The organism is Tepidimonas taiwanensis (assembly GCF_020162115.1).
GTDB lineage: Bacteria > Pseudomonadota > Gammaproteobacteria > Burkholderiales > Burkholderiaceae_C > Tepidimonas > Tepidimonas taiwanensis.
This window is the reverse complement of sequence record NZ_CP083911.1, coordinates 561,067-789,824: the sequence shown is the minus strand read 5'-3', so window position 1 is coordinate 789,824 and position 228,758 is coordinate 561,067. Positions and strand designations below refer to the sequence as shown.

General features: G+C 67.7%; 200 protein-coding genes, 3 tRNA genes, 1 other RNA gene and 7 pseudogenes (1 of these 211 running past the window's edge). 87 read left to right on the top strand and 124 right to left on the bottom strand.

Annotated elements, in window-relative coordinates:
* The 6 genes from LCC91_RS03690 to LCC91_RS03665 form a co-directional block, all read right to left on the bottom strand.
* Nucleotides 1-1,683, bottom strand: the 5' portion of a protein-coding gene (locus tag LCC91_RS03690; RefSeq protein ID WP_043699917.1) for an acyl-CoA dehydrogenase. It extends 108 nt beyond the left edge of the window; only the first 1,683 of its 1,791 coding nucleotides appear in the window; the start codon lies at nt 1,681-1,683; its stop codon lies off the left edge, out of view.
* Nucleotides 1,684-1,743: 60 nt separating this feature from the next.
* Complete coding sequence (locus tag LCC91_RS03685; RefSeq protein WP_043699915.1) at nt 1,744-2,685, bottom strand: electron transfer flavoprotein subunit alpha/FixB family protein; 942 nt, start codon at nt 2,683-2,685, stop codon at nt 1,744-1,746.
* A 17-nt stretch (nt 2,686-2,702) separates the two neighbouring features.
* Nucleotides 2,703-3,452 carry an electron transfer flavoprotein subunit beta/FixA family protein gene (locus LCC91_RS03680; protein ID WP_043699912.1) on the bottom strand — a complete coding sequence of 250 codons (750 nt, stop codon included), beginning with the start codon at nt 3,450-3,452 and terminating at the stop codon, nt 2,703-2,705.
* Between the two features lie 366 nt (nt 3,453-3,818).
* Nucleotides 3,819-5,156 carry a mechanosensitive ion channel family protein gene (locus LCC91_RS03675; RefSeq protein ID WP_043699909.1) on the bottom strand — a complete coding sequence of 446 codons (1,338 nt, stop codon included), beginning with the start codon at nt 5,154-5,156 and terminating at the stop codon, nt 3,819-3,821.
* A 185-nt stretch (nt 5,157-5,341) separates the two neighbouring features.
* Nucleotides 5,342-6,130 (bottom strand): enoyl-CoA hydratase, encoded by a 789-nt coding sequence (locus LCC91_RS03670; protein WP_043699907.1) that lies wholly within the window; start codon nt 6,128-6,130, stop codon nt 5,342-5,344.
* Nucleotides 6,131-6,293: 163 nt separating this feature from the next.
* Entirely contained in the window at nt 6,294-7,244 is a 951-nt protein-coding gene (locus tag LCC91_RS03665) for a histone deacetylase family protein (RefSeq protein WP_043699905.1), read from the bottom strand.
* A 55-nt stretch (nt 7,245-7,299) separates the two neighbouring features.
* Between LCC91_RS03665 and LCC91_RS03660 the strand changes: the two genes are divergently transcribed.
* The 6 genes from LCC91_RS03660 to LCC91_RS03635 all read left to right on the top strand — a co-directional run bounded on the left by LCC91_RS03660 (nt 7,300) and on the right by LCC91_RS03635 (nt 16,130).
* Nucleotides 7,300-8,220, top strand: coding sequence for an AAA family ATPase (locus tag LCC91_RS03660; protein ID WP_043699903.1), 921 nt, complete (start codon nt 7,300-7,302; stop codon nt 8,218-8,220).
* A gap of 5 nt (nt 8,221-8,225) precedes the next feature.
* Nucleotides 8,226-9,233: a DUF58 domain-containing protein gene (locus LCC91_RS03655; protein WP_082007529.1), complete on the top strand. Its 1,008-nt coding sequence runs from the start codon at nt 8,226-8,228 to the stop codon at nt 9,231-9,233.
* Nucleotides 9,224-12,439, top strand: coding sequence for a transglutaminaseTgpA domain-containing protein (locus LCC91_RS03650; RefSeq protein ID WP_082007521.1), 3,216 nt, complete (start codon nt 9,224-9,226; stop codon nt 12,437-12,439). Before LCC91_RS03655 ends, LCC91_RS03650 begins: the two co-directional genes overlap by 10 nt.
* Nucleotides 12,440-12,549: 110 nt before the next feature.
* Complete coding sequence (locus LCC91_RS03645; RefSeq protein ID WP_052231479.1) at nt 12,550-13,509, top strand: TAXI family TRAP transporter solute-binding subunit; 960 nt, start codon at nt 12,550-12,552, stop codon at nt 13,507-13,509.
* A 7-nt stretch (nt 13,510-13,516) separates the two neighbouring features.
* A complete protein-coding gene (locus LCC91_RS03640) occupies nt 13,517-15,571 on the top strand; it encodes a TRAP transporter permease (protein ID WP_043699900.1) in 2,055 nt (684 codons plus the stop codon).
* Nucleotides 15,572-15,593: 22 nt separating this feature from the next.
* The gene (locus LCC91_RS03635) at nt 15,594-16,130 is read left to right on the top strand and encodes a DUF1850 domain-containing protein (protein WP_052231478.1); all 537 of its coding nucleotides are present in this window, start codon (nt 15,594-15,596) and stop codon (nt 16,128-16,130) included.
* 173 nt (nt 16,131-16,303) lie between these two features.
* Here the strand turns inward: LCC91_RS03635 and LCC91_RS03630 are convergent, their stop codons facing one another.
* A complete protein-coding gene (locus LCC91_RS03630) occupies nt 16,304-17,278 on the bottom strand; it encodes an alpha-E domain-containing protein (protein ID WP_043699898.1) in 975 nt (324 codons plus the stop codon).
* A gap of 31 nt (nt 17,279-17,309) precedes the next feature.
* Complete coding sequence (locus tag LCC91_RS03625; protein WP_185974934.1) at nt 17,310-18,761, bottom strand: circularly permuted type 2 ATP-grasp protein; 1,452 nt, start codon at nt 18,759-18,761, stop codon at nt 17,310-17,312.
* A gap of 207 nt (nt 18,762-18,968) precedes the next feature.
* Between LCC91_RS03625 and LCC91_RS03620 the strand changes: the two genes are divergently transcribed.
* Nucleotides 18,969-20,840 carry an EAL domain-containing protein gene (locus tag LCC91_RS03620; protein WP_143898537.1) on the top strand — a complete coding sequence of 624 codons (1,872 nt, stop codon included), beginning with the start codon at nt 18,969-18,971 and terminating at the stop codon, nt 20,838-20,840.
* Here the strand turns inward: LCC91_RS03620 and LCC91_RS03615 are convergent.
* Together LCC91_RS03615 and LCC91_RS03610 are read right to left on the bottom strand one after the other, a co-directional pair.
* The gene (locus tag LCC91_RS03615; RefSeq protein WP_052231477.1) at nt 20,750-23,254 is read right to left on the bottom strand and encodes a DNA internalization-related competence protein ComEC/Rec2; all 2,505 of its coding nucleotides are present in this window, start codon (nt 23,252-23,254) and stop codon (nt 20,750-20,752) included. The genes LCC91_RS03620 and LCC91_RS03615 overlap by 91 nt on opposite strands.
* 24 nt (nt 23,255-23,278) lie before the next feature.
* Nucleotides 23,279-23,719 carry an OsmC family protein gene (locus tag LCC91_RS03610; protein WP_043699891.1) on the bottom strand — a complete coding sequence of 147 codons (441 nt, stop codon included), beginning with the start codon at nt 23,717-23,719 and terminating at the stop codon, nt 23,279-23,281.
* A 238-nt stretch (nt 23,720-23,957) separates the two neighbouring features.
* Between LCC91_RS03610 and LCC91_RS03605 the strand changes: the two genes are divergently transcribed.
* Nucleotides 23,958-24,428 carry a RidA family protein gene (locus LCC91_RS03605; RefSeq protein ID WP_043699888.1) on the top strand — a complete coding sequence of 157 codons (471 nt, stop codon included), beginning with the start codon at nt 23,958-23,960 and terminating at the stop codon, nt 24,426-24,428.
* A 101-nt stretch (nt 24,429-24,529) separates the two neighbouring features.
* On the opposite strand, the gene parC is transcribed toward LCC91_RS03605, so the two are convergent.
* The gene (parC, locus tag LCC91_RS03600; RefSeq protein ID WP_043699886.1) at nt 24,530-26,947 is read right to left on the bottom strand and encodes a DNA topoisomerase IV subunit A; all 2,418 of its coding nucleotides are present in this window, start codon (nt 26,945-26,947) and stop codon (nt 24,530-24,532) included.
* On the opposite strand from parC, the gene LCC91_RS03595 reads away from it, so the two are divergent.
* Nucleotides 26,946-27,575: a chorismate--pyruvate lyase family protein gene (locus LCC91_RS03595; RefSeq protein ID WP_052231476.1), complete on the top strand. Its 630-nt coding sequence runs from the start codon at nt 26,946-26,948 to the stop codon at nt 27,573-27,575. The two genes, parC and LCC91_RS03595, sit on opposite strands and share 2 nt — an antisense overlap.
* Nucleotides 27,572-27,964 (top strand): diacylglycerol kinase, encoded by a 393-nt coding sequence (locus tag LCC91_RS03590; RefSeq protein WP_043699883.1) that lies wholly within the window; start codon nt 27,572-27,574, stop codon nt 27,962-27,964. The genes LCC91_RS03595 and LCC91_RS03590 overlap by 4 nt, the downstream gene beginning before the upstream one ends.
* 215 nt (nt 27,965-28,179) lie before the next feature.
* On the opposite strand, the gene LCC91_RS03585 is transcribed toward LCC91_RS03590, so the two are convergent.
* From LCC91_RS03585 to LCC91_RS03575, 3 genes are read right to left on the bottom strand one after another with little or no spacing between them, the layout of a single operon-like run.
* Nucleotides 28,180-29,898, bottom strand: coding sequence for a phosphoethanolamine transferase (locus LCC91_RS03585; protein ID WP_224441009.1), 1,719 nt, complete (start codon nt 29,896-29,898; stop codon nt 28,180-28,182).
* 36 nt (nt 29,899-29,934) lie between these two features.
* Nucleotides 29,935-31,314, bottom strand: a complete 1,380-nt coding sequence (locus LCC91_RS03580) for an ATP-binding protein (protein ID WP_052231475.1) — start codon at nt 31,312-31,314, stop codon at nt 29,935-29,937.
* Nucleotides 31,311-32,021 carry a winged helix-turn-helix domain-containing protein gene (locus LCC91_RS03575; RefSeq protein ID WP_052231474.1) on the bottom strand — a complete coding sequence of 237 codons (711 nt, stop codon included), beginning with the start codon at nt 32,019-32,021 and terminating at the stop codon, nt 31,311-31,313. The genes LCC91_RS03580 and LCC91_RS03575 overlap by 4 nt, the downstream gene beginning before the upstream one ends.
* A gap of 54 nt (nt 32,022-32,075) precedes the next feature.
* Between LCC91_RS03575 and LCC91_RS03570 the strand changes: the two genes are divergently transcribed.
* Nucleotides 32,076-32,867, top strand: a complete 792-nt coding sequence (locus tag LCC91_RS03570) for a phosphatase PAP2 family protein (protein ID WP_052231473.1) — start codon at nt 32,076-32,078, stop codon at nt 32,865-32,867.
* Here the strand turns inward: LCC91_RS03570 and LCC91_RS03565 are convergent.
* Nucleotides 32,837-34,822, bottom strand: a complete 1,986-nt coding sequence (locus LCC91_RS03565; protein ID WP_058616648.1) for a DNA topoisomerase IV subunit B — start codon at nt 34,820-34,822, stop codon at nt 32,837-32,839. The two genes, LCC91_RS03570 and LCC91_RS03565, sit on opposite strands and share 31 nt — an antisense overlap.
* Nucleotides 34,823-35,298: 476 nt before the next feature.
* Here LCC91_RS03565 and LCC91_RS03560 point away from each other — a divergent pair, with 476 nt between their 5' ends.
* The 5 genes from LCC91_RS03560 to bamC all read left to right on the top strand — a co-directional run bounded on the left by LCC91_RS03560 (nt 35,299) and on the right by bamC (nt 39,527).
* The gene (locus tag LCC91_RS03560; RefSeq protein ID WP_043699877.1) at nt 35,299-36,531 is read left to right on the top strand and encodes an MFS transporter; all 1,233 of its coding nucleotides are present in this window, start codon (nt 35,299-35,301) and stop codon (nt 36,529-36,531) included.
* Between the two features lie 27 nt (nt 36,532-36,558).
* Nucleotides 36,559-36,744: a hypothetical protein gene (locus LCC91_RS03555; protein WP_043699873.1), complete on the top strand. Its 186-nt coding sequence runs from the start codon at nt 36,559-36,561 to the stop codon at nt 36,742-36,744.
* Nucleotides 36,745-36,807: 63 nt separating this feature from the next.
* Nucleotides 36,808-37,383 (top strand): class I SAM-dependent methyltransferase, encoded by a 576-nt coding sequence (locus LCC91_RS03550; protein ID WP_043699870.1) that lies wholly within the window; start codon nt 36,808-36,810, stop codon nt 37,381-37,383.
* Nucleotides 37,384-37,473: 90 nt separating this feature from the next.
* On the top strand, nt 37,474-38,358 hold the full coding sequence (gene dapA, locus LCC91_RS03545) for a 4-hydroxy-tetrahydrodipicolinate synthase (protein WP_043699867.1): 885 nt from the start codon (nt 37,474-37,476) through the stop codon (nt 38,356-38,358).
* Nucleotides 38,359-38,402: 44 nt separating this feature from the next.
* Nucleotides 38,403-39,527, top strand: coding sequence for an outer membrane protein assembly factor BamC (gene bamC, locus LCC91_RS03540; RefSeq protein ID WP_143898477.1), 1,125 nt, complete (start codon nt 38,403-38,405; stop codon nt 39,525-39,527).
* On the opposite strand, the gene LCC91_RS03535 is transcribed toward bamC, so the two are convergent.
* The 7 genes from LCC91_RS03535 to ahpC form a co-directional block, all read right to left on the bottom strand.
* On the bottom strand, nt 39,520-40,338 hold the full coding sequence (locus LCC91_RS03535; protein WP_052231472.1) for a heme ABC transporter ATP-binding protein: 819 nt from the start codon (nt 40,336-40,338) through the stop codon (nt 39,520-39,522). The genes bamC and LCC91_RS03535 overlap by 8 nt on opposite strands.
* Before the next feature lie 2 nt (nt 40,339-40,340).
* Nucleotides 40,341-41,396, bottom strand: coding sequence for a FecCD family ABC transporter permease (locus tag LCC91_RS03530; RefSeq protein ID WP_043699861.1), 1,056 nt, complete (start codon nt 41,394-41,396; stop codon nt 40,341-40,343).
* Nucleotides 41,384-42,271 carry a heme/hemin ABC transporter substrate-binding protein gene (locus LCC91_RS03525; protein ID WP_082007519.1) on the bottom strand — a complete coding sequence of 296 codons (888 nt, stop codon included), beginning with the start codon at nt 42,269-42,271 and terminating at the stop codon, nt 41,384-41,386. Before LCC91_RS03525 ends, LCC91_RS03530 begins: the two co-directional genes overlap by 13 nt.
* A complete protein-coding gene (locus LCC91_RS03520; protein ID WP_082007518.1) occupies nt 42,268-43,374 on the bottom strand; it encodes a hemin-degrading factor in 1,107 nt (368 codons plus the stop codon). Before LCC91_RS03520 ends, LCC91_RS03525 begins: the two co-directional genes overlap by 4 nt.
* 28 nt (nt 43,375-43,402) lie before the next feature.
* A complete protein-coding gene (locus tag LCC91_RS03515; protein WP_161936834.1) occupies nt 43,403-45,628 on the bottom strand; it encodes a TonB-dependent hemoglobin/transferrin/lactoferrin family receptor in 2,226 nt (741 codons plus the stop codon).
* A 120-nt stretch (nt 45,629-45,748) separates the two neighbouring features.
* Nucleotides 45,749-47,365 (bottom strand): alkyl hydroperoxide reductase subunit F, encoded by a 1,617-nt coding sequence (ahpF, locus tag LCC91_RS03510; RefSeq protein ID WP_043699854.1) that lies wholly within the window; start codon nt 47,363-47,365, stop codon nt 45,749-45,751.
* Between the two features lie 114 nt (nt 47,366-47,479).
* Nucleotides 47,480-48,043, bottom strand: coding sequence for an alkyl hydroperoxide reductase subunit C (gene ahpC, locus LCC91_RS03505; RefSeq protein WP_043699851.1), 564 nt, complete (start codon nt 48,041-48,043; stop codon nt 47,480-47,482).
* A gap of 274 nt (nt 48,044-48,317) precedes the next feature.
* Between ahpC and LCC91_RS03500 the strand changes: the two genes are divergently transcribed.
* The 8 genes from LCC91_RS03500 (at nt 48,318) to LCC91_RS03465 (ending at nt 56,179) form a co-directional block, all read left to right on the top strand.
* Nucleotides 48,318-50,648 carry a TonB-dependent receptor gene (locus LCC91_RS03500; protein WP_143898475.1) on the top strand — a complete coding sequence of 777 codons (2,331 nt, stop codon included), beginning with the start codon at nt 48,318-48,320 and terminating at the stop codon, nt 50,646-50,648.
* 18 nt (nt 50,649-50,666) lie between these two features.
* The gene (locus tag LCC91_RS03495) at nt 50,667-51,356 is read left to right on the top strand and encodes a Fe2+-dependent dioxygenase (protein WP_043699848.1); all 690 of its coding nucleotides are present in this window, start codon (nt 50,667-50,669) and stop codon (nt 51,354-51,356) included.
* Complete coding sequence (locus LCC91_RS03490; protein ID WP_082007516.1) at nt 51,353-52,429, top strand: alpha-hydroxy acid oxidase; 1,077 nt, start codon at nt 51,353-51,355, stop codon at nt 52,427-52,429. Before LCC91_RS03495 ends, LCC91_RS03490 begins: the two co-directional genes overlap by 4 nt.
* A gap of 411 nt (nt 52,430-52,840) precedes the next feature.
* Nucleotides 52,841-53,284, top strand: a complete 444-nt coding sequence (locus LCC91_RS03485) for an energy transducer TonB (protein WP_224441008.1) — start codon at nt 52,841-52,843, stop codon at nt 53,282-53,284.
* A gap of 135 nt (nt 53,285-53,419) precedes the next feature.
* A complete protein-coding gene (locus LCC91_RS03480; RefSeq protein WP_043699845.1) occupies nt 53,420-54,187 on the top strand; it encodes a MotA/TolQ/ExbB proton channel family protein in 768 nt (255 codons plus the stop codon).
* 46 nt (nt 54,188-54,233) lie between these two features.
* On the top strand, nt 54,234-54,647 hold the full coding sequence (locus LCC91_RS03475) for an ExbD/TolR family protein (RefSeq protein ID WP_043699844.1): 414 nt from the start codon (nt 54,234-54,236) through the stop codon (nt 54,645-54,647).
* A 258-nt stretch (nt 54,648-54,905) separates the two neighbouring features.
* Nucleotides 54,906-55,595 (top strand): Bax inhibitor-1 family protein, encoded by a 690-nt coding sequence (locus tag LCC91_RS03470; RefSeq protein ID WP_043699842.1) that lies wholly within the window; start codon nt 54,906-54,908, stop codon nt 55,593-55,595.
* Between the two features lie 101 nt (nt 55,596-55,696).
* Complete coding sequence (locus LCC91_RS03465) at nt 55,697-56,179, top strand: hypothetical protein (protein ID WP_197052551.1); 483 nt, start codon at nt 55,697-55,699, stop codon at nt 56,177-56,179.
* Between the two features lie 5 nt (nt 56,180-56,184).
* Here LCC91_RS03465 and rlmD read toward each other — a convergent pair whose 3' ends face one another.
* From rlmD to surE, 4 genes and pseudogenes are all read right to left on the bottom strand, one after another.
* Nucleotides 56,185-57,684, bottom strand: coding sequence for a 23S rRNA (uracil(1939)-C(5))-methyltransferase RlmD (rlmD, locus tag LCC91_RS03460; protein WP_082007514.1), 1,500 nt, complete (start codon nt 57,682-57,684; stop codon nt 56,185-56,187).
* Nucleotides 57,684-58,679 carry a peptidoglycan DD-metalloendopeptidase family protein gene (locus LCC91_RS03455; RefSeq protein WP_052231468.1) on the bottom strand — a complete coding sequence of 332 codons (996 nt, stop codon included), beginning with the start codon at nt 58,677-58,679 and terminating at the stop codon, nt 57,684-57,686. Before LCC91_RS03455 ends, rlmD begins: the two co-directional genes overlap by 1 nt.
* A 19-nt stretch (nt 58,680-58,698) precedes the next feature.
* Nucleotides 58,699-59,565, bottom strand: coding sequence for a protein-L-isoaspartate(D-aspartate) O-methyltransferase (locus tag LCC91_RS03450; protein WP_082007513.1), 867 nt, complete (start codon nt 59,563-59,565; stop codon nt 58,699-58,701).
* A gap of 176 nt (nt 59,566-59,741) precedes the next feature.
* A pseudogene (surE, locus tag LCC91_RS03445) lies at nt 59,742-60,539 on the bottom strand (5'/3'-nucleotidase SurE); the annotation flags it as partial.
* Between the two features lie 223 nt (nt 60,540-60,762).
* Here surE and LCC91_RS03440 point away from each other — a divergent pair.
* Nucleotides 60,763-61,815 (top strand): helix-turn-helix domain-containing protein, encoded by a 1,053-nt coding sequence (locus LCC91_RS03440; RefSeq protein ID WP_043699840.1) that lies wholly within the window; start codon nt 60,763-60,765, stop codon nt 61,813-61,815.
* Nucleotides 61,816-61,837: 22 nt separating this feature from the next.
* Nucleotides 61,838-62,350 carry a PIN domain-containing protein gene (locus tag LCC91_RS03435; protein WP_043699838.1) on the top strand — a complete coding sequence of 171 codons (513 nt, stop codon included), beginning with the start codon at nt 61,838-61,840 and terminating at the stop codon, nt 62,348-62,350.
* 296 nt (nt 62,351-62,646) lie between these two features.
* Here LCC91_RS03435 and LCC91_RS03430 read toward each other — a convergent pair whose 3' ends face one another.
* Both LCC91_RS03430 and LCC91_RS03425 read right to left on the bottom strand, forming a co-directional pair.
* On the bottom strand, nt 62,647-62,973 hold the full coding sequence (locus tag LCC91_RS03430) for a type II toxin-antitoxin system PemK/MazF family toxin (RefSeq protein WP_043699835.1): 327 nt from the start codon (nt 62,971-62,973) through the stop codon (nt 62,647-62,649).
* Nucleotides 62,960-63,190, bottom strand: coding sequence for an addiction module antitoxin (locus LCC91_RS03425; RefSeq protein WP_043699832.1), 231 nt, complete (start codon nt 63,188-63,190; stop codon nt 62,960-62,962). Before LCC91_RS03425 ends, LCC91_RS03430 begins: the two co-directional genes overlap by 14 nt.
* Nucleotides 63,191-63,503: 313 nt before the next feature.
* Here LCC91_RS03425 and LCC91_RS03420 point away from each other — a divergent pair, with 313 nt between their 5' ends.
* Both LCC91_RS03420 and LCC91_RS03415 read left to right on the top strand, forming a co-directional pair.
* Nucleotides 63,504-64,496, top strand: a complete 993-nt coding sequence (locus LCC91_RS03420; RefSeq protein WP_043699828.1) for an NADPH:quinone oxidoreductase family protein — start codon at nt 63,504-63,506, stop codon at nt 64,494-64,496.
* Between the two features lie 198 nt (nt 64,497-64,694).
* Nucleotides 64,695-66,071 (top strand): sodium:solute symporter family transporter, encoded by a 1,377-nt coding sequence (locus LCC91_RS03415; protein WP_043699826.1) that lies wholly within the window; start codon nt 64,695-64,697, stop codon nt 66,069-66,071.
* Between the two features lie 2 nt (nt 66,072-66,073).
* Here the strand turns inward: LCC91_RS03415 and LCC91_RS03410 are convergent, their stop codons facing one another.
* The 11 genes and pseudogenes from LCC91_RS03410 to LCC91_RS03360 all read right to left on the bottom strand — a co-directional run bounded on the left by LCC91_RS03410 (nt 66,074) and on the right by LCC91_RS03360 (nt 77,201).
* Nucleotides 66,074-66,469, bottom strand: coding sequence for an HVO_A0114 family putative DNA-binding protein (locus LCC91_RS03410; RefSeq protein ID WP_052231467.1), 396 nt, complete (start codon nt 66,467-66,469; stop codon nt 66,074-66,076).
* Between the two features lie 66 nt (nt 66,470-66,535).
* Nucleotides 66,536-66,856: a toxin-antitoxin system TumE family protein gene (locus LCC91_RS03405; protein ID WP_043699824.1), complete on the bottom strand. Its 321-nt coding sequence runs from the start codon at nt 66,854-66,856 to the stop codon at nt 66,536-66,538.
* A 112-nt stretch (nt 66,857-66,968) separates the two neighbouring features.
* Nucleotides 66,969-67,044: transfer RNA gene (locus LCC91_RS03400), tRNA-His, on the bottom strand.
* A 192-nt stretch (nt 67,045-67,236) separates the two neighbouring features.
* Nucleotides 67,237-69,138, bottom strand: coding sequence for a SurA N-terminal domain-containing protein (locus LCC91_RS03395; protein WP_043699821.1), 1,902 nt, complete (start codon nt 69,136-69,138; stop codon nt 67,237-67,239).
* Between the two features lie 114 nt (nt 69,139-69,252).
* Complete coding sequence (locus tag LCC91_RS03390) at nt 69,253-70,344, bottom strand: MraY family glycosyltransferase (protein ID WP_224441007.1); 1,092 nt, start codon at nt 70,342-70,344, stop codon at nt 69,253-69,255.
* Between the two features lie 3 nt (nt 70,345-70,347).
* Entirely contained in the window at nt 70,348-71,505 is a 1,158-nt protein-coding gene (locus LCC91_RS03385) for a glycosyltransferase family 4 protein (RefSeq protein ID WP_143898455.1), read from the bottom strand.
* Nucleotides 71,502-73,505 (bottom strand): asparagine synthase (glutamine-hydrolyzing), encoded by a 2,004-nt coding sequence (gene asnB / locus LCC91_RS03380; RefSeq protein ID WP_043699817.1) that lies wholly within the window; start codon nt 73,503-73,505, stop codon nt 71,502-71,504. The genes LCC91_RS03385 and asnB (LCC91_RS03380) overlap by 4 nt, the downstream gene beginning before the upstream one ends.
* Nucleotides 73,493-74,644 (bottom strand): glycosyltransferase, encoded by a 1,152-nt coding sequence (locus tag LCC91_RS03375; protein ID WP_052231466.1) that lies wholly within the window; start codon nt 74,642-74,644, stop codon nt 73,493-73,495. The genes asnB (LCC91_RS03380) and LCC91_RS03375 overlap by 13 nt, the downstream gene beginning before the upstream one ends.
* A gap of 18 nt (nt 74,645-74,662) precedes the next feature.
* Nucleotides 74,663-75,718: pseudogene (locus LCC91_RS03370) on the bottom strand (transposase); the annotation flags it as partial.
* An 11-nt stretch (nt 75,719-75,729) separates the two neighbouring features.
* A complete protein-coding gene (locus LCC91_RS13955; protein WP_390612147.1) occupies nt 75,730-75,870 on the bottom strand; it encodes a hypothetical protein in 141 nt (46 codons plus the stop codon).
* A gap of 215 nt (nt 75,871-76,085) precedes the next feature.
* On the bottom strand, nt 76,086-77,201 hold the full coding sequence (locus tag LCC91_RS03360) for a glycosyltransferase family protein (RefSeq protein WP_224441005.1): 1,116 nt from the start codon (nt 77,199-77,201) through the stop codon (nt 76,086-76,088).
* 130 nt (nt 77,202-77,331) lie between these two features.
* Here LCC91_RS03360 and LCC91_RS03355 point away from each other — a divergent pair.
* Nucleotides 77,332-77,712 (top strand): annotated as a pseudogene (locus LCC91_RS03355) (IS481 family transposase); the annotation flags it as partial.
* Nucleotides 77,713-77,732: 20 nt separating this feature from the next.
* Here LCC91_RS03355 and LCC91_RS03350 read toward each other — a convergent pair.
* Nucleotides 77,733-79,229 carry an IS5 family transposase gene (locus LCC91_RS03350; RefSeq protein ID WP_224440884.1) on the bottom strand — a complete coding sequence of 499 codons (1,497 nt, stop codon included), beginning with the start codon at nt 79,227-79,229 and terminating at the stop codon, nt 77,733-77,735.
* Nucleotides 79,230-79,343: 114 nt separating this feature from the next.
* On the opposite strand from LCC91_RS03350, the pseudogene LCC91_RS03345 reads away from it, so the two are divergent.
* Nucleotides 79,344-79,688, top strand: a pseudogene (locus tag LCC91_RS03345) (integrase core domain-containing protein); the annotation flags it as partial.
* Nucleotides 79,689-79,905: 217 nt separating this feature from the next.
* On the opposite strand, the gene LCC91_RS03340 reads toward LCC91_RS03345, so the two are convergent.
* From LCC91_RS03340 to LCC91_RS13915, 7 genes are all read right to left on the bottom strand, one after another.
* Nucleotides 79,906-81,384 (bottom strand): IS5 family transposase, encoded by a 1,479-nt coding sequence (locus tag LCC91_RS03340; RefSeq protein WP_390612153.1) that lies wholly within the window; start codon nt 81,382-81,384, stop codon nt 79,906-79,908.
* Nucleotides 81,385-81,480: 96 nt separating this feature from the next.
* Nucleotides 81,481-83,505, bottom strand: coding sequence for an asparagine synthase (glutamine-hydrolyzing) (asnB, locus tag LCC91_RS03335; protein ID WP_143897935.1), 2,025 nt, complete (start codon nt 83,503-83,505; stop codon nt 81,481-81,483).
* 20 nt (nt 83,506-83,525) lie between these two features.
* Nucleotides 83,526-83,729: a hypothetical protein gene (locus LCC91_RS03330; RefSeq protein ID WP_143897937.1), complete on the bottom strand. Its 204-nt coding sequence runs from the start codon at nt 83,727-83,729 to the stop codon at nt 83,526-83,528.
* A 12-nt stretch (nt 83,730-83,741) separates the two neighbouring features.
* Nucleotides 83,742-84,653 (bottom strand): glycosyltransferase, encoded by a 912-nt coding sequence (locus LCC91_RS03325; protein WP_082007660.1) that lies wholly within the window; start codon nt 84,651-84,653, stop codon nt 83,742-83,744.
* A gap of 44 nt (nt 84,654-84,697) precedes the next feature.
* Nucleotides 84,698-86,137 (bottom strand): oligosaccharide flippase family protein, encoded by a 1,440-nt coding sequence (locus tag LCC91_RS03320; RefSeq protein WP_043702506.1) that lies wholly within the window; start codon nt 86,135-86,137, stop codon nt 84,698-84,700.
* Nucleotides 86,138-86,142: 5 nt separating this feature from the next.
* On the bottom strand, nt 86,143-87,483 hold the full coding sequence (locus LCC91_RS03315) for a glycosyltransferase family protein (protein WP_185974896.1): 1,341 nt from the start codon (nt 87,481-87,483) through the stop codon (nt 86,143-86,145).
* Nucleotides 87,477-87,800, bottom strand: a complete 324-nt coding sequence (locus LCC91_RS13915; RefSeq protein ID WP_231572203.1) for a DNA-3-methyladenine glycosylase — start codon at nt 87,798-87,800, stop codon at nt 87,477-87,479. Before LCC91_RS13915 ends, LCC91_RS03315 begins: the two co-directional genes overlap by 7 nt.
* 183 nt (nt 87,801-87,983) lie before the next feature.
* Here LCC91_RS13915 and LCC91_RS03305 point away from each other — a divergent pair, with 183 nt between their 5' ends.
* Nucleotides 87,984-88,970 (top strand): IS5 family transposase, encoded by a 987-nt coding sequence (locus LCC91_RS03305; RefSeq protein WP_043702493.1) that lies wholly within the window; start codon nt 87,984-87,986, stop codon nt 88,968-88,970.
* A gap of 101 nt (nt 88,971-89,071) precedes the next feature.
* Here LCC91_RS03305 and LCC91_RS03300 read toward each other — a convergent pair whose 3' ends face one another.
* The 25 genes from LCC91_RS03300 to uvrC all read right to left on the bottom strand — a co-directional run bounded on the left by LCC91_RS03300 (nt 89,072) and on the right by uvrC (nt 111,440).
* On the bottom strand, nt 89,072-89,368 hold the full coding sequence (locus LCC91_RS03300) for a polysaccharide deacetylase WbmS family protein (RefSeq protein ID WP_043702489.1): 297 nt from the start codon (nt 89,366-89,368) through the stop codon (nt 89,072-89,074).
* On the bottom strand, nt 89,365-90,207 hold the full coding sequence (locus tag LCC91_RS03295) for a methionyl-tRNA formyltransferase (protein WP_082007657.1): 843 nt from the start codon (nt 90,205-90,207) through the stop codon (nt 89,365-89,367). The genes LCC91_RS03300 and LCC91_RS03295 overlap by 4 nt, the downstream gene beginning before the upstream one ends.
* 131 nt (nt 90,208-90,338) lie before the next feature.
* Entirely contained in the window at nt 90,339-92,216 is a 1,878-nt protein-coding gene (asnB, locus tag LCC91_RS03290; protein ID WP_143897943.1) for an asparagine synthase (glutamine-hydrolyzing), read from the bottom strand.
* 53 nt (nt 92,217-92,269) lie between these two features.
* On the bottom strand, nt 92,270-92,593 hold the full coding sequence (locus LCC91_RS03285; RefSeq protein ID WP_052231444.1) for a hypothetical protein: 324 nt from the start codon (nt 92,591-92,593) through the stop codon (nt 92,270-92,272).
* A gap of 6 nt (nt 92,594-92,599) precedes the next feature.
* Nucleotides 92,600-92,998 carry a class I SAM-dependent methyltransferase gene (locus LCC91_RS03280; protein ID WP_143897945.1) on the bottom strand — a complete coding sequence of 133 codons (399 nt, stop codon included), beginning with the start codon at nt 92,996-92,998 and terminating at the stop codon, nt 92,600-92,602.
* A 281-nt stretch (nt 92,999-93,279) separates the two neighbouring features.
* A complete protein-coding gene (locus LCC91_RS03275) occupies nt 93,280-94,431 on the bottom strand; it encodes a DegT/DnrJ/EryC1/StrS family aminotransferase (RefSeq protein ID WP_043699525.1) in 1,152 nt (383 codons plus the stop codon).
* Between the two features lie 67 nt (nt 94,432-94,498).
* Nucleotides 94,499-95,497, bottom strand: a complete 999-nt coding sequence (locus LCC91_RS03270; protein WP_043699523.1) for an NAD-dependent epimerase/dehydratase family protein — start codon at nt 95,495-95,497, stop codon at nt 94,499-94,501.
* A gap of 30 nt (nt 95,498-95,527) precedes the next feature.
* Nucleotides 95,528-96,610: a non-hydrolyzing UDP-N-acetylglucosamine 2-epimerase gene (gene wecB, locus LCC91_RS03265; protein ID WP_043699521.1), complete on the bottom strand. Its 1,083-nt coding sequence runs from the start codon at nt 96,608-96,610 to the stop codon at nt 95,528-95,530.
* Nucleotides 96,611-96,614: 4 nt separating this feature from the next.
* Nucleotides 96,615-97,718: a DegT/DnrJ/EryC1/StrS family aminotransferase gene (locus LCC91_RS03260; protein ID WP_043699564.1), complete on the bottom strand. Its 1,104-nt coding sequence runs from the start codon at nt 97,716-97,718 to the stop codon at nt 96,615-96,617.
* A gap of 8 nt (nt 97,719-97,726) precedes the next feature.
* The gene (locus LCC91_RS03255; protein WP_043699561.1) at nt 97,727-98,296 is read right to left on the bottom strand and encodes an acyltransferase; all 570 of its coding nucleotides are present in this window, start codon (nt 98,294-98,296) and stop codon (nt 97,727-97,729) included.
* Between the two features lie 20 nt (nt 98,297-98,316).
* Entirely contained in the window at nt 98,317-99,366 is a 1,050-nt protein-coding gene (locus LCC91_RS03250; protein ID WP_043699518.1) for a Gfo/Idh/MocA family protein, read from the bottom strand.
* A 12-nt stretch (nt 99,367-99,378) separates the two neighbouring features.
* Nucleotides 99,379-100,674: a nucleotide sugar dehydrogenase gene (locus LCC91_RS03245; RefSeq protein ID WP_043699516.1), complete on the bottom strand. Its 1,296-nt coding sequence runs from the start codon at nt 100,672-100,674 to the stop codon at nt 99,379-99,381.
* A gap of 62 nt (nt 100,675-100,736) precedes the next feature.
* Entirely contained in the window at nt 100,737-100,964 is a 228-nt protein-coding gene (locus LCC91_RS03240; protein ID WP_082007496.1) for a PIN domain-containing protein, read from the bottom strand.
* Nucleotides 100,961-101,926 carry a UTP--glucose-1-phosphate uridylyltransferase GalU gene (galU, locus tag LCC91_RS03235; RefSeq protein WP_082007495.1) on the bottom strand — a complete coding sequence of 322 codons (966 nt, stop codon included), beginning with the start codon at nt 101,924-101,926 and terminating at the stop codon, nt 100,961-100,963. Before galU ends, LCC91_RS03240 begins: the two co-directional genes overlap by 4 nt.
* A gap of 27 nt (nt 101,927-101,953) precedes the next feature.
* A complete protein-coding gene (locus LCC91_RS03230; RefSeq protein ID WP_043699514.1) occupies nt 101,954-102,424 on the bottom strand; it encodes a hypothetical protein in 471 nt (156 codons plus the stop codon).
* Nucleotides 102,421-102,720 (bottom strand): nucleotidyltransferase domain-containing protein, encoded by a 300-nt coding sequence (locus LCC91_RS03225; RefSeq protein ID WP_052231443.1) that lies wholly within the window; start codon nt 102,718-102,720, stop codon nt 102,421-102,423. The genes LCC91_RS03230 and LCC91_RS03225 overlap by 4 nt, the downstream gene beginning before the upstream one ends.
* Nucleotides 102,721-102,752: 32 nt before the next feature.
* Entirely contained in the window at nt 102,753-103,781 is a 1,029-nt protein-coding gene (galE, locus tag LCC91_RS03220; protein ID WP_043699512.1) for a UDP-glucose 4-epimerase GalE, read from the bottom strand.
* Nucleotides 103,782-104,060: 279 nt separating this feature from the next.
* On the bottom strand, nt 104,061-105,611 hold the full coding sequence (locus LCC91_RS03215; protein ID WP_143897947.1) for an ATP-binding protein: 1,551 nt from the start codon (nt 105,609-105,611) through the stop codon (nt 104,061-104,063).
* A 122-nt stretch (nt 105,612-105,733) separates the two neighbouring features.
* A complete protein-coding gene (gene rfaH / locus LCC91_RS03210; RefSeq protein WP_197052548.1) occupies nt 105,734-106,216 on the bottom strand; it encodes a transcription/translation regulatory transformer protein RfaH in 483 nt (160 codons plus the stop codon).
* Between the two features lie 129 nt (nt 106,217-106,345).
* Nucleotides 106,346-106,421, bottom strand: a tRNA-Val gene (locus tag LCC91_RS03205).
* A 42-nt stretch (nt 106,422-106,463) separates the two neighbouring features.
* The gene (locus tag LCC91_RS03200) at nt 106,464-106,739 is read right to left on the bottom strand and encodes an HU family DNA-binding protein (RefSeq protein ID WP_043699507.1); all 276 of its coding nucleotides are present in this window, start codon (nt 106,737-106,739) and stop codon (nt 106,464-106,466) included.
* 57 nt (nt 106,740-106,796) lie between these two features.
* On the bottom strand, nt 106,797-107,897 hold the full coding sequence (locus LCC91_RS03195; protein WP_043699505.1) for a tartrate dehydrogenase: 1,101 nt from the start codon (nt 107,895-107,897) through the stop codon (nt 106,797-106,799).
* Nucleotides 107,898-107,916: 19 nt separating this feature from the next.
* Complete coding sequence (locus LCC91_RS03190) at nt 107,917-108,810, bottom strand: DMT family transporter (RefSeq protein ID WP_043699503.1); 894 nt, start codon at nt 108,808-108,810, stop codon at nt 107,917-107,919.
* Nucleotides 108,811-108,845: 35 nt separating this feature from the next.
* The gene (pgsA, locus tag LCC91_RS03185) at nt 108,846-109,412 is read right to left on the bottom strand and encodes a CDP-diacylglycerol--glycerol-3-phosphate 3-phosphatidyltransferase (RefSeq protein WP_043699501.1); all 567 of its coding nucleotides are present in this window, start codon (nt 109,410-109,412) and stop codon (nt 108,846-108,848) included.
* A gap of 33 nt (nt 109,413-109,445) precedes the next feature.
* Nucleotides 109,446-111,440 (bottom strand): excinuclease ABC subunit UvrC, encoded by a 1,995-nt coding sequence (uvrC, locus tag LCC91_RS03180; RefSeq protein WP_143897949.1) that lies wholly within the window; start codon nt 111,438-111,440, stop codon nt 109,446-109,448.
* Here uvrC and earP point away from each other — a divergent pair.
* The 5 genes from earP to LCC91_RS03155 all read left to right on the top strand — a co-directional run bounded on the left by earP (nt 111,439) and on the right by LCC91_RS03155 (nt 115,032).
* Nucleotides 111,439-112,617 (top strand): elongation factor P maturation arginine rhamnosyltransferase EarP, encoded by a 1,179-nt coding sequence (earP, locus tag LCC91_RS03175; RefSeq protein ID WP_082007494.1) that lies wholly within the window; start codon nt 111,439-111,441, stop codon nt 112,615-112,617. The two genes, uvrC and earP, sit on opposite strands and share 2 nt — an antisense overlap.
* 148 nt (nt 112,618-112,765) lie before the next feature.
* Nucleotides 112,766-113,002, top strand: coding sequence for a type II toxin-antitoxin system Phd/YefM family antitoxin (locus LCC91_RS03170; protein ID WP_043699497.1), 237 nt, complete (start codon nt 112,766-112,768; stop codon nt 113,000-113,002).
* 3 nt (nt 113,003-113,005) lie between these two features.
* Nucleotides 113,006-113,449: a PIN domain-containing protein gene (locus LCC91_RS03165; protein WP_043699495.1), complete on the top strand. Its 444-nt coding sequence runs from the start codon at nt 113,006-113,008 to the stop codon at nt 113,447-113,449.
* A gap of 120 nt (nt 113,450-113,569) precedes the next feature.
* Nucleotides 113,570-114,124, top strand: a complete 555-nt coding sequence (gene efp / locus LCC91_RS03160) for an elongation factor P (RefSeq protein ID WP_043699492.1) — start codon at nt 113,570-113,572, stop codon at nt 114,122-114,124.
* Entirely contained in the window at nt 114,124-115,032 is a 909-nt protein-coding gene (locus LCC91_RS03155; RefSeq protein WP_052231442.1) for an LOG family protein, read from the top strand. The genes efp and LCC91_RS03155 overlap by 1 nt, the downstream gene beginning before the upstream one ends.
* A gap of 9 nt (nt 115,033-115,041) precedes the next feature.
* Here LCC91_RS03155 and LCC91_RS03150 read toward each other — a convergent pair whose 3' ends face one another.
* The 20 genes from LCC91_RS03150 to LCC91_RS03055 all read right to left on the bottom strand — a co-directional run bounded on the left by LCC91_RS03150 (nt 115,042) and on the right by LCC91_RS03055 (nt 133,811).
* The gene (locus LCC91_RS03150; protein ID WP_043699489.1) at nt 115,042-115,386 is read right to left on the bottom strand and encodes a Na+/H+ antiporter subunit G; all 345 of its coding nucleotides are present in this window, start codon (nt 115,384-115,386) and stop codon (nt 115,042-115,044) included.
* A 13-nt stretch (nt 115,387-115,399) separates the two neighbouring features.
* Nucleotides 115,400-115,681 (bottom strand): K+/H+ antiporter subunit F, encoded by a 282-nt coding sequence (locus tag LCC91_RS03145; RefSeq protein WP_052231441.1) that lies wholly within the window; start codon nt 115,679-115,681, stop codon nt 115,400-115,402.
* Nucleotides 115,678-116,262, bottom strand: coding sequence for a Na+/H+ antiporter subunit E (locus LCC91_RS03140; RefSeq protein WP_052231440.1), 585 nt, complete (start codon nt 116,260-116,262; stop codon nt 115,678-115,680). Before LCC91_RS03140 ends, LCC91_RS03145 begins: the two co-directional genes overlap by 4 nt.
* Nucleotides 116,259-117,920: a monovalent cation/H+ antiporter subunit D gene (locus LCC91_RS03135; protein WP_082007493.1), complete on the bottom strand. Its 1,662-nt coding sequence runs from the start codon at nt 117,918-117,920 to the stop codon at nt 116,259-116,261. Before LCC91_RS03135 ends, LCC91_RS03140 begins: the two co-directional genes overlap by 4 nt.
* On the bottom strand, nt 117,920-118,297 hold the full coding sequence (locus tag LCC91_RS03130) for a Na+/H+ antiporter subunit C (protein WP_197052549.1): 378 nt from the start codon (nt 118,295-118,297) through the stop codon (nt 117,920-117,922). The genes LCC91_RS03135 and LCC91_RS03130 overlap by 1 nt, the downstream gene beginning before the upstream one ends.
* Before the next feature lie 2 nt (nt 118,298-118,299).
* Nucleotides 118,300-121,140 carry a monovalent cation/H+ antiporter subunit A gene (locus tag LCC91_RS03125; RefSeq protein ID WP_043699485.1) on the bottom strand — a complete coding sequence of 947 codons (2,841 nt, stop codon included), beginning with the start codon at nt 121,138-121,140 and terminating at the stop codon, nt 118,300-118,302.
* A 149-nt stretch (nt 121,141-121,289) separates the two neighbouring features.
* Nucleotides 121,290-121,649 carry a cation:proton antiporter gene (locus LCC91_RS03120; protein WP_052231438.1) on the bottom strand — a complete coding sequence of 120 codons (360 nt, stop codon included), beginning with the start codon at nt 121,647-121,649 and terminating at the stop codon, nt 121,290-121,292.
* The gene (locus LCC91_RS03115; protein WP_043699482.1) at nt 121,646-121,909 is read right to left on the bottom strand and encodes a monovalent cation/H+ antiporter complex subunit F; all 264 of its coding nucleotides are present in this window, start codon (nt 121,907-121,909) and stop codon (nt 121,646-121,648) included. The genes LCC91_RS03120 and LCC91_RS03115 overlap by 4 nt, the downstream gene beginning before the upstream one ends.
* Nucleotides 121,906-122,265 carry a Na+/H+ antiporter subunit E gene (locus tag LCC91_RS03110; RefSeq protein ID WP_052231437.1) on the bottom strand — a complete coding sequence of 120 codons (360 nt, stop codon included), beginning with the start codon at nt 122,263-122,265 and terminating at the stop codon, nt 121,906-121,908. The genes LCC91_RS03115 and LCC91_RS03110 overlap by 4 nt, the downstream gene beginning before the upstream one ends.
* 1 nt (nt 122,266) lies before the next feature.
* Nucleotides 122,267-123,721, bottom strand: coding sequence for a proton-conducting transporter transmembrane domain-containing protein (locus LCC91_RS03105; RefSeq protein WP_043699479.1), 1,455 nt, complete (start codon nt 123,719-123,721; stop codon nt 122,267-122,269).
* A complete protein-coding gene (locus LCC91_RS03100; RefSeq protein WP_043699476.1) occupies nt 123,718-124,155 on the bottom strand; it encodes a sodium:proton antiporter in 438 nt (145 codons plus the stop codon). Before LCC91_RS03100 ends, LCC91_RS03105 begins: the two co-directional genes overlap by 4 nt.
* Nucleotides 124,152-124,607, bottom strand: coding sequence for an MnhB domain-containing protein (locus LCC91_RS03095; RefSeq protein ID WP_043699473.1), 456 nt, complete (start codon nt 124,605-124,607; stop codon nt 124,152-124,154). Before LCC91_RS03095 ends, LCC91_RS03100 begins: the two co-directional genes overlap by 4 nt.
* Nucleotides 124,604-126,880, bottom strand: coding sequence for a hydrogen gas-evolving membrane-bound hydrogenase subunit E (gene mbhE, locus LCC91_RS03090; RefSeq protein WP_052231436.1), 2,277 nt, complete (start codon nt 126,878-126,880; stop codon nt 124,604-124,606). Before mbhE ends, LCC91_RS03095 begins: the two co-directional genes overlap by 4 nt.
* Nucleotides 126,881-127,121: 241 nt before the next feature.
* Nucleotides 127,122-128,126 carry a 2-hydroxyacid dehydrogenase gene (locus LCC91_RS03085; protein WP_058616580.1) on the bottom strand — a complete coding sequence of 335 codons (1,005 nt, stop codon included), beginning with the start codon at nt 128,124-128,126 and terminating at the stop codon, nt 127,122-127,124.
* A gap of 312 nt (nt 128,127-128,438) precedes the next feature.
* Nucleotides 128,439-129,854: a hypothetical protein gene (locus LCC91_RS03080; protein ID WP_224441004.1), complete on the bottom strand. Its 1,416-nt coding sequence runs from the start codon at nt 129,852-129,854 to the stop codon at nt 128,439-128,441.
* The gene (locus LCC91_RS03075) at nt 129,851-131,176 is read right to left on the bottom strand and encodes a KGGVGR-motif variant AAA ATPase (RefSeq protein WP_043702081.1); all 1,326 of its coding nucleotides are present in this window, start codon (nt 131,174-131,176) and stop codon (nt 129,851-129,853) included. The genes LCC91_RS03080 and LCC91_RS03075 overlap by 4 nt, the downstream gene beginning before the upstream one ends.
* Entirely contained in the window at nt 131,163-131,591 is a 429-nt protein-coding gene (locus LCC91_RS03070; protein WP_143897951.1) for an SAM-dependent methyltransferase, read from the bottom strand. The genes LCC91_RS03075 and LCC91_RS03070 overlap by 14 nt, the downstream gene beginning before the upstream one ends.
* A gap of 17 nt (nt 131,592-131,608) precedes the next feature.
* Nucleotides 131,609-132,388, bottom strand: a complete 780-nt coding sequence (locus LCC91_RS03065; protein WP_143897953.1) for a nitroreductase — start codon at nt 132,386-132,388, stop codon at nt 131,609-131,611.
* Nucleotides 132,385-132,840: an acyl-CoA thioesterase gene (locus LCC91_RS03060; protein WP_224441003.1), complete on the bottom strand. Its 456-nt coding sequence runs from the start codon at nt 132,838-132,840 to the stop codon at nt 132,385-132,387. The genes LCC91_RS03065 and LCC91_RS03060 overlap by 4 nt, the downstream gene beginning before the upstream one ends.
* Entirely contained in the window at nt 132,837-133,811 is a 975-nt protein-coding gene (locus LCC91_RS03055; RefSeq protein ID WP_058616229.1) for a histone deacetylase family protein, read from the bottom strand. Before LCC91_RS03055 ends, LCC91_RS03060 begins: the two co-directional genes overlap by 4 nt.
* Before the next feature lie 262 nt (nt 133,812-134,073).
* Between LCC91_RS03055 and LCC91_RS03050 the strand changes: the two genes are divergently transcribed.
* Nucleotides 134,074-134,649 carry a phasin family protein gene (locus LCC91_RS03050; protein WP_058616230.1) on the top strand — a complete coding sequence of 192 codons (576 nt, stop codon included), beginning with the start codon at nt 134,074-134,076 and terminating at the stop codon, nt 134,647-134,649.
* A 128-nt stretch (nt 134,650-134,777) separates the two neighbouring features.
* Here the strand turns inward: LCC91_RS03050 and LCC91_RS03045 are convergent, their stop codons facing one another.
* On the bottom strand, nt 134,778-135,785 hold the full coding sequence (locus tag LCC91_RS03045; protein ID WP_390612132.1) for a patatin-like phospholipase family protein: 1,008 nt from the start codon (nt 135,783-135,785) through the stop codon (nt 134,778-134,780).
* 105 nt (nt 135,786-135,890) lie between these two features.
* On the opposite strand from LCC91_RS03045, the gene LCC91_RS03040 reads away from it, so the two are divergent.
* The 11 genes and pseudogenes from LCC91_RS03040 to LCC91_RS02980 all read left to right on the top strand — a co-directional run bounded on the left by LCC91_RS03040 (nt 135,891) and on the right by LCC91_RS02980 (nt 150,782).
* A complete protein-coding gene (locus LCC91_RS03040; RefSeq protein WP_043703101.1) occupies nt 135,891-136,970 on the top strand; it encodes a Fe(3+) ABC transporter substrate-binding protein in 1,080 nt (359 codons plus the stop codon).
* A 303-nt stretch (nt 136,971-137,273) separates the two neighbouring features.
* Nucleotides 137,274-137,918, top strand: coding sequence for a hypothetical protein (locus LCC91_RS03035; RefSeq protein ID WP_143897955.1), 645 nt, complete (start codon nt 137,274-137,276; stop codon nt 137,916-137,918).
* Nucleotides 137,919-138,014: 96 nt separating this feature from the next.
* Nucleotides 138,015-138,827: a glycosyltransferase gene (locus tag LCC91_RS03030; RefSeq protein ID WP_185974897.1), complete on the top strand. Its 813-nt coding sequence runs from the start codon at nt 138,015-138,017 to the stop codon at nt 138,825-138,827.
* A gap of 96 nt (nt 138,828-138,923) precedes the next feature.
* Nucleotides 138,924-140,403 (top strand): annotated as a pseudogene (locus LCC91_RS03015) (IS5 family transposase).
* A 67-nt stretch (nt 140,404-140,470) separates the two neighbouring features.
* Entirely contained in the window at nt 140,471-141,847 is a 1,377-nt protein-coding gene (locus LCC91_RS03010; RefSeq protein WP_185974936.1) for a glycosyltransferase family 2 protein, read from the top strand.
* A gap of 2 nt (nt 141,848-141,849) precedes the next feature.
* Nucleotides 141,850-144,180 carry a cellulose biosynthesis cyclic di-GMP-binding regulatory protein BcsB gene (locus LCC91_RS03005; RefSeq protein WP_043703098.1) on the top strand — a complete coding sequence of 777 codons (2,331 nt, stop codon included), beginning with the start codon at nt 141,850-141,852 and terminating at the stop codon, nt 144,178-144,180.
* 77 nt (nt 144,181-144,257) lie between these two features.
* A complete protein-coding gene (locus LCC91_RS03000; RefSeq protein WP_052231746.1) occupies nt 144,258-145,271 on the top strand; it encodes a glycosyl hydrolase family 8 in 1,014 nt (337 codons plus the stop codon).
* Between the two features lie 404 nt (nt 145,272-145,675).
* Nucleotides 145,676-147,433 carry a cellulose synthase subunit BcsC-related outer membrane protein gene (locus tag LCC91_RS02995; RefSeq protein ID WP_185974935.1) on the top strand — a complete coding sequence of 586 codons (1,758 nt, stop codon included), beginning with the start codon at nt 145,676-145,678 and terminating at the stop codon, nt 147,431-147,433.
* 71 nt (nt 147,434-147,504) lie between these two features.
* Complete coding sequence (locus LCC91_RS02990; RefSeq protein ID WP_043703094.1) at nt 147,505-148,263, top strand: 3-hydroxyacyl-CoA dehydrogenase; 759 nt, start codon at nt 147,505-147,507, stop codon at nt 148,261-148,263.
* A gap of 320 nt (nt 148,264-148,583) precedes the next feature.
* Complete coding sequence (locus tag LCC91_RS02985; RefSeq protein WP_043703092.1) at nt 148,584-150,149, top strand: GGDEF domain-containing protein; 1,566 nt, start codon at nt 148,584-148,586, stop codon at nt 150,147-150,149.
* 30 nt (nt 150,150-150,179) lie between these two features.
* Nucleotides 150,180-150,782: a type 2 periplasmic-binding domain-containing protein gene (locus LCC91_RS02980; protein ID WP_143898541.1), complete on the top strand. Its 603-nt coding sequence runs from the start codon at nt 150,180-150,182 to the stop codon at nt 150,780-150,782.
* A 21-nt stretch (nt 150,783-150,803) separates the two neighbouring features.
* On the opposite strand, the gene LCC91_RS02975 is transcribed toward LCC91_RS02980, so the two are convergent.
* Nucleotides 150,804-152,300 (bottom strand): IS5 family transposase, encoded by a 1,497-nt coding sequence (locus LCC91_RS02975; protein WP_224440884.1) that lies wholly within the window; start codon nt 152,298-152,300, stop codon nt 150,804-150,806.
* A 93-nt stretch (nt 152,301-152,393) separates the two neighbouring features.
* On the opposite strand from LCC91_RS02975, the gene LCC91_RS02970 reads away from it, so the two are divergent.
* From LCC91_RS02970 to LCC91_RS02940, 7 genes and pseudogenes are all read left to right on the top strand, one after another.
* Nucleotides 152,394-152,864, top strand: a complete 471-nt coding sequence (locus LCC91_RS02970) for a type 2 periplasmic-binding domain-containing protein (RefSeq protein ID WP_185974889.1) — start codon at nt 152,394-152,396, stop codon at nt 152,862-152,864.
* Complete coding sequence (locus LCC91_RS02965; protein ID WP_058616223.1) at nt 152,864-155,659, top strand: EAL domain-containing protein; 2,796 nt, start codon at nt 152,864-152,866, stop codon at nt 155,657-155,659. The genes LCC91_RS02970 and LCC91_RS02965 overlap by 1 nt, the downstream gene beginning before the upstream one ends.
* A 40-nt stretch (nt 155,660-155,699) precedes the next feature.
* Nucleotides 155,700-157,689 (top strand): annotated as a pseudogene (dnaG, locus tag LCC91_RS02960) (DNA primase).
* A 415-nt stretch (nt 157,690-158,104) separates the two neighbouring features.
* The gene (rpoD, locus tag LCC91_RS02955; RefSeq protein ID WP_058616224.1) at nt 158,105-160,390 is read left to right on the top strand and encodes an RNA polymerase sigma factor RpoD; all 2,286 of its coding nucleotides are present in this window, start codon (nt 158,105-158,107) and stop codon (nt 160,388-160,390) included.
* Between the two features lie 302 nt (nt 160,391-160,692).
* The gene (locus tag LCC91_RS02950; protein ID WP_082007700.1) at nt 160,693-162,975 is read left to right on the top strand and encodes a putative bifunctional diguanylate cyclase/phosphodiesterase; all 2,283 of its coding nucleotides are present in this window, start codon (nt 160,693-160,695) and stop codon (nt 162,973-162,975) included.
* On the top strand, nt 162,947-164,074 hold the full coding sequence (locus LCC91_RS02945; RefSeq protein ID WP_082007699.1) for an ABC transporter substrate-binding protein: 1,128 nt from the start codon (nt 162,947-162,949) through the stop codon (nt 164,072-164,074). The genes LCC91_RS02950 and LCC91_RS02945 overlap by 29 nt, the downstream gene beginning before the upstream one ends.
* 20 nt (nt 164,075-164,094) lie before the next feature.
* Nucleotides 164,095-166,437, top strand: coding sequence for a sensor histidine kinase (locus LCC91_RS02940; protein WP_052231741.1), 2,343 nt, complete (start codon nt 164,095-164,097; stop codon nt 166,435-166,437).
* A 335-nt stretch (nt 166,438-166,772) separates the two neighbouring features.
* On the opposite strand, the gene fahA is transcribed toward LCC91_RS02940, so the two are convergent.
* The 5 genes from fahA to LCC91_RS02915 all read right to left on the bottom strand — a co-directional run bounded on the left by fahA (nt 166,773) and on the right by LCC91_RS02915 (nt 171,710).
* Complete coding sequence (gene fahA / locus LCC91_RS02935) at nt 166,773-168,107, bottom strand: fumarylacetoacetase (protein ID WP_082007697.1); 1,335 nt, start codon at nt 168,105-168,107, stop codon at nt 166,773-166,775.
* A gap of 100 nt (nt 168,108-168,207) precedes the next feature.
* The gene (locus tag LCC91_RS02930) at nt 168,208-168,414 is read right to left on the bottom strand and encodes a DUF2783 domain-containing protein (protein ID WP_043703084.1); all 207 of its coding nucleotides are present in this window, start codon (nt 168,412-168,414) and stop codon (nt 168,208-168,210) included.
* 41 nt (nt 168,415-168,455) lie between these two features.
* Nucleotides 168,456-170,066 carry an FAD-dependent oxidoreductase gene (locus LCC91_RS02925; protein ID WP_043703082.1) on the bottom strand — a complete coding sequence of 537 codons (1,611 nt, stop codon included), beginning with the start codon at nt 170,064-170,066 and terminating at the stop codon, nt 168,456-168,458.
* A 97-nt stretch (nt 170,067-170,163) separates the two neighbouring features.
* Nucleotides 170,164-170,709, bottom strand: coding sequence for a VOC family protein (locus tag LCC91_RS02920; protein ID WP_390612128.1), 546 nt, complete (start codon nt 170,707-170,709; stop codon nt 170,164-170,166).
* Nucleotides 170,710-170,753: 44 nt separating this feature from the next.
* Nucleotides 170,754-171,710 (bottom strand): MBL fold metallo-hydrolase, encoded by a 957-nt coding sequence (locus LCC91_RS02915; protein ID WP_143897807.1) that lies wholly within the window; start codon nt 171,708-171,710, stop codon nt 170,754-170,756.
* Between the two features lie 175 nt (nt 171,711-171,885).
* Between LCC91_RS02915 and LCC91_RS02910 the strand changes: the two genes are divergently transcribed.
* On the top strand, nt 171,886-172,701 hold the full coding sequence (locus LCC91_RS02910) for an IclR family transcriptional regulator (protein ID WP_043703078.1): 816 nt from the start codon (nt 171,886-171,888) through the stop codon (nt 172,699-172,701).
* A 60-nt stretch (nt 172,702-172,761) separates the two neighbouring features.
* Here the strand turns inward: LCC91_RS02910 and LCC91_RS02905 are convergent, their stop codons facing one another.
* Nucleotides 172,762-173,541, bottom strand: a complete 780-nt coding sequence (locus tag LCC91_RS02905) for an enoyl-CoA hydratase/isomerase family protein (RefSeq protein ID WP_043703076.1) — start codon at nt 173,539-173,541, stop codon at nt 172,762-172,764.
* Between the two features lie 90 nt (nt 173,542-173,631).
* Between LCC91_RS02905 and LCC91_RS02900 the strand changes: the two are divergent.
* Nucleotides 173,632-173,769, top strand: a pseudogene (locus LCC91_RS02900) (acyl-CoA thioesterase); the annotation flags it as partial.
* Between the two features lie 18 nt (nt 173,770-173,787).
* On the opposite strand, the gene LCC91_RS02895 reads toward LCC91_RS02900, so the two are convergent.
* Nucleotides 173,788-174,561 carry a type 1 glutamine amidotransferase gene (locus tag LCC91_RS02895; RefSeq protein WP_052231740.1) on the bottom strand — a complete coding sequence of 258 codons (774 nt, stop codon included), beginning with the start codon at nt 174,559-174,561 and terminating at the stop codon, nt 173,788-173,790.
* Between the two features lie 211 nt (nt 174,562-174,772).
* Here LCC91_RS02895 and LCC91_RS02890 point away from each other — a divergent pair, with 211 nt between their 5' ends.
* Entirely contained in the window at nt 174,773-175,276 is a 504-nt protein-coding gene (locus LCC91_RS02890; protein ID WP_043703074.1) for a MarR family winged helix-turn-helix transcriptional regulator, read from the top strand.
* A 32-nt stretch (nt 175,277-175,308) separates the two neighbouring features.
* Here LCC91_RS02890 and LCC91_RS02885 read toward each other — a convergent pair whose 3' ends face one another.
* The gene (locus LCC91_RS02885) at nt 175,309-176,166 is read right to left on the bottom strand and encodes a fumarylacetoacetate hydrolase family protein (RefSeq protein WP_043703072.1); all 858 of its coding nucleotides are present in this window, start codon (nt 176,164-176,166) and stop codon (nt 175,309-175,311) included.
* 152 nt (nt 176,167-176,318) lie between these two features.
* On the opposite strand from LCC91_RS02885, the gene grpE reads away from it, so the two are divergent.
* The 4 genes from grpE (at nt 176,319) to LCC91_RS02865 (ending at nt 181,668) form a co-directional block, all read left to right on the top strand.
* Nucleotides 176,319-176,858, top strand: coding sequence for a nucleotide exchange factor GrpE (gene grpE / locus LCC91_RS02880; protein ID WP_043703071.1), 540 nt, complete (start codon nt 176,319-176,321; stop codon nt 176,856-176,858).
* A 115-nt stretch (nt 176,859-176,973) separates the two neighbouring features.
* A complete protein-coding gene (gene dnaK, locus LCC91_RS02875) occupies nt 176,974-178,905 on the top strand; it encodes a molecular chaperone DnaK (protein WP_143897809.1) in 1,932 nt (643 codons plus the stop codon).
* 98 nt (nt 178,906-179,003) lie between these two features.
* A complete protein-coding gene (gene dnaJ, locus LCC91_RS02870; RefSeq protein WP_143897811.1) occupies nt 179,004-180,131 on the top strand; it encodes a molecular chaperone DnaJ in 1,128 nt (375 codons plus the stop codon).
* A 172-nt stretch (nt 180,132-180,303) separates the two neighbouring features.
* Nucleotides 180,304-181,668 (top strand): MBL fold metallo-hydrolase, encoded by a 1,365-nt coding sequence (locus tag LCC91_RS02865; protein ID WP_043703065.1) that lies wholly within the window; start codon nt 180,304-180,306, stop codon nt 181,666-181,668.
* 16 nt (nt 181,669-181,684) lie between these two features.
* Here LCC91_RS02865 and LCC91_RS02860 read toward each other — a convergent pair whose 3' ends face one another.
* Nucleotides 181,685-183,094, bottom strand: a complete 1,410-nt coding sequence (locus LCC91_RS02860) for an aminotransferase-like domain-containing protein (RefSeq protein WP_043703063.1) — start codon at nt 183,092-183,094, stop codon at nt 181,685-181,687.
* 150 nt (nt 183,095-183,244) lie between these two features.
* Here LCC91_RS02860 and gabT point away from each other — a divergent pair, with 150 nt between their 5' ends.
* A complete protein-coding gene (gene gabT / locus LCC91_RS02855) occupies nt 183,245-184,555 on the top strand; it encodes a 4-aminobutyrate--2-oxoglutarate transaminase (protein ID WP_043703061.1) in 1,311 nt (436 codons plus the stop codon).
* 369 nt (nt 184,556-184,924) lie between these two features.
* Here the strand turns inward: gabT and LCC91_RS02850 are convergent, their stop codons facing one another.
* Complete coding sequence (locus tag LCC91_RS02850; protein WP_221934153.1) at nt 184,925-185,050, bottom strand: CcdB family protein; 126 nt, start codon at nt 185,048-185,050, stop codon at nt 184,925-184,927.
* 184 nt (nt 185,051-185,234) lie between these two features.
* Entirely contained in the window at nt 185,235-186,125 is an 891-nt protein-coding gene (locus LCC91_RS02845) for a LysR substrate-binding domain-containing protein (protein WP_058616289.1), read from the bottom strand.
* 157 nt (nt 186,126-186,282) lie between these two features.
* Between LCC91_RS02845 and LCC91_RS02840 the strand changes: the two genes are divergently transcribed.
* The 11 genes from LCC91_RS02840 (at nt 186,283) to LCC91_RS02790 (ending at nt 197,786) form a co-directional block, all read left to right on the top strand.
* Nucleotides 186,283-187,470 carry an acyl-CoA dehydrogenase gene (locus tag LCC91_RS02840; protein WP_058616288.1) on the top strand — a complete coding sequence of 396 codons (1,188 nt, stop codon included), beginning with the start codon at nt 186,283-186,285 and terminating at the stop codon, nt 187,468-187,470.
* Nucleotides 187,471-187,629: 159 nt separating this feature from the next.
* Complete coding sequence (locus LCC91_RS02835) at nt 187,630-188,841, top strand: CaiB/BaiF CoA transferase family protein (RefSeq protein WP_082007696.1); 1,212 nt, start codon at nt 187,630-187,632, stop codon at nt 188,839-188,841.
* A gap of 210 nt (nt 188,842-189,051) precedes the next feature.
* Nucleotides 189,052-190,137: an ABC transporter ATP-binding protein gene (locus LCC91_RS02830; RefSeq protein ID WP_043703056.1), complete on the top strand. Its 1,086-nt coding sequence runs from the start codon at nt 189,052-189,054 to the stop codon at nt 190,135-190,137.
* A gap of 43 nt (nt 190,138-190,180) precedes the next feature.
* Nucleotides 190,181-191,212, top strand: a complete 1,032-nt coding sequence (locus LCC91_RS02825) for an ABC transporter substrate-binding protein (RefSeq protein WP_043703054.1) — start codon at nt 190,181-190,183, stop codon at nt 191,210-191,212.
* Complete coding sequence (locus LCC91_RS02820; protein WP_058616293.1) at nt 191,209-192,447, top strand: ABC transporter permease; 1,239 nt, start codon at nt 191,209-191,211, stop codon at nt 192,445-192,447. The genes LCC91_RS02825 and LCC91_RS02820 overlap by 4 nt, the downstream gene beginning before the upstream one ends.
* Nucleotides 192,448-192,461: 14 nt before the next feature.
* Nucleotides 192,462-193,283: an ABC transporter permease gene (locus LCC91_RS02815; protein ID WP_143897813.1), complete on the top strand. Its 822-nt coding sequence runs from the start codon at nt 192,462-192,464 to the stop codon at nt 193,281-193,283.
* 121 nt (nt 193,284-193,404) lie between these two features.
* Nucleotides 193,405-194,010: a GNAT family N-acetyltransferase gene (locus tag LCC91_RS02810; RefSeq protein WP_058616286.1), complete on the top strand. Its 606-nt coding sequence runs from the start codon at nt 193,405-193,407 to the stop codon at nt 194,008-194,010.
* A gap of 4 nt (nt 194,011-194,014) precedes the next feature.
* The gene (gene speB, locus LCC91_RS02805; protein ID WP_143897815.1) at nt 194,015-194,974 is read left to right on the top strand and encodes an agmatinase; all 960 of its coding nucleotides are present in this window, start codon (nt 194,015-194,017) and stop codon (nt 194,972-194,974) included.
* Between the two features lie 136 nt (nt 194,975-195,110).
* Nucleotides 195,111-196,589, top strand: coding sequence for an NAD-dependent succinate-semialdehyde dehydrogenase (locus LCC91_RS02800; protein ID WP_043703121.1), 1,479 nt, complete (start codon nt 195,111-195,113; stop codon nt 196,587-196,589).
* Between the two features lie 101 nt (nt 196,590-196,690).
* Nucleotides 196,691-196,764 (top strand) — tRNA-Gly (locus LCC91_RS02795).
* 110 nt (nt 196,765-196,874) lie between these two features.
* The gene (locus tag LCC91_RS02790) at nt 196,875-197,786 is read left to right on the top strand and encodes a recombination-associated protein RdgC (protein WP_143897817.1); all 912 of its coding nucleotides are present in this window, start codon (nt 196,875-196,877) and stop codon (nt 197,784-197,786) included.
* Here the strand turns inward: LCC91_RS02790 and LCC91_RS02785 are convergent.
* From LCC91_RS02785 to LCC91_RS02760, 6 genes are all read right to left on the bottom strand, one after another.
* Complete coding sequence (locus LCC91_RS02785) at nt 197,776-198,222, bottom strand: OsmC family protein (RefSeq protein ID WP_143897819.1); 447 nt, start codon at nt 198,220-198,222, stop codon at nt 197,776-197,778. The two genes, LCC91_RS02790 and LCC91_RS02785, sit on opposite strands and share 11 nt — an antisense overlap.
* Nucleotides 198,223-198,296: 74 nt before the next feature.
* The gene (locus LCC91_RS02780) at nt 198,297-198,596 is read right to left on the bottom strand and encodes a hypothetical protein (protein ID WP_143897834.1); all 300 of its coding nucleotides are present in this window, start codon (nt 198,594-198,596) and stop codon (nt 198,297-198,299) included.
* 45 nt (nt 198,597-198,641) lie between these two features.
* Nucleotides 198,642-198,893: a sulfur carrier protein ThiS gene (gene thiS, locus LCC91_RS02775; protein ID WP_143897822.1), complete on the bottom strand. Its 252-nt coding sequence runs from the start codon at nt 198,891-198,893 to the stop codon at nt 198,642-198,644.
* Between the two features lie 13 nt (nt 198,894-198,906).
* Nucleotides 198,907-200,184: an NAD(P)/FAD-dependent oxidoreductase gene (locus LCC91_RS02770; protein ID WP_143897824.1), complete on the bottom strand. Its 1,278-nt coding sequence runs from the start codon at nt 200,182-200,184 to the stop codon at nt 198,907-198,909.
* A gap of 66 nt (nt 200,185-200,250) precedes the next feature.
* Nucleotides 200,251-202,098 (bottom strand): aldehyde ferredoxin oxidoreductase family protein, encoded by a 1,848-nt coding sequence (locus tag LCC91_RS02765; RefSeq protein WP_058616279.1) that lies wholly within the window; start codon nt 202,096-202,098, stop codon nt 200,251-200,253.
* Between the two features lie 20 nt (nt 202,099-202,118).
* Nucleotides 202,119-202,595 carry a 4Fe-4S dicluster domain-containing protein gene (locus LCC91_RS02760; protein WP_043703045.1) on the bottom strand — a complete coding sequence of 159 codons (477 nt, stop codon included), beginning with the start codon at nt 202,593-202,595 and terminating at the stop codon, nt 202,119-202,121.
* A 217-nt stretch (nt 202,596-202,812) separates the two neighbouring features.
* Between LCC91_RS02760 and LCC91_RS02755 the strand changes: the two genes are divergently transcribed.
* On the top strand, nt 202,813-203,931 hold the full coding sequence (locus tag LCC91_RS02755) for a helix-turn-helix domain-containing protein (protein WP_058616278.1): 1,119 nt from the start codon (nt 202,813-202,815) through the stop codon (nt 203,929-203,931).
* Nucleotides 203,932-204,108: 177 nt separating this feature from the next.
* Here the strand turns inward: LCC91_RS02755 and LCC91_RS02750 are convergent, their stop codons facing one another.
* From LCC91_RS02750 to LCC91_RS02735, 4 genes are read right to left on the bottom strand one after another with little or no spacing between them, the layout of a single operon-like run.
* A complete protein-coding gene (locus LCC91_RS02750) occupies nt 204,109-204,876 on the bottom strand; it encodes a substrate-binding domain-containing protein (RefSeq protein ID WP_052231738.1) in 768 nt (255 codons plus the stop codon).
* Nucleotides 204,877-204,905: 29 nt separating this feature from the next.
* The gene (locus LCC91_RS02745; RefSeq protein WP_043703040.1) at nt 204,906-205,622 is read right to left on the bottom strand and encodes an ATP-binding cassette domain-containing protein; all 717 of its coding nucleotides are present in this window, start codon (nt 205,620-205,622) and stop codon (nt 204,906-204,908) included.
* Nucleotides 205,619-206,347 (bottom strand): ABC transporter permease, encoded by a 729-nt coding sequence (locus LCC91_RS02740; RefSeq protein WP_043703038.1) that lies wholly within the window; start codon nt 206,345-206,347, stop codon nt 205,619-205,621. Before LCC91_RS02740 ends, LCC91_RS02745 begins: the two co-directional genes overlap by 4 nt.
* A gap of 48 nt (nt 206,348-206,395) precedes the next feature.
* Entirely contained in the window at nt 206,396-207,421 is a 1,026-nt protein-coding gene (locus LCC91_RS02735) for an MBL fold metallo-hydrolase (protein WP_043703036.1), read from the bottom strand.
* Nucleotides 207,422-207,646: 225 nt separating this feature from the next.
* On the opposite strand from LCC91_RS02735, the gene LCC91_RS02730 reads away from it, so the two are divergent.
* On the top strand, nt 207,647-208,186 hold the full coding sequence (locus LCC91_RS02730; protein WP_043703034.1) for an Mpo1 family 2-hydroxy fatty acid dioxygenase: 540 nt from the start codon (nt 207,647-207,649) through the stop codon (nt 208,184-208,186).
* Nucleotides 208,187-208,213: 27 nt separating this feature from the next.
* Here LCC91_RS02730 and LCC91_RS02725 read toward each other — a convergent pair whose 3' ends face one another.
* Complete coding sequence (locus tag LCC91_RS02725) at nt 208,214-208,792, bottom strand: TMEM165/GDT1 family protein (protein ID WP_043703117.1); 579 nt, start codon at nt 208,790-208,792, stop codon at nt 208,214-208,216.
* A gap of 323 nt (nt 208,793-209,115) precedes the next feature.
* Between LCC91_RS02725 and LCC91_RS02720 the strand changes: the two genes are divergently transcribed.
* Together LCC91_RS02720 and LCC91_RS02715 are read left to right on the top strand one after the other, a co-directional pair.
* Nucleotides 209,116-209,502: a type II toxin-antitoxin system RelE/ParE family toxin gene (locus tag LCC91_RS02720; RefSeq protein ID WP_043703032.1), complete on the top strand. Its 387-nt coding sequence runs from the start codon at nt 209,116-209,118 to the stop codon at nt 209,500-209,502.
* On the top strand, nt 209,483-209,803 hold the full coding sequence (locus LCC91_RS02715; protein WP_043703031.1) for a helix-turn-helix domain-containing protein: 321 nt from the start codon (nt 209,483-209,485) through the stop codon (nt 209,801-209,803). Before LCC91_RS02720 ends, LCC91_RS02715 begins: the two co-directional genes overlap by 20 nt.
* A gap of 127 nt (nt 209,804-209,930) precedes the next feature.
* Here the strand turns inward: LCC91_RS02715 and ssrA are convergent.
* From ssrA to ompA, 4 genes are all read right to left on the bottom strand, one after another.
* Nucleotides 209,931-210,305, bottom strand: a transfer-messenger RNA (tmRNA) gene (gene ssrA, locus LCC91_RS02710).
* A gap of 13 nt (nt 210,306-210,318) precedes the next feature.
* Entirely contained in the window at nt 210,319-210,990 is a 672-nt protein-coding gene (gph, locus tag LCC91_RS02705; protein WP_043703029.1) for a phosphoglycolate phosphatase, read from the bottom strand.
* Complete coding sequence (gene ubiG / locus LCC91_RS02700; protein WP_043703028.1) at nt 210,987-211,703, bottom strand: bifunctional 2-polyprenyl-6-hydroxyphenol methylase/3-demethylubiquinol 3-O-methyltransferase UbiG; 717 nt, start codon at nt 211,701-211,703, stop codon at nt 210,987-210,989. The genes gph and ubiG overlap by 4 nt, the downstream gene beginning before the upstream one ends.
* Nucleotides 211,704-211,825: 122 nt before the next feature.
* Nucleotides 211,826-212,470 carry an outer membrane protein OmpA gene (gene ompA, locus LCC91_RS02695; RefSeq protein ID WP_043703026.1) on the bottom strand — a complete coding sequence of 215 codons (645 nt, stop codon included), beginning with the start codon at nt 212,468-212,470 and terminating at the stop codon, nt 211,826-211,828.
* Between the two features lie 322 nt (nt 212,471-212,792).
* Here ompA and gyrA point away from each other — a divergent pair, with 322 nt between their 5' ends.
* The 9 genes from gyrA (at nt 212,793) to lapB (ending at nt 224,540) form a co-directional block, all read left to right on the top strand.
* Complete coding sequence (gyrA, locus tag LCC91_RS02690) at nt 212,793-215,447, top strand: DNA gyrase subunit A (RefSeq protein WP_043703025.1); 2,655 nt, start codon at nt 212,793-212,795, stop codon at nt 215,445-215,447.
* 4 nt (nt 215,448-215,451) lie between these two features.
* Nucleotides 215,452-216,594, top strand: a complete 1,143-nt coding sequence (gene serC, locus LCC91_RS02685; RefSeq protein ID WP_043703023.1) for a 3-phosphoserine/phosphohydroxythreonine transaminase — start codon at nt 215,452-215,454, stop codon at nt 216,592-216,594.
* A 36-nt stretch (nt 216,595-216,630) separates the two neighbouring features.
* Nucleotides 216,631-217,767, top strand: a complete 1,137-nt coding sequence (pheA, locus tag LCC91_RS02680) for a prephenate dehydratase (RefSeq protein ID WP_052231737.1) — start codon at nt 216,631-216,633, stop codon at nt 217,765-217,767.
* Between the two features lie 4 nt (nt 217,768-217,771).
* Nucleotides 217,772-218,803, top strand: coding sequence for a prephenate dehydrogenase (locus LCC91_RS02675; protein ID WP_082007693.1), 1,032 nt, complete (start codon nt 217,772-217,774; stop codon nt 218,801-218,803).
* A complete protein-coding gene (locus LCC91_RS02670; RefSeq protein WP_043703021.1) occupies nt 218,767-220,806 on the top strand; it encodes a bifunctional 3-phosphoshikimate 1-carboxyvinyltransferase/cytidylate kinase in 2,040 nt (679 codons plus the stop codon). The genes LCC91_RS02675 and LCC91_RS02670 overlap by 37 nt, the downstream gene beginning before the upstream one ends.
* A gap of 156 nt (nt 220,807-220,962) precedes the next feature.
* Complete coding sequence (gene rpsA, locus LCC91_RS02665; RefSeq protein ID WP_043703020.1) at nt 220,963-222,642, top strand: 30S ribosomal protein S1; 1,680 nt, start codon at nt 220,963-220,965, stop codon at nt 222,640-222,642.
* Between the two features lie 185 nt (nt 222,643-222,827).
* Nucleotides 222,828-223,121 carry an HU family DNA-binding protein gene (locus tag LCC91_RS02660; RefSeq protein ID WP_043703018.1) on the top strand — a complete coding sequence of 98 codons (294 nt, stop codon included), beginning with the start codon at nt 222,828-222,830 and terminating at the stop codon, nt 223,119-223,121.
* Entirely contained in the window at nt 223,118-223,402 is a 285-nt protein-coding gene (locus LCC91_RS02655) for a LapA family protein (RefSeq protein ID WP_043703016.1), read from the top strand. The genes LCC91_RS02660 and LCC91_RS02655 overlap by 4 nt, the downstream gene beginning before the upstream one ends.
* Nucleotides 223,392-224,540 (top strand): lipopolysaccharide assembly protein LapB, encoded by a 1,149-nt coding sequence (lapB, locus tag LCC91_RS02650; protein WP_043703014.1) that lies wholly within the window; start codon nt 223,392-223,394, stop codon nt 224,538-224,540. Before LCC91_RS02655 ends, lapB begins: the two co-directional genes overlap by 11 nt.
* Before the next feature lie 82 nt (nt 224,541-224,622).
* On the opposite strand, the gene LCC91_RS02645 is transcribed toward lapB, so the two are convergent.
* The 4 genes from LCC91_RS02645 to gap all read right to left on the bottom strand — a co-directional run bounded on the left by LCC91_RS02645 (nt 224,623) and on the right by gap (nt 228,756).
* Nucleotides 224,623-225,336: a Crp/Fnr family transcriptional regulator gene (locus tag LCC91_RS02645; RefSeq protein WP_143897828.1), complete on the bottom strand. Its 714-nt coding sequence runs from the start codon at nt 225,334-225,336 to the stop codon at nt 224,623-224,625.
* 43 nt (nt 225,337-225,379) lie between these two features.
* Nucleotides 225,380-226,447, bottom strand: coding sequence for a class II fructose-bisphosphate aldolase (fba, locus tag LCC91_RS02640; protein ID WP_043703011.1), 1,068 nt, complete (start codon nt 226,445-226,447; stop codon nt 225,380-225,382).
* Between the two features lie 61 nt (nt 226,448-226,508).
* On the bottom strand, nt 226,509-227,708 hold the full coding sequence (locus LCC91_RS02635; RefSeq protein ID WP_043703009.1) for a phosphoglycerate kinase: 1,200 nt from the start codon (nt 227,706-227,708) through the stop codon (nt 226,509-226,511).
* Between the two features lie 25 nt (nt 227,709-227,733).
* Complete coding sequence (gene gap, locus LCC91_RS02630; protein WP_043703007.1) at nt 227,734-228,756, bottom strand: type I glyceraldehyde-3-phosphate dehydrogenase; 1,023 nt, start codon at nt 228,754-228,756, stop codon at nt 227,734-227,736.
* Between the last annotated feature and the right edge of the window lie 2 nt (nt 228,757-228,758).

The following is a 228,758-nucleotide window of genomic DNA, read 5'->3' as shown; positions in this document are numbered from 1 at the left end:
CGCGATCTTGGCCCGCATGAACGCGGCATCGCGCCCGGCGGCCAATTCGCGCTCGGCGGCGAGCAGCGCGCGCGCCATCTGCCAGCCGGCCATCAGGTTGCCCGCGAGCATCAGGTACGGGACGCTGCCGGCGTACGCGGCCACCGGGTTGGCCTTGCCCTGCGCGACGATGAAGTCCACCACCTGCTCGTACGCCTCGCGCGCGGCCTGCAGGCGCGCCTGCACCGCGCGGGCGGCCTCCGACCCGCTGGCGGAGAGCGCCGCTTCGGTCGCGCGGATCTGCGCGGCCACCGCCCGGGCCGTCGCGCCGCCGTCGCGCACGGTCTTGCGGCCCACCAGGTCGTTGGCCTGGATCGCGGTGGTGCCCTCGTAGATGGTCAGGATCTTGGCGTCGCGGTAGTACTGCGCCGCGCCCGTTTCCTCGACGAAGCCCATGCCACCGTGCACCTGCACGCCCAGGCTCGTGACCTCGTGGCTGATTTCGGTGCTGTAGCCCTTGACCAGCGGCACCATGAACTCGTAGAAGGCCTGGTTCTGGCGGCGCACCTCGGCGTCCGGGTGGTGGTGCGCGGCGTCGTACGCCGCCGCGGCAACGGTCGCCATCGCGCGGCAGCCTTCGGTGAGCGCGCGCATCGTCAGCAGCATGCGCCGCACGTCCGGGTGGTGGATGATGGGGGCGGCTCCGGCAACGCTGCCATCGACCGGGCGGCTTTGCACGCGGTCGCGCGCGTACTGCACGGCCTTCTGGTAGGCGCGTTCGGACAGCGCGATGCCCTGCAGCCCGACCGCGTAGCGCGCCGCGTTCATCATGATGAACATGTACTCGAGGCCGCGGTTTTCCTCACCGACAAGGTAGCCGATCGCGCCACCCGCATCCCCGTACTGCAGCACGCAGGTGGGGCTGGCCTTGATGCCGAGCTTGTGCTCGATGCTCACACAGCGCACGTCGTTGCGCGCGCCGAGGCTGCCGTCCGGGTTGACGAGGAACTTGGGCACGATGAAGAGGCTGATGCCCTTGACCCCTTCCGGCGCGCCGGTCACGCGCGCGAGCACGAGGTGCACGATGTTCTCGGCCATGTCGTGCTCGCCGTAGGTGATGAAGATCTTGGTGCCGAAGATCTTGTAGGTGCCGTCGGGCTGCGGCTCGGCGCGCGTGCGCACCAGCGACAGGTCGGAGCCCGCCTGCGGTTCGGTCAGGTTCATCGTGCCGGTCCAGCGGCCCTCGATCATCGGCGGGATGTACAGGCGCTTTTGCTTGTCGCTGCCCGCAGTCAGCAGCGCCTCGATGGCCCCGTCGGTCAGCAGCGGGCACAGCGCAAAGCTGAGGTTGGCCGCGTTGAGGATTTCGGTGCAGGCCGCGCCGATCGTCTTGGGCAGCCCCTGCCCGCCAAAGTCGGTGGGGTGTTGCAGGCCCTGCCAGCCGCCCTGGGCGTACTGGCGGAACGCCTCGGCAAAGCCGGGGGTCGTGCGCACCTCGCCGTCCTGCCACCAGGACGGGTTTTTGTCGCCCTCCCAGTTCAACGGCGCGATGACTTCTTCGTTCAGGCGCGCGCACTCCTCCAGCACGGCCTGTGCGGTTTCCAGGTTGGCTTCTTCAAAGCCGGGGATCTGCGCGATCTGGTCCAGCTGCGCCAGGTGCTCCATCGCAAAGAGCATGTCCTTGACGGGGGCCTTGAAGCTCATGGGATTCTCCTTGGGGCAAAAAAAGGGCATCGCGGTGGATGCCCTGGGGTACGGTGGCGATCAGAGCGCCTTGACCAGTTCCGGCACCGCCTGGAAGAGGTCGGCCTCCAACCCGTAGTCCGCGACGCTGAAGATCGGCGCCTCGGGGTCTTTGTTGATCGCAACGATGACCTTGGAGTCCTTCATCCCAGCCAGGTGCTGGATGGCCCCGCTGATGCCCACGGCCACGTAGAGCTGCGGCGCGACGATCTTGCCGGTCTGGCCGACCTGCCAGTCGTTGGGGGCGTAGCCGGCGTCCACGGCGGCGCGGCTCGCGCCGATGGCCGCGCCCAGCTTGTCCGCCAGCGGTGTGATGACGGCGTTGAACTGCTCGGCGCTGCCCAGCGCACGGCCGCCGGAGACGATGATCTTGGCCGCCGTCAGCTCGGGCCGGTCGCTCTTGGCCAGCTCGCTCTTGACGAAGGCACTCTTGCCGCTGTCGGCCACGGCGGGGATCGACTCGACCGGCGCGGCCCCGCCGCTGCCCGCCGCGTCGAACGCGGTGGTGCGCACGGTGATGACGTGCTGCGCATCGCCGCTTTGCACGGTGGCGATGGCGTTGCCTGCGTAGATCGGGCGCTCGAACGTGTGCGCGTCCACCACGGCGGTGATGTCGCTCAGCTGCGCGACGTCGAGCTTGGCGGCCACGCGCGGCGCGACGTTGCGGCCGCTGGCCGTGGCCGGGAAGAGGATGTGGCTGTAGCCCGACGCGATCGCGAGCACCTGCGCCGCGACGTTTTCCGCGAGGCCGTGCGCCAGCGCGGGGCCGTCCGCGTGCAGCACCTTGGCCACCCCGGCGATCTGCGCCGCGGCCTGCGCCGCACCGCCCGCCTCGTGCCCGGCCACCAGCACGTGGATGTCGCCGGCACCGGCGGCCTGGAGCTTGAGTGCCGCGCCCACGGTGTTGAGCGTCGCCCCCTTGAGGGTGGCGTTGTCGTGTTCGGCAATGACGAGAATGGTCATGGCAGCGCGTCCTTTCCTCAGATGACCTTGGCTTCGTTCTTGAGCTTGTCCACCAGCGTGGCGACGTCCGGCACCTTGATGCCGGCGCTGCGCTTGGGCGGCTCGGCCACTTTCAGGGTCTTGAGGCGCGGCGTGACGTCCACCCCCAGATCGGCCGGCTTGACGGTGTCGAGCGGCTTCTTCTTCGCCTTCATGATGTTGGGCAGCGTCACGTAGCGCGGCTCGTTCAGCCGCAGGTCGGTCGTGACGATGGCCGGCAGCGTGAGCTTGAGGGTTTCCAGCCCGCCATCGACTTCGCGCGTGACTTCGACCGCGTCACCCTGCACCTCGACCTTGGACGCAAAGGTCGCCTGCGGCCAGTCGAGCAGCGCGGCGAGCATCTGACCCGTCTGGTTGGCGTCGTCGTCGATCGCCTGCTTGCCGAGGATGACGAGGCTGGGGTTTTCCTTCTCGACCAGCGCCTTGAGCAGCTTGGCCACGGCCAGCGGCTGCAGCTCCTCGTCGGTCTCGACCAGGATCGCGCGGTCCGCCCCGATCGCCATCGCGGTGCGCAGCGTCTCCTGGCACTGGGTGACCCCGCAGGAGACGGCCACGACCTCGGTGGCAACGCCTTTTTCCTTCAGGCGCACGGCCTCTTCGACGGCGATTTCGTCGAAGGGGTTCATGCTCATCTTGACGTTGGCGATGTCGACGCCGCTGCCGTCGGCCTTGACCCGGACCTTGACGTTGTAGTCGACCACGCGCTTGACGGGGACGAGAATCTTCATGCTGGCTCCTGTGGGTGGTGAGGCGGTGACGCTGACCTTCCGTTTACGTCAACGTCAACTGAGCGCATTGTACGAGGGCCAACCCTCGCAAAAACGAACGACCGTTCGTTTTTTCGGATTATAGGGGGCTGCGTTGCGCCTCACAAGCCCCTGCACCGAGCCCCTGCACCGAGCCCCTGCACCGAGCCCCTGCACCGAGCCCCTGCACCGAGCCCCTGCACCGAGCCCTGCACCGAGCCCCCCGCACCGACCGCTGCCGAGTGGCGCGCGGACACACCCGCAACGGTCATTGTTCGCCTCTTTTCACGGCTGGTTGCGCCCACCGGCGTTCCGGCGCGTGCCCCACCTGTCTTCCGCCAGAGATGCCTATCTTGCAGGGGAAGGACTCTCCCGTCGCTCCCCGGATGGGACAGCGTCCGGCAGCGGCGGCGTCCCCTTGACGTGCAGCACGCGCTGCGGGTACGGAATTTCCACCCCGTGCTCGCGGAACAGCTCCAGGATGCGCAGGTTGATCGCCGAGCGCAGGCCGAGTTGGCCGTTTTCCGGGTCCGCGATCCAGTAGCCGAGTGTGAATTCCAAACCATCAGCACCGAATGCCGACAACGCCGCCAGCGGGCCCGGGTCGCGCAGCACACGCGGCTGCTCCAGCGCGGCCTGCACCAGCAGGCGCTGCACCAGTGCCACGTCGCTGTCATACGCCACACCCACGACGGTAGACTGCCACACCTTGGGATCGGACAGCGACAGGTTCTCCACCCGCTGCGTGATGAGCAGCTCGTTGGGCACGATCGACTCGCGCCCGCTGACCGAGCGGATCACGGTGTAGCGCGCCTTGATGTCGGCGACGACCCCCTCGAAGGTGTCGAGCCGCACCATGTCGCCGATGCGCATGCTGCGCTCGGTCAGGATGACGAATCCGCTGACGTAGTTGGCGGCGAGCTTCTGCAGCCCGAAGCCGATGCCTACGCCGATCGCGCCGCCGAGCACCGACAGCGCCGTCAGGTCGATGCCGACCGCCGACAGCGCCAGCATCAGCCCGACGAAGAGCAGCAGCGCGCGCGCTGCGTTGCTCGCGGCCTTGCGCAGCGACAGCGACTCGCCGGTCGCGTCGCGCAACAGCCGCGCCTCGATCGCCGACGAGATCCACAGCGCGACGATCAGCACCGCGCCGGCGCTCAGCAGCCCCTCGATCAGCGTGCGCACCGACAGCGTCGTGCCACCCAGTTTCCACGTGATCTGGTCCAGCTCGGCAAGCACCACCGGCAGCAGCCCAGTGATCCACCCCACCGCGGCCAGCCACGCAAACCACGAGACGGTACGCTCCACCGGGCGCAGCCACGCCGCCCCTCGAAATGCCACTTCCAGCACTTTGACGCCGACACGAATGGCCACCAGCGCCAGCAGCGCAGGAATAGCCACGCGCCACACCGCCACCGGCACCCACAGCACCGTCAGTGCCCGCGCGCCGTACGCCAGCACCAGCAGCAGCAGCGGGAACAGCACGCCGTCGACGCCCCGGCGACCGAACCAGATGGAGCGTTCGGCGTCCGGGTTGAACGCCCGCTGCAGCCCCCGCACGATGGCCCACGCCAGCCCCACGCAGGCGGCCAGCGCGGCCAGCTCAATCAGGGCTCCGGGCTGCCAGAAAGCATTCAGCCAGGCGCCGAGGTCGTCGATGGGGGCGGGTGCAGCGGATCGGGTCATGAACGACGATGGTTCGGTGGTGGTTGAGTCGACGGTGGTTGCGTCGAAGACGGTGACGAATCGGGCGGACGAAGCTCGTCCGCGAAAGCGTGACAGGTGGAACCGCTATGGCCGCAACAGGCTCACCGCGATCGGGATCGAAGCGCGCCGGGACCGCAGCAAGCGGTCTGCGCGCGCCGTCGCCGTCAAGCGGACACCCGCCACGCCGGCACACGCTTCTCGATGAAGGCCTGCACGCCCTCCTGCGCGATCTCGTGCATCATATTGCAGGCCATCGTTTGGCCGGCGAGCTGGTAGGCTGCCTCGATGCCGGTTTCGCGGTGCTGGTAGAACACGGCCTTGCCCATCGCGATGGCCTCGCGCGGTTTCGTCAGGATCGCGGCCACCAGCCGCTCCACCTCGGCGTCCAGCGCCTCGGCCGGTACGACGCGGTTGACCAACCCGCGCAGCCGCGCCTCCTCCGCGCTGATGAACTCGCCGGTCAGCAGCATTTCCATCGCCACCTTGGCCGGCACGTTGCGCACCAGCGGCACGCTGGGCGTCGCGCAGAACAGCCCGACGTCGATGCCATTGACGCCGAAACGCGCCTCCTGCGCCGCCACCGCCAGGTCGCACTGCGCCACCAGCTGACAGCCGGCCGCCGTCGCCAATCCCTGCACGCGCGCGATCACCGGCACCGGCAGGCGCTGAATCTGCAGCATCATGCGCGAGCAGCGGGCAAAGAGCTGCTGGTAGTACTCGAGCCGCGGGTTGGCGCGCATCTCCTTGAGGTTGTGGCCGGCACAAAAGGCCTTGCCGGCCGCGGCGATGACGAGCACGCGCGCGCCCTCGTCGGCGGCGATTTCGTCGAGCCGGGCCGAGAGGGCCTCGAGCATCGCCTCGCTCAGCGCGTTGAAGGCCTTGGGGGTGTTGAGCGTCAGCGTGTGCACGCCGCGCGCGTCCCTTGTGTGCAGCAGGATCGGTTCTTCGCTCATCGGGTTGTCTCCTCTCCGGGGGCATGGCGCTGTTTGGCACCGGGATTGATGAACCGTCGGGACGGTCCTCTTCGGGGCCACCCCGCGGTAGCAAAAGGAAAAAGGAGGAAAGCGAGAGGCAGAGGGACCACGGCGACGGTCGCGGATCGGCCAGTGAGCACCATCACAGATCCGCCAGCACACGGATGTGGGCCTCGACGCTGCGCGCGAGGGCGCTCAGGTTGTAGCCCCCCTCCAGAACGCTGACGATGCGCCCCTTGGCGTGGCGGCGCGCGACGTCCCGGATGCGCTGGGTGATCCACACATAGTCTTGCTCGACCAACCCGAGCTGGCCGAGGTCGTCCTCGCGGTGGGCGTCGAAGCCGGCGCTGATGAAGATGCACTGCGGCCGGTGCGCCTCCAACCGTGGCAGCCACATCATCTCAACGATCTCGCGGATATCCATGCCGCGCGTGTAGGCGGGCACCGGCACGTTGACGAGGTTGGGCGCGTCGCGGTGGTCCCACTCCGGGTAGTACGGGTGCTGGTAGAAGCTGCACATCAGGATGCGCTCATCGCCGGCGACGATGTCCTCCGTGCCGTTGCCGTGGTGCACGTCGAAGTCGATGATGGCCACGCGCTTGAGCCCCAGACGCTGCAGCGCGTACTTGGCCGCGACGGCCACGTTGTTGAAAAAGCAAAAGCCCATCGCGCGGTTGCGGCACGCGTGGTGCCCGGGCGGCCGCACGGCACAAAACGCGTTGGCCAGTTCCCCACTGACGACGGCCTCGGTGGCGTCGATCGCCGCCCCGGCCGCGGCCAGCGCCGCCTCCCACGTGTGCGCGTTGAGCGCCGTGTCCGGGTCGACCGACAAGCGTTCGGGCCCGCCCGCGGCGATCGCATCGCGCAGTTCGTCGGCCAGCCCCCGGATCGCGGCGATGTGCATCCGATCGTGCGCCAGCTCCAGCTCCGCCACCGCCGCCGGCGTCGCGGTGCGCTGCCCCAGCCCGTCCAGCACCCCGGAGATCAGCAGCCGGTCCTCAATCGCCCCGAGGCGCTGCGGACATTCGGGGTGGCCGGGGCCCATGTCGTGCCGGGCACAGGCGGGATGGGTGTAATAGCCGGTGGGTTTCATGGCGCGATGCGGTGGGGACCGACGGCGGACGGCGCTTTCCGGTATCGTCTGGGGCATGACCGATCACCGGCCCCTCATTGCCTCCTTGTTGCAGCAGCTTACCACGGTCATCGTGGGCAAAGACGACGTGCTGCGCGACGCCGTGACCTGCCTGCTGGCGCGCGGGCACCTGTTGATCGAAGACCTGCCGGGGGTGGGCAAGACGACGCTGGCACACGCGCTGGCGCGCACCTTCGGGCTGCGCTTCGCGCGGGTGCAGTTCACCGCGGACCTGATGCCCAGCGACCTGATCGGGGCGGCCGTCTATGACCGGGCGCGGCAGGATTTCGTCTTCCACCCCGGGCCGCTGTTCACGCAGGTGCTGCTGGCCGACGAGATCAACCGCGCGAGCCCGCGCACGCAAAGCGCGCTGCTGGAGGCGATGGAGGAGCGCCAGGTCAGCGTCGACGGCGTCACGCACGCGCTGCCGGAGCCGTTTTTCGTCATCGCGACGCAAAACCCGTTCGAGCAGCTGGGCACGCACGCACTGCCGGAGTCCCAGCTCGACCGCTTTTTGATGCGGCTGTCGCTCGGCTACCCGGACCGCGAGGCGGAGCGCGCCCTGCTGCGCGGCGAGGAGCGGCGCGCGCTGCTGCAGCGCCTGCCGGCGGTGGTGGATGCCGAGGGACTCCAGCGGCTGCAGCGCGCGGTGGACGCGGTGGGGGTGAGCGACGCGCTGCTGGACGAGCTGCAGGCGCTGCTGGCCGCGACGCGCGACGGCCGCTGGTTCGTGCACGGCCTGAGCCCCCGCGCGGGGATCGCGCTGCTGCAGGCCGCGCGCGCCCGTGCGCTCGTTGCCGGGCGCGACTACGTGGCGCCGGACGACCTGCACGACGTGCTGATCCCCGTTGCGGCGCACCGGCTGGTACCGGCCGCAGGCGCGGGCCGCGACGCGGCGGGACAGCTGCGCGCGCTCGTGCAAACCTTAGCCGGGTGATGGACGTGGCCACGCTCGCCCTGCCCCGCGCCCGGTCCGTGCGCGAGCGGGTGCGCCAATGGTGGCTGGCGCGCCTGCCCGCGACCGATGAGCACGTGCTGACGCAGCGCAACCTCTATGTGCTGCCGACCCGCCCGGGGTGGATGCTGGCCGTGACGCTGGCGCTGCTGCTGCTCGGCAGCATCAACTACCAGCTCAACCTGGGGTATCTGCTGACCTTTTTGCTGACCGGCGCGGCGGGTGCCAGCGTGCTCGTCGGCCACGCGAACCTGCGCGGGTTGCGGTTGCGCGTGCGCGTGGATGGCGACGCGTTTGCAGGCCGGCCGCTGCCGGTGCGGGTGGCGCTGCAGGCGCCGGGGCGGCGCACCCGCTGGGCCGTGGCGCTGGCGTGGGCGCAGCCCGGCGCCGATCCCGTCGCCACAGACGTCGCGGGCGGCGCCGCGGAGGTGATGGTGCCGCTCGTGCTGCCGCGGCGGGGGCGCCACCGCCTGCCGCCGCTCGGCATCGAGACCCGCTATCCCCTGGGCGTCGCCCGCATCTGGAGCTGGTGGCGCCCGTCGCTGGCGGTCACCGTGTGGCCGGCGCCCGAGCCTTCGGCCCCGCCGCTGCCGGCCGCGGCCTCGACGCCGACCGACGCCGCGGACCGCCCGCTCGCCGCCGACGGCGCACCGATCGGGGCCAGCGCCGACCTTCCGGACGGGGTGCGCCCCTACCGGGCCGGCGACAGCCCCGGCCGGGTGCTGTGGAAAAAGGCCGCGCGCCACGACGGCGACCCGGCCGGCTGGCTGGTGCGCGAGGCCACCCCGACCACGGGGGACACGCGGCTGTGGCTGGACGACGCCGCCTGCGGGCTGTCGGACGTCGAGGCGCGGCGCAGCCGGCTGTGCGCGTGGGTGCTGCAGGCCGACGCCCGCGGCATCGTCTACGGCCTGCGGCTGCCGGGCTGCACCATCGAACCCGGCACCGGCCCCGCCCACCGCCGCCACTGCCTGGAGGCACTGGCATGTCACTGATGGCGGGCCCGTGGGCGCGCGGGCGCGCCGCGATCGAGCGCCTGCCGCGCGAGGCGCGCGACACGCTGTTTCTGCTCACGGTCATCGGCGGCATCGTCGCGCTGCAGGTCGCGCGGCTGCCGGGCTGGACGAGCGCGCTGACGGCCGCGGTGCTCGTGTGGCGCGGCTGGCTGGCGTGGAAGGCCCGGCCGCTGCCGCGCTGGCCGTGGCGTGTGGCGCTCACCGTGCTGGCGGTGGCGCTGACGGTCATGACGCACCGCACGCTGCTGGGGCCGGACGCCGGGGTCACGCTGATCGTCGTGCTGCTGGCGCTCAAAACCCTGGAGCTGCGCGCGCGCCGCGACGCGTACGTGGTGTTTTTCCTCGCCTTCTTCACGCTGCTGACGCCGCTGCTGTCGTCGCAGTCGCTCGCGACGGCGCTGGGCACGCTGCTGGCCGTGTGGGGGCTGCTGACGGCGCTGGTGCTGGCGCACCTGCCGCTGGGCCGCCCGCCCGTGTGGCAGGCCGCGCGCACCGCCGGCGCGCAGGCACTGGCGGGCGCGCCGGTAATGGCGCTGCTGTTCGCGCTGTTTCCGCGCCTGCCGCCGCTGTGGGGCATCCCCACCGACACCACCATCGGGCGCAGCGGCCTGTCCGGCCAGATGCAGGTGGGCGACGTCGCGCGCCTGGCGCTCGACGAGCGGGTGGCGCTGCGCGTCGCCTTCCCGGATGGCGTGCCACCGCGCGAGGCGCTGTACTTCCGCGGCCCGGTGCTGCGCGTCTTCGATGGGCGCCGCTGGCGGCCGCTGCACGGGCCCGACGCCGCGACCGACGTGCCGCCCGCGCTGGTGCGCGAGGATGCGGCCCTGCACGCCGCGCCGGCCGCCCCGGCGTGGCGCTACCAGATCACGCTGGAGCCGACGTTGCGCCCGTGGCTGCCGACGCTGGAATGGACGCCCGCGTCCCCACGACTCGTCGCGGGGGCCGCCGCGGGCATCGCGCCGCAATCGACACCCGACGGGCAATGGTGGCTGCCGCGCCCCGTCACCGACGTGTTGCGCTACGAAGGCGTCGCCCAGCCGCCGCAGCGGCTGGGCACCGACGCCGCGCGGCTGGCGTTGCAGGTGGACCGCGAGCTGCCCCCCGGCTACAACCCGCGCACGTTGGCCTGGGCGCAGGCGCTGCGGCGCGAGGTGGGCGACGCCTCGCCCCGGGCGCTGATGGAGGCGGTGCTGCGCCACCTGCGCGACGGCGGCTACCGCTACACGCTGGAGCCCGGTGTGTACGGGCGCGACACCGCGGACGAATTCTGGTTCGATCGGCGCGCGGGGTTTTGCGAACACATCGCGTCGGCGTTCGTGATCGCGCTGCGCGCGATGGACATCCCGGCGCGCGTGGTCACGGGGTATCAGGGCGGCGAGCGCAACCCCGTGGACGGGCTGTGGACCGTGCGCCACAGCGACGCGCACGCGTGGGCGGAGGTGTGGCTGCCGGGCGAGGGCTGGGTGCGGGTGGACCCCACCGCCTGGGTCAGCCCCGACCGCACCGTCAGCGGCGAGCGGCTCGCGCCACCGCCCGGACCGGTGGCCGCGGCGCTGGTGCGCGTCGATCCACGGCTGCTCGCATCCGTGCGCGCCCTGTGGGACGCCGCCAACCAGCGCTGGAACGACTGGATCCTGGACTACGGCCCGACACGGCAGCTGGACCTGCTGCGCCGGTTGGGGCTGACCGCGGCGGGCTGGCAGGACGCCGCACGCGCGCTCGGCGTCGCGCTGGCGGTGCTCGCCACCGTAGGGGTGCTGGCCCTCGCGTGGCGCTGGCCGCGCCGCGACCCGTGGCAGCGCTGGCTCGCGCGTGCGGCGCGGACCTGGGCTCGCGCGGGCGTGATCTATGCGCCGCCGCTGACGCCACGGCGGCTGCTCGCCGCGATCGCCGCCAGCGGCGCACCGTCCGCCGTCACCGACGCGTGGGCGCGCTGGCTGACCGCGCTGGAGGCGCTGCGTTACGATCCCCGCCATGCCAACCCACACACCGCCCACATGGAGCTGACCGCGCTGCGCCGCCGCTGGCGCACCCTGCCCCCGCCCCTCACGGCGACACCGCGGCCGCCCGGCGCACCCGCCCCCCAAGACGTCACACCACCCGCCGCCCCCCCGCGCCGCGGTGTGCTGGGCGCACTCGCCGCGGTGGCGGTGGCGGCGATCGTGGGCGGGGCCGTGCCGCAGCCCGCGCAGGCAGGATCGGACACCCCGGGGCCGTTCGCCCAGCGTGACGACGCACGGGCGCTGGCACGCGCCATCGACAGCGCGGAAGGCTGGGACGACGGCTGGGCGCAGCGCTGGATTGCGCAGGCGCGCTGGGACCGGCGGGCGCGGCAGTTCGTGCTGCCCCCGCCGCCCACCGCCTTCAAGAACTGGGCCGCGTACCGCGCGCGCTTCATCGAGCCGCGGCGCATCGCGGCGGGCGTGCGGTTCTGGGACACGCACGCCCCAACCCTTGCACGGGCGGAGGCCGAATACGGCGTGCCGGCCGCGGTGATCGTCGGCATCATCGGCGTGGAGACCCTCTACGGACAGCACCGCGGCCAGCACCGGACGCTGGACGTGCTGACGACGCTGGCGCTGGACTTCCCCGCCGAGCACCCGCGCGCCGCCGCGCGGCAGGCGTTTTTCCAGGGGGAGCTGCGCGCCTTCCTGCGGCTGGCCCGCGCCAGCGGCACGGCACCGGACGCGTGGCGCAGCAGCTACGCCGGGGCGATGGGGCTGCCGCAGTTCATGCCGAGCAGTTGGCTCGCGCACGCGGTGGACTACGACGGCGACGGGCGCATCGACCTCACGGCCAGCGCCGCCGACGCGATCGGCTCGGTGGCCCGCTTCCTACACGCGCACGGGTGGCAGCGTGGGATGCCCGCGCGTTACGCCGTCACGCCCCCGCCGCCTGGCGAGGGCCTGCAAACGCTGCTCGGTCCGGACATCCGGCCCACCTTCGCGCTGGCGCAGGTGCGCGCGCTGGGGGCCGTGCCCGAGCCGGCCGCGGAGGGGCACGCCGGACCGCTGGCGCTGGTGCTGCTGCAAAACGGCGACCCCGACGCCGGCGGCGCCCCGCCGACCTACGTGCTGGGCACCGCCAACTTCTATGCGCTGACGCGCTACAACCAGAGCAGCTACTACGCGATGGCGGTGCTCGACCTCGGCGAAGCCGTCGCCCAGGCACGCGCGGCGCGCTGAGCGAACCTGTCGCGCCCGCGGCGGCGGGGCGGGGTTTCCCCTGACCGCGAAGCGCCGCGGCCCACGCTACGATCCAGGCATCGTTTCATGCGCCACGCAGAGGAGACCCCATGCGCCTGTTCCGCCGTCTGTTCACCGCCATCGGACTGGGGGCCGCGTTCATCGCCGGCACCGCCAGCGCCCAATCCACCCAGTTCATCAACGTCCTGACCGGGGGCCAAAGCGGCGTCTACTACCCCGTCGGCGTGGCGCTGTCGCAGATCTACGCGAAGGAAATCCCCAACGCTCGCAGCACCGCGCAGGTCACGCGCGCCTCGGCCGAAAACCTCAACCTCCTGCAGGCCGGCCGCGGCGAAGTCGCTTTCACGCTGGCCGATGCCCTCTCCGACGCGTGGAAAGGCAACGAGGAAGCCGGCTTCAAGACCAAGCTCGACAAGCTGCGCGGCATCTCGGGGCTGTACAACAACTACATCCAGATCGTCGCGAACGCCGACTCGGGCATCCGTACGCTCGCCGACCTCAAGGGCAAGCGCGTCTCGGTCGGCGCGGCACGTTCGGGCACCGAGCTCAACGCGCGCGAGATCTTCAAGGCCGCGGGGCTCAGCTACAACGACCTCGCCAAGGTGGAGTACCTGCCCTTTGGCGAATCGGTCGAACTGATGAAGAACCGCCAGCTCGACGCGACGCTGCAGTCGGCGGGCCTCGGCGTGGCGTCGATCCGCGACCTCGCCACCGCGATCAAGATCGTCGTCATCCCGGTGCCGCCCGAGGTCGTCGCCAAGATTGGCGACCCGGCCTACCAGCCCGCGGTGATCCCGGCCAACACCTACACCGGCCAGACCACCGACGTGCCCACCGCCGCCATCCCCAACTTCCTCGTCACGCACGCCGGCGTGCCGGACGATGTCGTGTACCGCATGACCAAGGCGATGTACGACAACCTCGATACCCTCTACGCCGCGCACAACGCCGCGCGCGCGATCAAGCGCGAGAACGCCCTCAAGGGCATGCCGGTGCCGCTGCATCCGGGTGCGGAGCGCTACTACCGCGAGGTCGGACTGCTGAAGTGACGCGCCGATGACGACCGCCGCCACCGCCTCTCCGGTGGCCAGCCCCACGGATCGGGCCGACCTGCGCGGCCCGATTTTTTGGGTGGCGCTGGCCTTTGCCGCCTTCCAGCTCTGGATGTCGGCCTTTCACCCGCTGTCCAGCCAGGTGATCCGCGCCCTGCACGTGGGCTTCGTGCTCTGGCTGGTGTTCCTCCTGTACCCGCCGTGGCGCCACCAGCCGGGCTGGCGCGGCAGCGCGGGACTCGCGATCGGCTGGACGCTGGGCCTCGCCGGGTTTGCCACCGGGGTGTACCAGTGGGTGTTCGAGGCCGACCTGACCCAGCGCGCTGGCGAACTGGCGGGTGCGGACTGGGTGATCGGCATCATCGCCATCGCGCTCGTCTTCGAGGCCGCGCGGCGCGTCATGGGCTGGGGGTTGCCGATCATCTGTGCGGCCTTCCTCGCCTACGGGGCGTTCGGCCAGCACCTGCCCGGGGCGCTCGCCCACCGCGGCTACGACTGGGAAATCCTCATCGCCACGCTGGGCTTCGGCACCGAGGGCATCTACGGCACGCCGACCTACGTGTCGTCGACGTATATCTTCCTGTTCATCCTCTTCGGCGCGTTTCTGGAACAGGCCGGTATGGTGCGCCTGTTCACGGATTTCGCGATGGGCACGGTGGGCCACACGCGCGGCGGACCGGCCAAGGTGGCGGTGATCTCCTCCGGCCTGATGGGCACGATCAACGGCTCGGGCGTCGCCAACGTGGTGACGACGGGCCAGTTCACGATCCCGCTGATGAAGCGCTTCGGCTACAGCCCCGCGTTCGCCGGTGGGGTGGAGGCCACCGCCAGCATGGGCGGCCAGATCATGCCGCCCGTGATGGGGGCGGTCGCGTTCATCATGGCCGAGACGATCAACGTGCCGTATCTGGCCATCGTCAAGGCCGCGCTCATCCCGGCGATCCTGTACTTCGTCACCGCGTTCTGGATGGTGCACCTGGAGGCCGGGCGCAAGGGGCTGCTGGGCCTGCCGCGCGAGCAATGCCCCAACCCCTGGACGACGGTGCGCGAGCGCTGGTATTTGCTGCTGCCACTGGCGGCGCTGGTGGCGCTGCTCTTTTCCGGCTACACGCCGATGTTTTCCGGCACGGTGGGTCTGGCGCTGACCGTGGTGCTGATCTTCGGCGCGGCGGTGATGCAGGGTATCCGCGGTGTGCCGCTGCGCATCCTGTTCTGGGTGCTGCTGGCGCTGGCGTGCGCGGGGTTTTTCCGCTTCGGGGCAGGCACGTTCTTCGTCGTCACCGCGGTGTTGGTGGCGCTGACGTATGCGCTGCGCGTCGGGGCGGAGGCGCGCCGCACCGCGCTGCGCGCGCTGGTCGAGGGCGCGGCGCACGCGCTGCCGGTCGCCGCCGCGTGCGCGCTGGTCGGCGTCATCATCGGCATCATCAACCTCACCGGCGTCGCGGCCGAGATCGGCGGCCACGTCATCGCGGTCGGGCGCGACAACCTGCTGCTGGCGCTGCTGCTGACCATGCTGACGTGCCTGGTGCTGGGCATGGGCATCCCGACCATCCCGAACTACATCATCACGAGCTCGCTGGCCGCGCCCGTCCTGCTGGAGCTGGGCGTACCGCTGATCGTGTCGCACATGTTCGTCTTTTACTTCGGGATCATGGCCGACCTAACGCCGCCGGTGGCGCTGGCCGCGTTCGCCGCGGCACCGATCGCGCGTGAAAAAGGCCTGCTCATCAGCCTCAACGCGGTGCGCGTGGCCATCGCCGGCTTCGTCGTACCGTTCATGGCGGTCTACAGCCCGGCGCTGATGCTGCAGGGCGACCCGACGTGGGGAGCGGTCGCGTGGATCGTCTTCAAGGCGCTGGTGGCCATCGGCCTGTGGGGGGCCGGGGCGATCGGCTACCTGTGGGGGCCGCTGGCGTGGTGGGAGCGCGCCTGGGCCATAGGCGCGGCGAGTTTCCTCGTCGTGGCGCTGCCGATCACCGACGAGATCGGCCTGGGTGCGACGGTGGCGTTGCTCGCGTGGCACGGGCTGCGGCAGCGACGGCGCGTCCCCGCCCATTGAAGGGCGGGCACCGAGGACCAGTATGGCGGCCGCTGTGGTGTGGGGGCTGTGCCTGGCGTGGGCGGCGAATGCGGCGGATCTGCCCGACGCCCACAACACCGCCTCGGCCGACGAGGTCGCGCTGCCGGCCCGCGACATCATGCTGGCGTGGACGCACTCGATCGAGCGCGTACGCTGGGAAGAGCGCTACGCGGTCCTCGCCCCCGCCGACACCGGCGCGCGCTGCGCCCCGCTGCCGCACGGCGCGCTGTGTCCGATGCAAGCGCGCGTGGTCGGCTCCGGGGCTGGCATGGAACCCGCGCCGCACGCGCGCTGGCGCGCGGGCGGCTATGAGTGGGCACCCGCGCCCACGCCGCTGCCTGCGCTGCGCCTGATGCACTCTGCCCACGCGGCGGACTACACACTGTGCATCGACGGGGTTTGCCGGCCGCTGGCCACGTGGCGGGCGCACGCGGGTCCAAACACCGGCAGCTCTGGCGACGAGATGGTGCGCCTGCGGCCGTGCCCGCTGCCGTCGTACGCACCGACGCCCGCGTCGGCGGCACGCCCCGGTGACTGACAGACCGGAGGGTTCCCCGATCAATCCCCGGGACAGGATCGGATCGATGCGGTGCGACGGCATTTTTTGTTTCCGCCCAGCCTCCCTTGGGTGTAACGGACGCGAGGGAGCCGATACAAAATCAAGGCGGAACCACAAGGTCCGCCGCCCCTGAAGCCGATCAGGTATCCCCCTCACGCCGCCGCCGGCAGCAAAAAGGTCTGGCTGATGCGCGTGCCCAGCGCGTTGACGCGCTCCAGAAACTGCGTCAGGAACGCGTGCAAGCCGTGGTCCAGGATCTCGTCGATGCGCGCAAAGCGCAGCTGCGCGCGCAGCCGCCCGGCGTGGCGCTCGGTCTCGGCGGAATGCTCATTGCGCACCGCCTCCAGGTTGCGCACCACCTCGTCCAGGCATGCGGCGAGGCTGCGCGGCATGTCCGCGCGCAGGATCAGCAGCTCCGCCACCCGCTCCGGCGTGATGACGCTGCGGTAAACCTTGCGGTAGATCTCGAACGCGCTGACGCTGCGCAACACGCTGCTCCAGTGGTAGAAGTCCAGTGTCGGATCCGACGCCGCGGCGTCGCCCGCCGCGAGCGCCCCGGCGGGGTCGTGCGGCACGGCGTGAAACTTCACGTCCAGCATCCGCGCGGTGTTGTCGGCCCGCTCCAGAAACGTGCCCATGCGCAGGAAGTGAAACGCCTCGTCCTGCAGCATCGTCCCGTAGGCCACCCCGCGCGAGACGTGCGAGCGGAATTTCACCCACTCGAAAAACGGCCCGGGGTCGCGCTCGAAGTCCCCGCTGCGCAGCAGGCGCTGCAGCTCCAGCCAGGTCTGGTTCTGCGTCTCCCACTGCTCGGTGGTGAGCACGCCGCGCACCGCGCGGGCGTTTTCCCGCGCGGCGCGCAGGCACGAATAGATGCTCGACGGGTTGTGCTCGTCGCGCACCATGAAGTGCAGCACGTCGCGCGCGTTGACCTCGCCGTGCTGGTATTGGTAGGCGGGCAGCAGCTCGCTGATGCGCAGCAGCGCCTCCCAGCCCTGCCGCGCGACCTGCGCGGACTGCGGCAGCAGCGACATCTGGTAGTGCACGTCGAGCATGCGGGCGGTGTTTTCGGCGCGTTCGGTGTAGCGCGCCATCCAGAACAGGTGGTCGGCGGTGCGGGACAGCATTTCGGTCTCCGGGGATGGCGAGGGGACGGGCTCAGGCTTCCAGCACCCAGGTGTCCTTGGTGCCGCCGCCCTGCGAGGAATTGACGACGAGTGAGCCCTCACGCAGCGCCACGCGCGTCAGGCCCCCGGGCACCATCTGCACCGTCTTGCCCGACAGCACGAAGGGCCGCAGGTCGATGTGGCGCGGGGCGATCCCCTGCTCGACGTAGGTCGGGCACGTCGACAGCGCCAGCGTCGGCTGGGCGATGTAGCGCTGCGGGTGGGCGCGCAACGCCTCGCGGAAGCGCTCGATCTCCGCGCGCGTCGCCGCGGGGCCGACCAGCATGCCGTAGCCCCCGGCGCCGTGCACCTCCTTGACGACGAGTTCCGGAAGGTGATCTAGGACATAAGCCAGATCGTCCGGCTCGCGCCCCAGATACGTCGGCACGTTGGCCAGGAGGGGCTTTTCGCCGAGGTAGAACTCGATCATCTTCGGCACGTACGGGTAGATCGACTTGTCGTCGGCCACACCGGTGCCGATCGCGTTGCACAGCGTCACGTTGCCGCGGCGGTAGGCGTCGAGCAGCCCGGCGCAGCCCAGCATCGAGTCGGGCCGAAACGCCAGCGGGTCCAAAAAATCGTCGTCGATGCGCCGGTAGATCACGTCCACCCGCTGCGGGCCGCGCGTCGTGCGCATGTAGACGAACCCGTCGCGCACGAACAGGTCCTGCCCCTCGACCAGTTCCACGCCCATCTGTTGCGCGAGGAACGCATGCTCGAAATACGCGCTGTTGTAGATGCCCGGCGTGAGCACGACGACGGTCGGGTCGGCCGTGTGGCTCGGCGCCACCGAGCGCAGCGTCTCCAGCAGCAGGTCCGGGTAGTGCGCCACGGGGGCGACGCGGTGTTCGCGGAACAGCTCGGGAAACAGCCGCATCATCATGTTGCGGTCCTCGAGCATGTAGCTGACGCCCGACGGCACCCGCAGGTTGTCCTCCAGCACGATGTACTGCGGCTCGCCGCCGGCGCCCGGCAACGGTGCGCGCACGATGTCCACGCCCGCAATGTGGGCATACACGCCGCCAGGCACATCGACATTCACCATTTCGGGGCGAAACTGCGCGTTGTGCTCCACCGGCTCGCGCGGCACGACCCCGGCGCGCAGGATCTCCTGCCCGTGGTAGATGTCGTGCAGAAAGCGGTTGAGCGCCGTCACCCGCTGCACCAGGCCGCGCTGCAGCGTCTGCCACTCGTGGGCGGGGATGATGCGCGGAATCACGTCGAACGGGATCAGCCGCTCGGTGCCGGCCCCCTCCTCATCCTTGTCGCCGTACACCGCGAAGGTGATGCCCACGCGACGGAAGATCACCTCCGCCTCCTCGCGCCGCGCGGCCATGCGCTCGGGCGGCTGCTGGGCGAGCCAACGGGCATACGCGGCATAGTGGGGGAGCACGCCACCGTCGGCGGCGGTCATCTCGTCGGGAAAACGGGGCGTCAGGGTCATGGGCGTCAGGCCAGGGCGGAAGGAAGCGGGCGCCGCACGCCGGTCACCGCGGCCGCGCAGCGCACGTCCCATCGTAGCAAGGCCCGGGCCAAGCGGGCAAACGGGCTGATGGGGTGCCGCGTCCTTGGCGACAGCCGCGCCCAGCGTCATCCGTTTGTCACGAACGGCCGGCACCATGCCGGCGCTACCCAACGCGTCCCGCCCGAGATGATCCTGTCGGTCCCGAAGTCCTCCGTGAGCGTCGACCCCCACAGCGTGCGGCGGCTGCTCGCCGACGGCGGCCTGCACCTGCACGTCCAGCCGATCGTCGACCTGTTGCAGGAGCGCATCGTCGGGCACGAAACCTTGGTGCGCACGCTGCCCGGCTGCGCGTGGTCCACGCCGGATCGGCTGTTCGCCGCTGCGCGGCGTGAGGGCTGCACGCGCGAGCTGGAGCTGGCGTGCCTGACGATGGCGATCGCGCGCTGGCGGCAAGAGACGGGCTTTGGCCAGTTGTTCGTCAACGTCAGCGCGCAGGCCATCATCGACGCCACCGCCACCGACTGGTTCCGCGCGCTGGACACCACGCGCCCGAGCCTGGCCGGCGTTGTGCTGGAGCTGACCGAGCATGAGCGGGTCGAGGACCTGGCGCCGCTGCAAGAGGCGCTTACCCGCTGGCGCGCCGCGGGGGCACAGCTGGCGCTGGACGATTTCGGCGACGGGCGCTCGAGCCTGCGCCTGTGGTCCGAGCTGCACCCGGAGTACGTGAAGATCGATATGTACTTCGTGCGCCACGTGCACCGCGACGGCCAAAAGCTGCAGACATTGCGCGCGCTGCAACAGCTCGCCACGACGTTTGGCTCGCACCTGATCGCCGAGGGCGTGGAGAGCGTCGAGGAACTGATGATGCTGCGCGACCTGCGCCTGCCGATGTCGCAGGGCTATCTGATCGGACGGCCGCAGCCGCAGGTGTGCGCGGTGCTGCCGGGGACGGTGCGCGACGTGCTGTCGGCGCGGGAGATCATCGTGCTGCCGAGCGAGCGGCCGGTGCGGCGTCAAAACACCACCGCCCGCGAACTGCTGGTCGAGGCCCCCAGTCTCGGCAAACAAGCATCGCATGAGGACGCGTTGGAGCTATTCCATCGCATGCCTTCATTGGAGGCAGCGGCCATCGTCGATGGCGACGGTACCCCGCTGGGACTGATCACCCGCCGCAGCCTGCTCGAGCTGACCGCGCAACGGTATTTCCGTGACCTTTATGGCCGCCGCTCCTGCCTGCTGCACGCCGTGCGCGATCCGTTGTGCGTGGAGCTCGCCACACCGGTGGAACAGCTGACGCAACTGTTGCTATCGCCAGACCAGCGTTACCTGCGCGACGGCTTCATCCTCACCGAAAATGGACGCTACCGCGGCCTGGGCACCGGCGAGCAGCTGGTGCGCCGCGTGACCGAAGCGCGCATCGAGGCCGCGCGTCACGCCAACCCGTTGACGTGCCTGCCGGGCAATGTCCCGATCAGCGAGCACATGGAGCGGCTGCTCGACAACGGCGAGCCGTTCGTCGCCTGCTACGCCGACCTCAACCAGTTCAAGGCGTTCAACGACCACTATGGCTACTGGCGCGGTGACGAGATCATCCGGCTCGCGGCCCGCTGCCTGGGCGACGCGTGCGACCCGCTGCGCGACTTCATCGGGCACGTGGGCGGCGACGACTTCGTGCTGCTGATGCAAAGCGACGATTGGGAACCCCGGCTGCGCGCGGCGATCGATCGCTTCAACACCCATGCGGCCGATCTCTACGACCCGGAGGCACGCCAAGCCGGTGGCATCTGGGCCGAGGACCGGCACGGCGTGCAGCGCTTCCACGCCCTGACGACGATGAGCGTCGGCGCAGTGTGCGTGCACCCGGCCCGTTACCGGGATGCGGAGGCCATCGCCAGCGCCGCGGCCGCCGCCAAGCACGTGGCCAAGCAAGGCCGCCACGGGCTGTATCTTGCGCAGCGCGAGGCCATTCACCACAACTCGCCGTCGCCTGCGGCGACCCGCCCGGCTGCGACCCCAGCCGCCGCGCCGGCCGGCAGTGGCGCGCCGGTGTCCACGTAACGACGACGCTCGCGCCGCTCGCAGCGCAATTTCCGCGGCTGCGCGCTGTGCCAAGTCGTCGCGCCGCAGGTCGCGGTGTTGACCCACGCGATGCCACGCTGGTCCAGACGGCGCAACACCTGCGGGTGCGGGTGGCCGTAGCGGTTGCGCCAGCCGGCCTGGATCGCCACCGCCCGCGGCTGCAGCGCATCGAGCCACGCCGCCGACGTGGACGTGCCGCTGCCGTGGTGAGCAGCCACCAGCAGGCCCACCGGCTGCGCCGCCCCGGCGGCGATCAGCAACGCCTCCTCCTCGGCCCGGATATCCCCGGTCAGCAACGCCGACGCCGGCCCATCACCGATACGCAGCACGCACGAGCGGGCGTTGTCGCCACCGCGCCCGCGCGGCGCCCAGTCCGCTGTCGGCGGATGGAGAAACGCGAAGCGCACGCCGTCCCACTCCCACGTTTCGCCCGCGACGCAGGTCCGCACCGGCGCCACCACACGATCCCCGGGGTCGAACGACGCCCACCACGCGGTGTGGGGATACGCGGCCGCCAACGTCGCCATGCCCGCCGCGTGGTCGCTGTCGTCGTGGCTGATGACGATCGCGTCGGGCTGCGCCCCCAGCGCCCGCAACCACGGCAGCAGCACCCGCTCAGCCGCGTCGCCCCGGCCCAGCGGTGGCCCGGCGTCGAACACCAGCGTGTGGCGCGCGGTGCGCACGATCGCCGCGCTGCCCTGCCCCACGTCGGGCAGCAGCACCTCGAACGTGCCGGGTGCCGGAGCCGGTGGCTGGAAGGTCCACGCCGGCCACAGCAGGATCGCGCCCCACGCGCGCCAGCGCCACGGCAGCGGCCACACGAGCACCGCCGCCCCCACCGCGGCCAGCACGGCCAGCGCCACGGGCAGGGCAGGCCGCTCCCACACCGCCAACGGCCACGCGGCCATCGCGTGCAACATGGTCAGCAGCCCGCGCGCCAACCCCGCCGCCACGTCCCACAGGGGGGCCCACAGGACGCCCAGCAACGCAACCGGGGTCAGTGCCCACGTCACCCACGGGATCGCGACCGCGTTGGCCACCAGCCCCACCACCGACACCTGGCCGAAAAACACGAGCGTCAGCGGCGCCAGCGCCACGGTGACGACGAGCTGCGCGCGCCAACCCTCGCGCAGCGCGTTTCGCAGCCGTCCGGTCCACCCCGCACCCGGCAGCCCGCCGTCCCCCTGCGCGAACAGCACCGCGACGGCGACAAAGCTCAACCAGAATCCCGGCTGCCACCACGCCCACGGGTCGACCAGCAGTGCGGCCGCCATCGCCAGCCCCCACGTCACCGGCCACGGCCAGCGCCGCCCGGTGAGCGCCAGCCCGACCACGACGGCCAGCATCGTCACCGTACGCTGCGCGGGCACGCCCCAGCCCGCAAACAACGCATACGCGGCCGCCAGCGCCACCCCGCCCACGCCCGCCGCCACCGGCACGGGGCACGCCAGCAGCAGCCGCGGCCAGCGCCGCCCCACCCGTCGCCAGCCCCCACCCACCACCGCCACCGCCAGCCAGGCGAACATCGTCACGTGCAGCCCCGAGATGGCCACCAGATGCGCCACGCCCGTGGCGCGAATGGCCTGCCAGTCCGCATCCGGTATCGCCGCCTGGTCACCGGTGACCAGCGCCGCCACCAACCCCGCGGCGGCAGCGCCCGCACGGGGCTCGACACGTGCCATGATCGCATCACGCACGGCCGCCCGCGCGCGCTCGACAGGGTAAGTCCAGGCGTCATCGGCCACCCGACCGGGCGGCGGGCGCCGCGCCCCCTCGAGCACCCGCGCGGTGGCGACGACGCCCTCGCGCCATAGCCACGCCTCGGCATCGAAACCATACGGATTGGCCAGCCCCCGCGGCACCCGCAGCCGCAGGTGCGAGCGCCACACCTCGCCGGGACGCACCCGGGTCACCTCACCGTCGGCGCCGCGCGCCCCGCGCCAAAAGCCGATCCGAACCGTCCCGGCGAGCGACAGCGGCGCGCCATCGAGCGCGCGCGCCTGCAGCAGCCGCGCCTCGAAAACGGCCCCGTCCGGCCCGTGGCGCGGCAACCCTGTGACCTGCCAGACCGCCTCCACCTCGGCCCCGTCCCAAGTGTCGGGCAAGCGCTGCTGCATAAGGTTCAACGCCCGCCACCCGGTCAACGCAAACGCCAACGCCGCCGCGATGGGCAGCCAGCCCCACACCGCCACCCGCGGGCGAACACGCCAGCGCAACGCCAAAGCGGCCAGACACCCGGCCACGCCGGCCAGCACGGCGTAGACCACACCGGACCACAGCGCGGGCTGCAGGGTCTGCGCCCCCGTGCCGAGTATCCAACCGATCAGCGCTGGCACCCACGCCCGACGCACCCGCGCCGACACCGACAGCGCGTCCCGCCCCGGCGCCTCCACGCCCGCGCCCCTGCCCCCGCGCAGTCAGCGCATCGCGTCGGCCGGCGTGGCGCGGCGCAACACGCCGTCGAGCTGTGTCCCCGGTGCCACCGTGTTGAAGACCGTGCCGTACTTGCGCACGTTGTCGTGCAACAGCGCCAGGCGCCGATCGGGCTCGTCGGTGTCGACAATGATCTCGTAGCGGATCGATGCCATCTTGGGCGGCACGTCCTGCCGCTCGCCGGTGATCACCACCCGGACCCCACGCAAGTCGAAACGCAGGATCGGTGTCACACGCTCGATGCCCTTGATCATGCACGCGGACAAGGCCGCGAGCAGCAGCTCCGCTGGATTGAACGCGTCCGCGCGTCCCGCCAGGTCGGTGTCGAGCACCAGCCGCGCGTCCTTGCACCGGGCCTCGCTGCCGTGGGCGTCCACCCGCACCGCCTCCACCGCAAACCGCATCACCGGCCGATCGGTTTCCATCGTTGCTGCTCCCCTCGCGGCCAACGCGCCGCATGCGGGGATGATAGCGCGCCCGGGTGCTCCGCCCGCCGCCAAGCCGATGCGTGCCCGAGCGACCCGGCGCACGGCCAAGTGCGCGAGCGACCCGGCATGTGCCGCCCCTTCACCGTCCCCCACCGTCCTCGCGCCGCCCCATCCAGACGGCCGGCCCGACGGGCCGGATCGATCGATAGAATGCCACCGACTGGAGATTTCACCGATGAGCGTTTACCAACGACTGCAAACCCTGGGCATCACCCTACCCCCCGTGGCCGTTCCCGCGGCCGCCTACGTCCCGTATGTGCAAACCGGCAAGCTCGTTTTTCTGAGCGGCCACATCGCCAAGCGCGACGGCAAACCTTGGGTCGGCCAGCTGGGCCTGACGATGACCACCGACGAGGGCAAGGCGGCGGCCCGTGCCGTGGCCATCGACCTGCTGGGCACGCTGGACGCCGCCTGCAAGGCCGCCGGCACCACGCTCGACGGCGTGCGCCGCATCGTCAAGGTGCTCAGCCTCGTCAACTCCACCAACACCTACACCGAGCAGCATCTGGTCACCAACGGCTGCTCGGAGCTGCTTGGCGAAGTCTTCGGGCCCGAAGTGGGTGCGCACGCCCGCAGCGCGTTCGGTGTCGCGCAACTGCCGCTGGGCGCATGCGTGGAAATCGAGCTGATCGCCGAGCTGGCCTGACGCCGCTGCGGGCGCGCGCGTTTCTGCCGGCGGCGGTAGCCGATTGATCGCGCGCGGATCGCGCGGGCTTTGGCAACAGCCGCGAAGCGCCCGCCCGCTGTTCAATTCAGCCGCCACACGCGGCCGGGTTCGAACCCGAAGCGCCCCTCGCGTCCCTTGCGTCCACGGGCGCTCAGGGCATTGGCGAGGCTGCGACCCTCCAGCGTCTCGCCGCGCGGCTTGCCGCCGCGGCCGCTGCCCTCCACCCGCACGCGCTGCGCGTACGCGGCAGCACCGGCCAGCGTGTCGCCCCCCTCCAGCCGCATCAGCATTAGGCCACGCCCGCCTTTGGGCTGAGCCTTCAGCTCATCGATCGCAAAGGTCAGGATACGCCCGCCGCGGCTGACACAGCACACGTGCGTGGCGGGCGCAAGAGCGCCTGCGCCTGCACCGGTACCCGCATCGGCCTCGGGTTCCGGCCCCACCGGCCCCTCGACACCGCCCCACTGGATGCGCCCCTGCCCCTGTACCGGGGACGGACAGCACGGCGCCTCCCCCGTATCCAACGTCAGGAAGGCCTTGCCGCCCTTGACGCGCGCGGTCATGTCCTCGATCGTCGCCAAAAAACCGTACCCGCCCGAGCCGCTGACCAGCCACGTCGACGACGGCGGCCCCGCGAAAAAGTGCAGCGGCTGCGTGCCCGATTCGAGCTCGATCAGCGTCGTGATGGGCTGCCCGTCCCCACGCGCGCCCGGCAGGCTCGCCACCGGCACGCTGTACACCCGCCCGTTGCTGCCCAGCACGATGAGCGTGTCGACCGTGCGGCACTCGAAGGTACCGTAGAGCGCGTCGCCTGCCTTGAAGCCGAAGGCCGCCGCGTCGTGCCCGTGCCCGGTGCGCGCGCGCACCCAGCCCTTGGCCGAGACGACCACCGTCACCGGCTCGTCCACGACGCGGATTTCGGCCACGGCCTTTTTCTCGGCCTGGATCAGCGTGCGGCGCGCATCGCCAAAGGCCTTGGCGTCCGCCTCGATCTCGCGGATCATCAGCCGCCGCAGGCTCGCGGGGTTGGCAAGGATGTCCTCGAGCCGTGTCTGCTCCTCGCGCAGCGCCTGCAACTCCTGCTCGATGCGGATCGCCTCCAGCCGCGCGAGCTGTCGCAGGCGGATTTCGAGGATATCGTCGGCTTGCCGCTCGGTCAGCGCAAAGCGCGCGATCAGCGCCGCCTTGGGGTCGTCGCTCTCGCGGATGATGGCGATCACCTCGTCGATGTGCAGCAGCACCAGCTGCCGCCCCTCGAGCAGGTGGATGCGCTCGCGCACCCGCTCGAGCCGGTGGCGCGATCGCCGGCCGATGGTGTCCTGCCGGAACGTGATCCATTCCTGCAGGATCTGCCGCAGCGGCTTGCACACCGGCCGGCCGTCGGCCCCGACCACCGTCAGGTTGACCGGCACCGAGGTCTCCAGGCTCGTGTGCACGAGCAGCTGGTTGATGAACACCTGCGGGTCGAGCCGGCTGCTCTTGGGCTCGAAGACCAGCCGCACCGGCGCGTCCTTGCCGGACTCGTCGCGCACGCCGTCGAGCAGCGCCAACATGCTGGCCTTGAGCTGCTGCTGCTCGGGCGTGAGCGCCTTTTTTCCCGGCCGCGCCTTGGGGTTGGTGATGTCCTCGATCTCTTCCAGCACGCGCTGCGCGCTCACACCCGGGGGCAGCTCGTGCACGACCAACTGCCACTGCCCGCGCGCCAACTCCTCGATGGTCCAGCGCGCGCGCACCTTCAGGCTGCCGCGCCCGCTGCGGTAGGACTCCTGGATGTCCGCCGCCGGGCTGATGATCTGCCCGCCCCCTGGAAAGTCCGGCCCGGGCAGCAGGGCAAACAGCGCCTCGTCGCCGAGCTGCGGGTCTTTCAGCAGCGCGACGCAGGCATCCGCCACCTCGCGCAGGTTGTGGCTCGGGATCTCCGTGGCCAACCCCACCGCGATGCCGCTGGCCCCGTTGAGCAGCACGAACGGCAGGCGCGCCGGCAGCTGCCGCGGCTCGACGGTGGAGCCGTCGTAATTGGGCACGTAGTCCACCGTGCCCTCGTCGATCTCGTCGAGCAGCAGCGTGCTGATGCGGCTCAGCCGCGCCTCGGTGTAGCGCATCGCCGCCGCGCCGTCGCCGTCGCGGCTGCCGAAGTTGCCCTGCCCGTCGATCAGGGGATAGCGCTGCGTGAAATCCTGCGCCATGCGCACCAGCGCGTCGTACGCTGCCTGGTCACCGTGCGGGTGAAAGCGCCCGAGCACGTCGCCCACCACGCGCGCGCTCTTGACCGGCTTGGCCGGCGTCGTGCGGTTCGGCCCGCCCCAGCCCAGCCCCATGCGCTGCATCGCGTACAGGATACGGCGCTGCACGGGCTTTTGCCCATCACACACATCGGGCAGCGCGCGGCCCTTGACCACGCTCAGCGCGTATTCGAGATACGCGCGCTCGGCGTACTGCGCCAGGGCGATGGCGTCGTCGCTGCTACCATCGCGAAGCATCGTTGCGTTGTCCACCATGCCCCCGATTGTCCTCGCAAAACCCCCAGCCGACGCGCCAACGGCCGCCGACCAGGCGCTGGCCGAAACCCTTTGGCAGCCCGCGGGGCCTGACCTGCCCTGCCCACCGCAGCTGCACCCATGGCTGACCGACACCGGCTCACTCACCGCGCGGCTGCAGGCCCACTGCCAGCACCTCACCGTCGAGGTGGTGGCCGAAGGCCGGAGCGAGGTCGACGCAGACAGTGCCGCCGCCCTGCAGTTACCGATCGGCACGAGTGTCTGGAGCCGCCTTGTCATCCTGCGCGCGGACGGCTGCGCTGTCGTCCTTGCCCACAGCGTCACGGACATGCAACACATCCGCGGCCCCTGGTCCGAGCTGCCCACGCTGGGGAATCGACCGCTGGGGGCGATGCTGTTTGCGGCCGCTGACGTACGCCGCTCTCCGTTGTTCGTGGCCCAACTGTCAAGCGCGCACCCCCTGGCCCGTCAAGCCCGCGTGGCCTCGGGTGTGGGCGGCAGTGATCCCCTGTGGGCACGCCGCTCGCTGTTCTGGCGCGCCTGCGCCCCCTTGCAGGTAACCGAAGTCTTTTTGCCCGCGCTGGCTGCTCGGGTGCAACCGACCGCACTGCAAGGCAATCGGCCATGAATACCGTGCCGCCCACCTCCCCCCCACCGCGAGCCAAGGGGTGGCAGCGGCTGTGGCGCGCCACTGGCTATTCATGGGCAGGGCTGTGCGCCGGTTGGCGTGAGCCGGCCTTCCGCCAGGAGGCGCTGCTCGCCATCGTGCTGGTGCCCGCCGCGTTCTGGCTGGGCCGCTCGTGGATCGAGGTCGCGTTATTGGCCGGCAGCGTCGTGCTGCTGATGGTGGTGGAGCTGCTGAACACCGCGATCGAGTCGGTGGTCGACCGCGTCGGCCCCGAATGGCACGCGCTGTCCAAACGCGCCAAGGACCTGGGCAGCGCGGCGGTGCTGCTCACCCTGCTGCTGGTCGGTGGCATCTGGGTCGCCGCGCTGTGGGCCCGGTTGGCGGCGTGATACCGTCGGAGCACCACACCTTCTCTGGCCCGTCCACGCCCCCACCTCCCCCGCCGCGACCCGCTAAGCTGGGCCGGCCCAGTCCGTAAGGCCTGGCCGCACCCCGCGGAACGATCTGACGGCCCGGCCGCACCCTCGTTCATATCTCTCGACGCGAAGGCGTCGGTCAGGCTCACGCAGCCCGAAGCGCCGCTGGGTAGATCGAAGCCCGCGGCTCAGCCGACGCCGGCCCGCGCGGCCCGGCAGCCGCGCAGCACATCGAGCGCCGGGTCATACACCCGCGTGCGCAGATCGAACAGCCCCAACACCGTGTGGAACCAGTGGTCGTGCGAGGCGGGCTGCGCCGCGCGCTGGCGCAGGCACGCCCCGTCCAGCGCCAGGCGCTCGCGCATGCGGTCGTTGAACCACATCAGCATCGGCACGTGGGTCTGCTCGGCCGGGGCCAGCGCATACGGCATGCCGTGCAGGTACAGGCCGTTTTCGCCGAGCGACTCGCCGTGGTCCGACACGTACAGCAGCGCCGCCGGCCGCGGCTGTGCCGCCAGCCACGCGATCGTTTCGGCCAGCACGTGGTCGGTGTACGCAATGGTGTTGTCGTAGGCGTTGACCACCGCCTGCCGCTCACAGGCGGTGAGCTGGGCGGACTCGCACACCGGCGTGTAGCGGCGAAACGCACTCGGCACACGCTTGTGGTAGGCCGGCCCGTGGCTGCCCATCTGGTGCAGCACGGCCACGGTCCCGCGGCGCCGGCGTTCGGGGTCGAGCTGCGCGATCTGCCCGGGCAGCTCGCGCAACAGCACCTCGTCGTGGCACTCGCCCCCGTCGCACAGCCCCGGTACCGCCAGTGTGTCGGTCTTGACGTGCGGAACGCGGTCGCATACGCCTTTGCAGCCGGACTGGTTGTCCAGCCACACCACCGCGAGCCCCGCGCGCTGCAGGACGTCGAGCAAGCTCTCCTCGTGGCGCGCACCGTCGTAGTCCGCACGGCCGCGTGCCGAAAACAGACACGGCACGGACGTCTCGGTGTTGGTGCCGCAGGACGTCGTGTTTTCGAAGTACGTGAGGTCGCCCCGCTCGCGCAGCGCCGCCAGCCGTGGCGTCGTCTGCCGCGTGTACCCGCCCAAGCCCCAGTTGGCCGCCCGCGCCGTCTCGCCGACCACCAGCACGACCAGCGGCGCCTCACTTTCGTTGGCGGCCGCAGCCGCCGGCACCACGTCCTCGCCGATCGGCTGCAGGGGCTGCGCCGCGCGCGAGCGCTCGCCGATCGCCTGCCGCGTGAACGCGTACACCGTGTTGTACGGATTGATCATGTAGCGCAGCGCCTTGTGGTTGCGCATCAGCGGCGCCAAATCGCTGAACCCCACCCACAGCAGCGCCACCGCCACCCCCAGCGCCACCGCCCCGACCCCCAGCTGCTGCACGAGCAGGCGCCGCCACGCCACGGCGCGCACCGGCTGGCGCCACCACCACCAGCCGGGCAGCACGACACCCAGCACCACCACCGCGAGCAGTGTCGGCCCGATCAGATCGCCCGCCTCGCGCGCATCGGTGTGCAGCACGTTGGCCGCCATCGACGGGTCGATCACGACGCCGTACGACAGCATGAAGTGGCTGGGCAGGGCCACCAGCGCCAGCAGCACGATGCCCGCCGGACGACGCCAGCGCGGCCAGACCGTCCACGCGAGCAGCGCCAGGTTCAGCGCCGCCAGCGCTGCCCCCCACAGCAGCACGGGGCCGACGACCGCCCCGCCCCCTTCGCGCAGCTGCCGCACCACCGCCAGCCATAGCGGGCCGTTACCCACGGTCGCGAGCCACAGCGCCAGCACCCCAAGCAAAGCCACCGGGTGCCAGCCACCCGCGCGTACCGCCGACCGCCCCGCGGTCAGCCCGTCGGCCGCTGTTGCCCGACCCTTGATCGCTACCGATTCCGTCATGGGCCCGGATGGTGGCCGGGCCGGCTTATCGCCACCTTAAGCCGTCTGGGCGGGGGACGCCGCCGCTGCGGTGGCGGGCCAGTGCAGCGTGTAGGCGGTGGTCCACGGGGCCGTTGGCGTCTCGTGCCGCAGCACGGCACCGTGCCGGTCCGCGATGCGCTGCACCAGCGAAAGACCGATGCCGAGCCCCGGTCCCTCCGTATGGGTGGTTGGCGGGCCCACGGCACGCGAACCGTCATCGCGCACGGTCAGCGTGACGCCATCCGCGGACGCCGCGACGGCGATATCGACCTGCGTGCCGCGCGGGGTGTGGCGCAGCGCGTTGTCGACGAGGTTGCGCAGCGCCAGCGCCAGCAGCGCCGCCTGCCCTGGCACCACCACCGGCGTCTCGGGCGCTGTCACGCCCAGCGTCTGTCCCCGCTCGTGCGCCAGCGCCGCGTGCTCCGCCGCCACGTCGCGCGCCAGCGCCGCCAGATCGACCGGCCCCCACGCCGGCGCCTGCGGCCCCTGCGCCCGCGCCAGCGCCAGCAACTGAGCCAGCACGTGCCCGGCGCGCAGCGCCTGTTCCTCCACCGCCCGCAGCGCCGCGTCGCCCGCCGGCTGTCCGGGCTGCTCCCGCGCCACGCGTGCCTGCAGCGCCAGCGCCGCGAGCGGCGTGCGCAGCTCGTGCGCCACGTCCGACGTGAAGCGCCGCTCGCGCTCCCACAGCTGCTGCAGGCGCTGCACCAGCCCGTTGAGCGCGCGCACGATGCTGGAAAGCTCGACGAAACGGGACTCCGCGGGCAGCGTCTCGCCGGCCCGTGCATCGAGCCGGTCGATCGCAGTGGTGAGGCGCTGCAGCGGCGCCAGCCCACGCCGTATGCCCCACGCGAGCAGCACCGCCAGCAGCGGCAGCAGCACCAGGGCCGGCCGCACGACGTGCTCGGCGATGTCACGCCCCAGCGCCCGGTGGCGCGTGGTGTCGATGGCCACCGCGACGCGGCGCTCGCCCGATTGCGCCACGAACCAGCGCCACACGCGCGGCTCGCCACCGGCGGTCAGCACCAGCGTGTGATGACCGGGCGGCAGCGGCTGTGGAAGGCTGGCGGCCAGCCCGTCGCTGTCCCACCACAGGCGCTCGCCCTGCCACAGCGCAACGCGCACCGGCGGGGCGTAGCGGCCCTCGATGCCCGGCAGCGGTACCGGTACGCCGGCGGGCGACGCCGTCGCGCCCCCTGCCTCCGCCGGCCACGGCTGGCGCAGCAGCAGCTGCGCCACCGACACGAGCTGTCCGTCGGTGATCTCCTCGGCCTCGTGCACACCCGTGTGGTAAGCCACCGCCACCAGCGTCGCCCACACGAGCAGCAGCGCTCCCATCGCCCACACCCACAGGTGGCGCCACAGGCGGCGGCGGGGGGCGGCAGACGGTGCGCTCATGGCGCGGACCCCGGAAAGGGTTCCGGCGCCGCCCCCGGCGCGGCCTCGGGCACGACCGGGATGCTGTACCCCACCCCGCGCATCGTCTGGATCAGCCCATCGCCGAGCTTGCGCCGCAGGTGGTGCACGTGCACCTCGAGGGCGTTGCTCTCGACCGCCTCGTCGAACCCGTACAGCGCCTCCTGCAGCCGCTGGCGCGTCACGACGCGCCCGCGCGCGCGCAGTAACACCATCAACACGGCGAACTCCCGCGCGCGCAGCGGCACCGGCTGACCACCGCGCCACACCCGCCGCGCCGCCGGGTCCACGACCAGGTCGCCGTGGCGCAGCAGCGGATCGGCGCGCCCCTCGCTGCGGCGCAGCGCCACCCGCATGCGCGCGAGCAGCTCCTCCGGCGCAATCGGCTTGACCAGATAGTCGTCCGCCCCCTGGTCCAACCCCGCCACCCGGTCCGGCAGCGCATCGCGCGCGGTCAGGATCAGCACCGGCACCCCCCAGTCGCGCGCGCGCCGCGCCTGCAGCCACGGCAGCGCGTCGCCATCGGGCAGCCCCCGGTCCAGCAGCACCAGATCAAACGCCTCCACCGCCAGCGCCGCGTCCGCGCAGGCCAGCGTCGCACACACGTCGCAGCCGTAGCCGTGCGCGCGCAACAGCACGGCCAGGCCTTCGGCGATGGCCGGGTCGTCCTCGACGATCAACACACGCATGGGGGGTGACCAGCGCTTAAGCCACGGTTAATCCGGCCGCAGTGTACTGTGGGCATGGGACATGAACACACGGCCACCGCCCGCCCGTTCGGCCGCGGCGCGCGGTGGTGGACGTCGCCGGCGCTGCGCCTGTGGGGGGCGCTTGCCGTGCTCGTACTGGCCTGGGATGCGAGCGGCCTGGACCGCTGGGTCATGGACCGCTGGGCCGACGCGACGGGGTTCGGCTGGCGTCACCACCCGTGGCTTGCGCACTGGGGCCACGACGCCGCGCGCACGGTGGTCGCGTGGCTGTTCGCGGGGCTGTGGGGATGCACGGTGCTCGCGCTGGTTCGCCACGGCTGGCGCGACGCCCGCAGCCGCCGCTGGCTCGAAGCGGCGTTGGGCGTCACGCTGTGCCTGCTGCTCATCGCCGCCCTCAAACGCTCGAGCCTGACCAGCTGTCCGTGGGACCTGGCGCGCTACGGCGGAACGGCGCAGTGGGTGTCACACTGGGCGTGGGGGGTGCCCGACGGCGGACCGGGCCGATGCTTCCCCGGCGGGCACGCTTCCGCCGCATTCGGCTGGTGGCCGCTGGCCCTGGCGTGGGCCCCGCGCCGACGGCCCGGTGCGGCCGCGTGGCCGGTGGCGTGGTACCTGTGGATCGGCATCGGCCTCGTGGGGCTGGCGTTTGGCGCGGTGCAGACGGTGCGCGGCGCGCATTACCCGAGCCACACCTTGTGGACCGCGTGGCTGTGCTGGACGGCGGCACTGCTGCACCATGCCGCGTGGCAGTGGTGGGGGCACCGGGCCACGACGGACCCCGCCGTTCAAGCGACTCAGACGTCGACGTCCACCGCGTCGCCGTAGCGCTCTAACAGCTCGCGCCGGGCAGCCGCCTCGCCCTTGCCCATCAGCTGGTCGAAGCAGCGCACGGTCGCGGCCGCATCCCCGTCGCCCAGCGTCACCGGCAGCAGGCGACGGGTGTCGGGGTTCAGCGTCGTGTCCCACAACTGCTCCGCGCTCATCTCGCCCAAACCCTTGAAGCGGCTGATCTGGCACTTCTCACGCGGCACACCGTCCTGCGCGCATTTGTCGAGGATCGCCGTGAGCTCACCGTCGTCGAGCGCGTAGAACTTGCCCGCGGGCTTTTTGCCGCGCGCCGGCACGTCCACACGGTACAGCGGCGGGCGCGCGACGAACACGTGCCCGGCCTCGATCAGCGCCGGGAAGTGGCGGAAAAACAGGGTCAGCAGCAGCACCTGGATGTGCGCGCCGTCGACGTCGGCGTCGCTGAGGATGCAGATCTTGCCGTAGCGCAGGCCGCTCAAGTCCACCGCGTCGCCGCGGCGGTGCGGGTCCACGCCGATGGCCACCGCGATGTCGTGCACCTCCTGGTTGGCAAAGAGCCGCTGCGGCTCCACCTCCCACGTGTTGAGGATTTTGCCGCGCAGCGGCAGCACCGCCTGAAACGTCTTGTCGCGGCCCATCTTGGCACTGCCGCCGGCGCTGTCGCCCTCGACCAGAAACAGCTCGTTGCGCGCGAGATCGCGGCTTTCGCAGTCGGTGAGCTTGCCCGGCAGCACCGCCACCCCCGAGCTCTTGCGCTTTTCCACCTTCTGCGCCGCCTTCTGGCGGCTTTGCGCGGTGCGAATCACCAGCTCCGCGAGCCGCTTGCCGTGCTCCACGTGCTGGTGCAGCCACAGCTCCAGCGCCGGGCGCACGAACGACGCCACCAGCCGCAGCGCGTCGCGCGAATTGAGCCGCTCCTTGATCTGCCCCTGGAACTGCGGATCGAGCACCTTGGCCGACAGCACATAGCTCGCCCGCGCGAACACGTCCTCCGGCAGCAGCTTGACCCCCTTGGGCAGCAGCGCGTGCAGCTCGATGAAGCTGCGCACCGCCTGAAAGAGCCCCTCACGCAGCCCGCTGTCGTGCGTGCCGCCCGCGGGCGTGGGGATCAGGTTGACGTAGCTCTCGCGCAACAGCGGTCCGTCCTCGGTGAAGGCAACGACCCACGCCGCGCCCTCGCCCTCGGCAAAGCTGTCGTCCCCCGCGGGCGCGTACCCCTCGCCCTCGAAGAGCGGGATCAGCGGCTCGGCCGCGAGCGTCTGCTGCAGGTAGTCGCGCAGCCCGCCCTTGAACTGCCAGCTCTGCGTCTGCCGGGTCTTTTCGTCGGTGAGCGTCACCGTCACGCCGGGCAGTAGCACCGCCTTGCTGCGCAGCAGGTGCGTCAGCTCCGCCATCGGCAGCTCGACGCTGTCGAAATAGCGCGCGTCGGGCCACACGCGCACGGTCGTCCCTTGGCGCCGCTCGCCGGGTTGCAGCGGCCGGCGTGTCAGCGGCTCGGCCACCTCGCCGTCCGCGAACGCGATGCGCGCCACATGCCCGTCGCGGTGGCTCTCGACCTCCAGGCGGCTGGCCAGCGCGTTGGTCACGCTCACGCCGACCCCGTGCAGCCCACCGGAGAAGCTGTAGGCGCCGCCCTTGCCCTTGTCGAACTTGCCCCCGGCGTGCAAGCGGGTGAAGACCAGCTCCAGCACCGGGGCCTGCTCCTCGGGATGCAGCCCGTGCGGGATGCCGCGGCCGTCGTCCTCGACGCTGACCGATCCGTCCGCATGGCGCGTCACGCGGATGCGCCGGGCATGCCCTGCGAGGGCCTCGTCGGCGGCGTTGTCGATCACCTCCTGCACGATGTGCAGCGGCGAATCGGTGCGGGTGTACATGCCCGGCCGCTGGCGCACGGGCTCCAGTCCCTTGAGCACCCGGATGGCACTCTCGGCGTAGCCGGTGGACGCGGTGGACTCGGTGGCGGATACGGACATGGCGGCGGATTGTACGGACCACGCCGCCCCGCGCGCGGGGCGGTCCGGGTGCTGCGGCGGGGGCCGTTACCGGGGCGGTTATGGGGCTGTTGCGGGGCTTGACAGGCGGCACGGTCCGTGGTTGTGCACACGCCGCGCCGGTGCCGCCCATCGATCCGCAACGCCGGCGCCTCTCTCGTTCGCACCGAAGCGCACTCGGAAAATAGTCGCATCCATTTGTTTTTTCAAATGTTTTATGCCTGCTGAAAATTTGGGCATTTTGTTCAAACCCTTGTGGGATCGGGCTTTGCACGGCGTGACCACGGGTTTCCCACAAAGTTATCCACAGCGGCATGGGAAAACCGCGAATACCCCCATTCCAGCAAGGACTTGGCCCCGGTAGCTGACATCCAGGCTGCAATTCGTTCGCCATCCGCGCCGCATCACCGCGCCGTTGGCGGCTGCGCCGCGCGGCGGCTTCCGCTACAGTTCAGGCCATGGCCGACACCCGCCGTCTTTCCGCCGCCCAGGTGCTGCTGTGCGGCGCGCTGATCGTCACCCTCTCGATGGGCATCCGCCACGGCTTTGGCCTGTGGTTGCAACCCATCACCCAGGCGCAGGGGTGGACACGCGAGACCTTCGCCTTCGCGATGGCGGTGCAAAACCTCGCGTGGGGGGCGTTTGGCATCTTCGCGGGGATGCTGGCCGACCGCTTCGGCCCGTACCGCGTGCTGCTCGGCGGCGCGGTGCTGTACGCACTGGGGCTGGCGGGCATGGCGCTGGCGACCGCGCCGCTGCTGTTTGCGCTGACGACCGGGGTGCTGATTGGCGCTGCCCAGGCCGGCACCACCTACGCGATCATCTACGGTGTCATCGGCCGCCAGATCCCGGCCGAGCGCCGCTCGTGGGCGATGGGGCTGGCGGCGGCGGCTGGCTCGTTCGGGCAGTTCCTGATGGTACCGGTGGAGGGCTGGCTGATCGCCGCGCTAGGCTGGCAGCAGGCGCTGCTCGTACTCGCCGGTGCGGTGCTGCTGATCGGGCCGCTGGCGTGGGGGCTGCGCGAGCCCGATTTCACGGGCGGCTCGCCCGCGGCCGTGCGCGAGCAGACCATCGCGCAGGCGATGCGCGAGGCGTTCGGCCACCGCAGCTTCCAGCTGCTGATGGCGGGCTATTTCGTCTGCGGCTTCCAGGTGGTGTTCATCGGCGTGCACATGCCCAGCTACCTCAAGGACCAGGGGCTCTCGCCCCAGGTCGCGAGCACGGCGCTGGCGTTGATCGGGCTGTTCAACGTCTTCGGCACCTACGCCGCCGGCGCACTCGGCCAGCGCCTCGCGAAGCGCAAGATCCTTGCCGCCATCTACCTGCTGCGCTCGGTGGCCATCACACTGTTCCTCGCCGCGCCGCTGACGCCGTGGAGCGTGTCCCTGTTCGCCGCGGCGATGGGGCTGCTGTGGCTGTCCACCGTGCCGCCGACCAACGCGATCGTCGCGCAGATCTTTGGCGTTGCGCACCTGTCGATGCTGGGCGGCTTCGTCTTTTTCAGCCACCAGGTCGGCAGCTTCCTCGGTGTGTGGCTGGGCGGCTGGCTCTACGACCGTACCGGCAGCTACGACATCGTGTGGTGGATGTCCATCGCGCTCGGCGTCTTCGCCGCGGTCGTCAACTGGCCGATCGTCGAGTCGCCGATCCGCCGCGGCCCCGTGCGCGCAGCAGGTGCCAGCGCCGCCTGAAACGCCTGCCTGAGCCGGTTGCGCCCCATGCTCCCGCCCGACCGCCCCACCCCCAGCCCCGATCGCGGATCGCCCGCCGCACGCCCGCGTGCGTCGCTGTGGCGCGCGCTCGCGTGGGGGGTGGCGATCGGCCTGTGCGCGGCCGTGTTCGCGAGCTACGGGCGCGCGGATTTCCTGCGCACGCTCGCCGATCAGCTCTGGAGCTGTTTCTGACGGCTCACCATCCCTTGCGCCCCCCACGCCCTCCCCCACCGCCTCCGCACGCTTCATCCCGCCATGTCCTGCGCCGACCTGCCGCCCTCGCCGTGGATCACGCGTTTTGCGCCGCTGATGCGGACGCTGGACCCCTCCGACGGCCGCCCGCGCCGCGCGCTGGACGTCGCCTGCGGCCGCGGCCGGCACGTGCGCTGGCTGCTCGCGCAGGGGTATCAGGTCACCGCCGTGGACCGCGACGCGCAGGCGCTCGCCGCGCTGCCCGCCGCGCATCCCCACCTGACGCCCATCGAGGCCGATATCGAAAACGGCCCGTGGCCGCTACCCGGAAAACGCTTCGACGTCGTGGTTGTGACGAACTACCTGTGGCGGCCGCTGCTGCCCACGCTCGTCGCGTCGGTCGCCCCGGGCGGCGTGCTGCTGTACGAGACCTTCGCCCAGGGTAACGAGACGGTGGGGCGCCCGGCCCGGGCGGACTTCCTGCTCGCCCCGGGCGAGCTGCTGCGCGCCTGCGAAGGGCTGCGCGTCGTCGCGTACGAGGACGGGTTCCTCGACGCCCCGGCGCGCTTCGTGCAGCGCATCGCCGCGGTGCGGGAGCTGCCCCACGATCCCCTCGCCCCGCCGCGCTACCCGCTGTAGCGCGCCGCGCCATCCATCGCGCGTGGCGCGGGGCGGCACGCGCGTGGTTAGAATGCCCGCTGCACGATTCACTCGGCCCGAACACATCCCATGAAGCCCATCACCGGCAGTATCGTCGCCCTCGTCACCCCGATGCACGAGGACGGCAGCGTCGATTACGACACGCTGCGCAAACTGATCGACTGGCACATCGAACAAGGCACCGACTGCATCGGCGTGGTCGGCACGACCGGCGAGTCGCCCACTGTCACTGTCGAAGAACACTGCGAGATCATTCGCGTGGCCGTGGAAAGAGCCGCGGGCCGCCGCCCCATCATGGCCGGCTGCGGCGGCAATTCGACACGCGAAGCCATCGCACTGGCCGAATTTGCCCGCAAGGTCGGTGCCGACTGCCAGTTGCAGGTCGTGCCCTACTACAACAAACCGACGCAGGAAGGGCTGTACCGGCACTTCAAGGCCATCGCCGAGGCGACCGGTGACCTGCCGATCATCCTCTACAACGTGCCCGGCCGCACCGTCGCCGATTTGCTGCCCGAAACCGTGTTGCGTCTGGCCGAAATCCCGGGCATCGTCGGCATCAAGGAGGCCACCGGCAACATTGAGCGCGCCCAGTGGCTCATTCGCGAAAAGCCTGCGCACTTTGCCGTGTACTCCGGTGATGATGCGACGGCCGTCGCGTTGATGCTGTGCGGCGGCCAGGGCAACGTCAGCGTCACCGCCAACGTCGCGCCGCGCCTGATGCACGAGCTGTGCGCGGCGGCCATCGCGGGCGACGCGCGCACCGCGATGCGCATCCAGATGCAGTTGATGCCGCTGCACAAGCAGCTCTTCGTCGAGGCCAACCCCATTCCCGTCAAGTGGGCCATGGCCCGCCTGGGCCTGTGCGGCCCGACGCTGCGCCTGCCGATGACGCCGCTGTCCCCCGCTCACCACGGCGCGGTGGAAGCGGCCCTGCGCGCCGCCGGCCTGCTGTGATGAACCCATCCCGCGCGCGCACCCCCGATCACCCGAGGATCACCATGCCCGCCACCCGACGCCTTCGCTTTCCGGCTCCCACCCGTCTGGCCCCGCTCGCCCTGGCCGCCCTGCTCGCCAGCGGCTGCTCGGTGCTCGAGGAAACCCGCATCGACTACAAGAGCGCCAAGCAGGTCAACAGCCTGGAGGTGCCGCCGGACCTGACGCAGCTCGCGCGCGACTCGCGCTACGTGCTGCCGGGCACGACCGTGACCGCATCCGGCTACCAGGCGAGCGCGGCCGCGCGCCCCACCGGCACGGCCGCCCCCAGCCAGATCGGCGACGTGCGCATCGAGCGCGCCGGCAACCAGCGCTGGCTGGTCGTCGACCGCACGCCCGACGCGCTGTGGCCGGCGCTGCGCGACTTCTGGCAGGAAAACGGGTTTCTGCTCACGCTCGACCAACCGCAGCTCGGGCTGATGGAAACCGACTGGGCCGAGAACCGCGCCAAGATCCCGCAGGACATCATCCGCGCCACCATCGGCAAGCTGTTCGACAACCTTTACTCCACGGGTGAGCGCGACAAGTTCCGCACCCGCGTCGAGCGCAACGCCAATGGCGGTAGCGACATCTTCATCAGCCACCGCGGCATGGTCGAGGTCTACTCGACCGAACGCAAGGACAACACCGTCTGGCAGCCGCGCCCGGCCGACCCCGAGCTGGAGGCCGAGTTCCTGCGCCGCCTGATGGTCAAGCTCGGCGTCAGTGAGGAACAGTCCAAAGCCGCGATCGCGGCCGGCGTGCGACCGGCCGTGGCGCGGCTGGAAACCGTCAACGGCCAACCCACGGTCGTCATCGACGAGAACTTCGACCGCGCGTGGCGCCGCGTCGGCCTCGCGCTGGACCGCAGCGGCTTCACCGTCGAGGACCGCAACCGCGCCGAGGGCACCTACTTCGTGCGCTACGTGCCGCCGGACGAAAACACGGCGAGCAAGGAGCCCGGCTTCTTCGGGCGCATCACCGGCTGGTTCAAGAGCAGCCCTGCGCCGACGGCCCCCAGCCGCTACCGTATTCGCGTGGCAGCCGCAGAAGGCGGCACCCGCGTGACCGTGCTCGACGCGCAAGGCCAAAGCGCGCCCAGCACAGACGCCCAACGCATCATGCAGTTACTGGTCGAAGACCTCAAATGACCAAATAGGGCAGGCCCGTCGCCGTGTCATCGAGCCAGCGGGCCTGCACCCGCCACACCGCGCCGATGCGCTGTGGCTGCAACACATCCCGAACGGCTCCGTGACTGCAAACGGTGCCATCACAAACGAGCACCGCCTCGTGCGCATAGCGCAGGGCCAAGTTCAAGTCGTGCAACACCACCACGGCACCCAAGCCGTGCGCCTCGCACGCTTGGCGCAGCAGCGCCAACAGGCGGTGCTGGTGAGCCAGATCCAACGCTGCCGTCGGCTCATCCAGCAGCAGCCACCCAGCCGCTTGGGGGCGTCGCTGGGGCCACCCCGGGCACTCCAGCTGTGCCCACGCGCGCGCCCAGTGCACGCGGGCCCGCTCCCCGCCGCTGAGCACGCCCAACACCGTCTGACGCAAATGCACCACGTCGGCCGCGCGCATGGCCTCGAGAACCAGTGCATCCTCGTCCGCGTGCGGTGAGTGTCGGTGCGGATAGCGCCCCAAGCGCACCACCTCTTCGGCCGTAAAGTCAAAAGCGACCGTGCTTTGCTGCATCATGACCGCTCGGCGACGCGCCAACTCGGTCACGGACCAACTCGACAGCTCGCGCCCCTCCCAATGGCATGTTCCCTGATACCGTATCCACCCTCCCATCACCCCCAGCAGGGTGGATTTGCCCGCACCGTTGGGGCCCAGCACCGCAACCAACCGTCCAGGCTGCAGCTGCAAATCGGACACCGTCAACAGGCAGCGCTTGCCCGCCATCACACGGACATCGCGCACCCCCACCGCCGGCGAAGCGGCCGCCTCGGATGCCCCCATGCTCACCGCTCGCCCTCCAGATGGCGGGCGCGGCGCAACAAAGCGACGAACAGGGGACCCCCCATCAGCGCAGTCAATACCCCCAGCGGCATCTCCGCCGGGGCCAGCCAGGTACGCGCCGCTGCATCGGCCAGCACCACCAGACACCCTCCCATCAGGGCGGAGCCCGGGATGACCCAGCGGTGATCCGGCCCCAACAACATCCGCACCATGTGCGGTGCCACCAAACCGATGAATCCCACGGCCCCCACGGTGGCCGTGCACGCCCCTGTCAGCGCCGCCGTGCTCCACAAGACCGTGCGCTTCAAGCGCTCGACCGGCACGCCCAACAAAACCGCTTGCGCCTCTCCCAGTGCCAGCGCGTTGAGCGGGCGCGCCCACACCAGCGACCACACGCACAACGGCAACACCACCGCGGCCAAGGTACCCACCGACGCCCAGCGCGCCCCGGCCAGACTCCCCAGCATCCACAACTGGTAGTTGCGCAGCTGCTCATCGTTGGCCACATACCCCAGCATACCTATGCCCGCCCCGGCCAGCGCGTTGACGGCGATACCCGCCAACAGCATCACCCCCACGCGCAAGCCGTGCTCGCTCTGAGCCAATCGGTACACCCACCCCGTCGTGACCAGCCCGCCAACGAACGCCATGAGCACCAGCGTCCAGCTGCCCAGTAACCGCGGTGCTTCGGGCCAAACATTGGCCAACACAACGATGGTCAGACCGGCGGCGAGCGCCGCACCGCTGCTGACACCCACCACGCCCGGATCCGCCAACGGATTGCGAAACAGCCCCTGCATCAACGCCCCGGCCACACCCAGTCCCGCACCGACCAGCAGCGCCAGCGCCATTCGTGGCAGACGAAGGTGCCAAAAAACCCAAGCGGGACCTGCCAAGGAGGGGTCGGAAACCTCCCACAGCACCTCCCAGCCAATGCCCAAGGCCCCTTGACGCCCCGCCCACCCAACGGCCAGCAGCGTCACCAGCACCAAGGCTGTCAGCGTCGGCGCACCCGGCAATCGCCGTGCGCCGCCCCCGCGCACCGTCAACCCTGCCATGTCCCCAGCGCCCTCGCCCCGCGGCGCAGCACCGCGGGCAACCGCGGACCAAAACCCAGCAGCGCCAGCGCATCTTCGTACCACAGCACCGGGCGTTTTCCCCGGCGCAGCACGGCCTGCCAATGGGGGCGCTCCCACCACTGCGCCTCGCCACCGAGCGCCTGCACGGTCTCACGCGTGGTCACCACGGCGTCGAGTGCCAACCCCGCCAACGCCTCGGCATTGAGTGGCCGATAGCCCTCGTAGTGGTCGTGCAAGGGATTGCGCGCTCCCATCAAGCGCAACACCGCGTCGCCCGCGGTTTGTCGCCCAGCCACCAAGGGACTGCCCCCATGCCCCAACACAAATATCGCTTGGGGCGATTGCGCCGACACTGCGGCGACGCGCCGCTGCAGCTCGTCGCGCGCGGACGCGATCTGCTGCCAAAGAAAGCGGGCCTGCGATTGCGCCTGAGTGGCCTCGCCGACGACTTCGATTTTGCGCCGCACATCCTCCCACGTATACTCGACGGGCACCACGTGCATGCGCAGCCCCGCATCCCGTAACTGACGTATCACCGCTGCGGGTCCCGCTTCCGTCGTGGCCAGCAATGCCGTCGGCCGCAGCGACAAAATTCCCTCGGCTGAGAGCTGGCGCATATACCCCACCCGTGGCAGGCGCTGCGCCGCATCCGGGTAGGTGCTGGTGCTGTCCACCCCCACGAGCTTGTCTTGTTGACCCAACACATAAACCACTTCGGTCAACGCACCCGACACGCTGACCAAGCGCAGCGGCGTCGGCCGCGCCCACGACGGCCATCCCCACGCTGCCGCCACGCCGCCCGCCATTGCGCCGAGCCATGACCGGCGCCGCCACGACAGCACGCGTGGGGTCATGCCGTCACCTCTTCCAGCGCCCGCAACAAACCCCGCCAAGCACCGGACTCCGGCTGTCCGGGCTTGCGCGCGCCAAACAACATGGCGACACACCGACCGCGTCGGTCATAAACCTCAAGGGAGGTCACCTCACCGTCCACGGTAGGTTTTCGCACCACCCAGCAACTGTCGACATCGTCGAGCAACAGATGCAGATTGAACCCTTCATCCAGCACATTGACCCAGGTTTGCCCATGCAGATCCAGCGTCTCCACCCGCCGCACGGGGCCGGTGTGAATCTGGATACAACCGCGGTTGCCCACAAAAACCATTATCGGCTCCCCCTCGAAAGCCGCGGCTTGCAACAAGCGCTCCACTGCGGAGGGCGCTTTCCTTTCGGTGTAGTGCCCCCGGGCCAACTGCATCGCCTGCCAGCGACTGACACCAAAACGCTTGAGCAAACCAAAAAACTCGTGGGTATCGGTCATCTGCGACCACGCGTGCAAAAATTCCGCAGCATCGCAACTGGACTCCCCTCTGTCGTCATCTGCATCGCGTGACGCCAAAAACACCGATGGCAAGCGCCCCTCGTCGAGAAAAGGTGCCAGCGCCGATTGCCAAGCCCGCGTATCGGAGTTCGGTCGCACAAATATCTTGTGCACGGCTTGCCCCGTGTCGTCAAAAATTTGAATGCTGCGCGGCACCTCCCCCGGCGCATCGGAAACCGCAAACCCCGCCTGCCAATGCTGGAAAAATAAGCGCAAATCGATATCGCGCCCCAGCGCCAAGCCGACGCCCCCTTCGGCGGAAAGATTTTCGTACACCCCCACTTTTTCGTGGACCACGCTGTCGTTGCGTGTCAGTGCCATCAATGGCCCACAGGGTTGCAGCGCTCGCAACAACGCCAGCCAGTCCGGCCGCAGTGGCTGGACGTAAGGGCCGGTATCCGTCGCACGCCGATCGGGCCAAAGCGCCGGCGTGTGTGCCGCCAACGCCGCCCCCTCACTGGTTGCCGCAGCGATCGCCGCTTCCCGTTGGCGCTGTCCACGCGTGCGCGCTTGTGCCATTACAGCGCGCACCCGTTGTGCTTCGGCGCGTACAGCTTCCAGCTCTTGTCGTTCCATGATCAACCTCCGGGTTTGTAACCACACTTCAGAAGGTGCGTGTCAGCGCCACCGACACCGCTCTGCCCGGCGCGCTGTAAGCATCGATGACCGGCAACGTCGCCGACAACCCACGCACGTTCGTCCACTCCCAATATTTCCGATCGGCAACATTGCGCACCGTCGCACTCAACTGCCAATCCCGATCGATGCGCCAGCGCGCCCGCACATCGAGCGTCGTAAAGCTCGGCGGCAAGAACGGGCCACCACTCAAACCGCTGGCGTCGACATCCGACGCGCGTTTGGCCCACACGTGGCGCGCCGTTGCGCCCAGTGTCCACGCCTCATTCAATCGATGCTCCACCCCAACCACGAGCTCCGGCGGATTGACAGAGTTGAGCGGCCGCCCCGTCGTGTCCACGGTTCCTTTTGTCAGCCCATAAGCCACGCGCAATGTCGTTAGGGGCGTGATGGACCAACGCACCTTGAACTCGACGCCCCGCAACGTCACGCGGTCGCGGTTGACCGCTTGGTACGTGATCGGATCGCTCGCCGTACCCACGCCCGACACGGGCACCAAATCCTCGATAAAGTCGCGGTAGCGCCCTCGAAAAACCACCGCCTCGGTCTGCCACGTGTCGCCCTGTCGCCGCCAACCCAACTCCAGGGTGTGACTGGTCTCGGGCTTGAGGTTGGGGTTGGGAATCGTTCGATAGGCAAACCCCGCCCCCGCCAGATTTTCGAAAAAGTTGTTCAACTGCAGCGCCCCGGGTGCCCGAAACCCGGCAGCCCAGTTGGCGTACAGTTGGGCACCCGGCGCGTAGCGCCAAATCATCCCCAGCTTGGGCGAGAGTGCGTCGTCGCGCAGCGACGCCGGATCGCGCGGATACAAGGCATCGCGCCGCGCGTCCAGCTCCACGCGATCCCAACGCAGCGCCGGTATCACACTGAAGGCCTCGCTGGCCCACTCGGTCTGCACGAACAGCGCCGTGTTGCGCTCCACCGTGTCCGGGAAGCGCTTGAGCGGATAACGCTCGTACGACGGCGGCACCCGCCCCGTCACCAGGTTATCCAACTCGGTGCGGGTCAAATCCAGGCCATATACCGTGCGCACACCCCAATCCTTGCCCAACGATACGCTGCGCTGCGCCTGCCAGGACGCTTGCCAGAGGTTTTCGCCATACCGTACCGTGCGCTCGCGCTCTTGCGTCGCAGCGGGCTGCAGCGGACGAAATTCGATTGCCGACTCTTGTGCCCTTGCCTGCTGCCACGCCAGCAGTACCTGCATTTCGTCGGCCCAGGCGGCGTCTACGCGCCAGCGCCCGTCCCACGAAAAGCGGGTGCGCCGCATATCGAGCGTGCCGTCCAAATCGGCCACCGACAGCGGACTCGAGATAGTGACCGACCGCCCACTGAGCGCCTCCACCCGCCCGTCGCGCTCCAGGTGCTCCACGGTGAACTGCTGCCGCTGCCGCGCATCGGGCTGCCAGACGGCCTTGGCCAATACCGCTGACTGTTCCATGCGCTCAGGGTTGGGACGCGTTCGGGTGCTGTTGGGGGCGTCCACCGTGCCCTGATTGTCGAGCTCGCGCGCGCGCCCCAGCTGCACCGCCCCCAGCCACGACCACGCCTCGCTGGCGCGCCCGGCGACGGTCAAGCCCAGCCGACGATGCCGATCTTCTTCGTCGTAAGCCATCACCGCCCGCCCGCCCAACGTCGCCCCAGGCTGCAACAGCGCTTGAGGCTGGATGGTCTGCATCGCGACGATGCCCGCCAAACCGTCCGAACCGTATAACGCGGACGCAGCCCCGCGCTGGATCTCCACCCGATCGATGAGCCCCATGTCGTAGTAGTCGCGCCCGAACGCGGCCGAGCCGAAAACGCCGCTGACCAACTCCCGTGGCATGCGCACGCCATCAACCAGCAGCAACACGCGATTGCCCTCCAGCCCTCGGATGTTGAAGCCGGCGTTGCCCTCACGACCCGTCCCCCCGGGCGAGACGGCCGAGAACCGCACCGCCGCGCGACGCACGCTCACGTTGGGCAGGTCACGCACCAGATCACGAATATCTTGCACCTCCGCAGGGTTGAGCGCCTCGCCGCCGAGCACATCGATGGTGGCGGGCACCTCGTTCGGCGCACGCTCGCTGCGCGCACCCGTCACCACCACCGCCGGCAACGGCTCATCAGCCGACTGCGCCCACGCCGTCGCCGCCACCCACGCTGCGGCCCATGCCACAGCACGCCAGCGCCACCGCCCCGCTTCTCCTCGCATGAAACACTCCTTTCTTGAGACCGAGCTCTCACCACAAATCGTAACACGAATAACTCGCATTACGATACAGCTGGAAAAAAAGGTGCCCCACAGGGCACCGGCAAGAAAGCGCCAAGCCGCTCAGGCAGGCAACGCGACCTCGGCCTCGGTATTCGCCGACACAGCAGCCGACGACGGGACAGGGGTGCGGATCAGGTAGTCGAACGCCGACAGCGCCGCCTTGGCCCCCTCGCCCGCCGCGATGACGATCTGCTTGTACGGCACGGTCGTGCAGTCACCGGCGGCAAACACCCCGGGCACGCTGGTGTGCCCCTTGGCGTCCACCACGATCTCACCGAAGCGGTTGCGCTCGATCACACCATCGAGCCATTCGGTGTTGGGCACCAGGCCGATCTGCACGAACACACCCTCCAGCGCGATCGTGTGCTCGGCGCCGCTGGCGCGATCCCGATAGCGCAACCCCGTGACGCGCTGACCGTCGCCCTGCACCTCCAGCGTCTGCGCCTGCGTCAGCACCGTCACGTTGGGCAGGCTTCTGAGTTTGTCGACCAGCACCGCGTCGGCTTTGAGTTGCTCGGCGTATTCCAGCAGCGTGACGTGCTGCACGATGCCGGCCAGGTCGATCGCCGCCTCCACGCCGGAATTGCCACCCCCGATGACCGCGACGCGCTTGCCCTTGAACAACGGACCGTCGCAGTGCGGGCAGTAGGCCACGCCGCGGTTCTTGTACTCGGCCTCGCCCGGCACGTTGAGGTTGCGCCAGCGCGCGCCAGTGGCCAGAATCACGCTGCGCGCACGCAGCGTCGCCCCGTTGTCGAGACGCACCCCGACGTAGCCCCCCACCGCCTCCGGCGGCAGCAGTGCCGCTGCGGACTGCCCATTGATCAGGTCGACCCCGTAGTGGCGCACCTGCGCCTCCAGCGCCGCGGCGAACTTCGGCCCGTCGGTCTCCAGCACCGAGATGTAGTTCTCGATCGCGAGCGTGTCGTTGACCTGCCCGCCAAAACGCTGCGCCACCACCCCCGTGCGGATACCCTTGCGCGCCGCATACACCGCAGCCGCCGCCCCGGCGGGACCGCCGCCGACGATCAGGACGTCAAACGGCTCCTTGGCCGCGAGCTGCGCGGCCGCACGCGCCGCGGCACCTGTGTCCAACTTGGCAAGCAGCTCCTCCAGCGACGCGCGCCCCGAGTGAAACACCTCGCCATTGCGCAGCACGAGCGGCACCGCCATGACGTTGCGCTGCTCGACCTCTTGCTGAAACAGCGCCCCGTCGATGACCGTGGTGTGCACGCGCGGGTTGACGATCGCCAGCAGCGCCAGCGCCTGCACCACGTCTGGGCAGTTGTGACACGACAGCGACATGAACACCTCGAAGTGGTGTTCGCCGTCGAGCGCGCGCGCCTGCGCCAGCGCCTCCGGTGCCACCTTCGGCGGGTGACCGCCCGCCCACAGCAACGCGAGCACGAGCGAGGTGAATTCGTGCCCCAGCGGCACGGCGGCAAACGTCAGGTTCGGCGTGCCGTCCGGGCGGCGGATCGCGAACGACGGGCGCCGCACCGCCGTGCCGTCGGTGCGCAGCGTGATCTTGCCCTCCGACAAGCGCTCGATGGTTTGCAGCAGTTCCAGCAGCTCGCGCGAGCTGGCCGAGTCATCCAGCGTGGCCACCAGCTCGAACGGTTGCTTGACGTACGTGAGATAGTTTTGCAGTTGGGTTTGGAGTTGGGCGTCGAGCATGGGTATCGCTCCTGCAGGGGTGTGCGTTGGGTGACCGGGTCAGCGGCGCGATCGGCCCCGGGGCGAGCGCGCCCCGGGGTGCGGGTGGCGTGAGACCACCCGCACGGATCAGCGTCAGATCTTGCCGACCAGATCCAGCGACGGGGCGATGGTCTTGGCCCCCTCGTTCCACTTGGCCGGGCAGACCTCGCCCGGGTGCTCGGCCACGTACTTGGCCGCCTTGAGCTTGCGCAGCGTCTCCTTCACGTCACGCGCGATGGCGTTGTCGTGGATCTCGGCGGTCTTGATCACGCCTTCCGGGTTGAGGATGAAGGTACCGCGCAGCGCCAGGCCCTCCTCGTCGATGTGCACGTCGAACTGGCGCGTGAGCTGGTGCGTCGGGTCGCCGATCAGCGGGAACTTGGCCTTGCCCACCGCGGGCGAGGTCTCGTGCCACACCTTGTGCGAGAAGTGCGTGTCGGTGGTGACGACGTACACCTCGGCGCCGAGCTTCTGGAACTCGGCGTAGTGGTCGGCGGCATCCTCCACCTCGGTCGGGCAGTTGAAGGTGAACGCAGCCGGCATGAAGATCAGCACCGACCAGTGGCCCTTGAGGGACTGCTCGGTGATCTCGACGAACTTCCCGTTGTGGAAAGCCTGAACCTTGAAGGGCTGGACTTGCTTGTTGATGACAGACATGGTTGCGTTGCCTTTCTGCTGAGGTTGGACAAAGGAAAGCATCCTGGCAGAGGCGACCACTGAACGCGTCGATCCTGCCGGGATGACGCCTGAATCATAGCCCACATCAATCGCCACCAGTCATTGATAGTTGTTATCACACCCTTAGGCGGACGCTGTCGCCATTGATCGTAACAAGAACCATTCTCGTTTGTGTATACTACGTAAATAGGAATCGGTTTTCTTTTTCTTTCCCGCACGCACAGCCGTGCACCCTTCACGCTTGGTCCAACCGATGATGACATCACCCGAACACCACGCCCATCCCTCTGCGTTACCACCCAGTCCTCTGCGCCCGACGGCCGTCCTCCCGTTGGGTGCGCTGCTGCTGGCTGGCAGCCTCCAGGCGATCGCGCAAACCGCCCCTACTCCTGCCAACGACACGGCGGGGACCCTGGGCACCGTGACCGTCACCGACCAAAAAGAGCCGGTCGAAATCCGCAGCAAATCCACGCTCAAGCCGGAGACAACCCGGCTGGGCAAGGGCGAGCAGTCCCTGCGCGACATCCCGCAAAACGTCACGGTCATGACGGAACAGCTGCTCAACGACCGCAACCTGGACGACTTCCGTGACGTGCTGCGCACCACCGCCGGTGTGACCTTCCAGGCCGGTGAGACCGGGGAAGAAGACGTGCGCCTGCGCGGCTTCTCGCTGGGCCAAGCGGGTGACATCTTCCGCGACGGCATGCGCGAAGCGCAGCTGATCACCCGCGACACCTTCGCCACCGAGCGCGTCGAGGTCCTCAAAGGCTCGGCGTCGATGCTGTTTGGCAAAGGCTCCACCGGTGGCGTGGTCAACCAGGTCACCAAACAGCCCTTCCTGATGGATCGCTACGAGGTCGAGGCCACCATCGGCAACGGCAACCACCGCCGCGTGCAAGCCGACTTGAACAAACAACTCGGCCCCAGCAGCGCCATCCGCCTGAACGCCATGGTGCAAGACGCCGACAACTGGGGGGCCAAGGACGACCGCAAAGGCCTGGCGGCCAGCTGGCGCACGGGCATTGGCGAGCGCGACGAGTTTCAGGTCGACCTCTACCACCTCAAAACCGAACAGCGTCCCATCTATAACCACCCCTGGCTGCTCACCGGCAACACCGGCGACCCCAAGCGCATGATCGTGCCGGTGCTGCCCGCGAAGAATTTCTATGGCCTGGCGAGCGACTACACCAACAGCGAACAGACGGTTCTGACCCTGTCACACACCCACCGCTTCGGCCCCAACGAGGAGCTGCGCACCACGCTGCGCCACGGCCGCTATGAGCGCGACCTGTGGGCGACAGTTACCTCGTTCTGCCAAAACAACGCCACGCTGTGTCCGGGGCAAACCGTGAGCCTTGCCAACCCGCCCGGACCCAACACGATCTTGAGCCGCAACAACTTCAAGGGCCGCCGCGGCATCAGCGACATCACGCAGCTGCAAAGCGACTACAGCAACAAGTTCGAGCTCGGCGGCATGAAACACCACCTCACCGCCGGCATCGACATCACCGACGAAGATGCCCGGCGCAACCAAAACAACGGGGGCGGTGCGCTGCCCAACACGGCACCGCTGAGCGTTCGCACCACGCGCGTCGGCACCCCCAACGACGGCGCATCGCGCGACGACACCCGCACGTGGGTTTACAACACGTTCAATGCCAAGAGCGTCGGCGTCTATGCGCAAGACGTCGTGCAAATCGCGCCCCAGTGGAAATTGGTGGGAGGCCTGCGCTTCGACCGCTTCGAGGCCGACTACATCAACCGCGACACCACCACCGGCAACGTGATCGCCACCGGCTCGCGGCGCGACAACCTCTGGAGCCCGCGCGTCGGCGCCATCTGGGAGCCGGACGCCACCAGCTCGTACTACGTCTCCTACGGCCAGTCGTACAACACCTCGGGCGACACGTACCAGTTTGCGCTCGGCAACCTCGCTCCTGGCAGCAGCAACGCCAAAGTGGCCAACACCCCGCCGGAGAAGAGCCGCAACATCGAAATCGGCGGCAAGTGGGAGCTGTTCGACAAGCGGGCCTTGGTGGGCGTGGCCCTCTTCCGCAGCGAGAAATACAACGAGCGCAACACCGACCCGGACAGCGCCGCGACTCAAGCGCTGCTATCGGGCAAGCGCCACGCCACCGGGCTGGAAATCAACGCCGCGGGCCGCATCACCCCGAAGTGGGAGGTGTTCTACAACCACACCTGGATCCCCAGCGCCAAGATCGACAAGTGCAACGCGGCGACGTGCAACCCCGCCGGTTCTGCACAGCGCGAAGGCGACCGCCCGGGCCTGACACCCAAGCACAGCTTGAGCGCGTGGACCACCTACCGCATCGCGCCGCAGTGGCGCGTCGGGTTGGGCTTCACGCACCGCGGCGAGCAAAGTCCCGAGGGCAACCGCACGGTCGTGGCACCGTCGTTCACGGTCTGGGATGGGATGATCGAGTACACCGTCGATGAGAAAACGACGGTCAAGCTCAACGTCACCAACCTGACCGACAAAACCTATGCCGACGCGCTGTACCGGGGCTTTTACGCCCCCGGCGCGCCGCGGCGCGTGTACCTGAGCCTCAAGACCGTGTTCTGATCGGGTTAACCTGTTGCCATGCTGCTGACCCTGCCCGCCCTCCTGTCTCCGGAAGAAGTCCGGCACGCCCGCACCCTGCTCGACGCGCCGGACGCGCCGTGGGTGGACGGGCGGGTCAGCGCAGGTGCGCAAGCCCAGCACGTCAAACGCAACGAACAGCTGGCGCAAGACAGCGCGCAAGCGGCCGAGCTGCGCCAGCTCATCCTTGCCGCCGTGCAGCGTGACCCGTTATTCTTTTCAGCGACGCTGCCGCGCAAAATTTACAACCCACTCTTCAACCGCTACCGCCCCGAGGCCCCCACCTACGGGGCCCATATCGACAATGCCGTGATGCGCTCGCACGCCGACGGACAGTGGGTGCGCACCGACGTCTCGTGCACTGTCTTTCTCGCCGACCCCGACGAATACGACGGCGGCGAACTCACCATCCACGACACCTTCGGCGTCCAGCGGGTCAAACTGCCCGCGGGACACGCCGTGCTCTACCCGGGCACCAGCCTGCACTCGGTGGCCCCCGTCACACGGGGGGCACGGCTGGCCAGCTTCTTCTGGATCGAGAGCATGGTGCGCAGCGACGAACAACGTCGCTTGCTTTTTGAACTCGACATGAATCTGCTGCAACTGCGCCAGCAGCTGGGCGAAACCGCGCAGACGACCGCGCTCACGGGTGTTTATCACAACCTGCTGCGCATGTGGGCCACGCCATGACCGTAGCCGACACCGCGACGACACGCACCCCATCCGCCGCGGCCTCGCGCCCTGGCGGATCGTTGCCCGCTGCGGTCGCCGCATACTTCTTTGGTGGTGCGGGCCGCGAGGAAACCCTGCGTGCCAACGAGGCCGCGTGGCAGCGGCTGCACCTGTTGCCGCGGGTGCTGCGCACCCCAGCGCACATCAGCACCCAAATCCAACTGCTCGACCGCACGTGGCCCACACCGTGGCTGGCCGCGCCGATGGCGCACCTTCGGCTGGCTCATCCGCACGCCGAAACCGGTCTCGCCCTGGCCAGTGCCACGCAAGGGGCGGGCATGGTTTTGTCCACCCAAGCCACCACGCCACTGGAGGATGTAGCCCGGGCCGTGCAGGGCGAGCCCGGGCGAGGCCCGCTGTGGTTCCAGCTCTACCCCTACGGCACGCGCGCACAGTGGCAACAACTCGCCCAGCGCGCCGCCGACGCGGGCTACGAGGCCCTGGTGCTCACCGTCGACGCACCTGTCCAGTGGCCACAGACGCGCGCACGCGCTGCCGGATTTGCGCTGCCCACCGACTGGCCACAACCCAACCTCCCCGCCCCTGCCCCCCAGGGAACGCTGCAAAGCGTTTTGGCTGCTGCCCCGCGTTGGGAGGATGTCGCTTGGCTACGCGCCAACGCTCCCCTGCCCCTCCTGCTCAAAGGGGTGCTGCATCCGGATGACGCGCGCACCGCCGTCGATGAAGGACTGTGCGATGGGCTGATCGTCTCCAACCACGGTGGGCGCGTCCTCGACGGATTGCCTGCGACCGCCGCGGCGTTGCCCGCTATCGTTGCCGCCGTCCGTGACCGTGTGCCCGTCCTGGTCGACGGCGGCTTGCGCAGCGCGCTCGACGTGGTGCGCGCGTTGGCAATGGGGGCTCGCGGGGTGCTCATCGGTCGCCCCCTCATCGCTGCACTGGCCGACGGAGGCGCGCAGGCGGTCGCCAGCCTGTGGCGGCAGTGGCGCGACGAGCTTGGCGCGCTGCTGGCCCTGTGCGGCGTCGAACAACCCGGCGAACTCCATCCCTCCTTGCTTCAATCCGCTTGATCACGACCCCACCATGATCACCCTGGCCATCATCACCTTGCTGGGCAGCTTGGGTTTGGCGTTGCTTGCCGCCGCTTGGACGTTGCGACCATGATAACCGTGCTGCACTTTCTACCTCCCCATCGGATGTCGGGAACGGCTCCTGGTACGCCGGTACGCGCTGCTGCCCGGCCGTCGCGCACCGCGGCTGTCGTCGCGGCCGTCACCGCTGCGCACGCAGTGGCCCTTTGGGGCATACAGCACCTGGGCCAGCGTCCGCCGGTGACCACGCCCTCGCGCGTCGTGCAAGCCATGCTCGTGCCCACCACCTCCGAGCCCGCCCCCGCACCGCAGCCAGCCCCTGCGCCGGCTCCCACTGCGAAGCCACGCCCGCTCAAGCCGGTGATCCAGCGCACACCCACACCACCGCCCGTGGCTGTACCGGCTCCGGAGCCGACGACCGCTGTCCCCTCCGAGCCCGAGCCTGTCGCCGCCACCGCCAGCAGCGTGACAGCGAGCGTTTCGTCCACTGCGGCAACGGCGACTGCGGCTGAGGCGGCGGCTCCGCCTGGCCCACCCGCGCCGCCACCCAAGATCGAGCTGCCGTCTGCCTCTGCTGCATACCTCAACAATCCACCGCCGCCCTACCCGGCGCTGTCACGTCGGCTCGGCGAGGAGGGGCGCGTGGTGGTGCGCGTGCGCATCGAGCCCGACGGCACAGCCTCTGCCGCCGAAATTCGGGTCTCCAGCGGCTACCCGCGATTGGATGAGGCAGCGCTGACTGCCGTGCGCCAGTGGCGCTACGTCCCCGGCAAACGCAACGGTGTGCCCGAGGCCATGTGGTTTTTGGTGCCCATTCAGTTCGAGCTGCGCTGACCCCTATCCCACTCACACGCCGGGCGCAGCCGCGCCAGCGCTCACGGTCAGGCCGGACCTACGGAGCCGAGCCCGACGCTGGTCGCGCGCTCCATGACTTGTTTATTTGACACAGCCAACGAAAGGATTCGTCACGTGGAACCCCTCAACAACACCCCTCAATTCGGCTTGGCGCACCTGTGGGCGCAAGGCGACGGCATCATCCGCGGCATTGCGATCGCGCTGTTGCTCATGTCGGTGGTGTCATGGGCCGTGATCGTGCTCAAGGCATGGGATCTGCGCCGCTGTCGCGCCCAGGCGCGGCGCGTGGAGGGCTTCTGGCACGCGGCCGACTTTGCCGAGGGCCTCGATCGGCTCGGTCGCGAAGCCGACAACCCCTTCCGCTACCTGGCCACACACGGGCGCGACGCTGTCACCCACGTCCTGGGACAAGACGGCTCGCCCCGCACGCCCCAGCTGCACGATCAACTCGATGTGAGTGACTGGGTGTTGCGGGCGCTGCGCCACGCCATCGACGATATTGTGGCGCGGCTGCAAGCGGGTCTGTGGATTCTGGCCTCCGTCGGCTCGACCGCGCCCTTCGTCGGCTTGTTCGGAACGGTTTGGGGCATCTACCACGCACTGCTGGGCATTGGCATGAGCGGATCGGCCAGCCTCGATCAGGTGGCAGGTCCCATCGGTGAAGCGCTCATCATGACGGCGCTGGGGCTGGCCGTTGCCATTCCCGCCGTGCTCGGCTACAACGCACTGGTGCGTGGGCAAAAGACCGTGATCCATCAGATCAACCGCTTTGCGCACGAGCTCCACGCGTACTTCGTCACCGGCGCGCGTGTGGCGGCGCAAGCCCCCGCCCCCGCGGCAGAAACCAAGGTTCGCCCGCTGCGTACGGAGGGACGCGCGTAATCCGCGCGGCCACCGTGCAACGCACGCACACACAAGGAGTACAGGCATGGCCATCCAAGTCAGCGAGCACGATGACGGCGAACTGCTCAGCGAGATCAACATGATTCCCCTCATCGACGTGATGCTGGTGCTGTTGATCGTCTTCATCATCACGATCCCGGTGATGAAGCACGCGGTACAGGTCAACTTGCCACAAGCCAGCGCGGAGCCGCTGCCACCGCCACCGCAGGCCGTGCGCCTCAGCGTCACCGCTGACGGTGGCTACCGCTGGAACGACGAGCCGATTGATGGCACCGCACTGGAGCAGCGCTTGCAAGAAATCGCGGCCCTCGATCGGCAGCCGCCCTTGCACCTGATGGGCGACAAAGCCGTCGCCTACGAGCGCGTCGCCCAGGTGCTGGCCGCCGCGCAGCGTGCCGGTGTGCGCTCGATCGGGTTCGTCACCGAGCCGACCCCCTGAGCCAGCCCGCTCGGTCCTCATCGAAACGGTACCCCAAAGTGTCAAGTCCCCCCGTGGCACTCCAGCGCTGCGATGAGAATGGGGGAACGCCGGGCAGAAAAATCATGCCACTGCGACGACTGGGGGGCTCCAGACGGTCCGCTCCACGCACACACCAGGGAACTCCGGCACGCCGTTGGGCCTCAGAGTAAGCGTTGCGACGGGTGCCGCACCCGGCGTATCATTGAAACCGTCGACTCACACAAGGAGAGCCTGACCATGTCCTTCGACACCATCGCCCGCCGAGCCGACACCGTCGTCCTCGATGCGTCGCGGCAGCGCGTCCTGCGCAACACGTACTGGCTGCTGGCGCTGAGCCTCGTGCCCACCGTGCTCGGCGCCTGGATCGGGGTCAGCACCGGCATCACCGCCGCGCTCTCCGGAGGCGTGGGCCTGCTGGTCTTCCTCGGTGGCGCGTTCGCCTTCATGTTCGCGATCGAGCGCACCAAGCACTCGGCCACCGGCGTCGCGGTGCTACTCGCGTTCACGTTCTTCATGGGGCTGATGCTGTCGCGCCTGCTGGCCGTGGTGCTGGGCTTCGCCAACGGCGCGCAGCTGGTGATGACCGCGTTCGGCGGCACGGCGGCGGTCTTTTTCCTGATGGCCAACCTCGCCACCGTCATCAAGCGCGATCTGGACGGCCTGGCCAAGTGGCTGTTCTTCGGTGCGATCGTCCTGCTCGTCGGCGGCATCATCAACGTCTTCGTCGGCAGCACGGCGTTCATGGCCGCGCTGTCGGTGATGGCCATCGGCATCTTCAGCGCGTTCCTGCTCGTGGATCTCAAGCGCATCGTCGACGGCGGCGAAACCAACTACATCACCGCGACGCTGGCGCTGTACCTGAGCCTGTTCAACGTCTTCCAGAGCCTGCTGGCGCTGCTGGGCCTCTTCGGGGGTGAGCGCGAGTAAGTCCGCTTTCTCCGCAACGCGCGCAACAGCCCCGACAACGCCCCGTTGATCGGGGCTTTTGCATGATGGGCACACGCGTGCGTTGCACGGACAATCGGGGCATGTCCGCTACGCTGCCTCCCCCCACCGCCCACCCGCCGGCCACCCCGTGGACCGTGGGGCGGCCGCTGCGCTGGCTCGCCGCGGCGGCGGTGGCGACGCTGCTGGGCGGCTGCGACATGCTCGGCATCGACACCCCCGCCAAACAGGCCGAGCGGCGCGAGGCCGACGGCCGCGCGATCGGCGCCGGCTGCCGCCACACCCAGCGCAGCCTGGAAGACTGCTACGCGGCCAACCCCAAGGCCCCAAAGGCCGCGATCTTTGCCGGCTGGCGCGAAATGGACGAGTACATGCGGGAAAACAACATCCCGTCCGCCGCCCCCCCGGCGCCGCCGCCCGCCGCCCCCGCCGAGAAAGAGGAAATCATCGCGCCGCAGGAAACCGCCCCGGCGGCCGCGAAGGACACGCCCGCCGCGGCACCCGCCCCCACGCCGCCTGCCGGCAGCATCGTGCCGCGGCTGGCGCCGCCCACTCCAGCGCGCTGAGCGGCTCAGCCGTCCACGCGGTCAAACACCGCGATGCTCTCCACGTGCGCCGTGTGCGGAAACATATTCACCACGCCCGCGGCGACGCAGCGGTAGCCGGCTTGGTGCACGAGCAGCCCGGCGTCGCGCGCGAGCGTCGCGGGATTGCAGCTGACGTACACGATGCGCCGCGGCGCGTGCCATGGCCGGCCGTCGGGCGCGGCGGGCGGAGCATCGCCGGCAAGCGCGCGCTGGTGAAGGTCGGCCAGCGCCTTGACGAGTGCGAAGGCCCCCTCGCGCGGCGGATCGACCAGCCAGCGGTCCGCGCAGCCATACGCCACCAGCGCCTGCGGCGTCATCTCGAACAGGTTGCGCGCCTCGAAGCGCGTCGGCGCCAGCCCCCCGCGCGCCGCCTGATTGCGTGCCCAGTTCTCGCGCGAGCGCGCCACCAGCGCCTCGCTGCCCTCGACGCCCAGCACCTCCCCGGCCTGGGTGGCGATCGGCAGCGTGAAATTGCCCAGCCCGCAAAACCAGTCGATCACCCGCTCGTCCCGCTGCACCTGCAGCAGCCGCAGCGCCCGCTCGACGAGCACGCGGTTGATGTGCGGGTTGACCTGCGTGAAGTCGGTGGGCCGAAACGGCATGCGCAGGCCAAAGGCCGGCAACGTGTAGGCGAGTTCCGGCGTGCCGTCGTCCGGATCCAGCCGCTCGATGCTGTCCGGCCCCTTGGGCTGCAGCCACCACTGGATCGCCGCGTCCGCGTGCGCCCGCGCGAAGGCGCGCAACCGCTCACGGTCGGCTTCCGAGAGCGGCTGCAGGTGCCGCAGCACCAGCGCCGTCACGCCCTCGCCGCAGGCCAGTTCGATCTGCGGGCACGTGTCGCGTGCCTCCATGGTCATGAGCAGCTCGCGCAGCGGCACCAGCAGCGCGCTCACCGCCGGTGGCAGCACCGCGCACGACGCCATGTCGGCCACGTAGCGGCTCTTGCGCTCGTGAAAACCCACGAGCACCGTGTCCTTCTTGGGCACGTGGCGCACTGCCAGCCGCGCGCGCCAGCGGTAACCCCATGCCGGCCCCGCGATCGGCCGCAGCACCTGCTGCGGGCGCACCTTGCCCAGCCGCCACAGGTTGTCCTCCAGCACGCGCTGCTTGACCGCCACCTGCGCCAGCGGCTCGAGGTGCTGCATCTTGCACCCACCGCACGCCCCGGCGTGCAGGCCGAAGTGCGGACAGCGCGGCGGCACCCGCAGCGCCGAGGCACGCCAAACCTCGCGCACCTGCGCCGCCTCCCACTGCGCCTTGCGGCGCGTCACTTCCACCTGCACCCACTCGCCCGGCAGCGCGCCTTCGACGAACACCACCTTCCCGTCGGGGCGGCGCGCGATGCCGTGCGCCTCCATGTCCAGCGCCTGGATCCACAGCGCGTCGGGTGGCACGTCGCGGGGACGCTCTGGTGCGCTGGCCACCGCGGCCACGGACTCCCCGCCGACCAGCGGGTCGGCCCCGTTCACGTCGGTCGCGTCCATCAGCGGCTCGGCAGCAACGTCAGCGGGTCGACCGGCTTGCCCTGCCGGCGCACCTCGAAATGCAGCTTCACCCGGTCGGCGTCGCTGCTGCCCATCTCGGCGATCTTCTGCCCCTGACGCACGGTCTGGTCCTCGCGCACGAGCAGCGTCTGGTTGTGCGCGTACGCGGTCAGGTAGGTGTTGTTGTGCTTGAGGATGATCAGGTTGCCGTAGCCACGCAGGTCGGAGCCGGCGTACACGACACGGCCGTCCGCCGCCGCCAGCACCGGGTCGCCCGCCTTGCCGCCGATGCCGACGCCCTTGCTGCGCGTCTCATCGAACCGGTACAGCAGCGGCCCCTGCGCGGGCCAGATCAGCGCGACGGCATCCGACGCGGCTGCCGCGGGCGTCGCCGCGGGTGCCGCCGTCGGCGTCGACGCGGACGGGGCCGCGGTGGTGGCCGCACGCGTACTGCCAGTGCTCCCCCCTGCGGCCGCGGCCGTTCCCCCGGCCGAGCCGGCGCCACCGGCCGACGCATCGAGCGGCCGCGCCTGGACACTGCCCGTCGGCACCGGCTGCGTGGTGACGGCCGCGGTCGTGGCCGCCCCGTCCCCCGCTGCGCCGGCGGGCACCGCCCCCGGCGGCACCACCCGCAGCACCTGCCCCACCTCGATCAGGTTCGGGTTGCTCAACCCATTCCACGCCGCGATGTCACGCCAGCTCTGCCCATGCTCCAGCCCGATGCGGTAGAGCGTATCGCCGGGGCGCACCGTGTAGTAGCCCGGCTTGCCCGCGTTCTCGCTGCCGGGCAGCGGTGCCGCGGCCGTCGCTCCCGCCACCGGGGCGGGAGTGGTCGTCGGAGCCGCGCCGGGCGAGCGCTCCACCACCGGTGCGGGCCGCTTCGGGGCTTTGGGCGCGGCGCAGCCGGCCAGTGCAATCGCGACAATCCCCGCCAGCGCCAGCACGGGGCGGACGGGAACAAGGGGGAAGCGGTCACCGGTGGGGAAGCGGTTCATCGTGGTGCGTGGTCCTCGGTCAAGCCACCCCGGATTTTAGGGGGACGAACCACACGCCCTCGAGGACGCGCCGCTCGTAACCCACCGCGGTGCGATCCACCACCACCAGGCTTTGCCGGCCGGGTGCCAGTTCCGCCGGCGCGACCAGCCGCGCGCCCACCGCGAGCTGTTCCAGCCAAGGCGTGGGGATGTCCGCCCCGCCCGCCGCGGCGATGATGCCCGCGTACGGCGCGCCCTTCGGGTAGCCCGCCGTGCCGTCGCCAAAGATCAGGTGCACGTTCGGGATGCGCAGCGGGCGCAGGTTCTCCCGCGCGCGCTCGTGCAGCGGGCGCAGGCGCTCCATCGAATACACCTCGCGGCACAGGTGCGCGAGCAGCGCCGCCTGATACCCGCAGCCGGTGCCGATCTCCAGCACGCGCCCGAGCGGCAACGCCCGCCCCTCGCACAACAGCCCCAACATGCGCGCCACGACGCTGGGCTTGGAAATCGTCTGGCCCCACCCGATCGGCAGGCTCGTGTCCTCGTACGCCTGCGCGACCAGGCCGCTGTCGACGAAGCGGTGGCGCTCGACGCGCTCGAACGCCTGCAGCACCGCCTCCGGTGCCAACCCCTGCTGCGCCAGCCGCCGCACCATCGCCGCGCGAACCGCCGCAGAATCGAGCCCGACCCCGGCGACCGCTGGGGCAAGCTCCCCCCCGAGCGCCTTGGGGGTTCGCCCACGCGAGGCGGCCGGGGTTGACAGTGCCGCCGACGGCTTGGCACCCGCCCCACCCCACGCTGGCAGCGCCGCCGGAAACCCCGGCCGCCTGCCCCCGGATGCCCCGGTCGCGCCGTTGGCCTCGCGCGTCCCCGGCGGAGCGGCCAACGGCGAGCGCGGCTTCACCATGGCCGCGCGCCTCCGGCCGGTGATGAATCAGACGGCGACGCGGCGGACACCCCGGCGGCGGACATACGAGCAGCTGACTGCCCCGCACCTGGCGAAACCACCGCACCCGGCGAAACCACCACAGTTGGCGACACCATTGCACCCGACGGTGCCGCCGCGCTCGCCGCACTCAGCGCCGCCGCACTCAGCGCCGCCGCGGTCTGCGCCCAATAGGCCAGCCGGCCGTGGTCGGTCAAGTCGATCTGCAGCGGCGTGATCGACACATAGCCCTGCCGCGTCGCGTGGAAGTCCGTCCCCTCGGCGTCGTCCTTCGCCGGGCCGGCCGCGCCGATCCAGTACATCGTCTCCCCGCGGGGGTTGACCTGCGTAATCACCGGCTCGGCCGCGTGCCGCCGCCCCAGCCGCGCGACCTTGAAGCCCCGGATCGCCTCCCGCGGCAGGCTCGGGATGTTGACATTCAACAGCCACGGCCCCGGGTGCGCCGCATCGGGCGGCCCCTGCTCGACGAGGCGCCGGTGCGCCTGCACCGACGGCTCCAGCGTGCGCACCAGCTCCGCCGCCAGCTCGACCGCCGTGTCCAGGTGCGCCCAGCCCTTTTCCGTCAGCGAAAACGCCACACCCGGGATGCCGAAGAGGTACCCCTCCATCGCCGCCCCGACGGTGCCGGAGTAGATCGTATCGTCGCCCATGTTGGCACCGTTGTTGATGCCGGAAACCACCAGATCCGGCCGGTAGTCCAGCAACCCGGTGAGCGCGATGTGCACACAATCCGCCGGCGTGCCGTTGACGTAGCGCACATTGGGCCCGGCGCGGTGCACATACAGCGGGGCGTTCAGCGTCAGGGCGTTGGACTTCGCACTGTTGTTGTGCTCCGGTGCCACCACCTCCACGTCCGCAAACGCCGACAGCGCCTGCGCCAGCGCCACCAGGCCCGGGGCCTGGTAGCCATCGTCATTGGCGAGCAGGATCTTCATGACGCCGCATTGTAGGTGCCGGCCCCGCGGACCTCATCTGCGATACCAAGCAGGCCCCGATCGAGATTGCGCTTCGCCACCCCGCGCGCCGAACCTTCACGCCCCGTGACGCACACCTCGTTGGAATCACAACACCTCGTTCAGGCGCATACCTCGTTGGAGAAGACTCCATGTTTACAAACATGAGCTATGTCGGTAAAATGTAAACCTTCCGGAGGAAGCCATGTTCGGCGAAAGACTGAAGCTGGCCCGCAAGCGTGCCGGCCTGTCCCTGCGAGGACTGGCTGGCGCGATCGACCATGCAGTCACTGCCCAGGCGATCGGCCGCTATGAGCGCGGCGAGATGCTGCCCGGGTCGGCCACCGCCCTGAAGCTCGCCAAGGCGCTCGGCGTCCCCGTGAGCTACCTCTTCAGCCCTTCCCAGATCCGCCTCGAAGGAGTGGAGTTTCGTAAGACCGCAACGATCCGCGCCCAGGAGCGCGCGATGGTCGAAGCGGCCGTCCTCGACAGCCTCGACCGCTATCTCCTGGTCGAAGAACTGCTCGGGATCGGCAGCCACGTGTGGGACAGGCCCGAAGGGACTCCCTACCAGGTTGTCGATCTCAATGACGCGGAGGCTGCTGCCGAGAGCGTCCGCAAGGCCTGGAATCTTGGTGGTGACGCGATCCCCAACATGACCGAGTTGCTCGAGGAGCACGGCATCAAAGTGCTCAAGCTCGACTTCCCACTCTCGGTCGACGGCTTGACTTGTCGAGTGGAACGTCCGGGCCGGGAAAAGGTGCCGGTCATCGTCGGCTCGGCGTCGAAATCGGTGGAGCGTCGCCGCTTCACCCTGGCCCATGAGCTCGGCCACATAGTGATGGAGATCGACGGCGGCCTGGACGAGGAAAAGGCGTGCCAGCGCTTCGCCAGTGCCCTGTTGATGCCGCGGCAGGACTTGCTGTTCGAGGTAGGACGGCGTCGCCATGCCTTTGGTTACGCTGAGATTATCGAGATCAAGCGCATGTACGGCGTCAGTGCAGCCGCGCTGATCGTTCGGCTGCGTGACCTCGGCGTCATTACCGAAGGTACCCTGCAGGCCGTATTTCGGGGTATCGGCCGGACCTGGCGCAAGGCGGAGCCCGAGCCGCTCCGGGAGAATGAAGAACCACGCCGCTTCCAACGCCTGGTGCTCCGCGCCTTGGCAGAGGACATCATCTCGCTCCCCAAAGCCGCAGAGCTGTTGCGCAAGAGCACAGTCGAAGTGAGCCGGATCATGTTAGGGCCTGCGGTGTGACGTATCCGTGGAGTGACTCATCGTGCGGGTACTGGTCAGCGATGCTTCCATTCTGATTGAGCTGGCGCGATGGTCACTCCTAGAAGCGCTCTTCAAGCTGCCGTTTGAGTTCGCCGTACCCGACGCCCTGTACGAGGACGAGCTCATTGATCTTGGCGAGATCGACCGGAATCAGCTCAAAGAGCTGGGCCTGCGGGTCGAGTCCTTGGACGCGCAGGATATGGCCCAGGCAATCGCCTACCAGACGGCTCGGCCCAAGCTCACATTCCACGACTGCCTGGCCGTCACCCTGGCCGTGAAGAACAACTGGCCCCTGCTGACGGGCGACAAACGCATGCGTGCCCTCGCCGATGAGGAGCGCATCGAGGTGCACGGCGTCTTGTGGATCATCGACCGATTTGCCGAACACCGCATCGTGCGCAGGCCCACGCTTGCAAAGGTACTGCGCGGCATGCTCGATGACCCGCGAACACGGCTGCCGCACGCCGAGGTCCGCCGCCGCCTCGAAGTGCTCATCGGTAAGAAGGGTGGTTGAGTACCGAGAGGCGCGCCAGTTGGGTACGGCATCCCCGTTCGATGGATTTGCTTGGAGCAAGAAGAAGGACATGAAGAACGACAGCCCGCATCTCGCGCATCGTCATCGGCCAACGGCGCAAAGGAAACGAACGGCGTGCCCTCGAGAAAGGCCCGCAGTTGGGCAATGGTACCCACAGCAGAGTCGTTCATGTCGATCACCATGAGAGAAATGATCGACCCAGATCCCCTTCAGGCTCACAACCTCAGGTGGCAGACCGCCGCCCGAACCCGCGCAGGTGTCACGCCGAACGCACGCTACCGGGGTAGCGCCAGGTGCACCTTGATCGCGTCCTCCACCGCCAACATGTCCGCTTTGGACAACACCCCGAGCTGACTTTTCAGCCGCCCCTTGTCGGCCGCCATGATCTGATCGGCCATCGCTTTGCTCTTCTGCCCCGCCACGGTCACGACAGCCTCGCCCGGGTATTGCCGCTCCGTGTTGCTGGTCAACGGCACGACCACGACGCGCGTCAGGTGTCGGTTGGCCGCATCGTTGCTCACGATCACCGCCGGCCGTGTCCTGCGGATTTCGCTGCCCACCGCGGGATCGAACTCGACCCACCACACCTCACCGCGCCGCATCGGCCACGTCTCCCGCCAAGGCGTTGCACCACGCATGCGCCTCGGCCTCGCGCGCCTGATCGGCCGCCATCGCCCGGTACCCCTCGTCGAGCGACGTGCCCAACACGTGCGGCCGCAGCAGGTCTTCGATGAACTGGCTCATGCGACGCTTGCCGACGGTCCGATACAGCCCCTCGTAAACCGCCTCATCCAGCGTGATGGTCATCCGTTTGTGCATGGCAATCTCCCATACGTATATGCATAGCGCATTGTACGCTTCGACGGAGCCAGCGATATCCCGGCGCGCAACGTGACTGCTCTGCCCGCCGACGGAAGTGCCACTGTCATGGCCCGGCAGCGTACAGGGCACCCGGCCACTGGCGATCGACACCGACCGCAGGCGCACACGGCTCCACACGTTGCGCTTTCGCGCGACTCCGGCACCGTTGGATAGCACCTGCACCCAGGCGACACACTCCACAACGGTCGTTACCTATGATGACCCCGTTTATTTGCGCAACCGAGCAACCCCCATTCACCAAGGAGACCCCATGCACGCCTGGCTATGCGAAAACCCCACCGGCGTCGACGCCCTGCGCTGGCAGGAACTGCCCACCCCGACCCCCGGCCCGGGTGAGGTGCTGATCGAAATCGCGGCGGCGAGTCTGAATTTTCCCGACTTGCTGATCGTGCAGAACCAGTACCAGTTCAAGCCGACGCCCCCCTTCGTCCCCGGCTCGGAATACGCGGGCTGGGTGCGCGCGGTCGGCCCGGGCGTGACCCACCTGCAACCCGGGCAGGCGGTCGCCTGTCTCACCGGCACGGGCGGCTTTGCGACGCACACGGCGGCGCCGGCGGATCGCTGCATCCCGCTGCCGCCCGCGTTCGACCTGACCGACGCCGCCGCGTTCATCATGACCTACGCAACGGCCTATCACGCCCTCATCGACCGCGCCGCGCTGCAACCGGGCGAGACGGTGCTCGTGCTCGGGGCCGCGGGTGGCGTCGGCACCGCATCGATCCAGGTCGCCAAGCACGCGGGCGCCCGGGTCATCGCCGCCGCGTCCAGCGCCGACAAGTGTGCGCTGTCGCAACGCATCGGTGCGGATGCGACGCTGGACTATTCGGTCCATACGGCCGCCGGCAGCTTCCGGGACGAGCTCAAGCGCCTCACCGACGGCCGCGGCCCGGATGTCATCGTCGACCCCGTGGGCGGGGACCTGGCCGAACCGGCGTTTCGCTCCATCGCGTGGCGCGGCCGCTACCTGGTGATCGGCTTTGCCGGCGGCCCCATCCCCCGCCTGCCGCTCAACCTGCCACTGCTCAAAGGCGCGTCGCTGGTCGGCGTCTTCTGGGGCGAGTTCGCGCGGCGCGAGCCGCAGGCCAACGCCGCGATGCTGCAGACACTCGCGCAGTGGTACCTGCAGGGCCACATCAAACCCGTCATCGACCGTGTGCTGCCGATGACCGAACTGCCGCAAGCCTACGCGCTGATGGCCGAGAGGCAGGTGCGCGGCAAAGTCGTGCTACGTAACGACCACTGACGATCTCATCGACGCCTCGATTCGCGACCACACGCCGGGGGCGTCGACCCTACAATCCCCGCATTTCGTAGTCGCCAGGGGAGCCCGGCGCGCACCCCACCGCGGGTGGCACGGGCTGAGAGTGGGCCGCAGGCCATGGGGGCCCCACGCCCAGACCCTGGAACCTGATCCGGTTCGTACCGGCGGAGGAAGCGCGACATGATCGGCATGCCCCAAGCCGCGGTGGGCGCGGCATTGCTGCTGTTTTTGTGGGTGGGCCTGCGGGCCCGAACGGCGGACACCTCGCTCGACGCGTACCTCACCGCGCGCGGCTCGCAATCGGCCACGACGCTGGCGCTGTCGTTCCTCGCCTCGGGCCTCGGGGCATGGATTTTGTTCGTGCCGCCGGAAATCGCCGCCTTCGTCGGGCCGGTGGCGCTGGCCGGTTACGCCATCGGCGCGGCCCTGCCCTTCCTCGTGCTCGCGTGGTGCGGTCCGGCTATCCGGCGATGGCTGCCTGCCGGACGCAGCCTCACGGATCTGGCAGCCGAGCGCTTTGGCCCCGCGATGCGCGGCTGGGTGCTCGCACTGTCACTGCTGTACATGCTGTGCTTCCTGACGGCCGAACTCACCGCCGTAGGCGGCATCGTCGCACTGCTCACCGGCGGCGACGGCCGCTGGGCGGTGCTGGCGGTCGCGGGCGTCACGCTCCTCTACACCGCGTGGGGCGGCCTGCGCGCGAGCCTTGCCACCGACCGCTGGCAAGCGTGGCTGCTGCTCGCGCTGCTGGCCCTCGTCGCCGCGGTCATCGGCACCGCGCCCGCCCCCGCCGAAGCGGTCCAACCGTCGGCCCCCGCATCCGCACCGCTCTCCGTTGGCCTGTCGGTCGCGCTTACCCTCATCATTGCCGTCACCGCCGCCAACCTGTTCCACCAGGGCTACTGGCAGCGCGTCTGGGCCGCGCAAGACACGCGCGCGCTGCACCGCGGCGCGTGGTGGGGAGCTTTGGGTAGCGCGGCGGCCATCGTACTCGTTGGTGCACTGGGGCTGCTGGCCGCGCGGCAGGGCCTGCCACTCGGCACCCCGCCCGTGCCCTTCTTTGCGCTGGTACAGCACGCGCCGGACTGGGTCGTCGCCCCGGTGTTGGTGCTGGCCGTGGCGCTGGTGGCGTCGTCCGTGGACACGCTGCAAAACGGCATCGCCGCGCTGCTCGTCACGCAGCGTCAGGGGGCGTCGCTCGCGGCGGCGCGCTGGGCTACCGTGCTTCTGATGGTGCCCGTCATCGCCGTGGCCTGGCAGGGCCTGTCGGTGCTGCGACTGTTCTTGGTGGCCGACCTGCTGTGCGCCACCGCGGTCGTGCCGCTGCTGCTTGCCCTGTGGCCCCGCGTACCCCGAGGGGCCGCTGTCGCTGGGTCGCTGGCGGGGCTGCTCGGTGCCATCGCACCGGGTGCATGGGAATCGGGCAGCCTTTGGCAAGGGGTGGTTGCGGCCACCTTCCCAAACAATGTTCCGACACTGGCGCCGTTTGCGGGGGCGCTACTCGCCTCGACCGCCGTCAGCCTGCTGTGGACGTGGCTACGGCCCGCGCAGCGCTAAGCCTACAGGTCGAGCTCGAACCTCACGCGGCGCGGCGGCACACGAACCGCGCACCGCCTGCCGTGGCCCGACAGTGGTTGATTGCTGAGCTGCAACAAACCCACGCCGGCGAGCCGACGGACGTCGCGGCTGACAGCGCTTCGCGGCCTTCCCAACGCTCGCGCCAGCGCCTCGATGGACTCATATGCCCCCTGCGCCTTGACCGAATCGAGCAACTGCGCCCGCCTGGGACTCAGCACCTCGAGCAAAGCCTGCATAGACGTAAAGCTCACCACCGTCTGTACCGCTGTCTCTTCGCCCCGGGCTCGCGCACGCACCACGTCGCGCACCCGCTGCAGCGCCGCCTCCTCACTTTGCAGACAGACACGGATCGGCAATGAGGGCTCGTCCGTGAACAAGTTGGGCTCTGGAGATGATTCACGCCGAACCCGGCGCTCGCTGGGGATTGGGTGCTTCGACATGATTCAGTACTCCTTTCCGAGACGACGCTTCAAGCGCTTGAGGGAAAGTTCGAAACGCGATAGTTCTTCCTCGAATGACCGAAACCGCCCGTTGTGAGCGACGCATCCAAACCAGTGATGGTGGTGCTCACTGGCAAAACCAGCATACCGGTGGCTGTTGTCATGCCCCACCAGGCGTCCGTTGTCCCGCCGGGAAATGGCAGGGTTCACGTACGCCATGTTGTAGCGCACGATCTCGCCGCGCCCGATTTCCCACGCTTCGATGCGGATAACCCCACCGCCTCTGGTCACGATGCGCTCGTCGATCACCTTGCGCTCAGCCATGATCCAATATAGCACGGCTGCTCACCGCGAAAACCCCTGCGAGGCGGACTGTGGCGACGCCGACAGACACAAATGAAAAATGGCCCTAGAAGGGCCATTTTTGATTTATTTTTGGGGTGGCTGATGGGACTCGAACCCACGACAACCAGAATCACAATCTGGGACTCTACCAACTGAGCTACAGCCACCGTAGAAGCCGACATTATACATGCACGGGCACCATTCTTTGCCCGCGACGGCGTCGTTCGAACGTCACCCCGTCTGCACACCCGCCGCGCGCTCGCCACGACGGCGCAGATGATCGGCTTTCGCTCACCGACACAACCACGCAAGGCGACCGTGGCAAGCCGACGCGGAGAGTCGACGGGTGTGGTGGGCGATTACTTGACGAGCACCTCCACCTTATAGCGCTCGCGCAGCGCGGTCAGATAGGCCTTGGCCTCCCCTTCGCCCCACAGGCGGGCCAGCTCGCGGCGCTCGTTGCGCTGCCGCGCAGCGTCCGGCGCTTCGCGCTCGGGGCCGCGACGCACGCGCAGCACGGCAGCCCCTTCGGCCCCCAAATCCACCAGCGTCCACGCCGGCGCGTCGCCCTCGAGACGGGTGCTCAGCGCGTGGCGAACCACTGCTGGCGCCAGGCCGCGGGCGTCCTGCCGCGACACCACCACGGGCGTGCGCAGCGCGCTGTCGGCCGGGGGCTGTTGCCGCCACCGCTCCAGCGCCTCGCGGGCGGCAGCCAGCGCCGCCTCGCGCGCCTTTTCCTGCACGAGGCGCGCCTTGGCTTGCGCCGCCACGGCTTCGAAGGGCTGCACTTCGGATCGCCGGTGTTCTAGCACGCGCACCGCTGCCAAGCGGCTGCCGCCCAGCTCGATCGCGGCGCTGTTGCGCTTGCTGGCCAGCGCCTCTTCGTTGAACACTGCACGCAGCACCGCCGGTTCACGCAGCACCGCGTCCGCCTCCGCCCCGACGGGCCCGGTACGCTCCAGCGTCGCCTGCCGCACCGTCAGCCCCAGCGCCTGCGCCACCGGCGCCAAGCCCTCCGGCTGCTCGTACACCAGGTTGCTGAAGCGCTCGGCCTCTTCTGCAAAGCGGCGCTGCGCCAACTGGCGGCGCAGTTCCTCTTCGAGTCGCCCGCGCGCCTTCTCGAACGGCTCCGGCTCGGGCTGACGCACGTCCAGCAGCCGGATGATGTGCAGGCCGAATTCCGTTTCGACGACGCCGGAAATCTCGCCCTTCTTCAGCGCAAAGACCGCGTCCTCGAAGGCCTTGACCATCGCGCCGCGGCCAAACCAGTCCAAATCCCCCCCGCGCGCGGCCGACCCCGGGTCCTGCGAGCGGGCCTTGGCAACCTCGGCAAACCGGTCGGGCTGGGCGCGTACCTCGGCGAGGAGCTTTTCCGCCTCGGCCCGCACGCGGGCCTTCTCCTCGGCAGACGCGTTGGGGTCCAGCTGCAACAGAATGTGGGCCGCGCGGCGCTGCTCGTTGCGCGCTACGTCCGCCACGTTCTTTTCGTAGTACTCGCGCAGCTCCTGCTCGCTCACCGTCACGCGCGCGGCCACGGCCTGCGGGTCCAGCACCACGTATTCGATGACGGCCTGCTCCGGCGTGCGGAACGCCTCACGGTTGGCGTCGTAGTACGCGCGCACGTCGGCGTCGCTCACCTGGATGCGGGCCACATGATCCGCCGGCCGGAACATCGCCTGCGCCACCTCGCGCTGCTCGAAAAACGCCCGCGTGGCCAGTTCCACCGACGCCCGCGGCAAAAAGGCGCTGTCCGCCACCACTTGCGTCACGCTGCGGCGCGCCAGCTCGGCGCGCACTCCCGCTTCGAACTGCTCCGCGGTCAGCCCCTGCGCACGCAGCAGATCCTGATAGCGCTGCACGTCCAGCGTCCCGTCGGGCTTGCGCAGCGACGCAATCGTCGGGTCACGCAACAGCTCGTCGGCCACGCGCCGGTCGGTGGCCACGAGCCGCATGTCCGCCGCGGCACGCGCCAGCACCCGCTCGGTAATCAGACGCTCCAGCGTCGCGCGGCGGCTCTCGTCACTCTCCAGCACCGCCCGGTCGATATTCGGCATAAGGGCACTCAGGCGCTCCACCTCGCGCCGGTGCGCCGCGTCCCACTCCGGCCGTGTGATGCGCTCGCCACCCACGCGCGCCACCGGCTCCGCCGCCTCACGAAAGCGCGTGTAGCCCTCGATGCCAAAGAAAACAAAAGACGGGATGATCAACAACATGAGCAGCGCCATCAGCACCTTCATGTTGTTGCGGAAGAGGTCGAACATGGATAGCGGAAGTGGTCAACGACAATGAAAGGCTGCGAAGAGCGGGGTGACGGCCAACGGCCTAACGCTCCCCGGCATGCGTGGGGCACCCCGATGCGGGTTGGCGCGGACGGATCAACGCCCGACCCGCCGGCGCAACCAACGCGGCGTACGAAAGTGTACCAGCCGGGCGTATACCAGAACGTAGCAGCACACGAACACGACGGCACTGCCCACCAGCAGCGGCTCGGAGCGCCAAAACAAAACCGCCGGAGCGATCGAAAGCGACGCCAATCCCCACAGGTAAGGGGACGTCGCCGAGTTGCGGGCAGTGATATCCCGCGCCGCCTCACTCCCCGCAGCCCAACGCACCAAGCGGCGGTACACCAGCATGTGAAGGTGCAACGCGTCCGGCACACCGGGGGATGTACCGCGCAGAAACCGTTTGCGGTAGATGGAAAACACGGTCTCGGTGATCGGATAGCCGCACACGAGCAGGCAGAACCACGGGGATAACCCCGGGTGCCGCACCACCAGCAACACGGCCACCTCGGCGAGCATGAAACCCACGAGGTACGCGCCGCCATCCCCCAAAAAAACCAGCCCTCGCGGATAGTTCCACACAAAAAATCCCAGCAGCGCCCCAATCATCGCCAGGCAAACCTGGAAAATGAAGACGTCCCCCAACGACCACGCCACGTAGCCAAACGCGGTAAACATCAAGATAGAAACGGCCGCTGCCAACCCGTTGAAGCCGTCGATGATATTGACGGCGTTGGCCACGCCCGCCACGGCCACCAGCGTCATCACAAAACCCGCCGGGGCCCAGGCCAGCACATCATCCACCCCCGGCACGCCCACGCGAGGCAGTTGCGCATCCAACAACCATGCCCCCAGCCCGGCCGCTGCCATGGTTGCCAGCAACCGGGTCATCACCCCCACACGCTTGGTCACATCCTCTGCCAACCCGGCACCGAAAGCTGGCAAAGCCGCCAGCAGCAGCCATGCAGCCTCGTTGCGCACCAGGTCGCGCCAAGCGCTCCACGCAAGCGCGCCCGCTAACCCAAACAGTAGGCCCACCCCCCCCACCCGCGGCACGTTTCCAGCGTGAAACTTCTGGATGCCAACGATGCTATCGGCACTCAAGCCTAGATGAAAATGACGGAACCGCACGATCAACAGCGTGATCGTGAACGCAACCCAAAAGGCAACCAGCAACGTCTGCACGAATCAGACTCCCACCCCCAGCGCCCGCATCAACACCGCATTCGCCCTCCGCACGTCAAACCGCTCTTCAGCCAATCGGCGGCTTTCACGGCCCATGGTTTCGATGAGGTGCGGATTTTCGACGAAGCGCCGCATCGCCGCCACCAGCGCCACTACGTCCCGCGGCGGCACCAAATAGCCGTTGACGCCGTCGACCACTGTCTCCCGGCAACCCGGCGCGTCCGTGGTGATCACCGGCCGCCCCATCGCCATCGCCTCCTGCGTGCTGCGCGGCACACCTTCACGATAATAAGAAGGCAACACGAACACACTCGTTTGGGCCAGCCACGGCTTGACGTCCACCGCACCGGGCCACTCGACGATGCCGTCGCGCACACACGGGTCAATGTCTTCGCGCTTGAGACCGCCGGGATTCTCATCCAGAGGCCCGAGCAACCAGAACCGTGTTTGCGGATACTCCGCCTTGATCTGCCGCGCCGCAGCCAAAAACTCCAAAACGCCTTTTTCGCGCAACAGTCGTGCCACGAGCGTAAAGGTCACCGGTTGGAACTGTGGCGGGTGCAAGGGCCAGTCGTCGAGGGCAACCCCAATCCCTCCCAACAGCACCGTTTTATCCGCCGAAAGCCCACACCAACGCCGCAAGTCGCGGGCATCGTCTGGGTTCAACACGAGCACACGGTGTGCAGCCCGAAATGCCCAGCGATACAGTCCTGCCAACACCCAACCCAAGACACGTTGCTTCAAGTCCCGGAGCCCCTCGGCCCCTTCGGTAAAAGCATACCCGAGGCCCTCCACCATCGCCACCCTCCGCGGCACACCCGCACACGCTGCCGCGAGCATGCCCCACACATTGGTTTTGGCGGCGTAACTGAGCACAGCGTCGGGACGCGAGCGGCGCAGCTGGCGGTAAAGCGCCCACAATGTACGCAAGTCTTGAAGCGGGTTGAGCCCGGTACGGGAAAGGGGAAACGTCACCGCCGTCGCACCCCAAGCCCGCAGGCGCTCCCGTTGCTGCGGCGTCCAATCGGGTGCCATCACCTCTACCTCGCAACCGCTGCCAACCAGCTCTGCGATCAACGGTCCGCGAAAGTTGAGGGTTGCACCCGCTGCGTGCCCGATCAGGGTAACGCGGCGTTGCACCGAATGTGACAGCCGACTCATGGTGTGCGATTGGCCTGTGCGTGGTCGCATTCCCCCCTCCACCACGCCTCCCACATCAACACATCCCACAAGTGATACTGCCAGTTACGCTGGCCGCTGAGGTGCTCGCGCCATTTTTGCCGCACGGGCGCGGGGTCGATAAAGCCTTCCTCCCGCAAACGGCGTTCGTCCAGCAAATCCTCCGCCCACTCGCGCAGCGGCCCGCGCAGCCAGTCGTCGATGGGCACGCCAAAGCCCATCTTGGGGCGCTCGATCAGCTCTTTCGGCACATATTTATAGAGCACCTGCCGCAGCAGCCATTTGCCCTGACCCTCGCGGATCTTCATCGAAAGCGGCAGCCGCCATGCGAACTCCACCACGCGGTGATCCAATAGCGGCACGCGCGTTTCCAAGCTCACCCCCATCGCCGCGCGATCGACCTTCACCAGAATATCGTCGGGCAGGTAGCTCACCGCATCGAGCGCCATCATCCGGTGGCGAAAATCGTCCACGGTCGGCCACGTCTCTGGCTGGGTCAGCACCGTCGGCGGCTCCTGTGCCCCCAGTACCAACCCATCGCGCTCGGTCCAGTGCGACACCAGCGCGTGGTAGACCGCTTCGGGTGCGTTCGACAGCAAGATGCGTGCGAGCTTGTGCAACTTGTCGCCGGGGTTCGCAAAACGCAAACGGCGCGGCAGCAACGGGTACAGCACCGCAGCGAAGCGATCCCACGCCGCAGGAGAAGCCGCCGCCAAACCGCGCGCAAGCACTGCCCGCATGCCGCGCGGCATCCACGCCAATCGCTGCCAGATACCGTGCGCCAAAAAATAACGGGTGTAGCCCCCAAACAACTCATCGCCCCCGTCGCCCGAGAGCGCCACCGTCACGTGCTGGCGAGCGAGCTGCGCCACCAGAAACGTCGGGATCTGCGACGAATCGGCAAAGGGTTCGTCATAAAGAGCTGGCAGCTTGGGGATCACCGCCATCGCCTGCTCGGGCGTGACATAAAGCTCGGTGTGATCCGTTCCCAGGTAACGCGCCACCGCCGCGGCGTGCTGCGCCTCGTTGTACCCGGCTTCAAAGAATCCGATGGAAAACGTGCGCACCGGGCGGCTCAATTGCGCCTGCATCAGGGCCACGACGGTGCTCGAGTCGATGCCGCCCGACAGAAATGCCCCGAGCGGCACATCGGCCAGCATCTGGCCGGCCACCGCTTGCCGCAACAGCCGCTCCAGCTCGCCCACCGCCTCCGCCTCAGCCCCCGCAAACGGCGTGCGTTGGCCGGTTGCCACCACTTCGGCCAGCGACCAATAGGCCACCGGCTCGGGCCAAGCGCCCGCGCGCGCCTGCGGCTCCGTCAGGCTTAAGTATGTTCCGGGCGGGAGCTTGCGGATGTCCCGGTAGATCGAATAGGGCGCAGGCACCGCGTTGTGGCAGAAAAAGAGCGCCAACGCCCCGCGGTCAACCTCCCCGGCAAACGCCGGGTGCGCGCGCAGCGCCTTCAGCTCCGAGCCAAAGAGCCACACCCCGCGCTGCCAGCCGTAGTAGAGGGGCTTTTCGCCCATCCGGTCGCGCGCGAGCGTCAGTGTGCGCGTCTGCCGATCCCACAGGGCAAAGGCAAACATCCCCACGCAGCGCTGGAGCGTCTCTTCAACCCCCCACGCCTCGATCGCCGCGAGCAGCGTTTCCGTGTCCGCATGACCCCGCCAGCCCGGCGGTGCCGTCCCGCCAGCGCCGATCTTTTCCAGCGCCGCGCGCAGCTCCAGATGGTTGTAAATCTCGCCGTTGAAGGCAATCACATACCGGCCACTGGCCGACACCATCGGCTGATGTCCAGCAGGCGAAAGATCCAGGATCGCCAACCGCCGATGCCCCAGCGCCACCCCCGCCGCCGCATCCACCCACACCCCCGCATCATCCGGCCCGCGGTGAACGAGCGTATCGGCCATACGGCGCACGGTGGCCGTGGCGTCCTCTTGCGCGCAACCGCCGGGCTCCCAAAAGCCGGTCAGGCCACACATGCCGCGCCCCCTTTGCCTTGCGCGGCAACTGCCCACACCGCTCGGTACCGCTGCACCATCGCGTCGATCCCGTAATGCTCCGTAATGCGCGCACGGCACGCCTGTTGACGGGCCCGCCAGGCAGCGCGGTCGGCCATGGCACCGATCGCCTGCTGAATGACCGCCGCCAGCGCCGAAGCGTCCCGCGGCGGCACCACCCAACCGGTTTCGCCCACGATGGCCGCCGCGTCACCGACGTCGGTGGTGACGCACGGCGTCCCGCACGCCATCGCTTCCGCGAGCACGTTGGGGAAGGCCTCCGCCGCCGAGGACAATACATGCACGTCCAGCGCGGCCATCACTCCCGGAATGTCGCGCTGCGGCCCAACCAGCAACACGTCGCCGCTCAACCCCGCCTCCCGAATCTGCGCTGTCAGGCACGGGTTGTCTGGCGTCACGCCCGACCCCACCAACACCGCCTGAAAGGCCACTCCTGCACGCCGCACAGCAGCAAGCGCAGCAAGTAGATTGGCATGATCTTTGTAGGGATCCCACCGCGCCACCATGCCGATGAGCGGCACACCCGGTGGGATTTTCCACGTGGCGCGCCAGCGCTCGCGCGCAGCGGCGTCGGGCTGGAAGCGCGTGAGGTCATATCCGTTGGAGATCACGACCATGCGATCGGGGTCATAACCCATTGCCGCGTGCACCCGCACAGCCGCCTGGGCACACGCCACGATGCGCCGCGGCACCCAGCGGGAGAGCCGAGCGCACAGCCGCGCGACGGCTATCGTTACCCGGCTCGATTGGCCGGGCTCCAAGGTGGTATTGTGAATGCCCCATACCACGGGGATTCCGGCCAGTCGCGCCAGCATACCGCCCACCAGATCGGCGTGGTACATCCACGTCTGTACCACGTCGGACTGTGCCGCGTGAATGGTACGCCAGAGTTTGACCAGACCGCGCAGCGTCAGCCACCCACGGGGCATGCCCAGCGCCGCCACCTCCACGCCGCGTTCTCGCAGTAATGCGCCGTACTTGCCCTCGTCGGTCAGGGAGACCACCTGGTGCTTGTCTTCGCGATCGTGCGCGATCAAGCGAAACAGAACAGCTTCCGCGCCGCCGTCGCCAAGGCCAGTGATGACGTGCAAAACATTCATGAGTCGCCCCTGATTTATTCAACCGACGGCCAGTTGAGAGTTCGATGAGCGCGGCGTGAGCGGTTTCGGCCCCAACGCGAGCAGTCCCAACAAGTGCAAAAGAAACGAGTACAAGGCCCGCAGGCCCTTCTTGGCAATCATGCGCAGCAGCCAGCGGATGTTGTAGCCGGCCGCGCACAGCACCGCGTGCAGCCGATCGCCCCGCTTGCCCTTGAGGTGACAGCGATCCATGCGGCAATCGGCCTTCAAGTGCCCGATGACGGGTTCGATGGCTTGGCGGCGCTTGAGTTGGGCGCGCTCCCTGGCGCTGATGCGCTTGAGCTTGCCTCGGTGGATGAGGCGCACATTTGGGTTGTCGCCATCGACGCCCCGGTAGCCCAAATCGACGAAGACCGTGTGGGGCGTGATGCCAAGGTCTTGCATCAAAATGCTGGCCTGCTCCAGTTGCGAGGCCAGCGTGTGGCCGTCGTAGGGGTTGCCGTGGAAGGCTCTGGCGCCCACGATCAGGTTGTGCCGCAGCGTGCTGACGATGCCCACCTTCACGCCGAACTCATACGGGGTGCGCGCCTTGCCTTTGCTGATGCAATCGACCTCCGGGGCGTACCAGGCGTAGAGCTTGGCACGCCCTTCGTGCGCCTTGCGCAGCAAACCCTTGCCTTCCTTGGCTAAGGTTTGCTTGAGCTGCAATCCTGCCTGCTTGGCCGCCGCCACGAGCTTGGCGCGCGCCACCTCCAGCAACCGGCTGTCGGTGGGGTGGGCGATGGCCTTGTGCTGTACGGTGCTGTCCACCACCACGCGCTCGAGCGCCTGCGGCTCGATGAGCTTGAGCTCGACGGCCGCCGCATTGATCGTCTACGCCAGCAGCTCCTCCACCCCTGCTTCCCCGAGCAACTGGCAAAACTTCACCAGCGTCGTGGCATCGCACGGCAGCCGATCCTCGTAGTAGGCGCAACCCGAGAAATACTGCCAGCGCGGCGTGTCTCTCCAGCGCTGCACCACGCCTTCATCGGACTCGTTGAAGGCGTGCTTCAGGTACAGCAGGCTGATCGTGACGCGCAGCGGCACGCGCGGGCGCCGGGCTGGACCTAATCACCAATCAGATCCAGATCCGGCTTGGCAATGCCTGCACGCGCCTTGCGCGAAAACAGATGCGCCACCGACGCCTCGATCTGCTGCCACGGCATGCGCTGTGCCAGCATCGCCAGCGGATGACGCAAATCGATCATGTGGTCGATGCGGGAGCGGAAAAATCCTCTCTGGCAGGGCAGCCAGACATCACCAAAACTCCTAGAAATCGCGCAGGGGAAGAAAAAACTGGGAGATATTGCACTTCAAAAGCCGGTCAAGTCAAAGAAAAATCAATCGTTTATGAATAAATCAGGGGCGACCAAATATCGAGACTTTACGCGCGAGCACTTCATGACAAATAGACCGCATTATATCAATTAGACGCAAGCAAAGCCTTATATAATCCGCTCAGAATGTTTTTTTTGTCGATAAATCTTTTCGCATACCTACTGATAGCCTCTTTCGGTGTGCCGCGCATTCGGTATCCGTAATCGATAATATCCGTTATCTCGCAAACCCCTTTTTTGTAATACGGAAATTCAGCCCCAAATACATCATTATGATCGCCATAGACAGGTAAACCTAGCATCAAATACTCTCGAGTCTTTAGCGGACAAGCCTGTTTCATATTCTTTCTATCCAGTGCAAACGATGCAAGCCCAACCCAGCATTGCTCGCTAAGTACAGCTATCTTTTTATTGCTTAGGTGACCATGCACTCGAATCCTTGAGTCGGATATCTTATCTTTCAATTTATTAGGGACTTTGCCTACTAGGTGAAGGATAAATTCTTGATCGGATTTCTCAACCGCATTCAGAAGTCGATCTAGGCCGTGCCATGGTGCAAAATTGGCAACAAAAAGCAACTCTGGCACACTTCCTCTCCTGTCTTGTAAATTCTGTTCTTTGTAACAAATCCCATTCGGATAAACATAGCTTTCTTTTTCTGGCTCTTCCGCCCGACCACGTTCATAATCAACAATTTCTTGCGTAACCCCAACTATGCCTCTCGCGAGCGGTATGGTCTTTTTTCCAATAAATGATTCAAGCGACGATTTCAACCATCCAGAAATTCCCCCCCCCAATGCCAACTCCGGCACCTCTAGAGTATGGCGCACAAAATAAACAGGCTTTTTGCAGCGCTTGACAAACCAGTATTGAAATGGGTCATGAACATGGTATCTTAGAAGATAAATATCTATATTGTCTTCCTGCTTCTTAAGCCACTGATGATAGCCGTATCTCAACTGGATCCAACCAATCAACCTCGACAACAGGTTACTCAGTTTTTCGGCATCCACTTCAGTGTCGAAATGCATAACACAGAAATTTCCAGTTGAGTTTTTGGGACAATACATTTTGACTTTCCACTCAATGCCCAGCGCTTTAGCCGCGTCCAGCTCCCAGTCCATTTGCGTACAAATGCCTGATAGAGGTCGCAATAGGGCCGCTGCGTGAAGTACGCGCAGTTTATTTTTTTCGTTTTCCATCACTATGTGTCGCATCCCGGATGATTGGATAGTGCCATCACGCCATGCGTACCTGCTGGCGGTAAGCGTTCTGCGCGAGCTGCTGGGCAGCGGGTCAAGGCGTTGACGACCATCATCGGGAGATGCCCTCATGAACATCAAGCTGCATGCCCTGGCGCGTACAACGCCAGCCATACGGCGCGAGATCGCGCTGTCGGATGAGCCGGCTGCGGTGTTGGCTGAGCGTTACGGCGTTTCGCTCATGACGGTGTACAAGTGGAAGCGCCGCGAGGATTTTCTGGATCGCTCCCACACCCCGCACCGGCTGCGTACCACCATGACCCCGGCGCAGGAGGCCATTGCAGTGGAGCTGCGCAAGACGCTGCTGCTGCCGCTGGATGATCTGCTGTCGGTCATGCGCGAGTTCGTCTGTCCTGACGTGTCGCGCTCGGGACTGGATCGCTGCTTGCGACGCCACGGCGTGGGGTCGCTGCGATCCCTCAAGCCCCAGGTGCCCAAACCCGCACATCGTCGTCCCTGAAAAATTCATTTTCACGCCGCCCTTAGCCGCAGCTGGGCAGGGTTGGCGCCACTGGACTCGGTTGGCCGCCGCTGGGCGAGCCACCGGCCGATGAGGCGCACGGCCGCAATGAGGCGCAAAAAAGCTCGCCTCAAGAAGGGCACGCCCTTCTTCGTGATCATGCGCAGCAGCCAGCGGATGTTGTAGCCCGCCGCGCACAGCACCGCGTGCAGCCGGTCACCCTGCTCGCCCTTGAGGTGGCACCTGTCCATGCGGTGATCCTGCTTCAAGTGCCCGATGACCGGCTCGATGGCCTGGCGGCGCTTGAGCAGCTTGCGCTCCTGCTGCGTGAGGCGCTTGATCTTGCCGCGGTGCACCAGGCGCACATCCGCAATGTCGGCTTCCACCCCGCGGTAGCCCAGATCGGCAAACGCTGTGCTGGGCTTGATGCCAGTGTCCTGCATCAGGATCGTGGCCTGCTCCAGCTGCGCTTGCAGCGTGTGCCCGTCGTAGGGGTTGCCATGGAAGGCCCGGGCTGCGACGATGAGGCTGTGCTTCAGGGTGCTGGCAATGCCGACCTTGACGCCGAACTCGTAAGGGCAGCGGGCCTTGCCCTTGTTGATGCACTCCACCTCCGGCGCGTGCCAGGCGTAGAGCTTTCGAGTCCCGTCGGCGGTCTTTCGGTTGGCAGTCTGCGCCACCAGACGCGCCGCCTTGTTGAGGGTGTGGCCAAGAGCACTCTGGATGGCCTGCCCCAGGCGGCTGGCCTTGCGCTCGATCTCGCGCTGCAGCCTGGCCACGATCGTGCGCTGGCGCTTGATGACCCGGCGCATGCGCGCAAACTGCCGCGCGTGCGCATAGCGTCCTGCCTTGCGGGCCAGCTCCTTGCCTTCCTTGGCAAAGGTCTGCTTCAAGGCGATGCCGGCGGCCTTGGCCGCCTCCACCAGCTTGGTGCGTGCCGTCTCCAGCAGCCGGCTGTCGGTGGGGTGCGCCACCGCCTTGGGTTGTACGGTGGTGTCCACCACCACGCGCTTGAGTTCCTGCGGCTTGATGAGTCCGGTTTCCACCGCCACGTTGATGGTCTGCGCCAAGAGTTCTTCCACGCCTTCTTCGCCCAGCAGCCGGCGAAACTTCACCAGCGTCGTGGCGTCGCACGGCCGGCGATGTTCAAAGTACGCCCGCCCCGAGAAGAACTGCCATGTGGGGGTTTCGCCCCAGCGCTCGACCACCCCTTCGTCCGACTCGTTGAAGGCGTGCTTCAGATACAGCAGCGCGATCATCACGCGCAGCGGCACGCGGGGTCGGCCTGCGTTGGACGCCCGAGCTGCGCGCACCGGAGATTCGCCAAAGAGGTCCAGATCGGGCATCGCGACACCTGCGCGCGCTTTGCGCATGAACAGGTGCGACAGCCTTGCTTCCAACTCCTGCCACGGCATGCGTGAGGACAACACCGCCAGCGGATGGCGCAGGTCGATCATCTGATCGAGCCGGGCGCGGAAGAAGTCCTCGGTGGCGGGGCAGGCAAACATCGCAAAACTCCCAGAAAACGGCGCATCAGACCATCAAATCTGGGGGAAATTGTACTCGCAAACAGACAATAACACAAGAAAAATCATGCTGTTATGAATATTTCAGGGGCGACCAAGGAGTTCACCGCACGGCTGCTGGGGCAGCCCAGTGCCACCCACGCCTTCGAGAGCCTGTGCGAGGCACTCGGCATCGAGCACCGCACCACGCGCGTGCGACGCCCCCAGACCAACGGGATGGTAGAGCGCTTCAACGGCCGCATCGAGGAGGTGCTGCGCAGCCACCACTTCATCAGCGGCGAGGATCTCGAGAAGACCCTGCTGCGCTATGCTTGGCTTTACAACCACCAGCTGCCCCAGGCCGCACTCAAGGGTCTCACGCCCATGCAGGCCATGAAACAGTGGTACACGTCACACCCGCATCTGTTCCAAAAACGGCCATATGATCATCCGGGATGTGACAACTATGCCGTGACCTTGCTTATTTGTCGCATCTCGGATAATCATAAGGTCGTTTCTGGAAAAGACGCGGGTGCGATGCGTACAGATGCTTCATTGCTTGGACGGGCGTGAGGTCTTTGAGCGCTGGCGTCTCTATGCCGTTTTCCGTGGACCTGAATCCGTGACCTCGATTTCCGGGTCTCAAGTAGGCTTGACGCCATAGTTGCCCCTGAAAAATTCACCCCACCGCTCGCAGCGTCCCTGGCATGGGGGTGGTGAGCGCGCGCTTTGCCTGCTCGATGGTTTGTAGCAGGCGCAGCAGCAGACGCAAAAGAACCGCCACAAGGGGGCCGATGCCCCGCTTGGCGATCATGCGCAGCAGCCAGCGGATGTTGTAGCCGGCCGCGCACAGCACCGCGTGCAGCCGATCGCCCCGCTCGCCCTTGAGGTGACAGCGATCCATGCGGCAATCGGCCTTCAGGTGCCCGATGATGGGTTCGATGGCCTGGCGGCGCTTGAGCCGGCGCCGATCGGAGCGACTCAGGCACCGCCAGCGCCCGCGGTGCACGATGCGCACCTGTGGGTTGTCGGCCTCCACCCCGCGGTAGCCCAGGTCCACGTACACCTCGGTGGGAGCGACGGCGTTGTCCTGCATCAGGATGGTGGCCTGTTCGAGCTGCGCCCACAGGGTGTGTCCGTCGTAGGGATTGCCGTGAAAGGCGCGCGCACCCACGACCAGGTTGTGCTGCAGGGTGCTGGCCACACCGACCTTCACCCCGAACTCGTAGGGGCTGCGCGCCTTGCCTTTGCTGATGCAATCGACCTCCGGTGCGTGCCAGGCATACAGCTTGGGATGCCCTGCGTTGGCCTTGCGCTGGCGGCTCTGCGCCATGATCTGTTGCGCCTTGGCCAGCGACTCGCCCAGGGCCTCGCGTGCAGCCTGCGTCAGTGCCGTGGCTTTGCGCTCGATCTCGCGCGCCAAGCGTCCCACGATCGTGGCCTGGCGCTCGATGGTGCGGCGCAGCCGCTTGAACTGCCTGGCATGCGCGTAGCCGGCAGCCTTGCGCCGCAGTCGCTGCCCCTCCTTCGCAAAGGTCTGCTTGAGCTGCACCCCGGCGTTCTTGGCCGCCGCCACGAGCTTGACTCGCGCCACCTCCAGCAGCCGGCTGTCGCTGGGGTGGGCGATGGCCTTGTGCTGCACGGTGCTGTCCACCACCAGGTGCTCGAGCGCCTGCGGCTCGATGAGCTCGAGTTCGACCGCCACATTGATCGTCTGCGCCAGCAGCTCCTCCACCCCTTCTTCCCCGAGCCACTGGCGAAACTTCACCAGCGTCGTGGCATCGCACGGCAGCCGATCCTCGTAGTAGGCACAGCCCGAGAAATACTGCCAGCGGGGCGTGTCTCTCCAGCGCTGCACCACGCCTTCATCGGACTCGTTGAAGGCGTGCTTGAGGTACAGCAGGCTGATCATGATGCGCAGCGGCACGCGCGGCCGCCCCGCGCGGCTGGTGCGCCGGGTGCGCGCGCGCTGCTCACCGAAGAGGTCGATCGCGTCGTCCAGCGCCTCGACAGCCTGGCTGCGGGGTGCGCGCGCCAGGCGCTGCGCGATCGCGTGCTCGAGCCGCTGCCACGGCATGCGCTGTGCCAGCACCGCCAGTGGGTGGCGCACATCGATCATGTGCTCCAGACGCAGCCGGAAAAAATCCTCGCTGTGCATGCACTCGGCCATGGTCAGAACTCCCAGCAACCGCGTCGAGGGTGGCAAAAAGCTGGGAGAAATTGTACCGCAAAACAGCCAAAAACGAACGCTTTATCAACGGGTTAGGAATATTTCAGGGGCGACGCCATAGCAATCCATCCAGGCCCCAAAGGAAATCATGCGCCATGGAAGAAAGGAGAACACGCGCTGCCCCGTGATGACGTCTTCCAGATATGAAAGCGCCCTGGGGTGGAGTATGCCGTGCGATTGATCCACCGCCGTTTTCAACGCCTTGCGAAACCGCTCCGGCGCTTCCACGCGTATCCAGTGTTCCTCAGGGGTCGCGAAACCCAGCTTGCTCATACGCATTCGAATCGCCTCCGGCAGCACCCCGCGCAGGCCCTCGCGTAGAACACGCTTGGTCACCCCCCGGTGGATCTTGAACTGATCGGGCAAGCCCAGCACGAACTCCACCAGCCGGTGGTCGAGGAACGGCACCCTCGCCTCGATGGAATGCGCCATGGAGTCGCGGTCCTCCCAATGCAACAACATCTGCAGGTTACTCTTTGTCAACTGGCGGTAGGATAGCTCGGCAATCGACAACGCCGCTCCTTCCTCACCATGGTAAGGGTTCAACGGCTCCGCCCCCAGCAGATCCAGATCGAGCCAGGCCGAAGCTGCCGTCTCCGTGCCGATCATCGCCCGCAGAGGATAGCGCAGCGCATCGGGCAGCAGGGCGTCAGCCAGATACTTCATCGCCCACAGCGGGCCGTGGCCATGCATCTGCTTGGCGGCGCGTATTTCACGCCAGAGCTCGATCCAACGCAACTGCCGGAAGAGGCTAGCGTACAGCGCACCGTGATAGCCCTGGTAGCCGGCCAGCTGCTCGTCCGCGCCCTGCCCGTCGAGCATGACCTTCACTCCGCTGTCCGCCGCAAGGGCGAACACCGACCACTGCGCGAAGATACTCGTCGAACCGAACGGCTCGTCCTGGTGCCAGGTGATGCGGTCGAGCTCGTCGAACAGGCGGGCAAGATCGGGGTACACGCAATGCGCCTCGACGCCGGTGTGCCTGACGACTTCCTCCACGTATTCGCGCTCGTCGAAGCGCGCAATGGCGGAGCACGACGAAAAGGCGTGCTGCCGCTCCTGTACGCCCCCCTGCCGCAGCAGCTCGTTCATAACACACACCACGGAAGACGAATCAAGGCCGCCCGACAAACACGACCCAACTGGAACATCCGCCTGCAGGTGCGCTCGCACCGAGGCTTCGAAGCGCTCGCGGAAACCCGATGCAGCTTCCTCCAGACCGCCAGTGAAAGGGCTGCCGGCGAGCCGGTACCACTCGTGCTGCACTAGCCGTCCCGCCGGCGCCGCGGCGGGCGGCTGCTTAAGATCGATCCGCACCGACGTCCCTGGGCGCAACTGATAAACACCGCGGAACATCGTCTCGTCGGTATGGTCGAGAATTCCCCAGGCCAGGAAATCGTAGGCGCGCTGGCCGTTCACCACCGCCCGCCAGCCCGGCAGCACGGAGAACTGCTTGATCTCCGAAGCGAAGGCCAGGCAACGATCCGGCGCCACCCAGTAATACAGCGGCTTGATGCCGAAGCGGTCGCGCGCCGCGAAAAGCGTCGCCTCGACACGATCGACCAGCACGAACGCGAACATGCCCTCGAGCCGCGCGAGGCACCCCGAACCCCACTCCGCATAGGCGGCCAGCAGGACTTCCGTGTCGGATCGCGAGACGAAGCGATGCCCCGACGCCTCCAGCTCCCGCCTCAACTCCGGATGGTTATAGATCTCGCCGTTGAAAACAATCCAGTAGCGACCTCCCCCGTAGGACATTGGCTGGTGCCCGCCCGGAGATACATCGAGAATCGACAGGCGCCGGTGGCCAAGCGCGACGCGTGCGCCTTCCGGCACGGTCGTGCCCGACACCGGTGCGTAGGGCAAATCGGCTGCGTAGCATACAGTCGGCGTGTCCGCACCGCCGCCGCACGTCGCGGCCAGATTCCCTCCCTCGAAAGCCACCCACCCCTCGTCGTCCGGGCCGCGATGGCGAATCACATCCAGCATCGCCTGTATCGAGGGCAATGGCTGATTCCCGGTTCCGAAAAGCGCGGCGAGTCCACACATGATTGGCTATCGTAAGAACATCAGGGTTTCAGTGCCTCACGAATCATTCGCAGGAGCTCCTCTCCCGACTCTTGGAATGATAGCTGGCGTGCAGCACGATGGGCATTCTCTTTGAGTTGACGGACGTCTTCCGTGGTGAGTCCATAGAGCAGTTTCGCCAAGGTAGCCGGGGCAAAATCATCGGCAACCACGCCCAAGCCATGGCCGGAAACCAACCTGGCCATCTCCGGACTCGGTCAAATGGCGATGCCTAACCGCCCCTGAACAAACTCGAAAAACTTGTTTGGCAGCGCATGTCTGTTGTTGAAGTTGCTGAAAGGTAGGAGATACACGCCGATGTCGTATCGATTCAGCACCGATAGAATCTCCTGAAACGGCACCGGCTCAACAAAGCGTATGCGCGGGTTGCGGCCTGCCCGCTCGCGCAGCTCCCCAAAATATTTCGCATCGTTATTCACGAGCATCAGATCGAGAGAGAACCGTTCATCCAGGAAATCCATCAGGTCGATCATCCGCTCGATCTGTCGCGACCGGTTTATCGCGCCGTGGTGAATCAGGCGAATCCGTCCCTCCTGCACCTCGGATGGCTGCAGATCCCGATATTCGGCCGCATTCATCACTATCGAACAACGAACGCCGAAGTTACGCTCATATTCTTCTGCGATTCCCCGGGATACGGTGCAGACTGCATAGGCGCGCTCAAGGTATTTTTCGCACAACCATGTCTTATAACGCCAGAAAAATAAACTCCACTCCCAGCCGGAAAATTCATTCGGTGAATATTCATGCGCATCCAGAATGACTGGAGCACCATTGGCGATTTTCAGCGCCAAAGGCAATGCCTCCACATCATTTGCCAGGACAAGCTCGAATTTTTTACCGATAAGATTGCGAACCGCTGTAACCACATCCTGACGGCGCCAGTAATATTGAGCGAATGCCCCGATAAACAACTGACCCGCCTTAACGGCTCTACGCCCGATCGAGCTACCTTGCGCTGGTAGCGTCACCATCGAAACGCCTGGCAACTGGAAGTCGCCATATCCCGCCACAACCAGTTCGAACTCGTCTTTCAGAAGCGCCAACTGACGACGAACCCTGGGATCCTTTTCAATCGGAGAAAACGAAATGATCAACAGCCGCCCCATTTTTCAATCCACCCGCACTGCCCAATCCCGCCAAACAGCTTTGATTATGGCGTAAGCTTTGGACGTAACAACTGCCGCAGCCGGACGATTTCATGTGTACGCACCAGTCCCAGCGCGACAAGACCAACCGCCATCACGCCAAGCGCAAGTAAGTTCACAATCCAGGGCAAGGCGTATTCTTCTGCCAGCGTCGGGATGAGTACGGCGAGCGCGATGGCCAGTACTGTCGCGAAGCTCAGCCTTTTCCATTCGTGCGGCACCGGGTAAGACTTTTGGCTAATGTACATGCAGAGGGCAAAAACACAACTGCTACCTGCCAGCGTTGCGATCGCTGCTCCGATCATGCCAAGCGCCGGTATCAACCACCAGTTGAGCAGAGCATTGACAACGACGCCCGCGAGGTTGATCCAGATGTATACATGCGTTTTTTTTGCGATACCGATACCAGGCGCGAAAATGTACATCTGGGACAGCGTGATGGCCGGGACCAGATAGATCACGACCGAAGCGCTGCCGTAGAAATCGGGAGTTGTCATGATCACCAAAAAATCGTGCGCAAATAGGGTGAGCGTCAAAAACGTCAGAAGCGCGCCGGCGAGAAACAGACGGAAAATAGTTGCCAACTGCGACGGCGTAGAGGGTTCCCGGTAATGATGATACACCAAAGGCATCAAGGCCCCCTGCACGCCCACCAACACAAACCACACGACACTGGATAAGCGGTAGCCAACACCGTACAGTCCTACTTCGTGTAGCGACAAATAATGGTTGATCATCAGTCTGTCTAAATAAGTACTCATCCAGACCATCAGACCGGAAGGCACGAGAGGAATGGAAAATCGCAGCATCCGCCACAGAAGCGCACAATCGAACTGCCAGCCATAGGATGTGCGCAGCCAACTGAGGCCGTAGACCACCCCGGCAAGCGAACCCAAAACCGTTCCCCAAAGTACGCCTACCAATCCCCAGTCCAACCCGTACGCGAAGCCAACGGCAGCGACCAAAGTGACGAAGCTCATCAGCAGATTGGTCTCGGTGTAACGACGGCTGCGCAGCTCCCAGCGGAACTGGTTTTGGATCAGGTAAAAGACTCCGTTAAGGCCGATTCCGAAGACTGCGATACGAAAGATGGATTCCAGTCCATCCCGCCCGGTCACCCAAGGGGACAAGACGCGACTGCCCGCCAGCCCGAGCAGCACAAAGAGACCGTAACAGCCCAACGTGAACCAGAACGCAGTGGAAGCTAAAGACCGCTTGCGTGCGGAACTCGTTTCAACCGCGTAAAAGCGCGCCACCCCTTGGGACACTTCCAGCGCGACGGTAAGGTTCACCAGTCCCCCGAAGACCATCAACATGTCCAGCGTACCGTAATCCTCCGGACTAAGGATGCGCGTGTAGATCGGCACCAGCAACAGCCCCAACCCCCGAGATACGGCTGCCGGAATGGTATAGATAATGCAGTCCCGGAAAAAGGCGCGAAGCACGATAGTCACTCACCAAGTGAGTTAGGAATGCCGGCGAAAGTCAAAAATGCATCGCGCAAATTCGGCCGGTGTTCGAGCTCCAAGGCCGGGACACCGTAGGTTTCGACTAAGGACTGGATCATTTGCCTAGACCGTGTCTCCGACTGACCACAACCCTGTACGTAAGTGACCGCTTGTGGATCCAGCCACCACGCTTCGGGAATGTCTCCATCAATGAGACGCAGAAAACGCTCTGCTACCGCACGGGGGTTCCATTTCTCGCGTACGAACTTTTGCGCCTCCTGGCCTAGGCGATGGCGTTGATCGACATCGACAATGAGCTCCTCAATGGCCTTTTCGATATCGTCGGGACGGCAAATTTTCGAGGGTGGCCACATCCCATCTGGGACATACGACTTCAAACGGTCCAGTCCGTACCCCCCTACAACGGCTGGCTTTCCAAACCATGCCGCCTCTGTCGCAAAACCCGCCATCGGCGTATCGGAGAAAAGTTGATCAACAACAAAATCACAGTTTTGGAGTGCCTCCACGACCTCGCGAAAAGGCTGTCCGATAATAAGCACAAGATCGATCGCGTGGCCTCGTGATCTTAACCGTTCGATAGCACCAACTATCTGCTGGGTGCCCTTGGCCGCCGGATGACTCGGCGCGTGCAGGATGCGCACCGGCGTTTTGCTTCGCTTTACGTTGGCTGGTCTGGCAGAAATGATGGCACTAGCGTGTAGTCGAATCGGAATACCTAAGGAAAAAAAATTGATCAAACGCCTCGATGAAAATTGTGTCGTAGAATAAGGGGCGCCGATCACAATTTTGCAGTACTTCTCATGGATGGTCACGCGGCGTTTATTGCGTCGTGTAAGTGAGATTAGAGCAGCTCCTGACACAGCCTCTCCCTCCGCTGACTGTTGTGCGCCGTCAACGTACGGAGGACGAGCTTCGGAGCCGTGCCCCAAGTTGGCAATGACGGTCTTCCCCAGCTTGTGTAAGATCGGCAAATCTAAGTTTCTGGGCAGTAAGGTCTCACCGAATCCGAATATGAAGACATCATAACGGAGGATCGCCCACACAGCCCAAATCGAGACCAACACCGCCCAGGGCAAATCCGCAAAAAGCCGGGTGCGCCAAGAACGGGGGCGATTTCGCCGAAAATCACCAAACCAACGGGCCATACGCAACAGCACCGGCTGCTCCGTCTCACCCCCATAACCAAAAGGATGGGATCCGTAAGTAATGAAATCGCAAGGAGCCCCGATCTGGTGAAAACCTTCGGCGAGATTTCGATAGTAACCTGCTATCTCCACCGGGCCGATGAGTATTTTCCTGGGCTTGACCATCGTATTCAACACCTCACAACGATGCGTTTGGCTAACGGCCTGTCACGATGGCAGGCGATATAAGCTTCAACGATTTTGCGCATAGTTATGGTGAAGTCCCGCGAAAGCAACAGCTGCTTCGGTTGCAAATGTGCATCACCGGATACCGTGTAGTCTCTCACCAAAACTCGACCATCCCCACAGTTCATGAGGAAAGAGCCATCCTCGAACACAGCGGAGATCGTTCCCGGAACAGCATCCATACGACCATCGAAAGGTTGGCATTGCCAAATTACAATTTCCTGCTCATATTGCGTGTACGTGTGCAACCCTGGATAAGGTCGCGTCAAATCGCGGCAATGCGCCCGGATTTCGTGGCACGGGAGTTTCCAGTCCGTGTGGCCGTCAGCCGGCAGGCGTTGTTGGTAATAGAAGACCTCGCCATGCTGCTTTTGAGCCTGATCTAGGGAAACTCTGCATCACCAACCCCTCACCGCGAGCCAGACGCGCTGGGGCATAGGACTATATCGTCCATGAAGCAACTCAGCCTCGCCAGTGTCCCCGCGTTCGAGCGCCGCAGCAAGACCATACGCCGTCGTGTCTTTCTGGAGCAGATGAACCGCGTTGTGCCCTGGGCTGAGCTGGTGGCCATCATCGAGCCCCATGCGCCCAAGCCCGGCCCCAAGGGAGGACGCCCGCCGTTTGCGGTGCAGACGCTGCTGCGCATTCACTGCCTGCAGCAGTGGTTCAACCTGTCGGATCCGGCGATGGAAGAAGCCCTCTACGACATGCCGCTCATGCGCGAGTTCGCAGGCATCGACATTGGCGTCGATGTCGTGCCCGATGAGAGCACCATCCTGCGTTTCCGTCACCTGCTCGAAGCGCACGATCTGCAGCGCGCGATCTTCGAGCGCATCAACGCGCTGCTGCGAGCGCAGGGCCTGATGCTGCAGGAGGGCACGGTGGTGGACGCCACGCTCATCGCAGCGCCCAGCTCCACGAAGAATCGAGCGGGGCAGCGCGACCCCGAGATGCGCCAGACGAAGAAAGGCAACCAGTGGTACTTCGGCATGAAGGGCCACGCGGGGGTGGATGCCGACTCGGGCCTCATTCACACGGTGGTGGCCACCGCCGCCAACGTGCACGACGTCACGCAAGCCCCCCACTTGCTGCACGGAAATGAAACGGACGTGTGGGCCGATTCGGGCTACCGCGGTGTGGACAAGCGAGAGGAGACACAAGGCTTGAACGTGCGCTGGCACGTCGCGATGCGTCCTGGCCAGCGCCGAGCGCTCAACAACAGCACGCTGCTGGGGCAGGTGCAGCAAGCGCTCGAGCACGTCAAGGCGCGCATTCGCGCCAGGGGCGAACACCCCTTCTACGTGATCAAGCGGCTGTTTGGCTTTGCCACGTGTCCTTACCGGGGCCTGAAGAAAAACGCGGCCAAGCTCACGATGTGCGCGGCGCTGGCCAATCTGTACATGGTGCGGCGAAAACTCTTGATACTCTCGACAGGATAAGTGCGCCAGCAGCGGCCGAAAACGGCGGCTGCGGGGCGAAAAAAGGCCCCGATGGGCACGAAAACCGCCCCGGATCCCGACCAAGTGAGCGACAGATTGCGTCATGTGGAAAGCCGCAGGCCGTCTTGGCCCATCGAAGTCCCGGAAACGGGGTTGTTCAGAACTTCCTTAGGATGAATGCCAAGCTCGTAGCGGGGGTTATCGCGCAACCTTTCGAGCAAAGGGGTGTCATGCGTGACGAACCAGGTGGCATGAACATCAAATCGATCCAACAGGTCGATCATATCGGCCAAGACTGTATCGTGGACCCAGTCGATATCGATGGTGAGGAACAGCCTGTCCTCCCAGGCAGACGGATCATCCGGCTTGATCTCACTGATCTTGGCGCTACGGGTCATTTCATTGCCTTCCGATGATTCTTGAAGCAGCCTCCTTCGCGCAGGATGGTGCCGATTTCATGCCCCACGAACACATTCCCTTCGCACTCGATTTCATCTAGTACCAGGGCGCCCTGGCCACAGACCACCGCAACGGCATTGCCATAAAAAATGATCTCGCCCGGTGAAGCGGAAATGTCCGCATCGTATGCCATGCCATGCGCCGCCCAAATCGTGATACGACGCTCTCCATGCATTGAGAATGCACCAGGGTAAGGCCGCGTCTGTGCCCGAATAAAACGCTCAACAAAGGCATAGTCGGCCGTCCAGTCGATTACACCGTCTTTAGGAGTTCGCTGCGGCATGATGCGTCGGCCGGATAGCGGCTGGTTTCGCAATACCACGGAACCATCAGCCAAAGCAGGCAGTGATCGTGCGAGCAGTTCCAGTCCGCGCTCTTCGATGCGCGCATAAAGCGTGGCGATGGTATCGTCCGCATGGATTGGCTCCTCGGCCTGGGCCACGATGGGTCCGGAATCGACACCATCGTCCAGCTGAAACAGGGTAATTCCAGTCTTTGTCTCACCGTTGATCATCGCCCATACCAAGGGGGCGCCGCCGCTGTAGTCCGGCAGGAGCGAGGCGTGTAGTCCATAGGCGGGCGCCAGGCTACGCCAGGCCTTGGGCACCATGTGGTACCAACCTACGACGAGAAAGGCATCCGGCTCCCATTGCGCAACCGCTTCGAGCAACCCCGGCTCAGTCATGCTACGCGCCAGCATTCGGCACGGCAGTCCATGGTGTGCCGCGTAGCTCGCCACGTCGGCATGTAGGACGTTTCTTACCAAAATGTCGTTCATGCCCAGAGACCGGTAGGAAATCGCAAAGGACCGAGGTGCGGTAACCACACCGGTAACGAGGCAGCCCGGAGTGTGTATGGCGAGATCGAGACAACGCAGGCCGAAACGGCTGGCCCCGATAAAAACGAGGTTCACAGGTGACTCCCCATCCAAGCCTCGATGTTTAGCAGCGACCAGATCAACAGTCGCCGGTTTTGCTTGCCGCGCAGGTGTTCTTCGATCAGTTCGGCGACCGCCGCACGATCGAGCACCTCGTAGATGCGCGGCCTGCCTTGCAGGAGCGTACGCCGCACGAAATCGATGCTCTCCCCCCGAAACCAGCTGGCGTCCGGTGAGGAAAAGCCCTGCTTCACGGCTCGGGTGATTTCATCCGGGATGAGGTTCGACATCACCTTCCGCAGCAACTGTTTGCCGTCGTTGGTTTTCTGATAATACAGCTCGGTCTTGCTGCCCGGCTCGTTTTCATTGATGCGCAGCACGTTGTCGATATTGTTGAGCTTGAGTGCCACCGGACAGCCCATCGCGAATTCAACGAGATCGTTGTCCATGAAAGGCACCCGCGTTTCCAGGCCGTGGGCCATGCTGAGCTTGTCCTCGACCACGAAAAGGCCATGCAGGAAAGTCTTCGCCTCAAAATACAGCGAGTGGTTGATGTAATCTTCCGGGCGGCAGAGTTCGTTGTCATGGGTGAGGAAAACATCCCGAAAGATATCGCGGGTCCACACATTCTTAACGTCGTTCCAGATGGGGGCGAACACCTTCGACAACGCGCTGTTCGGGATCAGCCGCTGCCAGAATTTGTAGTATTGGTCGATGTAGTGCTCGAAATTCTGGCTCGCCATGGCGCGGTAGTAACGCCATGGATATCCCCCGAACAGTTCATCGCCGCCCGCACCGGACAAAACCACCTTGACGAAGCGACTGGCCAGTTTGGCCGCATAGTAGTTGGGGTAGCTCTGGCCGACGCGCGGCTCCTCAAGGTGCCGCACCAAGGCAGGTAAACAGCGCTCCATGTCGCCGGCCTTCAGCACCATCTCATAGTGTTCGGTCTTGAAACGCGCGGACATCGCCTCGGCCTTTGCACGCTCATCGAAGCCGAGCTCGATACCGGAAGCCGAGCTAAGATCGAAGCCGCAGGTGAACGTCTTGAGGTTCGGCAGGGATTGCGCCGCCACCGCTGTGATGGAACCACTGTCCATTCCACCGCTGAGATAGGCGCCGAGTTCCACGTCACTGACCAGTTGCCGATTGACAGCCTGGAAAAACAGGCGTTCGAGTTCTTCCGCATACTCCCGCTTGTCCCGGATTCGATCCGGCTCTCGGAAACGGTAATCCCAGTAACGGGTGAGTTCTAGGCGCGCGCCAGTCTGGTCCAGATCGATTCGTGCGAAATGACCGGCCGGCAGGAGCTTCACATCCTCCAGCAGCGTACGGTCTGTGAAAATATTCTGGAACGTCAAATACTCCAGCAACGCCGCCTTATCGAGCTTGCGGCGAAAGTTCGGCAAAGCAGTAATCGCCTTTTGTTCCGAGCCGAAGGCTAATACGTTGCCCTGGAACGCGTAATACAACGGCTTAATGCCGTAGCGGTCGCGGGCAAGCAGAAACTGCCGCTCCTTCCGATCGAACAGGGCCAGTGCAAACATGCCATTCAAGCGTAGCAGAGCATCGCTGCCCCAGTGGGCAAGGGCATGCAGCACGACCTCGGTATCCGTCTTCGAACGAAACCAGTATCCCGCAGCCTCAAGTTCGGCGCGCAACTCGCGGTAGTTATAAACCTCGCCGTTGTAACTGAGGACGTAACGATGGTCCGAACTGATCATCGGCTGATGGCCGGCAGGCGACAGGTCGAGAATCGCCAGGCGGCGGTGACCAAGCCCGACATTGCCCTCGATCCAGTACCCTTCACCGTCCGGGCCCCGATGCGAGATGGCATCCGTCATCCTTTGCAGGATGGCCGGGGAGACGGGGGCCCCGTTGAGGTTAATTAGGCCGACAATACCGCACATGAAGTTAGTTTTCTCCCCCTATGCTACACATTGCTCATCCCCTGCCCTGCCGCTCAGACAGTGCGCACAGCCTCAGTAGTTATTCCGGCCTCTTCGACCTTCATGGATCGGACATCGAGTCCGACCTCCTCACACCATTTGCGCACTTCCTCCGGGCTTTGACGATGGCAGTAGGCAGGGGCAAACCAGTCAAAGTTCACGTGGCTCATCTCATCAAGACTGTACTCCGGTCGATAGTACATCTTGCACACATGCCAATAGATCAATCGCTGCAAATTGATGGGGCCCTTGGGAATTCCGAGCAGCTGCACATCTTCAGGCACATCGACGACGACATCCAGTTTGCTGAGCGCAATTCCCAACTTAGTCAACGGCATCAGCGCTTACCAAGCCTCCTCGGGAGACATCGACCGTAGGTGTTCTCGAATGAAGTCGTCGGCGAATTCCCGGATTGGCGACTTGCGCTTATAGACATAAAAAGCCAACACACCTCCTGTTTTCAGGAGCCGCGCAAGTGCATGAATTGCCGCCCGAGTCGATGGCGTATGATGCAAAACGCCTTCTGACAAAATATAGTCGAAGCTGTTCTCCGCAAAAGGAAAATTAAGCAAGTCGGCCTGTATAAAATATCCAGGAAGTCCGCGTTGACGAAATGCCTCCGGCGCGACATCCACTGCAGTCGAAATATCAGCGCCGATATATCGAACACGGTGAAGCCCTTCGCCAATCAACAGTCTCGCCGTCAACCCCGCGCCGCATCCTGCATCCAGTACCAGTGGCATCTCGTCATACGACTTTCAAAATGCCGGATCGGAAAGATTTCCATACCGGCTTCTTACCCACTCAATGGTGGCTGTCTCCACCTCCGGCGAACCATAGGTTTCCGTTTTAGCCCATTTAAAGGCAAACGCATCTCGCGTTTGGGCCTGATTGGTCTCGACAAGAGCCGTGTCGCGCAAAATACCTCGCCTTACCACTAGCTCACGTCCTCTAACAGTCGCCACTTCTCCCTCGCGAAGCGGTGGCAATCCAAGGAGGTCATTCAGCCGATTCCGGTTCATCTTCATAACCCCTTGAGCACTTCGACGACATACTCGACATCGGATTCGGTCATTTTGTTGTGCAGAGGCAGCGCCATCGTCCAGGCATCCAGTTCGTCGGCTACGGGGAAACCCCCTTGAATGGCATTCGAGCGCCCCCTGTAGGCGCCAAGACGGGTAACCGCATGCGTGCCCGCGCGCCCGCCGATGCCTTTTTCCGCCAGCCTGGCCAGCACACTGTTCTGATCGAGGGGAGATTTATCCTTGTCGATCAGCGTCACGTAGGCCTGCCAGGCATGACCGTAGCCCGTCGGCACTTTGGGTGGCCTAATCCACTCGATCTGTGCGAGAAGTTTGTCGTAGAGCGCGGCAAGCTTTTGCCGCTCCGCAATGAAACCATCCAGACGGCCCAGCTGCACCAAACCGACCGCGGCCTGCATGTCGGTCATACGGTAATTGTAGCCCGCCACGTCGAAGTCAGGCATTTCCCAGGGGCGCAGCCCGGCATGGCGAACCTCCTCCGGAATGGAAGCCCCGTGATTGCGGAGGATTTCCGCCCTTGCTGCAATCGCGGCATCGTTCGTCGTCAGCATGCCGCCTTCGCCACAGGTGATGGATTTGCGCGGATGGAACGAGAAACAACCGATCGTTCCAAGCGCGCCCGCGGGCACGCCATGGTAGCTGGCACCGGCTGCACAGGCGGCATCCTCGATAATCGGTATGCCCGGAGGGACAGCCTTGCGCACCGCTTCCATGTCGGCACACAAACCAAACAGGTGCACCACGATCACAGCCTTGGTGCGCGGAGTGATCAGCCCAGACAGCTGCGCGGCATCGATATTGTAGGTGTCGCGGCATACATCCGCGAATACCGGCGTGGCGCCCAGGTGTGTGACCACATTGGCCGTGGCAATCCATGTAAAGGCCGGTACCACCACTTCGTCGCCCGGTCCAATGCCAAGAGAGGCCAAGGCAAGGTGCAAGGCCGTCGTGCAGGATGTGGTGGCCAGGGCATGCTCTACCCGGTGCCGCACCGCGAAAGCGCGTTCGAATGCCTTGACTCTTGGCCCCTGGGTCAGCCAGCCGCTCATCAACACCTCGCGAACGGCCTCGACCTCCTCCTGGCCAATGCAGGGAACGGCGATCGGAATGTTGCGCATAACGGGTGCGTTCATTTCATGGCAGCCCTGTCGCTAATGGGGATGGGTTTTGCAATGACCATTGGTTTGCCTTAGACAGTTGTCAGACTAACCCCACAGCTCGACGGCGCGCCTCGACTTCGGCCTTGTGGCTCTTGCGCCATTCGATGAGGCGTTTCAAACCCTCTCTGAGGTCGATCGTCGCCTCGAAGCCGAGGTCCTGTTTGGCGAGTTTCGGGCAGCCGATGCGGTTGCGCACCAGGGTAGCCTGACTGCGCGGTGCGTAATTGATCGGTTTCTGGCAACCGGTAATCTCGAGGAGCATCTCGGCCAGTTCCTTGAGCGAGGTGCGCTTGCCGGTACCGACGTTGTAGCAGCGATCCGTCACCTCAGCCTTCATGGCGCACACATTGGCCTTGGCGCAGTCCTCCACGGCGACGAAGTCGAAGGCCTCGCTGCCATCGCCCAGGATGGTGGGGCCTTCTCCCTTGTCGATGGCGTCGAGCATCTTCATTATGACGGCAATGTAGGCACCATGGTAGTCCTGGCGCGGGCCGTAGACGTTCATGTAGCGCAGGCCGACGTAGTTCAGGCCATAGCGGTGGTGGAAGGCACGCAGCATGACCTCGCCGGCGATTTTGGTCGCGCCGTAAAAATTCTTGTTGTTGAAGGGGTGATCCTCGTCCATCGGCTCGCGCACGGCATCGCCGTATACGGAGGCAGACGAGGAATAGACCAGGCGCTTGACACCCTTCTTGACGCAGGCCTCCATGACGTTGAAGGTGCCGCGAATGTTCACGTCGAAGGCGCTGCGCGGGAAGTCATGGCACTGCAGGAGCCAGAGGGCGGCAAAGTGGAAGACGCCGTCGGCACCTTCGAGGGCCGCCTCAAGAATGTCTGTCTGCATGATGTCGCCGCCAATGTCGAAAATGCGCACGCGGGGATCCTTGAGGGCGTTTTCCAGGTTCTCGATGCGGCCGCGGACGAAGTTGTCGTATATGAGGATTTCCCTGACGTCTTCCTTGAGCAGGAGGTCCGCTGTGTGCGAGCCAATCAGGCCGGCACCGCCGATGAGAACCAGCTTCTTGCCTTTGATTTCCATTCTTGTCTCCTTGTTTCCATGATCATTCCGTCACTGCACCAGTAGCGCCACGATCTTTCCCGCCGCATCGCCATCGCCATACGGCTTGTCATGAATCGCGGTGCGCGTCTTGTTCATCGCATCATCGAATGCGGCCAGGATGGCGGAAGCCGAGGCGCCGACCAAGCGGTTCGCTCCCGTGCCGACCGTCTCGACCCACTCCGTTTCATCGCGCATCGTGATGCACGGCACCCCGTAGAAAAAGGCTTCTTTCTGCACGCCGCCCGAGTCGGTGAGGATCACGTTGGCGGCCTGCTCGAGCGCAACCATGTCGAGGAACGGAAGCGGTTCCGTGACCTTGACGCTGCCCAGCATCCCGTACAGGTCATGGTCGATCAGAAGCTTGCGCGTACGGGGATGAAGCGGCAGCACGACGGGCAGTCTTGCGGCAATACGGCCCAAGGCGGTAACAATGCCTTTTAGCCTCTCCAGGTTGTCGGTGTTTTCCGCACGATGGCAGGTCGCCAAAACAAATCCACCCTCCGCCAGACCGAGTTTCTGCAGGCATTTGCTCTGCCGTCTGGCCTGGTCGCGATAAAACAGTGCGATGTCGTACATCACATCGCCGATGTTGTGGACGCCGTTCGTGATGCCCTCTGCCCGCAGATTGGCGACGGCCGTTTCCGTCGGGCAGAAAAGCATGGACGAAACCCGGTCGGCGAGGATGCGGTTGATTTCTTCAGGCATGCGCATGTTGAACGAACGCAAGCCCGCTTCGACATGCGCGACAGGCATGTGAAGCTTGGCGGCGGCGAGTGCGCCAGCCAGGGTCGAATTGGTGTCTCCATAGACAAGCACCCAGTCGGGCCTTTCCTGCAGGAGGACGTTTTCCACGGCTTCCAGCATGCGGCCCGTCATGGCGCCGTGATTGCCGCCAGAGATTTCGAGGTTGTAGCGGGGTCTGGGGATGTCCAGCTCATCGAAAAAGACCTGCGACATGTTTTCGTCGTAGTGCTGTCCTGTATGAACGAGGATTTCCTCGATCTGACCAGCGTAACGATCGCGGATGACCCGCGAAACCGCCGCCGCCTTGATGAACTGCGGTCGCGCACCGATGACAGTGACAATCTTCATGGCATCAGAAACCGCCAATTTTGACTGCCTCAGACAGCGCGGCTACGATCCGCTGCTGATCAGATTCCGCGAGGTCTGGCCCCATCGGTAAGCTCATAACCTGCTTGGCAACACGCTCGGCCACAGCAGTGACAGTACCGTGACATATGTCTTTATAGGCGGGCTGCCGATTCAGTGGGACCGGGTAATGCACAGCAGTCGGAATTCCCTGTTCGTTAAGTTGCTTGGCGATTGCGTCACGGTTTTCGACGAAAACTGTGTATTGGGCAAAGACGCTGGTGCGGTCGTTGCGCTGTTTGACACGTTGATATCCGTGTTTATCGAGCAACTGGTTGTAACGTGCGCCGAGCTTCATTCTCTGCTCGATTTCCCAGTCGAAACGCTCGAGCTTGGCTAGTACGATAGCGCATTGCAAGGTGTCCATGCGGCCACCGACACCGATGCGGGTGTGGTAGTAACGCCGCTTCTGACCATGTACGCGGATTTCCCGACAGGCCTTCGCCAGGACATCGTCGGTGGTGAAGATGGCTCCGCCGTCGCCGTAGCAGCCGAGCGGCTTGCTCGGAAAGAAGGAGGTGCAACCGATGGTGGAAAGGTTGCAGCTCTTTTTGCCTTTGTAGGTAGCGCCGAAGCTCTGAGCCGCGTCCTCGATGACTGGTAAGCCGTATCTTTCGGCGATGGCGTTGATCTCATCCATGTCGGCCGGCTGGCCATAGAGGGATACCGGCATGATCGCCTTTGTCTTCGGCGTGATGGCAGCCTCGATCTTGCTGGCATCAATGTTGCAAGTGTCGGGTTCGATGTCGACGAAGACCGGCACGGCACCGAGCAGGACGATGACTTCCGCCGTGGCGACGAAGGTGAAGGGCGTGGTGATGACTTCGTCGCCCGGCCCGATACCCAGCGCCATGAGCGAAATCAGCAGCGCCTCGGTGCCGGAGGCAACGGTGATGCAGTGCTTTGCCCCGGTGTAATCTTCGAGCCGTTCCTCGAGCTCGCGCACTTCGGGGCCCATGATGTACTGGCCGTGGTTTAGTACCTTATGGATGCGCGCATCGATGGCATCCTTGAGGGCACGGTACTGAGCCTTCAAGTCTATAAATTCGATCTTCTGGGTCATTTCGGCTCGCAGGAGGTATCGCTCACTTGGTAGCGGGCGCCGCACTCAGGGCACGTCACCTCGCCCAACGCGTCGCTGAGGCGCACGCCGCAGCGGCACATCCAGCCGATGCGGCGGGCCGGCGTGCCGACCACCAACGCGTAGGCCGGCACGTCTTTTGTGACCACCGCGCCGGCGCCAACGAACGCGTATTCGCCGATCTCATGGCCGCAAACGATGGTGGCGTTAGCGCCGATGGAAGCGCCGCGCCGAACGTGGGTGCGGCGGTATTCTTTCTTGCGGCTCACCGCCGAACGGGGGTTATTGACATTGGTGAACACCATGCTCGGCCCGCAAAAGACGTCGTCCTCCAGCGTGACAGCGTCGTAGATGGAAACGTTGTTCTGCACCCTGACGTTGTTGCCGATCACCACGTCGTTGCCGACAAAGACGTTCTGGCCGAATGAGCAGCGCGCGCCAATACGGGCACCCGCGCAGATATGTACCCAGTGCCAGATGCGACTGTCTTCGCCGATCTGGGCGCCCTCATCGACGATGGCGGTTGGATGAATGTAAATGCCAGCCATGGTGTTCTTTGCCAACCGCTTCAGTATTCGAGAGGCAGGGATACCATCGTGCCATCTCTCGCGGAAAGATAAGCCGCTATGAGCACCTCCAGCGACTTTAGACCCTCCCGTCCGTCTGTTTCCGGTTCAGCCTCGCCGCGAAGCACGTCGATGACGTTCTTGTAATACAGAGGGTGGCCGAAGCCGTAGACGGAGGTGGTTTCATAGCTCGCCGCCTGGATTTGGGCATCGTAGTCCCTGGGTTCGGCGAAATCCCAGATCTGTATTTCGTTGACGGCCACCCCACCGACGCGCACGGTACCTTTCTCGCCCAGGATGGTGATGCTGCCTTCCAGGTTCTTCGGATAGGTTAGCATGGTGACGCTCATGGAGCCGAGGGCGCCATTGCGCCATTTGACGTTTAGCACGCCGGTATCTTCTACCTCGATGTCGCGCGTGGTGCTGACCATGGCCTGGACCTTTTCGACCGGGCCGATGAGCCAGTCGAGCAGATCCACGTAGTGGCTTGCCTGGTTCATAAAAGCGCCGCCATCGAACTCCCAGGTGCCGCGCCACTTGGCCTGATCGTAGTAAGACTGGGGGCGCGTCCAAAATACGTTGATGTGCACGAGATGTATCCGGCCGAAGCGCTTTTCCTGCACCGCCCGCTTTAGCAGCTGCAGCGTGGTATTGCGGCGATTCTGCTTGACGACGAACAGGCGCACGCCCGCCTCGTCGCAAGCCTTAACCATGCGCACGCCATCCTGCCAGCGCGTGGCCATCGGTTTTTCGGTCATCACATGCACGCCGTGGCGTGCCGCCACGATGGCCTGCTCGGCATGCAGCCCGCTTGGCGTGCATAGGGCGACGAGATCGAGGCGCTCGTTATTGAGCATATCTTCGAGCCTGGCGTAGCCCGGCACGCGATAACGCTCCTTGTGTTGTTCGAGGGTAGCCGGATCGATGTCGCAGACCGCGGCCAGCTCGATTTCGCCGGCATGTCTTTCGATGGAGCCGAAATGGTTTTTGGAAATGCGGCCGCAACCTACGACGGCCATACGAATCTTTCTGTCCCGGATAGTCGGATACATTCTGTCTCCCAATCACAAACGCCAGACGTAATGGCCCATCTGTTCAATGGCTGCCGCATCGAAATCGGATTTGACATCGACAAACGTGCCTCGAGGCTTGAGCAAGGACGCTATGTCGGCAAGCGGTCTTTGCAGATAGTCGCGATGACTTACCGCTGCCACCAGGGCCGAAACATCGCGGGGAAGATTATCCCATGAAACGAGTTCGATGCCATATTCGCGCAGCGCCTCCTGCGGGTCCGCCAGCGGATCGTGTACATACACATCCAGACCGTAGGCGCGCAGATGCCCTACCAGGTCGGCCACCTTGGAATTGCGCAGATCGGGGCAGTTTTCCTTGAAGGTAAGGCCCAGCACGATGACCTTATCGCCCCGACGACAGCCACCCTGACGAATCATCCCCTGAACCGCCATCTTGGCAATGTAGCTCGCCATACCGTCGTTGATGCGCCGTCCAGCGAGAATGACCTGGGGATGATAGCCGACCATCTCGGCCTTGTAGGTGAGGTAGTAGGGATCGACGCCAATGCAGTGGCCGCCGACGAGACCAGGACGGAAGGGAACGAAGTTCCACTTGGTGCCGGCGGCTTCGAGCACTTCCAGGGTGTCTATCCCTAGCTTGTCGAAGATGATCGCCAGTTCGTTCATCAGCGCAATGTTGAGGTCACGCTGGGTGTTTTCAATCACCTTTGCCGCTTCGGCCACTTTGATGGAACTTGCCCTGTGGGTGCCGGCGGTGATGATGCTGGCGTAGAGGGCGTCGATCGCCTCGGCCGCCTCGGGCGTGGAGCCGCTGGTCACTTTCTTGATAGTGGTGAGACGGTGTTCTTTGTCGCCGGGGTTGATGCGCTCGGGGCTGTAGCCGCAGAAGAAATCACGGTTGAAGACGAGTCTGCTTTCCCGCTCGAGGATCGGCACGCACACCTCTTCGGTGGCTCCGGGGTAAACGGTCGACTCGTAGATCACCACGTCACCCGCCTTGAGCGCCCGCCCCACCGTCTCGCTTGCTCTGATGAGCGGCGTGAAGTCGGGGCGATTGACGCGATCCACCGGCGTCGGCACGGTGACGATGAAGACGCGGCAGTCGCGAAGATCCTCGGGATCGCTGCTGTAGCGCAGATGCACGGCAGCCGCCAGCTCTTCAGGCTCGACTTCCCGCGTGCCGTCCCGACCAGACCGGAGTTCGGCAATGCGCTCGGGCTTGATGTCAAAGCCGACAACGGGATAGCGCTTGCCGAATTCGACCGCCAACGGCAGGCCGACGTAGCCGAGGCCGATGACGGCAATCGGTTGTCCAATCAAATGCATCGGGTAACTCTTTCAAAAAGCAGTTTCAACGCAATGAATTTTTGTCATCTTTTTGCGCGGCGTCACACAACAGGTTGCCACGGATTGACGAGGACAACGCCGGTCGGCGCGAAATCCGCCACGTTGCGTGCGACGACCGCCATGCCAGGCACCAATGCCGTGGCAGCGATCAGAGCGTCACGCTCGCTGCGCGGGTCGGGCACGCGCAGCTGCGCGCAGTATGCATCCCCGGTACCCAGCCGAACCTTACGCAGCTCGGAGACGACGTTGGTTTCGAGCACGTAGCTCATGCCAGATCGGCCGGCCGGGCCCCGAGGGTAAGGCCAGGCGGCTCGAAGTCAATGTCGACACCGTCTGGCATAGCCAAGGCGTCAGTGGTGGCAACCGCCTGTACCCGCTGCCGCAGCACCTCTGCAAAGCCTTCGGCCACCTCCGGATGCCGCAGGCCCATATCGACCGTGGCTTCCAGATACCCCAGCTTGCTGCCGCAGTCGTAGCGCTTGCCGTCGTAGCGGTAGGCGAGCACCTGCTCTTCCGCCAGCAGCGCGGCGATGCCGTCGGTGAGCTGGATTTCACCGCCCGCGCCGCGGCCGACGCGGGCGAGGTGGTGGAAGATGCGCGGGGTGAGCACGTAGCGCCCGACGACGGCGAGGGTCGAGGGGGCTTGGTCCGGATGGGGCTTTTCGACGATGCGCTGCACGCCCTCCACCCGGTCGGTGAGGGTTTTGCTCTCGACGATGCCGTAGCTGCGCGTCTCCTCGCGGGGGACGTTTTGCACGCCCAGCACCGAGCAGCGGTAGTAGTTGTAGGTGTCGACCATCTGGCGCATGACGGGCGGCTCGCCCACCAGCAGATCGTCGGCCAGCAGCACGGCAAAGGGTTCGTTGCCCACCACCGGTTGGGCGCACAGCACCGCGTGGCCCAGGCCCAGCGCCTCCGGCTGGCGGATGTAGATGCAGTTGATGTTGGGCGGCAGCATGCTGCGCACGAATTCGAGCATGTCGGTTTTACCCCGACGCTCGAGTTCGCTCTCCAACTCGTAGGCTTTGTCGAAGTGGTCTTCGATGGCGCGCTTGCTGCGGCCGGTGACGAAGATCATGTCGGTGATGCCGGCGGCGACCGCTTCTTCCACCGCGTACTGGATGAGCGGCTTGTCGACGATGGGCAGCATCTCCTTGGGGTTGGCCTTGGTAGCGGGCAGAAAACGCGTGCCCAGGCCCGCGACGGGGAAGACGGCCTTGCGGATGGTCATGGTTTACAGGGGAATTGTTCGTCGATCTCAATCTGCATGTACCCGCGCCTGGAACCACCCCGTCACGGCGGCCAACGTGGGCACGAAGCGATGGGCGGCGTTGAGCGCAGACGCGAGAACCAAGGGATCCTCCACATATTCGTGGATCATCTGGTTGCGCAAGCGCCGCATGTCGAGCCACGTTTGGGCGTCGCTGACGATGCCGAGCTTTTCGGCGCGGTCGAGGTTCTCGACGAAGGTCGACAACCGTTCGCCGTGTGCCACCAAGTAAGCGGGAAGCACCTTGTCACCCAAGGTGTCCTGCAGGCGACCGAATCGAGCGACGAAGGCGTCGACCCGCTCGGCGAGTTCCGGATCGGCCGCGAGCCGATCGACGCGCTGCGCGTCCATGGGCACCGCGAAAAGCCGCGCGTCGGTGAGCTGCAGGTGCTGAAGCTCCTTGCCAGCCAGCCGTACGAGATGAAGCAGGCGCTGCTGCGCCTTGGGGTCGGCGATCACAGCAAGACCCCCGAACGCAACGCCTCCTCGTGTATGGACAGTCGCCGCAGATTGGGGGCCAGCATAACCACGTCGACCTTGCGCCCCTGCATGGCGCGGCTGATGCGTCCGGCGATACGCGCCGCGCAGGGGGCGGGGTCATCGATCGGCCGCGGCAGCTGTACGAGCAGATCGACATCACCCCCGCGCGCCGTGTCGTCCGCGCGCGAGCCGAACAGCCAAACTTGCGCGTCCGTGCCCGCTTGCTCGGCGACGACCTGTTTGATGAGGGCGACGTGTTCTGGCGTCAGGCGCATGTTCGGCGCGTTTTTGTTGAACCCGATTTGGCCTACACCACAGGACTTGCGCAGGAACGCTCCGCAGCACCACAGACAAACCCCCACGCGCTGGCGCACATGTCGTGCAGGGTGCGCGTGGCCCGCCAGCCCAGCACGTGCTGGGCCTTGCCGGGGTCGGCCCAGCACTCGGCCACGTCGCCCGGGCGGCGCGCCGCAATGCGGTACGGCACGCGCTGGCCGGTGGCAGACTCGAACGCCTGCACCATCTGCAGCACGCTCGTCCCGCGCCCGGTACCGAGGTTGAAGGTGTCGCACGACTGGTCGGTGTGGGCCAGGTGGTCGAGCGCGGCGCGGTGCCCCTCGGCCAGGTCCATCACGTGCAGGTAGTCGCGTATGCCGGTGCCGTCGGGCGTGGGGTAGTCGTCGCCCCAGATGTTGAGGTGCGGCAGCTGACCCGCTGCGACGCGGGCGATGTAGGGCATGAGGTTGTTGGGGATGCCGTTGGGGTCTTCGCCGATCAGCCCAGACTCGTGGGCCCCGACGGGGTTGAAATAGCGCAGGATGGCGATGCGCCACGTGGGGTCGCTGGCCGCAAGGTCGCGCAGGATTTCCTCGATGTGCAGCTTGGTACGGCCGTAGGGGTTGGTGGCGCTCGTTGGGTGCGCTTCGTCCAACGGCAGGTATTGCGGCTGGCCGTAGACAGTGGCGCTGCTGGAAAAGACCAGGCGCTTGACGCCCTGCTCCGCCATCGCGCGCAAGAGGCTCACGGTACCGGCGACGTTGTTGTGGTAGTACGCCAGCGGCTGCGCGACAGATTCCCCCACGGCCTTGAGACCGGCGAAGTGGATGACGGCATCAATCGCGTAGTGCTTGAGGATGAGGCGCAGGCGGATGGTGTCCAGCACATCGCCGACTTCCACCACCGGCTTGACGCCCAGGATGGCCGCTAGGCGGTCGGCAACGTCGAGCCGGCTGTTGGAGAGGTTGTCCAGCAATACGAGCCGGTGTCCCGCCTGCGCCAACACCACGGCGGTGTGGCTGCCGATATAGCCCAAGCCGCCGGTGAGGAGGATATTCATTTTGAATAAGGCAAAGCTACCGCAGTGGCAGCACCGCCCGGTGTTGCCGTTGTGTGTGATGTAGTCGGATTTTAAGCAGCGAATGCGCCCCCTTCCGCGGTGGCGAGGAAACGATCGGCGGAACTTCCGGCTTCCGCGTCATGGAATCAAACGGGAACCGGCCCCGTGGCATCCGAGCCGCACCAAAAACAAGTGGCCGCGGCGTCACCGCTACCGTGGCACACGGCACCCCAGACCCCGGCTGGATCACGCCGTACGAGGCCGGCCCATGTCCAACGGCTACGCGCGCTCTACCGCCCACCCGACGATGTTGCGCCGCTCGGCGCTGAACTCGACGCCGAGCAGATAGACAGGGCGGCCGTCCGCGCGGTACTTGTCGGCGTAGCCGCGGGCCTTCAGTTGCGCCATCGCTTCACCTGTCGGGGCAGTACCCTCGACGCGCTTGAACTCGATGACGACGATCGCGTCGTCGAGCTTCAACGTCAGGTCGATACGCCCCTGGTTGGTGACGTCCTCTGGCGAGAGGTCGAGGCCGAGGCTCGCGATGTGCGAGTAGAAGATGCTGGCCCAGTAGCCCTCGTACTGCGTGATGGGGTTGTTGCGGTACCAGTCGAGTGGGATGGAGGCATAGAGGCTCTCGAAGTGGGCTTTGAGGCCGTCGAAGTCGAGCTGGGTCAGTCGCTGGTACAGCGGCAGTGCTTGCTGCGCGGCATACTCGGGTTGCGGTAACAGGGCGGCCAGCAGCGCTTCGTTGAAGGCGGACTGCACCTCCAGGTTCGGGTAACCCAGCCGGTAGCGGCTGATGCGCCCGAGCCGCTCTTCGGCCACGATGGTCAGATACCCGGTCTGCCACAGGATGGCTTCGGTGGCGATGTGCTCGACATCAAACGCGTTGAGCAACTGCTCGCTGGCAATGAGGGCGTCGAGCTGTGGGGTGAAGGTGTGGCGCTTGGCCAGCAGCTCGATGAGGAAAGTGGGTGTTCCGGTCTCGAACCACCAGGCGCGAAAGAGCCGCTCCTGAAAGAGCAGCAGCACATCGAACGGGTTGTAGACGCGCTCGCCCAGCCACCCATAGCCGTTGTACCAGCGCCGAATCTCCTCGCGGTCGAACCCTTCGAGTTCCGGGGCAAACACGGTGTCGATGTCTGTGTCCGTGTAACCGCAAATCGCACTGTAGCGCGCATCGAGCGTGATGTCTTCCAGGTTGTTCAGGCCCGAGAAGATGGAGGCCTTGCTGAACTTAGAAACGCCCGCGAGGAACACGAAGCGCAGGTGCGCGTCCTGGTCTTTGAGGACCGAGTACAAGTTGCGCAAGCCCTCGCGCATCGCAGCGGCGGTGGCCTTGTCGCCCAGGTTGTCCAGAATCGGCTTGTCGTACTCGTCGATGAGGACGACCGCTCGCTGGCCGTGACGGGCCACCGCAGCCTGAATCAACGCACGAAACCGTAGGTGGCTGTCGGCGGCGTCCGCGAGCATCACACCCAGGCGCTGGGCATTGCCTTCGAGTTCCGCGGCGATGTGGGCTTCGAGGGCCTCGCGGGTTTGCAGTCGCCCGGCGGCGAAGCTGATGCGGATAACGGGGTAGCGCACCGACCAGTTCCAGTGGTCTTCGGCATACAGCCCTTCGAACAAGGCCCGGTTACCCGAAAACAGCTCGGCCAAGGTGTCGAGAAACAGGCTCTTCCCAAAGCGGCGGGGGCGCGAGAGGAAGTAGTGCGTGCCCTGCTCGATGAGCTTGAGTGCGTACGGCGTCTTGTCGACGTAGTAACACCCTTCTTCGCGGATTTTGCGAAAGGTCTGGATGCCAATCGGGAGCTTGCGGCGGGTCATGTACCGATTATCGTGTCGCGGGGTGACCCGGCGTTGTACCGACAACGGCGGGGAGCGAGGCCCGCGCCGGGTTCACCACGCTCCCCTACAGAGGCGCTGTGCCGAGACGCTTGCGCGCCGCATTACGCCGCGCGTATGTGCTGCACCGGCACGGCGACAGTGACAGGGCGCTGCATGAGGGTCAGTAACACCAAGGCACGCTGGTTGCCATCGGGCATCTGGTACACGCACTCCAGACCGGCAAACGGCCCGTGGGTGATGCGCACGGCCTGGCCAGGCTGGAACAGTGGCTGTGGTGCAGCGCAGAGTTCGGCGACCTGCCGCTGCAGCTGCTCGACGAGTCCGCTGGGCACGCGCGCGGGCTGGTGGCCAAAGGTGACGAGCCGCGTCACCCCCAGCGTAGAGCGCACAGGCGCCCATGCAAGCGCATCGCGCCCTGAGCCAAGCCGGATAAACAGGTAGCGGGGAAAGAGAGCTTGTTGCTCGACCTGCACGCGGCCATTGCGCACACGCTCGACCGGCACCATTGGCAGAAAGCACGGGTAGCCTTGGCGCTGGAGGTTGTCCAGCGCGCGCTGCTCCTGCCGTGGTTTGGTGTGGACCAAGTACCAATCACCGTCGCCAATCACGCGCGCCCCCTGTTGCCGTTGTTTGCCAAACCGGATTGTAGAGTCGGCATTCGCAAACAAAACCCCGCAGGGCGGACCGTGCGGGGTTGTCTGGAAATCACTGATTGGTGGGTGCTGACGGGATCGAACCGCCGACCTACGCCTTGTAAGGGCGCCGCTCTACCAGCTGAGCTAAGCACCCGCCCGTTGGTGTGCGCCGACCATCGGGTCAGCACCAAAACGATCAACCGTTGACAGCGTCTTTGAACGCCTTGCCGGGACGGAATTTTGGTATTTTAGCTGCAGGGATGGCCACCGGCTCTCCGGTCTTGGGATTGCGGCCGGTGCGGGCAGCGCGCTCTTCGACAACGAAGCTGCCAAAGCCGACCACGGTCACGTCACCTCCACGAGCCAGTGTCGCGGTGACGGTGGCTAGCAGCGCCTCCAGCGCCCGAGCCGCTTCGGCTTTGGTCAATTGCGCCTGTTCGGCCATTTGTTCGATCAGCTGTGCTTTGTTCATCAGGGGCTTCCTCCAACGCCCGCGCCGTGCGGCCGGGCAAAAAGGCGCGTATTCTACTCATGCGCCGTGACGCAGCGCGTCGGCCACGGCGCGGCCGACGTCGGTGGTGCGCGCGGTGCCGCCGATGTCGGGGGTGCGCGGGCCACCCCCGGCGGGATCGAGCACCGCTTCGATGGCGCGCAAGATGGCGTCGTGCGCGTCGCGATACCCGAGGAAGTCCAGCATCAGCGCGCCGGCCCAGATTTGCCCGATCGGGTTGGCGATGCCCCGACCAGCGATGTCCGGCGCCGAGCCGTGCACCGGCTCGAACAGCGACGGGAAGCGCCGCTCGGGGTTGAGGTTGGCAGACGGGGCGATGCCGATCGTCCCGGTGCACGCGGGCCCGAGGTCGCTCAGGATGTCGCCGAACAGGTTGCTCGCCACCACGACGTCGAAATGCTCCGGCCGCTGCACGAAATGCGCGGTCAGGATGTCGATGTGGAACTGGTCCACCGTGACGTCGGGGTACTCCGCGGCGATGGCGCGCACGCGCTCGTCCCAGTACGGCATCGTGATGGCGATGCCGTTGGACTTGGTCGCGCTGGTCAAGCGCCGCCGCGGGCGCTGGCGCGCCAGCTCGAACGCGTAGCGCAGCACGCGGTCGACGCCGTGGCGGGTCATGACCGTTTCCTGCAGGACCAGCTCGCGCTCGGTGCCTTCGAACATGCGGCCGCCGATGCTGGAGTATTCACCCTCGGTGTTCTCGCGCACGATCAGCATGTCGATCTCGCCGGGTGCGCGTGGCGTGCCGTCGCGCCGCACCAGCGGCGAACGGATGCCGGGCATCAGCCGCGCCGGGCGCAGGTTGACGTACTGGTCGAACGCGCGGCGGAACTGCAGCAGCGCCCCCCACAGCGACACGTGGTCCGGGATCTTCTGTGGCCAGCCGACGGCACCGAAAAAAATCGCGTCGTGCCCGCCGATGCGCTCCTTCCAGTCTTCGGGCAACATCTTGCCGTGGCGCTCGTAATACGGCCAGCAGGCGAAGTCGAAATGGTCGAACGCGAGGCGGATGCCAAAGCGCTCGGCGGCGGCTTCGAGCACGCGCAGGCCCTCGGGCACGACCTCGGTGCCGATGCCGTCCCCCGGGATGACGGCGATGCGGTGGGTGGTGGTCACGACTCCCCTCCTCGATGGTTCAGCGGGAACGGCCCGCGTGCACGACGATCGCGACGCCCGCGGCGGTGAGCGCCGTGCCGGCCAGGGTCGTCGCGGTGATGGGCTCGCCAAACAGCAGCCACGCGATCGCGGCCGTGCACGGCGGCACCAGGTACATCAGGCTCGACACCGACGCGGCCGCGCCGCGCTGGATCAGCAGGTACAGCAGCGAGCTGCCGCCCAGCGTCAGCCCCAGCACAGACCATGCCATCGCGCCCGCGGACTCGGCGTTCCAGTGCATCGGCTCGGTCTCCAGCCACGCCAGCGGCAGCGTCACCGCCAGCGCCGCGGCGAGTTGCACCGTGTTGGCGGTGCGCACGTCACACGGCGCCAGATAGCGCTTCTGGTAGAGCGTGCCGGCGGTGATCGCGAGCAGCGCGCCGACGGCGAACGCGAGGTTGAGCGGCGTGGCCGTGTCGCCGGGGCCGCCCGCGCCGAACTTGTGCGACACGACCAACACGAGCCCGACGAAGCCCAGCGCCAGCCCCAGCCACTGGCGGGTCGACACCCGCCCGCCCGTGGCCGACAGCCACACGGCCGTGAGCACCGGCTGCAGCCCGACGATCAGCGACGACAGGCCCGCGCCCATGCCGGCCTTGACCGCGGCCCAGACGCCGCCCAGATACCCCGCGTGCATCAACACGCCCGTCACCGCCAGATGGCCCCATTGCGATCGCCCGCGCGGCCACGGCACGCGCGCCCACGCGATCCAGACGACAAAACACGCGATGGAGAGCGCATAGCGCCACGCGAGAAAGGTCATCGGCGGCGCATGCGGCATGCCGTAGCGGGCGACGATGAAACCCGTGCTCCAGATGAGCACGAACACCGCGGGCATCGCGCGGATCCAGGGGGAATCGGCAACCTCGGTCATCGTGAAAACTCAGCGGTGCCCAGCGTCACTCGCGTTCAGCGCGCCCGGGCACGGATTTCCGGAATGGCTTTGTTGAGGTAGTACACCATCGACCACACCGTCAGCACCGCTGCGGCCCAGATCAGCACCGTCCCCCACCAGCGCGTGTCGACGCCCAGCACGACCGCGTCGTAGAGCAGGAACGGGATCGCGACCATCTGCGTCGCGGTCTTGGCCTTGCCGACCATGTGCACGGCCACACTCTTGACCGCACCGATCTGCGCCATCCATTCGCGCAGCGCCGAGATGGCGATCTCGCGCCCAATGATGATGAGCGCGACGAAGACGTGCACGCGGTCCAGGTGCACCAGCTCCAGCACGCACGCGCAGACGAGAAATTTGTCCGCCACCGGGTCCAGGAAGGCGCCGAACGCCGACGTCTGGTTGAGCCGCCGCGCGAGGTAGCCGTCCGCCCAGTCGGTGAGCGCAAAGACGATGAACAACCCGGTGGCCAGCGCGTTCTGCAGCGGCAGTGCCAACCCGGGCCAGTGGAACACCGCCACGATGAGCGGGATCGCGGCGATGCGCGCCCAGGTCAGCAGCGTCGGCAGGTTGAAAAACATGGGTATGGATTATGCGGGTTTGGCGGGACGCTATCAGCCGTGCAACGCGCGGTAGATCGCCTCGGCCAGCTCCCACGAGATCCCTTCGACGCCGGCGAGGTCCTCGACACTCGCCGCGGCCACGCCGCGCACACCCCCGAAACGGGCGAGCAGCCGCGCGCGCCGCTTGGGGCCGACGCCCGGGATGTCCTCCAGCCGGCTGCCGCCCGTGCGCGCCTTGGCGCGGCGCGCACGCATGCCGGTGATCGCGAAGCGGTGCGCCTCGTCGCGGATCTGCGCCACCAGCATCAGCGCGGCGGAGTCCGCACCCAGATACACCTTCTCGCGCCCATCGGCAAAGACGAGTTCCTCCAGCCCCACCTTGCGGCCCTCGCCCTTTTCGACGCCAACCAGGCGGCCGATGTCCAGGCCCAGCGACTCGAACACCTCGCGCGCGACGTTGACCTGCCCCACGCCGCCGTCGATGAGCACGATGTCGGGCAACCGCGCTTCGCCTTTCGCCGCCCGGGATGCCCCTCCCCCGGCGATCCCGTCTGCCGCATCGCCGCCGGCGTCGGCCAGCGCGGCGGCAACCCGGCCGTAGCGGCGCTGCAACACCTGGCGCATCGCGGCGTAGTCGTCTCCCGGCGTGATGCCCTCGATCGCGTAGCGCCGGTACTGCGCGGGCTGCATCTGGTGGCCCTCGTACACGACGCACGAGGCCATCGTCGCCTCGCCCGCCGTGTGCGAGATGTCGAAGCACTCGATGCGCAGCGCCGCCAGCGCCTCGGGCGTGTCCGCGGACAGCCCCAGCGCCTCGGCGAGCGCCCGCGTGCGCGCCTGCTGCGAGCCCTCCTCCGCCAACAGCCGCGCGAGCTGCAGGTCGGCGTTTTGCTGCGCCATCTCCAGCCACAGCCGGCGTTGCTCGCGTGGGTGGAAGACGGCACGCACGCGCACGCCGCTTTGCTCGATCAGCGCTTCCAGCAGCGCCTCATCCACCGGCGCGCCCAGCACCAGCACCGGGGGCGGCGGCACCTGTGTGTAGTGCTGCGCGAGAAACGCCTCCAGCACGCGCTGCTCGGGTGTGCCGGGCGCTTCCGGGTCGGCCAGCGCCGCGCCATCCTCGACGTGCGCCGGGAAAAACGCGCGGTCGCCCAGGTGGCGCCCGCCGCGCACCATCGCCAGGTTGACGCACGCGCGCCCGCCCTGCACGCGCACCGCCAGGATGTCGACGTCCTGGTCGTCGACGCTCTCCATCGCCTGCTGGTGCAGCACGCGCGACAGCGCCGTGATCTGGTTGCGCACCTCCGCCGCCTGCTCGAACGCAAGCCGTTCGGCGTGCGCGAACATGCGCGCCTCCAGTTCCGCGAGCACGCTCTGACTCTCGCCGTTCAGGAAGGCGCTGGCCGCGCGCACGTCCGCGGCGTAGTCCGCTGGCGCGATCAGCCCGACGCAGGGGCCGCTGCAGCGCTTGATCTGGTACAGCAGGCACGGCCGCGTGCGGTGCGCGAACACCGTGTCCTCGCACGTGCGCAGGCGAAACACCTTTTGTAGCAACTGGATCGTCTCCTTGACGGCCCACGCGCTCGGGTAAGGCCCGAAATACTGGTGGCGCCGGTCCACCGCACCGCGGTAGTACGACACGCGCGGATAATGGTCGGGGTTGGGGCGACCGGGGACGGTACCCGCGTCTGGCGCGTCCGCCACCCACGTGCTGGCGCTGATGCGCAGGTAGGGGTAGCTCTTGTCGTCACGAAAGAGGATGTTGTAGCGCGGCTGCTGGGTTTTGATCAGGTTGTTTTCCAGCAGCAGCGCTTCCGCCTCGGAGCGCACGACGGTGGTTTCCAGCCGCGCGATCTTGGCCACCATGTGGCCGATGCGCGTGCCGTCGTGGGTTTTCTGGAAATAGCTGCTGACGCGTTTTTTCAGGTCGCGCGCCTTGCCGACATAGAGCAGCGCCCCGGCCGCGTCGTAATACCGGTACACACCCGGCAACGACGGCAGGGCCGCGACCGCGCGCAACAATTCCTCTGGATGCACCGCTGACATGTCCGATTCCGATCCTTCGCCCCCGGCCCCCGTGACGGGCGCTGCACCCGCAAGCGAGCGTCCGCGCACGAGCCCCGCTGGGCCGGACGCCCCCCCGCTGACGTGGGACGTGTTCTGCCACGTGGTCGACAACTGGGGCGACGTGGGCGTTTGCTGGCGATTGTGCCGCCAGCTGGGCGCGGCCGGCCAGCGCGTGCGGCTGTGGATCGACGACGCCACGGCGCTGGACTGGATGGCCCCCGGCGCGCGCGACGGCCGGGTGCCCGGCGTGACGGTGCACGACTGGCCGCGCACGCAGCCCGACGCACCCCCGCCATCGCTGCCACCGGGCAACGTGCTGATCGAGGCTTTTGGCTGCCACGTGCCGGACGCCTGGGTGGCGGCGCTGCTGCCCCCGACCGCTCCGGACGGCCGACCCACGGTCTGGCTGAACCTGGAGTACCTCAGCGCCGAGCCGTGGGTGGCGCGCAGCCACGGCCTGCCCTCGCCCGTGCTGCACGGGCCGCTGACGGGGCGCACGAAATGGTTTTTCTTCCCCGGCTTCACGCCCGACACCGGCGGGCTGCTGCGCGAAGCCGACCTCACGGCGCGGCAGGCGGCGTTCGACGCGCCCGCCTGGCGGGCCGGCATCACCCGCCACGAAGGTCCGTGGGTGAGCCTGTTTTGCTACGAACCCGCAGCGCTGCCGCGGCTGGTGGCACAACCCGCCCTCGCGGATGCGCTGTGGCTGGTCGCCGCGGGACGCAGCGCCGCGGCGTGGACGGCCCTCGCCCCCCCGCTGCCCGCGGGGGCGCGCGCGCAGGTGCTGGCAAGCGTGCCGCAGCCCGCGTTCGACGAGCGGCTGTGGGCGTGCGACCTCAACCTCGTGCGCGGGGAGGATTCGCTGGTGCGCGCGCTGTGGGCGGGCCAGCCGTTCCTGTGGCAGCTCTACCCCCAAGACGACGGCGCGCACTTCGACAAGCTGGAGGCCTTTCTGCGCTGGTTCGACGGCCCACCGGACTGGCACGCCTGGATGCGGGCTTGGAACGGCGCGCCGGACGCCGAGCCCCCGCCGCTCACCCCGCAGCGCCTCGCGGCCTGGTGCGAGGCTGCCCAAGCTGCGAGAGCGCAGCTGCTCGCACAGGACGACCTGCTCACGCGGCTGATCGCTTTCGTACAGCGGCGACGCGGTGAATGAGTGAAGCCGCATTGACCATCGACCCTCCGCTGCTGACGGTTTGCAGCCCGCGAAGCGCGACCCACCGCCCGCGACCCACCGCCCGCTTGACAAGCCGAACGATGCGGATAGAGTGTAGTCTTCATCACTACATCGAAGACGCTCACCCATGAAAACCATTTCGGCCAGCGACGCGAACCGTTACTTCTCGCGGGTGTTACGCGACGTTGCCGCGGGCGAGGCCGTGACGGTGGTGGCGCGGGGCAGGCCCGTCGCCTCGATTGCCCCCATCCGCCCGCGTGATCCCGCGCGTGAAGCGGCCAAGCGCCGACTGCTGGATCGACTGCACGGGCAGGACGTGACCGGCAGCCGCGACTGGACGCGGGACGCGCTGTACGAACGGTGATCGATGCGTATCGCGCTCGATACGAATGTGCTGGCCTACGCCGAAGGCGTCGGCGATGAGCGGCGCTGCCGTCTGGCCATTGACTGGATCGAACGCTTGCCCACCGATGGTGTGGTCCTGCCAGCGCAAACGCTGGGTGAACTCGCGCGGGTGCTGATCGGCAAAGCAAAGCGCTCCACGGATCAGACCCGGCTGGCCGTTTTGGACTGGGCCGACAGTTACGAGGTGGCCGACTCGACCTGGCGCGCGTTCCAATCCGCACTGGACCTCGTCGTCGATCACGGGCTGTCGATGTGGGACGCCTTGGTGCTGGCCGTTACCGCCGAAAACCGCTGCCGGGTGCTGCTATCGGAAGACCTGCAGCATGGATTTACGTGGCGCGGTGTGACTGTGGTCAACCCGTTCCTCGAGCCGACGCCTCCCCTCTTGCAGGCGCTGGTGCGGTGATGCCGCACCCTCAGTCGCCGCGGGATGCGTGGCCTGCCAATGCATGGCTTTCACGCGCAACGCCCCGCACGCTAAAATAGTGGGTTTGTCATTCCTTACCCTCCCAACTTCGGATACCCCATGAAACTCGCGCAAGAAATCCGCGCCGGCAACGTCATCATGCACGGCAAGGACCCGATGATCGTTCTCAAGACCGAATACCAGCGCGGCGGCCGCGGCGCCGCGACCGTGCGCATGAAGCTCAAGGCGCTGCTCAACAACAGCGCCACCGAAGTCGTCTTCAAGGCCGACGATAAGATCGACAACATCATCCTCGACAAGAAGGAGTGCACCTACTCCTACTTCGCCGACCCGATGTACGTCTGGATGGACAGCGAGTACAACCAGTACGAGGTCGAGGCCGAGAACATGGGCGACGCGCTCAACTACCTCGAAGACGGCATGGCCGCCGAGGTGGTGTTCTACGAAGGCAAGGCGATCTCGATCGAACTGCCCACCAGCGTCGTGCGCGAGGTCACCTGGACCGAGCCGGCCGTCAAGGGCGATACGTCGGGCAAGGTGCTCAAGCCCGCCAAGATCGCCACCGGCTTCGAGGTGATGGTGCCGATCTTCGTCGAACAGGGCGACAAGATCGAGATCGACACCCGCACCGGCGAATACCGCAAACGCGTCTGATGTCACCGCACGATCCCGCGCACGACCTGCAGGCCCAGCGGCTCGCCGATGCCGCGGTCGAGATGCACCTGCTGTCGGAGGACAGCAGCCGACCCGCGCCCGACGCGTACCGGCTCGCGTTCGCCGACCCGGAATTTCTGCTGCGCCGCGAAACACGCGGGATCCGCTTCCAGCTCGAACTGCTGAAACCCGACCTCGGGCAGGCCGAGGCCGGGATCGACAACACCATCGTGGTGTTTGGCAGTGCGCGCTTTCGCGAACCGGCCGAGGCCGAAGCGATCTGGCAGCGCGCACAGGCCAGCGGGGACCCGGCTGAACTGCGGCGCGCCGAAGCGCTGCGCCGCAACGCGCACTACTACGATGAGGCGCGGCGCTTCGCCCAGCTGGTCGCCGCCTACAGCCAGTCGTGCCCCAAGGCAGACCGTCTCTACATCGTCACCGGCGGCGGCCCGGGCATCATGGAGGCCGCCAACCGCGGGGCGCATGACCTCGGGGCGCCCAGCGTGGGGCTCAACATCCTGCTGCCGCACGAGCAGGAACCCAACCCCTACATCAGCCCGCACCTGCGTTTCAAATTCCACTACTTCGCGCTGCGCAAGATGCACTTCATGATGCGCGCGAAGGCACTGGTCGCGTTCCCGGGTGGGTTCGGCACGCTCGACGAGCTGTTCGAGGTGCTGACGCTGGTGCAGACGAAGAAGTCCAAACCGGTGCCGGTGTTCCTCTACGGCAGCGCCTACTGGAAGCGACTGATCAACTTCGACGCGATGGTCGAGGAAGGCGTCATTTCGCCCGAAGACCTCGAGTTGTTCTCCTACGTCGACACGCCCGAGGACGCGTGGGAGGGCATCCGGCGCTTTTACGACCTGCCGGCGGCGTGCGGATGCGGCGGGCTGGCCGCCGGCTGAAACTCCCCCTCAGGCGTCCGCGCGCCGCTCCGGCACCACGTCCCGCGGCACCGGGGCGCGGGAGGGAAGCCGCAAATGCAGCGCCGCCTGCGCCATCAGGTTGGCCGACACCGGCGCGGTCACGAAGACGAACAGCGTGATCAGCAGCTCTGCGACGCCGGGGCGCCCGTGGGCCAAGGTGACCAGCATCGAGGCGATCAACACCCCCCCGACACCCAGCGTCGACGCCTTGGTGGGCGCGTGCAGCCGCATGTAAAAGTCCGGAAAGCGCACCAAACCGATCGCGCCGACCAGCAGGAAAAACGACGCAACCAGGATCAACACTGCCGCTGCGTTCTCGAGCCATGTCGCCATGGTTTACCCCTCGTTACTCGATGACGTCACCGCGGCTGACGTAACGCGCCAGCGCAACGGTCGAAACAAACCCGAGCGCCGCGACGATGAGCGCCGCCTCGAACAGCAGCTCAGTGTCGAAACGGATGTCGAGCAGGATGATGAGCGCCACCAAGCCCATGTAGAGCGTATCGAGCGCCAGAATGCGGTCGGCCGCGTCCGGGCCGCGCAGCAAACGCCAGCCGCACAAAAATACCGCGATGGCCACCGCCACGGTCCCGATGTCGAGCGCCCACGCCAAAAAGGGACTGATCATTGCGCTTGCTCCCCCGTAGTGGCTGCCCCTTGGGCACCCAAATCGACCTGAAAAATCCGCAGCAGCGGGCTTTCGTAGCGGGATTTCATTTCGCGGATCATGGCCGCGGGATCATCGCCTGCGTCGAGTGCGTGCACCCAGATCACACCGCGCGCCTCGTCGATGACCGCGGATACCGTACCGGGCGTCGTCGTGATGATGCTGGCGAACAGCGCATTGACCCGGGGATGCGCGCTGGCCAGTGGAACACGCAGCCACGCCGGGCGCAACCGTTGCATCGACCCCAACGTCAGTCGCGCCACGGTGACGTTGGCGACAACGATGTCCCACAGAACGGTCAGCAGCAGCCGCACCGCCGTGGGCCAGTGCAGGCGGCTTGCGTCACCCAAAAACGGCGCCAGCGCACGCGGCAACGCCCACGCCAGGATGAGCGCGGTCAGTACGTGCGCCGGGGCCGTACTGTGCACGAGGACGATCCACGCCGCTCCCAGCATCAGCGACAGCACGGGATGGGGAAACCAGCGGCGCCAGCCGGTCGGTGGCGTGCCAGGACGCACGGGTTGCCACAGCGGAGGCGTCATGGGGCAGACTCCTGCACAGGGTGAGCGGGCACGGTCGAGGCGGGTCGTCGGCCATCGTAGGGCCGGGTGGTGGGGACTGCGGGCCCGCCCTGCCGCGCCAGTACCGCCCGCGCGTAACCCGGTTTGTCCGTGAGCTGTTGGGCAAGCGCATCGGTATACCGTTTGACCGGCGCTGCGCCGGCCGTGAGCACGACCGTCAGCGCCATGAAGGCCCAAGGTGCGGCGAGCAGCCGCACGCTGGTCCCCGACGCATCGCGGGGTGCCTCTACGGGCTCGACGTGCCAAAACATGACGACGCCAGCCCGTGCCAAACCCAAGAGCGTCAGAAAGCCCACCCCCAGCACGACGGCCCACACCCACGACTGTTCAGGCAGGCCGACCGCACTTTGCAGCAGCATCAATTTGCCCAGAAAACCGGGCAGCGGCGGCAGCCCGGCCGCCGATGCCGCCCCGAACAGCATCATCACCCCCAGCAACACCGGCTCGTGCACCGCGGGCGCCGGTTGCAGGCGGTCGCCCATCGCGCCGCGCTGGGCCGCGGCGAGTTCCGCGAACAGAAACAAGCCCGCGATGACGATCGTGCTGTGTAGCGTGTAATAAAGCGCGGCCGAGAGCGTCTGGGGTGTGAACAAGGCAACCCCGGTCACGATCGTTCCCACCGAGGAGACAGTGAGATAGGCGATCAACCGACCGAGCGTGTGCGCCGCCAATGCCCCCAGCACCCCCAGCACGCTGGTCACCAAGGCCACCGGCAACAACCACGGCTGCACGGTCAGGGAGGCCCCACCCGCGTCGATACCGAAAATTACCCAGTGCACGCGCACGATGGCGTAGACGCCGACCTTGGTCATGATGGCAAACAACGCAGCCACCGGGGCGCTGGCGGCGGCGTAGGTGCCAGGCAACCAGAAATACAGCGGCAGCAGCGCCGCCTTGAGACCGAAGACGATGAGCAGGATCGCCGCCGCTGCCTGGGCGAGCTTGAGCGCATCGCCCTCCAGCCGCCCCACCTGCTGCGCCACGTCGGCCATGTTGAGCGTGCCGGTGACGGCATAGAGCATCGCCAGTCCGATCAAAAACAACGAAGACGCCGTGAGGTTGAGCACCACGTAGTGCACCCCCATGCGCACACGCTCACGTCCTTGACCGTGCAGCAACAGCACGTAGGAGGCGATCAGCAGGACCTCGAAGAAAACGAACAGGTTGAACAGGTCGCCCGTGAGAAAAGCGCCGTTGAGCCCCATCAGCTGGAAGTGGAAGATGGCATGGAAGTACCGCCCGCGCGTATCCCACCCACCGCAGGCGTACCACAACACCGGCACCGCCACGAGCTGCGTGAGCAGCACCATCAGCGCCGCGAGCCGATCGACCACGAGCACGATACCAAACGGGGCGGGCCACTCACCCAGCTCGTACACCTGCAGCGAACCCGCCGCGGCCCGCCACACCAGCCCGACCGCAAGCACCAGCCCCAGCAACGCAGACCCAAGACTGACGCGCCGGCGCCACGATAGCCCCTGCCCACCGCGTCCGCCCCCGTGGGCGGACAGCCCGCCGTGATCGCCCAGCAGCAGCATGAGCATGGCCGTGAAGGACGGCAGCAGCACGGGCAGTATCGGCGCGTGCTGCTCCCAAAAAGCCACCAGCGCCGCCCCCATCACGCGACCTCCCCTTCACGCGCAGTGCCGGGCAAATCGGTCGCCCGCCGCACACCGGGCTCCGTACCGTCGACATGGTCGCTGCCCGTCTCGTACCGGCTGCGCAGGGCCAACTCCACGACGAACCCCGTGGTGGCAAAGCCGATGACAATCGCCGTCAGCACCAACGCCTGCGGAAGCGGGTCGGCCACCGGCTCGTTGCCCACCAGGATGGGGTGCGCGTCGGTCCACAGCCGCCCCATCACGAAAATGAACACGTTGACCGCGTAACTCAACAACGACAAACCCAACACCACCGCAAAGGTGCGGGCGCGCAACAGCAGGTAGATGCCACAAGCGGTCACCAAGCCGATGCCCGTGGCCACCAGAAATTCCATGCTCATGAAACACTCCCGGGCTCGTGCTGGCTGGCTGCCGGGGCGTGGCTGGCGGCTCCGAGCACCGAAATCGTCAGCAGCGTCGCCCCCACCACGGTGCCGTACACGCCAAGATCGAAAAGCGCGGCGGACGCCAGCGGCAACTCACCCAACAACGGCACATGCAGATGGCCGTGCGCGCTGGTCAGAAAGGGGCGCCCCAGCACGAAGGCGCCCGCGCCCGTGACGCCGGCCACCGTCAAGCCCGACCCGATCCAGCGCACGAAACGGCGGCCCCCCTGCACGCGCAACAGCGCCTCGACGCGCTCCTGGCCCAGGGCCATGTATTGCAGCACCAGCGCCACGGCGGTGATCAGGCCCGCGATGAAACCGCCGCCGGGCATGTTGTGCCCGCGCAAGAAGATGTATACGGCCACCACCAACGCCGCGGGCAGCACGATCGAAGCGGCCATGCGCAGCAGCAGCGGGGAGGCCGCAAACGTCCAGCGCCGGCCTTGCGCGTCCACGGGCGGGCGCACGGCCCGCATCCCCTCCATCAGCGCGAGTACCCCTATCGCCGCGATGCCCAGCACGGTGATCTCGCCGAACGTGTCGTAGCCGCGGAAATCGACCAGGATGACGTTGACGACGTTGGTCCCACCGCCCAGGGGCAACGCGTTTTCGAGGAAATACCAACTGATCGAGTGGAAATCGCGCGTGAGCATCACCCACGCGATCCACCCGATACCGGCGCCTCCAACGAGCGCCAATACGGCGTCGCGCAAGCGTCGGTCGGCCGACGATTCGCGGGGCGAGTGCTGTGGCAGCAACGCCAACCCCATCAACAGCAGCACGGTCGACACCACCTCGACGGACAATTGCGTCAGTGCCAGATCCGGTGCCGACAGTCCGACGAAAGTCAGCGACGTCACCAAACCAACCACGCCGACCAGTATCACCGCTTGGAAGCGCCGGTGGTGGGTCCAGACGAGCGCCACGCACGCGGCCGCCAGCAGCAGCCACACCGCTACCGCCAACGGGTTGGCCGGCAACCGCGGCCGTGCCCCCGTGGCGATACCCGCGTCCAACAAGGTGACCACCGCCACAACGATGGCCGACCCGATAAGCCACGCCAAGTAGCGCTGCAGCGAGCCGTTTTCCAGCGCCGACGTGACACGCCCAGCCGCCCCGAACAGCGCATCCACTGTGCGTTCGAACAGTTGCCGCCCTGTCAACGGACCAAACCACGCCTCCGACACCACGCCGTGCAGCCGCCGCCCGCGCGTGAACGCCGCGTACACCGCCACACCGCCCGCGAGCGCGACGACGCTCATCAGCAGCGGCACGTTGAACCCGTGCCACAGCGCCAGGTGGTACGGCGGCAGCTCGCGCGCCACCATCGCGCGCGCCGCCACGTCCACGAGCGGCCCCGCCACCGTCGCCGGCAGCACGCCCACCACCAGGCACACCCCGACCAGCAGCGTCGCGGGCAGCCGCATGCCCAGCGGCGGATCGTGCGGATGCCGGTTGGGCACGTCCCCCAGTGGCCCGTGGAAGAACGTATCGTGCACGAAGCGCAGCGAGTAGGCCACGCTGGCGACCCCGGCAAGCGTCACCACGACCGGCAGCCACACGCCCCACCCGCCGGCGGCCACCCCCGCCACCGCCTCGGTGAAGAACATCTCCTTGGACAAAAAGCCGTTGGTCAGCGGCACGCCGGCCATCGCCGCCCCGGCCACGACCGCGAGCGTTGCCGTCCACGGCATCAGCGCCGCGAGCCCGCCAAGCCACCGCATGTCGCGCGAATGCGTCTCGTGGTCGACGATGCCGGCCACCATGAACAGCGACGCCTTGAACGCCGCGTGGTTGAGGACGTGGAACACCGCCGCCACCGCCGCGAGCGGCGTGCCCATCCCGACCAGACAGGTGACGAGCCCGAGGTGGCTGACCGTGGAGTACGCCAGCAGCCCCTTGAGGTCGTGCTTGAAGATCGCGATCGTCGCGGCAAACAGCAGCGTCACCGCCCCGACGGTGGTGACGATCGCTTCGAACCAGCCCGACCCGGCCAGCACGGGGTGCAGCCGCATCAGCAGGAAGACGCCTGCCTTGACCATCGTCGCCGAGTGCAGGTAGGCCGACACCGGTGTCGGCGCGGCCATCGCATCGGGCAACCAGAAGTGGAAAGGGAACTGCGCGCTCTTCGTGAAGGCCCCGAGCAGGATCAGCAGCAGCGCGGGCAGAAACAGCGGATCGGCCTGGATCTCGGCGGCGCGGCCGGTCATCTCGCTGATCTCGAACGTCCCGGCGATCTGGCCCAGCAGCACGAAGCCCGCCAGCATCGCGAGCCCCCCGCCCCCCGTGATGGCAAGCGCCTGGCGCGCACCGCTGCGGGCGTCTGGCCGGTGGCTCCAGTACCCGACCAGCAGAAAAGACGAGACGCTGGTCAGCTCCCAGAACACGACCAGCAGCAGCAGGTTGTCCGACAGCACCACGCCCAGCATCGCCGCCATGAACAGCATCAAAACCGCGAAGAACTTGGCGACCGAGTCCTGCGGGCCCAGGTAATACCCCGCGTAAAGGATGATCAGCAGACCGACGGCGGTGATCAGCCCCGCAAACAGCAGCGACAGCCCGTCGAGCCGGAAGCTGATGTGCAACCCCAAGTCGTCTACCCACGGGGAGAAGAACTGCACCGCCTCGCCCCGCCAGACCGTCGGAGCCAGCGAAAGCAGCCATGCCAGGCTGACGGCGGTAACGGCAGCAGCGGCGAACGCCACCGCGCGGCGTGAGCGCGCGGCAAGCCACCACGTCAGCGTGGTGCCGACCAGCAGCGGCAACGAGACAATCAGCGGCAACGCGGCCATGGGACAAGCTCGGGGAGGGACGCGCGACCCAGGCGTGGCCGCGGTTGGCAGGATTCGGGAAATAGACGGATTGTAAGAAATCGCGCCCCGCTCGAACGCGCATCCCTCCCCCGGGGTGGCGGGGGAACGAATCACGCCCGCCCCGCGGTTCAGCGCGGCACCACCCCCGTCGCGGCGTTCTTACCGGTGGGCTCTGCGTCGCCCACGCGCGCGGCGCGGTCGGCCGCGTCTTCCAGTGCACTCTCACGCACAGCGGCACGCGCCAGCAGGTTCGACGCCACCGGCAGCGTGGCGAGCAAAAAGCCCACGATCAGCACCAAGCGCCAGGCCCACGCGGTCTCGGCCAGGGCAAGCGCCGCCCCCCCACACACCAGCGCCACCGCCAGCGTGCCGGCCTTGGTGGCCGCGTGCTGGCGCGTCAGGGCATCGGGCAGCGCGACCACCCCCCAAGCCGCGATGACGAGCAACACGGCCCCCGACACCAGCAGCACCGCCGCCAACACCGTCATTTCCGGCCCCTCTCTTCCACGAAGCGCGCCCATCCCACCGTGGCCACGAACCCGACGAGTGCCAAACCGATCGCGACGTCCAGGAATACCGTGCGCGCGGTCAAGAGCGCCGCGGCGACGCACAACACCACCGCCGCCGCAAGAAAAATATCCAGCGCCACCACCCGATCCGCATGGGTGGGGCCGCGCACCAGGCGCCACGTCGCCAGCCCCGTCGCCACCCACGCGGCCAACACCACGATCGTGAGCACCACGCTCATGCCCGTTCCTCTCCGAATAACGCCACCAGCGCGGGCTCGAAGTCGCGGCGGATGCCTTGCACGAGCGCATCCGTGTCCGACGCATCGAGCACGTGTAACAACAACTCGCACCGCGCCAGATCGATGTCCAGCGTCGTGGTGCCGGGGGTCAACGTCACCATACAGCCCAACAGCGCCGCACCTTGCGCGCTCATGGGCGCGAAGCGCACGCGTACGAACGCCGCCGCCGGTGCCCGGCGCGAGCCCACGCTGGCCCGAGCGATCACCCTGACCGTCTGGAGGCCGGAGACCACCACCGCCGTGAGAAAACGCAGCGCCAGCACGGCGACCCACCCAGCCTTGCGTGCCCACGTCATGTCAACGTCCCCCCAAGGTTTCGGCGGCCGCCAGGCTGTAAGCGAGCAGCGCCTCCGGGTAGGCGCCGATGGCCAGTGTGATCAGCGCCAACCCCACCGTCACCGCCCAGGCGGCCCTCAGGTCTGCCCCTGCGGGTGGCTGCCATGACGGCTGCGGATGCGGTTTCCAGAACGCTTCCATCCAAATTTTCATCATCGAGTACAGCGTCAGCACGCTCACCAACAGCGCCGCCACGGTCCACGCCACGCGCCCCTGCGCCAGGGCCTCTTGCAGCACCCACAGCTTGGCCCAGAACCCGGACAGCGGCGGAATTCCCACCAACGACAGCGCCGGGATCAAAAACAGCACGCCCAACGCTGGGCGATGGCGATACAGGCCGCCGATGTCGCGCAAGTCATAGCTGCCGGTGAGGCGCCAGACCATCGCCGCGATCAAAAAGAGGTTGGCCTTCACGACGATATGGTGCAGCGTGTAGAAAAGCGAGGCCGCCTGCCCGGCCTCGCTGGCCAGCGCGACGCCGAGCAGGATGTAGCCGATCTGGCTGATGATGTGAAACGCCAGGATCCGCCGCATGTCCCAGTGGTAAGCCGCCCCTAGCACGCCAAAGAGCATCGTGGCCACGGCAATCCAACCCAGCACCTCGAACAGCAGCGCGGGCGCGGTGACGAAAATACCCGCGAGCGTCCGCAACACCGCGTAGACCCCCACCTTGGTCAGCAGCGCGGCAAACAGCGCCAGCACCGGCGCGGGCAGTGTGTGATACGACGCCGGCAACCACGCGAACAGCGGAAACGCCCCCGCCTTGATCAAAAACGCGAGCAGCAGCCCGGTGAAGGCCAGCGCAGTGGGCCAAGGGGCCGCGCCCGGCAGCGCCTGCGCGATCGCCCCGTAATTGAGGTGTCCCGTCACCGCGTACACCATCCCCACCGCCATCAGCAGCAGCAGCGTGCCCAACAAATTGAGCACGAAATATTTGAACGTGGCGTCGAGCTGGTCGGTGCGCCCGCCGATGGCGAACAGCCCCAGCGCGCAGATCAACATCACCTCGAACCACACGTACAAATTGAATAAATCGGCCGTGGCAAACGCCCCGCCGACACCGACGAGCACCCCATGCATCAGCGGCAGTAGCAGGGGGTGGCGCGGCTGGGTGTCGGCGTCACTCAGCAAAAACAGCAGCGCCGCCAGACCCATGATCGCGGTGATCACCACCAGCGCCGCCCCGACCCGGTCGATAACGAAGGCAATCCCGAATGGCTCGCCCCAGCCGCCAAACACCGCCTCGATAGGCTGGTCCGCTGCCGCCCGGGTCAGCAGCGCCAAGGCACAGGCCAACAAGACCGCAACCCCACCCAAACTGAGGACCTGCTGCAAGCGGGGCCGCTGTGCGGTCAACGCCGTGGCCACGACGGTGGCCAGCGGCACCAGCACGGGAGAGATGGCCAGCGCACTCACACCCGCCCTCCCTCGGCACTGCCGCCCGTGGGTGGCCACGTCGGCTGCGTCGCCGGATCTGCCCGCGGCGGTTTGATGGCATCGGTCGGCACCGGCTCCGCGTCCCGCAGCGCGAGCACGTCATCGGTGTCGACGCGCTGTATCAAGCGCAGCACGAGTGCCAGCGAAAAACACATCAGCGCAAAGCCGATCACGATGGCCGTCAGGACCAGGGCTTGCGGCAGCGGATTGGCGGCCTCGTGCAGCACCGTCTCGCCCGGCAGCACGACCGCCGGGGCGGTGGGCCCCAAACGCCCCGAGGCGAACAGGGCCAGGTTGACGGCGCTGCCCAGAATCGCCAGTCCAACCACGGCGCGAAACAGATCCCGCGACAACGCCAGATAGGCCCCTGCCGCGATCGAAACCCCCACCGCGACAGCCAATACCCAGATCACGATTCCCCTCCTTGCGCCGTATCGCGCACACCGCTGAGCTCCAGCAGCGCCAACGCGTAACCGGCCAGCGCCCCCCAGACCGACAAGTACACCCCGAGATCGAACAGCAGGACGGTCGATACCGGCAGCGTGAGCGCCCCCCAACCGAGCGTGGCCCACAGGTGGGTTAGATAGACCTCACCCCGACCCCACGCGGGCACCCCGGCAAGCGCCGCTACGGCCACGCCCACCGTCGCCAGCCGAAGCGGCGACGCCAAGGGCAGCCGCCGCCGCGCGGCATCGCTGCCCCGCGCCACCGACCACAACACCGATGCCGCAGCGGCCAGCAACCCCCCGATGAAGCCGCCACCGGGCTCGTTGTGCCCGCGCAGCAACACCCACACCGACGCGGCCAGCATCAGCCAATACAAAGGGCCGGACACCACGTCCAGGATGACCGAGCGCGTTTTCATCGCACCTCCTCCGCTGCCGAACCCGCCTGCGAGTGGCCGCGGTCCCTCGCCTTGATCGAACGCAACAGCGGCCACGCCGCCAGCAACGACAGCATCACCACCGAGATTTCCCCCAGCGTATCCAGCGCACGGAAATCGACCAGGATCACGTTGACGACGTTGCGTCCCTGGGCATCGGGCACGCTATGCGCGGAAAAAAATGCCGACAGCGTGGGATCGAACGGCACCGCCACGCTCACCAGCAGCCATGCCGCCACTGCCAAACCCAGCACAACCGCCACCGACGCCCGCCAGCGCCACGGCTGCGGTGCGGCCAACCCTTGCCCGTAGCCCCAGCGGCGCAGCTTGAGCAACACCGAGGCCACGACGATCACGAAAACCGACTCCACGACGAACTGCGTCATCGCCACATCGGGTGCCCCGGCAAACAGGAAAATGATCGCGCTGCCGTAGCCCACCAGCCCCGCGGCCAGCAGCAAAACCAGGCGATCGCGCGGCCACAGCGCCAGCACCGCTCCGGCGACGACCAGTGCACACGCCCCGGCAAACCCCCATCCCGGCGGTACCCACTGCGGCCACGTCCACGCCCCGGTGCCGAACCACAGTACCCCCCCCACGGCGGCCGCCACCACCGCCAGCATCGTCACCCCATAGCCGGGCAGGCGACCGTGCTGCAGACCGCGCGTGGCAGCCGCGGCCAGCGCGGGGATGGCGCGCAGGCCCCGTTCGTAATGCGCCGCCATCCCCCACGGGGCCATTCGCACGGCCAAGCGTTCGAACAACCGATGCAGCGGATCCCACAGGAAAAACAGGCCCAGCCCCGCCGCCAGTGTCACCGCCACCGATACCAACGACGGCCCCACCTCCAACGCCAGCGCCACGACGACCGCTTCCGTCCCCGGCGTCATCGCCACGGAGGCTTGGGCGATCAGATCCTGCACGACGAAAGGGAACAACCCCAACAAGACCCCGACGCCCGCCAATACCAGTGGCGGCAGCACCAGCGCCGCGCCGCCTTCGTGCGCAGGAGGCGTCTCGTTCGTCCCCGGATGACGCCAAAAGACGCGGATCGCGGCCACCGCCGCCACCGCGACGGCGATGGTGCCGAACACGGTATTGGCCGCCCGCGCGAAGGCAAACACCCCTTCGGCCCCCTTGGCCGCCAGGATCGCATCCTTGGCGATGTAGCCAAACGACATGGGCATGCCCGCCATCGACGCCCCCGCGAGCAGCGCCGCCGCCGCCGTCCACGGCATCGCGTGGCGCAGGTTGCCCAGCCGGTCGATCACCCGGGTGCCGGTGCCATGGTCGACATTGCCCGCCACAAAAAAGAGCGGGGCCTTGTACAGCGCATGCGCCAGCAGCAGCGCACCGACCGCGACCGTGGCCCCCTCACCACGCAACCCGACGAGCGCGACCAGCGTGCCCAGCGTCGCGACCGTGGACCACGCGAGAATGCGCTTGAGGTCACGCTCGCGCAGCGCCAGCACCATCCCCCAGGCCGCCGTGAGCGAACCCACCGCTTTGAGTGTCCACTCCCACAGCGCCCACTCGCCGAAGCCAGGATCCAGCCGCGCGAGCAGATACACCCCCAGCTTGACCATCGTGGCCGAATGCAGGTAGGCCGACACCGGGGTGGGCGCTGCCATCGCGTTGGGCAACCAAAAGTGGAAGGGAAACTGCGCGCTCTTCGTGAACGCCCCCACCCCAATCAGCACCAGCGCCGCCGTCAGGCCGGTGGACGGCGGCACCTGTGGCAGTTGCGCGACGATCGTGCTGATGCTCGTCGTCCCCATGGCCTGGCCCAGCAGGATGAAGCCCGCCAGCAGCGCCAACCCTCCGCTGCCCGTGACCAGTAATGCCTGTTGTGCCGACCGGCGACTCGCAGCGTCTTCATGATGGAAGCCGACCAGCAGGAACGACACCAAACTGGTCATTTCCCAAAAAAGAAACAGCGTGATCAGGTTGTCCGCCGTGACACAGCCGATCATCGCCACCATGAACAGCGTCAACAGCACGTACAGCCGCCGCTGGTGGGGGTGCCCCGCCAAGTAGCCACCGGCATACACGAACACCGCGGTCCCGACACCGGTGATCATCAACAACATGAGCGCGGACAGCCCATCGATCCAAAACGCCCACTCGATGCCCGCACTGGGCACCCACGACCAACGCTCCGCCAGCGGCAGCTCGTGGTGGGTCAACAACCAGAGCACGCACGCCAGCGCCGCGGCGGGCAGCGCAACGAAGGCAGCGCGCTCAGCAACACCCATGCCGCCATCGGACGGCGAGTGAGAATGCGGATGCGTCATGTTGGGCGGGATGGATCGCAGAGAACGAGGAGCCGCCGCAACTGCCGATCGCGGCGGCCGTCCTGACTCGATAGCTTATCGGAAACCGATTCCGCGCCCGTTTCGGAGTTCCGCATTCCCGGCCACCGGCCCCCTTGACCGGCTTCGACCGGACCGGATCTGCCCCGCGCCCGCTGTAGCGTCGCTGAAGCGGCTGCCGCGGTCAGCCGCGCCGCTGCGCGGGGTGGTTCACCGGCGTGAGCGCCCGCCCTTTAGTGAGGTAGGCGATCAGGTTGTCCGCGGCCAGATCCGCCATCGCGCGCCGCGTGCGCACGGTGGCGCTGGCGATGTGGGGCGTGAGCACGACATTGGGGACTTCCAGCAAACCGGGGTGCACATGCGGCTCGCCCTCGAACACGTCCAAGCCCGCCGCGGCGATGCGCCGCTCGCGCAGCGCCTGGGCCAATGCCGCGTCGTCGACGATGCCGCCGCGCGCCAGGTTCACCAGCACGGCCGTCGGCTTCATGCGGGCGAGCTCCGCCGCACCGATGATGTGGTGGTTCTGCGGGGTGTACGGCAGCACCAGCACCAGGTGATCCGACTCGCGCAGCAGCGTGTCCTTGTCCACCCAGGTGGCGCGGCAGTCGTTCTCGATCGCCGCGTCCAGCCGGTGGCGGTTGTGGTAGAGCACGCGCATGCCGAAGCCGTGCGCGCCGCACCGCGCGATCGCCTGCCCGATGCGGCCCATGCCGAGGATGCCCAGCGTCGTGCCATGCACCTCGGCCCCCGCGAAGAGGTCATACGACCAGCGCGTCCAGCGCCCGGCGCGCAGGTAGCGCTCGCTCTCCGTGACGCGGCGCGCCGCCGCCAGCAGCAGCGCGAAGCCGAAATCCGCCGTCGTCTCGGTCAGCACGTCCGGGGTGTTGGTGCCGACGACCCCGTGCGCGTCCATCGCGACGACGTCGAAATTGTTGTAGCCCACCGTCATGTTCGCCGCGATGCGCAGCGTCGGGCACGCGCGCAGCAGCGCGTCGTCCACGCGCTGGGTGCCGGTCAGCAGCACGCCCGCCTTGCCCTGCAGGCGGCGGATCAGCTCGTCCGGGGACCACTCGTCGTCCGCGTCGTTCGTCTCGACGTCGAAGTGCGCGCGCAGCCGCTCGATCGTCTCCGGAAACACCGCCCGCGCCACCAGCACGGCCGGCCGCCCTGTCGTTGCCTCGGATGCCATGTCCCTCCTCCCGCTTTCATGCTTCATGCCAATTGATCCACCGCATGTCGCGCGCCCCACGTCGCATGAAACAGGGTTTAAATAGCGTTGTGTTGTGCGGGAAAAAGCTCGGTTGGTACTCGGTGTGTTTACCCCAAATGTCAGCTGGACCCGCGACCGCACGGCCACCCCGTACTGTCACCCGAGAGCCGTGATCTCCCGAAATAGCCGCAATGCGCTTGTAGCCCTTGGCGCCGGCCAAATGCTACATCAGGAAACTGGCATCCAGCCGGCGTGTGCGCGAAGAAAAGCGACGAATCGTCATGGAAAAGCTCAAACCCGCGCGGGTTTGACGCCACCCTTGCGCCCAAGGCCAAAGCCCACGCGGTACAGATCCGGCATATCGATGCGGCCGTCCCGCTTGGTTTCGATCAGCCCGAGACGTTGCAGATCTTCTCGTACCCCATCCCATCCGCGGGCCGAATGCTGTGCGGGCAAGCGATCGGAGGGGATGCTCTGCGGGCCACCGGGGAATTTCTCAGCCCATCTTGCTTGGATGATTTCGAATTCGACCGGAACATTCAGCCCTGTCAGCTCGGACAGGATGACTGGCACCCACGGGTAATCCTCGGCCATCTCCTGCACACGGATCTCGGACGCCTTTTGAATGCCTCGCTTGATGCTTTCGTAGTGAAGCGCGTATTCATGCTCCGGATAACGATGTGCGGAATCTTCCGCCGCCTGCCGAATGGCGGCCAAGAATGAGCGGGGAGAGGTGCGCCCCTGACCATCGGCCAAATGGCTCACGGACCAGGTGTACGGCACGCCCCGCCGCTTGTCGCGCCCCATCCATGGTCCGGCCAAGCACTCGAAGGCTTTGCGTTGCGCTGCGGATTCGACCTTCATCTCATCGGCCACGCGCCAAAAACCGGATTGTTGGACATGCGGACAGATGCGGCGCATTAGCGCGCCATGGGCGTCACGCGCATTGATCAAGCGCTGCCAGAGCAACCCATGTAGGTCATGCCGCGCCCAGGTGAGTTCGGCCTTGGTCGCGGTGAGTTTGGAGGCGTCAGGAAAGTTGAATACGGTACGTTCGGCCTGATCTTCGCGGAGAAAGACTTTGGAATAGAGCCCCTGATAGGACTTGAGCCAAAGCACCGTACGCAACAGTCCGCGCACGATCTCATCCATCCGCTGCCAAACATTGCTGGTGCGATCGAGCGCGTCGAAGACGATCAGGCCTCGCCAGTCGCCCCGCTGCTGCATCAGTTTCGCCGCCGCCTCAGGTTCCTCCTTCAACCAAGCGGCCGTGGCTGACCAGTTGTCGCGCGGAATGGTGTGTCCCGAATGTTCCGCCACCCAGCGCAGGATCACGGCGCGCCAGAGATCGTACGGGTCTCCTCCTTGGTCGAGGAATTTAGTGAAAACATCGGCATTCGGGTAAGCGTCGATGTTTTCTTTCTCGCCGAAGCCCAGGCGCACCGTAACGCCAGCCAGGTCGGATGCGGCACCCTCCAACAACCGGCGCAGCTCTTCAGATTGCAAAGCCGAAGCCCAGAATGACTTGCCGACACCACGCCCCCCTACGATGACATGGGCATCCAGACGCAAGGCTTTCAAGTGGGAAGGGGGGACGTAGAGCGTCGCGGCGTCGGGCGTCTCGCCAGAATCATCCGTTTTTAGTTTGGCAGCAAGAATCGCCGCGCGCAGCGCGGGCGCTTCGCCGAGCATCGATTGATGGTTCAAAACGTCCCTCCGTCTATCACCTGTGGATAGCCTTCGCCCCACCCAAAATAAGCGACAACCCGGCCGATCAGGTCGCCGAAGACGTGCCGAATTTCAGCGTCGTCGATGTCTGTCAGCCTCCCGTGCAAGGTCTGCAACGCTGCGAATCCACTATGCCAACGCACGGCCCAGGGGCGATGTGGCGCGTCTTCGCTGCCCAGGTCAAAACTCCAGGCATCGGTCTCGGCAGCCGTGACCTCGTCATACATGGTATAGAGAAAAAGATCATAATAAGCATGCTCGCGCATGGCCGCTAGATAGTCTGTCGGCGACGCGTGCGCCGGCACCAGCGCCGCGACGATCTGTAGCCTTTCTCGGATTTGCTCTGCAACGCCAGCGCGCCGCCAGTGATCGAACAGAATCCGGTACCCGTTCCACGTCTGACTGCCATCTAGCGCAAAGAGCAGGATCAGGTTGGCGCCCAGGTCGGTCACGCAACTGGACGCGACCTCGTCGATCCCGGCGCGCGAGTCGATCAACATGATGTCCGGCTGGATGCGTTCTTCCAAGGTGCGCAACAACCGCTGTAGACGAGCGGACCACGGTTCATGCATGCCGTCGGAGCCAACTTTGGGCATCCACACCCGCCCCAGCTTGGCGATGTATTCGCCCGGCTTCGCGCCGTGGGCTGGCACGACGTAAATCTCACCGTCCCGCGACAACTCGCTGGTGGCAATCATGCTCTCCAGCACGGTATCGCCGTTGTCCACCAGGTCTTCCACCAACCAGTCGGTAATGCCATAGGTGGGCTGCCGCTCGGGCGGCAAAAGGCTCGTAGACAAGCCCGGCGATTCCAGGTCAAGATCGAGCACCAGCACCCGTTTGCCCAGTTGTGCCAGCTTCCAGGCCGTGGCCGCCAGCGCGGTGGAGCGCCCCACGCCGCCTTTGATGGAGAAAAACACCACCCGCGGCGACCCTTGAGCTTCCGGGGCGATGCTGGCCCAGTTGCCCTCCGTGGCCAGCCGGTCGATGACCCAGACGCGGTCGAATTCCTCCAGCGGGTAGCTCGCGGCACCCATGCAGACCGTATCGCGGCTCGGCTCATACAAAATGCCCGAGGTCACGGGATAGGCGTGCGGCGCGATTCGTTCGGCCAATTCCCGGTAGATCGTCTCGATGACGATCCGCACAGACGCTTCACGTTCGACGGATTCCGGCACGATGAACCGCACCCGGCCATTGAGGTCGCGGTTGATCACCAGCCAATCGAGCGACTGAATTTCTTCGCGGTGCGCACCGAGGATGGCGGATGCCTCGGGCAGGATCTGGTCAAAGGTCGTCATGCAGTAGCCCCTCTCGTTGCGCTTTCTTCACCAGTGCACGCACGATGGCCGCTCCGCTTTGATGCCCCTGTGCCCGAGTTTGGTCGAACTGGGATTGATGGGCATAGCGTTGTGAAACATTCCAGTCGCCAAATAGGTTGTAGGCAGGCAAGACATAGCCCGCGCCGCGATGGTGGCCGCAGCGGTAGGCCTCGAAGCGCGCCCAGATGCCATTGGCGTGTTCGCGGTCTTCCCTTTTTTCGGGCCGCTTATTGGCCGTGTCGAACGGCATACCGAAGGCGAGCATCAAGCGCTTGAGCCCGCACTCGGCAGCCAAACCGTAGAGATGGTCCGCGTTCGCCCAGCGCTGTGCCCGAAAGAGCCGTTCCGCGTCCTCCCAATGCCTCTCATGCGCATCGAGAAAATCGACGTGCACGTTATCTCCTCTTTTGCTCACTCGACCCAGGTCACGAAGCGCTCCAGCGGCTCGCGCGGCGTGACGAAGCGGTTGACCACGGCATCCGGATCCGCGTAACCCAGCGCCATCCCGCACACCAGCATTTCGCGCTCGCTCGCGCCGATGTGCGGCAGGATGATGCGCGCGTAGGGGTTCCACGCCGCCTGCGGACAGGTGTCGAGCCCGTGGGCACGTGCGGCGATCATCAGGTTCTGCAAAAACATCCCCGTGTCCACCAGCGAGCCGCGCCCCATTACCGTATCGATCGTCACCATCAAGCCGACCGGCGCGTCGAAGAAGCGGAAGTTGCGCTGGTGCTGCGCGTGCATCTTGTCCTTGTCGCCCTTGCCGATGCCGAGCAGCCCGTAGAGGCCCCAGCCGTTTTCGCGCCGGCGGTCGATATAGGGGCTGACCCACTCGCGCGGGTAATAGTCGTACGCCTCTTGGTACTCGGCGGCCAGCGCGGGGTTGGCACGGATCGCGTCGTGTGCGGCACACACTTTCGCGACCAGCTCATCGCGCGCGCGGCCCTGCAGCACGTACACCTTCCACGGCTGCGTGTTGGTGCCCGACGGTGCGCGCGCCGCCACGCGCAGCAACCGCTCGATCAGCGGCCGCGGCACCGGCGTCGGCAAAAACGCCCGCACCGAGCGGCGTCCGACGATCGCGGCTTCCACCTGCGCGGGATCCGACGCACGCCCCGCCGCCTGCAGCGGATCGAGTTGGGGCTCCGCCGCCGACGCGGCCTGGGTATCGGATGTTTGCGGCGCAATCATTGCAAAGCCCCCAGGGTGCGCGCGAGCGCTGTGGGCAGCGCCGCCACCGGACGGCGGCTGGCGCGGTCGACATAAACGTGCACGAAGTGCCCGCGCGCGGCCGTCTCCGCGGCGCCGGCGGCGAAGATCCCGACCTCGTAGCGCACGCTGGAGCGGCCGATGTGCGCGACGCGCAGACCCGCCTCCACCGGCTGCGGAAACGCGAGCGACGCAAAATAGTGGCACTGCGTCTCCACGACCAGCCCGATCACCTCGCCCGCGTGGATGTCGAGCGCGCCGGCCTCGATCAGGTAGCCGTTGACCGCCGTGTCGAACCAGCTGTAATAAACGACGTTATTGACGTGACCGTAGAGGTCGTTGTCCATCCAGCGCGTGCCGATCGGCCGCCAGGCGCGGTAGTGGGATCGGGGCCACGGCTGCGGGCGCGAACCGGCGGGGGGCGTGCTGCTCACGGGGGCGCTCTCCTGTCGTCGTCGGCCGACGATTGTGCCACCGCACGCCAGCGCCGCCAGTATGCCAGCGCGACACGGAACGTGTTGCGCTGCACCCGCACGGTGGTGGCGATATCGTGCCCGTAGCCGCCTGCCATCGCCATCGCGAGTGGCACGCGCCGCTGCCACGCCCACTCGAACACGCGCCGGTCGCGCGCCTCCATGCCGTCGTCCGTGAGCTTGAGCCGCCCCAGCCGGTCACCCTCGTGCGGGTCGGCGCCGGCCAGGTAGATCACCAACCCCGGCTCAAAACGCCGCTCCAGCTCGGCGAGCGCCCACTCCAGCGCCTCCAGGTACTGCCCGTCGCCACAGCCGTCCGGCAGCTCGACGTCGCAGTCGCTGGGTTCCTTGCGAAACGGAAAATTGCGCGCCCCGTGCAGCGACAGCGTGAACACCGTCGGGTCGTCGCGAAAGATGCTGGCCGTGCCGTTGCCCTGGTGCACGTCCAGGTCGATGATCGCCACTTGCAGCGGCCGCGCGCGCGCGCCGGGGCCGCGCCGCGCCCACTCCGCCTGCATCAGCCGCGCCGCCACCGCCGCATCGTTGAAGACGCAGAACCCCCCGCCCTTGTGCGCGTAGGCATGGTGGGTGCCACCGGCGATATTGGCCGCCACCCCCTCGCCCGCCAGCGCCACACGGCAGGCCTGGATCGTGGCGCCGACGGAGCGGCGGGCGCGTTCCGCCATCGCCGGCGACCACGGAAAACCGATCTCGCGCTGCAGCGCCGGCGCCAGCGTCCCGCGCTCGATCGCGTCGATATAAGCCGGGGTGTGCACCAGTGCGAGCTCGCCGTCGCTCGCCGGCGGCGCCTGCTGCAGGCGGATGTCGGGCTCGCCGGCCAGCGTATCGCGCAGCAGCGCGTACTTCGCCATCGGGAAGCGGTGCCCCGGCGGCAGCGGCAGCACGAACTGGGTGGCATAAAACACCTGCATGGCGCGGCAGTGTGCCATGCCCGTGATGCCGGCGATGGCCGGGTGCGCGTCGCCGACCTCCGGGCCCCGGTCCCGCATCTGGCGTCTTGGCGCGTCGGCTGCATGCGCCGGGCACCAGCGCTGCAACCAACTCCGCAACCCGACCCGCTATTGCCCCCGATACCGGGACCCGACAGCGGGGCCTTGCCAACCGCCCCGCGATGTGGGTACAATTTTGCCAATGTTGCATTGCAACAAAGGCAAACCACAGACGGAGGATGAGATGCTGACCCCCGAACAACTGGCCGCCGCCCACAAGGCCAACATCGAGACACTGTTTGGTCTGACGCGGCAAGCGGTGGAGGGGGTGGAAAAGCTCGTCGAGCTCAATCTCCAGGCCACACGTGCGGCGCTGCGCGACGCCGCCGACCAGACGCTGGCGCTGCTGTCGGCCAAGGACGCGCAGGAACTGCTGCAACGCCAGGCCGCGCTGCTGCAGCCGCTGGCCGAAAAGGCCATCGCTTACAGCCGCCAGCTGTACGAAATCGCCGCCAGCACCCAAGGCGCGTTCGCCGAGGCGGCCCAGCAGCAGGCGCACGATCTGCAGGCCAAGGTGCAGGCCGTGACCGACAATATCGCCCGCAACGCCCCCGCCGGCACGGAGGCCGCGGTGGAGGCGATGCGCAACGCCGTGCAGGCCGCCGCGGTGGCGATGGAAACGGTGCAGCGGGCGGTGCAGCAGGCGTCGGCGCTTGCCGAGAGCAACGCCCAGAAAATGACCGAATTCGCCGAACAGGCGGTGCGCGCCAACACGCCCGCCCCCCGTGCCGGGGCGCGCAGCCGCCGCAGCGCCGCCTGAACGGCCACGATTTGCTTCGAGTTGTCTCCTCGGGTCTCTTCGAAATCCCTTTCAGGGACCCTTCACAGCCCCGCCGCTCGGCGGGGTTTTTTTTGCCGACGCGCAACCCCTCGACGGCCCGTCCGGTCTCAGCGCCCGTTGGGCGCGGCGGCCAGCGGCTTCCGCAGCGCCTGCAGCCGCTCGCGCAGCCGCGGCAGCGCCGCCTGCATCGCCGCGCGGCCTGCGGCGATGCTGCGTTCGCGCGCCGCGAAATCGGTGCTGGCCACGCCGTCCAGCGCCGGGCGCACCACCACGTCGGCGCGCGCCAGCACGTGGCGGTTGATCGTCTGCCCCATGATCGTGAACGTCTGCAGCAGCACGCGCACCGGGTCGGTCTGTGCCAGCGGCGCCGGCGGGCTGCTGATGTCGACAGCCAGCACCAGCTCGGCCCCCATCTCGCGCGCCTGCTCCACCGGCACCGGCGCGACCAGCCCGCCGTCCACATAAGCGCGGCCAGCGATCGACACCGGCGAAAACACGCCCGGCACCGCGCTCGAGGCGCGCACGGCGGTGGCCGTGTCCCCGCGGCGGAACAGCACCGGCTGCCCGGTCGCGAGGTCGGTGGCCAGGATCCCCAGCGGCAGCGGCATCGCCTCGATCAGCCGCCCCTGCACCATGCGGTGGACGTAGCGCGCCAGCGCCTCCCCGCGCAGCAGCCCGCGGTTGAAGATCGGCACCGTCCAGTCGGCGATCATCGCCTCCTCCATCTCCAGCGCGGCCCTCTCCAGCGCCGCACCCGACAGGCCGTGCGCGTACAGAGCCGCGACCAGCGATCCAGCCGACGTCCCGACCACCAGATCGGGGCGGATACCCTCGCGCTCTAGCACCTGGATCACGCCGATGTGGGCAAAACCGCGCGCGGCACCGCCCCCCAGCGCCAGGCCCAGCCGGGGCGGCCGCGTTGGCACCGGCGCAGGCGGCTCCGGTGGGGCCGCGGGCGGTAGCGTGCCAGGGACGGGCTCGGGAGGCGGCGTCGCACACCCCCACAGCGCCACCGCCAGGGCGGATGCCATGCCGCCACCGATCCAGTGGCGACGCGACCAGGCGGCACCACGCCAGCCCTCGACCGATGAGACGAAGCGCGATGATTTTTTCATAACGAGAATGATTTTCGTTTGTGGTAATATCGAGGCAACCGATGGCTTCTACCCGATCGACCAATCGTTGCGTCTTCCCCCTTCTTCTCTTTGAGGAGTCTTGATATGTCGCTTCGTCCGAACCGCCTGCGCCGCCAGCTCAGTCAAGCCGCGCTCGCCGTGCTGGCCCTGTCGTCTACCGTCTTCGGCATCAACCCCGCGAACGCGCAGGACAAGGTACTGCACCTGTACTCGGCGCGCCACTACCCGACCGACGAGGTGATGTACCAAAACTTCACCAAGTTGACGGGCATCCAGATCAAACGCGTCGACGGCGACGATGCCGGCATTGTCGCGCGCCTGAAGGCCGAGGGTGCCGCCTCCCCCGCGGATGTGGTGCTGCTGGTCGACGCGGCGCGCATGGCGGTCGCCGACGCGCAGGGGTTGTTCCGCCCCATCAAGTCCGCCAAGCTCGACGCCGCCATCCCCGCGCACCTGCGCGCCGCGCCCACGCCCGAGGGCGTGACGTGGACCGGTTTTTCGACGCGCGCGCGCGTCATCGTGTACGACCCGCTGCGCGTCAAGGCCGAGGATGTCGCCACCTACGAACAGCTCGCCGACCCGAAGCTCAAGGGCCTGCTGTGCACGCGCTCGGGCTCGCACCCGTACAACCTGTCGCTGTTTGCCACCGTGATCGAGCGCCTGGGTGACGAAAAAGGCCAGGCGTGGCTCAACGGCCTGGTCGCCAACATGGCGCGCCCGCCCAAGGGGGGCGACACGGACCAGATCCGCGCCGTCGCCAGTGGCGAGTGCGGCGTGGCGCTGACCAACAGCTACTACATCGCGCGGCTGGTCAAGTCCGACAAACCCGAGGACCGCAAAGTGATGGAGCGCGTGCGCGTGGTCTTCCCGAACCAGGCCACGACCGGTACCCACGTCAACATTGCCGGTGCCGCGGTCGCGCGCCACAGCAAGAACGTCGACGCCGCCATCCAGTTCATGGAGTTCCTCGCCAGCCCGTTCGCGCAGGACTACTTTGCCAACGGTAACAACGAGTTCCCGACCGCCAAAGGCGTGACGATCGACAACCCGGCGCTCAAAGCCATCGGCGGCGACAACTTCAAGGCCGACACGATCCCGCTGTCTGTCGTCGCGAAAAACCTGACCAAGGTCCAGCAGATGCTGGATCGCGCGGGCTACAAGTGACACCGCTTCCCACGACGCGGCGCCGCGCACCGCAGGCGTTACGCCCACCCCGCGCCGCCGTCGCAACGCTCTCCTGGTAGTGTGCACCCCATGGTGCTTGCTGCCCGCCGGCTCCGGCGGGCTTTTTTTTGAGAAAGTTTAACGAGTCGTCTATGTAGAAAGTGTCGTATAATCGCAAGCGCGGGCTCGGTGCTCGATCTGTGAGGGGCGCATGCCGTTCAACCCGTCGGTCCAGCGCCCCCCGCGTTGACCGCGACAATCGCGACGTCCGACAGGTGGACGTGACAGAGAGTGCAGAGTGCCATGCGACAAATTCCCGCTTTTTTGACAACTCTCGTTGCATTCACCGCGCTGCTGTTGCTCGGCCCCCTGTGGGGGATCGTTTTCGGGCTGGCTTCGTTCGCCGTCGGGGACACGCTGCTGCTGCGACGGGAGTTGCGTTCGCTGCGGCGCCAAATTGACCAGATGGTCGCAAAACCCGGTGCTCCCCAACAGGGTTGCCCGTCCCTCGCCTCGTCGGCGCAGACGGCGCGGGACACCCAACGTGACGAACCGTCGGTGCCCCCTTCACCGCGGGCCTCCTGTGAGACCGATACCCAGGATGCGCACCACGAGCGCACCGAAAAAGCCCTCCCCCCCATCGGCGGGGAGACCGAAACGGAAGTGATACCGGAGCGCCGACCCGCCGACCCCGAGTTTCCGGACGGGGTGGAAGACCGCATCCACCGGGGCACCGTCACGGTGGCCGAGAATATCCGGGCACCCATGACATTGGCCAGCCAGCCGGATACGCAGAACCGCTCCTGGGCAAAACCGGCCACCGCCACTATCCAAACCGTCGCCCTGCCGCCGAAGTCGGTTGACCTCGTAAGCAGCGGTAGCAGTCGGCTTGCAAACGATACCCCGCAAATCGACAAGTCCAGCACGCAAGTCCGAACCCGACCCTGACGCACCGTGTCGTCCCCAATGCTTCATGTGCCGACCCATCGGGCACGCCGATGGGTGCGCGTCCTGATATCGCGGCGCGCCCTTTGGATTGGACTGATGCTGGGTCTGGTCTGGTTGGCGTCGATACCTGTCGAGCGCACGGCCCAAGCCGTGATGGCGGTTGCATGCTTGATCGTACTCGGCGTGATCATGCGCCTGTTCGACCGCATGGAGACCCAACGGCGACGTGAAGTCACCTGGCTACGGCTGTTTGCGATTGCCCTCGCGGTGTTCCTGTCGTTGCGCTATTTTTCCTGGCGGATCAACTATACGATCAGCTATCACGATTTTTTCAGTTTTATTGGCGCGCTGCTGTTATTGGCCGCCGAGCTGTATGGTTTGACAATTTATCTGATCGGCGCGTTCGTCAACGCCTACCCAATCGAGCGCAAACCACCGCCTTTACCCCGAGATCCCGACCAACTCCCCACCGTCGACATCCTGATTCCCAGCTATAACGAGGACCCCGAGCTGTTGGAAATCACGCTGCTGGCCGCAACCCAGCTCCGCTACCCCAAATCACGCTACAAGGTATATTTGTGCGATGACGGCGGAACGGTTCAACGGCGACAGCGTCGCGATATCGGTGCGCAAGCTTGGGAGCGGCATCGCACGCTCAAAGCGCTGTGCGAACGTGTCGGCGCCATATATGTGACTCGCGAGCGCAACGAGCACGCCAAAGCGGGCAACCTCAACCAGGCGCTACGTGATCACTGCCGTGGGGATCTGGTTCTCATTCTCGATGCGGATCACGTCCCCACGGCCGATATTCTGGAAAATACCGTTGGCTTTTTCTTACAAGATCCCAAACTATTCCTCGTCCAAACCCCTCACTACTTCGTCGCCCCTGAAATATTCCTAACCCGTTGATAAAGCGTTCGTTTTTGGCTGTTTTGCGGTACAATTTCTCCCAGCTTTTTGCCACCCTCGACGCGGTTGCTGGGAGTTCTGACCATGGCCGAGTGCATGCACAGCGAGGATTTTTTCCGGCTGCGTCTGGAGCACATGATCGATGTGCGCCACCCACTGGCGGTGCTGGCACAGCGCATGCCGTGGCAGCGGCTCGAGCACGCGATCGCGCAGCGCCTGGCGCGCGCACCCCGCAGCCAGGCTGTCGAGGCGCTGGACGACGCGATCGACCTCTTCGGTGAGCAGCGCGCGCGCACCCGGCGCACCAGCCGCGCGGGGCGGCCGCGCGTGCCGCTGCGCATCATGATCAGCCTGCTGTACCTCAAGCACGCCTTCAACGAGTCCGATGAAGGCGTGGTGCAGCGCTGGAGAGACACGCCCCGCTGGCAGTATTTCTCGGGCTGTGCCTACTACGAGGATCGGCTGCCGTGCGATGCCACGACGCTGGTGAAGTTTCGCCAGTGGCTCGGGGAAGAAAGGGGTGGAGGAGCTGCTGGCGCAGACGATCAATGTGGCGGTCGAACTCGAGCTCATCGAGCCGCAGGCGCTCGAGCACCTGGTGGTGGACAGCACCGTGCAGCACAAGGCCATCGCCCACCCCAGCGACAGCCGGCTGCTGGAGGTGGCGCGAGTCAAGCTCGTGGCGGCGGCCAAGAACGCCGGGGTGCAGCTCAAGCAGACCTTTGCGAAGGAGGGGCAGCGACTGCGGCGCAAGGCTGCCGGCTACGCGCATGCCAGGCAGTTCAAGCGGCTGCGCCGCACCATCGAGCGCCAGGCCACGATCGTGGGACGCTTGGCGCGCGAGATCGAGCGCAAAGCCACGGCACTGACGCAGGCTGCACGCGAGGCCCTGGGCGAGTCGCTGGCCAAGGCGCAACAGATCATGGCGCAGAGCCGCCAGCGCAAGGCCAACGCAGGGCATCCCAAGCTGTATGCCTGGCACGCACCGGAGGTCGATTGCATCAGCAAAGGCAAGGCGCGCAGCCCCTACGAGTTCGGGGTGAAGGTCGGTGTGGCCAGCACCCTGCAGCACAACCTGGTCGTGGGTGCGCGCGCCTTTCACGGCAATCCCTACGACGGACACACCCTGTGGGCGCAGCTCGAACAGGCCACCATCCTGATGCAGGACAACGCCGTCGCTCCCACCGAGGTGTACGTGGACCTGGGCTACCGCGGGGTGGAGGCCGACAACCCACAGGTGCGCATCGTGCACCGCGGGCGCTGGCGGTGCCTGAGTCGCTCCGATCGGCGCCGGCTCAAGCGCCGCCAGGCCATCGAACCCATCATCGGGCACCTGAAGGCCGATTGCCGCATGGATCGCTGTCACCTCAAGGGCGAGCGGGGCGATCGGCTGCACGCGGTGCTGTGCGCGGCCGGCTACAACATCCGCTGGCTGCTGCGCATGATCGCCAAGCGGGGCATCGGCCCCCTTGTGGCGGTTCTTTTGCGTCTGCTGCTGCGCCTGCTACAAACCATCGAGCAGGCAAAGCGCGCGCTCACCACCCCCATGCCAGGGACGCTGCGAGCGGTGGGGTGAATTTTTCAGGGGCAACTACTTCATCAATCCGGACCCACTGGAAAGAAACCTGCGCACCTACGAGAGCATGCCGAGTGAAAACGAAATGTTCTACTCGGTCATCCAACACGGGCTTGATTTCTGGAATGCTTCGTTTTTTTGCGGGTCCGCCGCAGTTTTGCGACGCGCCCACCTGGACCTGATCGGCGGCATCGCCGGCGAGACCATCACGGAAGATGCCGAAACCGCGATGGCTTTGCACGGACAGCACGGCCTCAATAGCGTCTACTACGGCAAGCCGATGATCGCTGGATTACAGCCAGAAACGTTCAGTGGCTTCATCGTGCAAAGAACACGCTGGACCCAGGGGATGGTGCAAATTCTCATCTTGAAGAACCCCTGGAAACAGCCAAAACTGACGATACCCCAACGGCTCGCTTACACCTCCTCGGTTTTCTTCTGGTTTTTCCCGTTCGCGCGCATCGTTTTTTACATCGCGCCATCGCTTTATTTGCTGTTCGGTTTGCGCATCGTCGATGCGTACTTTTCCATGGATTTGCTCGCGTACACCCTGCCACACGTCCTGGGCGCGATGATGCTATCGAACATTCTGTACGGACGGACGCGCTGGCCTTTGATATCGGAGTTGTACGAAACGATACAATCGATGCACGCGTTGCCATCGATCGTAGCAACGATTCGGCATCCCCATGCCCCCAGCTTTGCCGTCACCCCCAAAGGGGAACGTCTGGACGAAGACTTCATTTCACAACTTGCGCTACCGTTTTACGCCATTTTCCTCTTCAGCTTCGTTTGCGTCATCGCCGGCGTCATCCGGCTGATCCTGATCCCCGGAGATCTTGGCGTCATCGCACTGACCATGACACTGGCGGCGATCAATATGATCTTTTCGATGGCGGCCATTGGCATCATGCTCGAAAAGGCGCAAAAACGCTCCGCTTACCGGGTGCCTGCGGAGTCCTTGGACGCGACCGCCGAATGGCACAGTGGCAACACCGTCGTGTCGCTCCGTTTTCTCGACGTCAGTCATGGCGGCGCTCGATTCACAGCGACGCAACCGCTGCCCCGTGGCACTCTGGGAGCGATACGCGCCACCATACCGGCGATGGACAACACCGTTGCCGATCTGCCGTCGTCCGTCGTGCGCGTGCGACGGATGACCAACGGCCAGTGGGAAATCGGCGTGCGTTTCGCTCCGCAAACGATCGAGGAGCGGCGCGCGATCGTCGCCCTGGTCTACGGCGACAGCGATCTACACGCGGCGAACCAACGCGCGCGTCAGCGCCGCATCGGCCTGGCTGAAGGATTTGCGTTTTTGCTGCGGCTCGCGGTCACGCATGCGGCCGAAAATTTCCAGTTCCTCACACGTCTCGCGTGGCAAAAAATTGTTTCGCTCATAACACCGAAATGGCAACGCATCCTCCAAAGGCTTTTCGCGGGGTAACCATGCGCCGTCTGATCTCGACCACACTCACGATCGGCCTCTTGCTGGTTGGCGGCGGACTGCTCCCTGCACCCGCCCAGGGGCAGCCCGAGAAAGCCGAACGACTCGAGCTGGACGCCGACCAGTCCCGCTATCGCTTCCCACTCGGCTGGTTCAACCGGGGCGACCGCGCCCCCATCGAACTTCGCGGCACGGACGCACGGCGCACGCTCGATCTTCCCATCCCTCAGCGACTCAGCATTGCGGATGCCCGCCTCGATCTGTACTACACGCAATCGCTCTCCCTCACCCCTCGCTCTCAGCTCGCGGTAACACTCGACGACCGCGTCATCGCGCAACTACCGGTACGCCCCGGGCAGCCCGATAACGCGGCGCGCATTCGGCTTCCCATTTCCGCTCTGCGCTCCGGGTTTCGCTCCCTCGGTTTTCGCGCCGCGCATCACTACACGAACGAGTGCGAGGATCCCTCCTCGCCGGAGCTGTACTCTCAGATCGATGCGGTCCAGTCGATCCTCGAGATTCGCGCACCACGCAAACCCATCGTACCGTCGCTGGCCAAGATCGCCGATATATTCGACCGGCGTCTTTGGATGAACCGGTATCAACTGCAACTGTTTTTGCCACCGCGCAGCGCCGGCAGCGCCGATCAACACTTATTGTCCGCCGCGGGGCAAGTCGCACAAGCAATCGGCGGCATTTTCGATTACCTGCCGGTCAGTGTGCGTGTCCAAATGCTATCGAAAACCGGGAACGGCGTTTCGACCGACGGTCGACGCTTTCCTGGGGTGTCGATCGGTGACGATGCCTGGGATGCCGTCGTCGTCGGCACCCGCGACCAGCTCACCCCCTACATCAGCCCGGATATCGCGCGCCGCATCACCGGCGGCTTCCTCGGCATATATCCCGTCGACGATGATCCGACACGCGCCATTCTGGTCGTATCGGGAACGACGCCGCAAGAAGTCTTGCAAGCAGCGACGGTGCTCAACCTGCCGGGGATTGCGCTACCCGACCGACAGGACGCCCTGATCGCGGCCGTCGACGTACCCGAAGAGGCGGCGCGCAGCCGCCCCACGGTCGATGGGCCCGGTTGGACGAGTTTTGTCAATCTGGGCTTCGAGGGCGCCACGTTGCGCGGACGGTATCCGGAGCCCGCCCAGATCGATTTCTGGTTTCATCGCGAAATGCTCGATCCCGGCAAGACGTTCGTGAAAATGGAAGTCAGCTTCGCCTATGGCATCGGCTTCGACCGGAAATCGGGCATCAATATTCTGCTCAACGACAAGTTCGTCAAGGCGATCCCACTGCAAAATCTTCAAGGCGAGCAAGTTTATCGTTATCAGGTGGAACTGCCGACGGTCGCGCTCCGCGACGGAAAAAATCGACTGCGACTGCAGCCCAACGTCATCGGGGTCGACTTGGGCGGTGCCTGCGTACCGGTCTTTTATGACAACTTGTGGATCTCGATATTGCCGGACTCCCGGATCGAACTGCCTCATCCGGAAGACTATCTGCGAGTTCCCGACCTCGCCCTGTTCGCTGCCGAGGGATTGCCCTACACCCGCAACGTTACCGGAGCGAGCACGACCTTGTTGATCACGGAAGACTCACCGGCGACGCTGAGCAGCGCCTTGACACTCGCGGCCAAACTGCGCCAGGTCAATCGCGCACCCCTGAGCCACATGCGCGTGGCGTTGAACGACGGGTCGAACATCGGCAAAAGCGCAGGCCTGATCGTCGTTGGCCCGGAATCGACCCTCCCCGAGCGACTGCGCACCGAAATGCAAGCCTTCACCACGTCCTCCACGTGGCAGTCCGTGATCATCGGGCAGCGCACGCGCAACGACCTGCGCACGGGGTTGCGGCGCTGGGCGGACAGCCCGGGCACCCCGCTTTTGCAGTTGACCTCGATCGCCGAGCACGTCCGTGCGAACGTCGCGATACGGGATGGGTTGGGCGACAGTGCAGCCGTCGTTCAATTTCTTTCCCCTTCCGCCGAAGTTCCCGTCACCGTCTTGACGGCCGCTGACGGCCCGCGGTTGGCGCAGGGAACCGCTCGCCTGGTCGAACACTCGGTATGGACGGTATTGGACGGCGCGGGGATGTTGTGGACGCCTGACGGCGAAGCCATCGTCAAGGCCACTGCGGAGTATCGGGAGTTCATCGGCAAAAAGCCGGCGATGTCCTGGTCGAGTCGGTTGCTGTCGGATTACCCATGGCTGATGTTGGTCTCGTTGCTGCTGATCGTCTCGGCGTTGGCGACGCTGAGCTGGCGGCTGCTGCTTCAACGCGCTCGGCGGCGGCTGCACGCCGGAACCTCTCAAACCCAATGAGCCCGATGACGCGGATACGGTGGCTGGCCCAGCGTTGCGTTTCCTACGCACGCTGTGGGCGACGGTGGATCGCGGGCATGGTGCTGATCGGACTGGCTGCCGCCTCGCAAGCGAGTGGCACCTTGCCGACGGCCGCTTGGCAGGCCTACAAGCGCGCATTTGTGGCAGCAGACGGACGTGTCATCGACCGAGGTAACGGCGATATCAGCCACTCGGAGGGCCAGGGCTACGGGATGCTGCTGGCACTGATGGCGGACGATCGCACAACGTTCGAGTCCATCTGGGAGTGGTCGCAACGCAACCTGCGGCGGGACGATGGGCTTTTTGGGTGGCAGTGGCATCCCAACAAGACCCCGCGCGTGCCCGACTGGAACAACGCGACCGACGGCGATTTGCTGATCGCATGGGCCTTGGTACGGGCCGGTCAACGGTGGAAGCAGCCCCAGTGGATCGACACAGCGCGGACCATGGCGCGCCGCATCCGGGAGGCGTCCATTGCCAACACGCCGTTCGGCCCCGTGATCCTCCCCGCTCAGCAGGGCTTCGAGCGTGGCGGGCGTTACACGCTCAATCCCTCGTATTGGGTGTACCCGGCGATCGATGCACTGGCATCCGTGGACGATGCAGCGGTTTGGGGTCAGGTGCGAGCGGCGGGTTTACGGCTTCTTGCCTTGAGCCGATTCCCCATGGTCGGTGGTGTCCCTCCGGACTGGATCGTGCTGCACCCCGACGCGCGGCTGGGATTGCCCGACGATCCCTCGCGGCGGCGATTCGGCTTCGATGCGCTACGCATCCCGCTGTACTTGTGCTGGTCTGGCATCACGGACCGAGACCTGTTCACAGCGTATCTCACGGTTTGGTCGAGTGACGAGGCACCCGCTTGGATCGATTTGGCCACGGGTGACCGCGCCGCCTATCCGATCCAGCGCGCCCACCGCGCCGTCCGCTGGGTCGCGCAGCGCTGTCTGGGTCAGCGTGCGTCCGCAGCAGGCACGGGAGCCACGCCGGTGATCGACCCGGCCGACTACTACGGCAGCACCTTGATGCTGCTGGCCACGCTCGCCCACCCCAACGCTCGCCAGCTGCCATGAACACTGGATACCGGATGGCCCTTCTGTGCGGCCTGATGATCGCGCCCTCGGTCTGGAGTGCACAGGACAGTGTCGATATTCGGCCCCTGCCAAGTCCGGTAGAGATCGTGCGCCCCCTCGAGCGGACCACCCAACCGCTGCGCATCGACGGCCCGCGTGGCGAGCTGCCCAGGGCCCCGGCGATGGTGCGGACGTCGCCCACCCACGGTCGTACGGCCAGCGAAGACGCGACCAACCAGACGGCGAAACCGACCGAGCGCGCGCGTCACTCCCCGTCACTGCGCACGCCCTCGACGCGAGCGCCGCGTGCAACGCGATCGGCACATCCGCCCAAGCACTTGACGCCCCCCGGACGGGGCATACCCGCTTCTGCCGCGGCGACACCCAGTGCTGCAACCACGGCGTTGCCAACAGGGCGCGCCCCCGATCCACGCTCGGTCTATGACGCCGATGTCGCCCGGTCCCACCAAGCCCACGCCGAGGGGCGCACGCAAGACGCGATCGACATCCTGCTGGGGCGCTGGGATGAAATGGTCGCGTACGGCGACACGGGATCTCTGGGTGCGTTGGCATATTGGGCCGCCGATGTCGGGGACGAGGCGTTGGCCGTGCGCGCGGCCCGTCAAGCCGCCGAGCTCGGCCAGAGCGATCGCGACCACGCGGTTTTGGCCAACGTGCTCATTCGTTTTGGGCGACTCGATGAAGCGCAGCAGGTGCTCGCCCAAATGGACCCCAACACCGAAGCGGGCCGCGCCATCCGCGGCAGTCTGGCGGTTCACCGCGCCCAAATCCACGCCGAGCGCGGCGATTGGGCCGCCGCCGAAGCAGTGCTGGATCCCCAGCGGGATGGGCTCGATGATGGCGCAAAGGAACTGCTCGGCTGGGTCAAATACCGACTTGACCGCCTTGACGAGGCGGCACAGCTCTTCGCAGCGGTGTACGGCAAGACGCGCAGCGAATCGAGCGCGCAGGGGCTGGTTTTTTCGCTGCACCGACTGCAGCGACATGACGCTTTGCTTCAATGGGTACAGCGCGACAACGACAGCGGCCCTCTGTCGCGGCTCGTTGCGCCACCGATCCGCTTGGCCCTCGCGGCCGGCTCCCCGCGTCTCACGGTTGCGCCGGACGGCCAGCTCTCATTGGCAAACGACACAGCGGCCGTGCCGCCTCCTGCAGAGGGGGGCTGGCAGATGCGCATTGAGACGGTGAGCCGGCACAAACGCGGCGTGGCCGGCGAGGGACGGCTCACCCAACACATACCCGCCACGACCCTGAGTTGGCAGGGTTTTCGTGACCGTTTGAGCCTGCGCATCGAAGCGCAAAGTGCCGACGACGGCAGCCGCTCGACCCAAGGCATCGGCTGGTACGGATGGTGGCAGCGGGACCTCGGTGGTGGGTGGTCGACACGGCTGGGACTGGGCCGCGCCTCCGTCGACGGGGTCGCGGGCCTGGGCAGCGCGCGACCGCTGTTGGGGGAAATCGGCATCCGCTACAACGAACAGCGCTGGGGAGTGGGCCTCTCGCTGGCGCGCCAGCCCGTGCAGGAGAGCCTTCTGGCCCTCAGCGGCAAGCCGGCCAGCGGGGACGACCCGGCATGGGGACAGGTTGTGCAAACGGGGTTGACCATCAGTGGCCGCCACCGGTTGCAGGACTGGGCGATCTCCTTATCGGCCACCGCGGCGTCGATCACGGGCACGGGGGTCGCGAGTAACCGCAAATTCGAACTCTACGCACGGGCGCTCAAACCCGTGGCCGGCGTGCCGTCGCTGCAGATGGGGCCCGAGCTGTTATTGTCCAGTTTTCAACGTAACCTCAACGCCTACCGCCCCGGCCATGGCGGATACTTCAGTCCGCGTGCCTTTGCCCAGGTGGGCTGGTTGGCGATTTACGACCCCAGCTGGCAAGGGCTGCAGTGGCACATCGAAGGCGGCATCGGCTACAACTGGAACCAGCAGGCAAGCGCCGCCGACAATCCCCTGACGGGCACCCGGCCCGACGCCATCGCGGCCTCGCGCGGCCAGGGGTGGGTCTACCGGCTGCTGGTGGACGCCAGCCGCCCCATTGGGCACCAGTGGAAGCTGGGCGCGTGGGTGGAGCTCCAAAAAGCTGCCAACTACCGGGACGGACGCGTGGGGCTCTACGCCAGTGGCGCACTGGATTGAGCCGCCGCCTGGCGAGCGAAGAGGCTTTATGATTGACGTTTACGTTAACGTCAATCGAGAGGAGCTCGGTCATGGAAATTGCAAGCAAGGTATTCGTGGTCACCGGCGGCGCGTCGGGGCTGGGCGAAGGCACGGCGCGGCGGCTGGCCGCGCTGGGCGGACGCGTGGTCATCGCCGACATGCAGGCCGAGCGCGGCGAAGCCGTGGCGCGCGAGATCGGCGGCGCGTTCGTGCGCTGCGACGTCAGCCAGGAAGCCGACGCCCAGGTCGCGATCGACCGCGCGGTGGCGATGGGCAAATTCATGGGCCTGGTCAACTGCGCCGGCATTGCCCCGGCGGAGCGCACCGTCGGCAAGCAAGGCCCCCACAGCCTCGCGCTCTTCCAAAAGGTGATCCAGGTCAACCTGGTCGGCACGTTCAACATGATCCGCCTTGCGGCCCAGGCGATGAGCGCCAACGAGCCGGAACCCACCGGCGAGCGCGGGGTGATCGTCTCCACCGCGTCCGTGGCCGCCTTCGAGGGGCAGATCGGGCAGGCGGCCTACGCGGCGTCCAAGGGTGGTGTGGTCGGCATGACGCTGCCGATCGCGCGCGACCTGGCCAAGCTCGGCATCCGCAACATGACCATCGCGCCCGGCATCTTCGGCACGCCGATGCTGTTTGGCATGCCGCAGGACGTGCAGGACGCGCTCGCGGCGATGGTGCCGTTCCCGTCGCGCCTGGGCCGGCCCGAGGACTACGCCAAGCTCGTGCAGCACATTTTCGAGAACGACATGCTCAACGGCGAGGTGATCCGCCTCGACGGCGCGATCCGCATGCAGCCGCGCTGACGGACGCGTCCCCGGGAAATATCGACCGGGGAACGCACCCGGTAAGATGACCCGGCACCAACGGGACCGCTATTGCTCCGACGCGGTTTTGTCTGGAGTCCCAGCGCTTTCCTCACATGCACAAAACACTGCGGGCGAGCCAAAACTTCTTCCAGCCGGATCCATAACACCGCCGCCACCGCCCGTGGACACCCCGCGCGTGCGCCGCGGCCACCGCGGGCGAGCACCACGGGCCGCCCCTGCAATCGGCAGCGGCGGCGGTACACTTTTGCGGTAACCGGTCGTCATCTCTTCCGTCCACCGACCGCCGCTAACCCCGCATGGCTGCCCCCACCCCTCAGGAAATCGCCCGCGAGGCCGTCAAACGGCTGGCAGCACGCCGCCTGCCGCCGACCCCGGAGAACTTCCAGGCTGTCTACCACGAAGTCGCTGGCACGCGACCGCTGCAGCCCTTCCCGTACGAGCAGCTGCGCCAGATCGGACAGGAGCTGCCGGAAGCCACCCCGGGGCAGCAGCGCTTCAAAGTGCTCTACAACAAAGCGGTGGCGCGCCACAGCTGGGACGACCTGCGCCGGCTGCTGGTGCAGCAGGCGTGGCCCAGCCCCGCCCCGGCGAGCGCAGCACCGGGCGTCGCCGTCGCGGAAGCGGCCGAGGCGCGGCCCACGCGGCCGCCGGCGGACGACGACCTGCCGGGCTTCGAGTACGCGTGGCGCGAAGCGGTGGCGCGGCTGCTGACGAACGTGCTGCCCGCGCTTGGCCAGGACGACCCACGCGCGCTGGAGCTGGTGCAGGACCTCGTGCAACAGCTGCGGCTGGAGGCTCCCCACCCGCCGACGCTGCGGCGACTGCTGGGCGACGTGGCGTACCGGCTCTCGTTCACCGCAGAGGAGCAGGCCGGCGTGCGCGACGGGCTGCTCGCGCTGCTGCGGCAGGTGTTCGAGCACATCGAGGATCTCAGCCCCGACAACCCGTGGCTGCGGCCGCAGTTGGGCGCCCTCGTGCAGGCGGCTCAGCCGCCGCTGACGCTGCGCCGGTTGGAGGAACTGCAGCGCCGCCTGCGCGACGTGACCGTCAAACAGGCGGAACTGCGCGAGCAGACGCTGCAGGCGCACGCCGTGATGAAGGAGACGCTGGCCGCGTTCCTGAACCGCCTGGCGCAGACGACCGAGGGCAGCGCGCACTACCACGGCATCTTCGAGCGCTGCGCCGCGCGGCTGGAAAGCGCAGCGAGCCTCGCCGAGATGGCCCCGGTGGTGCAGGAGGCGGTGCAGGCCGCGCGGGCCATGGCCGCCGACGCGCAACGCGCGGGCGACGAGCTGCGCACGCTGCGCGCGCGGGCCGAGCACGCCGAGCACGAGATCCAGCGCCTGCAGCGCGAACTCGACCAGATGGCCGAATTGGTCACGCACGACCTGCTCACCGGCGTGCTCAACCGCAAGGGTCTGCAGGAGGCGGTGGCGCAGGAGGCCGCGCGCGCCGAGCGGCACGGCAGCCCGGTGTGCATCGCGCTGCTGGACATCGATGACTTCAAGAAACTCAACGACACGCTGGGCCACCTGGCCGGGGATGCGGCGCTGCAGCACCTGGCGCAGGTGGCGCGCCAGTCGCTGCGTCCGCACGACGCGATCGGACGCTACGGCGGCGAGGAGTTTCTCCTCGTGCTGCCGGACACCGACGTCGAACAGGCGGTCGCCGTCGTGCAGCGGCTGCAGCGCGACCTGAGCGCCCACCTGTTCCTGCAGGACGACCGGCGCGTGCTGATCACCTTCAGCGCGGGCGTGACGCGCCTGCAGCCCGGCGAAGCGCTGGAGGCCGCCATCGCGCGCGCCGACCGCGCGATGTACCGCGCCAAGCGCGCCGGCAAAAACCGTGTCTTTTCCGAGTAAGCTCCCGGCCGGTACCCGCCCCTTGCGCCGATGTCCGACCGCCCGTCCCCCCTGCCGTGTCCCTCGGTCGCCGCGCCCGGGCGACGGGCGTGGTTGCGGCGGACCATCCACCTCGCCGGGGCCGCCGCGTGGCTGGCGGCCACTGGGGGGTTGACAGGGTGCGGCCGCGAGCCGCCGCTGCGCGTCGCCTACCACCCGTGGCCGGGTTATGCCCCGCTGGAGTTGGCGCGCCACATGGGGTGGTGGTCCAACGGCCCCGCCATCGAGGCGGTGCGCACGGCCTCCGCCACGCAAAGCGTCGAGCAGCTGCGCGCCGGCGCAGTCCAGGCCGCCGCGCTCACGCTCGACGAAGCGATCCGCGTGCACGCCGAGGGCACGCCGTTGGTGGTGGTGGCGCTGTTCAACCAGTCGGTCGGCGCCGACGTCGTGATGGGCGGGCCGCTGCCATCGGGCGGCGTTTGGCGGCGCGGCCTGCGCGTCGGGCACGAAGCCGGCATGGTCGGCGAGTTGATGGCACACACGTGGCTGGAACGCGTCGGGCTGCGCTACGCCGAGGTGACCCCCGTGCACATCACCCCCGACGAGCACGAAACCGCTTGGAGCCGCGGTGACATGGACGTGCTCGTGACGTAGTCGTCCCTGAAAAATTCATTTTCACGCCGCCCTTAGCCGCAGCTGGGCAGGGTTGGCGCCACTGGACTCGGTTGGCCGCCGCTGGGCGAGCCACCGGCCGATGAGGCGCACGGCCGCAATGAGGCGCAAAAAAGCTCGCCTCAAGAAGGGCACGCCCTTCTTCGTGATCATGCGCAGCAGCCAGCGGATGTTGTAGCCCGCCGCGCACAGCACCGCGTGCAGCCGGTCACCCTGCTCGCCCTTGAGGTGGCACCTGTCCATGCGGTGATCCTGCTTCAAGTGCCCGATGACCGGCTCGATGGCCTGGCGGCGCTTGAGCAGCTTGCGCTCCTGCTGCGTGAGGCGCTTGATCTTGCCGCGGTGCACCAGGCGCACATCCGCAATGTCGGCTTCCACCCCGCGGTAGCCCAGATCGGCAAACGCTGTGCTGGGCTTGATGCCAGTGTCCTGCATCAGGATCGTGGCCTGCTCCAGCTGCGCTTGCAGCGTGTGCCCGTCGTAGGGGTTGCCATGGAAGGCCCGGGCTGCGACGATGAGGCTGTGCTTCAGGGTGCTGGCAATGCCGACCTTGACGCCGAACTCGTAAGGGCAGCGGGCCTTGCCCTTGTTGATGCACTCCACCTCCGGCGCGTGCCAGGCGTAGAGCTTTCGAGTCCCGTCGGCGGTCTTTCGGTTGGCAGTCTGCGCCACCAGACGCGCCGCCTTGTTGAGGGTGTGGCCAAGAGCACTCTGGATGGCCTGCCCCAGGCGGCTGGCCTTGCGCTCGATCTCGCGCTGCAGCCTGGCCACGATCGTGCGCTGGCGCTTGATGACCCGGCGCATGCGCGCAAACTGCCGCGCGTGCGCATAGCGTCCTGCCTTGCGGGCCAGCTCCTTGCCTTCCTTGGCAAAGGTCTGCTTCAAGGCGATGCCGGCGGCCTTGGCCGCCTCCACCAGCTTGGTGCGTGCCGTCTCCAGCAGCCGGCTGTCGGTGGGGTGCGCCACCGCCTTGGGTTGTACGGTGGTGTCCACCACCACGCGCTTGAGTTCCTGCGGCTTGATGAGTCCGGTTTCCACCGCCACGTTGATGGTCTGCGCCAAGAGTTCTTCCACGCCTTCTTCGCCCAGCAGCCGGCGAAACTTCACCAGCGTCGTGGCGTCGCACGGCCGGCGATGTTCAAAGTACGCCCGCCCCGAGAAGAACTGCCATGTGGGGGTTTCGCCCCAGCGCTCGACCACCCCTTCGTCCGACTCGTTGAAGGCGTGCTTCAGATACAGCAGCGCGATCATCACGCGCAGCGGCACGCGGGGTCGGCCTGCGTTGGACGCCCGAGCTGCGCGCACCGGAGATTCGCCAAAGAGGTCCAGATCGGGCATCGCGACACCTGCGCGCGCTTTGCGCATGAACAGGTGCGACAGCCTTGCTTCCAACTCCTGCCACGGCATGCGTGAGGACAACACCGCCAGCGGATGGCGCAGGTCGATCATCTGATCGAGCCGGGCGCGGAAGAAGTCCTCGGTGGCGGGGCAGGCAAACATCGCAAAACTCCCAGAAAACGGCGCATCAGACCATCAAATCTGGGGGAAATTGTACTCGCAAACAGACAATAACACAAGAAAAATCATGCTGTTATGAATATTTCAGGGGCGACGACGTACGAGCCGGTGGCGAGCCGCCTGCGCGCGCGCGGCGTGCCGGTGCTGTTCGACAGCCGCGAGCTGCCGCGCGAACGCCCCATCCTGGACGTGCTCGCCGTGCGCACGGATGCGCTGGACGCGCACCCGCGCGGGTTGCCCGCGCTGGTGCGCTCGCTCTTCGACGGGCAGCGGCACCTGCACGAGCTGCCGATCGACAGCGCCTACCGGCTTGCGCCGTGGCTGGGCGTGGCGCGGGGTGACGTGGCAGGCACCTTCCGCGGCCTGCGGCTGATCGACTGGGCGGGTCAACGCGAATGGCTCGCCGGGCCGAACCCGCGGCTCGCGACTGCCACGCGCGGGCTGGCGACGTTCATGACCACGCTCAATGGCGGCTACGGCCTGCCCTCCGTGGTCGCCTCGCTGCCTGGGCCGGTCACGGATTTTCTGCCGCTGGAGGCGCCGTGATGCAAAGCCGCGGACCACTGGCCATCGTGCGACGCCGCCTGCGGCAGGCGGCGGGACGGTGCCTCCTGCTGCTCGGCGTGCTGTTCGGGTGGGCAGCCCCGGCGGGCGCCCAGGACCCGGCCGCGCTCACGATCGGGGTGTTGCGCTTCGAGCCGCTGCCGCTGGCGCAGCAACGCTGGGCGCTGGTGGAGCGCGCGCTGGAGCAGCGGCTGCCCGATCGGCCGATTCGCTGGCGCTGGCTGACCCTGCCCGAATTGCGGGAGGCGGTGGCCACACGTGCCATCGACGTCGTGATCACCAACCCCGGGCACGCCGTGCAGCTGCAGGCCGACGAAGGCGCGTCGCCCGCGATCGCGACGGTGGTGCGCCGTGTCGGGCAGGACACGCTGCAGGCGTTTGGGGTGGCGGTGCTGGTGCGCTCCGACAGCCCACTGCACCGCTGGGCCGACCTGGCCGGGCGCACCGTCGCCACCGTCGATGCGCAAGCCTTCGGCGCGCGGCGCCTGCCGGAATTCGAGCTGTGGCGCCGCGGGATCTCGCCCTCGCGCGTCACGTGGTTGGAAGTGAAGGGCAACGGGCACGAGGACACGATCCGCGCGTTGCTGAGCGGCCGTGCCGACGCCGCAGTGGCGCGCGAAGGGGTGTGGGAAGCCCTGGTCGCCCATGGCCAGGTCCCGGCGGGGCTGCTGCGGGTGCTGGAGCGGCAGGACCTGAGCGACTATCCCTATTCGGTGAGCACGCCGCTGTATCCCGAGTGGCCGGTGTTGACGCTGCCCGGGATGCCCGAAGAGGTTCGGCGGCGGCTCGCCGCGGCGTTGCTCGACATCGTCCCCACCGATGCGGCAGCCGGTGATGTGGCCGAACAGGTCGTCGGTTTCGTCCCGCCGGCGTCGTATGCCAGTGTCCAGCGCCTGTTGCGCGAGCTGCGCGCGCCACCCTACGGTGTACCGACGCTCACGTGGCGGGAAACCGTGCGCATCTACGCGGGGGAGATCGCCGCCGCCGTGGCGCTGGCGCTCGCGCTGCTGGCGGCGGTGGCGGTGCTGGCGTGGCAGCGCCAGCGGCTGCGGCAACTGCTGCGCGAGCAGGCACTGCTCGCGGGCATCCTGAACAGCGGCGACGTCGGCGTCCTCATCACCGATGCGCGGCAGCGCATCGTGCGCGTCAACCGTGCCTTCACCGCGATCACCGGCTACACCGCCAGCGAAGTCCTCGGCCAGACGCCCCGGCTGCTGTCCTCCGGCCGGCACGACGCCGAGTTCTACCGCCTGATGTGGGAGACGATCGAACAAGTCGGCGTCTGGCAGGGCGAGATCTGGAACCGGCGCAAGGACGGCACGACCTACCCGCAGGCCTTGACGATCTCCGCGCAGCGCAACCGACAGGGCGCCGTCGAGCATTACATCGCGTTGCTGACCGACGCAACGTGGCGCCGCCAGACGGAGGCCCGCATCAGCGAGCTGACCTACCACGACGGGCTGACGGGGCTGCTCAACCGTGTCGGCATGCGCGAGCGGCTGAGCGAAACGGTGCAAGACGCCCGCCGCGATGGGGCGATCGGCGTGCTGCTGATCGTCGACCTCGACCGCTTCAAGGATTTCAACGATGCGCACGGCCTGTCGCGCGGCGATGCCCTGCTGTGCGAGGCCGCCCAGCGGCTGCGCGCGCTGCTACCCGCTGGCGGTGAGGCGGCGCGGCTCGGCGCAGACGAGTTCGCGCTGCTCGCCCCGCCGCTGCGGCACGACCGCGCCACTGCCATGGACGCCGCCCGGGCGCTCGCGCAGCGGGTGCTGGAGGCGCTGCGCGCGCCTTTCCCGCAGGCCGACGGGGCACAACTGGCGCTGACCGCCAGCGTCGGCGTGACGCTGATCGACGGCCAGCACGACGCCGACGAACTCACGCGGCAGGCCGACATGGCGATGCACGCCGCGAAGGCCGCCGGGCGCAACACCGTCCACTTCTTCGATCCACGCCAGGAGGCGGCGCTGCGCGAGCGGCTGGACCTGCTGCAGGCGCTCGGCGGCGCCATCGCGCACGACGAGCTGCGCCTGTATTGCCAGCCGCAGGTGGACGCGGCCGGCCGTCGGGTGGGCGGCGAAATCTTGCTGCGCTGGCAGCGCGGCGACGGCACGCTCGTGTCGCCCGCGCAGTTCATCCCGCTGGCCGAGGAGTCGGGACTGATCGTGCCGATCGGCACCCACGTGTTGCGGCAGGCGTGCGCGACGCTGCGCCGCTGGCAGGACGACCCGGCGCTGGCGTCGCTGCGGCTCGCGGTCAACGTCAGCGTGCGCCAGTTCACGCAGCCCGACTTCGTCGACACCGTTGCCGCCGCGCTGCGCGACAGCGGCATCCGTGCCGACCGGCTGGAGCTGGAGGTGACGGAATCGATGTTCCTGCACGACCTCGCGCGCGCGCGCCAGGTGCTGGAGCGACTCGACGCGCTGGGGGTGACGCTGGCACTCGACGACTTCGGCACCGGGTACTCGTCGCTGGCGTACCTCGCGGAGCTGCCGTTCGACATCGTGAAGATCGACCAGCGCTTCGTCGCCCGGCTCGATGGCGGCACGAACAGCGGGTCGCGGCGCGAGCAGGCCATCGTACGCACCATTGTCACGCTGGGCCGCCAGCTCGGGCTGACGGTGGTCGCGGAGGGCGTGGAGACCGGCCAGCAGGCAGACCATCTGGTCGCGCTGGGCTGCCACGTGCTGCAGGGCTATCATTTCGGCCGCCCCGTGCCGCTGGCCGACTTCGAGGCGCAGGCGCGCCAGCCCCAGACACCGGCGACGCCGGCCTGAACGGCCCCCCGGCCCGTTGGTCACGCCCGCCCCGCCCGCCGTGACGATCCCCACCGCATTCCTGCAAGAGCTGCTCGCCCGCACCGACCTCGTCGAGGTCGTGGGGCGCTACGTCGCGCTGCGCAAAAAAGGGGTCAATTTTGTCGGCCTGTGCCCGTTCCACGCGGAAAAGTCGCCCTCGTTCACGGTCAGTCCTGCCAAGCAGTTCTACCACTGCTTTGGCTGCGGGGCGCATGGCAACGCGATCGACTTCCTGATGGCTCAGGCCGGGCTGAACTTTCCGGAGGCGGTGCGCGAACTCGCCCAACAGGCGGGGCTCACCGTGCCGCAGGACGAGCGCTCCCCTCAGGAGCGCGCGCGCGACGCCGCGCAGCGCCAGCGGCAGGCGACACTGACCGAGATCCTGGGCCAGGCGGCGCGCGCCTACCAGCGCCAGCTCAAGGCCGCGCCGCGCGCGATCGACTACCTCAAGGGCCGCGGACTCACGGGCCAGATCGCGAAGACCTTCGGGCTCGGCTACGCGCCGCCGGGCTGGCGCTTTCTGTCCACCGTGTTCGGCGACTACCAGGACGAGCGGCTGGTGGAATCGGGGCTGGTCATCGCCGCCGAGGGCGACGGCGAGCCCGACGCGCCGGGTCAGCGGCGCTACGACCGCTTCCGCGACCGCATCATGTTCCCCATCCGCAACGTCAAGGGCGAGGTCATCGGCTTCGGCGGCCGCGTGCTCGACGGCGGCGAACCGAAATATCTGAACTCACCCGAGACGCCGGTGTTCCGCAAGGGGGAGGAGCTGTACGGGCTGTTCGAGGCGCGCAGCGCGATCCGGCAGATGGGCTACGTCCTCGTGACCGAGGGCTACATGGACGTGGTGGCGCTGGCGCAGCAGGGCTTTGCGAACGCGGTGGCGACACTGGGCACCGCGTGCACCGCGGACCACGTGCGCAAGCTGTTTCGCTTCAGCGACACGGTGGTGTTTGCCTTCGACGGCGACGCGGCGGGACGTCGCGCGGCGCGGCGCGCGCTCGAAGCCGCCCTGCCCTACGCCAGCGACACGCGCAGCGTGCGTTTTCTGTTCCTGCCGCCGGAGCACGACCCGGACAGCTACGTGCGCGCGCACGGGGCCGAGGCGTTCGCCGCAGCGGTGCGCGACGCCGTGCCGCTGAGCCGCTTCCTGCTGGAAGCGGCATCGGCCGACTGCGACCTCGCGACCCCAGAGGGGCGCGCGCGCCTGAGCGTGCAAGCGCAGCCGTTGTGGAGCGCGATGCCCGAGGGCGCACTCAAGCGCCAGCTGCTGCACGAACTGGCCGACGCGGTCGCACTGGAGCCGCGCGAGCTGCTGGCCGTGTGGTCCTCCGGCCCCCGCCGCGCGGGGACACACGCCCCCGCCGCCGCACGCCCCCCGGCCGAACGCCGGGCGCGCGCCGCGCCCGCCGCGGCGATGCCGGACGACAGACCGCCGCCGCATCCGGGCGGGGCGGCGGCGCCCACCCCCCACAGCAGGCGCCGCACACCGCCTGGCCACCGACCGCACGGCCGCGCGCCGGGCGCAGCGCGCCGCGCGCGGCCTGCTCGACCGCGCCGACCGCGTCGCGCGCATCGTGCTGAGCACCCCGCAGGCGTGGGACTGGCTCACCGCCGACGACCACGCGCTGCTCGCGGAGGAACCGCCGCCGCACGGACCGCTTTTCGCGTGGCTGGAGCGGCAGTGGCTGGAGCACGGGCCGCAACCGTGGGCGGCGCTGCGTGAGGCGCTGCGCGGTGAGCCGTTCGAGGCACTGGCCGTCGCGCTGCACGACAGCGGGCTGTGGCTGGCGCGCTTCGACGAGGCCGCGACCGACGCCCCCGCCGCGACCCCGGACGAGGTGCGCACCGAACTGCGCGAACTCCTGCGGCGGCTGCGCATCGAACGGCTCAAGCGCGAGGAGACCGAATGGATCGCACGGGCGCCGCACGACCCCGACGCGCTGCAGCGCTACCGCGCGATCGTCGCGGAACGCATGCGCTTGCAACAGGGCGATGACTCGGTATAATGAAAGGTTTCGCAAGTGCGACAGCAGCACCTCCGGTCACGGCCACACACCCGATGCAGCACACCCGGGTGATCCCGCGCGGGATACGACACCCCGCCTTCGGCCACGGCGGCTGGCCCCAACGCCTGCCGCCGCCACCGCAAGGACTGCACACCAAATGTTCGCCCTCCCCGCTTGCGAAATCGGCTGGCCACCCCCATTTCGGGGCGTGGCGGGTTGCGGCGTGCGTGCCCGCGTACTTCCGTCGTCGCCTGTGTCGAGCGCCGATGGCACCGGGGCCCCGCCGGCCGCAGCCGCCGAGAGCTGGTTCGTCTTCCACCCGCCCGGGCCGTAAGCCGGGCAGAAAGCGTTTGCCGTGAGCACCCGTAACCGTAAGACCGCTGACCGATCCGATCCGACGACCGACGCCGCCCCGATGACCGCACCGGCCGAGGCGGCGGCGCCCGCGCCCGCACGCAAGCGCACCCGCAAAGCAGCCGATGCACCAGCCGACGCCCCCGCGGCGGACACCGACGTGACGGCCGCCGCGGACGGCGCCGACACCGGCACGAGCGGCACCAAGGCCCGCACCAAGACGACCGCCAAGCCCAAGGCCACGGCCAAGTCCGGCGCCAAGAGCGGCGGTGGCGCCAAGCGCGGACGCAAGGCCAAGAAAAGCGCTGACGAGGACGTGTTCGACGACGCCGATCTGGGCGCGCTCGACGACGACCTGATCGAGGACGAGGTCGAGGCTGTCGCGGACGACGTGGCCGAGGCGGACGAGACCGCCGAGCCGGTTGAGAAGGCCAAGCCGCTGCGCATGAAGCTCAGCAAGGCCAAAGAGCGCGCGCTGATGAAGGAGTTCGGCCTCGACGACACGGTGCTGACCGAGGAAGAGGCCAAGCAGCGGCGCGAGAAGCTCAAGCAGCTCATCAAGCTGGGCAAGACGCGCGGCTACCTCACGCACGCCGAGATCAACGACCACCTGCCGGACAAGCTGGTCGAGCAGGAAACGCTGGAAGTGGTCGTCTCGCTGCTCAACGACATGGGCGTGGCGGTGTACGAGCAGACGCCGGACGCCGAGACGCTGCTGCTGACCGGGGCACCCACCGCCGTCACCACCGAGGAAGAAGCCGAGGAGGAGGCCGAAGCGGCGCTGTCCACGGTGGACAGCGAGTTCGGCCGCACCACCGACCCGGTGCGCATGTACATGCGCGAGATGGGCTCGGTCGAGCTGCTCACGCGCGAGGGCGAAATCGAAATCGCCAAGCGCATCGAAGGCGGCCTGCACCAGATGATGAAGGCGATCTCGGAGTCGCCCGCGATCATCCACGACATCCTGACGCTGGCCGACGAGATCCGCGAGGGCAAGACCATCATCTCGTCGGTGGTGGACGGCTTCACCGACACCGACGAGGGGGACGACTACGTCGCCGAGGAAGATTTCGACGACTACGAGGACGATGACGACGGCAAGGGCGGCTCCAAGGCGCTGACGCGCAAGATGGAGGAGCTCAAGCGCGAGGCGCTGTCGCGCTTCGATGCCATCCGCGCGCAGTTCGACGAGCTGCGCCAGGTCTACGAGGCCGAGGGCTGGGGGACGCCGCGCTACCACGCGGTGCAGGCGGGCATCACCGACACGCTGATGACGATCCGCTTCACCGCCAAGACCATCGAGACGCTGTGCGACAAGGTGCGCCAGCAGGTGGAGACGGTGCGCAAAATCGAGCGCGAGCTGCGCCGCATCATCGTCGACAAGTGCGGCATGCCGCAGGAGAAGTTCGCCGCGGACTTCCCGCCCAACCTGCTGAACCTGCAGTGGGTGGAGCGCCAGGCCGCCGCCGGCAAGCCGTGGAGCGCGGTGCTCGGCCGCAACATCCCCGCGATCCAGGAGCTGCAGCAAAAGCTCATCGACCTGCAGGCGCAGGTGGTCGTGCCGCTGGAGCAACTCAAGGACATCCACAAGCGCATGAACGACGGCGAGGCGATGTCGCGCGACGCCAAGCGCGAGATGATCGAGGCCAACCTGCGCCTGGTGATCTCGATCGCGAAGAAGTACACCAACCGCGGGCTGCAGTTCCTGGACCTGATCCAGGAGGGCAACATCGGCCTGATGAAGGCGGTGGACAAGTTCGAATACCGCCGCGGCTACAAATTCTCGACCTACGCCACGTGGTGGATCCGGCAGGCCATCACGCGCTCGATCGCCGATCAGGCGCGCACCATCCGCATCCCGGTGCACATGATCGAGACGATCAACAAGATGAACCGCATCAGCCGCCAGCACCTGCAGGAGTTTGGCGTCGAGCCGGATGCGTCAATCCTGGCGGCCAAGATGGACATGCCGGAAGACAAGATCCGCAAAATCATGAAGATCGCCAAGGAGCCGATCTCGATGGAGACGCCGATCGGCGACGACGACGATTCGCACCTGGGCGACTTCATCGAGGACACGACCAACGTCGCGCCGGTCGACGCGGCGATGCAGGCCGGCCTGCGCGAGGTGGTCAAGGAAATCCTCGACACCCTCACCCCGCGCGAGGCCAAGGTGCTGCGTATGCGCTATGGCATCGAGATGTCCACCGACCACACGCTCGAGGAGGTCGGCAAGCAGTTCGACGTCACGCGCGAGCGTATCCGCCAGATCGAGGCCAAGGCGATCCGCAAACTCAAGCACCCGAGCCGCTCGGAGAAGCTGCGCAGCTTCCTCGACAACCTCTGAGGCCCCTGCAGCGGGGGGGGGGGCGACGGGCCCTCGCCGCGGCCGAGGCGTCTCCCGGCCGTCGTGGATCGAAGCAGGTGCGGCCCCATCGCCGCACCGCTGATGGGAACTCACCCGTTCTGTCAATGTCCCTTCTGGGGACTGCGCCGCACACTTATGGCGGTGCGTGAACGCCCCGGTGCACAGCTGCGATGCGCCACGCCGGCCCGTACCCCTGTGGGGTTGGGGTGGGGTCGACTTTGCGTTCCTCAACAAGCGTGATAAGGTCTATGCCATCGTGTTGAACACCCCGCACGGTTGGCATGACCTCATCCGCAAACGCCAGCACCTCTGCCCCGTCGGCCCCTGCCCCTGAGGGCGACGCGCCACTGACTTTTGTCGACTGTCCGGCACCAAGCCCTGCGGCGCCGGCGTGCAACGCGAACACGTGGCGCGTGCTCGTGGTCGACGACGACGACGACGTGCACGTGGCCACGGCATTTGCGCTGGACTATGTGGAAATCTTGGGGCGCGGGGTGCGCCTGACACATGCCCGCAGTGCGCAAGAGGCGCGTGAGATCTTGCTGCGCGAGCGGGACTTCGCGGTCGTGCTGCTGGACGTGGTCATGGAGACCACAGACGCCGGCTTGCAGCTCGTGCACTTCATCCGCGAGACCGCGGGACTGTCGGCGCTGCGCATCGTGCTGCGCACGGGGCAGCCCGGTTACGCGCCCGAGCAGCAGACGCTGGAGCAGTACGACATCAACGACTACAAGGCCAAGAGCGAGTTGACCCGCCCGCGCCTGCTGGCCACCATCACGGCGGCGGTGCGCTCCTACCAGCAGATCCGCAGCATCGAGATGAGCCGCCGTGGTTTGCAGCGCATCATCGATGCCTCGGCGGATCTGCTGGCGCGCCATGGGCTGCGCGCCTTTGCCGATGGCGTGCTGACCCAACTGGCGGCGCTGTTGGACACGGAACCCGAAGGGCTGGTGTGCGCCCACGCCTGCAACGGACAAGCCCCCTACACCGTACTGGCCGCGGCGGGTGTGTACGCGGACCTCATCGGTCAACCACTGGACGCGCTGGGCGACCACCCCTCGGTACAGCGGTTGATGCGGGCGATGCAGCAACGCCGCAGTCTCTACCTGCCGCAAGAAACCGTTTTGTTCGTGCAGGGTCAAGACGCCATCGATTTGGCCGTCTACCTACCGCTGGCACATCATCTGGAGCCCGACACCCAGCGGCTCATCGATGTTTTTTGCCTCAACCTCAGTGCCTACTTGCGCAATTTGTCGCTGATCGAGCGGCTGCAACAACTGGCGTATCGCGACGCGCGGCTGGAGCTGCCCAACCGAACGTGGTTGGTGGAGCGCATAGGGCAGCTCGTGGGCGACGATCGGGCTGGCGGATACGCGCTGGCCATCGTCGACATTGACGACTTCAGTGGCATCAACGAGCTCATGGGCCACGAGTTCGCCGACGATGTGCTGCAAGCCCTCATCGAGCGGCTGCGCGCGAGCCTGCCCACTTACGTCGAGATGGCGCGGGTATCGGGCGATGGGCTGGCGCTGCTGGGGCCGCAGCGCGAGCGCTGGTTGCCCACCTTGCCGCTGGCGTGGCAAAACCCCGTGCGGGTACGCGGACAGCCCTTCCAAATTCGCGCCACCGTCGGCTGGGTCAACGCCGAGGATTTCGAGCAAAGTGGCATGCACGCCATCAAAAACGCCGCCACCGCGCTCAAAGACGCCAAGCGCCACGCGCGCGGCGGCGTGGTGCAGTACGCGCGCACCATGAGCGTGCGCAGCCGACACCACGCGGAGCTGCTCGACCGGCTGCACCACGCTTTTCACGAACACGAACTGTTTTTGGTCTACCAGCCCCAGGTCGACTTGGTTACCCGCGCCGTCATCGGTGCCGAAGCGCTGCTACGCTGGCGGCGACCCGACGGACAGCTCATCCCGCCGGATACTTTTATTCCCGTTGCGGAGCAGTCCGGTCTGATCGATGCACTGGGTGCGTGGGTCATGCAGCAAGCGTGCGCCGATCTGCGCAGCTTGCATCAGCAAGGTATCGGCCTGCCCCGGGTGGCCGTCAACGTCTCCGCCGTCCAGTTTCGCAGTCCTTGTCTGCTGGAGCGCATCCAGCAAGCCCTGCAGCGCCATGAGCTTTCGGCGCACCATCTCGAGCTGGAAATCACGGAGTCGGTCGCGATGCTGAGCGACGCGCAGGTCGAACCGCTGCTGCGGCAGATGCGCGGCATGGGTATTGGCATCGCGCTGGATGATTTTGGCACAGGCTACTCCTCGCTCGCTTATTTGGAGCGGCTACCGCTCGATCGCATCAAAATCGATCGAGGCTTCGTGCAACAGCTGGGCCAAAACACCCACGGCGCACGCATCGCCGAGGTCATCATCGAGCTGGGACAACGGCTGCAGCTGCCCGTGCTGGCCGAGGGCATCGAAGACGAAGCCTCGTGGCGGCAGCTGCGCGAGATGGGCTGCCAGGCCGGGCAAGGCTACTGGTTCTCGCCCCCCATGCCGCTGTCGGCGTTGGTCACGTGGTGGCAACACTGGCATGAGAGCGGTATCGCGCGCGCCGATTAGGGGCAGCCGCCGACGCTTTTTGCTCGCGGTGGCGACTGCGGCCCTGGGCACGGTGGGCTGCGGTGACCGGCCGGCGTTGCGGGTGGGGCTGCTCAATACTTTCAGCGGCACGCTCAGCGACGCCGGGGCGGACATGCGCGACGGGGCGTTGCTGGCCTTTGAGGACGCCAGTCCTCGCGTGGCCGTGCAGTGGTTCGAGTACGACGACGAGGGACGGGTCGACACCCTGCCCGCACTGGCGCGCCGGATGCAGCGGGATCGGATTGAGGCGGTTCTCGGCCCCGCAACGAGCACTTTGTCCAAAGTGTGGCTGCCCTACGCGGACACCCACCGGTGGCTCACCATCTCCCCCACCGCAACTGCGGTGGGCCTCAGTGGCCATGACGATCACTTTTTCCGGGTCTGCTCCAATACCGAGAGCGACGCACGGCTGGCCGCTGAGCAGATGGCGCGGCACGTGCAGCCCCAACGGGTCACCGCGGTCTACCACACCGCCAACGCGCTGTTCTCGCAGAGTTGGGCAGACGTTTTTCTCAAAACGTTTGCCGGCATGGGTGTATCGCAAACGCGCTTGTTGCCTTATGACCCACAAGCCCCCGGTGGCGACTGGCTGCCGGGGCTCGTCGAGGCCATCCTGACGCAGCCACCGGACTTGCTCGCCCTGGCCACCCCAACGGCCGATACGGTACGCATCGTGCAGCGGCTGGCGCGCTCCGCCTTCCGGCCTGTCATCGTCTGCAGCGACTGGGCGGCCATGGGTCCGCTGCTGGACTGGGGCGGACAAGCCATCGAGGGCGTCTATCTCGCCCACGAGTTCGACCCCGACTCGCGTCAAGGTACTTACCAAACATTCGTGCAGCGCTTTGTCCAAACCTACGGCCGCCAGCCCCATGGTGAGCACGTGCGCGCCTACGACGCCGCCAGCGTCCTGATGCGCGCAGCCATCGAGCGTGCCGACGGGGAATCCCTCAAAGCGGCGGTACTGCGGCTGCGGCGCTTCGACGGCCTGCAAAGCCCGATCGTGTTTGACGATTGGGGCGACTGCATCCGCCCGTTGCACCTGAGCGTGATCCGGCAGGGGCGGCTGGAGCGCGTATGACGCGAGGATGGGCAACCGTGATGCGCCGCTGGACGCTGCGGCACTTGCTGTTGGGGATTTTTGCGGTCACCCTCTTGGTGGCCCTGGTGGTGGCGAGCACATTGGTGGTGGGGTGGCGGTTCCCCGAGCTACTCGCCCGACAGGAGCAGCAGCAGGCGCGTTTGGCCGCCTCACTGGCATACGTGGTGGAGAGCGAGCTGCGCAGCACCGAGCGCATCCTCACCACGCTGGCAGCCACACTCGACCACACGCCGTCGTCCAGCAGCCCTCCCCTCACCTCGCACGACGATGCGTCGCTGCTGCCCGCACCGCCGGCCGACGGTGCGCTGGCGGTGTTGCTGCGCTTGGACACCCGTGGCACCATCGTCGCGCTCCAACAGGCCCCCTTCATCCTGCCCGCTGCACAGCCCATCCTGAGCTTGGGAGACGACGCCCGTGGGTTGCCGCCGGTAGGGGCGGCACGCAACCGCACCGCGCTGGAGTGGTCGGGAGTGTACCTGTCGCCATTTTCGCTGCAGCCGGTGGTGGGTGCCGCGATGCCGTTGCGTGGCGGCTGGCTGGTGGCCGAGATGGATGTGCAGCGGCTCACCGCGCTGGCCTCGTCCTCGCCGTGGCGAGGGCAAGCCCACGTGCTCATCAGCGACGCCACCGGCACCGCCATCCTCACCGATGATCCGCAAGAGCGCCTGCAACGGCGGCGCATCCTGCCGCTGGACGCGTTGCAGGCCGTGCGCCAAAGCGGCCACTGGATCGGGCGGCTCGATCGCCAGGCGCAGCGGCTGTGGGTGCACACCGTTCAGTTGCAACGCGTCAATTGGCTGGTATCGGTGGGCGTGACGCAACGCGACATCTACGAGCCCCTGTGGGTCACGGCATTGACGGTATTGCTCACCGCCGCGGCTGCGGCGCTGGTGGGTGCGCTCCTGACAAGCCGCGCGGCGACGATGTTGCAACGACGCATGGGAAACCTCATCGAGTTTGCTCGCGGTGTGGCGCAGGGGGCGTACCCCACGCTGCGCAGCCACAGCCACTTGCGCGATGTGGCGGACCTGGAGCAAGCGATGTCGGACATGGCCGACCGCGTGCGTCGACGCGAGCACCAGCTGCACGCCATCATCGACTCCACCCCCGGTGTGGCGGTGCAAATCTACTCGCGCAGCGGCCACGTCGTCGAGTGGAACCGCGCGTCGCACAGTATCTTGGGCTGGTCGCGCGAGCAAGCATTGGGCAAGCGCCCCGTGGAGCTGTTTTACGACGAGCAGCAGCAAGCCGCGTTCGAAGCGCTCTTGGCCAGTATCGATCGCGACGGCGGTGCGGCTGGCCCTTTCGAGGGAACGGTGCGCACCATGGACGGGCAGACGCGGTGGTTGCTCTCGACGCTGTTTGCCATCCCTGCCGTTGACGGCGCAACACGCCTGTTTGTCTGCATGGACGTGGACATCACGGCACAAAAATCCTTGCAAACCGCGTTGCGCCAACTCAACAGCGAGCTGGAGCAGCGGGTGCTCGAGCGAACGCAACACCTGCAACACGCCAACGCAGAGCTGGCGCAGGCATTGCAACACCTGCAACAGGCGCAAGATCAGCTGGTGCAAACCGAAAAATTGGCGGCTCTGGGGAGCTTGGTGGCCGGCGTTGCCCACGAGATCAACACCCCCGTGGGCAACGCGCGCATGGCTATCAGCACCCTGCAAGAGCACCTGCGCGCGTTCGAATCCCGCTGGCGCGAGGGTTTGCGCCGAAGCGACCTGCAAACGCTGCTGCAGCACGTGGAGCGCGGAACCGACATCGCGCTGCGCAACCTCGGCCGCGCGGCCGAGTTGGTCAGCAGCTTCAAGCAAGTGGCGGTGGATCAAACCAGCTCGCAGCGCCGACAGTTTCACCTGCACGAGGTGGTGCAGGAGATCTTGCTGACCCTGACACCGCAGCTCAAACATACCCCCTACACCGTGAGCGCGGCTGTCCCCTCGGACATCGCTCTGGACAGCTACCCGGGCCCGCTGGGGCAAGTGCTGACCAATCTGGTGCAAAACGCGCTCATCCACGGCTTGGCCGGGCGGGATCACGGCTCCATCCGCATCGAGGCCAGTCAAGACGCCACCCACTGGCGCTTGCGCGTCAGTGACGACGGCGCGGGCATGACGGAGGAGGTGCGTCGACGCGCCTTCGACCCGTTTTTTACGACACGGCTCGGACAGGGCGGCAGCGGTCTGGGGCTGCACATCGTGCACAACGTGGTCACCGGCATGTTGGGCGGCCGCATTGAGCTCGACACGGCCCCAGGGCGCGGCACGGCTTTCACGATCGTCTGCCCCAAAGTCGCCCCGCGCAACTCGGCTACGCCAGCGCCTCCAGCGCCATGACCGCCGTGGCGGTGTTGGAGATCGGGATGTGGTAGTGGCGGTGCACGCAGCGCACGCCGCTGCCCACCTCGGTCAGTGTCGCGCCCTTCACCAGTGCGCCCCCAGCTGGCCAACCAGCCCCGCGGACAACCGTCGACCATTGGTTAGCAGCTGTCACGCTCGGCGGCCCTACTTTTGATTGCCCGACAACACAGCCGCCTGCCGTCATGTTCTGGGTTCAGAATGTCGCCGAGAGCCTGACGCTGCCGTTTTGCGCCAACCGACAAGCTGATATCTACCCATGGAATAACGGCACCCCCGGGTCGGTCGTGTACGGCTGCGATCGGACAGGTCGGTCACTTTCCAGCGGGCCGCACGGTCCCGCGACACTCCCCGAACCCGATGCGCACCGTGCCGGGGCGCTCGCACCAGCCGCGCAGCACCACCGTGTCCCCGTCCTCGAGAAAGGTACGCTGCTCGCCACTGGGCAGCGTCAGCGGCTGCTTGCCGCCCTGCGTAAGTTCGATGAACGCGGCCGCCTCCTCCGGTTTCGGGCCGGAGAGCGTGCCGGTGCCCAGCAGATCCCCCGGCTGCAGGTTGCAGCCGTTGACCGTGTGGTGCGCCACCATCTGCGCCACGGTCCAGTAGGCGTAGCGGTAGTTCGTCCGCGCGACGGGGTGTGCGGGCATGCCCTGCTCGGCCATGCGCGCGGTCTGCCATTCGATGCTGAGGTGGATGTCGAAGGCGCCGCGGGCGCGGTTGTCGGCGCTCTCCAGATACGGCAGCGGCTGCGGATCGGCCGCCGGCCGCTCGAACGGTACGCGGTACGGGGCCAGCGCCTCCAGCGTCACGACCCAGGTCGAGATGGTGGTGGCGAAGTTCTTCGCGAGGAACGGCCCGAGCGGCTGGTACTCCCACGCCTGGATGTCGCGCGCCGACCAGTCGTTGAGCAGCACGATGCCGAACACGTGCGACTCCGCCTCGGCGATCGGGATCGGCTCGCCCAGCGCGTTGCCTGGGCCGACGAAGACGCCGAGCTCCAGCTCGATGTCCAGCCGACGGCTGGGGGCGAGCACCGGCGCGGCCGCGTCCGGTGCCTTGACCTGCCCGCGCGGGCGCCGGAACGCCTGTGGCGACACGCCGATGCTGGAGCTGCGCCCGTGGTAGCCGATCGGCACCCATTGATAGTTGGGCAGCAGCGGGTTGTCGGGCCGAAACAGCCGCCCGATGTTCGTCGCGTGGTGGATGGAGGTGTAGAAGTCCGTGTAGTCGCCGATGCGCGCGGGCAGCCCGTATTCCGCTTCGGCCTGCGGCACGAGGCACGGCTCCACGAGGGCCCGCAGCGGGCTGCCCTCGCGCAGCGCACGCGACAGCGCCAGCCGCAGCGCGCGCCAGTGCGCGGGGCCGAGCGCCATCAGCGCGTTGAGCTGCGGCTCGGCACCGGCCGCGAGTGCCTCGGCGGCCAGCCCATCGAACGGGTGCCCGCAGTGCAGCGCGGCCAGATCGACGATCGCGTCGCCGATCGCCACCCCGCCGCGCCAGGCCTCACCGCGGTCGCGGCGGCGAAAGCTCGCGAACGGCAGGTTCTGGATCGGAAAGTCGTGGCCGGGCCAGTTGGCGCTGTCCACCCAGCTGCGCAGGGTGGGATCGTGGGTTTCATTGAGCATCGGTGCGTGGGAGCTGCGGGTCATGGGTGTGGGGTCAAAAGGAGTCAAGGCTTGCGTGGGGTGTGGCAATCCACACTCGGGTACAACGTCCAGCAAAACGCCCGTCGGGGACTTCCCGAATCGTTTAGTCGAACGTCCGTTGGGCGTGTCGGCGCGCCAGCGCGATGGCCTCGGACAGGACGGCGCGGTCGCCAACGTGGTTGGCGAGGATCAGCACCAACTTGGCCAGGAACATTTCCGCCTGTTCGTCGCTGAGGTCGCGCTGGGCGTCGATGAGTTCCTCGTAGAAGGCGTCGGGCTCGGCGATGTGGGGTTCGCGGTTCAGGGGCATGGTCGGGCTCCGGTGGGAACAGACACGCGGGCGGAGGGGCGTCAGGCGACGCAGTGGCCCAGCGCACGCTCCAGCGCCGCCTGCGCGGCAGCGGCGTCGAAGCGGCGCCAGCGGGCCGCGACGTACTGGTCCGGCCGGATCAGGTACACCGTGCCGGGCTGGCCATCGTAGCGCTGGGTGAGCACACCGGTACGGTCGACGATATCGCGGCCGACTTCGAGCACACGCGCCTCGACGCCGCCGACGCGCACCGGCTGCGCCGGGCCGAAGCTCAGCAGCACGAAGCCGTCGCCCAGTTGCTCCAGCAACCACGCTGGGCGGCCGTCGACCTCGATCGGCGCGTCGGCGCAGTTGGTGCCCGGGGTCATGCGGCCGGCGAACGGCTCGGCGTCCGGGGTGTTGAGCGGCGAGTGGACATAGGGCGTCGGCGTCGACAGCCGCCCGCTGTTGACCAGCGGGCGCGCAAACGGCTCGGTACGCGCCAGCTCCAGCACCGCGTTGCGCAGCCGCAGCGAGGTGCGGCTCTTGGGCGTGATGAAGTCGGTGGAGCGCGTCGAGTGGCGCAGGTTGTCGTCGGCGGCGAAGGCCCGCTCTTCGTGGTAGGTGTCGAGCAGCGCTTCGGGCGCGTCGCCGTCCAGCACCGCCTTGAGCTTCCAGCTCAGGTTGTCGCAGTCCTGTACGCCGCTGTTGGCGCCGCGGGCGCCGAAGGGCGAAACCTGGTGCGCCGCGTCCCCGGCGAAGATCACCCGCCCGTGGCGGAAGCGGTCGATGCGTCGGCACGCGAACTGGTACACCGACACCCACTCCAGCTCGAACGGCACGTCCGGCCCCAGCATGGCCTGGATGCGGGGGATGACCTTTTCGGGCTTCTTCTCCTCGTTCGGATCGGCGTCCCAGCCGAGCTGGAAGTCGATGCGCCAGACGTTGTCCGCCTGCTTGTGCAGCAGCACGCTCTGGTGCCGGTGGAACGGCGGATCGAACCAGAACCAGCGCTCGGTGGGAAAGTCCGCCTTCATCACGACGTCGGCAATGAGGAAACGGTCCTGAAAAAACTGCCCGGTGAAGTCCGCGCCGATCATGCGGCGCGTGTCGCTGCTGGCACCGTCGCAGGCGATCAGCCACGACGCCTCCATCTGGAAGATGCCGTCCGGGGTCTCAACGGTGAGGACGACGTGGTCGGGCTGCGGATCGACGGCGAGCACCTTGTGCTTCCAGCGCAGGTCGACCCGCGGCGACGCATCGCACGCGCGCACCAGGCGCTCCTCCAGGTAGTACTGCTGCAGGTTGATCATCGCGGGCATCTTGTGGTGGTCTTCCGGCAGCAGGTCGAACTGGTACACCAGCTCGTCGCGGAAGAACACCTTGCCGACCTTCCACTGCACCCCCTGCGCAACGAGGTCCTGCGCGATGCCGAGCCGGTCCCAGATCTCCAGCGGGCGCTTGGCGTAGCACACCGCGCGCGAGCCAACGCTGACGGTGTTGTTGTCGTCCAGCAGCACGGTCGGGATGCCCCGCGCGGCGCAGTCCAGCGCCTGCGTCAGGCCCACCGGCCCAGCCCCGATGATCACCACGGGGTGGCGCACCCGCTGGCCGCTGCGCTGCTCGTCGCTCTGGCGGTAGGCGTACTGGGGGTAGGTGTAGGTGTGCAACATGGTCGGGGCTCCTGCAGGGGGCGCGGCACCGCCCCGGCCCCCGCCGCAACCTGCGCTGCGGGGGCTCGGTGGCACCACGGCCGACGGCGCGGCGCCGTCAGTCGACGGCGTGGAATTCCTTCTCGTGCATCCAGGCGGCGTGCTTGGGCGCGCGCTTGGTACGCGCCCATTCCTCGAGCATCTCCCACTTCACGGCGTCGAGCCGCTCGTACATGTCGGGCGTGCCGACGTCGGCCGCCAGCTCGATGCGGTGGCCGTTGGGATCGAAGAAGTAGATGCTCTTGAAGATCGTGTGGTCGGTGATGCCGACGACCGGGATGCCGGCCGCCTCCAGCCGCGCCTTGGTGGCCTCCAGCGTCTCGACGCTGTCGACCTTGAACGCGATGTGCTGCACCCACTCCGGCGTGTTGGGGTCACGCCCCATCGCGGGCGAGTTGGGCAGCTCGAAGAACGCCAGGACGTTGCCCTGCCCCGCGTCCAGAAAGACGTGCATGTAGGGATCGGGCGCCTTGGTCGAGGGCACCTGGTCCTCGGCGATCGCCAGCACGAATTTCATGTTGAGGTGCTTGACGTACCACTCGACGGTTTCCTTGGCGTCCTTGCAACGGTACGCGACGTGGTGGATGCGTTGAATTTGCAGCATAGCGGGGGCTCCTGTGCGTTAGGGGTCGTGAAGCCGGCACGTGGTCAGCCTTCGAGCGCCGCCCACATCTGGCGGTCGCGCTCGGCGGTCCAGATGCGGGGGTCGGGGTATTGCGTGACTTCGTCGTAGCAGCGCGTCACGTCGAACGGCATGCAGTGATCGAAGATCACCCAGTGCCCGTATTTGGGCTTGAGCCGCTCGTAGGTCTCGCGGTAGACGGTCTTGAGGTCCTTGCCGGCGGCGACGCCCTCCTGCACACAGGCGCGCACGTCGGAGATGAACGCCCGCGTGCCGGCGAGCCCCGCCTGCACCTGCTCCGGCGTCGTCAGCGCCGCGCCGCGCCCGGGCACGAGCTTTTGCGGCTGCAGCGCCGCGATGCGGTCCAGCGTCTGCGGCCAGTCGGCGAAGTACGCGTCCCCTGCGTAGGACGTGGCGTCGAACTCGACCAGGTCGCCCGAGAACAGGATCTTCTCCTGCGGCAGCCACGCGACGGTGTCGCCCTTGGTGTGGCCACGCCCGAGCTGCAGCAGTTGCACTTCCAGCTTACCGAGCCAGATCGTCATCTTGCCAGTGAAGGTGATGGTCGGCCACGTCAGCCCGGGCGGCACCGATTCGACCGCGCGGAACAGCCGCGGGAAGCGCCCGATCTCGCTGGCCTTGTCGGCTTCACCGCGCTCGACGATGAGGTCGTAGGTGTCCTGGCTGGCGATGATGTGCTCGGCCCCGTAGGCGCTGGCGCCCAGCACACGCACCGCGTGGTAGTGCGACAGCACCACGTATTTGATCGGCTTGTCCGTGACCTCGCGGATGCGGCGGATGACGTCCTGCGCCATCACGGGGGTGGCCTGGGTGTCGATCACCATCACCGCGTTGTCGCCGATGATGACGCCGGTGTTGGGGTCGCCCTCGGCGGTGTAGGCGTAGGCGTGGTCGGACAGCCGGGTGAAGCTGACCTGCTTATCCTGCAGGTCGGCCTGGCTGGCGAAGGCTTTGGTGCTCATCGGGAAACTCCGGGGAGGAAAACGCGCGTGTGTTCGTTCATAGCAAACGCGTTTGTCATACAACAACGTGGATCATACGGCACAACGTTGTACCATGTCTAACGAATTTGACTAAGTAAAAACCCCTAGCCGCGACGCGCCGGATCCGGCACGCGCGCGCCCGACAATGCTGCCCATGCATCGCCTTGAACGCCCCCTGCGCCCGACGAACGGCACCGACGACGAAGAGGCCCCCGCGCGCGCGTCGCGCGGCATCCAGAGCGTCGAGGTCGGCGGCCAGCTGCTCAAGGCACTGGCACGCGCGGGCACCGCGCTGCCGCTCAAAGATCTGGCGCGCGCCGCGGGCATGACCCCCGCGAAGGCGCACCCGTATCTGGTGAGCTTCGGCAAGATCGGGCTGATCGAGCAGGACCCGGTGAGTGGCCACTACGGCCTCGGGCCGCTGGCGTTGCAGCTTGGCCTCATCGGCCTGCAGCAGGTCGACCCGGTACGGCTCTCGGTGGCGGAGCTGCCGGCGTTGGCGCAGGCGGTGGGCTGCACGGTGTCGGCCGCGGTGTGGGGGCCGGTGGGGCCGATCATCGTCCACGTGGAGCACGGCCCCACCCCGGTGCACGTGGCGATGCGGCACGGCACACCGGCGTCGCTGCGCCACACCGGCACGGGCAAGATCTTTGCCGCCTTCGCCCCCGCCGCGGCGGTGGCCGAGGCGCTCGCGCGCGAGGGCGAGGCCGACGCGCTGCGCGACGCGGCGTTCCGGCGCGAGCTGGAGGCGATCCGCCACGAGCGCCTCAGCCGCGTGCGCGACGAGCTGCTGCCCGGCATCAGCGCGATGGCGGTGCCGGTGTTCGACGGTTTCGGACGGCTGGCGCTGGCGATCGCCGCGATCGGGCCGAGCGCACTGCTCGACCTGGGAGCGGACAGCGCGCAGGCGGTGACACTGAAGGACACCGCGCAACGCCTGTCACAGCGGCTGGGCGCGCGCGGGGATTGATCGGGGCACACGCGCGGCCGAAGCACTCGCCGCGGTGCGCCCGCCTAGGCGCTGTCCGGCTCACGCCCCCGTGAAACACGGCGTGCGGCGTTCCGCGAACGCCCGTCGCCCCTCGGCAAAGTCGCGGCTCGCGTGCGTCGCCACTTCGCGCGCACGCCACTCGGCGGCGCGCTCCTCACTTAGGGCCAGCTCGGCCAGCGTGCGCTTCATCCCCTGCACGGCCAGCGGTGCGAGGGCCGCCAGCTGCGCCGCGCGCTCGGCCACCGCGGCGGGCAGCCGGTCGGGGGCGACCAGCGTGTCCACGAACCCCAGGGCGAGGAGCGCATCGGCCTGCAGCGTCTCGCCGGCCAGGAACAGGCGCCGCGTCGCTTGCAGGCCCAGCGTCGCCACCGCACGCCGCAGGCCACTCGTGTAGTAGTGCAGGCCCAGCGCCGCCGCCGGCACGCGCACCTGCATACCCTCCACCCCGAGGCGAAAGTCGCACGCCAGCGCCAGATCCGTCGCCCCGCCGTAGACGCTGCCGCTGAGCGCCGCGATCGTCACCGGCCGCGCGGCCGCCAGCGTATCCGCAGCGCGGGCAAAGGCGTCCACCGCGGCCCCGGCGTCGTCCCCAAAAGCCCCGAGGTGAAACCCGGCGCTGAACACCGGCGCCGTCGGCAGCACGTGCGCGGTCAGCACCAGCACACGCACGGCGGGGTCGGCGTCGGCCGCGGCGACGTGGCGCTGCAGGGTGCGCAGGTCGCCGTCGTCGAGGCGGTTGCGGTGCCGCGGGCGGTTGAGCGTGATGGTCGCCACGCCATCCGCGACCGCATACAGAGGGGGGGTGTCATCCGTCGACATGCCTGCAGTATGCCCTGCCCTATGGATCGACAAACAATGCAAGTCATCCGGCACACCGCATGGGCTACGGTGTGATGGCGATCGTGGAACCACGTGATCCGCCGCGGCGACGATGTGCTGTGCGAAGGGCGCGAGACGCGGGCGTTTTGCATCCGCCACCCGGACGACCCGGACCGCATCAAGGCGATCCCGATCCCCGTGGACATCCGCGCGCTGTGCGGAGGCTGAGGCGCTGGGACACTCCCATCAACTCACCGTCACCGCTGCTGCACGCCAGCGCCGCTGCCACGCGGCGTAGAGGCGGTCGGCCAGCCGGTAGCTGGCCGCCTGATGCCGGGCGGTCGCGGCACGCATCGCCTCGGGGGACTGCACCGTCTGCGGGTGCGCGTGCACCGCCCCCGGGTACACCGTGCCCGGATCGGCCAGCCACGCGTCGATCTTCAGCGGCGTGATCTCGATGTGAAACTGCATGCCGAGGTGCGGACCGACGGTGTACGCCTGCACCGCGCACGCCGGCGACGCCGCCAGCACCGTGGCGCCGGGCGGCAGTTCGACCACGCCGTCGTAGTGCCACTGATAGACGACCGGGTCACCGGCTTCCCCCAGCCACTCGCGGGCGGCCGCACTGCCATCGGGCGTGATCGGCAGCCAGCCGATTTCGGGCTGCGGCAAGCGCTGCACGCGCCCGCCCAGCGCCCGCGCCAGCAACTGCCCCCCCAGGCAGTGGCCGATCACCGGGATGCCCAGCGCGTCGGCCTCGCGGATCAGCGCCTCCGCGTGACGCAGCGAGGGGCGGTCGTCGTTCGCGCTCCACTCGCCGCCGAGCACGGCCAGCGCCCGGTAAGGCGCGACCGACGCCGGGTAGCGCTCGCCCGCCTCGGCGCAGAACACATCCCAGCGGGCGCCGACCATGTCCAGCCACGTCGCCAGGTAGCCGGGCGGATCTTCGACGGTGTGCTGTAGCACCAGCACGTCCCCGTGCGGCGCCGCGGCGTGCGGTGGTTGCGCGATCGTTGCCATGGGGCCCGATGGTAGCGGCGCGGCCGCCGGGCAACCGGCCATGGCAGTACCACTGCGCGCCCACTGCCCGGGGCCACCTGCCCGACCATCGACACACCGGCATTTCCCCCGGAAACCACCCCGAAAGCTTCGTGAGCGATCGCGACACCAGACGCCGCCGGGCGCGCGGAGGCCACGGCCCAGGCATCACGGTACGGCTAACATCCGTCCCATGAACGACGCCGTCCGCCCTGCCCTTTCGGCCCCCTCGATCGACGCGGCCGCCGACCTCCCGCCGGGTCGGCTGGATACGCGCTTCCTGGAGTCGCTGATCGGCTACAACGCCCGCCGCGCGGCCTTGACCATGATCGGGCACGCGCTGCAACGCCTGGCCCCGTACGGGCTGCGCGTGGTCGATTTTTCGGTGCTGACGGTGATCGCGCACAACCCCGGCGTCACCTCACGGCAGGTGTGTGCCGCGCTGGACATCCTGCCGCCCAACCTGGTGGGGCTGCTGCGCGGGCTCGAACAGCGGGGCTGGGTCGAAAAGCGCGAACACCCGACCGACCGACGCGCCCAGGGGTTGTACGTCACCCCCGCCGGCGCCGAGGTGCAGGCGCGCGCGCAGGCCGACATCGCAGCCGTCGAGCACGGCCCGCTGACGCACCTGGACGCCGACGAGCGCACCACGCTGATCCGCCTGCTGCGCAAGGTTTACCAGGGACCGCAGGCCTGACGTGTCCCCACGCGCGAGCGCACCGGCGGCGGTCAGCGCGCGGGCAGCGGGGCGTCGACGACGCACTGGCGCTGCTGCCCGAGCTGCGGGCTGCCGAGCGTCACGACATCCCCGGCGCGCAGGAACTGCGGCGGGCGCTGGCCCATGCCGACCCCGGGCGGCGTGCCGGTGAGGATCACATCGCCCGGCAGCAGCCGCATGAAGCGGCTCAGGTAGCTGACGATCTCCGCCACCCCGAACACCATCGTGCGCGTGCTGCCGCGCTGGCGCGGTGTGCCGTTGACGTCCAGCCACAGCTCGACGGCCTGCGGATCCGGCACCTCATCGGCGGTCACCAGCCACGGCCCCAACGGGCAATGCGTCGGGTAGCTCTTGCCCTTGATCCACTGCCCGTCCATCTCCAACTGGTGGGCGCGCTCCGACACATCGTTGGCCAGGCAGTACCCCGCCACGACATCGAGCGCGCGCTCGCGCGGCACGTGCCACGCAGGCTGGCCGATCACCACGGCGAGCTCGACCTCCCAGTCGAGCTTGGCAGCGCCCGGCGGCAGCCACACGTCGTCGTCGGGGCCGCTGATCGCCGCGGTGTGCTTGCTGAAGACGATCGGCTGCTTCGGCAGCGGCAGGCCGGCCTCCGCCGCGTGGTCGGCATAATTGAGGCCGATCGCGATGACGTTGCCGACCTCGCCGATGCAGGGGCCGAGCCGCTCGGCCGGATCGACCTCCGGCAGGCGGCTGGCGTCCAGCCGGGCGAGCCGGCGCAACGCATCCGGCCCGATGGTACCCGGCACCACGTCCACGATGATCCCGGTCAGATCGCGCCGCACGCCGTGCGCGTCGAGCAGGCCGGGGCGCTCGCTGCCCGGTGCCCCATGACGAAACAGTTTCATGGTCCGTGCTCCTCGTGCGGCGATTCTGGCATGTTTCGCCCGTACCGCCGCGCCGGGCCGACGCAACAGTTCCAGCGCCTTGAAAAGCGGCGCGACCGTCCCCACATGAGGGAGCGGTTTTTGATTTCGACGACCAACCCGACACGAACACCATGACGTCCCAAGACCCGAACGCATCGCCCACCGCAGAACCCACCCCTGCCGACGCCGCGCCCGCCGCCGATGCGGGCACGCCGGACCTGCACGCCGAGCTGGAGGCACTGCGTCAGCGCAACGCCGAGCTCAACGACCAGCTGCTGCGCGCGGTGGCGGACGCCGAGAACACCCGCCGGCGCGCGGAGGAGGAAATCGCCAAGGTGCGCAAGTTCGCGGTGGAGTCGTTCGCCGAGAGCCTGCTGCCCGTCGTCGACAGCCTGGAGGCGGGGCTGGCGGTGCAGGAGGCCACGCTGCAGCAGATCCGCGAAGGCGCCGAGGCCACGCTCAAGCAATTGCTCGCGGCGCTGTCGCGGCAGAAGATCACACCGATCGTGCCGGCGGCTGGTGACCGTTTCGACCCACACCTGCACCAGGCGATCAGCATGGTTCCGTCCGATCAGCCGGCCAACACCGTCGTGGCCACGCTGCAAAAGGGCTACCTGATGGCCGAGCGCGTGCTGCGCCCGGCGCTGGTCACGGTGGCCGCGCCGAAGTGAGCGCTGGGGCCGGGGCGAACGTGGCGCCCGCGAGGGCTTGAATCCGCCGGCGGCGCCCCCATCTCCCCAGGCAATCGGACATCCCCTACGATTCCCCCATTTTCAGGAGCTATACATGGGCAAGATCATTGGCATCGACCTGGGCACCACGAACTCGTGCGTCGCCGTCATGGAGGGCAACACCCCCAAGGTCATCGAAAACAGCGAAGGCGCGCGCACGACCCCCTCGATCGTCGCGTACATGGAAGACGGTGAAATCCTGGTCGGCGCCCCGGCCAAGCGCCAGGCGGTGACCAACCCGAAAAACACGTTGTTCGCCGTCAAGCGGCTCATCGGGCGCAAGTTCGAAGAAAAAGAGGTGCAAAAGGACATCGGCCTGATGCCCTACAAGATCGTGCGCGCCGACAACGGTGACGCCTGGGTCGAAGTGCGCGGCCAGAAGCTCGCGCCGCCGCAGGTCAGCGCCGAAGTGCTGCGCAAGATGAAAAAAACGGCCGAGGACTACCTCGGCGAGCCGGTGACGGAGGCCGTCATCACCGTGCCCGCGTATTTCAACGACGCGCAGCGCCAGGCCACCAAGGACGCTGGCCGCATCGCGGGGCTGGAGGTCAAGCGCATCATCAACGAGCCGACCGCCGCGGCGCTGGCGTTCGGGCTGGACAAGGGTGGCAAGGGTGACCGCAAGATCGCCGTCTATGACCTGGGCGGCGGCACCTTTGACATCTCGATCATCGAGATCGCCGACGTCGACGGCGAAAAGCAGTTCGAGGTGCTCTCGACCAACGGTGACACCTTCCTCGGTGGTGAGGACTTCGACCAGCGCATCATCGACTACATCATCACCGAGTTCAAGAAGGAGCAAGGCGTCGACCTGACCAAGGACGTGCTGGCGCTGCAGCGCCTGAAGGAAGCCGCCGAAAAGGCCAAGATCGAGCTGTCGTCGAGCCAGCAGACCGAGATCAACCTGCCCTACATCACGGCCGACGCGTCGGGCCCGAAGCACCTCAACATCAAGCTCACGCGGGCGAAGTTCGAGAGCCTTGTGGAGGACCTGATCGAGCGCACGATCGAGCCGTGCCGCATCGCGATCAAGGACGCCGGCATCAAAGTCAGCGACATCGACGACGTGATCCTGGTCGGCGGCCAGACGCGCATGCCCAAGGTGCAGGAAAAGGTCAAGGAATTCTTCGGCCGTGAACCGCGCAAGGACGTCAACCCCGACGAAGCGGTGGCGGTCGGTGCCGCCATCCAGGGCGCGGTGCTGTCGGGCGAGCGCACCGACGTGCTGCTGCTGGACGTGACGCCGCTGTCGCTGGGCATCGAGACGATGGGCGGGGTCATGACCAAGATGATCAAGAAGAACACCACGATCCCGACCAAGTACTCGCAGATCTTCTCGACCGCCGAGGACAACCAGCCTGCGGTGACGATCAAGGTCTACCAAGGCGAGCGCGACATCGCCGCGCACAACAAGCTGCTGGGCGAGTTCAACCTGGAGGGCATCCCGCCGGCGCCGCGCGGCGTGCCGCAGATCGAGGTGACGTTTGACATCGACGCCAACGGCATCCTGCACGTGTCGGCGCGCGACAAAGGCACCGGCAAGGAAAACAAGATCACCATCAAGGCCAACTCGGGTCTGACCGAGGAGGAAATCCAGCGCATGGTGAAAGACGCCGAGCTCAACGCCGCCGAAGACAAGAAAAAGGTCGAGCTGGTGCAGGCGCGCAACCAGGCCGACGCGCTGGTCAGCTCGGTGCGCAAGAGCCTCAAGGAGTACGGCGACAAGCTCGACGCCGCCGAGCGCGACAAGATCGAGGCGGCGATCAAGGACGTCGAGGACGCCGTCAAGGGCGACGACAAGGCCACCATCGAGGCCAAGACCGAAGCGCTGATGAGCGCCAGCCAGAAGCTGGGCGAAAAAATGTACGCCGACATGCAAGCCGGCCAAGGTGCTTCCAGCGCCCAGGCGGCTGGCGGTGGCGGCAGCGCCAAAGCCAGCGACGACGATGTCGTCGACGCCGAGGTCAAGGAGGTCAAGCGCGACTGATCGCGCCACGGCGCACGTGAACGCCCACCGCCGCGCCGGGTGGCCTGCTGCAGGCCCCGGCGCGGCTTTTGTCCACATCGACACCCTCTGTCCTGCCCATGGCCAAACGCGACTACTACGAGGTGCTGGGGGTACCCCGCAACGCCAGCGAAGACGACATCAAAAAGGCGTACCGCAAGCTGGCGATGAAATACCACCCGGACCGCAACCAGGGTGAGGCCGCCAAGGCCGCCGAAGAAAAGTTCAAGGAAGTCAAAGAGGCCTACGAGATCCTGTCGGACGCCGACAAGCGCGCCGCCTACGACCGCTACGGCCACGCGGGCGTGGACCCGAACATGCGCGCCGGCGGCGCCGACGGCTTTGCCGGCTTCTCCGAAGCCTTTGGCGACATCTTCGGCGATATCTTTGGCGCCCCCCGGGGGGCGCGCGGGCGCCAGGTGTACCGCGGGGCGGACCTGTCGTACGCGCTGGAAATCACGCTGGAAGAAGCCGCGCGCGGCAAGGAGACGCAGATCCGCGTCCCGAGCTGGGAGGACTGCGACACCTGCCACGGCACCGGCGCCAAACCCGGCACCAGCGCCAAGACCTGCCCAACCTGCCACGGCAACGGCGTCGTGCAGATGCGCCAGGGGTTCTTCAGCGTGCAGCAGACCTGCCCGCACTGCCACGGCAGCGGCAAGATCATCCCCGAGCCGTGCACCACCTGCCGCGGCGAGGGCAAGGTCAAGCGCCACAAGACGCTGGAGATCAAGATCCCCGCCGGCATCGACGACGGCATGCGCATCCGCTCCAGCGGCAACGGTGAGCCCGGCCGCAACGGCGGGCCGCCGGGCGACCTCTACATCGAGATCCGCATCCGGCGCCACGAGCTGTTCGAGCGCGACGGCGACGACCTGCACGTGCAGGTGCCGATCCCGATCACCACCGCGGCGCTGGGCGGCGAGGTCGAGATCCCGACGCTGGACGGGCAAAAGGCCGTCATCGACATCCCGGAAGGCACCCAGCACGGCAAGACCTTCCGCCTGCGCGGCCGTGGCATCAAGGGCGTGCGCTCCAGCTATCCCGGCGACCTGTACGCGCACATCGCGGTGGAGACCCCGGTCAAGCTCACCGAGCACCAGCGCCGGCTGCTGCGCGAGCTCGACGAGTCGTTCAAAAAAGGCGGCCACAAACACAGCCCCAACGAAAAGGGCTGGTTCGAGAAGGCGCGCGATTTTTTCTCGTGACCGGGCAGCGGGCCCGGACCCAGACGGCCGCGGCGCTGCGGCGACTGTTGCCGGGGCGCCGGTCGTGAGGGCCGGCGGCCCGCGGCGCACCCGTGCGCGTACATGGGCACGCCGACCGCCGACGGCGCAGCCGCTCGCGTCCCCCCACGCGATCCTCCGCTAGCATAGGCGCATGGACGTGCGCATTCAATTCCTCGGCGGCGCGGGCACCGTCACCGGCTCCAAATACCTGGTGCAGCACGGCAGCGACGCGCTGCTGGTCGATTGCGGCCTGTTCCAGGGCTACAAAACCCTGCGCCTGCGCAACCGCGCGCCGCTGCCGGTGGTGCCCGGCCAGGTCCGCGCCGTGGTGCTCACCCACGCGCACATCGACCACAGCGGCTACCTGCCCGTGCTCGTGCGCGAGGGCTTCCGCGGCAAGGTCTGGTGTACCCACGCCACGCGAGACCTGTGCGAAATCCTGCTGCCGGACGCGGCGCACCTGCAGGAGGAAGACGCCGCGTTCGCCAACCGGCACGGGTTCTCCAAGCACAGCCCTGCCCTGCCCCTCTACACTGCCGAGGACGCGGCGCGGGCGCTGCGACACCTGCGCGCGCAGCCGCTGTACCAGCCGTTCGAGCCCATCCCCGGCTGGCGCGTGCAGTTTTTCGGTGCCGGCCACATCCTCGGGGCGGCGTCCGTCCTCATCGAGGTGGGCGGGCGCCGGCTGCTCTTCTCGGGCGACCTCGGGCGCGCGGACGACCCGCTGATGTTTCCGCCCGACCCGCCCCCGGGCGCCGACGTCGTCGTGGTGGAGTCGACCTACGGCAACCGCCGCCACCCCGATGGTCACCTGATCGACGAAATCGCCCCGCTGCTGGCGCGTGTGGCGGCGCGCGGCGGCACCGCGGTCGTGCCGGTGTTCGCCGTCGGCCGGGCGCAGGCGATCCTGCACGCGATCGACGAGCTCAAGCGCCAGCAGCGCCTCCCGCGGTCGCTGCCGGTCTACCTCGACAGCCCGATGGCGATCCACGCCACCGCGCTGCTGGCGCACCACCTGGGCGAGCACCGGCTGAGCGCCGCCCAGGTGCAGCACATGACGCGCGGCGTGCAGGCCGCGAGCACGCCGGACGAATCGAAAGCCATCGCCCGCCACCACGGGCCCAAGGTGATCCTGGCCGGCAGCGGCATGGCCACCGGCGGGCGGGTGCTGCACCACCTCAAACTCTACCTGGGCGACCACCGGCACATGGTTATCCTGACCGGCTACCAGACGCCGGGCACGCGCGGCGACGCGCTGGCGCGCGGGGCCCCGACGGTGCGCATCCACGGACAGGACTGGGCCGTGGCGGCCGAAGTGGCGCAACTCACGACCGCGTCCGCGCATGCGGACGCGGACGGACTGCTGACCTGGCTGCGCGCGATCCCCGGCGAGCCGCGGCGCATCTTCGTCACGCACGGCGAGCCCGACGCCGCCGACGCGCTGCGCTGCCGCATCGAGCGCGAGCTACGACGCACCGCGCTGGTGCCGGAATACGGCGCGACGTGGGCGGTGTGACGGGCGGCTTCCCCGCTCAACCCACCCGCGGCGACTCCCGGCCCGTGACCTCGGCCAAGAAGCGCCACAGCGCCTCGTCCTCGCAGAATGCGACGTTGAAGCGCAACCACGGGCTGGGCGACAGATCGAGCCCGAACAAATGCCCCGGGCCGAGCAGGATGTCCTGCTCCGCCGCCTGATAGGCCACGGTGGTGGCGTTGTCGATGGCCGGGTGCCGCGCCCACAGGAACATCCCTGCGCCGGGCTGGGCAAATAACTCGAAGCCCTGGCGCTCCAGCCGCTCGGCCGTGCGCTGGTGCGCTTCCGCCAGCCGCTGGCGCAGCGCGCGCAGGTGCTTGCGCCAGCGCCCGTCGATCAGCGCGCCGTAGGCCAGCCGCTCGGCGAACTCCGACGACGTCAGGCCCGAGATCATCTTGAGCTGCGCCAGATCCTCCAGCACGTCCGGGTGCGCGGCGACGTAGCCCACGCGCAGGTTGGGCGAAATCGTCTTGGAAAAACTGCCGATGTGCACGACGCGCTGGAGCTGGTCCAGGCTCGCCAGCGACGGGCGCGGCTCGGGGTCGAGGTCGGCGTAGATGTCGTTTTCGACGACGTGCAACTGATGGCGCTCGGCGAGCTGTACCACCCGGTGCAGGTGGGACAGGTGTGCCACCGACCCGGTGGGGCTTTGCAGGCGCGGCTGCGTGAAAAAGACCTTGGGCCGGTGTTCCTGGATGCGCGCCTCCAGCGCGGCCAGATCCCACCCCTGCGGCGTGCGCGGCACCCCGATCAGCCGCGCACCCAGGAACCGCAGCGAAAACAGCAGGTTCGGATAGCCCGGCTCGTCCACCAGCACGGCCTCGCCGGGGCGCACCAGCCGGCGCGCCACGAGGTCCATCGCCTGGCTGGAACCATGCGTTAGCAGCACCTGGTCGCTGATCAGCGCGATCTCCTGCTCCGCCAGCAGGTCGCGCACCAGCTGCCGCAGCGGCGTGAAGCCTTTGGGCTCGCCGTAGCCGCCCAGGTCGATCGCCTCGGCCGCCAGCGCGCGCAGGCTGCGCTTGAGCCCGTCACCAAACAGCCAGTCGCTCGGCAGCCAGCCACAGCCGGGTTTGAGGCGCAGGTTGCGGTTCTCGAACACGCGCCGCAGGTACCACATCGAATCGAAGTGGTACTGCGGCCCGCTGCCGCTGGCCGTCTCCACCGCGTGCTCACGGCTGCGCACGAAAAACCCCGAGTGCGGGCGCGAGACGAAATAGCCCAGCGCCACCAGCCGGTCGTACGCGTCGACCACCGTGTAGACGCTGACCCCGTGCGCGTGGGCAAACTGCCGGATCGACGGTGCCTTGGCCCCGGGGCGCAGCACACCGCTGCGGATCAGCTCGCGAAAGCCATCGACGATCTGCAGCACCAGCGGCGTGGGGTGTTGGGGGTCGAGCGTGAACATCGGATGGGTCTGTATCGGACCCGCGGGCGATACAGTGCTTCGCGACCGCGGTCGTGGCTGTATATGGTAGCCCGGGATCCCCCTGGCTACAGTGCATGCCATGCAGCGCGCTGCCGCGTCGGCGGCGCCCGACCCCATCGGAGACCCCCCATGCACCGCGATCCCCAACTGTCCACCGCCGCCAAGACCAACGCCGCGCTGATGGCGCGCCGCCGGGCCGCGCTGCCCGCGGGCCTCGGCCAGACCTACGAGGTCTTCGCCGACCACGCCGAAGGCGCCGAAATCTGGGACGTCGAAGGCAAGCGCTACATCGACTTTGCCGGTGGCATCGCCGTGCTCAACACCGGCCACCGCCATCCCAAGATCGTCGAGGCCGTCAAGGCCCAGCTGGACAAGGTGCACCACACATGCTTCCAGGTGCTGGCCTACGAACCCTACGTCGAACTGGCCGAGCGCCTGATCGCCAAGGCGCCCGGCGACTTTGCCAAAAAGGCGTTTTTCCTCTCCACCGGCGCCGAGGCCGTGGAAAACGCGATCAAGATCGCGCGCGCGGCCACCCGGCGGCAGGCGGTCATCGCCTTCGGCGGCGGCTTCCACGGGCGCACGCTGCTGGGCATGGCGCTGACCGGCAAGGTGGCCCCGTACAAGGCGGGGTTTGGCCCCTTCCCGGCCGAGATCTACCACGCCGAGTACCCGAACGCGCTGCACGGGGTGAGCGTGGAAGACGCGCTGCGCAGCCTGCAGCACATCTTCAAATACGACGTCGAGCCCGAGCGCGTTGCCGCCATCATCCTCGAGCCGGTGCAGGGCGAAGGGGGCTTTTACGTCGCGCCGTTTGAGTTCGCGCGGGCGCTGCGCGAGATCTGCGACCGCCACGGCATCGTCTTCATCGCCGACGAGGTGCAGACCGGCGCGGGCCGCACCGGCACGTGGCTGGCCTGTGAGCAGTGGGGCGTGGCGCCGGACCTGATCACGATGGCCAAGAGCATGGCCGGGGGCTTTCCGATCTCGGCGGTCATCGGCAAGGCGGACATCATGGACGCCCCGCTGCCGGGGGGGCTGGGGGGCACCTACGCCGGCAACCCGCTGGCCTGCGCGGCGGCGCTGGCGGTGCTGGACGTGTTCGAGGAGGAGCGGCTGCTCGAGCGCTCGCGCGCCATTGGTGAGCGGCTGCGTGACGGGCTCACCGCGCTGATGCGCGAGCACCGCGAAATCCTCGACGTGCGCGGCCTCGGCGCCATGGTGGCGATCGAGCTGTTCGAGGACGGCGACATCAACCGCCCGGCAGCCGACCTCACCAAGCGCCTGTGTGCCGAGGCCCTCAAGCGCGGGTTGGTGCTGCTCTCGTGCGGCCTGTACGCCAACGTCATCCGCATCCTGATGCCGCTGACCGCCAGCGACGCGCTGCTGGACGAAGGGCTGGCCATCATCGGCGACGCGCTGCGCGCCGCGAAGGGATAATCCGGCAGGTTACGGCCACTCTGCAAGGCGCGGACGCCATCGCGCCGGCTCCACCACCGCATCAAACGGTGGGTGTCGGTGCCGAAGGAGGCGACGAAGGCAACCGAATCCGCGCTGCCTGCGCCACCTGCGCCAGCACACGCTGCAACTAGCCGCGCACGATCGTCTTGGGCAGACAATCGTCCATGCTCGCGGCTCAGCGGCGCTTGCGGTCTTCCGCGAAGACGTCGGCGATCGGCACGACGTTTGGCACGCGCGGCAACTTGCCCCCACGCCCCGCCGCCGATCCTGTGGTCAGAAGCCGTGGAACAGAAAATCCAGCGCCGCCGTGATGCTGTCCGCCCGATCCGACACATGGGCCAACGGTCGTCACAGCACGCGGCGCGGCACGGCCGCCATCTTCGGTGTTTCCAAGACGACCGCAACGCCGCCAACGTCGATCACCGGCATCAGGCGCTCCGGGGGAACGACACCGCCAAAGGCGCCTGGCCTCATCGAGCACATCCACACTCAAACTGAGGTTGACAGGTCGTTTGGCCGGTGCCGCGACATCAACGGGACGCGCGGAGCCGGTGCGCATTCGACGAGCGGACGACGCGGACGGCACGGACATAGTGATCGCCCTAGGAAATCTAGATGCGCGTTGTACGTGCGCATCCCTCATCCAAAATCGGAAGGGTCACCGCAGCTGGATCAGCCACGCCTTGAAGCGCGTGAGCGCCTCGCGCTCTGCCCCCTCGGGCTGCACGAGGTAATACGCCCGCTGTGCTTTGAGCGGGCGCGGACAGGCGACGACCAGCGCACCGCGGGTCAGTTCGTCCTGCACCAGCAGCGTGGGCATCAGCGCCACGCCCAGGCCCGCGATGGCGGCGGCGGCCTGCATCGAAAACAGCTCGTAGCGCGGCCCGGCCATTGCCTGCGGGGCGTCGACGCCCTGCGCGTCGAACCATTGCCGCCACGCCTCCGGCCGGGTGTTTTGCTGCAGCAGCGGCATGCGGGCCAGCGCCTCGGGGGTCACCGGTTGGCCGTCGGGCAGCAGGCGGGGGCTGCACACCGGCAGCACGTCCTCGTCCATCAGGTGGGTGGCGCGCGTACCCGCCCACTGTTGCACCTGTTGCGGCGTGCCGGCCCAGATTGCCGCGTCGATGCCGGTGTCGGCAAACAAAAAAGGACGCGTGCACGTCTCGAAGTGCACCAGCAGCCCGGGCTGCCGCGCGGCCAGGTCGGGCAGGCGCGGGATCAGCCAGCGCGCGGCGAACGTCGGCACCGCCGCGAGCGTCAGGCTGTCGCCCTGCCCGCGCCGGCCCATCACGTCCACCGCGTCGCGCTCCAGCGCGTCCAGCCGCTGCCGCACGTGGCGTGCGTAGTCGGCCCCCGCCGCGGTCAGCGCCATGCCGTGCGGCGTGCGTCGAAACAGCGCCACGCCCAAAAATGCCTCCAGCGCGGCCACCTGCCGTGACACCGCGCCCTGCGTCAGCGCCAGCTCCTGCGCCGCGCGCGTGAAGCTCTGGTGCCGCGCGGCCGCCTCAAAACACTGCAGCGCCTGGATGGAGGGCAAGCGACGGCGCATCGGTGGACTTCCGTGGTGGTGATATGCAATCGCATCATATCGCGTGCAGAAAATTTCGTTTGCTATCGCACGCTGGGCGCGACTACGATGGTGACGGTTGCGCTGCGTCCCGCCGGACGGGACGCAGCGCCCTCCCCCGTTACCCACAGGATGCCCCATGAGCCAGACCAAGATCGCCTTCGACTGGGCCGACCCGTTTTTCCTCGATGACCAACTGACGGCCGACGAGCGCGCCGTGCGCGACGCGGCCCGCGCTTACTGCCAGGAGCGGCTGCTGCCGCGCGTGCAGGAGGCGTTCCGCCACGAAAAGACCGACCGCGCCATCTTCAACGAAATGGGCTCGATCGGGTTGCTCGGCCCCACGATCCCCGAGCAGTACGGCGGCGCGGGCCTCAACTACGTCAGCTACGGACTGATCGCGCGTGAGGTCGAGCGTGTCGACAGCGGCTACCGCAGCATGATGAGCGTGCAGTCGTCGCTGGTGATGGTGCCGATCTATGAGTTCGGCACCGAGGCGCAAAAGCAAAAATACCTGCCGAAGCTGGCCACCGGCGAGTGGGTCGGGTGCTTTGGCCTGACGGAGCCGAACCACGGCTCCGACCCCGCCAGCATGGTCACCCGCGCGCGCAAGGTACCGGGCGGCTATTCGCTCAGCGGCGCCAAGATGTGGATCACCAACAGCCCGATCGCCGACGTGTTCGTCGTCTGGGCCAAGGACGACGAGGGCCAGATCCGCGGCTTCATCCTGGAAAAGGGCTGGAAGGGCCTGTCGGCGCCGGCCATCCACGGCAAGGTGGGGCTGCGCGCGTCCATTACCGGCGAAATCGTGATGGACGAGGTCTTTTGCCCCGAGGAAAACGCCTTCCCCGAGGTGCGCGGACTCAAGGGGCCGTTTACCTGCCTCAACAGCGCCCGCTACGGCATCGCCTGGGGCGCGCTGGGCGCGGCGGAAGACTGCTTCCACCGCGCGCGGCAGTACGTGCTGGACCGCCAGCAGTTCGGCCGGCCGCTCGCCGCCAACCAGCTGATCCAGAAAAAACTGGCGGACATGCTCACGGAAATCAGCCTGGGCCTGCAGGGCTGCCTGCGGCTGGGGCGGCTCAAGGATGAGGGCAAGGCGCCGGTAGAGCTGACCTCGGTCCTCAAGCGCAACAGCTGCGGCAAGGCGCTGGAGATCGCGCGGCTGGCGCGCGACATGATGGGCGGCAACGGCATCAGCGACGAGTATGGCGTCGCGCGCCACCTGGTCAACCTCGAGGTGGTCAACACCTACGAGGGCACGCACGACATCCACGCGCTGATCCTGGGCCGCGCCATCACGGGCATCGCGGCCTTCGCCAACTGAGACGCGGGCTGCGTGAGCCGGTCCGAAACCTCCGCGTAAAGGTGCAATAACCGTCCGGATCGCTCGCGCAGTCATCGAATCGGGATTCACTCGACCCAGCGGTGGTGCGGGCTGCACAGGCCCGTCCCAACTCTTGACCCAGCCATACCGAACGTCCTTATGCAGCAAGCGCATGTCACCCATACGGCGCCGACAGACGGGCAGGGCGAACCCTCTGCCCCCCCTGCACCCCGTCCGCTCGCCGGTGTGCGGGTGCTGGACCTGTCGCGCGTGCTGGCCGGCCCGTGGGCCAGCCAGATCCTGGCCGACTACGGCGCCGACGTCATCAAGGTCGAGCGCCCGGGCAGCGGCGACGACACCCGCGCCTGGGGTCCACCGTGGTGGCAACCCGCCGGGGGCCATGATGATGCCCGCGTGGCGGCGTATTTCGTCTGCGCCAACCGCGGCAAGCGATCGGTCGCAATCGACATCGCCTCCCCCACCGGGATCGAGCAGGTGCGCTCGCTCGCCCGCGAGGCCGACGTGCTGATCGAAAACTACAAGGTCGGGCAACTGGCCAAGTACGGGCTGGACGCGCGCAGCCTGCAGGCGCTCAACCCTCGGCTGATCTACTGCTCGATCACCGGGTACGGGCAAACCGGGCCGCTCGCGCACAAGGCGGGCTACGACTTTGCGATCCAGGCCGAAGGCGGGCTGATGAGCATCACCGGCGAGCCCGACGGCGAGCCGCAGAAGGTGGGCGTCGCGGTCGTGGACCTGATGACCGGCGTCTACGCCGCCACGGCCATCCTCGCCGCGCTGCACGAGCGCCAGCGCACCGGGCGCGGGCGCGTGCTGGACGTGGCACTGCTCGACGTGCAGGTGGCGATGCTCGCCAACCAGGCGAGCAACCAGCTCATCGGCCAGCGCACGCCGCGGCGCATGGGGAACGCCCACCCCAACATCGTGCCGTACCAGGCCTTCCCGACGCGCGACGGACACCTCGTACTGGCGGTGGGCAACGACGGGCAGTTCCAGCGTTTTTGCGAGGTCGCCGGCCATCCGGAGGTGGCGCGCGACGTGCGCTTTGCCACCAACCCGGCGCGCGTCGAGCACCGGGAGGCGCTGGTGGCGCAGATCGCCGCGTGGACGCGCACCCGCGACACGGCCGACTGGGTGCAGGCGCTGGACGCGGCCGGCGTGCCGTGCGCGCCCATCAACGACATCGCGCAGGTGATGCAGCACCCGCAGGTACAGGCACGCGGTCTGGTTGTGCCTGGTCAGTCCGACCGCCCGCCGATGGTCGCACACCCCGTGCTGTTTGACGGAATACGCCCGACAGCCGAGCGGCCACCGCCGAGTTTAAACAGCGATCCAGCGCAGTGGAGCTGAGTCTCTGCCGCCCACCAACGCACCGCGGTGGTGCCAAGCTGCACGGCTGCGGTGCGGGTTGACCGCCAAAGGACTTGGCCCGCACCATCAGGGTTTCCCTGTAGCGGATTCTTGAGCAGTACATGTTGGCTTGTGCAACGGTGAAACTGTATCGTTAGAGGGGTTATTTGGTCGGTAGATTCACACACCAGTGGCACTTGACAACGACGAATGACGACACAAGCCCCCCTGGTGACCTTCTGCGGCGTCCAGAAGACCTACGACGGCGAGCACCTCGTGGTGCGCGACCTGCACCTCGACATCGAAGCGGGCGAATTCCTCTCGCTGCTGGGCCCGTCGGGCTCGGGCAAGACCACGACATTGATGATGCTGGCGGGCTTCGAGACGCCCACCGCCGGCGAGATCCGGCTGCGGGGCCGCGACATCACCCACACGCCGCCGCACAAGCGGCATTTCGGGATGGTGTTCCAGAACTACGCGCTGTTTCCGCACATGACGGTGGCGGACAACATCGCCTACCCGCTGACGGTGCGCCGCGTGCCACGCGCCGAGCGCGAGGCCAAGGTGCGGCGTGCGCTGGACATGGTGCAGATGGGCCGCATGGCCGACCGCTACCCGGCGCAACTCTCCGGCGGCCAGCAGCAGCGCGTGGCGCTGGCGCGGGCGCTGGTGTTCGACCCGCAGCTCGTGCTGATGGATGAGCCGCTCGGCGCGCTCGACAAACAGCTGCGCGAGCACATGCAGCTCGAACTCAAGGCGCTGCACCGGCAGCTGGGCATCACGTTCGTCTACGTCACGCACGACCAGTCCGAAGCGCTGACCATGTCGGACCGCGTGGCGGTGTTCAATGAGGGCGTGATCCAGCAGATCGACCGCGTCGAGCGCCTCTACGAAACACCGGTCAACCGCTTCGTCGCATCTTTCGTGGGCGACAACACCGCGCTCGATGGACGCGTCGTCGAAGCCGCCGGGGACGACGTCGTCGTCACCCTCGGCGACGGCACCCGGCTGCGCGGCGTCAACGTCAACGGCGCCGCCGCGGGTGAGCCGGTGCAGTGCTGCATCCGGCCCGAGCGCATCGAGGTGCTGGAAGCCGCGGACGCACCACCGGGCGGCAACGTCATCGACGCCACGCTGGAGGACGTCATCTACTTCGGCGACCACCTGCGCCTGCGCTGCCGGCGCCGCGACGGGACCGAACTCATCGCCAAGCGGCCGCTGTCGCAGCGTCCCCACGCCCCCGGCGAGACGCTGCGACTGCACCTGCCCGCCCCCCACTTGCGCTGCTACCGATAACCCTCTCACCTCACCACCACCGATGCAAAGGAGAACACCCACCATGCGTCTGACCACCACGCTTCTCGCCGCGGCAGCCCTGTTGGGCGGCGTCGCCCACGCGCAGCAAAGCCTGACCGTCGTCAACTTCGGCGGTGCCAACGGCGCGGCACAAAAGAAGGCGTATTTCGAGCCGTTCGAGAAAGCGCACAACGTCCGCATCACGGCGGTCGAATACAACGGCGAACAGGCCCGCATCAAGGCGATGGTCGAGGCGAAAAAAGTCACCTGGGACGTCGTCGAGGTCGAAAGCCCTGACTTGAATCGGGGCTGCGATGAGGGACTGTTCGAGCGCCTGGACTGGAGCAAGATTGGCAACAAGGCCGACTTCCAGCCCGCGGCGGTGCACGACTGCGGTGTCGGCATCTTCGTGTGGTCGACGGTGCTGGCATACAACGGCGACCGCCTGAAAACCGCGCCGACCAGCTGGGCCGACTTCTGGAACGTGCAGAAATTCCCGGGCAAGCGCGGGATGCGCAAGGGCGCGCGCTACAACCTGGAGTTCGCGCTGATGGCCGACGGCGTGGCGCCGGCCGATGTGTACAAGGTGCTCGCCACCAAGGAAGGCGCGGACCGGGCGTTTCGCAAGCTGACCGAGCTCAAACCCCACATCCAGTGGTGGGAAGCCGGCGCGCAACCGCCGCAGTTCCTCGTCGCCGGTGACGTGGTCATGTCCACCGCATACAACGGCCGCATCGACGCCGCGCAGCGCGAGGGCCGCAACCTCAAGATCACCTGGACGGGCGGCATCTACGACCTCGACTACTGGGTGATCCCGAAGGGCTCGCCGAACAAGGAGCTGGCCCACCGCTTCATCGCCGCGGCCAGCACGCCGGAAGCCCAAGCGGAATACGCCAAGCTGATCTCCTACGGCCCCACCAACAACAAGGCGCTGGCGCGGCTCGACGCGAAGGTGCTGGAGCAACTGCCCACCTCGCCCGCCAACAGCAAGGACGCGCTGCGCTTTGACATCCGCTTCTGGGCGGATCAGGGCGAGGCTCTGGAGAAGCGCTTCGCGGCGTGGGCGGCGCAATGACGGCGGCGGCGGTCCCCGCGGGCCCGGCGCTGGCGCGGCAGCTGCGCCGCGCCCAGCGCCGGCAACAGTGGCGCGCGGCGGCGCTGACCGCCCCGCTGCTGCTGTTCCTGCTGGTGTTTTTCCTGGTGCCGCTGGCGAGCCTGCTGGTGCGCGCCGTGGAAAACCCGGAGGTCGCCGACGCGCTGCCCGCCACCGCACGGGCCCTGGCCGACTGGGATGGCGGCACCGAGCCGCCCGCGGCCGCGTTCGCGGCCGTCGCCGCCGACCTGCGTGCGATCGACGAGACGGCGCAGGCCGGCGCGCTGGCCCGCCGCCTCAACAGCGAGGCGCCCGGTGCGCGCTCGCTGATCATGGGCACCTACCGCGCCGTGCGCGAATGGACCGCACCGCCGGCGGACGCCCGGCAGGCGCTGCTGGACCTCGATCCCCGCTGGGCGGAGCTACCCTACTGGCAGGCGATCGCCAAGAACACGCAGCGCTGGACGCCCGACTACCTGCTGGCGTCGGTGGATCTGCGCCGCTCGGTCGACGGCGGCATCGAGCGCATCCCGCCCGAGGAGGCGGTGTTTTCGCAGATCCTATGGCGCACGTTCGAGATCAGCGCGGTCGTCACGCTGGTTGCGCTGCTGATGGCCTATCCGCTGGCGTATTGGCTCAGCACCCTGCCGGAGCGGCGCGCCAACCTGCTGCTGATCCTCGTGCTGCTGCCCTTTTGGACCTCGGTGCTGGTGCGCATCGCGGCGTGGATCGTGCTGCTGCAGAACAACGGACTCATCAACCAGTGGCTGCAGGGCATCGGGCTGATCGACGGGCCGCTGCCGCTGCTGTTCAACCGCACCGGTGTCGTCATCGCGATGGTGCACATCCTGTTGCCGTTCATGATCCTGCCGCTGTACAGCGTGATGAAAACCATTCCCCCGAACTACCTGCGCGCGGCCGTCTCGCTGGGCAGCCACCCGCTCGCCGCCTTCGTGCGCGTGGTGCTGCCGCAGACCTATCCCGGCGTCGCCGCGGGCTGCCTGCTGGTGTTCATCACCGCCATCGGCTACTACGTGACACCCGCGCTGCTGGGAGGCGCCAGCGACCAGATGCTGAGCTATTACATCGCGCAGTACACCAACGTCGAGGTGAACTGGGGCATGGCGTGCGCGCTGGGGGCGGTGCTGCTGTCGGCCACGCTGGTGCTGTTCGTGTTCTACCGGCGCGTCTCGCGCGGCGGTTTGAGCCTGGGTTGAGGAGGAGACGGCCCATGCGACGCTGGCTGCCCGACCTGCCGACCCACTACCGCTGGTACGACCACATTGGCTGGTGGCTGCTGCGCGCCGCCGCGGTCGCCGTGCTGGTGTTCCTCGTGCTGCCGATCGCGGCCATCGTGCCGCTGTCGTTCAGCGACAGCACCTTTCTCGCCTACCCGATCGAGAACTGGTCGCTGCGCTGGTACCGCGAGATGTGGCACGCACCGGAGTGGATCCGGGCGGCGCGCAACAGCTTCATCGTCGCCCCGGCGGCGACGCTGATCGCCACCGTGCTCGGCACGCTCGCGGCGATGGGGCTGGCGCGCACGCGCTTCCCTGGCAAGGAGCTCATCAACAGCATCGTCATCGCGCCGATGGTCGTGCCCATCGTCGTGGTCGGTGTGGGGACCTACCTGTATTTCGCCAGGCTCGGGCTCAACGACTCCTACCTCGGGCTGATCCTCGTGCATGCGGCGCTGGGCGCACCCTTCGTCGTCACCACCGTGATGGCGACGTTGCAAAACTTCAACACCAACCTCGTGCGCGCCAGCCTGAGCCTGGGGGCCGGACCCATCGAGACGTTTCGCCGCGTCACGCTGCCCGTGATCGCGCCGGGGGTGATCTCTGGGGCCCTGTTCGCGTTTGCGACCTCGTTCGACGAGGTGGTCGTGACCCTGTTCCTCGCCGGCCCCGAGCAGGTGACGCTGCCGCGCCAGATGTTCACCGGCATCCGCGAAAACATCTCGCCCACCATCGCCGCCGTCGCCACGCTGCTGACGCTGTTCACCACTGCGCTGATGCTGACGCTGGAGTGGCTGCGCGGCCGCAGGAAATGATGCCCCCAAGCTCCACCGCTGCGCGGATCGCTGCCCCCCCGAGGGGGCTGGGCCTGCCTTGGGTCGGACCGGCGGCTGGCCCTTGTGATGCCATCTCGCCCCGCCGCTGAACAGGAATGACATGTCTTTCACCACCGACACCACCCTGACCGGGCAACATGTCCGCCTCGTTCCCCTGCGGCCCGAGCACCACGACGACCTGGTCGAAGCGGTACGCGACGGCGAACTCTGGAAGCTCTGGTACACGGCCATCCCCACGCCCGAAGGCATGGCGGCCGAGATCCGGCGCCGCCTGGGCCTGCAACAGGCCGGCAGCATGCTGCCGTTTGCCGTGCTCGACCCCAGCGGCAAGGCGGTCGGCATGACCACCTACATGAACATCGACGCCACCAACCGCCGCGTCGAGATCGGCTCCACCTGGTACCGGAAGTCCGTGCAGCGCAGCGCGCTCAACACCGAGGCCAAACGCCTGCTGCTGACCCACGCCTTCGAGACACTGAATTGCATCGCGGTCGAGTTCCGCACCCACTTCTTCAACCACCAGAGCCGCCGGGCCATCGAACGCCTGGGCGCCAAGCTCGACGGCGTGCTGCGCTCGCACCAGATCAACCCGCACCCCGACGCCCAAGGAGCGCTGCGCGACACCTGCGTCTACAGCATCGTGGCCAGCGAATGGCCCAGCGTGAAGGCCCACCTGGATTTCCAGCTCTCGCGTCCGCGTGCCTGAGCCCATGACCGAACCCACCGTTTTCAACCAGCCGCTGGGCGGCAACGAAATGCCGCGCTTCGGCGGCCCGGCGACGATGATGCGACTGCCCACCGCCGCCTCGCCCGAAGGGCTCGACGCCGCCTTCATCGGTGTGCCGCTGGACATCGGAACCAGCCACCGCCCCGGCGCGCGCTTCGGCCCGCGCCAGATCCGTGCCGAGTCCTGCCTGATCCGCCCCTACAACATGGCCACCGGCGCCGCCCCCTTCGAGGCGCTGCAGGTGGCCGACTTGGGCGACGTGCCCATCAACACCTACAACCTGCTCAAGTCGGTGGACATCATCGAGCGGCACTACAAACCGATCCTCGACGCCGGCTGCATCCCACTCACGCTGGGTGGCGACCACACCATCGCCCTGCCCATCCTGCGCGCCATGAAGGCGAAACACGGCCCGGTGGCGCTGATCCATGTGGACGCGCATGCCGACGTGAACCCCGACATGTTCGGCGAACGCATCGCCCACGGCACACCGTTTCGCCGTGCGGTGGAGGAAGGTCTGCTGATCGGCGACAAAGTCTGGCAGATCGGCCTGCGCGGCAGCGGCTATGCGGCCGACGATTTCGACTGGCCGCGCGCGCAAGGCTTTCACCTCGTGCCCGCGCACGCGGTCTGGTGGCGGTCGCTCGCACCGCTGATGGACGAGATACGCGCCGCCATCGGGCCGGACACGCCGACCTACCTCAGCTTCGACATCGACGGCATCGACCCCGCCTACGCCGGTGGCACCGGCACGCCGGAAATCGGCGGCCTGACCGTGCCGCAGGCGCTGGAGATCATCCGCGGCTGCCGCGGGCTCAACCTCGTGGGGTGCGATCTGGTCGAAGTGGCGCCGCCGTACGACCCGAGCGGCAACACCGCGCTGCTCGGCGCCAACCTGCTGTACGAGATGCTGTGCGTGCTGCCGGGCGTGGCCTACCGGTGAGCTCCCGGGGGCCGTCCGACGCTGTACCGGCCACGCCGCCCGCACAGGGGGCGCGGCGGCTGTCGCGTGCTGTACCGGTCGGCACGGCCGCTTCGCGCTACAGTGACAGGATCGTGTGAACGTGACGGAGACGACGATGGACATGAAGGCCACACCGCTGGCACAGCTCAAGGACCCGACGCTGCTGAAGACCGACGCGCTGATCGACGGGCAGTGGGTCGCGGGAACCGAGCGCTTCGACGTGTACGACCCCGCCACGGGCCAGAAGCTGGCCGACGTGGCCAAGCTCGGCCCGGCCGACGCCGAGCGCGCGATCGCCGCGGCCAACGCGGCCTGGCCCGCCTGGCGCAACAAGACGGCCAAGGAGCGCGCCAACATCCTGCGCCGCTGGCACGACCTGCTGATGGCGAACCAGGACGACCTGGGCCGCCTGATGACCGCCGAGCAGGGCAAACCGCTGCCGGAAGCCAAGGGCGAGGTCGCCTACGGCGCCAGCTTCGTCGAGTGGTTCGCCGAGGAAGCCAAGCGCGTCAACGGCGAGACGCTGCCCACGTTCGACAACAACCGGCGGCTGCTCGTGCTCAAGCAGCCGATCGGCGTGTGCGCGGCGATCACGCCGTGGAACTTTCCACTGGCGATGATCACGCGCAAGGTCGCCCCGGCGCTGGCCGCGGGCTGCCCGGTCGTGATCAAGCCGGCGGAGCAGACGCCGCTGACCGCGCTGGCCGCCGCCGAACTCGCCATCCGCGCGGGCATCCCGGCCGGCGTACTCAACGTCCTCACCAGCGACGGCCCTGGCAGCGTGGCCATTGGCAAGGTGCTGTGCGCCAGCGACGTGGTGCGGCACCTCAGCTTCACCGGCTCCACCGAGGTCGGCCGCATCCTGATGGCGCAGTGTGCGCCGACGATCAAGAAGCTCTCGCTGGAGCTGGGCGGCAATGCACCCTTCATCGTGTTCGACGATGCGGACGTCGACAGCGCGGTCGAAGGCGCGTTCGCGAGCAAATACCGCAACGCCGGCCAGACCTGCGTGTGCTCCAACCGCATCTACGTTCAGGAAGGCGTGTACGAGGCGTTCGTGCAGAAGTTCGCCGCCAAAGTCGCCACCGCCAAGGTCGGCAACGGTTTCGAGGACGGCGTCAACCAGGGGCCGCTGATCGAGGAGGCCGCGGTCGAAAAAGTGCAGCGCCACGTGGACGATGCGCTGGCCAAGGGCGGCCGGGTGCTCACGGGGGGCAAGCGGCTGGGCGGGCTGTTTTACGCGCCGACGGTCGTCGCCGACGCAAGCCCGGACATGCTGTGTGCGCGCGAAGAGACCTTCGGGCCGTTTGCGCCGGTGTTCAAGTTCCGCACCGAGGAAGAAGTCATCCAGCTCGCCAACGCCACCGAGTACGGGCTGGCCAGCTACTTCTACAGCCGTGACGTCGGGCGGATTTTCCGCGTGGCGGAGGCGCTGGAGTACGGGATGGTCGGCGTCAACGTCGGCATCCTCGCCACCGAACACGTGCCCTTTGGCGGCGTCAAGCAGTCGGGCCTGGGACGCGAGGGCTCGCACCACGGCATCGACGAATACGTCGAGCTCAAGTACGTGGCCATCGGCGACGTGCTGCGCTGATCGCGCCCGCCAACCCCCGTATACAACGCGGACCGTTCCGAGCGAATCCGCCCCATGGTCGCCCGGCCTCGGCCCCGAGTTGGCATAAAATACCGCCTGAAGCGGGCGTCGTTCAATGGTAGGACCTGAGCTTCCCAAGCTCAAGACGTGGGTTCGATTCCCATCGCCCGCTCCAAGACGCCAACAAACGCCACCCCCGCGGTGGCGTTTGTGTTTTACGAGACTTTGCGCGGGCCGCGCGGTGACGGCACCCGTCGGCTCAGCCGATCCCTGCGGCACCCTCACGTGTTCAAAAACCTCACCGTCTTTCGCCTGGCCCACCCCATCGATGCGCCGCTCGACGCGGTCGATGCCGCGCTGCGCGCGGCGACCTTCAGCCCGTGTGGCCCGACGCAGGCGCTCAGCGAGGGCTGGGTCCCGCCGCGGGACGCGGAACACGCCCCGCTGATCGAGTCGATCCAGGGACATCGCGTGCTGCGCTACCGCATCGAGCGCAAGCGTGTGCCCGCCGCCGTCGTGCGGCGCGAGCTGCAGGCGCGCTGCGCCCACATCGAGGCGACCGAAGGCCGCACGCCCGGGCGGCGCGAACAACGCGAACTCAAAGACGCGATCGTGCAGGCGCTGCTGCCGGTGGCGTTCGCGCAGTCGGTCGACGTGTGGGTCTGGTGGGACGTGGCGGCCGGGCGCGTGGCGCTGGACACGACCACCGCGGCGCGCATCGACGCCGTCGTGACAGCGCTGGTCAAGGCGGTGGACGGGCTGCGGCTCGAGCCGATCGACACGGCGCTGTCGCCCGCGGGGGCGATGGCCGGGTGGCTGGCCGCAGACGCCGACGACTGGCCGCCGCACTTCGCGCCGGGGCGGGAGGTGGAGCTCAAGGGCGACGGGGACAGCCCGGCGGTGGTGCGCTTCGCGCGCCACGTGCTGGACCCGCAGGAGATGCGCCACCACCTGCAGCAGGGCAAGCGGCCGACCCGGCTCGCGCTGGACTGGGACGGGCGGGTGACCTTCGTGCTGACCGAATCCGGTCAGCTGCGCCGCGTGGCACTGGCCGACGACGTGCTGCGCGACGACGAGCGCGACGCGGCGGACCGCTTCGACGCGGACGTGGCGCTGCTCACCGGCGAGCTGTCGTCGCTGATCGGCGACCTGATCGCGGCGCTGGGGGGCGAGCGCCGCGCCGGCGTCAGCCCTTGAGCGCCTGCCCGTCGGCGTCGCGCACGCGCACGTCGATCGGGATGCCCTGGCGCACGCTCATCGAGACGGTGCAGAACTCCTCGAACTGCGACAGGATGCGCTCCAGGTGCTCGTACGCCGCGCCGGGCCGCTCGAGTTCGATATCGACCTCGATGCGCTGGATGCGCAGGCGGTTGGCTTCGTTGCGGCCGACGGTGGCGCGCGCCGTCGCGCGCAGCGTGCCCGGGTCCTGCTTGAACTTGGACAGCGCAAAGGTCAGGCTCGCGCTCAGGCAGTTGGCCACCGCTGCCAGCAACAGGTGATTGGGCGTCGGCCCTTGCGATTGGCCCAGCGGCGGCGGCTCGTCGCTCAACAGCGCGGGCGTGCCCAAGCCAAAGTCGATTTCGAACTGGTAGCCGCTGCGGCGGGTCAGCGTGACGGTGGCGGTGGAATTCATCGGCAGAATCCTTTCACGCTGCTATCTTACACACCCCCGCGGGTATCGAAACACGACCTCGGCGGGGCCCGCCCTCACCCACCCCCACGCTGCATGTACAGATCGAAGCGCCGCATGAAGCGCCGGCGCATATCCGCGTCCACGCCGGCGAAGGCGAAGCGCACCCACAGCCGCGGCAGGCGTATCAGCGCGATCTGCCGCGGCGGCAGCGGCCGCCATTCCAGCGTCAGCGTGCCCGCCCCCAGGTTCACGCGGACCGCGTCACCGTCTCGCACCCACGGGTGATCGCCGATGGCCGCGGGCAGCCAGCCCAGCCATTCGTCGACGGTGCAACCCATCTCCCGCTCGAAGGTTTCGGGGTAGTCGGATTGCACGGTCAATGGCGCCGGGCGTCGATGGCGTCAACCACCAAGGTGCCTTCAGCCACCCGCGATCGGCGGCCAGATCGCGAGCACGTCACCCGGGGCGAGTGCGCGCGTGGCCCGCTCGGCGGGCGGCACGAACACCCCGTTGACAAGGACGAGGTGCACGAGCTTGGGCGGCAACTGGTAGCGGTCGATCAACGCCTGCACCGTCGTGCCGTCCGGCACGTCCAGCTCCACCTGGTTGAAGCGCGCCCCCGGCGGCAGGTGGTCGCCGAGCGTGGCAAAGAGCTTGAGCGTGACCTGCATCGGCGCGCCCTCTTCAGCGCCGGCGGGTGTCGGCCGCGCCGCTCCAGCGCGACTGGGCCTGCGCCGCGGCCAGATACGCCGCCATGAACTGCGTGGGATCGCGCATCAGCACGTCTTTCCATTCGCCCAGCCGCACGCGCCCTTCCACCAGCCCGCGCAGCGCCCCGATGTGGTCGGTCCACCCAACGCTGTTGCAGCCGACCATCACGTCGCCGTCGAAACACAGGCTCAGCACCTTGTGCTGTGCCGGGTCGATGCGCTCGACGCGCTCGCCGCCGGGCACGCCCTGCCAGTTGCCAAAGCTCGCCGAGATGAGCCCGAGCGTGTCGAGCACGTTGATCTGCGTCACCCCGCGCAGCACCGCGCGCTGGCCCACCATGTTGAGCGCCGCGACGCGCGCCTGCTCCGCCGCGTTGGGCTGGATGGCGCTGACGATGGTCGTGCCCGACACCTTGTCGAACGCTTCGGCGCAGTCGCCCGCGGCGTAGACGCCGGGAACGTTGGTCTGCATGTGCTCGTCGGTGAGCACCCCCTGCAGGCAGCGGATACCGGAGCCTTCGAGGAACTGGATCGCCGGTTTGACCCCCGCCGCGATGATGACGAGATCGGCCGGCACGCGCTCGCCGTTGGAGAGGCGCACACACAAGGGTGCCTCGTGGTCGATCGCCTCCAGCCGCGTGTTCGTGTGCACGGTCACGCCCTTGGCCTCGCACCAGGCACGGATCATCCCGCCGGCGGCCGGGCCCATCATGCGCGGCACCATGCGGTCGCCCATCTCGACGACCGTCAGCCGCACGCCACGCAGCTGCAGCGCTTCCATGATGATGCAGCCGATGAAGCCCGCGCCGAGCTGCAACACGCGCGCGCCCGGCGTGGCGCGCGCCATGATCGCGCGCGCGTCGGCCAGCGTCCAGCAGTGGTGCACCCCCGGCAGGTGGATGCCGGGAATCGGCGGCTGCACGGGGCGCGAGCCGGTGGCGATCAGCAGCCGGTCATACGGGACGCTGCGCCCGTCGCCCAGGCGCACGGTGCGCGAGTCGGTATCGACCGCCGTGGCGCGCGCGTGCACGCGCTCGATGCGCAGCCGCTCGTAGTGGTCGGCGCCCTTGCGCAAATACGTCCCCGCCTCGTCGATGTTGCCGACCAACAGGTACGGAATCGCCATGCGCGAGTACGGCGGCTCGGGCTCGTCGCCGATGAGCGTGATGCGGTCCGACGGCGCGTGTTGCCGGATCGTCTCGGCCGCGATGACGCCCGCCGGGCCGGCGCCGAGGATGACGTGATGGGTCATGTCGTCGTGCTCCCCCAAAAGGAAGCGGCCTCGCAGGCCGCTTCGGGCTCGGCGATCAGGCCGCGTTCACAGGCCCAGGCGTGCCAGCGTCTCGGGCGTCGGGCGCCCCTCGGCGTCCCAGCCACGCACCTGGTAGTACTTCGGCAGCATCTCCGGCAGCTTGTTGACCAGCCCCTTGGCGGGCCCGGTCTTGGCCGGCTCCGTCAGCAGGCGCGGCGGCAGGCTGTCGTCCTTGGCCGTGAAGCCCGCGGCGTTGTTGAAGGCGCGCTCCATGTTCCAGATGCGCTCGCCGATGCGCTCCAGCTCCTCGGTGGTGAACTCTTCGCCACACGCTGCGGCCACCTGCGGCGCGACGTCCGCCAGCCCCCAGGCAAAGCTCGTGAAGATGCAGATCCCCGCCGAGTCGAAAGCGGCGGTGGCGTCCTGGAACGCCTTGACCAGCTCGGGCTTGCCCTCGGCGGTGTGCGGGTCGGTCTTGACCGGGATGCCCAGGACTTCGGAGGCGACCGTGTAGCCGCGCAGGTGGCACGCACCGCGGTTGCTGGTGGCGTAGGCCAGCCCCATGCCCTGGATGCCACGGCTGTCGTAAGCGGGGAATTCCTGCCCCTTGACGCTCATCGACAGCTCGGGGTGGCCGTACTTCTCGCACAGGCGCTTGGAGCCGAGCCCGATTTCCTTGCCGAAGCCGATGCCGTTGGCGGTCATGTCGGCCAGCTCGCACAGCGCGCGCGCCGAACCGAACGGCGCCTCGATGCCGATCTGCTCCTTGGTCAGCACGCCGAGTTCGTAGAGCTCCATCACGGCCCCGACCGTCGCACCGAAGCTAATCGGGTCCATGCCGTGCTCGTTGCAGATCAGGTTGGCGTACTGCAGCGCCTCGAGGTCGTTCACGCCGTTGGCCGCGCCCAGCGCCCACGCCGCCTCGTACTCGAGGCCGCCCGAGGCCCCCCAGTACTGCGGTTTGTTCTGCACGCTGAAGTGCGTCTCGTCGATCTTGCTGATGCGCCCACAGGCGATGGTGCAACCGAAGCACGCCTGATTGGTCACGAGGTGCGTCTTGCCATCGGTCGGCCGCGGGGTGAGCATGGCCTCGGCCGAGATGTCCTTGGCCCCCTCGAACTGCACGTCGCGGTGGTTGCGCGTGGGCAGCGCGCCGATTTCGTTGATGACGTTCATCAGCACCTGGGTGCCATACTTGGGCAGCCCCTGCCCGGTGACCGCGTTGTCGGCCAGGATCTTTTTCTTTTCCTTGGTGACCTGCATGAAGGCCTTGGGGTCGCGCACGTTGCCCACGCCTTTGGTGCCGCGCACCGCGATGGCCTTGAGGTTTTTGCTGCCGGCCACCGCGCCGACGCCGGAGCGGCCCGCCGCGCGGTGCAGGTCATTGACCACGCAGGCGAAGAGCACCTGGTTTTCCCCCGCGCGCCCGATGCTGGAGATGCGCAGCAGCGGGTCCTGCAGCGAGGTCTTGAGGATCTCCTCGGTGTCCCACACCGACTTGCCCCACAGGTGCGAGGCGTCGCGCAGCTCGACCTCGTCGTCGTGGATGTAGAGGTACACGGGCTTGGGACTCTTGCCCTCGAAGATGATCATGTCCCAGCCCGCCATCTTCAGCTCCGCCCCCCAGTAGCCGCCGGAGTTGGAGCAGGCGATCGCGCCGGTGAGCGGCCCCTTGGTGATGACGGTGTAGCGCCCGCCGGTGGAGGCCATCGTGCCGGTCAGCGGCCCCGTGGCCCAGATGATCTTGTTGTCGGGCGAGAGCGGATCGACCTTGGGGTCGACTTCCTCGACCAGGTACTTGCTGCCCAGCCCGCGCGAGCCGAGATACTGGCGCGCCCAGGTCATGTTGAGCGGCTCGGGCGTGCAGGTGCCGGCCGTCAGGTTCACACGCAGGATTTTTCCAGCCCAGGACATGGTGGTCTCCTTTTCTCGCCTCAGGCGGCCGCCGCCTGGTTGCCGAGCTTGTTGGCCCACTGCTGCATCCGGGCCAGCCCCGTCCAGTCGGCGTCGATGAACGTGATGGCGCCGGTCGGGCACGCGTCGGCGCACGCGGGCTCACCGCCGCAGAGGTCGCACTTCTGCACCTTGCCGGTGTCGTGCACGTAGTTGATGGTGCCAAACGGGCAGGCGATCGTGCACACCTTGCAGCCCACGCAGGTCGTTTCGTTGACCACCTTGGCACCGGTGGCCTTGTCCACCGTGATGGCCTCGACCGGACAGGCGTGCAGACACCACGCCTCGTCACACTGCGTGCAGGTGTAGGGCACCTTGCGGCCGGTGTGGTGGAAGTCGAACACCTTGATGCGCGACTTCGAGGTGGCGTAGACGCCGTAGTTCTCGAACGAACACGCCATCTCGCACGACAGGCACCCGGTGCACTTGCCGGGGTCGATGTGCAACACCTTTTGCATGCGTCGTCTCCTGGTGTATGGCGCCCGCCGCGGGCGCTGGTGGGGTCTTGATCGCCCTGCCATTGTTGGCACAGAATCCCCCACGCGCCCTAGGGACAACCCTGAGCCGGCGCCCGTCGCGCCACAAATTCTCAAAATGCGACACGCGCACCTGCCGCCATCAACGAGCATCGCACCCGACCGCGCGGCGACGACCCGCGGCAAGAGGAGACGACACGTGACCCCATCCACCCGGTCCGCCACCGGCGGCCCCTTTGTCCCATCCGCGCCCGCACCCGGTCGGCTGGCCTGTATCGACGCGGCGCGCCGGCGCCTGCTGGACGACCCCGCCGCGCCGCTGGACGCGATCGAGCCGTGGATCACCGCGTCGTGGCGGCGCTGCCTGGCCCGCGGCCAGCATCCGCGCGACCGGGTGCTGTTCGACTGCGTCAGTCCCGCCGCGCAGCGTGCGGCGCTCGAACGCAGCCACGCAATGCGCGCCGCGGCGCGGCCGGTGATCGACCACACGCTGGGCCGCGCGATGGCCGACACGGGTTATTTCGCGCTGCTGACCGACGCGCATGGGGTGGTCATCGACGTGCACGGCCCGGCCGATGCCGCCAACCCACACGTGCACGCCATCGCGCGCGTCGGGGTGGACCTGTCGGAGGCCACGGTGGGCACGACCGCGATCGGGGCGGCGCTCATCGAGCGCCAGCCCGTCTGGCTGCACCGCGGCGAGCATTTTTTCGACGACACCGCGGTGTACAGCTGCGCGGGCGCGCCACTCTTCGACGCCGACGGGCAGTGTGTGGGCATGCTGGACCTCACGGGCGTGCTGGCCCCGGAGCGGCGCGCGCTCAAGCACCTGGTGGCCGTCACCGCACGGCGCATCGAGCACGCGCTCGTGCTGCAGCGCCCGCACGCGATCAGCGTACACCTCACGTGGCCTGGGCACCTGCCGGGGGACGACGACGAGGGGTTGCTGACGCTCGACGGCGAGGGGCGCATCGTCGGGGTCAACCGCACCGCGGCCGAGATGCTGGACCTGCGCCGCGACGCGCGCGGCTGGCCCTGCGTGGAGGACGTCTTTGCCGTTCCCGCGTCGGACTGGTTCGACGCCGCGCGCCGCGGACGGGGGCCGTGGGAGGTGCCGACCTGGTCGGGCCTGCGGGTCGTCGCGCTGGTGCGCTCGTCGCAGGACGAGGCACGGCACGGCTCCGCCCTGCCACTGCGCCAGCGAGAGGCCGCCCTGATCCGCCACGCCGTGGCCGAAGCCGGCGGCAACGTGGCCGAGGCCGCGCGGCGGCTCGGCATCAGCCGCGCAACCGTCTACCGCAAGCTGGCCTCACGCTGACGGACGCGAACGGCTTCCGGGTCCGAGTCCTCGTCCTCTTTTGCCGTACCGACGGCGCTCCGCCCTCGATCTCACCGGCGTGGCCCCCCGCCAATCGGGCAGCCCGAGAGGCACCACGGCCACATACGCCCCCACAGCAGGAGGCTTTCCCACCCTGCGGACGGGCGCCCACGCGGCTCAGCGGCGCGCCGCTGGGAAAAACACCGGCTCGCCATTGATGCGGTAGTCCGCAATCGCCGCCTGCCCCGCCGGGCCGGTCAGCCAATCGATGAAGCGCTGCCCCTCCACCGCCCGCACATGCGGATGGCGCGCGGGGTTGACCAGGATCACACCGTATTCGTTGCGCAGCCGCCGGTCGCCTTCCACCAGCACCACCAGATCGGCGCGGTTGCGAAACGCGAGCCACGTCCCGCGGTCGGTCAGCACGTAGGCACCCGTACCCGCAGCGATGTTGAGCGCCGGCCCCATGCCGCAGCCGCACGCCCGATACGCCCCGTTGGACGTCGGTTCCACGCCCGCCAGCGCCCAGTAGCGCAGCTCGGCCGCGTGCGTGCCGCTGCGGTCCCCGCGCGAGACGAACGGCGCGCGCTGTTCCGCGATGCGCCGCAGTGCCTCGACGATGTCGCCGCCGCGCACACGGGCCGGATCGCCCTGCGGGCCCACCAGCACGAAATCATTGAACATCACGTCGCGGCGCTGCACGCCCCACCCGTCGGCGACGAACCGCTCCTCGGCCGCGCGGTCGTGCACCAGCAGCACGTCGGCATCGCCCCGGCGCGCCAGGTCCAGCGCCTGCCCCGTGCCAACGGCCACCACCTTGACGGCGATGCCCGTGGCGGCCTCGAAGCGCGGCAGCAGGTACCGAAACAGGCCGGACTGCTCGGTGGACGTCGTCGACGCCACCACGATGGACTGCGCCTGCGCCACCGCCGCGACGGCGGCCATCAGCGCCGCAAGCAGTCGCCGCCACCACCCTACCCCACCCACGGCAGTTCCTCCCGTACGAACGCGTGCGCGGACGGCGACGCCTGCGCCAGCCGCCCCAAGTCGAAAAACGCCTCCACCGGCAGGTCGGCGGCGATGCGCCCGCCGTCCAGGTACACGACCCGGGTGGCCAGGCGCCGCACCTGCCCCAGATGGTGGCTGCTGAAGACCACCGTCGCGCCGGTCTCGGCGGCAAACGCCGCGATCAGCGCCTCCACCTCCTGCCGTGCCTGGGGGTCGAGGCTCGCGGTCGGCTCATCCAGCAACCACACGTCCGGCCGCTGCGCCCACGCGCGCGCGAGCGCCAGGCGCTGCTGTTGTCCACCGGAGAGCGCGCGCGCAGGGCGATCCGCCAGCGCCACGAGCCCGACGCGCGCGAGCGCCTCGCGCGCCGCCGCACAGGCCTGCGACCAGCGCCTGCCCTGCACCCACAGCGCCACGGCCACGTTGTGCCGGGCGCTCAGCCGCATCAGATACGGCCGCTGAAACACCATCGCCGCGCGCACGTCCGCCCGCTCGAGATGGCCCTGCACGGGCACGAGCCCCATCAGGACGCGCAGCAGCGTGCTCTTGCCGCTGCCGTTGGCCCCCACCAGCGCCACCCGCTCCCCGGCGCGCACGCACAGGTCGATGTCCCGCAGCGCCGCCACCGGCCGGCGCGTCCCGAGCCGGGCCTGTACCCCCCGCAGCGCGAACACCACCGTCACGCCGGCGCCCCCGCTAACGCCCCGGCATCGACGCGCGCACGCCAGCGCCGCAGGGCCGCCACCGCCGTGTGCAGCGCCAGCACCACTGCCATCAACACCGCACCCAGCGCCAGCGCCAGCGGCAGGTCGCCCTTGCTGGTCTCGAGCGCGATGGCCGTCGTCATCACCCGCGTGTAACCCTCGATATTGCCGCCGACGATCATGACCGCCCCGACCTCGGACACCGCGCGGCCGAACGCCGTGATGACCACCATCAGCAGCGCGTAGCGCTCGTCCCACGCCAGCAACGCGCCGCGCCAGCCGGTGCCGGCACCGAGCGCGCGCAACTGCTCGCCGTGTTGGCGCTCGACATCCTCCACCACCTGCCGCGTCAACGCCACCGCCACCGGCAGCACCAGCGCGGTCTGCGCAAACACCATCGCCGGAAAACTGTACAGCCAGCCGAGAAACCCCAACGGCCCCGAACGCGACAGCAGCAGGTACACCAGCAGCCCCACCACCACCGACGGCACCGCCAGCAGCGTGTTGACCAGCGTAATCACCGCCCCGCGGCCGGCAAACCGGGCCACCCCGAGCCAGGCACCCAGCGGCAGGCCGATCGCGCAACCCAGCGCGCACGCCAGACCGCTCACCGCGAGCGAGCGGCCGACGACGGCCCACAGCGCGGGGTCACCCGACACCAGCAGGTGCAGCGCCACCTCCAGACTCGCGCGCAACGGCTCCATGGCCCGCGATGGTAGCGGCATCGCCGCGGGCCCCGCCGCGCGCGGGGATCAGAACAGCTCACGCTCGGCCTCCAGGTACGCGAGGCTCGTGTATTTGCCGATGTTGGAGTCGAACCCCGCCATGCCTTTGGCGCGGGCGGCGACGCGCGGGTCCTTCAGCACCAGCTCCTTCGCGCGCTCGAGCGGCACGCCGTCCTTGACCGCCTGCACGCACGGCTCCCAGATGCCGCGCAAAAATGTGCCATAGTCCTTCAGCAGCGTCTTGCTGCCGCGCCCGTGACCGGGCCACCAGATCTGCTCACCCGCCGCCTGCTGCAGCGCGTCGTAGTACTTGAAGGTTCCCGGGTAAGAGCCATCGTCGATGTTGGCGATGCGGTTCTCCATCGCGATGTCGCCGACGTAGGTGAAGCGGTCCTGCACCACCTCAACGCACAGGTCCGACGGCGTGTGCGCCTTGCCGTAGTGGTGCATGCGCAGCGTGACGTCGCCAAACGTGAACGTCTGTCCGTGCTGCACCGCGCGGTTGGGTGCCACCACCTGCGTACCCATCGTCGCCTGGTTGGTCCAACGCTCCATCAGGCTGCGCCACAGGTTGCCTTCGGCCCCCTTGATCTGCTCGATCGTGTGCGGCAGCGCGTAAATTGGTAGCGCCTCGCCGAAGGTCTTGACGAACGCATGGTTGCCCAGCCAGTGGTCGCCGTGGTAGTGGCTGTTGAAGATCGCCACCACCGGCTTGTCGGTCACGGTGCGGATCATGCGGATCGCCATCTCGCCGTGCTGCAGCGAGCAGCCGGAATCGAGCACCACCACCCCGGCGGACGTCACGACGAACACCACGTTGGCCATGACCCCGCGGTTTTCCGGTGTCGGGAAACCGTCCTGCGCGTAGATCTGCCACACGTGGGCCGTCAGGCGCTCCGGCTTGATGTCGGGCACCGGCGGGCCCTCGATGAAATCCTGCAACTGCTGCGCAAAGAGCCGCACCTCCGGGACGGCGGCCAGGCCCGCCCCCATCACCCCGGCACCGGCCACCGCCTGCAGCCAGCGCCGCCGAGACCAACGAATATTCGCCATGATGACTCCTGCACGGACACTCTGCCCGATATATTTCTATAAGCATACAGCGATCGTTGCCGTTGTCCAGCACGGCGGCGACCTGCACGCCGGACGGCCGCCGCCGGTGCCGATGTGCCACCACCCCGGGAAAACCCCGATCGCCGCCTGTCCCGGAGACGACAGCGGCGCACCCCCGGGCCGCGCGACGATGCGGCGCGTTAAGGTTCATCAGGAGACGCGCCGATGCCATCGCCCCTGCGCAGTGCCACCGACCTGCTGTGCCAGTACGCGGCGTACCACCGCGACCGCCGCAACATCGCCACGCACTTCGTCGGTATCCCGATGATCGTGTTCGCCGTAGCCGTGTTGCTGTCGCGGCCCACGTGGACCGTCGGCGGACTCCCCCTCGCACCGATCCACCTGCTGTGGGCCGCCTCGACGCTGTGGTACCTGACGCGCGGCGCGCCCGCCCTTGGCGCGGCCACCAGCGCGGTCAACGGCCTGCTCGTCGCCGCGGCCCTGCCGCTGGCCGCGCTGCCCACCGCGACGTGGGCCGCCTGGGGCGTCGGGCTGTTCCTCGTCGGCTGGGTCATCCAGTTCATCGGCCACCGGTATGAGGGGCGCAAACCCGCGTTCGTCGACGATCTCGTTGGCCTGCTCGTCGGCCCGATGTTCGTGGTCGCGGAGGCGATGTTCGCCCTCGGCTGGAACCCGTCCCTGCAGGCCACGATCACCGAGCGCGCGGGGCCGCTGCGCACCGGGCACCGGCCCGCGCACAGCTGAGCGCAGCGCCCAACGCCCTGACGACCGTCAAACGCCCAGCGCCGATCCGGCCCCGAGCAGCGTCATCCCCCCCAGCGCGGCGAACACCGCGGCCGCCGCCCCCCGTACCCAGCGCATCGGGAGGCGCTGGGACAGGCGGTCGCCAACGAATACCGCGGGCACATCGGCGATCAGCATCCCGAAGGTCGTGCCCACCACCACCATCAGCGGAGCCGCGTAGTGCACCGCCATCGCCACCGTCGCGACCTGCGTTTTGTCGCCCATCTCCGCGAGGAAAAACGTCACCAGCGTCGCCCCGAAGACGCCGAAGCGCTGGGCGATCGACACCTCGTCCTCCTCGACGCGATCGGGTATCAGCGTCCACACCGCCATCGCGATGAACGACAACCCGAGCGCCCAGCGCAGAATGTCCGGGCTGACGTGCGCGACGATCCAGGCCCCCAGCGCCCCGGCCAATCCGTGGTTGAGGAGTGTCGCCAACAGAATGCCCGCGATGATCGGGGCGGGTTTCTTGAACCGCGCCGCGAGCAGAAACGCCAGCAGCTGCGTCTTGTCGCCGATTTCGGCCAGGGCGACGACGCCCGTCGAGACCCACAAAGCTTCCATGCGCACCACCACGGCCACACGCGGCCGCCCCGCCACCACCCGCCACGTCGGGGAACACCACGACGACGGCGCGAAAGTGCGCGATTGTACGCAGCCCACGGGCGCAAAAAAGGCCAACCGGATCCGGTTGGCCTGGGGTGATGGGCGGTGGAATCCGACACTGACCCCCAGCTCACCCTTCACGACCGATAGGAGGCGGCCCGCACGCGCGTGCCCACGTGTACGGAACGGCCATTGGCCCGGCGCGCCAGAAGGCCCGCCCGCGATGTCTGCCGGACGCCTAGCAGCTGGGAAACTACTGCACCAAGTGGTATGCTTTGCCAATGAGAAGAGTGTTCCGAACCCGGACATTCACCCGTTGGATGCGCAAGACCGGCTTGACCGACGACGCCCTGTGTGCAGCCGTTACCGAGATGGCCCAGGGACTCATCGACGCCGACCTGGGTGGCCATGTCGTGAAAAAGCGAATCGCGCTACCCGGGCAGGGTAAACGTGGTGGAGCACGGACCCTCGTGGCCACCAAGCTGGCGGACCGGTGGTTCTTCCTGTACGGGTTTGGCAAGAATGAACGGACCAATATCGACTTGGACGAACTGCGGGTGCTCCAAGAAGTGGCGAAGGAATTCCTGGCGTTCGATGAGCACCAATTGGGGACCGCGCTGGCGGCGGGTGAAATCGTGGAGGTGTGCAATGGCAACGACCCAACGTAAGAGTCGCATCCTGGACGAGATGCATGAGACCGCGCAGGGTCTGCACCGTGCTGGGCTTATCAGCAAACGGCGCATGGGCGAGTTTGATGCGCTTTGCCATCTCGACGTTCACGAGATGCCACCGCAGCGGATCAAATCGCTGCGCGAACAGGCTCGCCTCAGCCAGGCGGTCTTTGCCGCCGTGCTCAACACCAGCGTGTCCACGGTGCAGAAGTGGGAAGTGGGCGACAAGAAGCCGAGCGGCCCGTCCCTGAAGTTACTCAACCTGATCGAGCGCAAGGGTTTGGAAGCGGTACTGTAGCGTCGTGGACGCCGAACCGGGCCGTGTGAAAGTCCGGTGCGTTCATGACACCATTCCCGCCAACCGCGTCAGCAGTGGGAGAAAAGAACAGAAAAAAGGCCAACCGGATCCGGTTGGCCAGGGTGATTGGTGGAGCTGGGCGGAGTCGAACCGCCGTCCGCAAGCCTTCTTCGCGCAGTTCTACATGTGTAGCCGTCTGTTTGGAGTCTCACCCGGAGCGCCGCGCAGCGGCACGCTACGTCCCGGGCCAGCAACCTTGGATCTCATCGCACGGCAAGTTGCCCGCCGCACGACCAGCCGATGCAGATTCCCTTGCCGCCGCAGGGCCTGTCGACCCTTTGGCCCGGCCTATCGGCCGACCGGTGCAAGGCTCGCCGGATTAGGCGGCGAGAGCGAAACGTTCGTCGTTCGCAGTTACTTTGTTGCTGCTGTTTTACGAGGTCACAGCACCTCGACATGCCCTGCGGCGCGTCCGAACCCACGTCGAATCCAGTACAGCCCCGTGCTTGCTTAGTTTACGGCAATTCCAAAAAGTTCAAGAGGTCGAGCGGCCCGTCGATGATCGCTTCTGCCCCCCACGTCGCCACGTCGGCGTCGACGCCGAGATAGCCGTAGCGCGCCGCCACGGTGGCCATGCCCGCCGCCCGACCGGCGACGATGTCGCGCTCGTCGTCGCCGACGTAGACGCACGCCGCCGGTTCGACACCCAGCCGCCGGGCGGCCTCCAGCAGCGGCGCCGGGTGCGGCTTCGGGTGGGGCGTCGTGTCGCCACCGATCACGGTGCCCGCCGAGCGAAACAGCGGCAGCGCCGCCGTCAGCGGCAGGGCGAAGCGCTCGATCTTGTTGGTGACCACGCCCCACGGCAGACCCGCGTCCTCCAACGCCGCGATCAGCGATTCGACCCCGTCGAAAGGTCGGGTGCGGCGGGTCATGACCTCACCGTAGGTGTCCAGGTATTCGGCTTTGTACGCGTCAAAGGCGGGATGATCGGGCGTGAGGCCGAAGGCCGCCTCGATCATGCCGCGTGCGCCGCTGCTGGCCCGCGGCCGGTAGTACGCCTCGTCCAGCGGCGGCAACCCGCGCCGCTCGCGCATGCGGTTGGCCGCGTCACCCAAATCGGGGGCGCTGTCGACCAGCGTTCCGTCGAGGTCGAACAACACCGCCTGAAACCGGGTGCGGCGCGTCACGGTGCCTCCTTGACCGTGGCCAGGAGATAGTTGACGCTGGTGTCGTCGGTCAGCGCATAGCGGCGTGTCAGGGGGTTGTAGGTCAGGCCGCGCGTGGCACGGACCTCCAACCCGGCACGGCGGCAAAACGCCGCGAGTTCACTCGGGCGGATGAACTTGCCGTACTCGTGCGTGCCGCGCGGCAACAGGCGCAACACATATTCCGCCCCGACGATCGCGAACAGGAAGGACTTCGGGTTGCGGTTGAGCGTGGAGAAAAAAACCCAGCCCCCGGGCTTGACGAGGGTCGCGCAGGCCGCCACCACGGACGCAGGGTCGGGCACGTGCTCCAGCATCTCCATGCAGGTGACCACGTCGTACTGGCCCGGCTGCTCGGCCGCCAGCTGCTCGGCGCTGACGAGCCGGTAGCGCACGCCCGCCACCCCATGCTCCAGTGCGTGCAGCTGCGCTACCTTCAGCGGCTTGTCGGCCATATCGATACCCAGCACCTGTGCGCCCTGGCGCGCCATCGCCTCGGCCAAGATGCCGCCGCCGCACCCGACGTCCAACACGGCACGGCCGCGCAATGGGCCGGCCACCGATTCGATCCACCCCAGCCGCAGGGGGTTGATCTGGTGCAACGGCCGAAACTCGCTGTCGGGATCCCACCAGCGGTGGGCCAGTTCGGAAAACTTGGCCAATTCGGCCGCGTCGACGTTCAAAGGCGCATCCATGGCGTGATTATCGCGGGGCCCGATCGTACGGCGGGGAATGAAAACGACGAACCCCGCCGGGGGGCGGGGTTCTGCGGGCATGCCCACAGGGTCGACAACGCGACCCCGGGAATGCGCGGCGATCAGCGGGTGCCGACCACCTCGATTTCGACGCGGCGGTTCTTCGCGCGGCCTTCGCGCGTGCGGTTGTCCGCCACCGGCTGGGTTTCACCCTTGCCCTCGGTGTAGATGCGGTTGGCGTCGATGCCCTTGCTGACCAGGTAGGCCTTGACCGCTTCGGCACGGCGCACCGACAGCTTCTGGTTGTAGCCTTCCGGACCGGTGGAGTCGGTGTGGCCAACCGCGATCACCACCTCCAGCTTGATGCCCTTGACCTTCTCGACCAGGTCATCCAGGCGCGCCTTGCCTTCGGGCTTGAGCACAGCCTTGTCGAAGTCGAAGAAGGCGTCGGCGGCGTAGGTCACCTTGGCCGGCGCAGCCGGAGCGGGCGCGGGCGCCGGAGCGGGTGCGGGTGCCGGCGCAGCGGCCGGAGCCGGGGCAGGCGCCGGAGCCGGAGCCGGGGCGGGCGCCGGGACAATGGCACCGTCGCAATCCTTGGCAGCGGTCGCGGGCGTCCAGCTCGAATTGCGCCAGCACAGCTCGTTGGTCCCGTTCTTCCACACCAGGTCGCCGGTGCCGTTGCGCCAGTTGTCGATGGTTTGGGCGCCTGCGGCGGAGGCCATGGCAGCCGTCGCGAACAGCGCAGCAATCTTGGTGAGCTTGTTCATGGGTTTCCTCTTGAATTGGGGAACGATGCAGGTATTCGAGCGTTTTGCCCAGAGCATTCTGGGGGCTCTGGTTTCATTTTGCCACAAAACACTGCCGACAAATCAACATTCCCGACACCCGCGTGACGATGGCGCAACACACCACCCTTCTTCGCCCCCGCGCCGACACCCTCACGCGCCGCCATGTGGGACGACACACAGGGCGGCGGGTGCGGGGCGTTCCTTACAATAAAGCCCCATTGTCCATTGGCCGCCGCGACGACCGGCGGCACCCAGCGGACGTCGCGCCCAGGCCGGACGTCCTCCCCACAGCGGCGTTCCCATGACCTCGTTTGCCAAAGAAACCCTCCCCGTCAGCCTCGAAGAGGAGATGCGCCGCAGCTACCTCGATTACGCGATGAGCGTGATCGTAGGGCGCGCGCTGCCCGATGCCCGCGACGGCCTCAAACCCGTGCACCGGCGTGTGCTGTACGCGATGCACGAGCTGGGCAACGACTGGAACCGCCCGTACAAAAAGTCGGCGCGCATCGTCGGCGACGTGATCGGTAAATACCACCCGCACGGCGACAGCGCGGTGTACGACACCATCGTGCGCATGGCGCAGGACTTCTCGCTGCGCCACATGCTCATCGATGGGCAGGGCAACTTCGGCTCGGTCGACGGCGACAACGCCGCGGCGATGCGCTACACCGAGATTCGCCTGGCCAAGATCGCGCACGAGATGCTGGCCGACATCGACAAGGAGACCGTCGACTTCGGCCCCAACTACGACGGCAGCGAGCGCGAGCCGCTGGTGCTGCCGACGCGGCTGCCCAACCTACTGGTCAACGGCAGTGCCGGCATCGCGGTGGGGATGGCGACCAACATCCCGCCGCACAACCTCAACGAGGTGGTGGACGCGTGCCTGCACCTGCTGGCGCACCCGGAGGCGACGGTGGACGACCTGATGGCGTTCATTCCGGCACCGGACTTCCCCACCGCCGGCATCATCTACGGTATCCAGGGCGTGCGCGAGGGCTACCGCACCGGGCGCGGGCGCGTCGTGATGCGGGCCAAGTGCCACTTCGAGGACATCGACCGCGGCCAGCGACAGGCGATCATCGTCGACGAGATCCCGTATCAGGTCAACAAGAAGGTGCTGCTGGAGCGCATCGCCGAGCTGGTGCGCGACAAGCGCATCGAGGGCATCAGCCACATCCAGGACGAGTCCGACAAGTCCGGGATGCGGGTGGTGATCGAGCTCAAGCGCGGCGAGGTGCCGGAGGTCGTGCTCAACAACCTCTACAAGCACACGCAGCTGCAAGACACCTTCGGCATCAACATGGTGGCGCTGGTCGATGGCCAGCCCAAGCTGTGCAACCTGAAGGACCTGCTGGACATCTTCCTGCAGCACCGGCGCGAGGTGGTCACACGCCGCACGGTGTTCGAGCTGCGCAAGGCGCGCGAGCGAGGTCATGTGCTCGAAGGCCTGGCGGTGGCGCTGGCCAATATCGACGAATTCATCCGCATCATCCGCGAAAGCCCCACCCCACCGGTGGCCAAGGCCGAGCTGATGGCGCGGCGCTGGGACAGCGCACTGGTGCGCCAGATGCTCACGCGCGCGCGCGCCGATGGCACCGTCGTCAACGCCGACGACTACCGGCCCGAGAGCCTGCCGCGCGACGTTGGGCTGCAGGCCGACGGGCTGTATGCGCTGTCCGAGACGCAGGCGCAGGAAATCCTGCAGATGCGGCTGCAACGCCTCACGGGTCTGGAGCAGGACAAGATCGTCGCCGAGTACAAGGACGTCATGGCGCAGATCGACGACCTGCTGGACATCCTCGCGCGCCCCGAGCGCGTGACGGCCATCATCGCCGACGAACTGCGTGCGATCCGCGCCGAGTTCGGTCAGACCAAAGCCGGGGCGCGCCGCAGCCAGATCGAACACGACGCGCAGGAGCTCGACACCGAGGACCTGATCACGCCGCAGGACATGGTGGTGACGCTGTCGCACGCCGGCTACATCAAGGCGCAGCCGCTGTCCGAATACCGCGCGCAGCGCCGCGGCGGCCGCGGCAAGCAGGCCACAGCGACGAAGGAAGACGACTGGATCGACCAGCTCTTCATCGCCAACACACACGACTGGATCCTGTGTTTTTCCAACCGCGGGCGGCTGTACTGGCTCAAGGTGTGGGAAGTGCCCTCCGGCTCGCGCGGCTCGCGCGGGCGCCCGATCGTCAACATGTTCCCGCTCGCCGAGGGCGAAAAGATCACCGTCGTGCTGCCGTTGACCGGCGAGTTCCGGCGCTTTCCGGCCGACCACTACGTGTTCATGGCCACCGCGCAGGGGGTGGTCAAAAAGACCGCACTGGATGAGTTTTCCAACCCGCGCAAGGCCGGCATCATCGCGGTCGACCTCGACGAGGGCGACTACCTGATCGGTGCCGCGCTGACCGACGGCGCGCACGACGTGATGCTGTTTTCCGACGGCGGCAAGGCGGTGCGCTTCGATGAAAACGACGTGCGCCCGATGGGACGACAGGCACGTGGCGTCAAGGGCATGGCGCTGGAAGAAGGCCAGCGCGTGATCGCGATGCTCGTGGCCGAGGACGAGTCGCAGAGCGTGCTGACCGCGACCGAGAACGGCTACGGCAAGCGCACGCCGATCACCGAATACACCCGGCACGGCCGCGGCACCAAGGGGATGATCGCGATCCAGCAGTCGGAGCGCAACGGCAAGGTCGTCGCGGCGACGCTCGTGCGACCGGAGGACGAAATCATGCTGATCACCGACCGTGGTGTGCTGGTGCGCACGCGCGTGGCGGAGATCCGCGAGATGGGCCGCGCGACCCAGGGCGTCACGCTCATCAGCCTGGACGAGGGCGACCGCCTGAGCGGCCTGCAGCGCATCGCCGAAAACGACGATGGCGGCGATGACCGCGAGGCGGGCGACGACGGCAGCCGCGGCCCGGCGGACGCGGACGGCGGGGAGGCCTGATCCGATGGCGCGCCCGTACAACTTCTCCGCCGGCCCGGCGGCGATGCCCGAAGCGGTGCTGCAGCAGGCCGCGGCCGAGATGCTCGACTGGCACGGCTGTGGCATGGGCGTGATGGAAATGAGCCACCGCGGCGCGGCGTTCGGCGAGATCCTGGAGCGCGCCGAGCACGACCTGCGCACGCTGCTGGCCATTCCGGACCACTTCAAGGTGCTGTTCTCCCAAGGGGGGGCGCTCGCGCACAACGCGATCGTGCCGATGAACCTGGCGGGTCGGCACCCGCGGCGGGCGATCGACGTCGTCGTCACCGGCGCGTGGAGCCAGAAGTCGGCGCAGGAGGCCGCGCGCTACGGCGACGTGCACGTCGCGGCCAGCGGCGAGCCCGCCCGCTTCACCGCGATCCCCGCCCCGGCGACGTGGGCACTGCGGCGCGATGTGGCGTACGTGCACCTGTGCAGCAACGAAACGATCCACGGGGTGGAGTTCCACACGCTGCCGGATCTGCGCGCGCTGGGTTGTGACGCACCGCTCGTGATCGATTTTTCGTCGCACGTGCTGTCGCGGCCGATCGACTGGTCGCGCGTGGGCCTGGCGTTCGGCGGCGCACAGAAAAACGTCGGCCCGGCCGGGTTGACGCTGGTCATCGTGCGCGAGGACCTGCTCGGACACGCGCTGCCGATCTGCCCCAGCGTCTTCGACTACCAGCGCCTGGCCGAGGCGCACTCGATGGCCAACACGCCGCCCACCTACGCGATCTATATCGCGGGGCTGGTGTTCCAGTGGTTGCTCGCGCAGCGCGAGGGCGACCGCACGGGCGTGGCGGCGATGGAGGCGCGCGCGATCGCCCGCGCCCAGCGCCTTTACGCCGCGATCGACGGCTCGTCGCTCTACGTCAACGAGGTCGAGCCCGCGGCGCGCTCGCGCATGAACATCCCCTTCTTTTTGCGTGGCGACGACGGCAAGCCGCTGCGCGACCCCTCACACCCCCGTAACGCCGCGTTCCTCCAAGGGGCGCAGGCGCGCGGACTGCTGCAGCTCAAAGGCCACAAGTCGGTGGGCGGCATGCGTGCCAGCCTCTACAACGCGATGCCGATGGCGGGTGTGGAGGCCCTCGTCGAGTACCTGCGGGACTTCGAGCGCGGTGCCTGAAGTGCGCCGCCGGCCCGCCCCCACGAACGGCCTGACATGACCGACGCTCCGCCGCCCGCCCCCACCGACCAGACCCCGCCGACGCCCGTGGCCAGCCCGCGCCTGCTCGCACTGCGCCAGCAGATCGACGCCATCGACCGCCAGCTGCTCGCGCTGCTCAACGAGCGCGCCCGCCTCGCCGAGGCAGTAGGCGAGGTCAAACGCGCCGAGGGGTCGCCGTTCTTCCGTCCGGACCGCGTGGCGCAGGTCATCGCCAACATCGAGGCGATCAACACCGGACCGCTGCGCAACCAGCACGTCGCCGCCATCTGGCGCGAGATCATGTCCGCCTGTCTGGCGCTGGAGGCGCCGCTGCGCGTCGCCGTCCTCGGCCCCGAGGGCACCTTCTGCGAACAGGCGGCGATCGATTATTTCGGCAGCGCCGCGGAACTGATCTACTGCCCGAGCTTCGACGAGGTGTTTCACGCGACGGCGGCGGGCACCGCGCAGTTCGGCGTCGTCGGCGTGGAAAACTCCACCGAAGGCGTGGTGGCGCGCTCGCTGGACCTGTTCCTGCGCTCGCCGGTACACATCGTCGGCGAGATCAGCCTGCTGGTGCGGCACAACCTGCTGCGGCAGGAGCCGAGCCTGGACGGCATCGAGGTGGTGATGGCGCATCCGCAGGCGCTGGCGCAGTGTCAGGGGTGGCTCGCCACCCACCTGCCGCACGCAGAGCGCCGCGCGGTGGCGAGCAACGCCGAGGGCGCAAGGCTGGCGACGACGAACCCGCGCTGGGCGGCGATCGCCAGCGAACGCGCGGCGTCGCAGTACGCGCTGCACATCGTCGCCCACGCCATCCAGGACGAGGCGTACAACCGCACGCGCTTTGCCGTCATCTGCCTGCCGCAGACGATGGCCATGCCCGCAGCGAGTGGCCGCGACTGCACCAGCATCGTCGTGTCGGTGCCGAATCGCCCGGGCGCGGTGCACGACCTGCTCAAGCCCCTCAAGGAGCACGGGGTGTCGATGACGCGCTTCGAGTCGCGCCCGGCCAAGTCCGGCCAGTGGGAGTACTATTTCTATATCGACATCGCCGGCCACCCGTCGCAACCGCACGTCGCCGCGGCGCTGCAGGAGCTGCAGGGGCTGTGTGCGTTCTACAAGGTGCTGGGCGCCTACCCCGTTTCGGAGTGAGGCGATGTCCGTCCCCACGGCGCCCCTGACACCCGCCGCCTCGCTCGTGTCCGATCGCCCGACGCCCGCCGATCTCGACGGGACGGGCCGCGGTCCCGCCGGTCCCGCGACCGTGCGGCGGTTGGCCGTGATCGGCTGCGGGCTGATGGGCGGCTCGTTTGCGCTGGCGCTGCGCGCGGCGGGGCTCGTTCGGGAGATCGTCGGGCACGCGCGCTCGCCGCAGACGCTCGCTTACGCACGCGAGCACGGCGTCATCGACGTCGCCGCCCCGACGGCCGGGGCCGCGGTGGCGGGGGCCGATCTGGTGCTGCTGGCGGTGCCGGTGGCGGCCACCGAACCCACGCTGCGCGCCATTCGCCCACACCTGGCCGCCGACGCGTGGCTGATGGATGTGGGCTCGACGAAGGGCGACGTGGTGGCGGCCGCGCGCGCGGCGCTGGGGGACCGGCTGCCGCGCTTCGTCCCCGCCCACCCGATCGCCGGCAAGGAACGCGCCGGGGTCGAGCACGCCAGTGCCGACCTGTACCGCGGCTGCCAGGTGATCCTGACCCCGCTGGCGGAGACCGACCCCACCCTGCCCCCGCGCGCGACCGCCCTGTGGCGGGCACTGGGCGCGCGCGTGCGCACAATGAGCCCCGAAGCGCACGACGCCGCCTATGCCGCAGTGAGCCACCTGCCGCACCTGCTGGCCTTTGCCGCCGTGCATGCGCTGGCGCAGCAGGCGGACGGCACCGCGTACCTGCGCCTCGCCGGGCCGGGGTTTCGGGACTTCACCCGCATCGCAGCCAGCGACCCCGACGTCTGGCGCGATATCCTGCTGGCCAACGCCGCGCAGGTGCGGGCGCAGGCGGCGCATTTCCGTGCCGCGCTGGACACCTTCGAGGCCGCACTCGCGACCGGCGACGCCGCGGCGCTGCGCGACCTGATCGCGGCGGCGAGCCGCATCCGCGCCGACTGGGCGGCGGGTGCCGCCGCGACCGCCCCCTCCGACGACACCCCATGTACCGCACCGCCTTCCTCGACATCCCCCCGCTGACGCGCGCCGGCGGCACCGTCCGGCTGCCGGGCTCCAAGAGCATCTCCAACCGCGTGTTGCTGCTCGCCGCGCTGTGCGACGGCGAGACGGTGATCGAAGACCTGCTCGACTCCGATGACACACGGGTGATGCTCGACGCGCTGGTGGCGCTGGGCTGCGGACTGCAGCGGCTCGGGCCGACCACGGTGCGCGTGCGCGGGCTGGGCGGGCGGCTGGCGGTACGCGAGGCGCGGCTGTTCCTCGGCAACGCGGGCACGGCGATGCGGCCGCTGACGGCGGCGCTGGCCGTGCTGACCGCGCAGCAGGGCGGGCGCTTCGAGCTGTCGGGCGTGCCGCGCATGCACGAACGCCCGATCGGCGACCTGGTCGATGCGCTGGTCGAACTCGGCGCGCGCGTGCAACCGCTGGGCCAGCCGGGCTATCCGCCACTGGCCGTCGGGGGCGAACCCACGTCGCTGCGGCTGGACACCCCCGTGCGCGTGCGCGGCGACGTGTCCAGCCAGTTCTTGACGGCGCTGCTGCTGGCGCTGCCGCTGGCCGCGGCGCAGCGTCCGATCACCATCGAGGTGCTGGGCGAGCTGATCTCCAAGCCGTATATCGAGATCACGCTGCGGCTGCTGGAGCGCTTCGGCGTGACGGTGCAGCGCGCGGGCTGGTCGCGCTTCGTCATCCCCGCGGGGGCGCGCTACACGACGCCCGGGCGCATCCACGTCGAATCGGACGCCTCGTCGGCCAGCTATTTCATCGCCACCGGCGCCATCGCCGCGACCGACGCCCCCGTCACGATCGAGGGGTTGGGCCTCGCCTCGATCCAGGGCGACATCCGCTTCGTCGAGGCGGCGCAAGCCATGGGCGCGCACATCGACGGCGAAGCCAACCGGCTGCACGTGCGCCGCGGCGCCTGGCCGCTGCGCGCCATCGACCTGGACTGCAATCACATCCCGGACGCGGCGATGACGCTGGCGGTGATGGCGCTGTACGCCGACGGCCCCAGCACGCTGCGCCACATCGGCAGCTGGCGTGTGAAGGAAACCGACCGCATCGCGGCGATGGCCACCGAGCTGCGCAAATTTGGCGCAAGCGTCGAGGAGGGCCCGGACTGGCTGCGCGTGCACCCGCTGCCCCACGACGGCAGCGGCTGGCGCGCCGCGGCGATCCACACCTACGACGACCACCGCATGGCGATGTGCGCGTCGCTGGCCGCCTTCAACCCCGCGCGGCAGCCGGTGCGCATCCTCGACCCGCAATGCGTCGGCAAGACCTTCCCCGATTATTTCGAGACGCTGTGGACGGTGACGCAGGCCGACCCCGCCCGCATTCCCGTGCTCTGCATCGACGGCCCGACCGCGTCGGGCAAGGGGACGCTGGCCGCCGCGGTGGCCGAGCGGCTGGGCTACCACGTGCTGGACTCGGGCGCGCTGTACCGGCTGGTGGGACTGGCCGCCGAGCGCGCGGGCATCGCCACCGACGAGGCGGCGCTGGCCGACCCCGCGGTCGTCGCACGGCTGGCAGCGCTGGCCGAGCGGCTGCCGGTGCGCTTCGGCGACGGGCGCATCTGGCTCGACGGCGACGACGTGACGCAGGCCGTGCGCAGCGAGGCCGCCGGCATGGCGGCCTCGCGCGTGTCGGCGCTGCCCGCGGTGCGCGCGGCGCTGCTGGCGCTGCAGCGCGGCTTTCGGCGGCTGCCGGGGCTGGTCGCCGACGGCCGCGACATGGGGACGGTCGTGTTTCCGGACGCGCCGCTCAAGGTCTTCCTCACCGCCAGCGCCGCCACGCGCGCCCAGCGGCGGTACGAGCAGTTGATTTCGCGTGGAGAACCCGCTAACATTGATAGCCTTTTGGCCGACCTTGAGGCGCGGGATGCGCGCGACCGAGCGCGCGCGGCGGCGCCGCTTAAGCCGGCCGAAGATGCGTTGCTGCTTGACAACTCTGCTCTGTCCGTCGACGAGACGGTGCAGACGGTACTGTCGTGGTGGCAGCGCCGCCAGCCGTTTGGCGACTGAGGGCGTCCGCCTCGGTCGCACGGCCGGCCTTGCTGGCCCCGAGGGATCAGCCGCAGCGGCGGCCCCCGAGGGTTCGACAACCCAACCGCCCGACACCGTCGGGTCTACCCCAACCGCCGCCGGCTGTGGACGAAGCCGCGGCACCCAGGAAACTGCATGTCTGAATCGTTTGCCGCCCTGTTCGAAGAGTCGCTCAAGCGCGCCGAGATGCGCGCCGGCGAGGTCATCACCGCCGAGGTGGTGCGCATCGACCACAACCACGTGGTCGTCAACGCAGGGCTGAAATCCGAGGCCTACATCCCCCTGAGCGAGTTCAAGAACGACCAGGGCGAGCTCGAGGTCCAGGTCGGTGACTTCGTCGCCGTGGCGGTCGAGGCCGTCGAGAACGGCTATGGCGACACCATCCTGTCGCGCGACAAGGCCAAGCGGCTGGCCTCGTGGATGGCGCTGGAAAAGGCGCTGGAGTCGGGCGAATTCGTCACCGGCACCACCACCACCAAGGTCAAGGGCGGCCTCAAGGTCATGGTCAACGGCATCAGCGCCTTCCTGCCCGGCTCGCTGGTCGACACGCGGCCGGTCAAGGATCTCACGCCCTACGAGGGCAAGACCATGGAGTTCAAGGTCATCAAGCTCGACCGCAAGCGCAACAACGTGGTGCTGAGCCGTCGCGCGGTGATCGAGGCCTCGATGGGCGAAGAACGCGCCAAGCTGCTCGAAACCCTCAAGGAAGGCGCGATCGTCACCGGCGTCGTCAAGAACATCACCGAGTACGGGGCGTTCGTCGACCTCGGCGGCATCGACGGGCTGCTGCACATCACCGACATGGCGTGGCGCCGCGTGCGTCACCCGAACGAGGTGGTGCAGGTCGGCCAGGAAGTCACCGCCAAGGTGCTCAAGTTCGACCCCGAGCGTCAGCGCGTGTCGCTGGGCCTCAAGCAAATGGGCGACGACCCGTGGCTGGGCGTGGCGCGCCGCTACCCGGCCGGCACGCGCCTCTTTGGCAAGGTCACCAACATCACCGACTACGGCGCGTTCGTCGAGCTGGAGCCCGGCATCGAGGGCCTGGTGCACGTGTCCGAAATGGACTGGACGAACAAGAACGTCGCGCCGAACAAGGTCGTGTCCATCGGCGACGAAGTCGAGGTCATGGTGCTCGACATCGACGAGGACAAGCGCCGCATCAGCCTGGGCATGAAGCAGTGCAAGCCCAACCCGTGGCAGGAGTTCGCCGACACGCACAAGCGCGGCGACAAGGTCAAGGGCCCGATCAAGTCGATCACCGACTTCGGCGTCTTCGTCGGCCTGGAAAACGGCATCGACGGGCTGGTGCACCTGTCCGACCTGTCGTGGAACGAGCCCGGCGAAGTGGCCGTGCGCAACTACAAGAAGGGCCAGGAAGTCGAAGCGGTCGTGCTCGGTGTGGACGTCGAGCGCGAGCGCATCAGCCTGGGCATCAAGCAGCTCGACGCCGATCCGTTCACGACCTTCGTGTCGATCCACGACAAGGGCGCGACCGTCACCGGCACCGTCAAGTCGGTCGATGCCAAGGGCGCCGAGATCGACCTGGGGCAGGATGTCGTCGGCTACCTGCGCGCCAGCGAGATCTCGCGTGACCGCGTCGAGGACGCGCGCAACGTGCTGAAGGTCGGCGACGAAGTCACCGCGGTGATCGTCAACATCGACCGCAAGAACCGCAGCATCCAGCTCTCGATCAAGGCCAAGGACGCTGCCGACCAGCAGGAAGCGATGGCGAGCCTGGCGCAGTCGTCCGGCACGGCCGGCACGACCAACCTGGGGGCGCTGCTGCGCGCCAAGCTCGACAGCCAGAACGGCTGACGCCCACCACCATCCGCCACGGTCCGCCGTGGCGGATGATCGGTGCTCCCCGACCCGGCGGCCTTCCCCCCCGCCGGGTTTTGTTTTCGGGCGACGGGACACGTGCCGGGCGACGGCTCGGGGACACAACCGCTGCCCTGTCGGGGGCGTGTCCGCGGCCCCAGCGGCCTCGGCATAATGGCGGTATGAACCGCAGTGACATGTACGAGGCGCTCGCCGCGCGCCACCCCCACCTGTCGGTGACCGACGCCGAGATGGCGGTCAAAACCCTGCAGGAGGCGTTGACCGAGGCGCTGATCGCCGGACAGCGCATTGAAATCCGGGGCTTTGGCAGCTTTGCGCTGCACGAGCGGCGGGCCCGCCGGGCGCGCAACCCGCGCACCGGCGAATGGGTCGACGTGCCGCCAAAGCGCGCCGTGCATTTCAAGCCCGGCAAGGCCCTGCGGGAAGCGGTCGACCGGCAGCGAGGTCGCCCATGAAGGTGTTGGGCTGGCTGTGGAAGGCGGCGGCGTTTTTCCTCGTCTTCGCGCTGGCACTCAACAACCAGGCGCCGGTGCGCGTGCACGGGCTGTTCGGCGCGTACTGGGACGCGCCGCTCGCACTGGTGCTGCTGATCGTGCTGTTCGCCGGGGTGCTGTTGGGGATGGCGGTGATGGCACCGCTGTGGTGGCGCGCCCGTCGCCACGCCCGCACGCCGGCGACCCCGCCGGCCCCTGCCCCCACCCCCGTCGCTGACGACGCGTCCGTGCATGGCATTTGATTTCACGTGGCTGCTGTGGGCGCTGCCGCTGGCGTTCGCGCTCGGCTGGCTGGCGTCGCGCTGGGATCTGCGCCAGTGGCGCCTGGAGGGCCGCCAGGCCCCGCGCGCCTATTTCCGCGGGCTCAACCACCTGCTCAATGAGCAGCAGGACCAGGCCATCGACGCGTTCATCGAGGCGGTGCGCCACGATCCGGATGCGGCCGAGCTGCATTTCGCGTTGGGCGCTCTGTTCCGCCGCCGCGGGGACTACGACCGCGCGGTGCGCGTGCACGAGCACCTGCTCGCGCGCGCCGACCTATCGCCGCGCGATCGCGAACGGGCGCAACACGCGCTGGCCCACGATTTTCTGAAGGCCGGCTTGCTGGACCGGGCCGAGGCGGCGTTCCAGGCGTTGCTGGGCACGCGCTACGACACCGAGGCGCGGCTCGCGCTGCTGGGCATTCACGAACGCTCGCGCGACTGGGCGCGGGCGGCGCAGATGGCCGAAGCCCTGGAGGGCAGCGACCGCGGCAGCTTCCGGCTGCGCCTGGCGCATCACCGCTGCGAACAGGCGGCGGCGCTGCAGCGGCATGGCCACACCAGCGAGGCTCTCGCGCTGCTGGAGGCGCTCGTGACCCGCATTCCCGAATCCGCGCGGGCCTGGGTGTCGCTGGCCGAACTGCGCCAGACGCTGGGCAACACCGCCGGGGCGCTCGCGGCGCTCGAGTCGCTGTGCACGCACTGCCCCGAGCACGTGCCGCTGGTCGCCCATGGGATGGCGCAGTGGTCGCGGCTGTTGGAGCGCGTCGAGCCGACGCGCCAGCGCCTGCGTGACTGGGCCCAGCACCACGCGCCGTCGCTGGACGTCACGCAGGCGCTCGCGTCGCTGGAAACCGACCCGGCGCAGGGCCGGCAGCAGTATCTGCACCACCTGCGGCAGGAACCATCGCTGGTCGCGGCGACGCTGTGGCTGGCCGGCGTGCCGCTCGGCGCTGCGGACGAGGACCCGCTCGTGCGCCGGGCGCTGGAGCGTGCGAGCGAACCGCTCAAGCGCTACCGCTGCGCCGCGTGCGGGTTCGAATCGCGCCAGTACTTCTGGCACTGCCCCGGCTGCCAGGGGTGGGACACCTACCCGCCGCGGCGCGTCGAGGAGCTCTGACCCCACGGTCGGTCGACGCGGGATTGCTCGCCAACCTGTCGCAGATCGTAGCCCCCGTCCGCAGGCCCCGGTCCGGGCGGCATCAGCCGGTCACGATGGCCTCCAGCGCCCCTTCGTCGCGGATGCGGTAGAGCCGCCCGATGCGGTCGAGCGGCTCGATGACGCCGGCACGCGCCAGCGCGCTGATTTCGCGGCTGACGGTTTCGAGCTTGAGGTCCATCATCGCGCCCATGTCCTCGCGCGAGAACAGCGTCACGACCGACGGATCGGTCGCGTGGCGCATCTTGAGGATGAAGTTGGCGACGCGCTGGCGCGCCGTGCCGAAGTTGAGCGCGGCGAGCCAGTCGTCGGCCTCCTTGAGCGCCTGTTGCCACTTTTGCAGCAGGCGCCAGTGCAGCCGGGGCGAGTTCTGCGCCAACCGGTGGATGACGTCGGTGGGAATGCGGCACACGGACACCTCGGTCAGCGCGGTGGCTTCGCTGTCGTAGCGGCTGGTGGCCAGCGCCTCCAGCCCGACGACGTCGCCGGGACGCAGCACGCGCAACACGCGCTGACGACCGTCCGGCGTGCTGCGCACGAGCTTGATGAGGCCTCTGCGCAGCGTGAAGACGCCGAACGCCGATTCCCCTTCCTGATACAGCGACTGCCCCGCGCCGTACACCAGGTCGTCGATCGGGGCGTGGATGAGGTTGAAATCCTGCTCGTTGAGGTCCGCGAACAACACCATGTCGCGGATTCCGCACGCCTTGCAGTCGGCGGTGCCGCGCCACGCAGATTCGGTCTTGATCGGAATCATGCCCCGATTGTCCCCCGAATCGCCGCACGGGCGGCGCCGACGCTCAGGACACCCGCGGGGCCAACTCGCCCTTTTCGTAGCGGCGGCGCATCTCGTCGAGGCTGTAGATGCGGCCGATGCGGCTGGCCATGCCGGCGCTGCCGAATGCCTCGTAGCGCGCCTTGCAGATGGCCGACATCGCCTTGGTCGCTTCCTTGAGGAACTTGCGCGGGTCGAAGTTCTTGCGGTCTTCGGCCAGGTGCTGGCGGATCGCGCCGGTGGCGGCCATGCGCAGGTCGGTGTCGATGTTGACCTTGCGCACGCCGTGTTTGATGCCCTCGACGATCTCCTCCACCGGCACCCCGTAGGTCTGGCCCATGTCGCCGCCGTAGCGGTTGATGATGGCGAGCCAGTCTTCCGGCACGCTGGAGCTGCCGTGCATGACCAGGTGGACGTTCGGGATGCGGGCGTGGATTTCCTTGACGCGGTCGATGCGCAGCACCTTGCCGGTGGGCTTTTGCGAGAACTTATACGCGCCGTGGCTGGTGCCGATGGCGATCGCGAGCGCGTCGACCTGGGTCTTCTGCACGAAGTCGGCGGCCTCGTCCGGGTCGGTCAGCAGCATCGAGTGATCGAGCTCGCCCTCGGCGCCGTGCCCGTCTTCCTCGCCGGCCTTGCCGGTCTCCAGCGACCCGAGGCAGCCCAGCTCGCCTTCGACCGAGACGCCACAGGCGTGCGCGATGTCGGCGACCTGGCGCGTGACGCGCACGTTGTACTCGTAGCTCGCCGGCGTCTTGCCATCTTCCAGCAGGCTGCCGTCCATCATCACCGAGCTGAAGCCCGACTGGATCGAGCGCATGCACACGCCCGGCGACGCGCCGTGGTCCTGGTGCATGCACACGGGGATGTGCGGGTACATCTCGATCGCGGCGGCCACGAGGTGGCGCAGGAACGGCTCACCGGCGTAGGAGCGCGCCCCCGCCGACCCTTGCAGGATGACGGGGCTGTCGACCGCGTCGGCCGCCTGCATGATGGCGTGGATCTGCTCCATGTTGTTGACGTTGAACGCTGGCAGGCCGTAGCCATGCTCGGCCGCGTGGTCCAGCAGTTGGCGCAGGGTGATCAGGGCCATGGGGTTACTCCTCGGGTCTCGTTGTCAGTGTGGGAATCGAACAAGCCGTGAACGCCACTGCTCAGCGCTGCTGCGCGCGGCGCTGCAGCACCTCGAACGCCGGCAGCGTCTTGCCCTCCAGCACTTCGAGGAACGCGCCGCCGCCGGTGGAGATGTAGCCGATGTCGTCGGTGACGCCGAACTGCGCGATCGCGGCCAGCGTGTCGCCGCCACCGGCGATCGAGAACGCCGGCGAATGCGCGATCGCCGCCGCGAGCATGCGCGTGCCGCCGGCGAAGGCCGGAAACTCGAACACGCCCACCGGGCCGTTCCAGACCACGGTACCGGCGCGCGCGACGATGTCGGCGAGCCGTGCGGCGCTGCGCGCCCCGATGTCGAGGATGCGCTCGTCCGCGCGGACGTCATCGACGCCGCAGCGCCGCGGCGTGGCCGTCGCGCTGAACTCGGTGGCCACGACCACGTCCTCGGGCAGCGGCACCTCGGCCCCGCGCGCGCGCATGCGCTCCATCACGCGGCGCGCCTGCTCGACCATGTCCGGCTCGGCCAGCGACGCCCCAATCGGGTGCCCGGCCGCGAGCAGGAAAGTGTTGGCGATCCCCCCGCCGACAATCAGCTGGTCGACCTTGTCGGCCAGGCTCTCGAGGATCGAGAGCTTCGTCGAGACCTTGGAGCCGCCGACGATCGCGACCAGCGGCCGCGCCGGCTGCTCCAGCGCGCGCGTCAGCGCGTCGATTTCCGCGGCCAGCAGCGGGCCGGCGCAAGCGACCGGCGCGTACTCGGCGATGCCCGTCGTCGTCGCCTCGGCCCGGTGCGCGGTGCCGAAGGCGTCGTGCACGAAGATGTCGCACAGCGCCGCCATGCGCCGCGCCAGCTCGGGGTCGTTCTTCTTCTCGCCCTTGTTGAGGCGGCAGTTTTCCAGCAGCACGACCTGCCCCGGCGCGAGCGCGAAGCCCCCGTCGACCCAGTCGGTGACCAGCGGCACCTCGCGCCCGAGCAGCTCGGCCAGGCGCGCGGCCACCGGTGCCAGGCTGTCCTCGGGCTTGGGCTGTCCCTCGGTGGGGCGGCCGAGGTGCGACGTCACCATCACCGCCGCGCCCGCGTCCAGCGCCATCTGGATGGCCGGGACGGAGGCGCGGATGCGCGTGTCGTCGGTGATGCGGCCCCCGTCACCGAGCGGGACGTTGAGGTCGCTGCGGATGAAGACGCGCTTGCCGGCCACCTCGCCGCGCGCGCACAGGTCGGCGAATCGCAAAATGTCCATCGTGGGCATCCTCCGGGCCGCTGCGTCAGAGCGCGCGCGCCACGACGCGCGCCATCTCCAGGCACTTGTTGGAGTAGCCCCACTCGTTGTCGTACCACGACACGAGCTTGACGAAGGTGGGGTCGAGCTGGATGCCGGCCTCGGCGTCAAACACGCTGGTGCGCGGCTCGCCGCGGAAGTCGGTGGAGACCACCTTGTCCTCGGTGTAGCCGAGCACGCCGGCCAGCCCGCCCTCGGCCACCGGCTTTTCGGCCATCGCGCGCATCTCGGCGCAGATCTCCTCGTAGCTGGCCGGGCGCTCGAGCTCGCAGGTGAGGTCGACCACCGAGACGTCGCTGGTCGGCACGCGGAACGCCATGCCCGTGAGCTTCTTGTTCAGCGAGGGGATCACCTTGCCCACCGCCTTGGCCGCGCCGGTGGAGCTGGGGATGATGTTTTCCAGGATGCCGCGGCCACCGCGCCAGTCCTTGTTGCTCGGTCCGTCGACGGTCTTTTGCGTCGCGGTGGCGGCGTGCACGGTGGTCATCAGGCCGCGCTTGATGCCCCACTTGTCGTGCACCACCTTGGCCAGCGGCGCCAGGCAGTTGGTCGTGCAGCTCGCGTTGCTGATGATGTCCTGCCCGGCGTAGGCGGTGTGGTTGACGCCGTAAACGAACATCGGCGTGTCGTCCTTGCTGGGAGCGCTCATCACGACCTTGCGCGCGCCGGCCTGCAGGTGCTTGCGGGCGCTCGCGTCGTCCAGGAACAGACCCGTGGACTCGATCACCACGTCGGCGCCGACATCACCCCAGCGCAGATTGGCCGGATCGCGCTCGGCGGTGAGGCGGATGCGCTGGCCGTTGACGATCAGCGTGTTGCCCTCGACCGCGATGTCGCCGTCGAAACGCCCGTGCACGCTGTCGTAGCGCAGCATGTAGGCGAGGTACTCGGGTTCGAGCAGGTCGTTGATCCCGACGATTTCGATGTCACCGCGGAAGTGCCGCTGCGCAGCCCGAAACACCATGCGCCCGATGCGCCCGAAACCGTTGATGCCGACTCGAATGGTCATGG

Excerpts from the sequence above, each read along its gene's own strand:
- LCC91_RS03685 (WP_043699915.1), bottom strand. The coding sequence starts at position 2,685 with ATGACCATTCTCGTCATTGCCGAACACGACAACGCCACCCTCAAGGGG.
- LCC91_RS03680 (WP_043699912.1), bottom strand. The coding sequence starts at position 3,452 with ATGAAGATTCTCGTCCCCGTCAAGCGCGTGGTCGACTACAACGTCAAG.
- LCC91_RS03675 (WP_043699909.1), bottom strand. The coding sequence starts at position 5,156 with ATGACCCGATCCGCTGCACCCGCCCCCATCGACGACCTCGGCGCCTGG.
- LCC91_RS03670 (WP_043699907.1), bottom strand. The coding sequence starts at position 6,130 with ATGAGCGAAGAACCGATCCTGCTGCACACAAGGGACGCGCGCGGCGTG.
- LCC91_RS03665 (WP_043699905.1), bottom strand. The coding sequence starts at position 7,244 with ATGAAACCCACCGGCTATTACACCCATCCCGCCTGTGCCCGGCACGAC.
- LCC91_RS03660 (WP_043699903.1), top strand. The coding sequence starts at position 7,300 with ATGACCGATCACCGGCCCCTCATTGCCTCCTTGTTGCAGCAGCTTACC.
- LCC91_RS03650 (WP_082007521.1), top strand. The coding sequence starts at position 9,224 with ATGTCACTGATGGCGGGCCCGTGGGCGCGCGGGCGCGCCGCGATCGAG.
- LCC91_RS03645 (WP_052231479.1), top strand. The coding sequence starts at position 12,550 with ATGCGCCTGTTCCGCCGTCTGTTCACCGCCATCGGACTGGGGGCCGCG.
- LCC91_RS03640 (WP_043699900.1), top strand. The coding sequence starts at position 13,517 with ATGACGACCGCCGCCACCGCCTCTCCGGTGGCCAGCCCCACGGATCGG.
- LCC91_RS03635 (WP_052231478.1), top strand. The coding sequence starts at position 15,594 with ATGGCGGCCGCTGTGGTGTGGGGGCTGTGCCTGGCGTGGGCGGCGAAT.
- LCC91_RS03630 (WP_043699898.1), bottom strand. The coding sequence starts at position 17,278 with ATGCTGTCCCGCACCGCCGACCACCTGTTCTGGATGGCGCGCTACACC.
- LCC91_RS03625 (WP_185974934.1), bottom strand. The coding sequence starts at position 18,761 with ATGACCCTGACGCCCCGTTTTCCCGACGAGATGACCGCCGCCGACGGT.
- LCC91_RS03620 (WP_143898537.1), top strand. The coding sequence starts at position 18,969 with ATGATCCTGTCGGTCCCGAAGTCCTCCGTGAGCGTCGACCCCCACAGC.
- LCC91_RS03610 (WP_043699891.1), bottom strand. The coding sequence starts at position 23,719 with ATGGAAACCGATCGGCCGGTGATGCGGTTTGCGGTGGAGGCGGTGCGG.
- LCC91_RS03605 (WP_043699888.1), top strand. The coding sequence starts at position 23,958 with ATGAGCGTTTACCAACGACTGCAAACCCTGGGCATCACCCTACCCCCC.
- LCC91_RS03595 (WP_052231476.1), top strand. The coding sequence starts at position 26,946 with ATGCCCCCGATTGTCCTCGCAAAACCCCCAGCCGACGCGCCAACGGCC.
- parC (WP_043699886.1), bottom strand. The coding sequence starts at position 26,947 with ATGGTGGACAACGCAACGATGCTTCGCGATGGTAGCAGCGACGACGCC.
- LCC91_RS03590 (WP_043699883.1), top strand. The coding sequence starts at position 27,572 with ATGAATACCGTGCCGCCCACCTCCCCCCCACCGCGAGCCAAGGGGTGG.
- LCC91_RS03585 (WP_224441009.1), bottom strand. The coding sequence starts at position 29,898 with ATGACGGAATCGGTAGCGATCAAGGGTCGGGCAACAGCGGCCGACGGG.
- LCC91_RS03580 (WP_052231475.1), bottom strand. The coding sequence starts at position 31,314 with ATGAGCGCACCGTCTGCCGCCCCCCGCCGCCGCCTGTGGCGCCACCTG.
- LCC91_RS03575 (WP_052231474.1), bottom strand. The coding sequence starts at position 32,021 with ATGCGTGTGTTGATCGTCGAGGACGACCCGGCCATCGCCGAAGGCCTG.
- LCC91_RS03570 (WP_052231473.1), top strand. The coding sequence starts at position 32,076 with ATGGGACATGAACACACGGCCACCGCCCGCCCGTTCGGCCGCGGCGCG.
- LCC91_RS03565 (WP_058616648.1), bottom strand. The coding sequence starts at position 34,822 with ATGTCCGTATCCGCCACCGAGTCCACCGCGTCCACCGGCTACGCCGAG.
- LCC91_RS03560 (WP_043699877.1), top strand. The coding sequence starts at position 35,299 with ATGGCCGACACCCGCCGTCTTTCCGCCGCCCAGGTGCTGCTGTGCGGC.
- LCC91_RS03555 (WP_043699873.1), top strand. The coding sequence starts at position 36,559 with ATGCTCCCGCCCGACCGCCCCACCCCCAGCCCCGATCGCGGATCGCCC.
- LCC91_RS03550 (WP_043699870.1), top strand. The coding sequence starts at position 36,808 with ATGTCCTGCGCCGACCTGCCGCCCTCGCCGTGGATCACGCGTTTTGCG.
- dapA (WP_043699867.1), top strand. The coding sequence starts at position 37,474 with ATGAAGCCCATCACCGGCAGTATCGTCGCCCTCGTCACCCCGATGCAC.
- bamC (WP_143898477.1), top strand. The coding sequence starts at position 38,403 with ATGCCCGCCACCCGACGCCTTCGCTTTCCGGCTCCCACCCGTCTGGCC.
- LCC91_RS03535 (WP_052231472.1), bottom strand. The coding sequence starts at position 40,338 with ATGGGGGCATCCGAGGCGGCCGCTTCGCCGGCGGTGGGGGTGCGCGAT.
- LCC91_RS03530 (WP_043699861.1), bottom strand. The coding sequence starts at position 41,396 with ATGGCAGGGTTGACGGTGCGCGGGGGCGGCGCACGGCGATTGCCGGGT.
- LCC91_RS03525 (WP_082007519.1), bottom strand. The coding sequence starts at position 42,271 with ATGACCCCACGCGTGCTGTCGTGGCGGCGCCGGTCATGGCTCGGCGCA.
- LCC91_RS03520 (WP_082007518.1), bottom strand. The coding sequence starts at position 43,374 with ATGGAACGACAAGAGCTGGAAGCTGTACGCGCCGAAGCACAACGGGTG.
- LCC91_RS03515 (WP_161936834.1), bottom strand. The coding sequence starts at position 45,628 with ATGCGAGGAGAAGCGGGGCGGTGGCGCTGGCGTGCTGTGGCATGGGCC.
- ahpF (WP_043699854.1), bottom strand. The coding sequence starts at position 47,365 with ATGCTCGACGCCCAACTCCAAACCCAACTGCAAAACTATCTCACGTAC.
- ahpC (WP_043699851.1), bottom strand. The coding sequence starts at position 48,043 with ATGTCTGTCATCAACAAGCAAGTCCAGCCCTTCAAGGTTCAGGCTTTC.
- LCC91_RS03500 (WP_143898475.1), top strand. The coding sequence starts at position 48,318 with ATGATGACATCACCCGAACACCACGCCCATCCCTCTGCGTTACCACCC.
- LCC91_RS03495 (WP_043699848.1), top strand. The coding sequence starts at position 50,667 with ATGCTGCTGACCCTGCCCGCCCTCCTGTCTCCGGAAGAAGTCCGGCAC.
- LCC91_RS03490 (WP_082007516.1), top strand. The coding sequence starts at position 51,353 with ATGACCGTAGCCGACACCGCGACGACACGCACCCCATCCGCCGCGGCC.
- LCC91_RS03475 (WP_043699844.1), top strand. The coding sequence starts at position 54,234 with ATGGCCATCCAAGTCAGCGAGCACGATGACGGCGAACTGCTCAGCGAG.
- LCC91_RS03470 (WP_043699842.1), top strand. The coding sequence starts at position 54,906 with ATGTCCTTCGACACCATCGCCCGCCGAGCCGACACCGTCGTCCTCGAT.
- LCC91_RS03465 (WP_197052551.1), top strand. The coding sequence starts at position 55,697 with ATGTCCGCTACGCTGCCTCCCCCCACCGCCCACCCGCCGGCCACCCCG.
- rlmD (WP_082007514.1), bottom strand. The coding sequence starts at position 57,684 with ATGGACGCGACCGACGTGAACGGGGCCGACCCGCTGGTCGGCGGGGAG.
- LCC91_RS03455 (WP_052231468.1), bottom strand. The coding sequence starts at position 58,679 with ATGAACCGCTTCCCCACCGGTGACCGCTTCCCCCTTGTTCCCGTCCGC.
- LCC91_RS03450 (WP_082007513.1), bottom strand. The coding sequence starts at position 59,565 with ATGGTGAAGCCGCGCTCGCCGTTGGCCGCTCCGCCGGGGACGCGCGAG.
- LCC91_RS03440 (WP_043699840.1), top strand. The coding sequence starts at position 60,763 with ATGTTCGGCGAAAGACTGAAGCTGGCCCGCAAGCGTGCCGGCCTGTCC.
- LCC91_RS03430 (WP_043699835.1), bottom strand. The coding sequence starts at position 62,973 with ATGCGGCGCGGTGAGGTGTGGTGGGTCGAGTTCGATCCCGCGGTGGGC.
- LCC91_RS03425 (WP_043699832.1), bottom strand. The coding sequence starts at position 63,190 with ATGCACAAACGGATGACCATCACGCTGGATGAGGCGGTTTACGAGGGG.
- LCC91_RS03420 (WP_043699828.1), top strand. The coding sequence starts at position 63,504 with ATGCACGCCTGGCTATGCGAAAACCCCACCGGCGTCGACGCCCTGCGC.
- LCC91_RS03415 (WP_043699826.1), top strand. The coding sequence starts at position 64,695 with ATGATCGGCATGCCCCAAGCCGCGGTGGGCGCGGCATTGCTGCTGTTT.
- LCC91_RS03405 (WP_043699824.1), bottom strand. The coding sequence starts at position 66,856 with ATGGCTGAGCGCAAGGTGATCGACGAGCGCATCGTGACCAGAGGCGGT.
- LCC91_RS03395 (WP_043699821.1), bottom strand. The coding sequence starts at position 69,138 with ATGTTCGACCTCTTCCGCAACAACATGAAGGTGCTGATGGCGCTGCTC.
- LCC91_RS03385 (WP_143898455.1), bottom strand. The coding sequence starts at position 71,505 with ATGAGTCGGCTGTCACATTCGGTGCAACGCCGCGTTACCCTGATCGGG.
- asnB (WP_043699817.1), bottom strand. The coding sequence starts at position 73,505 with ATGTGTGGCCTGACCGGCTTTTGGGAGCCCGGCGGTTGCGCGCAAGAG.
- LCC91_RS03375 (WP_052231466.1), bottom strand. The coding sequence starts at position 74,644 with ATGAATGTTTTGCACGTCATCACTGGCCTTGGCGACGGCGGCGCGGAA.
- LCC91_RS13955 (WP_390612147.1), bottom strand. The coding sequence starts at position 75,870 with ATGATCGATTTGCGTCATCCGCTGGCGATGCTGGCACAGCGCATGCCG.
- LCC91_RS03360 (WP_224441005.1), bottom strand. The coding sequence starts at position 77,201 with ATGGAAAACGAAAAAAATAAACTGCGCGTACTTCACGCAGCGGCCCTA.
- LCC91_RS03350 (WP_224440884.1), bottom strand. The coding sequence starts at position 79,229 with ATGTTTGCCTGCCCCGCCACCGAGGACTTCTTCCGCGCCCGGCTCGAT.
- LCC91_RS03340 (WP_390612153.1), bottom strand. The coding sequence starts at position 81,384 with ATGCACAGCGAGGATTTTTTCCGGCTGCGTCTGGAGCACATGATCGAT.
- asnB (WP_143897935.1), bottom strand. The coding sequence starts at position 83,505 with ATGTGTGGACTCGCCGCGCTTTTCGGAACCGGGAATCAGCCATTGCCC.
- LCC91_RS03330 (WP_143897937.1), bottom strand. The coding sequence starts at position 83,729 with ATGGCCAGGTTGGTTTCCGGCCATGGCTTGGGCGTGGTTGCCGATGAT.
- LCC91_RS03325 (WP_082007660.1), bottom strand. The coding sequence starts at position 84,653 with ATGGGGCGGCTGTTGATCATTTCGTTTTCTCCGATTGAAAAGGATCCC.
- LCC91_RS03305 (WP_043702493.1), top strand. The coding sequence starts at position 87,984 with ATGAAGCAACTCAGCCTCGCCAGTGTCCCCGCGTTCGAGCGCCGCAGC.
- LCC91_RS03300 (WP_043702489.1), bottom strand. The coding sequence starts at position 89,368 with ATGACCCGTAGCGCCAAGATCAGTGAGATCAAGCCGGATGATCCGTCT.
- LCC91_RS03295 (WP_082007657.1), bottom strand. The coding sequence starts at position 90,207 with ATGAACGACATTTTGGTAAGAAACGTCCTACATGCCGACGTGGCGAGC.
- asnB (WP_143897943.1), bottom strand. The coding sequence starts at position 92,216 with ATGTGCGGTATTGTCGGCCTAATTAACCTCAACGGGGCCCCCGTCTCC.
- LCC91_RS03285 (WP_052231444.1), bottom strand. The coding sequence starts at position 92,593 with ATGCCGTTGACTAAGTTGGGAATTGCGCTCAGCAAACTGGATGTCGTC.
- LCC91_RS03280 (WP_143897945.1), bottom strand. The coding sequence starts at position 92,998 with ATGCCACTGGTACTGGATGCAGGATGCGGCGCGGGGTTGACGGCGAGA.
- LCC91_RS03275 (WP_043699525.1), bottom strand. The coding sequence starts at position 94,431 with ATGAACGCACCCGTTATGCGCAACATTCCGATCGCCGTTCCCTGCATT.
- LCC91_RS03270 (WP_043699523.1), bottom strand. The coding sequence starts at position 95,497 with ATGGAAATCAAAGGCAAGAAGCTGGTTCTCATCGGCGGTGCCGGCCTG.
- wecB (WP_043699521.1), bottom strand. The coding sequence starts at position 96,610 with ATGAAGATTGTCACTGTCATCGGTGCGCGACCGCAGTTCATCAAGGCG.
- LCC91_RS03255 (WP_043699561.1), bottom strand. The coding sequence starts at position 98,296 with ATGGCTGGCATTTACATTCATCCAACCGCCATCGTCGATGAGGGCGCC.
- LCC91_RS03250 (WP_043699518.1), bottom strand. The coding sequence starts at position 99,366 with ATGTATCCGACTATCCGGGACAGAAAGATTCGTATGGCCGTCGTAGGT.
- LCC91_RS03245 (WP_043699516.1), bottom strand. The coding sequence starts at position 100,674 with ATGCATTTGATTGGACAACCGATTGCCGTCATCGGCCTCGGCTACGTC.
- LCC91_RS03240 (WP_082007496.1), bottom strand. The coding sequence starts at position 100,964 with ATGAGCTACGTGCTCGAAACCAACGTCGTCTCCGAGCTGCGTAAGGTT.
- galU (WP_082007495.1), bottom strand. The coding sequence starts at position 101,926 with ATGACCATCCGCAAGGCCGTCTTCCCCGTCGCGGGCCTGGGCACGCGT.
- LCC91_RS03225 (WP_052231443.1), bottom strand. The coding sequence starts at position 102,720 with ATGCGCCTGACGCCAGAACACGTCGCCCTCATCAAACAGGTCGTCGCC.
- galE (WP_043699512.1), bottom strand. The coding sequence starts at position 103,781 with ATGAATATCCTCCTCACCGGCGGCTTGGGCTATATCGGCAGCCACACC.
- LCC91_RS03215 (WP_143897947.1), bottom strand. The coding sequence starts at position 105,611 with ATGACCCGCCGCAAGCTCCCGATTGGCATCCAGACCTTTCGCAAAATC.
- LCC91_RS03200 (WP_043699507.1), bottom strand. The coding sequence starts at position 106,739 with ATGAACAAAGCACAGCTGATCGAACAAATGGCCGAACAGGCGCAATTG.
- LCC91_RS03190 (WP_043699503.1), bottom strand. The coding sequence starts at position 108,810 with ATGACCGAGGTTGCCGATTCCCCCTGGATCCGCGCGATGCCCGCGGTG.
- pgsA (WP_043699501.1), bottom strand. The coding sequence starts at position 109,412 with ATGTTTTTCAACCTGCCGACGCTGCTGACCTGGGCGCGCATCGCCGCG.
- earP (WP_082007494.1), top strand. The coding sequence starts at position 111,439 with ATGTCCGATTCCGATCCTTCGCCCCCGGCCCCCGTGACGGGCGCTGCA.
- uvrC (WP_143897949.1), bottom strand. The coding sequence starts at position 111,440 with ATGTCAGCGGTGCATCCAGAGGAATTGTTGCGCGCGGTCGCGGCCCTG.
- LCC91_RS03170 (WP_043699497.1), top strand. The coding sequence starts at position 112,766 with ATGAAAACCATTTCGGCCAGCGACGCGAACCGTTACTTCTCGCGGGTG.
- LCC91_RS03165 (WP_043699495.1), top strand. The coding sequence starts at position 113,006 with ATGCGTATCGCGCTCGATACGAATGTGCTGGCCTACGCCGAAGGCGTC.
- efp (WP_043699492.1), top strand. The coding sequence starts at position 113,570 with ATGAAACTCGCGCAAGAAATCCGCGCCGGCAACGTCATCATGCACGGC.
- LCC91_RS03155 (WP_052231442.1), top strand. The coding sequence starts at position 114,124 with ATGTCACCGCACGATCCCGCGCACGACCTGCAGGCCCAGCGGCTCGCC.
- LCC91_RS03150 (WP_043699489.1), bottom strand. The coding sequence starts at position 115,386 with ATGGCGACATGGCTCGAGAACGCAGCGGCAGTGTTGATCCTGGTTGCG.
- LCC91_RS03145 (WP_052231441.1), bottom strand. The coding sequence starts at position 115,681 with ATGATCAGTCCCTTTTTGGCGTGGGCGCTCGACATCGGGACCGTGGCG.
- LCC91_RS03140 (WP_052231440.1), bottom strand. The coding sequence starts at position 116,262 with ATGACGCCTCCGCTGTGGCAACCCGTGCGTCCTGGCACGCCACCGACC.
- LCC91_RS03135 (WP_082007493.1), bottom strand. The coding sequence starts at position 117,920 with ATGGGGGCGGCGCTGGTGGCTTTTTGGGAGCAGCACGCGCCGATACTG.
- LCC91_RS03130 (WP_197052549.1), bottom strand. The coding sequence starts at position 118,297 with ATGGAATTTCTGGTGGCCACGGGCATCGGCTTGGTGACCGCTTGTGGC.
- LCC91_RS03125 (WP_043699485.1), bottom strand. The coding sequence starts at position 121,140 with ATGGCCGCGTTGCCGCTGATTGTCTCGTTGCCGCTGCTGGTCGGCACC.
- LCC91_RS03120 (WP_052231438.1), bottom strand. The coding sequence starts at position 121,649 with ATGACGGTGTTGGCGGCGGTGCTGCTGGTGTCGGGGGCCGTGTTGCTC.
- LCC91_RS03115 (WP_043699482.1), bottom strand. The coding sequence starts at position 121,909 with ATGAGCGTGGTGCTCACGATCGTGGTGTTGGCCGCGTGGGTGGCGACG.
- LCC91_RS03110 (WP_052231437.1), bottom strand. The coding sequence starts at position 122,265 with ATGACGTGGGCACGCAAGGCTGGGTGGGTCGCCGTGCTGGCGCTGCGT.
- LCC91_RS03095 (WP_043699473.1), bottom strand. The coding sequence starts at position 124,607 with ATGAAAACGCGCTCGGTCATCCTGGACGTGGTGTCCGGCCCTTTGTAT.
- mbhE (WP_052231436.1), bottom strand. The coding sequence starts at position 126,880 with ATGGGTGTTGCTGAGCGCGCTGCCTTCGTTGCGCTGCCCGCCGCGGCG.
- LCC91_RS03085 (WP_058616580.1), bottom strand. The coding sequence starts at position 128,126 with ATGGCATCCGAGGCAACGACAGGGCGGCCGGCCGTGCTGGTGGCGCGG.
- LCC91_RS03075 (WP_043702081.1), bottom strand. The coding sequence starts at position 131,176 with ATGACGACCTTTGACCAGATCCTGCCCGAGGCATCCGCCATCCTCGGT.
- LCC91_RS03065 (WP_143897953.1), bottom strand. The coding sequence starts at position 132,388 with ATGATTGCGCCGCAAACATCCGATACCCAGGCCGCGTCGGCGGCGGAG.
- LCC91_RS03055 (WP_058616229.1), bottom strand. The coding sequence starts at position 133,811 with ATGCAGGTGTTTTATGCCACCCAGTTCGTGCTGCCGCTGCCGCCGGGG.
- LCC91_RS03050 (WP_058616230.1), top strand. The coding sequence starts at position 134,074 with ATGCTGACCCCCGAACAACTGGCCGCCGCCCACAAGGCCAACATCGAG.
- LCC91_RS03045 (WP_390612132.1), bottom strand. The coding sequence starts at position 135,785 with ATGAAAAAATCATCGCGCTTCGTCTCATCGGTCGAGGGCTGGCGTGGT.
- LCC91_RS03040 (WP_043703101.1), top strand. The coding sequence starts at position 135,891 with ATGTCGCTTCGTCCGAACCGCCTGCGCCGCCAGCTCAGTCAAGCCGCG.
- LCC91_RS03035 (WP_143897955.1), top strand. The coding sequence starts at position 137,274 with ATGCGACAAATTCCCGCTTTTTTGACAACTCTCGTTGCATTCACCGCG.
- LCC91_RS03030 (WP_185974897.1), top strand. The coding sequence starts at position 138,015 with ATGCTGGGTCTGGTCTGGTTGGCGTCGATACCTGTCGAGCGCACGGCC.
- LCC91_RS03010 (WP_185974936.1), top strand. The coding sequence starts at position 140,471 with ATGCCGAGTGAAAACGAAATGTTCTACTCGGTCATCCAACACGGGCTT.
- LCC91_RS03005 (WP_043703098.1), top strand. The coding sequence starts at position 141,850 with ATGCGCCGTCTGATCTCGACCACACTCACGATCGGCCTCTTGCTGGTT.
- LCC91_RS03000 (WP_052231746.1), top strand. The coding sequence starts at position 144,258 with ATGGTGCTGATCGGACTGGCTGCCGCCTCGCAAGCGAGTGGCACCTTG.
- LCC91_RS02990 (WP_043703094.1), top strand. The coding sequence starts at position 147,505 with ATGGAAATTGCAAGCAAGGTATTCGTGGTCACCGGCGGCGCGTCGGGG.
- LCC91_RS02985 (WP_043703092.1), top strand. The coding sequence starts at position 148,584 with ATGGCTGCCCCCACCCCTCAGGAAATCGCCCGCGAGGCCGTCAAACGG.
- LCC91_RS02980 (WP_143898541.1), top strand. The coding sequence starts at position 150,180 with ATGTCCGACCGCCCGTCCCCCCTGCCGTGTCCCTCGGTCGCCGCGCCC.
- LCC91_RS02975 (WP_224440884.1), bottom strand. The coding sequence starts at position 152,300 with ATGTTTGCCTGCCCCGCCACCGAGGACTTCTTCCGCGCCCGGCTCGAT.
- LCC91_RS02970 (WP_185974889.1), top strand. The coding sequence starts at position 152,394 with ATGAATATTTCAGGGGCGACGACGTACGAGCCGGTGGCGAGCCGCCTG.
- LCC91_RS02965 (WP_058616223.1), top strand. The coding sequence starts at position 152,864 with ATGCAAAGCCGCGGACCACTGGCCATCGTGCGACGCCGCCTGCGGCAG.
- rpoD (WP_058616224.1), top strand. The coding sequence starts at position 158,105 with ATGACCGCACCGGCCGAGGCGGCGGCGCCCGCGCCCGCACGCAAGCGC.
- LCC91_RS02950 (WP_082007700.1), top strand. The coding sequence starts at position 160,693 with ATGACCTCATCCGCAAACGCCAGCACCTCTGCCCCGTCGGCCCCTGCC.
- LCC91_RS02945 (WP_082007699.1), top strand. The coding sequence starts at position 162,947 with ATGAGAGCGGTATCGCGCGCGCCGATTAGGGGCAGCCGCCGACGCTTT.
- LCC91_RS02940 (WP_052231741.1), top strand. The coding sequence starts at position 164,095 with ATGCGCCGCTGGACGCTGCGGCACTTGCTGTTGGGGATTTTTGCGGTC.
- fahA (WP_082007697.1), bottom strand. The coding sequence starts at position 168,107 with ATGACCCGCAGCTCCCACGCACCGATGCTCAATGAAACCCACGATCCC.
- LCC91_RS02930 (WP_043703084.1), bottom strand. The coding sequence starts at position 168,414 with ATGCCCCTGAACCGCGAACCCCACATCGCCGAGCCCGACGCCTTCTAC.
- LCC91_RS02925 (WP_043703082.1), bottom strand. The coding sequence starts at position 170,066 with ATGTTGCACACCTACACCTACCCCCAGTACGCCTACCGCCAGAGCGAC.
- LCC91_RS02920 (WP_390612128.1), bottom strand. The coding sequence starts at position 170,709 with ATGCTGCAAATTCAACGCATCCACCACGTCGCGTACCGTTGCAAGGAC.
- LCC91_RS02915 (WP_143897807.1), bottom strand. The coding sequence starts at position 171,710 with ATGAGCACCAAAGCCTTCGCCAGCCAGGCCGACCTGCAGGATAAGCAG.
- LCC91_RS02910 (WP_043703078.1), top strand. The coding sequence starts at position 171,886 with ATGCATCGCCTTGAACGCCCCCTGCGCCCGACGAACGGCACCGACGAC.
- LCC91_RS02905 (WP_043703076.1), bottom strand. The coding sequence starts at position 173,541 with ATGTCGACGGATGACACCCCCCCTCTGTATGCGGTCGCGGATGGCGTG.
- LCC91_RS02895 (WP_052231740.1), bottom strand. The coding sequence starts at position 174,561 with ATGGCAACGATCGCGCAACCACCGCACGCCGCGGCGCCGCACGGGGAC.
- LCC91_RS02890 (WP_043703074.1), top strand. The coding sequence starts at position 174,773 with ATGAACGACGCCGTCCGCCCTGCCCTTTCGGCCCCCTCGATCGACGCG.
- LCC91_RS02885 (WP_043703072.1), bottom strand. The coding sequence starts at position 176,166 with ATGAAACTGTTTCGTCATGGGGCACCGGGCAGCGAGCGCCCCGGCCTG.
- grpE (WP_043703071.1), top strand. The coding sequence starts at position 176,319 with ATGACGTCCCAAGACCCGAACGCATCGCCCACCGCAGAACCCACCCCT.
- dnaK (WP_143897809.1), top strand. The coding sequence starts at position 176,974 with ATGGGCAAGATCATTGGCATCGACCTGGGCACCACGAACTCGTGCGTC.
- dnaJ (WP_143897811.1), top strand. The coding sequence starts at position 179,004 with ATGGCCAAACGCGACTACTACGAGGTGCTGGGGGTACCCCGCAACGCC.
- LCC91_RS02865 (WP_043703065.1), top strand. The coding sequence starts at position 180,304 with ATGGACGTGCGCATTCAATTCCTCGGCGGCGCGGGCACCGTCACCGGC.
- LCC91_RS02860 (WP_043703063.1), bottom strand. The coding sequence starts at position 183,094 with ATGTTCACGCTCGACCCCCAACACCCCACGCCGCTGGTGCTGCAGATC.
- gabT (WP_043703061.1), top strand. The coding sequence starts at position 183,245 with ATGCACCGCGATCCCCAACTGTCCACCGCCGCCAAGACCAACGCCGCG.
- LCC91_RS02850 (WP_221934153.1), bottom strand. The coding sequence starts at position 185,050 with ATGAGGCCAGGCGCCTTTGGCGGTGTCGTTCCCCCGGAGCGCCTGATG.
- LCC91_RS02845 (WP_058616289.1), bottom strand. The coding sequence starts at position 186,125 with ATGCGCCGTCGCTTGCCCTCCATCCAGGCGCTGCAGTGTTTTGAGGCG.
- LCC91_RS02840 (WP_058616288.1), top strand. The coding sequence starts at position 186,283 with ATGAGCCAGACCAAGATCGCCTTCGACTGGGCCGACCCGTTTTTCCTC.
- LCC91_RS02835 (WP_082007696.1), top strand. The coding sequence starts at position 187,630 with ATGCAGCAAGCGCATGTCACCCATACGGCGCCGACAGACGGGCAGGGC.
- LCC91_RS02830 (WP_043703056.1), top strand. The coding sequence starts at position 189,052 with ATGACGACACAAGCCCCCCTGGTGACCTTCTGCGGCGTCCAGAAGACC.
- LCC91_RS02825 (WP_043703054.1), top strand. The coding sequence starts at position 190,181 with ATGCGTCTGACCACCACGCTTCTCGCCGCGGCAGCCCTGTTGGGCGGC.
- LCC91_RS02820 (WP_058616293.1), top strand. The coding sequence starts at position 191,209 with ATGACGGCGGCGGCGGTCCCCGCGGGCCCGGCGCTGGCGCGGCAGCTG.
- LCC91_RS02815 (WP_143897813.1), top strand. The coding sequence starts at position 192,462 with ATGCGACGCTGGCTGCCCGACCTGCCGACCCACTACCGCTGGTACGAC.
- LCC91_RS02810 (WP_058616286.1), top strand. The coding sequence starts at position 193,405 with ATGTCTTTCACCACCGACACCACCCTGACCGGGCAACATGTCCGCCTC.
- speB (WP_143897815.1), top strand. The coding sequence starts at position 194,015 with ATGACCGAACCCACCGTTTTCAACCAGCCGCTGGGCGGCAACGAAATG.
- LCC91_RS02800 (WP_043703121.1), top strand. The coding sequence starts at position 195,111 with ATGGACATGAAGGCCACACCGCTGGCACAGCTCAAGGACCCGACGCTG.
- LCC91_RS02785 (WP_143897819.1), bottom strand. The coding sequence starts at position 198,222 with ATGAATTCCACCGCCACCGTCACGCTGACCCGCCGCAGCGGCTACCAG.
- thiS (WP_143897822.1), bottom strand. The coding sequence starts at position 198,893 with ATGCAGGTCACGCTCAAGCTCTTTGCCACGCTCGGCGACCACCTGCCG.
- LCC91_RS02770 (WP_143897824.1), bottom strand. The coding sequence starts at position 200,184 with ATGACCCATCACGTCATCCTCGGCGCCGGCCCGGCGGGCGTCATCGCG.
- LCC91_RS02765 (WP_058616279.1), bottom strand. The coding sequence starts at position 202,098 with ATGTCCTGGGCTGGAAAAATCCTGCGTGTGAACCTGACGGCCGGCACC.
- LCC91_RS02760 (WP_043703045.1), bottom strand. The coding sequence starts at position 202,595 with ATGCAAAAGGTGTTGCACATCGACCCCGGCAAGTGCACCGGGTGCCTG.
- LCC91_RS02750 (WP_052231738.1), bottom strand. The coding sequence starts at position 204,876 with ATGGCCGCCGTCGCGGCGGTGGCGCAGGCGCAGTCCATCGTGGTGGCG.
- LCC91_RS02740 (WP_043703038.1), bottom strand. The coding sequence starts at position 206,347 with ATGGAGCCGTTGCGCGCGAGTCTGGAGGTGGCGCTGCACCTGCTGGTG.
- LCC91_RS02735 (WP_043703036.1), bottom strand. The coding sequence starts at position 207,421 with ATGGCGAATATTCGTTGGTCTCGGCGGCGCTGGCTGCAGGCGGTGGCC.
- LCC91_RS02730 (WP_043703034.1), top strand. The coding sequence starts at position 207,647 with ATGCCATCGCCCCTGCGCAGTGCCACCGACCTGCTGTGCCAGTACGCG.
- LCC91_RS02725 (WP_043703117.1), bottom strand. The coding sequence starts at position 208,792 with ATGGAAGCTTTGTGGGTCTCGACGGGCGTCGTCGCCCTGGCCGAAATC.
- LCC91_RS02720 (WP_043703032.1), top strand. The coding sequence starts at position 209,116 with ATGAGAAGAGTGTTCCGAACCCGGACATTCACCCGTTGGATGCGCAAG.
- LCC91_RS02715 (WP_043703031.1), top strand. The coding sequence starts at position 209,483 with ATGGCAACGACCCAACGTAAGAGTCGCATCCTGGACGAGATGCATGAG.
- ubiG (WP_043703028.1), bottom strand. The coding sequence starts at position 211,703 with ATGGATGCGCCTTTGAACGTCGACGCGGCCGAATTGGCCAAGTTTTCC.
- ompA (WP_043703026.1), bottom strand. The coding sequence starts at position 212,470 with ATGAACAAGCTCACCAAGATTGCTGCGCTGTTCGCGACGGCTGCCATG.
- gyrA (WP_043703025.1), top strand. The coding sequence starts at position 212,793 with ATGACCTCGTTTGCCAAAGAAACCCTCCCCGTCAGCCTCGAAGAGGAG.
- serC (WP_043703023.1), top strand. The coding sequence starts at position 215,452 with ATGGCGCGCCCGTACAACTTCTCCGCCGGCCCGGCGGCGATGCCCGAA.
- pheA (WP_052231737.1), top strand. The coding sequence starts at position 216,631 with ATGACCGACGCTCCGCCGCCCGCCCCCACCGACCAGACCCCGCCGACG.
- LCC91_RS02675 (WP_082007693.1), top strand. The coding sequence starts at position 217,772 with ATGTCCGTCCCCACGGCGCCCCTGACACCCGCCGCCTCGCTCGTGTCC.
- LCC91_RS02670 (WP_043703021.1), top strand. The coding sequence starts at position 218,767 with ATGTACCGCACCGCCTTCCTCGACATCCCCCCGCTGACGCGCGCCGGC.
- rpsA (WP_043703020.1), top strand. The coding sequence starts at position 220,963 with ATGTCTGAATCGTTTGCCGCCCTGTTCGAAGAGTCGCTCAAGCGCGCC.
- LCC91_RS02660 (WP_043703018.1), top strand. The coding sequence starts at position 222,828 with ATGAACCGCAGTGACATGTACGAGGCGCTCGCCGCGCGCCACCCCCAC.
- LCC91_RS02655 (WP_043703016.1), top strand. The coding sequence starts at position 223,118 with ATGAAGGTGTTGGGCTGGCTGTGGAAGGCGGCGGCGTTTTTCCTCGTC.
- lapB (WP_043703014.1), top strand. The coding sequence starts at position 223,392 with ATGGCATTTGATTTCACGTGGCTGCTGTGGGCGCTGCCGCTGGCGTTC.
- LCC91_RS02645 (WP_143897828.1), bottom strand. The coding sequence starts at position 225,336 with ATGATTCCGATCAAGACCGAATCTGCGTGGCGCGGCACCGCCGACTGC.
- fba (WP_043703011.1), bottom strand. The coding sequence starts at position 226,447 with ATGGCCCTGATCACCCTGCGCCAACTGCTGGACCACGCGGCCGAGCAT.
- LCC91_RS02635 (WP_043703009.1), bottom strand. The coding sequence starts at position 227,708 with ATGGACATTTTGCGATTCGCCGACCTGTGCGCGCGCGGCGAGGTGGCC.
- gap (WP_043703007.1), bottom strand. The coding sequence starts at position 228,756 with ATGACCATTCGAGTCGGCATCAACGGTTTCGGGCGCATCGGGCGCATG.